The organism is Pseudomonas sp. Pseu.R1 (genome assembly GCF_045764065.1).
In the GTDB taxonomy this organism is placed as follows: Bacteria; Pseudomonadota; Gammaproteobacteria; order Pseudomonadales; family Pseudomonadaceae; genus Aquipseudomonas.
In genome coordinates this window covers 4,275,364-4,506,049 of the sequence record NZ_JBJGEE020000001.1, presented here as the reverse complement: position 1 = coordinate 4,506,049, position 230,686 = coordinate 4,275,364, and the positions used below count along the sequence as shown (strand labels likewise).

Annotated in this window: 181 protein-coding genes, 10 tRNA genes, 3 rRNA genes, 1 other RNA gene and 5 pseudogenes (2 of these 200 running past the window's edge); 93 read left to right on the top strand and 107 right to left on the bottom strand. The window is 58.4% G+C overall.

Going from position 1 to position 230,686, the window contains the following annotated elements; translation table 11 throughout:
* The 13 genes from truB to rlmE all read right to left on the bottom strand — a co-directional run.
* A protein-coding gene (gene truB / locus ACI5GA_RS20600) for a tRNA pseudouridine(55) synthase TruB (RefSeq protein WP_421424058.1) crosses the window boundary here: on the bottom strand, window positions 1–436 show its 5' end (the start). The gene continues 482 nt to the left of window position 1, outside the view; the window shows 436 of its 918 coding nt (coding positions 1–436); the start codon lies at window positions 434–436; the stop codon falls past the left edge of the window.
* 4 nt (window positions 437–440) lie between these two features.
* Window positions 441–842 carry a 30S ribosome-binding factor RbfA gene (rbfA, locus tag ACI5GA_RS20595; RefSeq protein WP_404639187.1) on the bottom strand — a complete coding sequence of 134 codons (402 nt, stop codon included), beginning with the start codon at window positions 840–842 and terminating at the stop codon, window positions 441–443.
* A gap of 157 nt (window positions 843–999) precedes the next feature.
* On the bottom strand, window positions 1,000–3,540 hold the full coding sequence (gene infB / locus ACI5GA_RS20590; protein WP_404639185.1) for a translation initiation factor IF-2: 2,541 nt from the start codon (window positions 3,538–3,540) through the stop codon (window positions 1,000–1,002).
* 27 nt (window positions 3,541–3,567) lie between these two features.
* Entirely contained in the window at window positions 3,568–5,049 is a 1,482-nt protein-coding gene (gene nusA, locus ACI5GA_RS20585) for a transcription termination factor NusA (RefSeq protein ID WP_421424056.1), read from the bottom strand.
* Between the two features lie 59 nt (window positions 5,050–5,108).
* Window positions 5,109–5,567 carry a ribosome maturation factor RimP gene (gene rimP, locus ACI5GA_RS20580; RefSeq protein WP_404639360.1) on the bottom strand — a complete coding sequence of 153 codons (459 nt, stop codon included), beginning with the start codon at window positions 5,565–5,567 and terminating at the stop codon, window positions 5,109–5,111.
* 130 nt (window positions 5,568–5,697) lie between these two features.
* A tRNA-Met gene (locus ACI5GA_RS20575) sits at window positions 5,698–5,774 on the bottom strand.
* Between the two features lie 97 nt (window positions 5,775–5,871).
* A tRNA-Leu gene (locus ACI5GA_RS20570) sits at window positions 5,872–5,957 on the bottom strand.
* 44 nt (window positions 5,958–6,001) lie between these two features.
* Window positions 6,002–6,385 carry a preprotein translocase subunit SecG gene (gene secG / locus ACI5GA_RS20565; RefSeq protein ID WP_404639183.1) on the bottom strand — a complete coding sequence of 128 codons (384 nt, stop codon included), beginning with the start codon at window positions 6,383–6,385 and terminating at the stop codon, window positions 6,002–6,004.
* A 4-nt stretch (window positions 6,386–6,389) separates the two neighbouring features.
* The gene (gene tpiA, locus ACI5GA_RS20560) at window positions 6,390–7,145 is read right to left on the bottom strand and encodes a triose-phosphate isomerase (protein ID WP_404639181.1); all 756 of its coding nucleotides are present in this window, start codon (window positions 7,143–7,145) and stop codon (window positions 6,390–6,392) included.
* Between the two features lie 66 nt (window positions 7,146–7,211).
* On the bottom strand, window positions 7,212–8,555 hold the full coding sequence (gene glmM / locus ACI5GA_RS20555) for a phosphoglucosamine mutase (protein WP_421424053.1): 1,344 nt from the start codon (window positions 8,553–8,555) through the stop codon (window positions 7,212–7,214).
* A 16-nt stretch (window positions 8,556–8,571) separates the two neighbouring features.
* Window positions 8,572–9,423: a dihydropteroate synthase gene (folP, locus tag ACI5GA_RS20550; RefSeq protein WP_404639177.1), complete on the bottom strand. Its 852-nt coding sequence runs from the start codon at window positions 9,421–9,423 to the stop codon at window positions 8,572–8,574.
* Between the two features lie 8 nt (window positions 9,424–9,431).
* Entirely contained in the window at window positions 9,432–11,342 is a 1,911-nt protein-coding gene (gene ftsH / locus ACI5GA_RS20545; RefSeq protein ID WP_404639175.1) for an ATP-dependent zinc metalloprotease FtsH, read from the bottom strand.
* Window positions 11,343–11,529: 187 nt separating this feature from the next.
* Complete coding sequence (rlmE, locus tag ACI5GA_RS20540; RefSeq protein WP_404639173.1) at window positions 11,530–12,180, bottom strand: 23S rRNA (uridine(2552)-2'-O)-methyltransferase RlmE; 651 nt, start codon at window positions 12,178–12,180, stop codon at window positions 11,530–11,532.
* Between the two features lie 103 nt (window positions 12,181–12,283).
* On the opposite strand from rlmE, the gene yhbY reads away from it, so the two are divergent.
* Window positions 12,284–12,592, top strand: a complete 309-nt coding sequence (yhbY, locus tag ACI5GA_RS20535) for a ribosome assembly RNA-binding protein YhbY (RefSeq protein WP_404639171.1) — start codon at window positions 12,284–12,286, stop codon at window positions 12,590–12,592.
* 91 nt (window positions 12,593–12,683) lie between these two features.
* On the opposite strand, the gene greA is transcribed toward yhbY, so the two are convergent.
* The 7 genes from greA to grpE form a co-directional block, all read right to left on the bottom strand.
* Window positions 12,684–13,160, bottom strand: a complete 477-nt coding sequence (gene greA / locus ACI5GA_RS20530) for a transcription elongation factor GreA (protein WP_404639358.1) — start codon at window positions 13,158–13,160, stop codon at window positions 12,684–12,686.
* A gap of 2 nt (window positions 13,161–13,162) precedes the next feature.
* On the bottom strand, window positions 13,163–16,384 hold the full coding sequence (gene carB / locus ACI5GA_RS20525; protein ID WP_421424052.1) for a carbamoyl-phosphate synthase large subunit: 3,222 nt from the start codon (window positions 16,382–16,384) through the stop codon (window positions 13,163–13,165).
* 126 nt (window positions 16,385–16,510) lie between these two features.
* Window positions 16,511–17,647 carry a glutamine-hydrolyzing carbamoyl-phosphate synthase small subunit gene (gene carA / locus ACI5GA_RS20520; RefSeq protein WP_404639167.1) on the bottom strand — a complete coding sequence of 379 codons (1,137 nt, stop codon included), beginning with the start codon at window positions 17,645–17,647 and terminating at the stop codon, window positions 16,511–16,513.
* Window positions 17,648–17,951: 304 nt separating this feature from the next.
* On the bottom strand, window positions 17,952–18,758 hold the full coding sequence (gene dapB, locus ACI5GA_RS20515; protein WP_421424051.1) for a 4-hydroxy-tetrahydrodipicolinate reductase: 807 nt from the start codon (window positions 18,756–18,758) through the stop codon (window positions 17,952–17,954).
* A 10-nt stretch (window positions 18,759–18,768) separates the two neighbouring features.
* Complete coding sequence (dnaJ, locus tag ACI5GA_RS20510; protein WP_404639163.1) at window positions 18,769–19,899, bottom strand: molecular chaperone DnaJ; 1,131 nt, start codon at window positions 19,897–19,899, stop codon at window positions 18,769–18,771.
* A 325-nt stretch (window positions 19,900–20,224) separates the two neighbouring features.
* Entirely contained in the window at window positions 20,225–22,141 is a 1,917-nt protein-coding gene (gene dnaK, locus ACI5GA_RS20505) for a molecular chaperone DnaK (protein WP_404639161.1), read from the bottom strand.
* Window positions 22,142–22,243: 102 nt separating this feature from the next.
* Entirely contained in the window at window positions 22,244–22,810 is a 567-nt protein-coding gene (gene grpE, locus ACI5GA_RS20500) for a nucleotide exchange factor GrpE (protein ID WP_404639160.1), read from the bottom strand.
* 277 nt (window positions 22,811–23,087) lie between these two features.
* Here grpE and recN point away from each other — a divergent pair, with 277 nt between their 5' ends.
* Window positions 23,088–24,761: a DNA repair protein RecN gene (gene recN / locus ACI5GA_RS20495; RefSeq protein WP_421424048.1), complete on the top strand. Its 1,674-nt coding sequence runs from the start codon at window positions 23,088–23,090 to the stop codon at window positions 24,759–24,761.
* 117 nt (window positions 24,762–24,878) lie between these two features.
* Here the strand turns inward: recN and fur are convergent, their stop codons facing one another.
* The gene (gene fur, locus ACI5GA_RS20490) at window positions 24,879–25,286 is read right to left on the bottom strand and encodes a ferric iron uptake transcriptional regulator (RefSeq protein WP_108237931.1); all 408 of its coding nucleotides are present in this window, start codon (window positions 25,284–25,286) and stop codon (window positions 24,879–24,881) included.
* A 98-nt stretch (window positions 25,287–25,384) separates the two neighbouring features.
* Here fur and ACI5GA_RS20485 point away from each other — a divergent pair, with 98 nt between their 5' ends.
* The gene (locus ACI5GA_RS20485) at window positions 25,385–25,909 is read left to right on the top strand and encodes an outer membrane protein assembly factor BamE (protein ID WP_421424046.1); all 525 of its coding nucleotides are present in this window, start codon (window positions 25,385–25,387) and stop codon (window positions 25,907–25,909) included.
* Between the two features lie 119 nt (window positions 25,910–26,028).
* Window positions 26,029–27,285 (top strand): annotated as a pseudogene (locus tag ACI5GA_RS20480) (IS3 family transposase).
* A 27-nt stretch (window positions 27,286–27,312) separates the two neighbouring features.
* Here the strand turns inward: ACI5GA_RS20480 and ACI5GA_RS20475 are convergent.
* Genes ACI5GA_RS20475 through ACI5GA_RS20465 form a run of 3 tightly spaced genes read right to left on the bottom strand, consistent with a single transcriptional unit; the run spans window position 27,313 to window position 29,471 of the window.
* Complete coding sequence (locus ACI5GA_RS20475) at window positions 27,313–27,633, bottom strand: RnfH family protein (RefSeq protein WP_404639600.1); 321 nt, start codon at window positions 27,631–27,633, stop codon at window positions 27,313–27,315.
* On the bottom strand, window positions 27,626–28,060 hold the full coding sequence (locus ACI5GA_RS20470) for a type II toxin-antitoxin system RatA family toxin (RefSeq protein ID WP_404639602.1): 435 nt from the start codon (window positions 28,058–28,060) through the stop codon (window positions 27,626–27,628). The genes ACI5GA_RS20475 and ACI5GA_RS20470 overlap by 8 nt, the downstream gene beginning before the upstream one ends.
* 7 nt (window positions 28,061–28,067) lie before the next feature.
* Window positions 28,068–29,471: a sodium-dependent transporter gene (locus ACI5GA_RS20465; protein WP_421424043.1), complete on the bottom strand. Its 1,404-nt coding sequence runs from the start codon at window positions 29,469–29,471 to the stop codon at window positions 28,068–28,070.
* 126 nt (window positions 29,472–29,597) lie between these two features.
* Between ACI5GA_RS20465 and smpB the strand changes: the two genes are divergently transcribed.
* Window positions 29,598–30,080 (top strand): SsrA-binding protein SmpB, encoded by a 483-nt coding sequence (smpB, locus tag ACI5GA_RS20460; RefSeq protein WP_404639606.1) that lies wholly within the window; start codon window positions 29,598–29,600, stop codon window positions 30,078–30,080.
* Window positions 30,081–30,250: 170 nt separating this feature from the next.
* On the opposite strand, the gene ACI5GA_RS20455 is transcribed toward smpB, so the two are convergent.
* Window positions 30,251–31,018: a GntR family transcriptional regulator gene (locus ACI5GA_RS20455; protein WP_421424040.1), complete on the bottom strand. Its 768-nt coding sequence runs from the start codon at window positions 31,016–31,018 to the stop codon at window positions 30,251–30,253.
* 420 nt (window positions 31,019–31,438) lie between these two features.
* Between ACI5GA_RS20455 and ACI5GA_RS20450 the strand changes: the two genes are divergently transcribed.
* The 10 genes from ACI5GA_RS20450 (at window position 31,439) to ACI5GA_RS20405 (ending at window position 47,603) form a co-directional block, all read left to right on the top strand.
* A complete protein-coding gene (locus ACI5GA_RS20450) occupies window positions 31,439–33,136 on the top strand; it encodes a lactate permease LctP family transporter (RefSeq protein WP_421424038.1) in 1,698 nt (565 codons plus the stop codon).
* Window positions 33,137–33,210: 74 nt separating this feature from the next.
* Window positions 33,211–34,359 carry an FMN-dependent L-lactate dehydrogenase LldD gene (gene lldD / locus ACI5GA_RS20445; protein WP_421424036.1) on the top strand — a complete coding sequence of 383 codons (1,149 nt, stop codon included), beginning with the start codon at window positions 33,211–33,213 and terminating at the stop codon, window positions 34,357–34,359.
* A gap of 57 nt (window positions 34,360–34,416) precedes the next feature.
* Window positions 34,417–37,227 (top strand): FAD-binding and (Fe-S)-binding domain-containing protein, encoded by a 2,811-nt coding sequence (locus ACI5GA_RS20440; RefSeq protein ID WP_421424034.1) that lies wholly within the window; start codon window positions 34,417–34,419, stop codon window positions 37,225–37,227.
* Window positions 37,228–37,436: 209 nt separating this feature from the next.
* Window positions 37,437–37,727, top strand: coding sequence for a hypothetical protein (locus tag ACI5GA_RS20435; RefSeq protein WP_421424032.1), 291 nt, complete (start codon window positions 37,437–37,439; stop codon window positions 37,725–37,727).
* A gap of 122 nt (window positions 37,728–37,849) precedes the next feature.
* Window positions 37,850–38,241: a transfer-messenger RNA gene (gene ssrA / locus ACI5GA_RS20430) on the top strand.
* A 257-nt stretch (window positions 38,242–38,498) separates the two neighbouring features.
* Window positions 38,499–41,963 (top strand): type I restriction-modification system endonuclease, encoded by a 3,465-nt coding sequence (gene hsdR, locus ACI5GA_RS20425; protein WP_421424030.1) that lies wholly within the window; start codon window positions 38,499–38,501, stop codon window positions 41,961–41,963.
* A gap of 97 nt (window positions 41,964–42,060) precedes the next feature.
* Window positions 42,061–43,554, top strand: a complete 1,494-nt coding sequence (locus ACI5GA_RS20420) for an RNA-binding domain-containing protein (RefSeq protein ID WP_421424028.1) — start codon at window positions 42,061–42,063, stop codon at window positions 43,552–43,554.
* 67 nt (window positions 43,555–43,621) lie between these two features.
* Window positions 43,622–45,157 carry an N-6 DNA methylase gene (locus ACI5GA_RS20415; protein WP_421424026.1) on the top strand — a complete coding sequence of 512 codons (1,536 nt, stop codon included), beginning with the start codon at window positions 43,622–43,624 and terminating at the stop codon, window positions 45,155–45,157.
* On the top strand, window positions 45,154–46,641 hold the full coding sequence (locus ACI5GA_RS20410) for a restriction endonuclease subunit S (protein ID WP_421424024.1): 1,488 nt from the start codon (window positions 45,154–45,156) through the stop codon (window positions 46,639–46,641). Before ACI5GA_RS20415 ends, ACI5GA_RS20410 begins: the two co-directional genes overlap by 4 nt.
* Before the next feature lie 26 nt (window positions 46,642–46,667).
* Window positions 46,668–47,603: a restriction endonuclease gene (locus ACI5GA_RS20405; protein ID WP_421424022.1), complete on the top strand. Its 936-nt coding sequence runs from the start codon at window positions 46,668–46,670 to the stop codon at window positions 47,601–47,603.
* Window positions 47,604–47,665: 62 nt separating this feature from the next.
* Here ACI5GA_RS20405 and zorD read toward each other — a convergent pair whose 3' ends face one another.
* From zorD to zorA1, 4 genes are read right to left on the bottom strand one after another with little or no spacing between them, the layout of a single operon-like run.
* Entirely contained in the window at window positions 47,666–50,914 is a 3,249-nt protein-coding gene (zorD, locus tag ACI5GA_RS20400; protein ID WP_421424020.1) for a type I Zorya anti-phage system protein ZorD, read from the bottom strand.
* Window positions 50,914–52,539: a type I Zorya anti-phage system protein ZorC gene (gene zorC, locus ACI5GA_RS20395; protein WP_421424018.1), complete on the bottom strand. Its 1,626-nt coding sequence runs from the start codon at window positions 52,537–52,539 to the stop codon at window positions 50,914–50,916. The genes zorD and zorC overlap by 1 nt, the downstream gene beginning before the upstream one ends.
* On the bottom strand, window positions 52,536–53,279 hold the full coding sequence (zorB1, locus tag ACI5GA_RS20390; RefSeq protein ID WP_012053768.1) for a type I Zorya anti-phage system protein ZorB1: 744 nt from the start codon (window positions 53,277–53,279) through the stop codon (window positions 52,536–52,538). Before zorB1 ends, zorC begins: the two co-directional genes overlap by 4 nt.
* Window positions 53,280–53,292: 13 nt before the next feature.
* Complete coding sequence (zorA1, locus tag ACI5GA_RS20385) at window positions 53,293–55,485, bottom strand: type I Zorya anti-phage system protein ZorA1 (RefSeq protein WP_421424016.1); 2,193 nt, start codon at window positions 55,483–55,485, stop codon at window positions 53,293–53,295.
* A 607-nt stretch (window positions 55,486–56,092) separates the two neighbouring features.
* Between zorA1 and ACI5GA_RS20380 the strand changes: the two genes are divergently transcribed.
* Window positions 56,093–57,352: an IS256 family transposase gene (locus tag ACI5GA_RS20380; protein WP_421423166.1), complete on the top strand. Its 1,260-nt coding sequence runs from the start codon at window positions 56,093–56,095 to the stop codon at window positions 57,350–57,352.
* A 213-nt stretch (window positions 57,353–57,565) separates the two neighbouring features.
* Here the strand turns inward: ACI5GA_RS20380 and ACI5GA_RS20375 are convergent, their stop codons facing one another.
* Window positions 57,566–58,570 (bottom strand): aldo/keto reductase, encoded by a 1,005-nt coding sequence (locus ACI5GA_RS20375; protein WP_421424014.1) that lies wholly within the window; start codon window positions 58,568–58,570, stop codon window positions 57,566–57,568.
* A gap of 118 nt (window positions 58,571–58,688) precedes the next feature.
* Between ACI5GA_RS20375 and ACI5GA_RS20370 the strand changes: the two genes are divergently transcribed.
* Window positions 58,689–59,639 (top strand): LysR substrate-binding domain-containing protein, encoded by a 951-nt coding sequence (locus tag ACI5GA_RS20370; protein WP_421424012.1) that lies wholly within the window; start codon window positions 58,689–58,691, stop codon window positions 59,637–59,639.
* On the opposite strand, the gene ACI5GA_RS20365 is transcribed toward ACI5GA_RS20370, so the two are convergent.
* Entirely contained in the window at window positions 59,629–62,289 is a 2,661-nt protein-coding gene (locus ACI5GA_RS20365) for an autotransporter outer membrane beta-barrel domain-containing protein (protein WP_421424010.1), read from the bottom strand. The genes ACI5GA_RS20370 and ACI5GA_RS20365 overlap by 11 nt on opposite strands.
* 401 nt (window positions 62,290–62,690) lie before the next feature.
* On the opposite strand from ACI5GA_RS20365, the gene ACI5GA_RS20360 reads away from it, so the two are divergent.
* The 3 genes from ACI5GA_RS20360 to ACI5GA_RS20350 all read left to right on the top strand — a co-directional run bounded on the left by ACI5GA_RS20360 (window position 62,691) and on the right by ACI5GA_RS20350 (window position 65,437).
* Window positions 62,691–63,869, top strand: coding sequence for a sugar transporter (locus ACI5GA_RS20360; RefSeq protein WP_404639624.1), 1,179 nt, complete (start codon window positions 62,691–62,693; stop codon window positions 63,867–63,869).
* 395 nt (window positions 63,870–64,264) lie between these two features.
* Window positions 64,265–64,546 carry a hypothetical protein gene (locus tag ACI5GA_RS20355; RefSeq protein ID WP_404639626.1) on the top strand — a complete coding sequence of 94 codons (282 nt, stop codon included), beginning with the start codon at window positions 64,265–64,267 and terminating at the stop codon, window positions 64,544–64,546.
* 210 nt (window positions 64,547–64,756) lie between these two features.
* Window positions 64,757–65,437: an HPP family protein gene (locus ACI5GA_RS20350; protein WP_421424007.1), complete on the top strand. Its 681-nt coding sequence runs from the start codon at window positions 64,757–64,759 to the stop codon at window positions 65,435–65,437.
* On the opposite strand, the gene ACI5GA_RS20345 is transcribed toward ACI5GA_RS20350, so the two are convergent.
* The gene (locus ACI5GA_RS20345; RefSeq protein ID WP_404639630.1) at window positions 65,434–66,297 is read right to left on the bottom strand and encodes a LysR family transcriptional regulator; all 864 of its coding nucleotides are present in this window, start codon (window positions 66,295–66,297) and stop codon (window positions 65,434–65,436) included. The two genes, ACI5GA_RS20350 and ACI5GA_RS20345, sit on opposite strands and share 4 nt — an antisense overlap.
* A gap of 190 nt (window positions 66,298–66,487) precedes the next feature.
* Here ACI5GA_RS20345 and ACI5GA_RS20340 point away from each other — a divergent pair, with 190 nt between their 5' ends.
* A complete protein-coding gene (locus ACI5GA_RS20340) occupies window positions 66,488–66,760 on the top strand; it encodes a hypothetical protein (RefSeq protein ID WP_421424005.1) in 273 nt (90 codons plus the stop codon).
* A gap of 130 nt (window positions 66,761–66,890) precedes the next feature.
* On the opposite strand, the gene ACI5GA_RS20335 is transcribed toward ACI5GA_RS20340, so the two are convergent.
* The 6 genes from ACI5GA_RS20335 to ACI5GA_RS20310 form a co-directional block, all read right to left on the bottom strand.
* Window positions 66,891–69,176 carry an Orn/Lys/Arg decarboxylase N-terminal domain-containing protein gene (locus ACI5GA_RS20335; RefSeq protein ID WP_404639634.1) on the bottom strand — a complete coding sequence of 762 codons (2,286 nt, stop codon included), beginning with the start codon at window positions 69,174–69,176 and terminating at the stop codon, window positions 66,891–66,893.
* Entirely contained in the window at window positions 69,173–70,582 is a 1,410-nt protein-coding gene (gene potE / locus ACI5GA_RS20330; protein WP_404639636.1) for a putrescine-ornithine antiporter, read from the bottom strand. The genes ACI5GA_RS20335 and potE overlap by 4 nt, the downstream gene beginning before the upstream one ends.
* Before the next feature lie 170 nt (window positions 70,583–70,752).
* Window positions 70,753–71,526 (bottom strand): 5'/3'-nucleotidase SurE, encoded by a 774-nt coding sequence (gene surE, locus ACI5GA_RS20325; RefSeq protein WP_421424003.1) that lies wholly within the window; start codon window positions 71,524–71,526, stop codon window positions 70,753–70,755.
* Window positions 71,527–71,796: 270 nt separating this feature from the next.
* Entirely contained in the window at window positions 71,797–72,633 is an 837-nt protein-coding gene (gene ampE / locus ACI5GA_RS20320; RefSeq protein ID WP_421424001.1) for a regulatory signaling modulator protein AmpE, read from the bottom strand.
* A 15-nt stretch (window positions 72,634–72,648) separates the two neighbouring features.
* A complete protein-coding gene (ampD, locus tag ACI5GA_RS20315; RefSeq protein ID WP_421423999.1) occupies window positions 72,649–73,197 on the bottom strand; it encodes a 1,6-anhydro-N-acetylmuramyl-L-alanine amidase AmpD in 549 nt (182 codons plus the stop codon).
* Window positions 73,198–73,321: 124 nt separating this feature from the next.
* Window positions 73,322–75,559 (bottom strand): DUF1631 domain-containing protein, encoded by a 2,238-nt coding sequence (locus ACI5GA_RS20310; protein ID WP_421423997.1) that lies wholly within the window; start codon window positions 75,557–75,559, stop codon window positions 73,322–73,324.
* 378 nt (window positions 75,560–75,937) lie between these two features.
* Here ACI5GA_RS20310 and nadC point away from each other — a divergent pair, with 378 nt between their 5' ends.
* Both nadC and ACI5GA_RS20300 read left to right on the top strand, forming a co-directional pair.
* On the top strand, window positions 75,938–76,786 hold the full coding sequence (gene nadC / locus ACI5GA_RS20305) for a carboxylating nicotinate-nucleotide diphosphorylase (RefSeq protein WP_404639646.1): 849 nt from the start codon (window positions 75,938–75,940) through the stop codon (window positions 76,784–76,786).
* A 291-nt stretch (window positions 76,787–77,077) separates the two neighbouring features.
* Window positions 77,078–77,497, top strand: coding sequence for a hypothetical protein (locus ACI5GA_RS20300; RefSeq protein ID WP_404639648.1), 420 nt, complete (start codon window positions 77,078–77,080; stop codon window positions 77,495–77,497).
* 65 nt (window positions 77,498–77,562) lie between these two features.
* Here the strand turns inward: ACI5GA_RS20300 and ACI5GA_RS20295 are convergent.
* Both ACI5GA_RS20295 and ACI5GA_RS20290 read right to left on the bottom strand, forming a co-directional pair.
* A tRNA-Thr gene (locus ACI5GA_RS20295) sits at window positions 77,563–77,638 on the bottom strand.
* A 50-nt stretch (window positions 77,639–77,688) separates the two neighbouring features.
* The gene (locus tag ACI5GA_RS20290; protein ID WP_421423994.1) at window positions 77,689–78,126 is read right to left on the bottom strand and encodes a pilin; all 438 of its coding nucleotides are present in this window, start codon (window positions 78,124–78,126) and stop codon (window positions 77,689–77,691) included.
* A gap of 222 nt (window positions 78,127–78,348) precedes the next feature.
* Between ACI5GA_RS20290 and pilB the strand changes: the two genes are divergently transcribed.
* From pilB to yacG, 5 genes are read left to right on the top strand one after another with little or no spacing between them, the layout of a single operon-like run.
* Entirely contained in the window at window positions 78,349–80,043 is a 1,695-nt protein-coding gene (gene pilB / locus ACI5GA_RS20285; RefSeq protein WP_421423992.1) for a type IV-A pilus assembly ATPase PilB, read from the top strand.
* A 2-nt stretch (window positions 80,044–80,045) separates the two neighbouring features.
* A complete protein-coding gene (locus ACI5GA_RS20280) occupies window positions 80,046–81,263 on the top strand; it encodes a type II secretion system F family protein (RefSeq protein WP_421423990.1) in 1,218 nt (405 codons plus the stop codon).
* Between the two features lies 1 nt (window position 81,264).
* Window positions 81,265–82,137 carry a prepilin peptidase gene (locus tag ACI5GA_RS20275; RefSeq protein WP_421423988.1) on the top strand — a complete coding sequence of 291 codons (873 nt, stop codon included), beginning with the start codon at window positions 81,265–81,267 and terminating at the stop codon, window positions 82,135–82,137.
* On the top strand, window positions 82,134–82,754 hold the full coding sequence (gene coaE / locus ACI5GA_RS20270) for a dephospho-CoA kinase (protein ID WP_421423986.1): 621 nt from the start codon (window positions 82,134–82,136) through the stop codon (window positions 82,752–82,754). Before ACI5GA_RS20275 ends, coaE begins: the two co-directional genes overlap by 4 nt.
* Window positions 82,754–82,957 (top strand): DNA gyrase inhibitor YacG, encoded by a 204-nt coding sequence (gene yacG / locus ACI5GA_RS20265; protein WP_421423984.1) that lies wholly within the window; start codon window positions 82,754–82,756, stop codon window positions 82,955–82,957. The genes coaE and yacG overlap by 1 nt, the downstream gene beginning before the upstream one ends.
* A 70-nt stretch (window positions 82,958–83,027) precedes the next feature.
* On the opposite strand, the gene ACI5GA_RS20260 is transcribed toward yacG, so the two are convergent.
* Both ACI5GA_RS20260 and ACI5GA_RS20255 read right to left on the bottom strand, forming a co-directional pair.
* Entirely contained in the window at window positions 83,028–83,714 is a 687-nt protein-coding gene (locus ACI5GA_RS20260; RefSeq protein ID WP_404639664.1) for an energy-coupling factor ABC transporter permease, read from the bottom strand.
* 138 nt (window positions 83,715–83,852) lie between these two features.
* Window positions 83,853–84,497, bottom strand: a complete 645-nt coding sequence (locus ACI5GA_RS20255; RefSeq protein ID WP_404639666.1) for a hydrolase — start codon at window positions 84,495–84,497, stop codon at window positions 83,853–83,855.
* Between the two features lie 171 nt (window positions 84,498–84,668).
* Here ACI5GA_RS20255 and ACI5GA_RS20250 point away from each other — a divergent pair, with 171 nt between their 5' ends.
* Entirely contained in the window at window positions 84,669–85,568 is a 900-nt protein-coding gene (locus ACI5GA_RS20250; RefSeq protein ID WP_421423981.1) for a LysR substrate-binding domain-containing protein, read from the top strand.
* Between the two features lie 211 nt (window positions 85,569–85,779).
* Here the strand turns inward: ACI5GA_RS20250 and ACI5GA_RS20245 are convergent, their stop codons facing one another.
* The 4 genes from ACI5GA_RS20245 to ACI5GA_RS20230 form a co-directional block, all read right to left on the bottom strand.
* Window positions 85,780–86,733 carry a 2-hydroxyacid dehydrogenase gene (locus ACI5GA_RS20245; protein WP_421423979.1) on the bottom strand — a complete coding sequence of 318 codons (954 nt, stop codon included), beginning with the start codon at window positions 86,731–86,733 and terminating at the stop codon, window positions 85,780–85,782.
* 33 nt (window positions 86,734–86,766) lie between these two features.
* Complete coding sequence (locus tag ACI5GA_RS20240) at window positions 86,767–87,531, bottom strand: SDR family oxidoreductase (RefSeq protein WP_421423977.1); 765 nt, start codon at window positions 87,529–87,531, stop codon at window positions 86,767–86,769.
* A gap of 30 nt (window positions 87,532–87,561) precedes the next feature.
* The gene (locus ACI5GA_RS20235) at window positions 87,562–88,263 is read right to left on the bottom strand and encodes a fumarylacetoacetate hydrolase family protein (protein WP_421425502.1); all 702 of its coding nucleotides are present in this window, start codon (window positions 88,261–88,263) and stop codon (window positions 87,562–87,564) included.
* Window positions 88,264–88,453: 190 nt separating this feature from the next.
* On the bottom strand, window positions 88,454–89,788 hold the full coding sequence (locus tag ACI5GA_RS20230) for an MFS transporter (RefSeq protein ID WP_404639674.1): 1,335 nt from the start codon (window positions 89,786–89,788) through the stop codon (window positions 88,454–88,456).
* Between the two features lie 323 nt (window positions 89,789–90,111).
* Here ACI5GA_RS20230 and ACI5GA_RS20225 point away from each other — a divergent pair, with 323 nt between their 5' ends.
* The 4 genes from ACI5GA_RS20225 to ACI5GA_RS20210 all read left to right on the top strand — a co-directional run bounded on the left by ACI5GA_RS20225 (window position 90,112) and on the right by ACI5GA_RS20210 (window position 93,492).
* On the top strand, window positions 90,112–91,014 hold the full coding sequence (locus ACI5GA_RS20225; protein WP_404639676.1) for a helix-turn-helix transcriptional regulator: 903 nt from the start codon (window positions 90,112–90,114) through the stop codon (window positions 91,012–91,014).
* A 167-nt stretch (window positions 91,015–91,181) separates the two neighbouring features.
* A complete protein-coding gene (locus tag ACI5GA_RS20220; protein ID WP_404639678.1) occupies window positions 91,182–91,811 on the top strand; it encodes a DUF1780 domain-containing protein in 630 nt (209 codons plus the stop codon).
* 145 nt (window positions 91,812–91,956) lie between these two features.
* The gene (locus ACI5GA_RS20215; RefSeq protein ID WP_404639680.1) at window positions 91,957–92,130 is read left to right on the top strand and encodes a DUF3094 family protein; all 174 of its coding nucleotides are present in this window, start codon (window positions 91,957–91,959) and stop codon (window positions 92,128–92,130) included.
* A gap of 63 nt (window positions 92,131–92,193) precedes the next feature.
* Window positions 92,194–93,492, top strand: coding sequence for an NAD(P)/FAD-dependent oxidoreductase (locus tag ACI5GA_RS20210; RefSeq protein WP_421423973.1), 1,299 nt, complete (start codon window positions 92,194–92,196; stop codon window positions 93,490–93,492).
* Between the two features lie 98 nt (window positions 93,493–93,590).
* On the opposite strand, the gene ACI5GA_RS20205 is transcribed toward ACI5GA_RS20210, so the two are convergent.
* Window positions 93,591–94,991, bottom strand: a complete 1,401-nt coding sequence (locus tag ACI5GA_RS20205; RefSeq protein WP_421423971.1) for a diguanylate cyclase domain-containing protein — start codon at window positions 94,989–94,991, stop codon at window positions 93,591–93,593.
* A gap of 68 nt (window positions 94,992–95,059) precedes the next feature.
* The gene (locus tag ACI5GA_RS20200) at window positions 95,060–96,013 is read right to left on the bottom strand and encodes a LysR family transcriptional regulator (RefSeq protein ID WP_404639686.1); all 954 of its coding nucleotides are present in this window, start codon (window positions 96,011–96,013) and stop codon (window positions 95,060–95,062) included.
* Window positions 96,014–96,139: 126 nt separating this feature from the next.
* On the opposite strand from ACI5GA_RS20200, the gene ACI5GA_RS20195 reads away from it, so the two are divergent.
* From ACI5GA_RS20195 to pstS, 4 genes are all read left to right on the top strand, one after another.
* A complete protein-coding gene (locus ACI5GA_RS20195) occupies window positions 96,140–97,438 on the top strand; it encodes an MFS transporter (protein ID WP_404639688.1) in 1,299 nt (432 codons plus the stop codon).
* Between the two features lie 31 nt (window positions 97,439–97,469).
* Window positions 97,470–98,654, top strand: a complete 1,185-nt coding sequence (gene rhmD, locus ACI5GA_RS20190; protein ID WP_421423969.1) for an L-rhamnonate dehydratase — start codon at window positions 97,470–97,472, stop codon at window positions 98,652–98,654.
* A gap of 13 nt (window positions 98,655–98,667) precedes the next feature.
* Complete coding sequence (locus tag ACI5GA_RS20185) at window positions 98,668–99,468, top strand: aldolase/citrate lyase family protein (protein ID WP_421423967.1); 801 nt, start codon at window positions 98,668–98,670, stop codon at window positions 99,466–99,468.
* A 259-nt stretch (window positions 99,469–99,727) separates the two neighbouring features.
* Window positions 99,728–100,762 carry a phosphate ABC transporter substrate-binding protein PstS gene (gene pstS, locus ACI5GA_RS20180; RefSeq protein ID WP_423251848.1) on the top strand — a complete coding sequence of 345 codons (1,035 nt, stop codon included), beginning with the start codon at window positions 99,728–99,730 and terminating at the stop codon, window positions 100,760–100,762.
* A 34-nt stretch (window positions 100,763–100,796) separates the two neighbouring features.
* Here pstS and ACI5GA_RS20175 read toward each other — a convergent pair whose 3' ends face one another.
* The 8 genes from ACI5GA_RS20175 to rluD all read right to left on the bottom strand — a co-directional run bounded on the left by ACI5GA_RS20175 (window position 100,797) and on the right by rluD (window position 106,716).
* Entirely contained in the window at window positions 100,797–101,081 is a 285-nt protein-coding gene (locus tag ACI5GA_RS20175) for a hypothetical protein (RefSeq protein ID WP_404639696.1), read from the bottom strand.
* Between the two features lie 264 nt (window positions 101,082–101,345).
* Window positions 101,346–101,422, bottom strand: a tRNA-Pro gene (locus tag ACI5GA_RS20170).
* Window positions 101,423–101,500: 78 nt separating this feature from the next.
* Window positions 101,501–101,576, bottom strand: a tRNA-Lys gene (locus ACI5GA_RS20165).
* A gap of 6 nt (window positions 101,577–101,582) precedes the next feature.
* Window positions 101,583–101,659 (bottom strand) — tRNA-Pro (locus ACI5GA_RS20160).
* Between the two features lie 20 nt (window positions 101,660–101,679).
* Window positions 101,680–101,755: transfer RNA gene (locus ACI5GA_RS20155), tRNA-Asn, on the bottom strand.
* Between the two features lie 423 nt (window positions 101,756–102,178).
* The gene (clpB, locus tag ACI5GA_RS20150; RefSeq protein WP_421423965.1) at window positions 102,179–104,743 is read right to left on the bottom strand and encodes an ATP-dependent chaperone ClpB; all 2,565 of its coding nucleotides are present in this window, start codon (window positions 104,741–104,743) and stop codon (window positions 102,179–102,181) included.
* Window positions 104,744–105,016: 273 nt separating this feature from the next.
* Window positions 105,017–105,745, bottom strand: coding sequence for a peptidoglycan editing factor PgeF (pgeF, locus tag ACI5GA_RS20145; RefSeq protein WP_404639807.1), 729 nt, complete (start codon window positions 105,743–105,745; stop codon window positions 105,017–105,019).
* 8 nt (window positions 105,746–105,753) lie between these two features.
* Complete coding sequence (gene rluD / locus ACI5GA_RS20140; RefSeq protein ID WP_404639700.1) at window positions 105,754–106,716, bottom strand: 23S rRNA pseudouridine(1911/1915/1917) synthase RluD; 963 nt, start codon at window positions 106,714–106,716, stop codon at window positions 105,754–105,756.
* Window positions 106,717–106,867: 151 nt separating this feature from the next.
* On the opposite strand from rluD, the gene ACI5GA_RS20135 reads away from it, so the two are divergent.
* The 4 genes from ACI5GA_RS20135 to ACI5GA_RS20120 all read left to right on the top strand — a co-directional run bounded on the left by ACI5GA_RS20135 (window position 106,868) and on the right by ACI5GA_RS20120 (window position 111,194).
* A complete protein-coding gene (locus tag ACI5GA_RS20135) occupies window positions 106,868–107,884 on the top strand; it encodes an outer membrane protein assembly factor BamD (RefSeq protein ID WP_404639702.1) in 1,017 nt (338 codons plus the stop codon).
* A 145-nt stretch (window positions 107,885–108,029) separates the two neighbouring features.
* Entirely contained in the window at window positions 108,030–108,269 is a 240-nt protein-coding gene (locus ACI5GA_RS20130; protein ID WP_404639704.1) for a PP0621 family protein, read from the top strand.
* Window positions 108,259–109,851: a sensor histidine kinase gene (locus ACI5GA_RS20125; RefSeq protein WP_421423963.1), complete on the top strand. Its 1,593-nt coding sequence runs from the start codon at window positions 108,259–108,261 to the stop codon at window positions 109,849–109,851. Before ACI5GA_RS20130 ends, ACI5GA_RS20125 begins: the two co-directional genes overlap by 11 nt.
* A 2-nt stretch (window positions 109,852–109,853) precedes the next feature.
* On the top strand, window positions 109,854–111,194 hold the full coding sequence (locus ACI5GA_RS20120; RefSeq protein WP_421423961.1) for a sigma-54-dependent transcriptional regulator: 1,341 nt from the start codon (window positions 109,854–109,856) through the stop codon (window positions 111,192–111,194).
* 115 nt (window positions 111,195–111,309) lie between these two features.
* Here ACI5GA_RS20120 and thiO read toward each other — a convergent pair whose 3' ends face one another.
* Window positions 111,310–112,419, bottom strand: coding sequence for a glycine oxidase ThiO (gene thiO, locus ACI5GA_RS20115; protein WP_421423959.1), 1,110 nt, complete (start codon window positions 112,417–112,419; stop codon window positions 111,310–111,312).
* Window positions 112,420–112,609: 190 nt separating this feature from the next.
* Here thiO and ACI5GA_RS20110 point away from each other — a divergent pair, with 190 nt between their 5' ends.
* The 6 genes from ACI5GA_RS20110 to ACI5GA_RS20085 are packed head-to-tail and all read left to right on the top strand — an operon-like array spanning window position 112,610 to window position 119,852.
* Complete coding sequence (locus ACI5GA_RS20110) at window positions 112,610–113,146, top strand: GspH/FimT family pseudopilin (RefSeq protein ID WP_421423957.1); 537 nt, start codon at window positions 112,610–112,612, stop codon at window positions 113,144–113,146.
* Entirely contained in the window at window positions 113,146–113,688 is a 543-nt protein-coding gene (gene pilV, locus ACI5GA_RS20105) for a type IV pilus modification protein PilV (protein ID WP_421423955.1), read from the top strand. Before ACI5GA_RS20110 ends, pilV (ACI5GA_RS20105) begins: the two co-directional genes overlap by 1 nt.
* Window positions 113,685–114,491, top strand: coding sequence for a PilW family protein (locus ACI5GA_RS20100; protein ID WP_421423953.1), 807 nt, complete (start codon window positions 113,685–113,687; stop codon window positions 114,489–114,491). The genes pilV (ACI5GA_RS20105) and ACI5GA_RS20100 overlap by 4 nt, the downstream gene beginning before the upstream one ends.
* A complete protein-coding gene (locus tag ACI5GA_RS20095) occupies window positions 114,488–115,036 on the top strand; it encodes a pilus assembly PilX family protein (protein ID WP_421423951.1) in 549 nt (182 codons plus the stop codon). The genes ACI5GA_RS20100 and ACI5GA_RS20095 overlap by 4 nt, the downstream gene beginning before the upstream one ends.
* Window positions 115,037–115,056: 20 nt before the next feature.
* On the top strand, window positions 115,057–119,415 hold the full coding sequence (locus ACI5GA_RS20090; protein WP_421423949.1) for a pilus assembly protein: 4,359 nt from the start codon (window positions 115,057–115,059) through the stop codon (window positions 119,413–119,415).
* A 14-nt stretch (window positions 119,416–119,429) separates the two neighbouring features.
* Complete coding sequence (locus tag ACI5GA_RS20085) at window positions 119,430–119,852, top strand: type IV pilin protein (RefSeq protein ID WP_421425500.1); 423 nt, start codon at window positions 119,430–119,432, stop codon at window positions 119,850–119,852.
* Window positions 119,853–119,856: 4 nt separating this feature from the next.
* On the opposite strand, the gene ACI5GA_RS20080 is transcribed toward ACI5GA_RS20085, so the two are convergent.
* The 4 genes from ACI5GA_RS20080 to pilV (ACI5GA_RS20065) are packed head-to-tail and all read right to left on the bottom strand — an operon-like array spanning window position 119,857 to window position 121,930.
* A complete protein-coding gene (locus tag ACI5GA_RS20080) occupies window positions 119,857–120,273 on the bottom strand; it encodes a type IV pilin protein (protein ID WP_421423947.1) in 417 nt (138 codons plus the stop codon).
* Between the two features lie 10 nt (window positions 120,274–120,283).
* Window positions 120,284–120,772 (bottom strand): pilus assembly PilX family protein, encoded by a 489-nt coding sequence (locus ACI5GA_RS20075; RefSeq protein ID WP_421423945.1) that lies wholly within the window; start codon window positions 120,770–120,772, stop codon window positions 120,284–120,286.
* A 13-nt stretch (window positions 120,773–120,785) separates the two neighbouring features.
* The gene (locus tag ACI5GA_RS20070) at window positions 120,786–121,487 is read right to left on the bottom strand and encodes a PilW family protein (RefSeq protein WP_404639728.1); all 702 of its coding nucleotides are present in this window, start codon (window positions 121,485–121,487) and stop codon (window positions 120,786–120,788) included.
* Window positions 121,484–121,930, bottom strand: coding sequence for a type IV pilus modification protein PilV (gene pilV / locus ACI5GA_RS20065; protein ID WP_421423943.1), 447 nt, complete (start codon window positions 121,928–121,930; stop codon window positions 121,484–121,486). Before pilV (ACI5GA_RS20065) ends, ACI5GA_RS20070 begins: the two co-directional genes overlap by 4 nt.
* 174 nt (window positions 121,931–122,104) lie before the next feature.
* Here pilV (ACI5GA_RS20065) and ACI5GA_RS20060 point away from each other — a divergent pair, with 174 nt between their 5' ends.
* Window positions 122,105–122,605, top strand: a complete 501-nt coding sequence (locus ACI5GA_RS20060) for a GspH/FimT family pseudopilin (protein ID WP_421423941.1) — start codon at window positions 122,105–122,107, stop codon at window positions 122,603–122,605.
* A 6-nt stretch (window positions 122,606–122,611) separates the two neighbouring features.
* Here ACI5GA_RS20060 and ispH read toward each other — a convergent pair whose 3' ends face one another.
* The 6 genes from ispH to murJ form a co-directional block, all read right to left on the bottom strand.
* Window positions 122,612–123,559, bottom strand: coding sequence for a 4-hydroxy-3-methylbut-2-enyl diphosphate reductase (gene ispH, locus ACI5GA_RS20055; RefSeq protein ID WP_421423939.1), 948 nt, complete (start codon window positions 123,557–123,559; stop codon window positions 122,612–122,614).
* An 82-nt stretch (window positions 123,560–123,641) separates the two neighbouring features.
* Entirely contained in the window at window positions 123,642–124,094 is a 453-nt protein-coding gene (fkpB, locus tag ACI5GA_RS20050) for an FKBP-type peptidyl-prolyl cis-trans isomerase (RefSeq protein ID WP_404639736.1), read from the bottom strand.
* Complete coding sequence (gene lspA / locus ACI5GA_RS20045; RefSeq protein ID WP_404639738.1) at window positions 124,087–124,602, bottom strand: signal peptidase II; 516 nt, start codon at window positions 124,600–124,602, stop codon at window positions 124,087–124,089. Before lspA ends, fkpB begins: the two co-directional genes overlap by 8 nt.
* Entirely contained in the window at window positions 124,595–127,426 is a 2,832-nt protein-coding gene (ileS, locus tag ACI5GA_RS20040; protein ID WP_421423936.1) for an isoleucine--tRNA ligase, read from the bottom strand. The genes lspA and ileS overlap by 8 nt, the downstream gene beginning before the upstream one ends.
* A gap of 13 nt (window positions 127,427–127,439) precedes the next feature.
* Window positions 127,440–128,375, bottom strand: coding sequence for a bifunctional riboflavin kinase/FAD synthetase (gene ribF / locus ACI5GA_RS20035; protein WP_404639742.1), 936 nt, complete (start codon window positions 128,373–128,375; stop codon window positions 127,440–127,442).
* 118 nt (window positions 128,376–128,493) lie between these two features.
* Complete coding sequence (gene murJ / locus ACI5GA_RS20030) at window positions 128,494–130,038, bottom strand: murein biosynthesis integral membrane protein MurJ (protein ID WP_421423933.1); 1,545 nt, start codon at window positions 130,036–130,038, stop codon at window positions 128,494–128,496.
* A 252-nt stretch (window positions 130,039–130,290) separates the two neighbouring features.
* Here murJ and rpsT point away from each other — a divergent pair, with 252 nt between their 5' ends.
* Window positions 130,291–130,566 carry a 30S ribosomal protein S20 gene (gene rpsT / locus ACI5GA_RS20025; RefSeq protein WP_108237862.1) on the top strand — a complete coding sequence of 92 codons (276 nt, stop codon included), beginning with the start codon at window positions 130,291–130,293 and terminating at the stop codon, window positions 130,564–130,566.
* Window positions 130,567–130,753: 187 nt separating this feature from the next.
* Here the strand turns inward: rpsT and ACI5GA_RS20020 are convergent, their stop codons facing one another.
* The 5 genes from ACI5GA_RS20020 to rplU all read right to left on the bottom strand — a co-directional run bounded on the left by ACI5GA_RS20020 (window position 130,754) and on the right by rplU (window position 134,503).
* Window positions 130,754–131,218, bottom strand: coding sequence for a CreA family protein (locus tag ACI5GA_RS20020; RefSeq protein ID WP_404639746.1), 465 nt, complete (start codon window positions 131,216–131,218; stop codon window positions 130,754–130,756).
* A 28-nt stretch (window positions 131,219–131,246) separates the two neighbouring features.
* Entirely contained in the window at window positions 131,247–132,365 is a 1,119-nt protein-coding gene (proB, locus tag ACI5GA_RS20015; protein ID WP_404639748.1) for a glutamate 5-kinase, read from the bottom strand.
* A gap of 85 nt (window positions 132,366–132,450) precedes the next feature.
* Window positions 132,451–133,674 (bottom strand): Obg family GTPase CgtA, encoded by a 1,224-nt coding sequence (gene cgtA, locus ACI5GA_RS20010; RefSeq protein ID WP_404639750.1) that lies wholly within the window; start codon window positions 133,672–133,674, stop codon window positions 132,451–132,453.
* Window positions 133,675–133,879: 205 nt separating this feature from the next.
* A complete protein-coding gene (gene rpmA / locus ACI5GA_RS20005) occupies window positions 133,880–134,152 on the bottom strand; it encodes a 50S ribosomal protein L27 (RefSeq protein WP_093464730.1) in 273 nt (90 codons plus the stop codon).
* 36 nt (window positions 134,153–134,188) lie between these two features.
* Entirely contained in the window at window positions 134,189–134,503 is a 315-nt protein-coding gene (rplU, locus tag ACI5GA_RS20000) for a 50S ribosomal protein L21 (RefSeq protein WP_093464734.1), read from the bottom strand.
* Window positions 134,504–134,745: 242 nt separating this feature from the next.
* Here rplU and ACI5GA_RS19995 point away from each other — a divergent pair, with 242 nt between their 5' ends.
* Window positions 134,746–135,714, top strand: coding sequence for a polyprenyl synthetase family protein (locus ACI5GA_RS19995; protein WP_404639753.1), 969 nt, complete (start codon window positions 134,746–134,748; stop codon window positions 135,712–135,714).
* Between the two features lie 169 nt (window positions 135,715–135,883).
* Here the strand turns inward: ACI5GA_RS19995 and ACI5GA_RS19990 are convergent, their stop codons facing one another.
* Window positions 135,884–136,540 carry a class I SAM-dependent methyltransferase gene (locus ACI5GA_RS19990; RefSeq protein WP_421423929.1) on the bottom strand — a complete coding sequence of 219 codons (657 nt, stop codon included), beginning with the start codon at window positions 136,538–136,540 and terminating at the stop codon, window positions 135,884–135,886.
* A 143-nt stretch (window positions 136,541–136,683) separates the two neighbouring features.
* Window positions 136,684–138,741: a methyl-accepting chemotaxis protein gene (locus ACI5GA_RS19985; RefSeq protein WP_404639757.1), complete on the bottom strand. Its 2,058-nt coding sequence runs from the start codon at window positions 138,739–138,741 to the stop codon at window positions 136,684–136,686.
* Window positions 138,742–139,180: 439 nt separating this feature from the next.
* Here ACI5GA_RS19985 and ACI5GA_RS19980 point away from each other — a divergent pair.
* The 6 genes from ACI5GA_RS19980 (at window position 139,181) to ACI5GA_RS19955 (ending at window position 145,259) form a co-directional block, all read left to right on the top strand.
* Window positions 139,181–139,257, top strand: a tRNA-Met gene (locus tag ACI5GA_RS19980).
* A 134-nt stretch (window positions 139,258–139,391) separates the two neighbouring features.
* Window positions 139,392–139,739 (top strand): bacteriocin, encoded by a 348-nt coding sequence (locus tag ACI5GA_RS19975; RefSeq protein WP_404639759.1) that lies wholly within the window; start codon window positions 139,392–139,394, stop codon window positions 139,737–139,739.
* A gap of 68 nt (window positions 139,740–139,807) precedes the next feature.
* On the top strand, window positions 139,808–140,512 hold the full coding sequence (locus ACI5GA_RS19970) for a hypothetical protein (RefSeq protein ID WP_404639761.1): 705 nt from the start codon (window positions 139,808–139,810) through the stop codon (window positions 140,510–140,512).
* Window positions 140,513–140,774: 262 nt separating this feature from the next.
* Window positions 140,775–142,013 (top strand): MFS transporter, encoded by a 1,239-nt coding sequence (locus ACI5GA_RS19965; RefSeq protein ID WP_421423926.1) that lies wholly within the window; start codon window positions 140,775–140,777, stop codon window positions 142,011–142,013.
* Entirely contained in the window at window positions 142,006–143,664 is a 1,659-nt protein-coding gene (locus ACI5GA_RS19960; protein WP_421423924.1) for a thiamine pyrophosphate-binding protein, read from the top strand. The genes ACI5GA_RS19965 and ACI5GA_RS19960 overlap by 8 nt, the downstream gene beginning before the upstream one ends.
* 14 nt (window positions 143,665–143,678) lie before the next feature.
* Window positions 143,679–145,259 (top strand): aldehyde dehydrogenase (NADP(+)), encoded by a 1,581-nt coding sequence (locus tag ACI5GA_RS19955; protein ID WP_421423922.1) that lies wholly within the window; start codon window positions 143,679–143,681, stop codon window positions 145,257–145,259.
* On the opposite strand, the gene ACI5GA_RS19950 is transcribed toward ACI5GA_RS19955, so the two are convergent.
* Window positions 145,249–146,181 carry a LysR family transcriptional regulator gene (locus ACI5GA_RS19950; protein WP_404639769.1) on the bottom strand — a complete coding sequence of 311 codons (933 nt, stop codon included), beginning with the start codon at window positions 146,179–146,181 and terminating at the stop codon, window positions 145,249–145,251. The two genes, ACI5GA_RS19955 and ACI5GA_RS19950, sit on opposite strands and share 11 nt — an antisense overlap.
* A 205-nt stretch (window positions 146,182–146,386) precedes the next feature.
* On the opposite strand from ACI5GA_RS19950, the gene ACI5GA_RS19945 reads away from it, so the two are divergent.
* Window positions 146,387–146,881 carry a Panacea domain-containing protein gene (locus ACI5GA_RS19945; protein WP_404639771.1) on the top strand — a complete coding sequence of 165 codons (495 nt, stop codon included), beginning with the start codon at window positions 146,387–146,389 and terminating at the stop codon, window positions 146,879–146,881.
* Window positions 146,874–147,227, top strand: coding sequence for a hypothetical protein (locus ACI5GA_RS19940; protein WP_421423919.1), 354 nt, complete (start codon window positions 146,874–146,876; stop codon window positions 147,225–147,227). Before ACI5GA_RS19945 ends, ACI5GA_RS19940 begins: the two co-directional genes overlap by 8 nt.
* A 17-nt stretch (window positions 147,228–147,244) precedes the next feature.
* Here the strand turns inward: ACI5GA_RS19940 and ACI5GA_RS19935 are convergent, their stop codons facing one another.
* The gene (locus ACI5GA_RS19935) at window positions 147,245–147,844 is read right to left on the bottom strand and encodes a flavin reductase family protein (protein ID WP_404639775.1); all 600 of its coding nucleotides are present in this window, start codon (window positions 147,842–147,844) and stop codon (window positions 147,245–147,247) included.
* A gap of 317 nt (window positions 147,845–148,161) precedes the next feature.
* On the opposite strand from ACI5GA_RS19935, the gene aztA reads away from it, so the two are divergent.
* Genes aztA through ACI5GA_RS19920 form a run of 3 tightly spaced genes read left to right on the top strand, consistent with a single transcriptional unit; the run spans window position 148,162 to window position 150,695 of the window.
* Window positions 148,162–148,914, top strand: a complete 753-nt coding sequence (gene aztA / locus ACI5GA_RS19930; protein ID WP_421423916.1) for a zinc ABC transporter ATP-binding protein AztA — start codon at window positions 148,162–148,164, stop codon at window positions 148,912–148,914.
* Entirely contained in the window at window positions 148,911–149,780 is an 870-nt protein-coding gene (locus ACI5GA_RS19925) for a metal ABC transporter permease (RefSeq protein ID WP_421423914.1), read from the top strand. The genes aztA and ACI5GA_RS19925 overlap by 4 nt, the downstream gene beginning before the upstream one ends.
* Before the next feature lie 27 nt (window positions 149,781–149,807).
* Complete coding sequence (locus ACI5GA_RS19920) at window positions 149,808–150,695, top strand: metal ABC transporter substrate-binding protein (RefSeq protein ID WP_421423912.1); 888 nt, start codon at window positions 149,808–149,810, stop codon at window positions 150,693–150,695.
* Between the two features lie 203 nt (window positions 150,696–150,898).
* On the opposite strand, the gene mdeB is transcribed toward ACI5GA_RS19920, so the two are convergent.
* Entirely contained in the window at window positions 150,899–153,595 is a 2,697-nt protein-coding gene (gene mdeB, locus ACI5GA_RS19915) for an alpha-ketoglutarate dehydrogenase (RefSeq protein ID WP_421423910.1), read from the bottom strand.
* Window positions 153,596–153,717: 122 nt separating this feature from the next.
* Between mdeB and ACI5GA_RS19910 the strand changes: the two genes are divergently transcribed.
* The 5 genes and pseudogenes from ACI5GA_RS19910 (at window position 153,718) to ACI5GA_RS19890 (ending at window position 158,008) form a co-directional block, all read left to right on the top strand.
* Complete coding sequence (locus tag ACI5GA_RS19910) at window positions 153,718–154,182, top strand: Lrp/AsnC family transcriptional regulator (protein WP_404639785.1); 465 nt, start codon at window positions 153,718–153,720, stop codon at window positions 154,180–154,182.
* A gap of 93 nt (window positions 154,183–154,275) precedes the next feature.
* A complete protein-coding gene (locus ACI5GA_RS19905; RefSeq protein WP_404639787.1) occupies window positions 154,276–154,935 on the top strand; it encodes an HD domain-containing protein in 660 nt (219 codons plus the stop codon).
* Between the two features lie 170 nt (window positions 154,936–155,105).
* Window positions 155,106–155,876: pseudogene (locus ACI5GA_RS19900) on the top strand (MCP four helix bundle domain-containing protein); the annotation flags it as partial.
* Entirely contained in the window at window positions 155,859–156,734 is an 876-nt protein-coding gene (locus ACI5GA_RS19895; RefSeq protein WP_421425499.1) for a methyl-accepting chemotaxis protein, read from the top strand. The pseudogene ACI5GA_RS19900 and the gene ACI5GA_RS19895, both read left to right, overlap by 18 nt.
* Before the next feature lie 104 nt (window positions 156,735–156,838).
* Window positions 156,839–158,008 (top strand): hypothetical protein, encoded by a 1,170-nt coding sequence (locus tag ACI5GA_RS19890; protein ID WP_421423907.1) that lies wholly within the window; start codon window positions 156,839–156,841, stop codon window positions 158,006–158,008.
* 156 nt (window positions 158,009–158,164) lie between these two features.
* Here the strand turns inward: ACI5GA_RS19890 and can are convergent, their stop codons facing one another.
* Window positions 158,165–158,806 carry a carbonate dehydratase gene (gene can / locus ACI5GA_RS19885; RefSeq protein ID WP_404639791.1) on the bottom strand — a complete coding sequence of 214 codons (642 nt, stop codon included), beginning with the start codon at window positions 158,804–158,806 and terminating at the stop codon, window positions 158,165–158,167.
* 142 nt (window positions 158,807–158,948) lie between these two features.
* Here can and ACI5GA_RS19880 point away from each other — a divergent pair, with 142 nt between their 5' ends.
* Window positions 158,949–159,362 carry a serine kinase/phosphatase gene (locus ACI5GA_RS19880; RefSeq protein WP_421423906.1) on the top strand — a complete coding sequence of 138 codons (414 nt, stop codon included), beginning with the start codon at window positions 158,949–158,951 and terminating at the stop codon, window positions 159,360–159,362.
* A gap of 210 nt (window positions 159,363–159,572) precedes the next feature.
* Here the strand turns inward: ACI5GA_RS19880 and rimI are convergent, their stop codons facing one another.
* Window positions 159,573–160,025 (bottom strand): ribosomal protein S18-alanine N-acetyltransferase, encoded by a 453-nt coding sequence (rimI, locus tag ACI5GA_RS19875; protein WP_404639795.1) that lies wholly within the window; start codon window positions 160,023–160,025, stop codon window positions 159,573–159,575.
* Window positions 160,018–160,788, bottom strand: coding sequence for an energy transducer TonB (locus tag ACI5GA_RS19870; RefSeq protein ID WP_421425498.1), 771 nt, complete (start codon window positions 160,786–160,788; stop codon window positions 160,018–160,020). The genes rimI and ACI5GA_RS19870 overlap by 8 nt, the downstream gene beginning before the upstream one ends.
* 183 nt (window positions 160,789–160,971) lie before the next feature.
* On the opposite strand from ACI5GA_RS19870, the gene mksB reads away from it, so the two are divergent.
* The 4 genes and pseudogenes from mksB to ACI5GA_RS19850 form a co-directional block, all read left to right on the top strand.
* Window positions 160,972–162,249, top strand: coding sequence for an Mks condensin complex protein MksB (gene mksB, locus ACI5GA_RS19865; RefSeq protein WP_404639797.1), 1,278 nt, complete (start codon window positions 160,972–160,974; stop codon window positions 162,247–162,249).
* A complete protein-coding gene (gene mksE, locus ACI5GA_RS19860) occupies window positions 162,239–162,955 on the top strand; it encodes an Mks condensin complex protein MksE (RefSeq protein WP_404639799.1) in 717 nt (238 codons plus the stop codon). Before mksB ends, mksE begins: the two co-directional genes overlap by 11 nt.
* Window positions 162,952–165,786 (top strand): Mks condensin complex protein MksF, encoded by a 2,835-nt coding sequence (gene mksF / locus ACI5GA_RS19855; protein ID WP_421423905.1) that lies wholly within the window; start codon window positions 162,952–162,954, stop codon window positions 165,784–165,786. The genes mksE and mksF overlap by 4 nt, the downstream gene beginning before the upstream one ends.
* A 110-nt stretch (window positions 165,787–165,896) precedes the next feature.
* A pseudogene (locus ACI5GA_RS19850) lies at window positions 165,897–166,504 on the top strand (helix-turn-helix domain-containing protein); the annotation flags it as partial.
* Window positions 166,505–166,564: 60 nt separating this feature from the next.
* On the opposite strand, the pseudogene ACI5GA_RS19845 reads toward ACI5GA_RS19850, so the two are convergent.
* Window positions 166,565–167,823, bottom strand: a pseudogene (locus ACI5GA_RS19845) (IS256 family transposase).
* Window positions 167,824–167,878: 55 nt separating this feature from the next.
* Here ACI5GA_RS19845 and ACI5GA_RS19840 point away from each other — a divergent pair.
* A pseudogene (locus tag ACI5GA_RS19840) lies at window positions 167,879–168,533 on the top strand (IS3 family transposase); the annotation flags it as partial.
* Between the two features lie 162 nt (window positions 168,534–168,695).
* On the opposite strand, the gene rrf reads toward ACI5GA_RS19840, so the two are convergent.
* The 11 genes from rrf to ACI5GA_RS19785 form a co-directional block, all read right to left on the bottom strand.
* A 5S ribosomal RNA gene (gene rrf, locus ACI5GA_RS19835) occupies window positions 168,696–168,811 on the bottom strand.
* A 138-nt stretch (window positions 168,812–168,949) separates the two neighbouring features.
* A 23S ribosomal RNA gene (locus ACI5GA_RS19830) occupies window positions 168,950–171,838 on the bottom strand.
* Window positions 171,839–172,080: 242 nt separating this feature from the next.
* Window positions 172,081–172,156: transfer RNA gene (locus ACI5GA_RS19825), tRNA-Ala, on the bottom strand.
* Window positions 172,157–172,163: 7 nt separating this feature from the next.
* A tRNA-Ile gene (locus tag ACI5GA_RS19820) sits at window positions 172,164–172,240 on the bottom strand.
* Between the two features lie 79 nt (window positions 172,241–172,319).
* Window positions 172,320–173,856: ribosomal RNA gene (locus ACI5GA_RS19815) — 16S ribosomal RNA — on the bottom strand.
* The 16S, 23S and 5S rRNA genes sit together here with 2 tRNA genes alongside, the layout of an rRNA operon.
* 506 nt (window positions 173,857–174,362) lie before the next feature.
* Window positions 174,363–174,989 carry a protein-methionine-sulfoxide reductase heme-binding subunit MsrQ gene (gene msrQ, locus ACI5GA_RS19810; RefSeq protein ID WP_421423904.1) on the bottom strand — a complete coding sequence of 209 codons (627 nt, stop codon included), beginning with the start codon at window positions 174,987–174,989 and terminating at the stop codon, window positions 174,363–174,365.
* Complete coding sequence (msrP, locus tag ACI5GA_RS19805; RefSeq protein ID WP_421423903.1) at window positions 174,989–176,002, bottom strand: protein-methionine-sulfoxide reductase catalytic subunit MsrP; 1,014 nt, start codon at window positions 176,000–176,002, stop codon at window positions 174,989–174,991. The genes msrQ and msrP overlap by 1 nt, the downstream gene beginning before the upstream one ends.
* A gap of 73 nt (window positions 176,003–176,075) precedes the next feature.
* A complete protein-coding gene (gene pssA, locus ACI5GA_RS19800) occupies window positions 176,076–176,921 on the bottom strand; it encodes a CDP-diacylglycerol--serine O-phosphatidyltransferase (RefSeq protein WP_404640385.1) in 846 nt (281 codons plus the stop codon).
* Window positions 176,922–177,074: 153 nt separating this feature from the next.
* On the bottom strand, window positions 177,075–178,091 hold the full coding sequence (ilvC, locus tag ACI5GA_RS19795; protein WP_404640387.1) for a ketol-acid reductoisomerase: 1,017 nt from the start codon (window positions 178,089–178,091) through the stop codon (window positions 177,075–177,077).
* Between the two features lie 50 nt (window positions 178,092–178,141).
* The gene (gene ilvN / locus ACI5GA_RS19790; protein ID WP_404640389.1) at window positions 178,142–178,633 is read right to left on the bottom strand and encodes an acetolactate synthase small subunit; all 492 of its coding nucleotides are present in this window, start codon (window positions 178,631–178,633) and stop codon (window positions 178,142–178,144) included.
* Window position 178,634: 1 nt separating this feature from the next.
* A complete protein-coding gene (locus ACI5GA_RS19785) occupies window positions 178,635–180,359 on the bottom strand; it encodes an acetolactate synthase 3 large subunit (RefSeq protein WP_404640391.1) in 1,725 nt (574 codons plus the stop codon).
* A gap of 408 nt (window positions 180,360–180,767) precedes the next feature.
* Between ACI5GA_RS19785 and ACI5GA_RS19780 the strand changes: the two genes are divergently transcribed.
* Window positions 180,768–181,193, top strand: a complete 426-nt coding sequence (locus tag ACI5GA_RS19780; protein WP_404640393.1) for a DUF4124 domain-containing protein — start codon at window positions 180,768–180,770, stop codon at window positions 181,191–181,193.
* A gap of 3 nt (window positions 181,194–181,196) precedes the next feature.
* On the opposite strand, the gene ACI5GA_RS19775 is transcribed toward ACI5GA_RS19780, so the two are convergent.
* The 3 genes from ACI5GA_RS19775 to mrcB are packed head-to-tail and all read right to left on the bottom strand — an operon-like array spanning window position 181,197 to window position 184,606.
* A complete protein-coding gene (locus tag ACI5GA_RS19775; protein WP_404640395.1) occupies window positions 181,197–181,526 on the bottom strand; it encodes a YqcC family protein in 330 nt (109 codons plus the stop codon).
* On the bottom strand, window positions 181,519–182,268 hold the full coding sequence (locus ACI5GA_RS19770; protein WP_404640397.1) for a tetratricopeptide repeat protein: 750 nt from the start codon (window positions 182,266–182,268) through the stop codon (window positions 181,519–181,521). The genes ACI5GA_RS19775 and ACI5GA_RS19770 overlap by 8 nt, the downstream gene beginning before the upstream one ends.
* Before the next feature lie 16 nt (window positions 182,269–182,284).
* On the bottom strand, window positions 182,285–184,606 hold the full coding sequence (gene mrcB / locus ACI5GA_RS19765) for a penicillin-binding protein 1B (RefSeq protein WP_404640399.1): 2,322 nt from the start codon (window positions 184,604–184,606) through the stop codon (window positions 182,285–182,287).
* A gap of 133 nt (window positions 184,607–184,739) precedes the next feature.
* On the opposite strand from mrcB, the gene ACI5GA_RS19760 reads away from it, so the two are divergent.
* From ACI5GA_RS19760 to ACI5GA_RS19750, 3 genes are all read left to right on the top strand, one after another.
* On the top strand, window positions 184,740–186,275 hold the full coding sequence (locus tag ACI5GA_RS19760) for a bifunctional aminoglycoside phosphotransferase/ATP-binding protein (RefSeq protein ID WP_421423902.1): 1,536 nt from the start codon (window positions 184,740–184,742) through the stop codon (window positions 186,273–186,275).
* Between the two features lie 96 nt (window positions 186,276–186,371).
* Entirely contained in the window at window positions 186,372–186,716 is a 345-nt protein-coding gene (locus ACI5GA_RS19755; protein WP_404640403.1) for a pentapeptide repeat-containing protein, read from the top strand.
* 239 nt (window positions 186,717–186,955) lie between these two features.
* Window positions 186,956–187,252 (top strand): TfoX/Sxy family protein, encoded by a 297-nt coding sequence (locus ACI5GA_RS19750; RefSeq protein ID WP_404640405.1) that lies wholly within the window; start codon window positions 186,956–186,958, stop codon window positions 187,250–187,252.
* Between the two features lie 185 nt (window positions 187,253–187,437).
* Here ACI5GA_RS19750 and deoC read toward each other — a convergent pair whose 3' ends face one another.
* The 5 genes from deoC to ACI5GA_RS19725 form a co-directional block, all read right to left on the bottom strand.
* Window positions 187,438–188,199 (bottom strand): deoxyribose-phosphate aldolase, encoded by a 762-nt coding sequence (deoC, locus tag ACI5GA_RS19745; RefSeq protein WP_421423901.1) that lies wholly within the window; start codon window positions 188,197–188,199, stop codon window positions 187,438–187,440.
* Between the two features lie 147 nt (window positions 188,200–188,346).
* The gene (locus tag ACI5GA_RS19740; RefSeq protein WP_421423899.1) at window positions 188,347–189,249 is read right to left on the bottom strand and encodes a ChaN family lipoprotein; all 903 of its coding nucleotides are present in this window, start codon (window positions 189,247–189,249) and stop codon (window positions 188,347–188,349) included.
* 13 nt (window positions 189,250–189,262) lie between these two features.
* Window positions 189,263–190,030: a heme ABC transporter ATP-binding protein gene (locus tag ACI5GA_RS19735; RefSeq protein ID WP_404640411.1), complete on the bottom strand. Its 768-nt coding sequence runs from the start codon at window positions 190,028–190,030 to the stop codon at window positions 189,263–189,265.
* Window positions 190,030–191,067, bottom strand: coding sequence for a FecCD family ABC transporter permease (locus ACI5GA_RS19730; protein WP_421423898.1), 1,038 nt, complete (start codon window positions 191,065–191,067; stop codon window positions 190,030–190,032). Before ACI5GA_RS19730 ends, ACI5GA_RS19735 begins: the two co-directional genes overlap by 1 nt.
* Window positions 191,064–191,963 (bottom strand): heme/hemin ABC transporter substrate-binding protein, encoded by a 900-nt coding sequence (locus tag ACI5GA_RS19725; protein ID WP_404640415.1) that lies wholly within the window; start codon window positions 191,961–191,963, stop codon window positions 191,064–191,066. Before ACI5GA_RS19725 ends, ACI5GA_RS19730 begins: the two co-directional genes overlap by 4 nt.
* Window positions 191,964–192,125: 162 nt before the next feature.
* Between ACI5GA_RS19725 and ACI5GA_RS19720 the strand changes: the two genes are divergently transcribed.
* Complete coding sequence (locus ACI5GA_RS19720; RefSeq protein WP_421425497.1) at window positions 192,126–192,443, top strand: Rieske (2Fe-2S) protein; 318 nt, start codon at window positions 192,126–192,128, stop codon at window positions 192,441–192,443.
* Here the strand turns inward: ACI5GA_RS19720 and sfsA are convergent.
* Window positions 192,433–193,161 (bottom strand): DNA/RNA nuclease SfsA, encoded by a 729-nt coding sequence (gene sfsA, locus ACI5GA_RS19715; RefSeq protein ID WP_404640417.1) that lies wholly within the window; start codon window positions 193,159–193,161, stop codon window positions 192,433–192,435. The genes ACI5GA_RS19720 and sfsA overlap by 11 nt on opposite strands.
* Window positions 193,161–194,333: a pyridoxal phosphate-dependent aminotransferase gene (locus ACI5GA_RS19710; RefSeq protein ID WP_421423897.1), complete on the bottom strand. Its 1,173-nt coding sequence runs from the start codon at window positions 194,331–194,333 to the stop codon at window positions 193,161–193,163. The genes sfsA and ACI5GA_RS19710 overlap by 1 nt, the downstream gene beginning before the upstream one ends.
* Window positions 194,334–194,675: 342 nt before the next feature.
* Here ACI5GA_RS19710 and dksA point away from each other — a divergent pair, with 342 nt between their 5' ends.
* The 12 genes from dksA to ACI5GA_RS19650 all read left to right on the top strand — a co-directional run bounded on the left by dksA (window position 194,676) and on the right by ACI5GA_RS19650 (window position 209,885).
* Window positions 194,676–195,122, top strand: coding sequence for an RNA polymerase-binding protein DksA (gene dksA / locus ACI5GA_RS19705; protein ID WP_404640421.1), 447 nt, complete (start codon window positions 194,676–194,678; stop codon window positions 195,120–195,122).
* Window positions 195,123–195,355: 233 nt separating this feature from the next.
* Complete coding sequence (gene gluQRS, locus ACI5GA_RS19700; protein WP_404640423.1) at window positions 195,356–196,243, top strand: tRNA glutamyl-Q(34) synthetase GluQRS; 888 nt, start codon at window positions 195,356–195,358, stop codon at window positions 196,241–196,243.
* 127 nt (window positions 196,244–196,370) lie between these two features.
* Window positions 196,371–196,547 (top strand): hypothetical protein, encoded by a 177-nt coding sequence (locus ACI5GA_RS19695; protein WP_002552060.1) that lies wholly within the window; start codon window positions 196,371–196,373, stop codon window positions 196,545–196,547.
* Complete coding sequence (locus ACI5GA_RS19690) at window positions 196,531–199,485, top strand: sensor histidine kinase (RefSeq protein WP_404640425.1); 2,955 nt, start codon at window positions 196,531–196,533, stop codon at window positions 199,483–199,485. The genes ACI5GA_RS19695 and ACI5GA_RS19690 overlap by 17 nt, the downstream gene beginning before the upstream one ends.
* A gap of 22 nt (window positions 199,486–199,507) precedes the next feature.
* Window positions 199,508–200,944, top strand: coding sequence for a sigma-54-dependent transcriptional regulator (locus ACI5GA_RS19685; RefSeq protein WP_404640427.1), 1,437 nt, complete (start codon window positions 199,508–199,510; stop codon window positions 200,942–200,944).
* Window positions 200,945–201,842: 898 nt separating this feature from the next.
* A complete protein-coding gene (locus ACI5GA_RS19680) occupies window positions 201,843–203,240 on the top strand; it encodes a polynucleotide adenylyltransferase PcnB (protein WP_421423894.1) in 1,398 nt (465 codons plus the stop codon).
* 8 nt (window positions 203,241–203,248) lie between these two features.
* Entirely contained in the window at window positions 203,249–203,722 is a 474-nt protein-coding gene (gene folK, locus ACI5GA_RS19675) for a 2-amino-4-hydroxy-6-hydroxymethyldihydropteridine diphosphokinase (protein WP_404640431.1), read from the top strand.
* A 260-nt stretch (window positions 203,723–203,982) separates the two neighbouring features.
* Entirely contained in the window at window positions 203,983–204,783 is an 801-nt protein-coding gene (panB, locus tag ACI5GA_RS19670; protein ID WP_421423893.1) for a 3-methyl-2-oxobutanoate hydroxymethyltransferase, read from the top strand.
* Window positions 204,780–205,631, top strand: coding sequence for a pantoate--beta-alanine ligase (gene panC / locus ACI5GA_RS19665; RefSeq protein WP_421423892.1), 852 nt, complete (start codon window positions 204,780–204,782; stop codon window positions 205,629–205,631). The genes panB and panC overlap by 4 nt, the downstream gene beginning before the upstream one ends.
* A gap of 319 nt (window positions 205,632–205,950) precedes the next feature.
* Window positions 205,951–207,615, top strand: a complete 1,665-nt coding sequence (gene pgi, locus ACI5GA_RS19660; RefSeq protein WP_404640437.1) for a glucose-6-phosphate isomerase — start codon at window positions 205,951–205,953, stop codon at window positions 207,613–207,615.
* 88 nt (window positions 207,616–207,703) lie between these two features.
* The gene (locus tag ACI5GA_RS19655; protein WP_404640439.1) at window positions 207,704–208,573 is read left to right on the top strand and encodes an oxygenase MpaB family protein; all 870 of its coding nucleotides are present in this window, start codon (window positions 207,704–207,706) and stop codon (window positions 208,571–208,573) included.
* A gap of 133 nt (window positions 208,574–208,706) precedes the next feature.
* Window positions 208,707–209,885 (top strand): acetyl-CoA C-acetyltransferase, encoded by a 1,179-nt coding sequence (locus ACI5GA_RS19650; protein WP_421423891.1) that lies wholly within the window; start codon window positions 208,707–208,709, stop codon window positions 209,883–209,885.
* Window positions 209,886–210,104: 219 nt separating this feature from the next.
* Here ACI5GA_RS19650 and mgtA read toward each other — a convergent pair whose 3' ends face one another.
* Window positions 210,105–212,816: a magnesium-translocating P-type ATPase gene (gene mgtA / locus ACI5GA_RS19645; RefSeq protein WP_421423890.1), complete on the bottom strand. Its 2,712-nt coding sequence runs from the start codon at window positions 212,814–212,816 to the stop codon at window positions 210,105–210,107.
* A 513-nt stretch (window positions 212,817–213,329) separates the two neighbouring features.
* Here mgtA and ACI5GA_RS19640 point away from each other — a divergent pair.
* The 3 genes from ACI5GA_RS19640 (at window position 213,330) to ACI5GA_RS19630 (ending at window position 217,742) form a co-directional block, all read left to right on the top strand.
* The gene (locus ACI5GA_RS19640; protein WP_421423889.1) at window positions 213,330–214,346 is read left to right on the top strand and encodes a class I SAM-dependent rRNA methyltransferase; all 1,017 of its coding nucleotides are present in this window, start codon (window positions 213,330–213,332) and stop codon (window positions 214,344–214,346) included.
* A gap of 114 nt (window positions 214,347–214,460) precedes the next feature.
* A complete protein-coding gene (locus ACI5GA_RS19635; RefSeq protein ID WP_421423888.1) occupies window positions 214,461–217,424 on the top strand; it encodes a DUF748 domain-containing protein in 2,964 nt (987 codons plus the stop codon).
* A 15-nt stretch (window positions 217,425–217,439) separates the two neighbouring features.
* On the top strand, window positions 217,440–217,742 hold the full coding sequence (locus ACI5GA_RS19630; RefSeq protein WP_404636564.1) for a DUF2845 domain-containing protein: 303 nt from the start codon (window positions 217,440–217,442) through the stop codon (window positions 217,740–217,742).
* 148 nt (window positions 217,743–217,890) lie between these two features.
* Here ACI5GA_RS19630 and ACI5GA_RS19625 read toward each other — a convergent pair whose 3' ends face one another.
* The 4 genes from ACI5GA_RS19625 to ACI5GA_RS19610 all read right to left on the bottom strand — a co-directional run bounded on the left by ACI5GA_RS19625 (window position 217,891) and on the right by ACI5GA_RS19610 (window position 224,856).
* Window positions 217,891–219,570 carry a methyl-accepting chemotaxis protein gene (locus ACI5GA_RS19625; protein WP_421423887.1) on the bottom strand — a complete coding sequence of 560 codons (1,680 nt, stop codon included), beginning with the start codon at window positions 219,568–219,570 and terminating at the stop codon, window positions 217,891–217,893.
* Window positions 219,571–219,931: 361 nt separating this feature from the next.
* On the bottom strand, window positions 219,932–221,302 hold the full coding sequence (locus ACI5GA_RS19620; RefSeq protein ID WP_421423886.1) for an HlyD family type I secretion periplasmic adaptor subunit: 1,371 nt from the start codon (window positions 221,300–221,302) through the stop codon (window positions 219,932–219,934).
* Window positions 221,292–223,445, bottom strand: a complete 2,154-nt coding sequence (locus ACI5GA_RS19615; protein WP_404636537.1) for a type I secretion system permease/ATPase — start codon at window positions 223,443–223,445, stop codon at window positions 221,292–221,294. The genes ACI5GA_RS19620 and ACI5GA_RS19615 overlap by 11 nt, the downstream gene beginning before the upstream one ends.
* A 61-nt stretch (window positions 223,446–223,506) precedes the next feature.
* Window positions 223,507–224,856 carry a TolC family outer membrane protein gene (locus ACI5GA_RS19610; RefSeq protein WP_404636536.1) on the bottom strand — a complete coding sequence of 450 codons (1,350 nt, stop codon included), beginning with the start codon at window positions 224,854–224,856 and terminating at the stop codon, window positions 223,507–223,509.
* A 405-nt stretch (window positions 224,857–225,261) separates the two neighbouring features.
* Here ACI5GA_RS19610 and ACI5GA_RS19605 point away from each other — a divergent pair, with 405 nt between their 5' ends.
* Window positions 225,262–230,686 carry the 5' portion of a retention module-containing protein gene (locus ACI5GA_RS19605; RefSeq protein WP_421423885.1) on the top strand. Its footprint extends 8,126 nt past the window's final position, so only the first 5,425 of its 13,551 coding nucleotides appear in the window; the start codon lies at window positions 225,262–225,264; its stop codon lies off the right edge, out of view.

Below are 230,686 nucleotides of genomic sequence, written 5' to 3'. Positions count from 1 at the left end.
CCACTTCCCCTGCGCGAGCCAGCTTGTACAACGGCTGGCCATCACGTTTGAGCGCGGAGTACATGGGCGGTATCTGACTGATTTCTCCACGAAATTCAGGCAAAACGGCCTCGATTTCGGCGCGACCAACGGTCACGGGACGAGTTTGTAACACCTCACCTTCAGCGTCGGCTGTCGTCGTGGTTTTGCCCAACTGCATCAGGGTCTCGTAGCCCTTGTCGGAATCGAGCAGGTATTGGGAAAACTTGGTCGCCTCACCGAAGCACAGCGGCAAAACACCAGTGGCCAGTGGATCGAGACTGCCAGTGTGCCCGGCCTTTTCCGCGTTGAGCAACCAGCGCACCTTCTGCAAGGCCGCGTTGGAGGTGAAGCCCAGCGGCTTGTCGAGCAGGATGATGCCGCTGACGTTGCGACGGATACGCTTGACCTGAGCCACGCCGTTACTCCTTCGAATCGTCTGGCTTGGCAGCGGGTTCGTGCTGACTGTCCTCGGCCACCGCGCGCTCGATCAACGCCGACAGGTGCGCACCACGGGAGACGCTTTCGTCATAGTGGAAATGCAATTGAGGCACACTGCGCAGCTTCATTTCACGACCCAGTTGCATGCGCAGGAAGCCTGCGGCGGAGTTCAACACCTTGAGGGTCTGAGCGATGTCTTCGGCGCCATCCTGCCCCATCACGGTGATGAAGATTTTCGCGTGACCGACATCGCGGCTCACGTCGACAGCAGTGATGGTGACCAGACCCACGCGCGGGTCCTTGACTTCACGTCGGATCAGTTGCGCCAGTTCGCGCTGCATCTGATCGCCGATACGTTGGGTACGGCTGTATTCTTTTGCCATGTCTTGTTACCTGTACTGACCCGCAGCAAAAGCCGGAGGGTCTGAAAGCGGCAAACGCCCGGCCTGGCTAAAGCCGGACCGGGCGTTGCGTTGAGCGCTCATGACATCCGCCAAGTGCTGGCACAGGGTAGCTGTCATGACGCTTGAGGCTCGCGATTTAGAGGCTGCGAGCCACTTGGACTTTCTCGAAGACTTCGATCTTGTCGCCGACCTTGACGTCGTTGTAGCTCTTGACGCCGATACCGCACTCCATGCCATTACGCACTTCGGAAGCGTCATCCTTGAAGCGGCGCAGGGATTCCAGCTCGCCTTCGAAGATAACGATGTCTTCACGCAGTACGCGGATCGGACGGTTACGGTAAACAGTACCTTCGACGACCATACAGCCGGCGATTGCACCGAATTTCGGCGAGCGGAACACGTCACGAACTTCGGCAATACCCAGGATGTTCTCCCGAACGTCGCTGCCAAGCATACCGGTGAGGGCTTTCTTGACGTCTTCGATAATGTCGTAGATGACGTTGTAGTAACGCATGTCCAGACCTTCCTGCTCGACGATCTTGCGCGCGCCAGAGTCAGCACGCACGTTGAAGCCGAACAGAACAGCGTTGGAAGCCAGCGCCAGGTTGGCATCGCTCTCGGTGATACCACCAACGCCGCCGCCCACTACACGCACTTGTACTTCGTCGTTACCCAGACCATTCAAGGCGCCTTGCAACGCTTCCAGAGAACCACGGACGTCAGATTTGAGGACGATGTTGAGCGTCTTCTTCTCTTCCTGCCCCATGCTCTCGAAGATGTTTTCCAGCTTGCCGGCGTGAGCGCGGGCCAGTTTGACCTCGCGGAACTTGCCTTGACGGAACAGAGCCACTTCACGGGCTTTCTTCTCGTCAGCAACCACGCTCATCTCGTCGCCCGCATCCGGGGTACCGTCCAGGCCGAGGATCTCGACCGGAATGGCCGGACCGGCTTCCTTGATAGGCTTGCCGTTCTCGTCGAGCATGGCACGAACGCGACCGTAGTTGGAGCCAACCAGAACCATATCGCCCTGGCGCAGTGTACCGTCCTGAACCAGAACCGTAGCAACAGGACCGCGGCCCTTGTCCAGACGGGACTCGACCACAACACCACGGCCAGGCGCCGATGGAGTGGCAGTCAGTTCCAGAACTTCGGCCTGCAGCAACACAGCCTCAAGCAGTTCGTCAACGCCGGTACCCATTTTCGCGGAGACCGGAACGAATGGAGTATCACCACCCCAGTCTTCGGACGTTACGCCGTGAACCGACAGTTCACTGCGGATACGGTCCATGTCTGCGCCAGGCTTGTCGATCTTGTTGACCGCGACAACCAACGGAACACCGGCGGCCTGTGCGTGTTGCACGGCTTCAACGGTCTGCGGCATCACACCGTCGTCCGCTGCGACCACCAGAATCACGATATCGGTCGCCTTGGCACCACGGGCACGCATGGCGGTAAACGCGGCGTGACCTGGGGTGTCGAGGAACGTCACCATGCCACGGTCGGTTTCAACGTGGTACGCACCGATGTGCTGGGTGATACCACCGGCTTCGCCAGCAGCAACCTTGGCGCGACGGATGTAGTCGAGCAGCGAGGTCTTACCATGGTCAACGTGCCCCATGACGGTCACAACCGGCGCGCGAGGGACTGCTTCGCCTTCGAACTTCAGCGACTCGGCCAGAGAATCTTCCAGCGCGGTATCACTGATCAGAGTGACCTTGTGGCCCAGCTCTTCAGCAACCAGCTGGGCAGTTTCCTGATCCAGTACCTGGTTGATGGTCGCCGGAGTACCCAGCTTGAACATGAACTTGATGATTTCGGCAGCCTTGACCGACATCTGTTGGGCGAGATCACCCACAGTGATGGTCTCACCGATCTTCACTTCACGAATCACAGGACCGGTCGGGTTCTGGAAGCCGTGAGCGTTGCGTTTCTTCGGTTTGGCCTTGCCACCGCCACGGCCGCCCCGACGGAAACCGTCGCTTTCTTCGTCCGTGGTGCGCGGAGCAACGCGCGGCGCAGGTGCCTTTTCCTTAACGGAAGCACGATGCGGGGCATTCTTGCGCTCGCCATCACCGCCACCGCGACGATTGCTTTCATCGTTGCGCGTGCGATCAGGACGACGCGGCTCGTCTTTCTTGCGAGCATCGGCAGTCGGCGCCGGCGCCGCAACAGGTGCGTCCTCGACAGGCTCGTCCACGACACGTGGCGCTGGCTCAGGCTCTGGCGCGGGTGCGACCGCCTCAACGACTTCCGGAGCAGGAGCGGGCTGACGGCGCGCTTCTTCTTCGGCACGCAGACGGGCTTCTTCTTCAGCCTTTTGACGTGCGGCATTTTCTACCGCACGACGCTCTTCCTGCTCGCGTTTGCGCTCGGCTTCAATCTCTTCCGGGCTACGCTGAACGAAGACTTTCTTCTTGCGCACTTCAACGCTGATGCTTTTGCTGCCGGCAACGCGCAGGGTGCTGGTGGTCTTGCGCTGCAACGTAATCTTGCGCGGCTCTTCCACTTTTGCCTTGTGGCCGCTTTTCAGGTGCGTCAACAGGGCTTGCTTTTCGTTATCGGTCACAACTTGCTCGGCGGCGGTGTGCGGCAGACCTGCCTCACGCATCTGCTGTAGCAGGCGCTCTACCGGTGTGTCGACCGTTTTGGCCAGTTCTTTCACCGTGACTTGCGTCATGCACTTCTCTCCTCAGGCCGCATTTACTTACTCGAACCAATGGGCTCGGGCGGCCATGATCAACTTGCCGGCACGATCATCGTCAATGCCGTCGATGTCGAGCAGATCATCAATAGACTGCTCGGCCAGGTCTTCGCGGGTAATCACGCCGCGCACCGCCAGTTCCATCGCCAAATCCTTGTCCATACCCTCAAGCGAGAGCAGGTCGTCGGCCGGATGGGCGTCTGCCAGCTTTTCCTCAGTAGCGATGGCTTTGGTCAACAAACGATCCTTGGCACGAGCACGAAGCTCGTTGACGATGTCTTCGTCAAAGCCGTCGATGTTGAGCATTTCTTCCAACGGTACGTAGGCAATCTCTTCCAGGCTGGTGAAGCCTTCGTCTACCAGCACCTGAGCCAGTTCTTCGTCGACTTCCAGCTCGTCGATGAAATTGCGCAGGATGTCGCCGGTTTCCGCTTGCTGCTTGGCCTGGATGTCCGATTCGGTCATCACGTTAAGAGTCCAGCCGGTCAGTTGACTGGCAAGACGGACGTTCTGACCACCGCGGCCAATCGCCTGGGCCAGATTGTCTGCACCTACAGCGATATCCATGGCATGGGCGTCTTCATCAACGATGATCGCTGCCACTTCGGCAGGCGACATGGCGTTGATGACGAACTGTGCCGGGTTGTCGTCCCACAGCACGATATCCACACGCTCACCGCCCAGCTCACCGGAAACAGCCTGAACACGCGAGCCGCGCATGCCGATGCAGGCGCCTTGCGGGTCAATGCGTTTGTCCTTGGAGCGAACTGCGATTTTTGCACGCGATCCAGGATCGCGAGAGGCAGCCATCACCTCGATCAGCCCCTCGGCAATTTCCGGAACTTCAATCCGGAAAAGCTCGATCAGCATCTCTGGCGCGGTGCGCGACAGAATCAGCTGAGGGCCGCGGTTTTCAGTACGGATCTCTTTGAGCAGTGCACGGACGCGGACGCCGACGCGGAAAGTCTCCCGCGAAATGATGTCTTCACGCGCCAGCAGCGCCTCGGCATTGTTACCCAAGTCGACGATGACATTGTCACGTGTAACTTTTTTAACAGTACCGGAAATGATTTCGCCCAGACGCTCGCGATAAGCATCCACGACTTGAGCACGTTCGGCTTCACGAACCTTCTGCACGATGACTTGCTTGGCAGTCTGCGCAGCGATGCGACCAAACTCGATGGACTCGATTTTCTCTTCCACGACATCGCCAACCTTGGCGCCAGGATGCGTTTGCGCAACCTTGCTTGGCCAGGTTTCGATGGCTGGGTCATCAAGATCGTCTTCTTCGACGACTGTCCAGCGACGGAAAGTCTCATATGAACCCGTGTGGCGATTGATCTCCACACGCAGGTCCACTTCGTCCTCGAAACGCTTTTTAGTGGCCGTGGCCAAAGCAATTTCAAGCGCTTCAAAAATCACGCCGGCCGGTACGCCTTTTTCATTGGATACCGACTCAACAACCAGCAGTACTTCTTTGCTCATCGTACGCCTCGCCTTTCGCAAGCCATTGGATCCGCGGGATCCGCAGTATCTGGCACGTCTCAGTCAAACGTGGGAATAATGTTGGCCTTGTCGATCAGATCGATCGGCAACAGGTACTCATGGGCATCCACCTGCACCACGACATCCTGCTCCTCCACCCCGCGGAGAAGACCTTGAAAGTTACGTCGCCCTTCAAAAGGCGAGCGCAGCTTTATTTTCACTTGCTCCCCGACATGCGAGGCAAACTGTTCAAGGGTGAACAGCGGGCGATCCATGCCAGGAGAGGAAACTTCGAGGGTATATTCAGAACTGATCGGATCTTCGACGTCCAGAACACCACTGACCTGACGGCTGACTTCTTCGCAGTCGTCCACCAGGATCCCACCTTCTTTATCGATATAAATGCGCAGCAACGAATGCCGGCCCTGGGAGATGAATTCAATCCCCCAACATTGATAGCCTAGGCCCTCGACCACCGGGGCCAACAAGGCCTGCAACTGTTCTAGCTTGCTCGACACCTGAACCCCCTCGTGCATGCTGTGCAAATAAAAAATGGGCGAAGCGCCCATCATGAAAAACGCCGTTGAACAGCGGCGTCATAAAGTGTCCAGCTAACAAAAAGCCCCTGAAAAGGGGCTCCGCTAAAACTGGTTGCGGGGGCTGGATTTGAACCAACGACCTTCGGGTTATGAGCCCGACGAGCTACCAGACTGCTCCACCCCGCGACAAAGCTGGGGCGGAAGTATACGACCGAACCCGTTTTGGGTCAATCCAACACATCCACCTACAAGAAAGCCCGCTACTGCGGGCTGCCTTGTTAATTGGTACCGAGAAGGGGACTCGAACCCCTACACCCTATGGGCACAACCACCTCAAGGTTGCGTGTCTACCAATTCCACCACCTCGGCATTACAACTCTTTTGCAGCCCCAATATCAACTGCGAATCCCGTATTACTTCTGTTCTGGAGCGGCAGGAACATCAGCTGGAGTAGCGGCTGGCTTCTGCTGACCTTCCAGTACCGGAACATCACCTGTCGCCGGCTTTTGTTTAACTTCCAGTACCGCTGGATCTGGCAAACCTACTTGAGTCAGCTGATGAGCTTTCTCTTTAGCAAAGTAACCTAACCCTAAGCTGGTCAAGAAGAAACAGGCGGCAAGTATAGCAGTAAACTTACTAAGAAAGGTAGAGGAACCTTGGCTTCCGAAGACAGTATTTGATGCACCTGCTCCGAACGACGCGCCAGCGTCCGCACCTTTACCCTGCTGCAGCAATACCAGAGCAACAACGCCCAGCGCACCCAGCAGATGAAGAACGACTACGACTGTTTCCAGCATTTTTTCAGTTTCCCGCGGCACGAATGATCGCACCGAACTCATCTGCATTCAGGGAAGCGCCACCAATGAGGCCCCCATCGATATCCGGCATGCTGAACAGCTCGACCGCATTGGCCGCCTTCACGCTGCCGCCATAAAGAAGCCGCACACCTTGCGCAACTTCAGAATTCTCTTTAGCCAACTGCGCACGAATGGCTGCGTGCACTTCCTGCGCCTGGTCGGGCGAGGCTGTCAATCCGGTACCAATGGCCCAGACTGGCTCGTAGGCAATAACCGCATTTACAAAGGCATCAATGCCCAGCTCTTCGATGACGCTATCAAGCTGTCGCCCGACCACCTCAATCGTTTTGCCTGCCTGACGCTCCTCAAGCGTTTCACCGATGCACAACACAGGCGTCAAACCGCTTGCCTGGGCCACCGCGAATTTGCGGATCAGGGTTTCGTCGCCTTCGCCCATAATCTGGCGACGCTCCGAATGCCCCACAAGCACCAGCTTGCAACCTGCATCCTGCAACTGACTCGGCGATACCTCTCCAGTCAGCGCACCTTGCCCTGCTTCGTGCGCGCAGTTCTGCGCACCTACAGAAATCGAATGCTCTTCAAAGCACTCGGCAACGAAGCTGATGTGCAGGGTCGAAGGGAATACCGCAACATCGACACCTTCAGGAATGGCCATATTCGCCAAACCCTCAACCAGCTCAGCGACGCTGGCGCAGGTACCGTGCATTTTCCAGTTACCAGCTACCATAGGGCGACGCATGCTGTACCTCGTCGGTCAAAGTGGGCGCAGATGTTACCCAACAGTTTCAACACTGGCAAGCCAAAATCAGGCGCAAACTTCAGCAACCAGTTTTGCAAGCTCATCGGCGTAACCCGCCACCTGAATTTCGTCCTCACCCTCAACCATGACGCGCACCAACGGCTCTGTGCCGGACTTGCGCAACAGGACACGCCCGCGCCCCCCCATCGCCGCCGTAACCCGCTCGCACGCCTCTTTCACGGCAGGATGCTGCACCGGGTCGACCTTACCGCCTTCAAAACGGACGTTAACCAACACTTGCGGGCACTTCTTCAAGCCAAGACGCGACTCGGCCAAACTCTGCCCCGTGCGTTTCAAGGCCAGTAACACTTGAAGCGCTGCAATGATCGCATCGCCCGTCGTCGTGTGCTGGAAGCAGACGACGTGGCCGGAGTTTTCACCGCCAATCTGCCAGTTGCGCTCCAGCAATTCTGCGATGACGTAACGGTCACCAACATTGGCACGCACGAATGGAATGCTCAGGTCTGCCAAGGCCAACTCAAGACCCAGGTTGCTCATCAGGGTGCCCACGACCCCACCTTGCAAACGTCCACGCTCCAGGAGATCCCGCGCGATGATGAACAACAGCTCATCGCCATCGACCACGGCCCCCGTATGATCAACCATCAGAACGCGATCACCGTCGCCGTCGAAACCGATACCCAGGTCCGCCTTTTCAGCGACAACCGTTGCCTGCAGGTTGCTCATGTGGGTCGAGCCACAATCGTCGTTGATATTCAGCCCGTTCGGTGCCGCCGAAAGCACGGTGACCTGGGCGCCCAGTTCGCGGAACACGTTGGGCGCCACTTTGTAGGTAGCGCCATGTGCACAATCGACGACCAGCTTCAGCCCTGCAAAGCTGGTGCTCGTCGGCACACTGCTTTTGCAGAACTCAATGTAGCGACCCGCCGCGTCATTGATGCGGGATACCTTGCCGAGCTTTTCCGACTCCACCACGGTCATCGGCGCATCCAGCAACTCTTCGATCATCATCTCGATCTCGTCCGGCAGCTTTGTGCCCTGGCCCGAGAAGAACTTGATGCCGTTGTCATGATGCGGATTGTGCGATGCACTGATGACGATGCCCGCCTGCGCCTGAAAGGTGCGAGTCAGATAGGCGATGGCCGGTGTCGGCATTGGCCCCAGCAGCATGACGTCGGCACCCGCCGCCGAAAGACCCGCCTCCAGCGCAGACTCAAACATGTAACCGGAGATGCGAGTGTCCTTGCCGACCAGAATGCGGCAGGCGCCCATCTTGCGGAACGCCATCCCGGCGGCCCACCCCAGCTTGAGCATGAAATCGGGGGTAATAGGGAATTGACCGACACGACCGCGAATGCCGTCGGTTCCGAAATATTTTTTCTTGGTCATGGGTGCTCCAGCCTTCTTATTTTGCCGATTCGACAGCGGCAATCATCCGCACCACGTCGACAGTTTCGGCCACATCGTGCACACGTAAAATTTTTGCGCCCTGCATCATGGCCATCGCAGCCAGCGCAAGCGCGCCGTAAAGTCGCTGATCGACTGGCTTGTCCAGCACTTTGCCAATCATGCTCTTGCGCGAAACCCCTACCAGCAATGGGCGCCCCAACGTGTGCAGCGCCTCCATGTGCTTGAACAGGCTGAGGTTATGATCCAGCGTCTTGGCGAAGCCATAACCTGGGTCGAGGATGATTTTCTCCGCCGCAATCCCGGCTGCAGCACAGGCATCCATACGCTCGCGCAAAAACGAGGAGACCTCGCCGACCAAGTCGTCATAACGAGGGTCGTTTTGCATGTCCGTCGGCTCGCCGCGCATGTGCATCAGGCAAACAGGCAGGCCGGTCGCGACCGCAGCATCGAGCGCTCCGTCGCGCTGCAACGAACGCACATCGTTGATCAAGCCCGCACCGAGACGCGCGGTCTCCCGCATGACGGCAGGGGTGGACGTATCCACAGAGATGACCACATCCAGCTCACGGGCGATGGCTTCGACGATCGGCGCGACGCGTTCAAGCTCTTCAACCGGCGATACCGGACGAGCTCCCGGCCGAGTGGACTCACCGCCCACATCGATCAACGTGGCGCCAGCGGCGACCATCGCTTCAGCATGGCTTAACGCCAAATCGCGCTGCGCGAAGCGACCACCATCTGAAAAGGAGTCGGGCGTAATATTGAGGATTCCCATGACGTGCGTCCGGGACAAATCAAGAACCCGGTTGCCGCAAGGCAACCGGGTTGGGTACAGCGTAGAAGTCATGTCAGGCCTTAGTGATCAGCTGCTGGACCGCCAATAGGCGTTTCAGGACGTGGGCCTGCAGGCGCAGTAGGCGTTCCGGAGCTACCGGTACCGCCCGACCAGTCACGCGGCTCGCGTGGCGTACGGCCGGCCATGATGTCGTCGATCTGTTCGGCATCGATGGTTTCGTACTTCATCAATGCATCAGCCATTGCGTCCAGCTTGTCGCGATTGTCGGTGAGGATCTGCTTGGCGGTGCCGTAGCAATGATCGATGATGCTGCGCACTTCGGAGTCGATCATCTTCGCCGTTTCACCCGAGAGGCTGGCGTTCTGACCGCCACCACCACGCCCCAAGTAGCCGCCGTCTTCCTCCTCGGAATACATCAACGGCCCCATTTTTTCGGACAGGCCCCACTTGGTCACCATGTTTCGAGCGATCTGGCTGGCACGCATGATGTCGTTGGATGCGCCCGTGGTGACGCCATCAAAGCCCAGCGTCATCTCTTCAGCGATGCGACCGCCGTACAACGAACAGATCTGGCTGATCAGTGCTCGCTTGGACAGGCTGTAGCGATCCTCTTCCGGAAGGAACATCGTTACGCCCAAAGCGCGACCACGAGGGATGATCGATACCTTGTAGACAGGGTCATGCTCAGGCACGACACGCCCAACGATGGCGTGACCTGCTTCGTGATACGCGGTGTTCTGTTTCTCTTTCTCGGACATGACCATGGTTTTGCGCTCAGCACCCATCATGATCTTGTCTTTTGCCAGCTCGAACTCTTTCATCTCGACGATGCGTTTGCCGACGCGAGCAGCAAACAACGACGCTTCGTTGACCAGGTTGGCCAGATCAGCACCCGAGAAGCCTGGCGTACCGCGAGCAATCACCGCTGCGTTGACATCATCGCCCATCGGTACTTTACGCATGTGCACTTTGAGAATCTGCTCACGACCGCGAATGTCTGGCAGCCCGACGACAACCTGGCGGTCGAAACGGCCCGGACGCAGCAGTGCAGGGTCGAGCACGTCAGGACGGTTAGTGGCGGCGATCACGATGATGCCGTCGTTCATCTCAAAGCCGTCCATCTCGACCAGCAACTGGTTGAGGGTCTGCTCGCGCTCGTCGTGACCACCGCCCATACCGGCGCCACGATGGCGGCCGACGGCGTCGATTTCGTCGATGAAAATGATGCAAGGCGCGTGCTTTTTGGCTTGTTCGAACATGTCGCGAACACGGCTTGCGCCCACGCCCACGAACATCTCGACGAAGTCGGAACCGGAAATGGTGAAGAACGGCACTTTCGCTTCACCGGCAATGGCCTTGGCTAGCAAGGTCTTACCAGTACCTGGAGGGCCGACCATCAAGACGCCACGCGGGATACGACCACCAAGACGCTGGAATTTACCCGGATCACGCAGGAACTCTACGAGTTCCCCCACTTCTTCCTTGGCTTCATCACAACCGGCGACGTCCGCCAGAGTGGTCTTGACCTGATCCTCGGACAGCAAGCGCGCTTTGCTCTTACCGAAGCTCATCGGCCCGCCCTTGCCTCCCGCGCCACCTTGCATCTGACGCATGAAGAACATGAAGACAGCAATGATCACCAGGATCGGAAAGCTGGCAACCAGCAACTGAGTCCAGATGCTTTGCTGCTCAGGCTGCTTACCTTCGATCACCACGTTGTTGTCGACCAGATCACCGATCAGACCATTGTCCGGAATGTTCGGACGAATGGTCTTGAAGGTATCACCATCGCTGCGCTTGCCCGTGATGACGTAGCCGTCAACGGCAACTTTCTCGACCTTGCCATCCTTCACCTGCTGGATGAACTCGGAGTAGTTGAGGGTCTGCGGCTCGTTCGGGCTGGAGAAGTTGTTCATCACGGTCACCAGGACCGCAGCGATGATCAACCACAGGATCAAATTCTTTGCCATATCGTTCAATTAGCTACCCTCTGAAGCAAGCGCCAGGCTGGAGCGTGCCTCGCATGATATTCACCGGCCTAACTTACTACAGATCCTACAGGCGTGGCAGGCGGTGTCTGTAACCCTTTGTGAAACTTTGACTGCAAGATGTTCGTTACGGTTCGTGAATAAAGCCATTTGAAAAAAGCTATTGCCTTTACTCAAAACCGCCCTGCGCCTCATAACCCCCCTTGAAACCACGCCCCAGCAAGTACTGCTCACGAGAGCGATCCCGGGACGACGAGGGTTTGCGCATCTGCACCTTGTCAAACATTTTGCGAACTTCCTTGTGGTACGCGTCAAAACCTTCACCCTGGAAGATCTTGATCAGGAAATCACCACCCGGACGCAGAACCCGACCAGCAAGATCGAGTGCCAGCTCACAAAGGAACATGGCGCGTGGCATGTCCACTGCGCTCACTCCACTCATATTGGGGGCCATATCGGAAATCACAAGGTCTACTTCCGTATTACCGATCGCCGCGAGGATCTGTTTGAAAACCTCGTCCTCGGTGAAGTCCCCTTGAATGAAGGTCACATCGGGGATGCTGTCCATTTCCAGGATGTCGGACGCGATCAAACGCCCCTGACCACCAATCAGACGACTGGTCACTTGAGACCAGCCTCCTGGCGCAGCACCGAGATCGACCACGGTCATGCCCGGCCGGATCAAGCGATCCTTCTCCTGGATCTCCAGCAGTTTGTAGCTCGCGCGCGAACGGTAGCCGTCTTTCTGCGCCTGTTTGACGAAAGGGTCGTTGAAATGCTCTCTGAGCCAGTTATGGCTGCTTTTGGAACGCTGCGCCACGGGGCACCTCGCTGATAAAGGGTCGTGATTAACTGGGCGGAGCCACGGCCCCTCGGGTAAAATGCCCGCCAATTTTACAGAATCAGACGAAAAGGGTCAGATTATGCCGCTCAATAACGAGCAGAAGAAACAGTACAAATCCATTGGACATGACCTGAAGCCAGTTCTGATGGTCGCGGGCAATGGCCTGAGCGAAGGCGTTCTGGCCGAGCTTGAGCGCGCACTGGTGGATCATGAACTGATCAAGGTTCAGATCAAACTGGAAGACCGCGAAGACCGTCGCGCGGTGATCGATGAACTGTGCAAACTGGGTCGTGCGGAGCTGGTGCAGACCATCGGCAAGATGGCACTGATTTACCGCAAGAACCCGCAGCCGAACAAACAACTGTCCAACATCCACCGTTACAAGTAACGGTATTCCTCTCAGGGGCGCGAATTGAGCGCCCTGAGCGGAACCTCGTCTTCGCAAGCCACCCGCCACGGGCAGCTTGCGAGTCAGCGGGTCAGATGTGCTTGACCTCTACGATTTCGTACTCAACCAGACCACTTGGGGTCTTGATTGCCACGACATCGCCTTCTTCCTTGCCAATGATCGCCCGGGCAATCGGCGCACCGACTGAAATTTTGCCCATTTTGATATTGGCCTCGTCTTCACCCACGATCTGATAGCTCACTTGCTCGTCGGTTTCGACATTGGCCAGATCGACAGTCGTGCCGAAGATGACCTTGCCGGTGTGAGCGATGGTGGTGACGTCAATCACCACCGAGTTTTGCAGACGACCTTCGATATCTCGAATACGCGCTTCAACCATGCCCTGCTCTTCGCGGGCAGCATGGTATTCAGCGTTTTCCTTCAGGTCGCCCAACTCTCGCGCTTCACCGATGGCCTGGCTCAGGCGCGGACGCTCGACCTTGCTCAAGTGGTTCAGTTCGTCTTCCAGGGCGCGAGCGCCCTGAACGGTCATTGGATATTTGGTCATGCTCATGCGTTGAGTCCTGCATGCAGATCCTGCAAGCGACGAACGGTTTTTTCCGGACCGAATTTCAGCGCTTCGCAGATGGCTTCACCCGCCGCAATGGTCGTCGTGCAGTAAATCTTGTGCTGCAACGCATTGCGGCGAATCGAGTAAGAGTCAGCGATCGACTGACGGCCTTCGGTGGTATTGATGATCAACGACACTTCGTCGTTTTTGATCATGTCGACCACGTGGGGACGACCTTCGGTCACCTTGTTGACGCGACGCACCTTCAAGCCGGCGGCTTCGATCACACGCGCAGTACCCGCAGTGGCAACCACTTCGAAGCCCAGCTCGATCAGGTTACGCGCAACACCTGCAACCAGCGGCTTGTCATCGTCGCGCACGCTGATGAACGCAGTACCACCGGTCGGCAGCACTTCGCTGGCGCCCATTTGCGCCTTGGCGAACGCCTCACCAAAGGTGTCACCCACCCCCATCACTTCACCCGTCGACTTCATCTCTGGGCCGAGGATCGGGTCAACGCCCGGGAATTTAGCGAACGGGAACACCGCCTCTTTGACGCTGTAGAAGTTCGGGATGATTTCCTGGGTGAAGCCCAGCTCTTTAAGGGTTTTGCCTGCCATGACGCGTGCAGCGATCATCGCCAGCGACGTGCCGATGCACTTCGAAACGAACGGTACGGTACGGGAAGCACGCGGGTTGACTTCGATCACGTAGATCTTGTCGCCCTGCAGCGCCAACTGCACGTTCATCAAGCCCACGACGCCCAGTTCCAGCGCCATTTTACGCACTTGCTCGCGAACCTGGTCCTGTACGTCCTTGCTCAGCGAGTAAGGGGGCAGCGAGCACGCCGAGTCACCCGAGTGAACGCCAGCCTGTTCAATATGCTGCATGATCGCGCCGATCACCACATCAGTGCCGTCGCAGACCGCATCCACGTCCATCTCGATGGCGCAGTTCAGGAAGTGGTCGAGCAGAACAGGGCTGTCGTTGGAGACCTGGACTGCTTCGCGCAAATAACGCTTCAGCTCGTCCAGCTCGTAAACGATCTCCATGGCACGACCACCCAGTACGTACGACGGACGCACGACCAGCGGGTAACCGATACCCCCTGCGGCTTGAATGGCCTCGTCTTCGCTGCGAACAGTGGCGTTTGGCGGCTGCAGCAGATTCAGGCGCTGAACCATCTGCTGGAAGCGCTCGCGGTCTTCGGCACGGTCGATTGCGTCTGGGCTGGTACCGATGATCGGCACACCGGCCTCTTCCAGCGCGCGCGCCAGCTTCAGCGGAGTCTGACCGCCGTAGTGGACGATGACGCCCTTGGGCTTCTCGACACGGCAGATTTCCAGCACGTCTTCCAGCGTCAGCGGCTCGAAGTACAGACGATCGGAGGTGTCGTAGTCGGTGGAGACGGTCTCCGGGTTGCAGTTGACCATGATGGTCTCGTAGCCGTCTTCGCGCAGTGCCAGCGCGGCGTGTACGCAGCAGTAGTCGAACTCGATACCCTGACCGATACGGTTTGGACCGCCGCCCAGAATCATGATCTTGTCACGAGTCGAAGGATTGGCTTCGCACTCTTCCTCGTACGTGGAGTACAGATAGGCGGTGTCGGTGGCGAACTCGGCCGCGCAGGTGTCAACGCGCTTGTAGACCGGCAGCACTTCCAGCTTGTGGCGATGACGACGCAGATTCTTGTCGGTGATGCCCAGCAGCTTGGCCAGACGCTGGTCAGAGAAGCCTTTACGCTTCAGACGCAGCATCAGCTCCTTGTCGATGGAGGACAGAGCCAGAGTCTTGACCTTCTCTTCTTCCTGGATCAGATCTTCGATCTGAATCAGGAACCAGTGGTCGATGTTAGTCAGCGCGAAAATCTCGTCACGGGTCATGCCCGCACGGAAAGCATCGGCGACGTACCAGATACGCTCGGCGCCCGGCACAGTCAGCTCGCGCTTGAGGATGCTGTTCGCTTCAGGGCCAGCCAGATCCACTTTCGGGTCCAGACCGCAGGCACCCACTTCCAGACCGCGCAGCGCTTTCTGCAAGGATTCCTGGAAGGTACGGCCGATGGCCATGACTTCACCCACGGATTTCATCTGAGTGGTCAGGCGAGCGTCGGCTTTCGGGAATTTTTCGAAGGCAAAACGTGGCAGCTTGGTCACGACGTAGTCGATCGAAGGCTCGAAGGACGCCGGGGTACGGCCGCCAGTGATGTCGTTCTGCAGTTCGTCGAGGGTGTAACCGATAGCCAGCTTGGCCGCGATCTTGGCGATCGGGAAGCCGGTGGCTTTCGAAGCCAGCGCCGAGGAACGGGATACGCGCGGGTTCATTTCGATCACGACCATACGGCCAGTGTCCGGGCAGATACCGAATTGCACGTTGGAACCACCGGTTTCGACACCGATTTCACGCAGCACCGCCAGCGAGGCGTTGCGCATGATCTGGTATTCCTTGTCGGTCAGGGTCTGCGCAGGAGCCACGGTGATCGAGTCACCGGTGTGCACGCCCATCGGGTCGAAGTTCTCGATGGAGCAGACGATGATGCAGTTGTCCTTTTTGTCGCGGACAACTTCCATTTCATATTCTTTCCAGCCGATCAGGGATTCGTCGATCAGCAGCTCTTTGGTCGGCGACAGGTCCAGACCACGGGCGCAGATTTCTTCGAATTCTTCACGGTTGTAAGCGATGCCACCACCAGTACCGCCCATGGTGAAGGACGGACGGATGATGCACGGGAAGCCCAGTTTTTCGAGAACGGCGTTGGCCTCTTCCATGGTGTGGGCGATACCCGAGCGCGGGCACTCCAGACCGATGGCTTTCATGGCCTTGTCGAAACGGGAGCGGTCTTCAGCCTTGTCGATGGTGTCGGCGTTAGCACCGATCATCTCGACGCCGAACTTCTCCAGAACGCCTTCTCGCTCAAGGTCCAATGCGCAATTCAACGCGGTCTGGCCGCCCATGGTCGGCAGCAGTGCGTCTGGACGCTCTTTCTCGATGATCTTGGCAACGGTCGCCCACTTGATCGGTTCGATGTAAGTGGCGTCGGCCATGGCCGGGTCGGTCATGATGGTAGCCGGGTTGGAGTTCACCAGAATGACGCGGTAGCCCTCCTCGCGCAGGGCCTTACAGGCTTGGGCGCCGGAGTAGTCGAATTCGCAGGCCTGGCCGATCACGATCGGGCCAGCGCCAAGAATCAGGATGCTTTTAATGTCTGTACGTTTTGGCATGGGTTGTCACTCGAATCCTGTGTCAGTCGGCAAGCCGTCTTGAACATTCTCTGAGGTGGCCGGGCAGGCTGTCGGATGAATCCGGCTGCCGCAGCCACCTGCTCGCTACAGTCGCAAGTCAGCCGCTTAGCGACGCTTGGCCATGGCTGTGATAAAGCGATCAAATAGCGGCGCGACGTCGTTAGGGCCCGGGCTCGCTTCAGGGTGGCCCTGGAAGCTGAAGGCGTCCTTGTCGGTGCGCTCGATACCTTGCAGGGTGCCGTCGAACAGCGATTTGTGGATCGCGCGGACGTTGCTCGGCAGGGTGGCTTCGTCTACTGCAAAACCATGGTTCTGGCTGGTGATCATGACGACCCCGGTGTCCAGATCCTGAACCGGATGGTTGGCACCGTGGTGGCCATGGCCCATCTTGACAGTCTTGGCACCGGAGGCCAGAGCCAGCAGTTGGTGACCCAGGCAGATACCGAAGACAGGGATGTCGGTTTCCAGCACATCCTTGATGGCCTGAATAGCGTAGTCGCAAGGCTCAGGATCGCCTGGGCCGTTGGACAGGAACACGCCATCGGGATTCAGCGCCAGCACATCGCTCGCGGGTGTTTGAGCAGGCACCACGGTCACGCGGCAGCCGCGCTCGACCAGCATGCGCAGAATGTTGGTTTTAACGCCGTAGTCGTACGCAACCACGTTGTATGGCAGATCGGAGGCTGCGATCTCAGGATGGCTGTCAGTCTGCAGGCTCCAGACACTGGAGCGCCACTCGTAGCTTTCCTGGGTGCTGACGACTTTCGCCAAATCCATGCCCTTCAGGCCTGGGAAGCCCCGCGCTGCCGCGATGGCGGCTTCTTCGGAAATGTTGTCGCCGGCCATGATGCAACCATCCTGCGCCCCTTTTTCGCGCAGGATGCGGGTCAGACGACGAGTGTCGATACCCGCGATGGCAACGACGTTGTTGGCCTTCAGGTAGTCAGCCAGGGACATCTTGTTACGCCAGTTGCTCGCTACCAGTGGCAGGTCACGAATCACCAGACCTGCCGACCACACGCGGTCGGACTCGGCGTCTTCCGGCGTGGTGCCGGTATTGCCGATGTGCGGGTAAGTCAGGGTAACGATTTGCTGGGCATAGGAAGGATCGGTAAGGATTTCCTGATAGCCGGTCATTGCGGTGTTGAACACGACCTCACCAACGGTTTGACCGTCGGCTCCAATGGCTTCGCCGCGAAAAATGCTGCCATCAGCAAGGGCGAGTATGGCTGGCTTAGTCAAGAAGACCTCCCGTAATAAAGCCTGAAAGGGCGATCGCAGGTTGTAAAAAAGCGGAATGACGTATTGACACGTCACCCCGCTTTTTTTCATCGAATTATCTGCGCGCTTTTAGTGGACACACTAAAGCTGTAGCTTACAGAAAAGGGCTTTTTTAATCCACCGCTAAAACGCCTTTAAGGCTGGAGAATGCGACAGGACATCGCTTAGCGGTTCAAAACTGCGGGCAGGATACAGGGAAAACCCCTCTCCTGCCTTCATTGTTGCTGATTCGTTGCGTGATTCGACCAGATCGAAACAAGGCAGATCAATGCAAATCCAGCACATCCTGCATGTCGTATAGACCGGCTTCTTTGCCATCGAGCCATAGCGCTGCACGCACCGCACCTTTGGCGAAGGTCATGCGACTTGAGGCCTTGTGAGTGATTTCCAGGCGCTCACCCTCAGCAGCGAACAGCACGGTGTGATCACCCACCACGTCACCGCCGCGAACAGTTGCAAAGCCGATGGTCTCGCGCTCGCGCACGCCGGTATGGCCTTCACGACCGTAGACGGCAACTTTGCTCAAGTCACGACCCAGCGCCTTGGCTACCACTTCACCCATGCTGACCGCAGTCCCCGAAGGTGCATCGACCTTGTTGCGGTGATGCGCCTCGATGATTTCGATATCAGCATCTTCACCCATCACTCGCGCCGCCAGATGCAGCAGTTTGAACGACAGGTTCACACCAACACTGAAATTGGAGGCGAAGACGATTGGAATCTCCTTGCCCGCCTCAAGCAGCGTCTGCTTCTGCTCGGCATTCAAGCCCGTCGTGCCAATTACCATGGCTTTGCCAGCCTTGCGACAGAACGCGAGATTTTTCAGCATCACGTCCGGCAGGGTGAAGTCGATCAACACATCGAACTCGTCCAGCACCTGTTCGAGATTACCCGTCAGTTGCACGCCAATCCGACCCAGAGAGGCCAACTCACCCGCATCGGCACCGATCATGGTGCTACCCGGCCGAACGATCGCCGCCGTCAACCCCGCCTGAGGCGCGCGCAATTGCACGGCCTCGATCAGATTTTTGCCCATGCGCCCGGCAGCGCCCATCACAGCAATACGTCGCATGCAGTGCTCCTTAGAGGTCGCCGAAGAAACGCTTCACGCCTTCGAACCAGCCACTGGCTTTAGGCGAATGCGAACTGTCGCCCTCCAGCGACGAACGCAACTCTTCGAGCAACTCGCGTTGACGACGGCTGAGATTAACCGGGGTTTCCACTGCGACACGGCACATCAGATCGCCCGGCCCACCGCCACGCACCGGTGCAACGCCCTTGCCGCGCAAACGGAACTGTTTGCCAGTCTGGGTGCCTTCCGGAATCTTCAATTTGACGCGACCATCCAGCGTCGGCACCTCCAGCTCGCCGCCCAATGCGGCGTCGGTGAAGCTGATCGGCACTTCGCAATACAGATGCTTGCCATCGCGCTGGAAGATGTCGTGCTCACGCACGTTGATCACAACGTACAGGTCGCCCGTCGGCCCACCCTGCACACCCGCCTCACCTTCGCCGGAAAGACGAATACGGTCGCCAGTGTCCACGCCTGCCGGAACCTTGACCGACAACGTCTTGTACTCTTCGACCCGGCCTTCGCCATGGCAGGAATCGCAAGGATCGGAAATGATCTTGCCGTTGCCGTGGCAACGCGGACAGGTCTGCTGAACAGAGAAAAAGCCCTGCTGCATCCGAACCTGACCGATACCACCGCAGGTTGGGCACGTAACCGGAGAAGAGCCTTTCTTGGCGCCGCTGCCGTCACATGGTTTGCAATTAACCAATGTCGGCACGCGAATGCTGACTGTAGTGCCCCGCACCGCTTCTTCGAGGTTCAGCTCAAGGGTGTAACGCAGATCGCTACCACGCTGAGCGCCGCCGCGACCACCGCCACCTGCACGACCGCCTCCGAAGAAATCGCTGAACACGTCGCCAAAAATGTCGGAGAAGTTCGCGCCACCGCCAAAACCTCCACCGCCGCCCATGCCCTGATCCGTCGCGGCATGGCCATACTGATCGTAGGCCGCACGTTTGCTGGCGTCGGACAGCACCTCATAAGCCTCGTTGGCTTCCTTGAACGCATCTTCCGAGGCCTTGTCGCCCGGGTTGCGGTCAGGGTGATATTTCATCGCGAGACGACGGTACGCCTTTTTTAAGTCCGCCTCACTGGAGCCGCGCTCCACTCCTAATACTTCGTAATAGTCACGTTTTGACATAAGTTTTCTGCACTCTTGAGGACGTCCGGCACCACGCTCCTGAGCGTGCCGAACTCGTTGAGCCCCTTTCAGGCCCGGACCCAACTCACGTCAATTCAACGATCCTGGTCTTTGGTTCAACGGCCTTCTATCGACCGAGTAAAGCGGCAGAACAAGCCGGTTTGCAGGAGCACCCCGACTTTGCCGCAAAGCCCGCAAAACAAACTCACGAGCCCGGAAATTTTGCGTATTCCAGACACACCAACGCGGGAGCAAGCCCCCGCGCGGCGACATCCTACCAGCGGCCACTCAAAAGGGGTCAACCGGCGATCAAGTAAACCTGCGCTTACTTGTGATCTTTCACTTCTTCGAACTCAGCGTCGACAACGTCGTCAGCCTTGTGTTCTTCCTGGGCAGCCTGTGCGCCCGCTTCAGGCTTTTCGGCCTGCTCGGCGTACATCTTCTGCGCCACTGGAGCGGAGACTTTCGACAGTTCTTCGACTTTCGCGTCGATGGCAGCCTTGTCGTCGCCTTTTACGGCAGTTTCCAGCGCAACGACAGCGGCTTCGATCGCGGTTTTCTCTTCAGCAGTGACCTTGTCACCCGCGTCAGCGACCATCTTGCGAGTCGAGTGAACCAGCGCGTCACCCTGGTTACGGGCAGCAGCCAGCTCTTCGAACTTGCGATCTTCTTCCGAGTTCGCTTCAGCGTCACGGATCATCTGTTGGATTTCTTCGTCCGACAGACCGGAGTTGGCCTTGATCACGATCGACTGAGTTTTGCCAGTCGCCTTGTCCTTCGCGCCAACATGCAGAATACCGTTGGCATCGATGTCGAAGGTCACTTCGATCTGAGGCACGCCGCGTGGCGCTGGTGGAATCTCGGCCAAGTCGAACTTGCCCAGCGACTTGTTGGACGCAGCCTGCTTACGCTCACCTTGCAGCACGTGAATGGTCACGGCACTCTGGTTGTCATCGGCAGTCGAGAACACTTGCGATTTCTTGGTCGGAATCGTGGTGTTTTTCTCGATCAGCGCAGTCATGACGCCACCCATGGTTTCAATACCCAGGGTCAGCGGGCTGACGTCGAGCAGCAGAACGTCTTTCACGTCACCGGCCAGAACGGCGCCTTGAATCGCAGCACCCATGGCAACGGCTTCGTCAGGGTTGACGTCTTTACGGGCTTCTTTACCGAAGAAGTCAGTCACGGTTTTCTGAACCAGCGGCATACGGGTCTGACCACCGACCAGGATCACGTCGTTGATCGCGCCAACGTCGATACCGGCGTCTTTCAGTGCGATGCGGCAAGGTTCGATGGTGCGCTGCACCAGGTCTTCAACCAGCGACTCCAGCTTGGCACGGGAAATCTTCACGTTCAGGTGCTTTGGACCGGTGGCGTCTGCAGTGATGTACGGCAGGTTCACATCGGTCTGCTGGCTGGAAGACAGCTCGATCTTGGCTTTTTCAGCAGCTTCTTTCAGACGCTGCATCGCCAGCGGGTCACCTTTGAGGTTCATGCCGCTTTCTTTCTTGAATTCGTCAACGAGGTAGTCGATCAGACGAATGTCAAAGTCCTCACCACCCAGGAAGGTGTCGCCGTTGGTGGCCAACACTTCGAACTGGTGCTCGCCATCGACTTCGGCAATTTCGATGACCGAAACGTCGAAAGTACCGCCACCCAGGTCATAAACGATGACAGTGTGGTCGCCTTTAGCTTTGTCCATGCCGTAGGCCAGAGCGGCTGCGGTCGGTTCGTTGATGATACGTTTGACGTCCAGACCGGCGATGCGACCGGCGTCCTTGGTGGCCTGGCGCTGGCTGTCGTTGAAGTAGGCCGGAACGGTAATCACCGCTTCGGTGACCGCTTCGCCGAGGTAGTCTTCGGCGGTCTTCTTCATCTTTTTCAGGACTTCCGCAGAAATTTGCGGAGGTGCCATTTTCTTGCCGCTGGCTTCAACCCACGCGTCGCCGTTGTCGGCCTTGACGATTTTATAAGGCACCAGCTCGATGTCTTTCTGTACGACGTTCTCTTCGAAACGACGGCCGATCAAACGCTTCACCGCGTACAGGGTGTTGTGCGGGTTGGTAACAGCCTGGCGCTTGGCGGACTGGCCTACCAGAATTTCGCCGTCGTTCGCGTAAGCGATGATCGACGGAGTGGTACGCGCGCCTTCGGCGTTTTCGATGACCTTGGCGACGCCGTTTTCAAGCACCGAGACGCAGGAGTTGGTGGTCCCCAGGTCGATACCGATAATCTTGCCCATGTTTGACTCTCCCGAAACTTTAATTGGGTTGCCGCAACTGCGTTTACAAATTGCGGTAATTCTTTAAACCATGGCCCTTAGATGGGGCTCACTCAGCTGATTTCAAGCCTGCTCGTCAATCGACGGTGCAACAGGCGACGGTGCCTTGCTGACCACAACCATGGCCGGGCGCAGTAGACGACCGTTGAGCTGATAACCTTTCTGGAACACTTTGAGCACGCTGTTCGGCTCGACGTCTGCACTTTCCTGCATTGCCATGGCCTGATGGTGCTCGGCATTGAACGGCTGACCATGCGGATCGATGGCTTCCAGCTGATAACGCTTGAGGGTGTCGTTGAACATTTTCAGCGTCAGCTCGATGCCTTCACGCATCGGACGGATGCTTTCATCGTCCGGGTTGGACAGGTCCAGACCCCGCTCCAGGCTGTCGACGATCGGCAGCAGGTCGCCTGCGAACTTCTCCAGCGCGAACTTGTGGGCTTTTTCTACGTCCTGCTCGGCGCGGCGGCGGACGTTTTGCAGATCCGCAGCGACACGCAGGGACTGGTCCTGTGCCGCAGCCAGTTGCTCTTCCAGCACTTGCACGCGGGTTGCCAAATCCTCTCCAGAAGTCGCCGCCTCTGCAGCCTGATCCTGAGCTTGCGTATCCGGGTTCTGTTCGTCAGCCATTGTTTTCTCCTCCTAATAACGTCCGTGAGCTCAACTCACGCTTCTGCCCGCCTATATGGGGCCGCAATTTTTGGCTTCAAGGGGGCGACATGCAGGATCAGGCGAATAACCCCACAAATATTCCGACATGGCCGGACAGCTGTAAACGCGGCGCAAAAACGCTGTTTCAGTGCTAAAAACTGTTCGAGACCTGCCAAATCGAGCTAAGGACGGGCATTGTCAGCCCAACGCAAAACACTGTATAAATAACCAGACCATTCGCTTGGGAGCCGCCCGCATGCTGGTGCACCTGTCCATACACAACTACGCCATCGTTGAGCATCTCGATCTGGAACTGGATCGAGGCATGAGCGTGATTACCGGTGAGACCGGCGCGGGCAAATCGATCATGCTCGACGCTCTGGGCCTGACTCTGGGCGATCGAGCCGACAGCGGTGTCGTGCGGCCGGGTGCCGACAAGGCAGATATCCTTGCAACGTTCGATGTGTCCGACATCCCCGAAGCCCGCAACTGGCTGGCCGAACGCGATATGGAAACAGATGGGCCGTGCATTCTGCGCCGAGTGATCACGGCAGAAGGCCGCTCGCGCGCTTATATAAACGGGACGCCCTGCCCTCAGGGCGACCTGAAAGCGCTGGGTGAATTGCTGATCGATATACACAGCCAGCACGAGCACCAGTCACTCCTGAAGACCGATACCCATCGTCGGCTGCTCGACGAATACGCAGGCGCGACCGAGCTGGCACGCCAGGTTCAACTGGCCGCCCAGCGCTGGCGGCAAACACGTCAGGAACTGGAGCGACTCGCCAATTCCGGGGACGAGCAGCGCGCCAAGCATCAACTGCTCAGCTATCAGCTCGAAGAACTCGAAGGGTTGAGCCTGGGCGAAAACGAGTTGGAACAGCTCGAACAGGAACACACCACACTGACCAACGCCGAAAGCCTACTGGGTATTTGTCGACAAGTGGTCGAGCTGTGCAGCGAGAGCGACTCAGGCAACGCGCTGAATGCGCTGACCGCCAGCCTCAACCGGTTGACCAGCGTGAACAACTCGCCCGACGCCTTGAATGAAGCGACGAACCTGCTTTCTAGCGCTCAGATTCAGGTTGAAGAAGCCGTTGGCGAGATCAATCGCTTTCTTGATCGCTTCGAAGCCGACCCCGCGCGCCTGCAACAGATTGAAGAACGCCTGGACACCATTTACACACTGGCCCGCAAGCACCGCATACAGCCAAGCGAAGTCCCGGCACTGCATCAAAAGCTGCTGGACGAGATTGAAACACTCAACGCCAATGACGAAGCCGTCGAACGCCTTGAGCATGAGCTGGGCGCATACGCCCGCCATTATCAGGAAAAGGCACGTGAACTGAGCGACCTGCGCCACCGCTCAGCCCCGGATCTGGCCTTGGCCGTGGAGCAGGAGATCCAGCGGCTGGGCATGCCCGGTGGGCGCTTCAATATCGAGCTGCGCCAGAACACAGATAAAGAGCTGTCTCCCAATGGATTGGAGCAGGTGGAACTGCTGGTCAGCGCCAACCCCGGTCAACCGCTCAAAGCACTGGCCAAAGTGGCATCAGGCGGTGAGCTGTCGCGGATCAGTCTGGCGATTCAGGTGATCACCGCGCAAACCTCGCGCATACCGACACTGGTGTTCGACGAAGTGGACGTGGGTATCGGTGGACCTACAGCGGAAATTGTCGGCCAACTCTTGCGCAGGCTCGGCGAGCGTGGTCAGGTCATGACCGTGACCCATTTGCCGCAAGTGGCTGCCCAAGGGCATCAGCATTTGTTCGTGCACAAAGTACGCGAGAGCGATGCGACGCGCACAGCAGTGGCCAAGCTGACGAAAAATGAGCGCGTTGAAGAAGTGGCGAGGATGTTGGGCGGGATCGACCTGACGAAAGAGTCGCTGGCCCATGCAAAGAAGATGGTGGTTGCCGTGAAGTCTTGACAGTGGCCGACTCACACTCCCGGACGACAGCACAATCCTGTGTCAGCCCATTCAACCTCAAACAACACGAAACAAAGGCGACCCGAAGGTCGCCTTTGTTTTGTTTCAAAAAAAGACTTACGCCTTTTTCTTCCGTACGTAGAGCACCAGATTGTGGTCCACCAGCTCGAAGCCGTGTTCGGCAACGATCTGTTTCTGAAGCTCTTCGATTCCTTTGTGAAAAAATTCGATCACTTCACCGGAATCCACGTTGACCATATGGTCGTGGTGGCCTCCGTCCGCCAGTTCGAATACGGCGTGACCGCCGTCGAAGTTGTGGCGAACCACCAACCCGGCTGCTTCGAACTGAGTCAAAACACGGTAAACCGTCGCCAGACCGACGTCTTCATTGGCCTCCATAAGCGCCTTGTAGACGTCTTCCGCGCTCATGTGGCGCTGCTCTGCAGAATCGAGCATTTGAAGGATCTTGACCCGTGGCAGGGTCACTTTAAGTCCAGCTTTGCGTAGTTCGCTATTTTCAACCATGGTCAGCTTTCTCGCAGACGCTGCTTCGCAGCTTCTCTTAATGCAGGTATGATCGGGGTTTACGTTGTCCCAGCCAAGATAGTGGAAGTCGCCCACCGATGCAAAACACCAAGCTCTTGCTAACCAGTTTCACCTTCGTGGGACTGCTCGCACTCGCCGGTTGTTCATTCCCCGGGGTTTATAAAATCGACATCCAACAGGGCAATGTCGTCACGCAAGACATGATAGACCAGTTACGCCCCGGAATGACCCGGCGGCAAGTACGGTTTATCATGGGTAATCCCTTGCTGACAGACACCTTTCACCCTGAGCGCTGGGACTATCTGTACAGTCTTCAGCCAGGTGGCGGTGAGCGGCAACAGGAACGGATCAGCCTGATTTTCAACGGTAACGATCAACTGGCCAGCCTGTCCGGCGACTTCAAGCCGGGTGTCAGCCGCGACGAGGCGATCCTCGGAAAAAGCAGCGACACGACTGTCACCCCCGAAAACAAAGGGGATCAGCCTCAGAAGGAAGCACCACCGAAACCAGGTTCGCTGCTTGAGCAGATCCAGAACGACGTCGACAAGGCCGAAGCCGTGCCTGTTCCAAGTCAGGAACCACTGGATACCAATCCCCAGTGATCGTCGTTGCCACCCTCGTGCGGTAACAAAAAAAAGCCCGGCAATTCCGGGCTTTTTTGTGCCTGCTGTCCCGTCCTGAATAAGGTTTACACCTTCTGACCTTTCCTCAGGAGAAACCAATGGATTCGGGAAAAAGGCGCAGTCAGCGGGATTACACGCTGAGCTTTAAATTGGCGGTCGTCGATCAGGTCGAAAAAGGCGAGTTGAGTTATAAAGAGGCTCAACGGCGTTACGGGATTCAGGGGCGTTCGACTGTGCTGGTGTGGTTACGCAAGCATGGGCGCCAAGACTGGAGCCAAGGCGCCTACATTCGTGCCCAGAGGAGCCGACCGATGGACGATCCGAAGCTGCCGCTGACCCCAGAGCAGCGAATCAAGGAGCTTGAAGAAAAGCTCGCCCTTGCCAATCAGAAAGCCCAGTTCTTCGAAGCCGTGGTTGACGTGCTGAAGAATGATTACGGTGTTTCAGTCGTAAAAAAGCGATCCGGCAAGTCCTCTCCCAAGGGCAAATCCAAGGTCTGAGCATCGTCAGGGCTTGCCAATTTCTGGGTATATCCCGGCAGGCTTACTACAAGCGAAACCGGGTCTGCGACATGCAAGCCAGCCACGCTCAGAAAGTACTGGGGTTTGTACTGGAAACCCGACTTCAGATGCCGCGGCTGGGCACGCGCAAACTACATGGTCTGATGCAAGGCGAGCCTGAGCTGGCGCGGACGGTGGGTCGGGATCGGCTATTCGACATCCTCAGAGACAACCGTCAACTGATTGCGCGCAAGCGCGCCTACCACAAGACCACTGACAGCCATCATCGCTTCCGGCGTCATCCCAACAGATTAAAACCTGGCCCCGAGCAAGTGACAGCCACCGGTCCCGAGCAGGTCTGGGTGGCAGACATCACCTACTTGCCCACCCAGCAAAGCGTCGCGTATGTGAGCCTGGTCACCGATGCTTACTCTCGAAAAATAGTTGGTCATCACGTGCATGAAACCTTGCATGCCGACTCGGTTGTCCAGGCAATGCGCAAGGCATTGAGGGATAGAAAAACAGATCAGGTGCTTGTGCATCACTCTGATCGTGGCTCGCAATACTGCTCGGATCTGTATCAGAAGCTGCACGCCAGGCACGGGGTGAGGTGTTCGATGACGGATGGTTATGACTGCTACCAGAACGCGCTGGCAGAGCGGGTGAACGGCATATTGAAGACAGAGTTTCTGCTACATCGCCCGAGAGACCTGGCCGAAGCCAAGCGTATGGTCGACGAATCGGTGGATATTTATAACCGCAAGCGGCCACATCAGGCCTGGAAATACAAAACGCCCGATGCGGTGCATCGAGCGCTTTGAGGGCGAAACAGGCGTAAACCTATTTCAGGACTAGACATGCTCAATCGATTCGATGCAAACGTTAAATCGATTTTTGCTGCTTTTTCGCCTTTGCCGCCTTCTCAGCGCGCAGCCGACGCACCTCTTTTGGGTCAGCGAGCAACGGTCGATAGATTTCGACCCGCTCCCCCGCCTCCAAAACGCGCCCCTGAGGATTGCCGATGACCTTGCCGAACACGCCCAGCGGGCACTGCGCCAGATCCACTCCTACCAATCTGTGCGCAATACCCGACGCCTCAACCGCCGCCGAGGCCGTAGTCCCCACCGGCACTTCAACAGCAATCAACAGCTGAGACTCGGGCGTGGCATACACCACTTCGACTCGAATCATCGACTCAGCCATACAACTCTTTGGCACGCTGGCAAAACGCATCAACCAGCGTGTTCGCTGCCTGATTGAACAACGGCCCCAAGGTTGCACGCACGATTGAGCCTGAGTAATCGAACGACAGATCCAGACTGATCTTGCAGGCTTTCTCGTTCAGCGCCTTGAACGTCCAGACGCCGTGCAGTTGGCTGAACGGCCCTTCTTCAAGATTCATCTCGATGATCTGCCCGGGCGTCAGTGTGTTACGTGTCACGAAGTGCTGGCTCAACCCGCCCTTGGCGACCTCGACACGCGCGCGCATGCTGGTTTCACTGTGTTCAAGCACCGTCGTACCCGAGCACCACGGCAGAAATTCGGAGTACCGAGCCACATCGTTGACCAGGTCATACAGCGCCTTGGCCGGGTAGGGCAGCAGGGCCGAACGTTGAATATGCGTAGTCATGTCAGCGTCATTTCCAAAGCTGAGCGGCAAAGACAATCAGAATGCCGATCGGCGCCACGTAGCGCATCAAAAAGAACGTCAGAGCGAACAGGGCCGGACTGCGTACGGACAGCTCGTCACGCACCGCCTCACGCCCCATCACCCAACCTGCGAAAATCACAAAACACAATCCACCCAGCGGCAGCATGATCCGTGACGTGAAGAAATCGATCACGCCAAAGAAATCCAGCCCTGCCGTCGCACCCCATTGGTAGAGGTGGAACGCGCCGCCTTCGTTCACGAAAAACTTGGCCTGCTTCCAGATGTTGAACGAGAGCACCGTTCCCAACCCAACGAACCAGCAGATGAACGACAGCCAGAATGTCACCCAGCCACGGCGCACCTTCGTGCGCTCTACCAGGTACGCAACCATCGGTTCCAGCAGCGAGATGGCTGAACTCCAGGCCGCCACCGCGACCAGAATGAAGAACACCACGCCCATGACCGTGCCGAACGCCACGTTACCAAATGCGTAAGGCAAGGTGACAAACATCAGCCCAGGCCCCTCGCTCGGATTGAGACCTGCAGCGAACACAATCGGAAACAATGCCAGGCCTGCCAGCAGCGAAACAAAGGTGTCCAGCAGCGCAACACCCACAACCGTGGCGCTGATCGAGGCCTCCTTGGTCATGTACGCGCCATAAATCATGATCGAGCCGACGCCGACGCTCAGCGAGAAGAAGGCATGCCCCATCGCGGGCAACAAGCCGTCCATGATCTGCTCGGGCTTGAAGTCGAACATGAAATGCAGGCCTTCCATGAAGTGCCCGGTGGTCAGGCTGTAACCCAGCAGAATCACCATCAACAAGAACAACAGCGGCATCAGGATGCGCAGACTGCGTTCAAGGCCCGCGTTCACGCCCTTGGCAATGGTGATCGCCGACAGCAGCATGAAGAACGTATGCCAGCCCACCATGCGCCAAGGATCCGCGATCATCTCGCCGAAGAATGCACCGACACCATCCGGGGTCACCGCTTTGAAATCGCCTTTGCCGACATCAAGGATGTACTCCAGCGACCAACCGCCCACGACGCTATAAAAAGAAAGGATCAGCAGCGCGGTGATCATCCCCGCGAAGGCGCCCCAGGACCATTTCCCGGAGTGCCCCGCCTCGCGCGCCAGCACCTTGAGGGCATTGGCCGGACTCTGCCGCGCACGGCGGCCGATCAGTGTTTCGGCCATCATCACCGGAATGCCGATCAGCGCGATGCACGCCAGAAACACCAGAACGAAGGCACCGCCGCCGTACACGCCGACCATGTAAGGGAATTTCCATATACTGCCCAACCCCACGGCCGAGCCCGTGGCAGCCAGGATGAATACCCAGCGGCTAGCCCAGCTACCGTGAACCGAAACCTTGTCCGTCGACATCGTTGACACGCTCAACACCCAAAAAAGAGCGCGCATTGTCCGGGATTCACCCTGCGTGCTCAAGCACACAGGTCACGTCCTCTCCCCATAGCCGAGAGCACCATTGATCCCTATAATGCGTCGCCTATGGCCAAGCTCAAGAAACATCCCACAGGGACCATCGCGCAAAACAAAAAGGCGCGACACGATTACTTCATCGAACACAAGTTCGAGGCCGGTCTGGTCCTGTCCGGCTGGGAAGTAAAAAGCCTGCGTGCCAACAAGGTGCAGCTGGTTGACAGTTACGTGCTGCTCAAGGACGGCGAGGCCTGGCTGATGGGCAGCCATATCACGCCGCTTACGACCGCCAGCACACACGTCATCGCTGACCCGACACGCACCCGTAAATTGCTGCTCAACAAGCGCGAGCTGGACAGGCTCAACGCATCGGTTGCGCAAAAAGGCTACACCGCTGTCGCCCTTTCCCTGTACTGGAAGGCGCACTTGATCAAGTGCGAAATCGCGTTGGGTAAAGGCAAGAAGGAATACGACAAGCGTGACACCGAGCGGGCGCGCGATTCCGATCGCGAACTGCAACGGGCCGTGCGTAACAAGGGTAAGGAAGACTGACGTCCTTCGAGCTCCTGGCGCGGCTTGCCTGACCAAGGCGAGACACCTGTGGGAGCGAATTCATTCGCGATGCGGTTGTACATCCGACAGATATCCATCGGATATAACGCCCAATCGTCGGATCGCCGCCCGGAATGAGTTCGCTCCCACAGTGGGTTCCAGCAACATCTCTAAATCCCGTTGCGTCGCTCGGCGCGTGCCGTGCGCTGCACCTGCTGACGCACCTCTTCCAGCACTTCCTGCACATAGAGCAAATGACGGCTCGACACTTCTCGCGCGTCGTCCGCCCGCCCCTCAATGATCGCCAGATACAACTCTCGATGCTGATTGATCAGCATGTCGCGGGTTTCTGCGCGCTGTTTGTACATCCCGCCAATGTTGGTCACGACGTTGCGCTTGAGCAGATCAAACAGGCCGCGAATGGTGTGCAGCAACACGGCGTTATGGCTGGCCTCGGCGATGGCGAGGTGGAAGTTCGCGTCCGCGGCGCCCTCTTCAGCACGGCTCACTTCGTCGACCCGGCTGTAGCAATCCTGCAACGCATCGAACGCTTCGCGCAGTCTTGTCCGGTCAAGATCCGTTGCGCGGATGGCTGCGTAATAGGCACATGAGGCTTCCAGCGTGTGCCGAAACTCCAGCAAATCCCGCTGTGCTTCAGAGCTGCTTTCCAAAAGGTGAAGCAATGGGTCGCTGAATGTCGACCCCAGGTTCTCGACAACGTAATTGCCCCCACCCTGACGGCTGACCAACAGCCCCTTGGCGGTGAGCTTTTGAATGGCTTCACGCAACGAAGGGCGCGACACGCCGAATTGCTCGGCCAGCGCGCGTTCGGCAGGCAGGCGCCCACCGGCTCGTAGCGTGCCTTCGAGAATCATTCGTTCGAGCTGCTCGACAATATCGTCAGACAAGCGGCGCTGACGCACCTGATCAAAGCCCATACCACTTCACTCCACATCCCCTGCTGCCCACGCCTGACATAACAGCGGGGGCGCATATTCTCGCTGATTGTGATCAGACATTCACCCAGCAGATGTAGGACAAATCAGCGTTTCAGGAAAAAACCGGGATAACTGCTACAAAAGTTTTAGAGTCACAAATTGACACACCAACACCAAGGCTTTTAACCTAGCGCCAAGACATTGTAAATTGGTATTACCAATTTAGCGATGCCGGTGATCCGTGGCTATCTCCACGACGCACCGCAAGCGCTTCGCGACGGCGGAACGTTTGAGCTGGTGAGCTGTGCGATTCGTTCGTCAGCGCCGGCAGGACGACAGACAAGCAGTTGTCGCTTGCAGGAGCCGCGCACGTAAGACATGGACACCGGGCCTAACCAAAAACAACTAGAGGCCTCCTACATGCAAACCTGGCAACAGTTCTACACACCCCTCGGCAGCCTGGGCCTTTCGGCGCTGGTTGCAGTCATTCCCATCGTGTTCTTTTTCGTGGCATTGGCCATCTTCCGGCTGAAAGGACATGTTGCGGGGACCATTACCCTGTTGCTTGCCGTGCTGATCGCGATTTTCGCCTTCAACATGCCTGCGGACATGGCCATCGCCTCGGCGATTTACGGCTTCCTGTATGGCCTGTGGCCCATCGCGTGGATCATCATTGCGGCGGTCTTCCTCTACAAACTCACCGTCAAGAGCGGCCAGTTCGAGATCATCCGCAGTTCGGTCATGTCGATTACCGATGACCAGCGCTTGCAGGTGTTGTTGATCGGCTTTTGCTTCGGTGCATTCCTGGAAGGTGCGGCCGGGTTCGGTGCCCCCGTGGCCATCACGGCGGCGCTACTGGTCGGCCTCGGTCTGAACCCGCTTTATGCAGCAGGCCTGTGCCTGATCGCCAATACCGCTCCGGTCGCATTCGGCGCACTGGGGATTCCGATCATTGTCGCCGGCCAGGTCTCGGGCATCGACGCGTTCAAGATCGGCGCCATGGCAGGGCGTCAATTGCCGGTTCTGTCGGTGTTCGTGCCGTTCTGGCTGATGTTCATGATGGACGGCGTGAAAGGCGTGAAGGAAACCTGGCCAGCGGCGCTGGTCGCAGGCGGCAGCTTCGCGATCACCCAGTACCTGACTTCCAACTTCATCGGCCCGGAATTGCCTGACATCACGTCAGCACTCGTCAGCCTCGTGGCCCTGACCTTCTTCCTGAAAGTCTGGCAGCCAGCGCGCGCGACCGACATGCAAGTCGCCAGCGCAGGCGGCGGTGCAGTGGTGATGGGCGGTGGGCCTGGCGGATTTGGTCAGCAGCGCACCACTCAGAAATCGCCGTACTCCACCGGCACCATCATCAAGGCCTGGTCGCCGTTCCTGATCCTGACCGTGATCGTGACGATCTGGACCCTGAAGCCCTTCAAGGCACTGTTTGCGGCAGGCGGGCCGCTGCAGGCGCTGACCATGAACTTCCCGGTTCCACACCTGGATCAACTGGTGATGAAAGCTGCTCCGATCGTCGCCAACCCGACCGCGATGCCAGCCGTTTACAAGTTTGACCTGCTGGCCGCTTCGGGCAGCGCCATTCTGGTCTCGGCCATTCTGGCGATGATCGTCCTGCGCATCGGTGTCAAAACTGGTCTGACCACTTTTAAAGAAACGCTGATCGAGTTGCGCTGGGCCATCGTCTCCATCGGTATGGTGCTGGCCTTTGCCTTCGTCATGAACTACTCGGGCATGTCCACCACCCTGGCGCTGGTACTGGCAGGGACGGGTGCAGCATTCCCGTTCTTCTCGCCATTCCTCGGGTGGCTGGGCGTGTTCCTGACCGGTTCCGACACCTCGTCCAACGCGCTGTTCGGCTCGCTGCAAGCGACCACCGCGCACCAGGTCGGCGTGAGTGACGTGTTGATGGTGGCCGCCAACTCCAGCGGCGGTGTAACCGGCAAGATGATTTCCCCGCAATCGATCGCCGTTGCCTGCGCAGCGACCGGTCTGGTCGGCAAGGAATCGGACCTGTTCCGCTTCACCCTCAAGCACAGCATCTTCTTCGCCGCCATCGTCGGCTGCATCACCTACGCTCAGGCGTACTGGTTCACTGGCATGTTGGTTCACTAAAGAGACGAGCGCCGGGCGCCCTTGATGCGCGCCCGGTCGCTGATTCTGTTCTCCCAATACAGCAGCGAGACTCCATGATCATTTCCGCCTCCACCGACTACCGCGCTGCAGCGCAACGCAAGCTGCCGCCGTTCCTGTTCCATTATGCCGACGGCGGCGCTTACGCCGAACACACATTGCGTCACAACGTCTCGGACCTCGCCGGGATCGCCCTGCGCCAGCGGGTGCTGAAGAACATGTCCGAACTGAACCTGCAAACCACGCTGTTCAACGAGACCCTGAGCATGCCCGTCGCGCTGGCCCCGGTCGGCTTGTGCGGCATGTACGCACGCCGTGGCGAAGTGCAAGCCGCACGTGCAGCGGCCGCCAAAGGCATTCCGTTCACCCTGTCCACCGTTTCCGTTTGTTCCATCGAAGAAGTGGCCCCGGCCATCGATCGCCCGATGTGGTTCCAGCTTTATGTGCTAAAGGATCGCGGCTTCATGCGTAACGCCCTTGAGCGGGCCAAAGCCGCTGGGGTCAAGACGCTGGTGTTCACCGTCGACATGCCAGTGCCTGGCGCCCGCTACCGTGACCTGCACTCCGGCATGAGCGGCGGTAACGGTCCGACCCGCCGCGTGCTGCAAGCCATGACCCACCCACAATGGGCGTGGGACGTGGGCGTCAACGGTCGCCCTCACGATCTGGGCAATATCTCCGCTTACCGTGGCAACCCGACCGGCCTTGCCGATTACATTGGCTGGCTGGGCAACAACTTCGATCCGTCGATTTCCTGGAAGGATCTGGAGTGGATTCGCGACTTCTGGGACGGCCCGATGCTGATCAAAGGCATCCTCGACGCTGACGACGCCCGCGACGCCGTGAAATTCGGCGCCGACGGCATCGTTGTCTCCAACCATGGCGGCCGCCAGCTCGATGGCGTCCTGTCCAGCGCCCGTGCCCTGCCCGCCATCGCTGACGCCGTGAAAGGCGAGCTGAAAATTCTCGCCGACTCCGGCATTCGCAGCGGCCTGGACGTGGTGCGCATGATCGCCCTTGGCGCCGACACCGTGCTGATCGGCCGCGCCTTCATCTATGCCCTCGCCACCCACGGCGAAGCGGGCGTGAAGCACCTGCTCGACCTGTTCGAAAAAGAAATGCGCGTGGCGATGGTGCTGACCGGCGCCAAGTCCATCAGCGAGATCACCCGCGACTCGCTCGTCCGTGAATCGCTGATCCCGTAACACGCCTTTAACCATGCACGCGGCACGTCAGATGCCGCGGCAGATGAGGAACACCGCATGAGCCTCCCCGCCTCCTTTCTGGACGATGTGAAGCGCCTGATCCCCGCCGAACGGCGCTTCGACGACCCGCTGTCGACCTTGGCCTTCGGCACCGACGCCAGCTTTTATCGGCTGATTCCCAAACTGGTCATCCGCGTTGAATCCGAAGACGAAGTGGTCACGCTGCTCAAACTGGCTCAGGTCGATAAAGTGCCCGTGACCTTCCGTGCAGCGGGCACCAGCCTGTCGGGGCAGGCCATCAGCGACTCTGTTTTGCTGGTGCTCGGCGATAACTGGAATGGCCGCGAGATTCGCCGCGATGGCGAGCAGATCCGTCTGCAACCAGGGGTCATCGGCGCACAGGCCAATGCCTGGCTGGTGCCGTTCGGGCGCAAGATCGGACCTGACCCGGCCTCGATCAACGCGGCAAAAATCGGCGGCATCGTCGCCAACAACTCCAGCGGCATGTGCTGCGGCACGGCGCAGAACACCTATCACACGCTGGCAGGCATGCGCCTTGTACTGGCTGACGGCACGCGTCTGGACACCGAAGACGACGCCAGTGTCGCAGCCTTTCGCGCCAGCCACGGCAAGCTGCTTGAGCGTCTGGCTGAACTGGGTCGCGAAACCCGCGCGAACACCGAGCTGGCGGCAAGGATTCGCCACAAGTATCGACTGAAAAACACCACCGGCCTTTCGCTCAACGCCCTGGTGGACTTTGACGACCCCTTCGACATCCTCACCCATTTGCTGGTCGGCTCCGAGGGCACGCTGGGCTTCATCAGCGCAGTGACCTACGACACTGTCCCCGACCACCCGAACAAAGCCTCGGCGTTGATCGTCTTCCCTGACGTGGAAACTTGCTGCAACGCCGTCACCGTGCTCAAAACCCAGCCCGTTTCCGCCGTCGAACTGCTTGATCGCCGCAGCATGCGCTCGGTGCAAAACAAACCGGGTATGCCCGCGTTCGTCAAAGAACTCTCGGAAAACGCCTGCGCGCTGCTGATCGAAACACGTGCGGCGACACAAGCGTTGTTGCACGAACAACTGGCGCAAATCATGGCCTCGATCGCGCATTTCCCGGTGGAGAAACAGGTCGACTTCACCGAAGACCCCGGCGAAAACGCACGCCTCTGGGCCATCCGCAAAGACACCTTCCCCGCCGTTGGCGCCGTGCGTGAAACCGGCACCACGGTGATCATCGAAGACGTGACCTTTCCCGTCGAACAACTGGCCATTGGCGTGCGCCGCCTGATCGAGCTGTTCGACAAGCACCACTACGACGAGGCGATCCTGTTTGGCCATGCGCTGGAGGGCAATCTGCATTTCGTCTTTACCCAGGGCTTCAACGACCCGCAGGAAATCGCTCGCTATTCGGCATTCATGGATGACGTCACGCAACTGGTGGCCGTGGAGTTCGGCGGCTCTCTCAAGGCCGAGCACGGCACCGGTCGCAACATGGCGCCCTTCGTCGAGCTGGAATGGGGCAGCGATGCCTATCAATTGATGTGGACGCTCAAGCGGCTGCTCGACCCCAACGGCATCCTCAACCCGAACGTGGTGCTGAGCGAAGACCCGGACATTCACCTCAAACACCTTAAGCCCATGCCCGCAGCCGACACGATTGTCGACAAATGCATCGAATGCGGCTTCTGCGAGCCGGTTTGCCCGTCAAAAGGCCTGACCCTCAGCCCGCGCCAGCGCATCGTCATGTGGCGTGACATTCAAGCGAAGAAGCGCGCAGGCACCGATACCACCGAGCTGGAGCGCGACTACCACTATCAAGGCATCGACACCTGCGCCGCGACCGGCCTTTGCGCGCAACGTTGCCCGGTGGGCATCAACACGGGCGAGTTGGTCAAAAAGCTCCGCGCCGAGCACGCCACTCACGGCAAAACAGCAGGCTGGTTGGCGCAGCATTTCACTGCCGCCTTGAAAGGCGCTCGCTTCACGTTGCATGCCGCCAACGGCGCACGCATGCTGCTCGGCGCGCCAAGGCTGGCGAAGCTTTCGGCGGCGCTGACCAAAGCATCATCGGGCCGCGTCCCACAGTGGACCCCGGCGATGCCACAGCCTGAAAATCCGATCCGCTTCACCCCGCCGGTCGAGGACCAACGCCCACGCGTCGTTTACCTCGCCGCCTGCGTGTCCCGGGTCATGGGGCCTGCGGCAGCCGATCACGAACAAATGTCGCTGATGGACAAAACCCGTGGCCTGCTGGAAAAAGCAGGCTATCAAGTGGTGTTCCCTGAAGATCAGGACAGCCTCTGCTGCGGCCAGCCCTTCGCCTCAAAAGGTTATGCGGAACACGCTGAAGAGAAGCGCCAACAGTTGCTGGCTGCACTGACCAAAGCCAGCCGCGGCGGCCTCGACCCGATCTACTGCGACACCAGCCCCTGCACCCTGCGCCTTGTTCAAGACCTCAAGGAAACGCGCCTCGACCTCTACGACCCCGTGCGCTTCATTCGCACCCATCTGCTGGACAAACTGGTCTTCACCCCACAACAAGAAGCCATCGCCGTTCACGTCACGTGCAGCACCCAACATCTGGGGGAAAGCCAGGCGCTGATCGAACTTGCCCGGCTGTGCAGCGTCAACGTGGTCATCCCCGAAGGCATTCATTGCTGCGGGTTTGCCGGCGACAAAGGCTTTACCACCCCGGAACTCAACGCGCACTCGCTGCGCACCCTCAAAGACGCCGTGCAATATTGCAGCGAGGGCATCTCCACCAGCCGCACCTGTGAAATCGGCCTCACCCGCCACGGCGGCATTGACTACCACGGGCTGGTCTATCTCGTGGATCGCGTCACTCGCGCCAAAACCGTGTGATGCACACAAATGGGGCAACTTTCGCCCCATTTCTCTGTTACATCCTGCAATATGGCTTTTTCCCACCAGTTGCAAAATAAATAGAACCCCCGCGTTGACCCACAGTCCATCTCTTTAAGCGCCACACACGACTGGCGCTTATACCTCCATCTCGGAGAACGGCCCCGATTGAGCGGCCCTACCGAGTCAACAGGCTCAAGGAGATACACATGAAGCGCACAGCACTGACTGGTCTGTTTCTTACCGCTGCACTGTTGGGTTCCCCGGTATTCGCTGCCGATGACCTGTGTGGCGCTAACCTGCAAACGCTGAAGGATGCTCACACCTCGACGAGCACCAACTTGAGCGCAGACACTAAAGACGAACTGGAAAAAACTCTGACTGCAGCCACCGCTGCGCAAAAAGCCGGCGATGACAAGAAGTGCATCGAGCTCACCACCAAAGAGATCACCACTCTCAAAACGGGCGGCGACGGCTCTGACGGCGGTAACGCCAAGTAACTCGCTGCGGGCACTGCGGCCAGCCTTCGGGCTGGCCAGGCGACGCGGCTTGAGGCTCGGAGTCGACGTATCCCATTGATTCGGGTACACTCCGCCGCCTGACTGCCTGGAGCAGCAGAATTGGGGCCGATTAGGATTCGACGCCGGTGATGAAACTCTAGGGGCATGCCGACTTGGTAACAGAAGTCGTAAATCCACTGTTGCAACTTTCTATAGTTGCCAATGACGAAACCTACGGGGAACAAGCTCTCGCTGCGTAAGCGGCGCTAGCCTTCCTTCTGGTAGCTTCGGCTCCAGCAATCATAAGGGGATGCCTGTAAACCCGAAATGATTGTTATACAGAACAGGATCGCCGTGCAGTACGCTGTGGACGAATCGGCTAAAACTTACACAGCTCGCCCAAAGCACCCTGCCCGTCGGGTCGCTGAGGGTTAACTTAATAGACACGGCTAAGCATGTAGGCCCGAAAGCGGAGTACTGGCGGACGGGGGTTCAAATCCCCCCGGCTCCACCAAATGATCAATCAAAGACGTCCACGGACGTCTTTTTTTGTGCCTGAAATCCAGTAACGATGGACTCTAAGCGCTTCGAAGATTTGCCAAAGAGCCATCAGATATCTCGGTTGTCCAAGCGCAAAGCCTCTATCTCAGCCAATAGCGCACCACACCGACCCGCTGACACGGCTGTACACGTACCACGCTTCGTCTGGCATTATGCCCCTATTGCTCCGCCACTCTCGGGATGGCTGGTGACGAACTCAAGGGATGAAACATGCCAGAAAGCAGTAATTTCGCCTTTTTCAAAGAGCACGATCCGGTTTTCTTCCAGCTCGCCAATGCGGCAGAGCGCGTATTTTCCAGCGACCCCAACACAACGCTCATCAAACTGCGACAGTTGGGCGAGGCGCTCGCCCAAGATCTGGCAGTGAGAGCGGGTATCGAGTTCGACGCCAACACATCTCAAGCCGACCTGCTGTTCCGACTGAGCCGAGAAATCCAGCTCGATGGCAATATTCGCAACCTATTCCATACGTTGCGAATTGAAGGTAATAAGGCGACCCACGAATTCCGCACACAACATCGCGAGGCACTGGATGGGCTGAAGGTCGCACGCGCTTTGGCGATTTGGTATCACCAGTCATTCGGCAAGGGCGGCAACACTTTTAAGGTAGGGCCTTTCTTGGTTCCGACCGATCCGAGTGAGCCTCTGCGTGAGCTACAGGGGCAGATTGAAAAACTTCGCGCAGAGTTGGGTGACAGCCATCAGCAACTGGAGAGCAACCAGCAATTAGCCAAGCTGCTGGCGCAAGAGAAGCAGGAACAAGCCAGTCTCGTCGGGCAGATGAAGGAAGAGGCAGGCGTCTACGAGCAAATCGCTCTCGAGCGCGAGGCCGAGCTGTCCAAGGCCCGAACCGATTTCGAGGGGCGACTGAAAGTACTGCAGCAACAGCTAGCAGATCAGCCCCAGGCCGCCCAGCAGGTCACGCGCAAAACGCAGCAGGCCAGCAGCCAGTTTGACCTCAACGAAGACCTGACCCGTATTCTCATTGATCAGCAACTGAACGACGCCGGCTGGGAAGCCGACTCGCTGGAACTCACCTACAAAAAGGGCGCTCGGCCCGAGAAGGGAAAAAACAAAGCCATCGCTGAATGGCCAACCAGCAAGACCAATGAAGACGCTGATTACGTCCTGTTCGCTGGCCTTACACCTGTTGCCATCGTTGAAGCCAAACGAAAGCGCATCAACATCGCGGACCGCATCCCCCAAGCGGAGCGCTATTCACGCCAGTTGATCATCACCAGCGATCTACAACCTGCAGGGCAAGGCGCAGGCTGGAAGGATGGCCAAGATGGTTACTTCAAAGTCCCGTTTGCGTTTGCCTGTAATGGTCGCCCGTTCATCAAGCAGCTCGCCGAGCTGTCCGGCATCTGGTTCCGCGACTTGCGTAGCGCGGCAAATCTGCGTCGACCGCTACAGGACTTCCACACGCCAAACGGCCTGCTCGATCTGCTCACACGTAGCCAGCAAGAGTCAGAGGCGAAGCTGCAGCAAGAAGGCTTTGCCTATCTCAAACTGCGTGATTACCAAGAAAACGCTATCCGGGCCGTCGAACAAGCGCTGGTCGCCAATCGCCGCAACTGTCTACTGGCCATGGCGACCGGAACCGGAAAAACACGCACGATTATTGGCCTGATGTACCGCTTGCTAAAGGCAGAGCGCTTTCGTCGCATTCTGTTCCTAGTGGATCGCAGCGCGTTGGGAGAACAGGCGATCGAAGCCTTCAACGAGGCAACGCTGGAACAAAACCAAACCCTGGCCCAGATCTACGATGTGAAAGAGCTAGGTGACATGGCTGCCGAAGCAGCAACACGGGTTCAGGTCGCTACCGTTCAAGCCATGGTTAAACGCATCTTCCAGTCGGACACTCCGCCGCCCATCGATACCTTTGACTGCATCATTGTTGACGAAGCCCACCGCGGCTACACCCTCGATCAGGAAATGACCGAAGGCGAGCTGGCTATACGCGACTTCAACCAGTACCTGTCGCAGTATCGTCGCGTGCTCGACTACTTCGACGCCTGCCGCATCGGACTTACAGCCACGCCCGCGAAGCACACCAGCGAAGTGTTCGGCGCGCCGATATTCACTTATAGCTACCGAGAGGCCGTGGCTGACGACTGGCTGATCGATCACGAACCGCCGATCCGTTATCAGACCCTACTTAACAAGAATGGCATCCACTTTGCCAAGGGCGAGAGCGTCAACATCATCGATACGAGCACTGGTGAGGTGGATGTCGCCGAGCTTGAGGATGAGCTCGACTTCGAAATCGAGTCCTTCAATCGGCGCGTGATTACACCCGGTTTCGACAAGGTGATCTGCGAGCAGTTGGCCCAAGAGCTTGATCCCTCGGGCGACGAAAAAACGATGATCTTCTGCGTGAATCAGGCCCATGCCGAGCGGGTCAAAAACCTCCTCGACGAAGCCTTCAAGGACGTTCACGGAGAGAATTACAACCAGGCAGCAGTGCAGATCATTACCGGGCAAAGTGACAAGGTCAAACAGTTGATCCGCCAGTACAAGAACGAGCGCTACCCAAGCATTGCGATCACGGTTGACCTGCTAACCACCGGCATCGACGTGCCGCGCATTTGCCACCTTGTGTTCATGCGCCGGGTACGTTCGCGCATCCTTTATGAACAGATGAAAGGCCGCGCAACTCGCCGCTGCGATGACATCGGCAAGACAGTTTTCAAAATCTACGATCCGGTTGACCTATACGCAGCGCTTGAGCCAGTCGATACGATGAAGCCACTGGTGAAAGACCCGAGCATCAGCCTTGAACAACTGGTGAGCGAACTGATCAACCCCGCCAGCCTCGATGCTCCAGGAAACCAGCCAGAGACCAGCCATGCCCACGATGTACTTGATCAGTTCAGCCAGCGAGTAATGCGCATCCTGCGCAAGGCCACCCATGAGGCCGAACGCAGGCCACTGCTAAAAGACAAGCTTGCAGAACTGGAAAACACCTGGGGCGTAGCGCCTGACAAACTGCACCAGCATCTGCACCAGATCGGCCCGCAGCAAGCTGCACAGTTCATTCAGCAACACTCACAATTGCTCCGCCAGCTCGATACAGTCAATACGCTATTGGGATCGCTGAACTACCCAGTGATTTCCGACCATGCGGACGAACTGATGGCCCGTGAGCAGAATTACGGCGATTACCAAAAGCCCGCCGACTATCTGGAAAGCTTCAACGACTTCATCAAAAATCAGTTGAACCAGTCGGTGGCCCTCGGCGTGATGGTCAACCGCCCGCAGGACCTGACCCGTGAACAACTGCGCCAGGTGCGGTTGCTGCTCGACGAGCACGGCTACAGCGAAGTAAACCTGCAAAGCGCCTGGCGCAACCAGACTAACCAGGAAATCGCGGCCAGTATCGTAGGGTTCATCCGTCGCGCGGCCCTTGGAGAGGCACTGCTGCCATTCAGGCAGCGCGTAGCCAAGGCAATGGAGACGATTTACACCCTGCAGCCTTGGACTCAAGTACAGCGTAGATGGCTAGACCATCTCGCCAACCAACTGGTGCACGAGGTTGTTATTGACGAAAAGCAGATTGGCGAAGCCTTCAGGAACGATGGCGGCAGCACGCGGCTGAATAAACTGCTTGGCGGCAATCTGGGCGCCGTGCTGGATGCCTTGAACGACAATCTGTGGTCACAAACGGGATGAGGCTAATCCTGCGCGCTGGATTGGCCTCAGTACTCGTTCATGAGGGATAATACCGCCCGCTACTCGACTCATCGCCCGCAACATCCAGAGACGCTTAATGACCCTTGCCGAGCTTCACCAAATCCTTGCCTGTGGTGAGGACAGCCGCCATCAGTTCAAGCGCGATTTCAACAATATCGATGCCTTGGCAGGCGAATTGGCGGCGTTTGCCAATACGTCCGGTGGCTATCTGCTGATCGGCGTGGAGGACTCCGGCGAGGTGAGCGGTTTGAATAGCGCTGATGTTGCGCGGCTCAACCAGCTGCTTTCCAATGCGGCATCGCAGAACATCCGCCCGGCCATCAATCCCCTGTCCAGTAACCTTCAGACCGAGCAAGGGTTGGTCATTGTAGTGACTGTTGAAGCAGGGCTGAACAAACCCTACGTGGACAACCAAGGTCGCATCTGGGTAAAAAATGGCGCCGACAAGCGCCGGGTCACAGCTCGTGAAGAACTGCAGCGTTTGTTCCAGCAGGCCGGACTGGTGTGTGCCGATGCGGTACCCGTCGCGGGCTGTACCGTGCAAGACATCGACGCCAAGGCAATTGGCGAGTACTTCGAACGACGCTTCCGGCAAAGTCCAGATCAGACAGGTTTCGACACCATCCGCATCCTGGAAAACCTCGGCCTCGCCAGCGGCGGTACGCCCAATCTGGCTGGCTTGTTATTGTTCGGCAAGGCGCCACAACGCCTTTGCCCCGCGTTCGATATAAAAGCTGTCGCTTTTCCGGGTACTGAGCTGCATGACCGCCACTACCTCGACAGCGAGGATATCGACGGCAATCTTCAAGAGCAGTACCGACGCAGTCTGGCCTTTATCAAGCGCAACCTGCGCCATGTTCAGCATCAGCAGGGCTTCAATAGCCTCGGTCAACTGGAAGTACCGGAGGAAGTGTTTGAAGAGTTGCTGGTCAATGCCCTGATCCACCGCGACTACTTTGTCAGCGCCTCCATCCGAATTATGATTTTCGCCGACCGTATCGAACTGATCAGCCCCGGACACCTGCCTGACGTGCTCGATACCGAGAAGATTCGATTTGGCCTGTCCAACCGTCGCAACCCGACGCTGACCTCCCATGCCGTGCATATCCTGCCCTATCGCGGCTTGGGTACAGGCATCCCGCGCGCGATCGACGCGTGGCCCATGATCACTCTGGACGATGACCGGCAGGGCAACCAGTTCAAGGTGGTGATTCAGCGGGCCGTTGAAAGCGGGACTCTTTCGGGACCAAGTAGGGACCAAGTAGGGACTAAGTCGGGACTAAGTCGGGACCAAGTAGGGACTGAGCGGGTGCGTGAAGGTAAATCCTTGCAGCAAGAGCAGCTAACACTGCTCAGCAACATGACAGGCGCCCACACCGTGCCGGAGCTGATGACCTTCGTTGGACGCAACAACCGCTCCAAGTTCCGCGAGCTGGTTTTGTCTCCGCTACTGACACTGGGCATGGTCGAGATGACCATTCCCGACAAACCCAACAGCAGCAAGCAGCGCTATCGACTGACTGCGGTCGGCCAAACGCTAAAGGCCGAACAACACTCTCCGGACGACTGACTCCGGACAACCCTATTTTTGCGCCAGCGCAATCTGGCGCTTTACACACATCACCACAGGGTACCCCATGACCAACTCCGACATCGTCCAGAAACTCTGGAACCTCTGCGACGTCCTGCGCGACGACGGCATCAACTACAGCGACTACGTCACAGAGCTCGTGCTGCTGCTGTTCATCAAGATGGAATACGAACAGGTGCAGAACAACGAGAACTTCAGCCACAAGCTGCCCGAGGGTGCGCGCTGGCCGGATTTGGCTGGAAAATCCGGCGTTAACCTACTCGATCACTACCGGCAGATGCTGTTGGACCTTGGTAAGAACCCGGACCCGCTGATCGCCGCCATTTACGCCGACGCCCAGACTCGCCTCCAGCAACCGCGTCACCTGGAGCAGTTGGTCAAGAGCCTCGATGGCATCGACTGGTTTAGCGCTCGTGAGGACGGCCTCGGTGACTTGTATGAGGGCCTACTGGAGAAGAACGCCAGCGAGACAAAGTCTGGCGCAGGCCAGTACTTCACCCCTCGCCCGCTGATCGACAGCATCATCCGCTGCATCAAGCCGCAGCCGGGAGAGACCATTCAGGACCCGGCCGCCGGTACTGCGGGTTTTTTGATTGCTGCTGATGCGTACATCAAATCCCAAACGAGCGACCTGTACGCCTTGCCAGCCAAAGCGATCGAGTTCCAACGCACCCAGGCCTACGTCGGCGTGGAGTTGGTACCTGGCACCCGCCGTCTTGCGTTGATGAACACCTTGCTACACGGGATGGAGGGTGATGAGGAAGGCGTCGTGCATCTAGGCAACGCACTAGGCCAGACCGGAGCCAACCTGCCCAAAGTCGATGTCATTCTCTCTAACCCGCCATTCGGCACTGCCAAGGGAGGCGGCGGCCCGACCCGTGATGACTTGACCTACAAGACCAGCAACAAGCAGTTGGCTTTCCTTCAGCATATTTATCGTGGTCTCAAGCCCGGTGGCCGTGCTGCCGTCGTGCTGCCGGATAACGTGCTGTTCGAGGCGGGTGTGGGTACAGACGTGCGTCGCGACCTGATGGACAAATGCAACCTGCACACCATCCTACGTTTGCCTACGGGCATCTTTTACGCACAAGGCGTGAAGACCAACGTGCTGTTTTTCCAGAAAGGCACTGCGGAAAACCCTCGTCAGGAAGAAGGCTGCACCAAGCGGGTGTGGATCTATGACCTGCGTAGCAACATGCCGAGCTTTGGCAAGCGCACGCCCTTTGGACCTGCGCACCTCAAACCGTTCGAAGATGCCTTTGGTGACGATACCAACGGTGCAAGCCCGCGTGCGGAAAACGTCGAAGGTATTGGCGAAGCCAGCCGCTTCCGTTGCTTTACTCGCGATTACATCCGCAATGAGCGTGGTGACTCGCTGGATATCAGTTGGCTGAAGGATGAAAGCAGTTTGAATGCTGCTGATCTGCCCGCTCCGGAAGTGCTCGCAGGTGAGGCTATGGCTGAACTGACTGAAGCACTGCATGAGCTGGAGGAACTGATGAAGGCGCTGGGGGCTGGGGATGAAGTTGTGGCGCAGAAGCAGTTGATGGCAGAGGTGATGGGGTTGGGAGCAGAGGAATGATTACGGTAATGCCCACAGGCTGGACGATATTTTCTATAGCAGATCTTGGTGGAATGTCGGGTGGTAAGACACCATCGAAAGGTAATCCCCAGTTCTGGTCGAGTCACGATGTACCTTGGGTATCGCCCAAAGACATGAAGAAAAACGTTCTCAACGACTCCGAAGATAGAATTTCACAGCTCGCTGTTGATCAGGCAGGCATGACGCTTTATCCAGCCAATTCAGTGTTAATGGTTACGCGCAGCGGGATTCTTCAACATACGTTTCCGGTAGCCTTGTCATCTGTTCAATTGACAGTTAATCAGGACATTAAGGTTCTTCGACCGACCGAAGGCCTTGTGCCGAAATTATTTTTCTACATGCTCAAACGCTTTGGCACAGATATTCTGTCAACATGCTCCAAGGATGGAACAACAGTTCAGAGTATCGACTCTGAAAAGCTTGAAGCGTTCTTACTGCCCCTCCCCCCCTTAGCAGAGCAAACACGCATTGCCGCTAAGCTCGACGAATTATTAGCTCAGGTGGATACCCTGAAAACCCGCACCGGAGGCATCCCCGCGCTGCTGAGGCGATTTCGCCAGTCAGTCCTCTCCGCCGCAGTTTCTGGGCGACTGACCGAGGAGTGGCGTTCCCACCGCGCCGCCATAGATAAGGGATCCGAGCTACATCAGCAAATAAAAAATGCTCATACTGCAGAAGGCGGACATGCCCGTGGTAATGCATCTAATCCTACCGAAGAGGCTCACGACCTCAGCTCAGATGATTTGCCAGACAGTTGGGATATTGCCGAACTGCGTGACGTGTGTGTGCCGGGACGACCAATCACCTACGGCATTCTAAAGCCAGGACCAGAGTTGGAAGAGGGTGTCCCGTACATCCGGGTTGCGGATTTTCCAGGTAACAAACTTAATACGGCTAACATCAAGAAAACCAGCTCCGAGATTGATCAACAATTCAAGCGTGCCCGGCTTCTAGAAAATGATCTTTTGCTATCAATCAGGGGAAGTGTTGGCCGTCTGATCAAGATCCCAGCAAGCCTTGAGGGAGCAAATATTACGCAGGATACTGCTCGACTCTCAATATCACCGCTCATTTTGACTGATTTTGTATATTGGGTATTGCTGGCAGACTCAACACAACGTCGAATGAAAAACGCCACTCGCGGCGTCGCTGTTCGCGGCATAAACATCGGCGACGTAAGGGCCCTTCAAATTCCGTTACCTCCTTACAATGAGCAAGCTGAAATCGTTCGCCGCGTAGAACAACTGTTCGCCTTCTCTGACCAGCTCGAAGCCCGCGTCAGAGCAGCTCAAGAACGGATTGATAACCTAACCCGGAGCATCCTCGCCAAAGCCTTCCGAGGCGAACTGGTGCCTCAAGACCCAAACGACGAACCTGCCAGCGTGTTACTGGACCGCATCAAAGCCCAACGCGCCGCCGCTCCCAAAGCCAAGCGCGGTCGCCAAACTGCGAAGTCAAACTAAGCCGGTATTAGGAAATAGAACAGCCCATGTCCGTCCCAACCTTCGACAAGTTCATCGAGCCCATCCTGCGTTTTCTCGCCGCTCACCCGGACGGGGCCACTGCAGGTGAGACCCATGAAGCGGCCGCAGAGGCGTTAGGCCTGAGCGAGTCACAGCGTCTAGAGACTATCGCCAGCGGCCAGCCCACCTATAAAAACCGCTCCGGTTGGGCACATGACCGGCTCAAACGGGCCGGCTACTCCAGCAGCGCCAAGCATGGTTACTGGCAATTAACTGACTCCGGTCGCGCCTTTGCTCAAGCCAACACTGCCCCATTGAGTGCAGAACAGGTCGAACACCTGGCTACAAACTTCATGAGCGTGAGGCTGAAGGCAGCGCCGGATGCCGCTTCGCTGGATGAAAGCAACGACACACCAGTGCCAATTGCCAACGCTGATCTCGCGACCAGCAGCCCGCAAGAGCGTCTGAACCAAGCGATCCTTGAACTGCGCACCAGCGTGGCGGGCGACCTGCTGGACAGCCTGTTGCAGGCTAGCCCTACTCGCTTCGAGCACATCGTGCTCGACGTGTTGCACAGCCTAGGCTACGGCGCCAACCGCCAAGCGTTGCAGCAAGTCGGCGGAAGCGGAGACGGCGGCATTGACGGCGTGATCTCGCTAGACGCACTGGGGCTGGAGAAGGTCTACGTTCAGGCGAAGCGCTGGCAGAGCACCGTTGGTCGCCCCGACCTTCAAGCGTTCTATGGCGCGTTGGCCGGACAGAAAGCCAAACGCGGGGTATTCATCACCACCTCCGGCTTCACCGCTCAAGCTGTAGAGTTCGCGCATTCAGTCGAAGGGATGGTGCTGGTCGACGGTAAGCGCTTGGTCAACTTGATGCTCGATCATGAAGTGGGCGTCAGCTCACAGCTTTACAAAGTCCCCAAGCTTGACAGCGATTATTTTGACGAATCGCTCGGCTGAGCAACTCTCGGAGCCCGGACATCCAGTCACTACTGGGTGTCCGCTCAGCATAGAAGTGCCACTCACCTCGTTTTGAGCAGCCCCTCAAAATCCGAAGCCTGAAGCTCCGACGCCCCACTCAACATATCCCGCGCCAACGCCCGCCGCTTACTCAGTAACTCATCCAGCGTCGCCTCAAACGTCGGCATCGCTGCATCCCGAACCGTCGGGTAGTAAACATAAACATCCTTCTGCTGACCAATCCGATAAGCCCGATCTGTCGCTTGGTCTTCCTTGGCCGGGTTCCAGCAACGCGTGAAGTGAATGACGTGGTTGGCGGCCTGCACGTTCACCCCGAATCCAACGGCGATAGTGGACAGGATGATGACGGCAAAACCCGGCAACTCCTGGAATTGATCGATCAACCGCTGTCGGCTATTGGCACTCTGGCTGCTGGTGCTGGTATCACCGTTGATGACCGTCGCCCGAAAGCCAAAATGCTGCTGAATCGCGTGCTGCAGTTCACGCTGAATATCACGCAACTCGGTAAAGACGATGACCTTGTCGCCGTTTCCGGCCCTTTTGATCGATTCAAGCGTTTGCATCAACCATTGCAGCTTCGGCGAGTTGTCGCGCAAGCGTGTATCTGGCTGAACGCTGTAGGGATGCGCACAAATCAGCTTGAGCTTGTACAGTAACCCAAGCATGCCGGAGGTCTTTTGATCGAGCTGCTCTTCGATCTGCTGCTTCTGGCTGTAGGCGGATATTTCAGACAGGTAAAGATTACGCTGCAACGAATGCATGCTGAGTGAACGACATGCCGCGTCTTCGATTTTGGCCGGAAGATCCTTGGCAACGTCCTGCTTGGTACGTCGCAACGTTTGCGGATCAATAAGCCCACGTAACCGCTCCAGGGCAACCGTATCTCGCTCCAGTGCGGCTTCGATTGGGCGCTGATAGTCGCGCCCGAACTGGTTCAAGCCGCCCAGAAATCCGGGCTGAATAAAGTCGAACAGACACCACAGATCGATCAGAGTGTTCTCGACCGGCGTACCGGTACACGCTACTCGGAACCGTGCGGGAATGGCTTTGATGGCCTGAGTCACCAGTGCCGCCGGGTTCTTCAGCTTCTGAGCTTCGTCACACACGACGATGGACCATTGCTGGCGCGCCAGGGAAAACTCCTGATCGCGCAGCGTCTCGTAAGTCGTCAGGACGATTCGGGCATCGCCCATCCAACCTGGGCGCAGCAGGTTCTTGATGCCTTTGGCTTTCAAGTCTGCAGGGATTTCATCTTTCTTGAACTTCACTGCACTTAAGGCTGAGCCATACAGTTTCAGCACGGGCAGTGCGTCGGCAAAGAAGAAACGGTGAAGCTCTCGCTCCCAGTTATCGAGCAACGAGACTGGCGCGACGATCAGTGTCGGCTGATCTTTTGGGTACCGCTCCAGGTACCAGACCAGGAAGGTGAGCAGTTGGATTGTTTTCCCAAGCCCCATGTCATCAGCGAGCAAGCAACCCGATACGTCCGTGGGGGACAACCGGAACAAGTGCTGCAACCATGCCACGCCCTGAAGCTGATGCTCACGCAGGACGACTTCAGGTTTGAGCAAGCCTGGCAGCTCTGGCGTTGCATCCAAAGCGGCGCGTAACGCTGCTTGACGCACTTGAACGTAGGTAGGCTCATCAATGTTGTGGCCGATTTGGAGTACCGCGCGCCCAACCTTTTCCAGTTGCTCGCCCCGGCCGCTCTCGACGGGTGCGATCTTCTTCGACCAGGCATCAAACAGTTGCTCGGCAGAGGCAATCGAGATTGGCGTTTCGGACTCTGGTAAAAAGACCGTTTCATCACCAGCAGCGCGCGCTTCATCCAACCGTTGCTCAAACGCCTCAAATTGCGCACGGTCGGAAGGGTCCCAGCGCCCAAAGATTTCTGCATCAATGCCCAGCGCCGCCACATCTTTCGGCAACCAATTCTCGGTCGCCTCTTTGACCAGGAATGGCGAAGTAATTCTTTCCGCTTCCCCAATGCCAGTCACACGATCGCCGTACAGAGACAGGTCCAGAACCGAATCAAACTCGATACCGGCCGCTTCGTTTTGCCAACGTTTAAGCAGGTCATTAATACCGGCCAACTGGCGTAAATCAAAATCACTGAGTTCCAGCTCATAGCCCTGCCAGAAACCCGCAGGCATGCCTGCCGCCAACTTCAGTTGCAGCTCATGCACGAACGGCGCGAATTCATGGGCCGCTCTAAATTTAATTTCGATGGGTAGTTGCGGGGTTGATGAGATCGGTTCGAGCGTCAGTTTTACTTGCTCAATGCGCTGCCCTGCTTCATCCAGTTTGGGTTCCAGATGAAAGCGATGGAAGAAAATACCGGCCTCGGCTAGCTCGTCTTCATAGGTCTCGGCGTCCAGCACGTGCGCGGCACTTTCGCCGAGTGTACTGTAAGGGTTGCGGACGAATGACAGGGCATCGTCGCCTGCGACCCGACGCCCGGGCAACGAGCGCACGTAGTCCAATACCGATTTGACTTCGGGTTCAATCAGAACATGGGTCAGCGATCCATCATCACCCGTTACACGGTATCGATCCTGAACCTGCGTAGCACCGTCAAAACTCTCAAGCCAGTTGGCCGGCTGCCCTTCGAAGCTTGGTTGCAGCTCGATAACTGGAGTGTCGCCTGGCATCGATTTTCGCGGGTTGAGTCGCAGCTTTTCGGGTTTGATAACGACGGTCTTGTCCAGAAAACCATCCATACCAGCACCAGCCTTGCGCGCCAGTTTTTTGATGCTGGCCCAGCCGATCTGGTTGGTGACTTCACTTGGCTCATTGTGTTGTGCCAGATAAAGCTGTCTTACAGCGCCGGTCAGTTTCCACGATGCCTCAGGCAGAATTTCTGTGGTTCCCTGATAGTGAACGATGGCCCCCGTACGCTGCACCTGCACATTGGCGTTGGACTGCGGATCACGCCAGCCACTGATGGTGACTTTGAAATCATCGGACGCAAGGCTGCCTTGGCTGCTCAGTTGAGGGATGAGGGCTGTGTGTGGCGGCAACCCTAAAAGCGGCAGGCTTGTTAAGTGCTCGGGCTCATCCAGCAGCCGATAGAGCTCTTCCCACGTCAGTAGCCAGCGGTCGCTCAGTTGTGAGACGAACTCCTCTTCTTCCAACTGACCAAGATAACTCGCCAGCGACCACGACTCCGTATTCTCCGCCAAGCTCAAGGGATAAGAAATGCCCTGCTCTTCAATGGAAAAAGCAGGTGCGGAATTTTCTGTTGTTGAACTTGGCTGCAAGCCAATGCCTTTGAGAAAACGCTTGAGCATTACTGTCTCCAGAACCGGAGTGGCTGGTGATTGACGGGCCTGAAGCCCAGGCGTTGCAGTGCAGTTACGGCGGCCGGGTCATAGTCATCAAGCTGGACCTGAAATGCACCGCCGCGCTCGCGCTGATCGTAGACCCTGTGTTTCACCGACTTAAGGGCGTCACGGACTTGGTCTTCAAAAGGCAACGGCTTGGCTGAACCTGCCGCTGCAACCTGGCTCTGCACACGGATACCCAATTGCTCGAGGGCATCATCGAATTTGCTGAGCCAGCCTTCTATGCGATTTGGGTGGCTAGGTGCAGGTGAATGCCGCATAGGATTGAAAGGACTCGCCTGCTTCAGATCTGCTTTAAGTGCGAGCTGAGATTTGTCCGGATTGAACGGAGAGCTATCTGCTTTGTACACATAGCAGGCATTACCTGTTCCAGAAAACTCTACAAAAAAGTAGTTTCCAATCTGCATGACCACAGCATTATTGTGCCCAGAACCACCAATCAACTTGCTCAGACGCCCTTTGTTCTTTTCACGGAAATGAACAAAGTCTCGCCCACTGTGTTGCCAGGCGTCCGAGCCCATGACAATCCGGGTGTAGCTCATCTGGTTGGCAAATCTTAGCCAGTAGTACAGGCGCGACTGATCAACCTCGGAGTCTCCCTTCAACAAGTTGAAAAAGTGCTCCAGATCCTCCTTCGCAAACCACGCCACAACCATCGCACAGACATCTTTATCGACATACTGCAGCCAGCTGTTTTGTCTGGAGCGGATCTGCGGACTCCCCCAATTGTCGAGCGCAAGCTGTTTGAGCAGCGACGAAGGCTTCTCACGATAAGCTGCCAAGTGATAACGCGACAGACATGCACTCAAAATGTCATTCATGTACCGAGGATGCTGCCGACCAATGTCTACAAGGTCAGCCAAACGCTGAGAAAACTCGTCGTCATCCAGCATAAAAATGCGAGAGATCAATACGGTAAAAATCCTCCGCCACAGCCAACTGTTGTCAGGTATCTGAGCAATTGTTTGCAAAGCCGAGAGGTCGCTGATTTCTCCCTTGAACATCCGGTCCCCTAGCTTGGCACCCGCCTGTTCAGAAAAAAGCTCCTGGTGTTGCTGAACAATCTGCACCCACTCCTTCTCGCGTTTCTGCTGGTCTCTGACACATTCGAAACCGAGCTGTACGTCTTCGCGCAACAGACACCAATTGGCGTTTTCAACAGGCTTGGCCGCGTCGTACCCAAAGTAGCTGAAGCACAACGCCAACCAATCTCGACGGCTCAACCTTCGCGTCTCAATGCGCTGATGGACCTCCTCATGCACTCGGGCGTAAAGCTGGTCATCGTCCAGTATCGGCCCGACTCGCTCGCTCTTATCCGAAAGGCCCGCGAACACCAACCGCCATTCCGAGGCGTTGAGTGGCAGCACACTGCGAAACTTGCTTATTGCAGCACGGCGCTTTTCTTCGGGTGGCGGCAAGGCCTTTTCAGCGCGCTCGAATCGCTCGTAAAGATCGACTCCCGCAGCAGCCAGACGAGGGAAACGCTCCAAGGGTTCTGGGGCCTGCACCGTGCGATGAGATGACAGGCTTTGGCTAATGGCAGCGGAAAGCCTCGCGATCGAGCTGGTCATCGGTTCATCGCCAACTGACATTTTTCCACGTCAGTGTTAGTGAACACCGGCACATCAGGCTTGAGACTGCTCTCCTTCTCCTTCAAGCCAAAGAACTGCATGCGCAACTCCACTCGCCGGCTTTCTTCCTTGGTGTCCTTTGCATTGTTGAACGACACACCACCCGCCAGAAACATCGATCTAATCTGCTGTTGATGCTCCGGCGACAATCCGACCTGGAGCGGGCTACGACTATCGAGCAGGCTGCACATCACCCACTCCGAACGCTGCAGTGACAGGTGCAAGTTATAAAGGTAGGAACCATCGGTGTCGGTCGATCCCTCGATCACAACCTGTTTGAACCACTTGCGCCCCTCTTCACTGTTAGCCGCGTCCAAAATCATCGGCACGACCTCCTGAAGTGCCGATTGGCCATCGTTGCTCAGCGCGTACTGGTTATGCCCAAAACGGCCAGCATCGCCGAAGCTGATTCGGTTGTCCTTACAGTCCACAACGATGGTCTTGCTGGCAGTCTTCGCCTTGAGGCTCAGGTGCTCGCAGATCTGGCTGATGTCCTTGCTACGCTGCTTCTCCCCCTGTTCCGCCTGGTTGATCCGCTGCGTCACAGAACTCAAAGCCGCCACCATGACCACGAGGAACAGAATCATCATCGCGGTCATCAAATCAGCGAAGGAAATCCAGAAAGGCTTCTCTCCCTCGTCCTTTGAACGGGCAGCCGAAGGCATTTGCTTACCAAACATCGACTAGCCTCCGTTACCGCCTGATACGTTCCATGATGTCGCCGAAATCTTCGAGACTTTCCTTGACCCCTTCCACACCGCCGGCGAGGCTTTTGACTGCTTTATCGAGCTCGGTGTCAAGGCTGCCCAGGGTTTGTCTCAACGCCCGGTCCATACCTTCACCGAATTCCTTGAAGCCGTTACCCAGCACACCACTGATGTTTTCGAGGTATTCGTATACTTCACGGTTGAGCGCCTGCATCCGCTCGCTTTGAACCTTCAGGTCCTGGAGATATTGGCTGCGCCCGCTGGCTTCCCCTTGCGCACTGGCAACTACCCCTTCGATGACAGCGAGCGTTTTCACGAGCGCTTCACGATTGTTCCGGTAGTCCGCGACAACGGTATTCAGCTCTCGCGAAGCCTGTGCAAGTTCAGCCCCTGCGCCCTGGACTGTACCCATGAGCCCCGCCGTCGACTCACTGGCTCGCGCAACGCTCTGTCCGGCAGTTTCAAATCGCTCAGCCGCCGCCCGCATCTTGTCCGCACCTTGCTGCATGCTGTGTAGATGCTGCTCTGTCTGGGCGCTCAATGCATTGACGGTGTCCTGGGCAGATTTCTGTTGCTCGGAAACCGTCTGCAGCAATGCTTTGACCTGCTCGTCAAGGCCGCCCACCAGGTCGCGGGTTCCTTGGTGCAGGTCTGCCTGGGCAGCGCGGGTGGATTGATCCATCTGCTGCTGGCCCTGTTCCAGTTGCTTGAAGACTGCCGAGAGCTGCTCACCCAGTACCTCGACGGAGCCCGCAATCTTGGCCATGGTTTCCTGTTGGCCTTGGCCGATGCTCTGCTTGATCGACTCGACAAAAGCCTGGAGATTCTCAGCCATTGCCTGCTGGCGAGCTTCGCTTTGAGCGAAGAGCTTCTCCAGTTGCTCGGCCATTCGAGCGCCAGCCCCCTCCCCTTCGTTGCCGATACGGGCAACCGAAGCCTGAAGATTGGCGAGCATCTCGTTCATCCCCGCTTGCATGGCGTTTTGTCCGGCCTGCATATCGGCCAGTAGCTGGGCAATCATGGTCGAACTGTTTTGATTCGAGGACTCGCTAGCCGAACGCATATCCTGGATCAGCGTAGAAAAGCCCTGCTGCATCGACTGCATGGCGGCAACCGACTGGCCCATCAACTCGTGCAGGCCATTGAACTGCTGGCCGAACGTACCTTCCAGCTTGTTCATGAAAGCAACCAGAACATCCTGAAGCAGGTTCTGTACCTGCCCGGACTGATCGCCACTGGCGGCCTGCACGGCTCCCGCGATGGCTTCAAGCGGCGACTTGAGGCTATTTTCAATTGCGCCGCTCACTTGGTCGGCCAGCAGTTGCCCTGAGTCACGGTACGTCGTAGACAAGGTATCTGCCAATTTGAGGCTTTCACGAACCTGCGTATCAACGAGGTTCTGTAGCATTTCCCGCAGATCTGTAACCAGGCTGTCCTTTAGCTGGCGGGTTTGCACTGAGCTCTCTGCACTTGAGCGCACCAGCTCGGCCAGGTATTCCTCACCGACACCGCTGTCAAAAAGTCCATCGATTGTTTCATTGAATGCTTCAAGCAGCTTGTAGCAGTGCCCCAAGCGCCACTTTTCAGTAAGCGTGACGGCAATAGAGGCCATGATTGAAATGAAGGAGCCGATGAAAGCGAACAGCACGTCTTTCAACAGCTTATCGACGCTGGCGTTAACCTGTTCAGGCGTGCTCGGGTCAAAGTGCTGAAGACCTAGCATCAAGCCGAAGAAGGTTCCGACGATCCCGATACCGGTCAAAATACCCGGTAGGTGCTTGTAGAACTCGGTCCCCAGCGGGGTATCAACCACACTTTGCGGTGAGAAGAAGTGTGCAGCACCGGCAGTGGCTCGTGATCGGAGAAGAACCTGTTCGCCCTCCTTGAGCTCGAACTGATCGTGCAGCGTTTCAGCATACTCGCGCCAGGAATGCTCCAGTCTGCTGCCACTGAACAGACGTTCCAGCTCAGAACGCCGAAGAGGTGGATCGAGAGTTTTCACGTTCTGCAAGCTAACACTCAAACGTTTCAGCTGGGCGCTAAGCTTGAATGACCTACAGAAGTAACGGACGAAGTACCAAGCGCAAAGAACGAAAACGAGACCAACAACCATTTTGGGTGCGATCAGCTGCTCAGAGCTTGCTGCACCCCATAGGTGCAACAACGTCGAAAAATCCATACCTTCCGCCTTCAATTAAGCATTCTTGATGTTCAGCATGACCGCATTACCGACACTGATGCGTCAAAGACCAATCCAGCTGGATCATTGACAGCACCTTGCCAAGCGCGCGCTTCGGGGTGCCACAATTTCGGAATGGACGGGCGCACCGCGTGCACCCTAGAACCTTCCGTGGACAAATGGTGGGGGATAATGTCCTTATGCCAGCACCTTAGCTTGAGCCGTAACTGTCGTAAAGCTGAAAGCTCAACCCAATATTCGGCATCCTGAAGCGAAGCGATTTCCCATCTACCCGCTTAGCTTGAGAGCAGCCCTCTAGGTGCATCTGATCGTGGTGAAAAACCTCAGGCAAGTGCAGTGCAGGCTGATGGCGGGCTATGCCTTCAGTTCGATGCGCCGCGTCGGTGTCGAGCCGGGCCGACGATCGGATCAGGAGCTCGCGCAGGTCAGTCGAAGCAGGCTGACGCTTCGACCAGGTCGACCGCGATTTGGGCGCAGGTCGACTTACACTCGTCACTGTTGTTTGTTGGCAGGCTAGGAATAGGTATCTCAGCGAGACTGTCAGAAATTTTGTGTTCGGGCCTAACATGTAGCTAGAGGTGCATGTATGCCGACCAAAAAGAAAGCTGCCAGTGCAACATCGAGAGAGCTGCCCTCGATTCCCCAAGAGATCATCGACCAGTTCGTTAAGGGGCCGATGAGCGCCGAAGCCATTCAGGATGCCTCGATGGCGTTCAAAAAAGCGCTGATCGAGCGCGCCTTAGGTGCCGAACTGGGGCAGCACCTTGGCTATCCTCAGGGCGCGGAGCGCCCCGAGGATTCGACCAACCAGCGCAACGGCAAAAGCGGCAAAACGGTGCTCACCGACGATGGGCCGCTTCGCCTGGACATTCCCAGAGACCGAGACGGCAGCTTCGCTCCCATCCTGATTCCCAAACACGAACGCCGTTTTACCGGCTTTGACGACAAGATTATCGCCATGTACGCCCGCGGCATGACGGTGCGTGAGATACGCGCTTTTCTGGCGGAGCAGTACGGAACAGATGTATCGCACGATTTCATCAGCTCGGTGACGGATGCTGTGCTGGATGAGGTTGGAGCATGGCAGCAGCGCCCTTTGGAACCGATGTATCCGGTCATCTTCTTCGATGCATTGCGAGTGAAGATCCGTGATGAGGGCTTGGTGCGCAACAAGGCGATATATCTGGCGCTGGGCGTATTGCCGGATGGCACGCGTGACATCTTGGGTATCTGGATCGAGAGCACAGAGGGCGCGAAGTTCTGGATGAAGGTGTTCAACGATCTAAAAACGCGAGGCGTTGAAGATGTTCTGATCGCCGTCACTGACGGGCTCAAAGGCATACCGGAGGCCTTGGGAGCGGTTTTTCCTGCCACCACGCTGCAAACCTGCATCGTGCATCTGATCCGAAACAGTCTTGATTACGCGGCTTGGGATAAACGCCGTCCGCTGGCCAAAGCGCTCAAGCCTATTTACCAGGCGATCAACGCTGATGCTGCGGAACAAGAGCTGAACGCCTTTGAAGCAGGGCCTTGGGGCAAACAGTATCCGACAGTAGTCGCTGCGTGGCGTCGTGCCTGGGATCGGGTGATCCCGTTCTTTGTCTTCCCGCCAGCCATCCGTAAAGTGGTCTACACGACCAACGCCATCGAAAGCATCAACGCTCAGTTGCGAAAGATCATCAAGACTCGTGGGCACTTCCCGACAGATGATGCCGCGACAAAATTGATCTGGCTGGCGTTACGCAATATCACTGCGGATTGGAGCCGTGCGGCACACGACTGGAAAGTGGCGCTTAACCAGTTTGCGATTCTCTATGGAGACCGTTTTACCAGACCAAGCTGGTGAAACAACGGCCTGCCTAACGGCAGGCCAGACCAGCCCGAACACAAAAAAACTGATACTCCCATCTCAGCATTCCAGTTGGTATTCCAAGCTAAAATTCAAACCGAAATTAAGCCTATTAATCAATATATTAATCAGTCGATTCAACTTACCCCGGCCCACCAAATGATCAATCAAAGACGTCCAAGGACGTCTTTTTGTGCCCAACTAAAACCCTCAAACCGGCACAGGCGCATTCCCCGCGATCAATCCTGCCTCACGCAAGGAAGTCCAAAACGCCGCCGGAATCACCGCCCGCAACGCAGCCACATCCTCCGCAATCCTCCCAGGCCGACTCGCCCCCGGAATCACTGCCGCGACAGCCGGATTCGCCAGCGCAAACTGCAACGCTGCCGCTTTGACATCCACGCCATGCTCCTGAGCAATGCGCTTGATCCGCTGCACCTTGGCAACGATCTCCGGGCTCGCCTTCTGATATTCGAAATGTTCACCACCCGCCAGAATCCCGGAGCTGTAAGGCCCGCCGACGACGATGTCGGTGTTGTGGGCGTTGGCTTCGGCCATCAACCGTTGCAGCGCGCGTTCGTGGTCGAGCAGGGTGTAGCGGCCTGCGAGGAGGAAACCGTCGGGTTTGGCTTCGTCGAGGGCAAGGGTGAGTTCGATGGGTTCGACGCGGTTGACGCCCAAGCCCCAGGCTTTGATCACGCCTTCGTCGCGCAGGCGGGTCAGGGCTTTGAAGGCGCCGGTGCGGGCCTGTTCGAAGTAGTGCAGCCATTGGTCGCCGTAAAAGTCTTGGGCGATGTCGTGAATCCAGACGATGTCGAGGCGGTCGGTTTTCAGGCGTTTGAGGCTGTCTTCGATGGAACGCAAAGTGGCGTCGGCGCTGTAGTCGTTGACGATTTTGTTGCGCAGGCCGTGTTCGAAGACGCCGCTTTTTTCGCCCAGGTCGCGGGAACTGTTGTCCAGTTCGTCCAGAATCACGCGACCGACCTTGGTGCTAAGGACGTAGGCGTCGCGGTTGTATGCTTGCAGCGCGTCGCCGAGGCGAATTTCTGACAGGCCCGCGCCGTAGAAAGGTGCGGTGTCGAAGTAGCGAACGCCTGCGGCCCACGCTGCATGGACGGTTGCCGCCGCTTCATCCTCGGGGATATTGCGGAACATGTTGCCCAATGGGGCCGTGCCAAAGCCCAGGGTGCCGGGGAGTTTGTCTTTCAAGCTCATGGTGGTTTCTCCAGTTCGTCTGTGGGTCGTTGTTGCGACCGTTGAGCCGATTCTAGATTGCCACGCCGAGACCGTCCAAGACACAATAAGCAACACTTGAGACCTGAAGAGCATCGCCATGTTGGATCTGCGCCAGCTTCGCTATTTCGTTGTCGTCGCCGAGGAAGAACACGTCGGGCGTGCGGCTGAACGTCTGCACATTTCTCAGTCGCCGTTGAGTCGGCAGATCGCACAACTGGAAGAACGCCTTGGGCTGGTGCTGTTCGAGCGCAGCCAGCAGCGGATTCGTCTGACCACCGACGGTCGTACCTTTCTCACCGAAGCCCGTGCGCTGCTGACCCACGCCAATCGGTTGGAGTCATTGGGCAAGCGGCTTGGACGGGGTGAGGAAGGCGGGTTGTGCATCGGTTACATCGAGAACGCGATGCACGCCAACGTGCTGCCCAAAGCGTTGAGCGAGGTGCGGGCGATCAGGCCGGGTGTGCATGTTGCGCTGTACAACCTGAGTTCGGCGGATCAGTTGGAGGGCTTGCGTCAGCGCAGCCTGGACGTGGCGCTGGTCAGCGAGCCGCCCGCCGATGATGACCCGGATTTGACGTATCGGCAGTTGCTGGAAGACCCGATGTTGCTGGCGCTGCCTGCGAATCATCCGCTGGTGAACCTTGAGCGGCTGACTCCGGCTGAATTGGAGGATCTGGACTGGATCGGCGTGAAATCCAGTCAGGGTCAGAATCATCACGATGATTTTGTCGCGGCGTGCATTCGGGCGGGATTTACGCCCCAGATTCGTCTGGAAGCTGCCGAACCCTACACGGCATTGGGACTGGTCGCGGCAGGATTGGGGATCGCGATGACTCAGAAAAGTCTCAATCAGGCCGCGTATCCGGGTGTGGTGTTTCGCGAACTGCCTTGGCTGACGTTCACCCTGCCGTTGTGGGCCGCGTGGCATCGCGTGACATTGAGGCCACTGGTTGAAACGTTCCGGCTGATTCTCACCGGGCACGACACGGCGCTGTACACAGGCGCTTCCTCCAACGCACCGCAGACCCCGACAGCGCTTACCAACTGACTCTGACACCCAGAGTGCCCGTCAGGCTCTCCAGCGATTCGCTGTCCAGATTGGCGTCATACCCCAGCGACAGGTACACGCCGACGCTGGGAGAGAGCCTGGCCATCAGGCCTGCGTCAACGTTCATCGATGAAGTCCGGTGTTCACTCTTGATCCGGTCGACGCCGTTGTAGGTCACGGTGTCCCGACCGCCAAAGGTGTGCCAGGCGTTGACGCGCACGTAGGGTTCCAGCGGGGTATCGCCGAACAGGTAGCGCCCGTTGAGCCTGACGCCCGCTCGGGCGGTCCAGTAGGGTTGGGCGTCGAACGCAACGTCTGAGATGCCGTCGTTCTGTTTATCGAGGTCGATGCGTTGGTGAATCACCTGAACCTGCGGCTCGACGCTCCAATGCTCGCTGACCGGCAAGGGATAGCCCCCTTCCAGCGACAGCGTGATCGCCCGCCCCTCGGTGTCGAGTTTGACGCCACGGTCCGAGCGATTGCTGCCGTTGAGACGAGTGCCCATGACGATGGCGTCGATGTAAGCGCCCTGTGAACCGATCAGCGTCCAGTAGCCACCCAAATGATCGCCTTCAAGCTTGAGGTGGCCGGAGTCTCGATGCTGAAAGCCCTCGGCGAAACCATCGACATCGCCTCGCAAACGGCTCTGTCCGACAAACAGGCCGATCCGTTGCGAGCCACCGAAATCGGTCGGTGCCGCGTAAAGGTCCTGGCCGATCTGGTAGCCCCGACTTGAACCCTCGAAGCGTGGCGACACCGTACCCGCCCAGCTTTTTCTCAAATCGCCGCCGTACACACGCGCCCATCCAGCAGGTATTCCACCGCCGTCCATCAACAGGCTCTGCTCACCTTGACGGTCGTGAAACGTCCCTAGCGCAGACTGGGTCATTCGTTGCGCAGCCGGAGTGATGACCGAGTACACCGGGACTTCAAGGCGATACAGCGGAATCGGCTCGGCCCCCGGTGTGGCGTCCGGCAGTGCGGGAGTCGTGGCGGCAGGTTCAGGGGAGTTGGCGGCCAACGCGGTTGATTGAACGGCCACAGGTGTCGCAGGCGCGACTGGCGTTGCGGTGGGCGGCTCCACGGGCGGCTCATCTGCGCTGATCACCGGAGCGGGCGCCGGTATTGGGGCCGGTGTGGCAGGCACCACGGGAGCAGGTACAGACAAGGGAACCGCCAACGCCCTTACCGCCACCACGGACGAGCGTAGATACCAGTTGTTCTCGGTCCCGGCGGTCACGCCGCCTTTGAACAGGTAATACTGATACGCGCCCGCCGAGACCGAGCCGTTGAGGGCGAACGCATCATTGCTGCTGGTCGCACCATTGAGCGCCTGAACCACTTCAATGCCGTTGGCCACCGTCAAGCCGCCGAGGCCACCCAGATTGCTCACGCTCAACTGTGTGCTGCCGCTGATCGTGCCTTGCGAAACGATCAGCCGATCACTTGAAGAGTTGTCATCTCCCAACACCGTTTGCAGCCGTAACTGGCCGTTGGCGCCCACGTAATTGCCATACACACTCAACGTATCGCCCGCTACGGTGCTGCCGGTGGTCATATCGATCACGCCCGCGTTGTTCAGGGTCGTCAACTGACCTGCGGAAAAAGGTCGGATCGAACCCTGGGTCGGTGCCAGCGTGCTGCTGTTGTCGATGTTGAACGTGCCCGTGCCACTGACAGCGTCGCCGAGGAAGAGATCGCCAGGCAGATCGAAATCGGATTGAGCGGTGAGGTCGACACGCTCCCAGCCAATGTATCGGCTGGGGGTTGAAGTGGTGGTGTTGACGAACGAGAGCGTGTCATTGCCCAATCCGCCGTCAAGTCTCGGAGTGGGGGTCAATAGCGTTTCGGTCAGGTGGGTCAGCCTCGCGGTGTCATCACCGTCCCCCATCAAGACCTGCGAGCGTAGTTGTCCACCGTTCGTCCAGTTGAAAACGTCGTTGCCCAGGCTCATCCGGATTTCACCGGAGACAACACCGCCGCTGAGGCTGAAGCTGTCGTTGCCGCCGCTGACGCTGATGTTGCCGCCGACACTGCCACCCGACATCGTAATGGTGTCCAGCCCCAACCCTGTCACCAGATTGCCAATGATCTGACCGCCCGACAGGTTGAAGACGTTGTTGTCCAGTTTCATATCGACGCGGCCGATGCTGCCTCCGGTCATGGTGGCAATGTCGCCGTCTTCGAAAGCGCCGACGATGGTTCCGCCGCTCATCGTGAACAGATCCCGTGAATCGCCCTGAGACAGCGACTGGATGGAGCCGCCTGTCATGCTGAACCGATCAGGGCCACTGCCCTGCAATACTTGGCCTGTGACAGCGCCCGCCCCTATGATGATGACGTTATCGCCATCGCCCAGATCGACACCGCCCGCGATCGTGCCCGAATTCATCAGTAACTGATTCGACCCCGCCCCCATGACGATATTGCCGGTGACAACGCCTGTTCCACCTGCCGGAAAAGTCAGCGTGTTATTCCCCAGCAAATCCGTCAAACCGGGGCTGCTCCCGCTGTCGCAGACATAGCTGTCATTGCCCGCACCTGCGATAAGCGTGCAAGCGGCCTTAATCTCCGTGACTGGCAATAACGACATGAATACGCAAGACGAACAGAGAATATTGCTGACGCTAGCCCGATTGGGCCGTTTCATCAGAAATACTCCTGCGGGTATTACCCGAAGCAGTGACTTCCCTTTTGTATACCGCTGCCAGTTCGAGCTTCTGACAACGAGTTTTTATTCCCTTTACTTTTTTCAGATAAGTTCACGCGCACTCATGCGTCAAGTTATCGTTGCCTGACAGGTAGTTACTGTCGTCACGGCGGTTTCGTCAGACCGCTGGGCGATTTTGACGCAGGGCACTGCCGTTGTGACAACGTTAACAAGGGCGTAAACTGCGCCTCATCTGGCTGTACCTTCCCATACTCATAATAGTCTGCTGACCGCATCCCGCCCGGGCGTCGAGCCTTGTGCGGTTTTTGTGCTGGTTGGCGTTTGGTATGGATGGCCGACCGCCACCGAATTCGTTTTCCCTTGAGGCTGATGTGTCCTTCATGAACACCCCCGATGCTCGCACTGGCAGTTGGCTCAGCGTGATCGCGCTGGCTCTCGCAGCCTTCATTTTCAACACCACTGAGTTCGTGCCAGTGGGGCTGCTCAGTGCCATTGGACACAGCTTCGACATGACCACTGCGCAAGTAGGCCTGATGCTGACGGTGTATGCGTGGATTGTGTCGCTGACCTCACTGCCGATGATGCTGATGACCCGCAACATCGAGCGGCGCAAGTTGCTGATGTTCGTGTTCATTCTGTTCGTCGCCAGCCACGTGATGTCGAGCATGGCATCCAGCTTCGGCATGTTGCTGGTCAGCCGCGTCGGTATCGCGCTGGCCCACGCGGTGTTCTGGTCGATTACCGCTTCCCTCGCCGTACGCGTCGCGCCTGCGGGCAAACAGGTCCAGGCCCTTGGACTGCTGGCCACCGGTACGTCGCTGGCGATGGTATTGGGCATCCCGCTGGGCCGCGTGCTCGGTGAAGCGCTGGGCTGGCGCATGACATTTCTGGCCATTGCGGGCACGGCGAGTGCCACCGTTTTGGTACTGATGAAATCGCTGCCGTTGTTGCCGAGCCAAAACTCCGGCTCGTTGCGCAGCCTGCCCATCCTGTTCAAACGCCCGGCACTGGTCTCGCTGTATGTGCTGACCGCTCTGGTGATTACCGCACAGTTCACGGCTTACAGCTACATCGAGCCTTTCGCACAGGCCGTAGGGAAAATGAGCGGTGACATGATCACCATTATCCTGTTGCTGTTTGGCGGTTCAGGCATCCTGGGCTCCATCGTGTTCAGTCGTTACAACAACCGTTACCCGCGCGGGCTGCTGATCGCTGCTATCGGCGCGCTGGCATTGTGTCTGGTGTTGTTGCTACCACTGTCGGGCAAGGCGTCGTGGATCGCGACGCTGAGCATCGTATGGGGCATGGCGATCATGTGCTTTGGCCTGGTCATGCAGGCCAAGGTGCTGGCCATGGCGCCGGATGCCACGGATGTCGCAATGTCGCTGCACTCGGGCATCTACAACATCGGCATCGGCGGCGGCGCATTGCTGGGCAGCATGGTGATCAGCCAGTTGGGCATCGCCAACGTGGGGCTGGTGGGCGGGCTGGTGGCGCTCAGTGGCTTGGCGCTGGCGTGCGTGGCGACGTATCGGTATGGAGAGTCCATCCGCGCCTGAGCCAAACCACCTATTCGACGCCAAGCCTGTGGGAGACGGCCGGGCGTCTCCCACAACGCTCCTTCGTGGGTGAGTTCCGTGCCCCACCATCATTCATATCGATAGCCAACATTCCTGCGATTGCCTTCCGCTCACATTTCATGAGCGTACTATCGCTCTCACACCCAAACACGAACGAGGGCAGGAAAAATGGTTATTCATCTTCTGACTTGCTTGACGCTCGCAGCGCTCACCAGCTACGTCGTTGCCCTCAAACTGTTCGCGCTGGAACCCGTGGCTGCCACGGCGGACGAACAGGCTAATCGTGTGATGGCACGGACTCATTAAGTCCAAGTAGCTGACACTTATCAGCACCAAGTAACGTTCAACTTTCTGTTTAATGCGGAGCACTCGACATGACCCGAGACGTCACCCTGCACGTTAGTTTTCCCAACTTTGGTAATAACTACTACTCACAACATGTCGTCGTGCGCAAAAACCGTCACAGCCTGATCGAAGACAAACGTTTCGATGCCTTCATGATGCCGTCGGCGGAAAACCACTTCAGTAATGAGGTTGTGGGCTTCAACGATCAGTTCCGTTTTCTGACGGATGTGTTGGCCATGCATTTACTGGAAGTTGACGCTGCGCGACCTGCCCGCCAAGCGCGTCCTTCGGGGCAGTCGCGCGCTGTTTAACTCAATTTTTTTGAACTGAAGCTGCATTTTTTCGAATTTGCTTCACCGCTTCTTCCGCTCCACACTCCCTGTGCTTTGAGTTCGACGGGAGGTCGCCGCAACGACCTCCCTTTCGTCGTTCTGCCCTTTGAAAACTTCTGGCACTTGCCCCATTTGTGCGGGAGCTCGGCGGCCACCGGCGAGCTCCTTTTTTCACCCTGGAATTCTCGCGTGAAATCGCTTCTTCGCAGCTTCATCCCTCACTCACTCAACACGCATCCGGCTGAATGGTCGCGTTCTGCACTTGGCGCCTGCCTGGGCATTTTCGTCAGTGCGCTGTTGAGCCAGCAATGCTTTGGCCTGAATGTGACGCTACATTTGCTCGGTCCCATCGGTGCGTCGGCGGTGCTGCTGTTCGCGGTGTCGACTGGCGCTCTGGCGCAGCCGTGGCCGATCATCGGCAGTTATCTGATCTCTGCACTCGTGGCGCTGCTGTGCATCGAAGTCTTCGGCAATACCATCGCGGCGGCGGGCGTCGCGGTCTGCTCGGCAATGGTGATCATGTGCGTCTGCCGCTGCCTGCATCCGCCGGGTGCGGCCGTGGCGATCAGCATTATTACGTCGAAACATGAGTTGTCTGCGCTCGGTTTACAGGTACTGCTGCCGGTGATGCTCAACGCATCGGCGCTGCTGATCACGGCCCTGATCTACAACAACCTGACACAGATGCGCTACCCGCGCGCGCAAGCACCTTCTGCGCCGCCCCCCACGCCCATAGAAAGAGGCTTCAACAGTGCGGATCTGGACAAGGCGCTGGACGACGTCGGCGCGTTCATCGACGTGTCTCGCGAGGACCTGGAAATGATCCTGCTGCTGGCCGAAGCCAACGCCCAGCAGCGTATCCAGGCCTAGATCAGTGGGTCCCAGCGCTGCGACCAATCGCCATTTTCCCGAGCGATCTCACGCAACAACTCGAAGGCGTGTTGCAGGGTCGCTGAGGGATTGTCCCGCGAATAGACCAGATAGGTCGGATAGCTGAACTCGGGCGCCAATGGCACGCGCTCCATGATGCCGCGATCCAGGTAGGACTGAACCACTCGCGTACGAAAGTAACCGGCGCCGCCATTGTCCAGAATGTACTGCAAGGCGAACGGCCCGAGGTTGAAGGCTACAGCCGCCTTGGACTTTTCCGGCATCGCCGCGTCGTGCTGCTCACGAAATGCCGGTCCCCAATCGATATACACGTAGGGTTCGGGGTTGCCGACCACGCGCACCAGAATCAGCTTCTCTTCCAGCACCTCCTCCACCTGCAACGCGGGCCAGTACGCAGGCTGGTAGACGAGCGCCGCATCCAGAGCGCCGCGCTCGACATCCTTCATCAACACCCCGCCATCCTTGACCTCCGAATGCAGCGCGTAGTCGGGAATGGTGCTGCGGATTTCACGCACCCAACTGAGCATCAACGGGTTGCACAGACTCATTTCCGCGCCGATGCGCAGTACATGACGATAGCCGTCAGGCAAGGGCAACTCGCGGCGCGCTGCGTCCCAGGTCTGCACCAGTTGATTGGCGTACACCACGAACGCCTCGCCATCGGAGGTCAGCCTGGCTCCCGTGCGATTGCGGATGAACAGTGTGCAGTTCAGATGACTTTCCAATTTCTGTACGCGAGCGGTGATCGCCGTCTGGGTGACGTGCAGCTTTTCAGCGGCGGCCATCAGGCTGCCCAGGCGGACGATTTCAAGAAAGGTTCGGGCGAGGTCAATGTCCATCGGTACGGCTCGGCTACAGGCGCGGGGATCGCCGCGCCATGGTAGCGCAGTGGCCTGCCGTTCAGCGGGAAAGCCTATGGGTTTTGAATTTATAGGTGGCGTCGCTCTGGCAGAAATCCGAAATCCGCTGTCTCATGCAGCAGGTTCGCACAGACCGTGAACCCCTTACCTACCTTCTGCGGAAAACAACATGAAACACGCCCTGCTCACCGGCCTGCTCCTGACTGCCTTCGCCCTGCCCTTCGCGGCGTCGGCCAACGATGACAACAGCCAGTGCCAGATGAATTTGAGCAAAGTTCGAGACGCCAAAGTCGCCAACCCTGACCTCAGCGATGCCGTCAAAAGCGATGTCGATACCACCGTCCACCGCGCCGAATCCGCGCTGGCGCGGCACAACGATGACGGTGCGCGCGAGTGCGTGGCGTTGACGCAGCAGGCGTTGCAGAAGATTCAGAGCAACTGACGTAATCCGCAACACTGAAAGTTCACTGTGGAGCCGCCTTGGTGGCGAATGCGACGAGTCAGCCAGCACATCCTTAGCCGACACAACGCTTTCGCCACCAAGGCGGCTCCCACAATGTTTGTGCACAGACTTACTTCAATACCAACAACCGATAAACCCCCGCCTCGCTTTCGATCCCGTGGGTGTCATGGGTGAACCCCGGGAATGACCGATCGAAGCTCTCCAGCGCCTTGAGATACGCCAGCAACGGCCCATCCGACGGCCCCGCATTTTCACCTGGCATCAACAGCGGAATCCCCGGCGGATAGGGTACGATCCCGGTCGCGGCAATGCGCCCCGCCGCCTCCTCCAAAGTCACCGATTCGACCTCGTTCTTGACCAGCTTTTCATACGCCTCAACCGGGCTGAATTCGGCCTTGGGCAGCGTGCCGAATGCCTGAGCCATGGCCGCCGTGGTTTTGGTTTTTTTCATGGCAGCGAAGATGTCCTGCGCCAGATCCTTCAACCCCATCCCCGCGTAGCGCTGCTGATTGGCCGTCAACAGATCAGGCAGGCACAGTTCCAGTTCGAGGTTGGTGTCGTAATCACGTTTGAAGTCCAGCAGCGCGTTGACCAACGTGCCCCACTTGCCCTTGGTAATGCCAATGGAAAACAGGAACAGGATGGTGAAGTCGGTGGTTTTCTCGACGACGATCCCCTGCCGCCCCAGGTACGCACTGAGCACGCACGCTGGAATGCCGAAGTCGAGCAGATTGCCGTCGTCGCCCATGCCGGGGCTGAGGATCGACACCTTGATCGGGTCGAGCATGCAATAGCCGTCTTCGATGTCGCCGAATCCGTGCCACACCTCGTTGGGGTGCAAGACCCAGCAATTGGGGTCGGATTTGAGCTTGGCGGGATCGACCTCATGGAACGGAATCGACGTTGCTCCCACCGGCACGGAGGGCGGCTGCCAGCACGAGAAAAACCAGTCGTCATGGCTGAGCATGTCGCTCTGCATGCGTGAAATGACCTGGCGAAACGCAATGGCCTCTTCGATGGATTCGTTGGTCAAGATGTGCCCGCTGGGGGCCTCCATCATCGCCGAGCTGACATCGCACGAGGCCATGATCGCGTAGTTGGGCGAGGTCGAGGCGTGCATCATGAACGACTCGTTGAAGCGCCCGTGAGGAATCGCATTGCGGCCATTTCTCACATGAATCATCGAGGCCTGCGACAGCGCCGCGAGCAGCTTGTGGGTCGACTGCGTGGCGAACACGGTGGGCTTGGACGCGTCGTGATCGTCCGGGCTGCCGTGCATCGCGAAGCGGTCCTTGTACAACGGATTGAAGCGAGCGTAGCCGTACCAGGCTTCGTCGAAGTGCAGGCGATCGACACTCTGGCCGAGCAGCTCTTCGACCCGTGTCACGTTGTACGTCAGGCCATCGTAGGTCGAGTTGGTGACGATGGCGTGCACGGGCGTCGGGTCGATGTGGCTTTTGACCAGCGGGTTGTTGGCGATGGCGACTTTCACGCCTTCGGCACTCAGGGTCTGCGGCAGAATCGGGCCGATGATGCCGTAGCGATTGCGGGTCGGCACCAGGTAGGTCGGAATCGCGCCCGAGAGCGTCATCGCATGCTCGGCGGACTTGTGGCAGTTACGGTCACACAGGGCGATCTGATCACGGGTCACGCTGGCCATCAGAATCACCCGGTTGGACATCGACGAGCCGTTGGTCACGTAATACGTGCGATGGGCGCCAAACACCTTCGCCGCGTAACGCTCGCCCTGCCCGATCGGACCGCTATGATCGAGCAGCGAACCCAGTTCACCCACCGAAATCGACAGATCCGAACGCAGCAGGTTTTCGCCGAAGAACTCATAGAAAGCGCGGCCCGCAGTGCTCTTCAGAAACGCAGTGCCTCCCGCGTGCCCCGGTGTATGCCATGAGTATTCATAGCTGCGGGCAAACTTGAGCAGCGCGCCGAACATGGGCGGCAACACGGCCTGACGATAACGCTCGATGGCCGCCATGATCCGCCCGCTGAGAAAACGGCTGGTGTCTTCGGGCAGCCAGATGAAGTCGTCAGCGTGCTGCATGACGATCAGCGGCACACTGGACGCGGTGCTGCGGTCGCTGATCAGGAACACCGGCACGCGGGTGTTGCGTTCACGTAAAGCCGTCAGCAGGTCGATGCATTCCTGATGGTCGGCGCTGTCGTCCATTTCCCAACTGAGCAGCACGCACTGGATGGCCGGGTCGGTGCTCAGGATCGACTTGGCGTCGCTCAGGCTCTCGGACGTCAGCACGCTGATGGAACGCTCTTCGACATCGCTGATCAACTGGATCAACGCGCGACCGAACACGCTGCGTTTGTCGGGCTGCTTGCAGACCAGCAGTGCCAGCATGCCGAGCAGGTGTCTGTATTCCGTCATGATTGGATCTCCAGTGTGGCCGTCTTCAGGTTGTTCACAGGAACGGGTTCGCCCACGATGTGCTGCGCCGAAACGGTCTGGGTCGGCACGCTGTTATTCAGCGCCTCCAGTTTGATCAGACGTGTGTTCACGAAGCCGAACAGCGTGTAGCCGACGATGGTTGCCACACCGCCGAGCATCAGCGCCTGCGCGCCCGAGCTGTATAGCGCCAGGTAGCTGTAGGCCGCCGCGATCCACGCGACGATGTTGGTAAGGAGTGCCTTGTTGGGTGGGACGTTCGATACTTTTTGCAGCGTCATTAACGTGGCCATGGACAGGATGTACGGCACCAGATTGGTGACGACGGCGAGATTCACCAGCGTGTCGAATTGCTTGGCAAGGTCAGGGCTGATGGTCAGTAAGGCCATGGCAGTCTGCATCGCCAGCAGGATCAGCATGCTGATGATGGGCACGCCGTGCTTGTTGGCCTTGGCGAAAATCGGCAGGAAATACCCGGTGTCCGCCGAACTCTTGAACACCTGCGCCACCGTGAACTGCCAGCCCAGCAACGAACCGATGCAGGCCAGCACCATCAGCCCCATGACAATGCTGCCGATCATGGGGTTGAACATTTTGGCGAAGACCAGACCGAACGGCGCGGTGGACGCGACCAATTCGGCGTTATCGACGATCCCGGCGATGACGTTGGTCGAGACGATGTAAATCACTGCCGCGCCCAGTGTTCCGCCGAGCACCGCAATCGGCACGTTCTTCTCGGGGTTTTCCACTGCATCGCCGTTGGCGCACGCCGACTCAAGTCCCAAAAACGCCCACAACGTGATCGCCACCGATGCGCCCGCAGCGTTGTACCAAGGCATGTCGTGCGGGTTCCAGCCTGCCGCGTAAACGCTGCTGTCGAACCAGAACCAGCCAATGGTCGACACCAGCACCACTGGCGCAATCACACCCCACACCGTCACCGAGCCGATTTTGCCGGTGATGCTTGCGCCACCGAAGTTGGCGAATGTGGTGATCCACAATAACGCGATGGTCGCCAGACCGACTTGCAACGACCCCAGTTTTATGTCGAACAACGTCTGGATATAACCCACGGCGGTAATACTGATCGCCACATTGGCAATCAATAACGACAGGCCGTAGGTGTAGTTGGTGATGTAGTTTCCGGATTTGCCAAAGGTGTATTCAGCATATCCACCCATACCACCGGTCTTGCGACTGAGCATGCCGCAGCGTGCGAACGCATAGGCCAGTGCCAGAGAGCCTGTGGCCGTGATCAACCAGGAAAGGATGGAAATACCGCCGACTTCGGCGAGTTTGGTAGGCAATAACACAATGCCGGATCCCAACATGTTGACGGCCGTCAACATAGTGAGTTGTCCCACGCTCATTTTCTTTGCGACTGACATTCCGTTGCCTCATGGGAAGAAATGAGAGGCTTTTAGCTATAGCAAAAGTTTCTCACTAAGCAAGAAAGTCAGACTTTATTAGTGAGTAGCCAAGAGCCACTTCTCTATTCAATCAGAATCGATTGAGTGGCTCAGATCGTTGTAATTGGAGGGCTACAGGGATGTGCTCATTAGTCGGCCAGGTTGTTTTTCAAACGCGCCATGACGTCCAGATCCGTACGTTCAAACCGCAGCGGCGTGGCGGAGATCCCGCCATGGGTCACCACCCACGTCTCACTGTCATCGAAATCCGGGCGCTCATGGCGGTCGATGTTCAGCCAGTAATAACCCTGCTCACGCATGTCGGTGCGCTGGGTGATGTTCAGGCCGTCCATGCGACCGATCCCCTGCCGAGTGATTTGCAGTGGCCCAGCGTCCTCTGGCTCGACGTCCGGAAAGTTGACGTTCAGACACACGTCACCTGCCCATTCCATCGTGATCAACCGACGAATCACGTCAGGTGCCAATGCCCGCGCGGTACCCCATTTCACCGCATCGCGGCGGGTGAAAAACTGGCTCAAGGCAATCGACGGAACGCCCAACAACAGGCCCGCCATCGCGGCACCCACCGTGCCGGAAAACATGGTCTCGACGCCCAGATTGGCGCCCTTGTTCACGCCAGACAGCAGCAGTTGGGGCGGCTTGTCCATCAACTGACGCACGCCCACGGCCACACAATCGGCCGGGGTGCCCGAAACGGAAAAGCGACGCTCGCCATATGACTTCACACGCAATGGATGATGCAGGCTCAGTGCATGGGAAATCCCGCTCTGGTCCTGGGCAGGCGCGACGATCCAGACTTCATCGGCCAACTCCCGCGCGACAGCTTCCAGGACTTCCAGCCCCGGGGCATCGATGCCGTCGTCGTTGGTGATCAGGATCCTCTCGATTCGCGGGTTCGACATGCAGCTCTCCTTTTGGCAGGTGATGAAAACTCAGAGGGAACACAGCCTCAAGTGCAGAGACGATTTCCATGTGGGAGGTTCTATGGTGGCTGGCCAGCCTTTTTCGCCACCAAGACGGCTCCCACAGTGATTGCGTCGAATCCATATTTTTCGTTCAACGCCGAACCTGTAGGAGCTTGCTGGCGAAGACGGTTGGTCGGCCACCATAGAATCGGCTCTGGGAACCGAGGGCCTACGTACCCACGCAAAGTGTTTGGACACCAACTCAACTCAAACCAACAACGTAAACAGCGCAAACCCGGCATACCAGACGATCGCCGAACGAATCAGCAATTCCCACAGCACGTCCAGACTGTTCACACCTTCGGCGCCCACAATCGGCGCAGGCACTTCTCCTGCGACGCAACCGACACGGGTAATCAAATCCGAGGCACTGATGTTCCAGTTGAGCAGTTCACTGAGCATCACGCGGCTGACGGCCACAAAATTGCCCACCAGCGCGAAGCTCGCCGCCAGCAGCCGTACCGGCACCCAATCAAAGGCGTGACGCAGTTGCGTCGCGCGCTCGACCAGCGCTGGAGTCTTGCCCCGCTCGGCGGCCAGGGCGAGCAAACGATAAGCCAGCGCCGCCACCGGCCCGAGCACGAAATACCAGAAGATCACCGCGAAGAAGCCCTGATAGACCTGCCACAGCAAATACGTCTGCGCGCCGCCCAGCAACTGTTCTTCATTCTTAGCACGCACGCCCAGATCGCGTTCGGCTACCAGCGCAGCGGCTTCCTGATCGCCACGACGGCAAGCGTCACGGAACGACCCGAGATTGGCTTTGATGTCGCCACGGCCCAGGCTGTACATCAGCACCAAAAGGTGAATCGGCAATGCCAGCCAGCCGTAGGCCACCGACCCGACGATCACCAGAACCAGCGCCAGCACCAACAAGGGCAACAGCACGGTCAGGGTCAGAATCCACCATGGCCGCCTGGCCGTACGCGGGTTGGACTCAAGACGGCTCAGTTGCGCCAGCCACGGCCCGTCGCGCTGAACGCGATGGCGCAGCGCAGAAAACTTTTCGATCCATACCGCCAACAACAACACCAGAAAACTCATTACCCACTCCTGGATTCAAACCTGTAACGCCGAACGAAAACGCGACCAGTCAAAGCATGGACCCGGATCGGTCTTGCGTCCTGGCGCAATATCGCTGTGCCCGCAAATGCGTTGCGTGGTGATCGCAGGCCATACCGACTGTAGCTGGCGGGTCAAGGCAATCAGCGCGTCATATTGCGCGTCGGTAAACGGCTGATCGTCAGTGCCTTCCAGCTCGATGCCAATGGAAAAATCGTTGCACGTCTCTCGGCCTTCAAACCGTGATACGCCCGCATGCCAGGCGCGATCCAGACAAGAGACGAACTGCGTCAGCTCGCCATCGCGCTCGATCAGAAAATGCGCGGACACGCGCAACTCGGCGATGCCTTCAAAATAGGGATGTTCTGTGACGTCCAGCCGGTTCTGAAAGAACTGCTGAACCTTGCCAGTCTTGAATTGCGCGGGCGGCAGGCTGATGTTGTGAATCACCAGCAGAGAGATTTCCGCGTCGGGACGGGCATTGAAATTGGGTGAAGGGCAATGATGCGCACCGTGGCACCAGCCGGTGGCGGGGTCCAACTGCATGAAGGGTCCTTAAAACCGGGATCGACAGCGAGCAGTATGCCCGCGATGGGAAGGGATGTGGGCACAAATCCAAACGTTGGCCGCTCCCAAAGGGGGGTGTCAGTGCAGGGGCGAACGCAGGGTTTCACCCCTTGAGCTTGCGCAGGTTACCCAGCACCGACTCCAGCGCACGATCGAACAGCAGCGAATCATCCAGAACGCGAATCGTCCCGCGACGGAATTCGACGGCCAGGCCCATCCGGGTTTTCTCCAGCACTTTCATGCCGGTGCGATTGACGAACACGTAACGCCCGCTTGGCTCAACGATCGCCGCCAGCTTGCAACGCAGCTTGTGATCTTCGTCTTCCTGAATTTCGACCCAACTGCCCAGACGCAGCTTGTCGACCTGCAACAGACCTTCATCGTTCTCGGGCAGGTGCAGCGCAGGCTCGCTGAACACTTGCTCACCCGGCGCCACCAGCACGATCTCCTCGACCACCACGGTCATCGTCGGGCCATCGATCGGCTCCTCGGCGATGGGCGCCTGTTCCTCCGGTGTACGGGCAGCATGATTGAAGGCCTGCACATGCAACGCTTCGAGCTGGCTGAAAAACTCACTGGTGGCAAACGGATCGAACGCCGCGCTGCTCAGACCATCGCGCAACGACTTGAGCAGCCCTGGCACCAGCTCCAACAGACGCTGACGCGCCTCAGGCTCGTCGTGCGGTTCAACGCTCCAGATCAGGTCGTCCATCGCCTGCAAGCCGGCCGCCCACTCGCCGGACTGCTCGCCATGCTTGAGGCACGTCAACAGCAGCACCTTGCTCCAGGCTTCCTGCAACAGACGCACGACCACTTCGGGCAACGTCTTGCCACGCAAGCGATCATTCAGTGCCTGTTGCACACGCTGACGCGCCAGCTCGGCCAGCGCCCGCCCCTCTTCCGCATCGCGCGTACGCTGTTCGAGCAATTCGCTGCGGCGGCGCTCCTCACCCGTGAATGCAAGAAAATCCACCAACAGTTCGGTGAAAATCGCCGGATCGTCGACGAAATCATGCAGCAGCCGCTGCACGATCTGATCGATACGGGTGTAAAGCGAATCACGCTGGCTGTCATCGCGCCCGCCCCACCCCAGCGCAGCGGACGCAATTTCATTGAGCAGCCGGCGCGCGGGATGACTGCCACGGCTGAAAAAGCTCTTATCGATGACCGCGACTTTCAGCATCGGAATCTGTAAACGACCGATCAACGCCCGCAGCGAGTCCGGCAGGTTGCGATCGTCGAGAATGAACTCAAAGAGCATCGAAACCAGATTGATCACGTCTTCGTCCATCGTACCCACGGTGCGGAATTTTCCGCTGCGGGCGCTTACGCGACTGATCAGTTGTTCAAGTTGAGCGCGCAGGTCGAAATCTTCGGGCGTTTCCGCGCGAGGAACGTATTGCTGAAGGTGGGAGAGCAAGCGCAGCAAATCCTGGCTGGAAATCGGCCGGGATTCGGTAGCGTTGTCAGGACGAGGCGTCAGGTTGCCCCGCACGAAGACCAGCAATTCCTGCAACGCCGAGAACACTTCCTGCACGCTTTTGTCGAGCTTCTCCGCCGCCTGCACCAACGCCGCACTTTCGGCGCGTTGGGCCTCTGTTGGCGGCACAGAGCTGGACAAGCGATCCGTCGAACGGCGCGAGGGTAGCACTTTCAAATCCGGCAACACTCCCGCCGCTATCAGCAGCAGGTTGGCCTCTTCATACAGATGGTCCGCATTGGTCAGCGCGTACTTTTCGAAAAGTTTGAGAATGATCAGCTTGACCTTGATCTCCACCCCCAGATTACGACCAGCCTGCAGAAAGAAATCACACAGCAAGGTCGGACCGAGAGGGTTGGTCTCGTCAGTCAAGGGTTGAGGAATCAGCTGATTGAGGCGCGCCGTCAGTTGGCCCAATGCAACGCCATCGCGGTTCATCACCTTGGTGACCATGGTGTCCACGGCCACAGTGCGCTCAAGGTCGTCATTGTGGACCAGCGAGAGTTTGTCGAAGGAAACGGGTTCAGAAAGGATCGGCTCGGCGAGCTCGTACTGGCCGAGGCGCAAAAAGGCCTCGAAGAATTTGTCCAGGAAGTTGCGTTCGATGCTCTTTCGCTTCAGACGCAAATCGCGCATGGCTTCGAAAAAGACGTTTTGCTCGGCGTTGTTTCGCGCCCGATCCGCCATTTCGAAGAGCGTGTCGTCGGCGTTGTCGAATAGGGTCTGAAGGCTTTCCTTGAGTTGCTGTGCAGCTTTGTCACGCACTTGAAGCAGAACGACCGGCAGCCGAGCGACAGGCGAGGACCCCGGCTGATCCGGCCCCGTCTTGCTCAAAGGCACCACTTTACTGTCGTTCTGCATCAAGGACTCCTTTCTTCAACCAACTCACGCAACAGCCACAGCTTAATGACAAACGCAGGCGGCGCCTGGGTTTGACCGGATTTTGAAGTTTTGTCCCTGGGGTATACGGCGATAACGTCAAGGCTATGACGTCAAATACAAGGCGCAGTATCTTGCAAATCCCGTCCGCCCGCCAGCGGACTCTTCGCCTTGATTGAAATAATAGAAGTGGGCGAAGCGGCACGTGCAGCGATAGACCGCGAAAATCCCGATCTGTCGCATCAAAGGCGAAAAAACCGACCAAGTGCAGCTGATTGCACCCGTTTGAATGAAAAGAGGCAGGTGGGTTGGTACAGGCGACTGCCTTATACTCCGGCCACTTAGTATGTGGAGTCCGATATGCCGAACCTACGTCTTGCCGCTCTGACCGCCGAAATCGAAGCCAACGTACGCCGTGCGTTGCTTGAAGACGTGGGCAGTGGCGACATCACTGCGCAACTGATCCCAGCCGAGCGTCTGGCCAAGGCCACCGTGATCTCCCGCGATGCCGCGGTGATAGCCGGGACTGCCTGGGTCGACAGCGTTTTTCGTCAACTGGACCAGCGCGTCGCAGTGCATTGGCAAGTTGCGGACGGCGACCGGGTCCAGCCCAACCAGGTGCTGTTCCACCTCGAAGGCCCGGCCCGCTCCCTGCTCACAGGCGAACGCAGCGCGCTCAACTTCCTGCAAATGCTCTCGGGTGTCGCTACCCGTTCGCAACACTATGCCGACATGGTCGCCGATACTCAGGTCAAACTGCTCGACACCCGTAAAACCCTCCCCGGCCTGCGCCTGGCACAGAAATACGCGGTCACCTGCGGCGGCTGCCATAACCACCGTATCGGCCTGTACGACGCCTTTCTCATCAAGGAAAACCACATCGCAGCGTGCGGCGGCATCGCCGAAGCCATCACCGCCGCCCACAAAATCGCGCCCGGCAAACCGGTGGAAGTCGAAGTCGAGAGCCTCGATGAGCTCAAGCAAGCCCTCGACGGCGGCGCTGACATCATCATGCTCGACGAACTGAGCCTCGACGACATGCGCGAAGCCGTCCGCCTCACCGCAGGCCGCGCCAAACTCGAAGCCAGTGGTGGTGTGACCGATGCGACATTACGCACGATTGCCGAAACGGGGGTGGATTACATCTCGATCGGCACGCTGACCAAGGATGTGAAGGCGGTGGATTTGTCGATGCGGCTGAGTATCTGAGCGTCCATTTGAGTGAGAAAAAGCCCGACTCATTTACAATGATCGGGCTTTTTACTTTCCTGCACCACTCAAACGAATAGCGAAATTAGACTCACTCATTTTTAAGCTCAATTCGCGCCATTCACCGGCAATCGCCGCTGATCGGACAATCGCCAGGCTGGATCCAAAACGTGAACCAGCGCACATTTTGATGTTTGTAGGATTTTTCTTACGAAAGATACACTCGCGGGCGCCGAGTCACCTGCATTGCATGGCGACTCTCGACACTTCATCAATTGTAGGGACACAACCATGAAAATCAGACTCCTTTGCCTGCTCGCCGTCACGCTCCTCGCCGGTTGCAGCACCATGGGAGGCGAAGACAAGTTCAGCGCCACCTACGTCAAGAACCACATCACCCCGCATCAAACGACTCAGAGCCAGGTTCAGGCAATCTACGGCGTTCCGGATGGCCAGCACACTCACTCGGACGGTACTTACACTTGGACTTATGACAAATCCGGCAACCTGAGCGATGCATCCAGCCTGGCAGGCTACATCCCCGGCGCGGGCGCCGTTTCCAGTGCGCTCAACATGACCAGCTACGCCAACGGCGCCTCGAACGCTGCGTCCACCGCCTCCGGCAAGATGAACGGTGACACCGAGCACCACGGCAACAGCCTGACCATTTACTTCAACAAGAACAAAGTGGTGAACGACTGGAGCCTTTGAGGCCAGTTAGGCGACCTCTTTTAACGAAAAAGCCCGGTCGTGATGACCGGGCTTTTTGTTGTGCGTGGTGCCGAAAACAGGAATCGAACCTGCGACCTTCGCGTTACGAGTGCGCTGCTCTACCGACTGAGCTATTTCGGCGTATTGCTAATTTCAGCCACTTAACTGAGCCGGGTCAGTGTGACCGAGGCTTATGGGCAGCCGCCCTGCCCCGATTTCAAACCACGAGTAGCGTTGCAGATAGTACCGCTCATCGTCCAGAGCATATTTGCATTCGAGGCGTTAAATGCAGGTGTGTACGTGAAAGTAAGTGCAGTACCTGAGGAGTCAGTTGCCGCGCTGGTACCAGTGATCACGCCAGCGGCGGTGATGGCAAGGCCAACGGTGTTAGCGGTAGCAACTGCGGCAGGGACTCCGTTACTCGAAGGTCCACAAGCGGTCAATGCGCCTGTCTCGGCGGCGCACAAGCTGATGGCCTGTTTGTATGCAGCCAAATCATTCACGGTGGAAGAGGCGCGAGCTCTCGAAGTGTAATCGCTGTATTGCGGGATCGCCACAGCAGCCAAGATACCAATGATCGCCACTACGATCATCAACTCAATCAACGTAAAGCCTTTTTGTGCGTTCATCGCTACTACTCCAAGCGTCAATTTGGTGTTACTCGCGGAACGTTTTGCACAGGGCATGCCAATACGGTGGAGTCGTATTTTTTCGCCCTGATGGCTTCACGTGCCTTGTTCCCCTCCTTGCAGCAGCACTTAATGACAATTTTCGTCACATTCCATACCACTATTTGGCAGCACAGCCCGACTACGCTATAAACGGTCCAATGTCTGCGTCTGGTGGCTGTAATGACTGATGTCGTCCTAACCGGTTTGGCGAAACAACTCGTCGAAGCCGAACTCCTTAATGAAAAAGCTGCTCAACAGGCCTACCAACAGGCGCGCCGGGACAAGGTCTCACTGGTCAACTACCTGGTCCAGAACAAGCTAGTGAGGAGTCTCACGCTGGCTGAACTGGCGTCAGAACAATTTGGCTTACCGTTCCTCGACCTCAGCACGCTAGATAAAGAAAGCCAACCCAAAGGTCTCGTCAGCGAGAAGCTGGTTAGGCAACACTCCGCCCTGCCGCTGTGGCGTCGGGGGAATAAACTTTTTGTAGGGGTCTCGGATCCGACCAATCATCAAGCGATCACTGACATTCAGTTTAGTACAGGACTCAACACCGAAGCGATTTTGGTTGAGGACGATAAACTCACTGCGGCAATTGAGAAGTTCTTTGATAGCCACTCAGGCTTAGGCGATATTTCAGACGTAGATCTGGGTCTAGAAATCGAAACGGTCGATGACAGCAAAGAAAACACAATCGCCGGGCAGGACGCCGATGACGCCCCTGTCGTTAGGTTCGTAAACAAAATGCTGATGGACGCCATACGATTGGGCTCTTCTGACCTACATTTCGAACCCTACGAAAAAGTCTTCCGTGTCCGACTACGTACGGACGGCATCCTGCACGAAGTCGCAAAGCCGCCAAGCCAGCTAGCAGCCCGTATTGCTGCACGGTTGAAGGTCATGGCAGGACTGGATATTTCTGAACGACGTAAGCCACAAGACGGTAGGATCAAGCTCCGCATTTCGAAAAGCCGTGCTATCGACTTTCGAGTCAATACGCTTCCCACGCTGTGGGGCGAGAAGATCGTAATGCGGATTCTCGACCCTACCAGCGCACAAATGGGTATCGACGCGCTTGGTTACGAGCCGGACCAAAAAGCGCTATATCTGGATGCCTTGAGCAAACCGCAAGGTATGATCCTTGTAACGGGTCCTACAGGCTCTGGCAAGACGGTTTCACTTTATACAGGTCTTAACATTCTTAATACCCCGGATATCAATATTTCGACTGCTGAAGATCCTGTAGAGATCAACTTGGAAGGCATCAACCAAGTCAACGTCAATCCTCGTCAAGGCATGGATTTCTCCCAAGCTTTGCGCGCATTCTTACGTCAGGACCCTGACGTAATTATGGTAGGTGAGATTCGCGATTTGGAAACAGCAGAAATTGCGATCAAGGCTTCGCAGACCGGCCACTTGGTGCTCTCGACGCTGCACACCAACAGTGCGGCTGAAACCTTGACGCGTCTACACCATATGGGAGTGGCAGCGTTCAATATCGCTACAGCCATCAATCTGATCATCGCGCAACGTCTCGCTCGCAAGCTATGTCCTCACTGCAAAAAAGAAGCTGAAATTCCTCGCGATACCCTTCTTGCCGAAGGCTTTCCAAAAGAAAAAATTGGGAGTTTCAAGCTTTACTCTCCCACTGGCTGCGAGCATTGCAATGCAGGATACAAAGGTCGCGTCGGTATATATGAAGTTGTGAAGAGCACGCCAGCCCTTGAACGCATCATCATGGAGGAAGGTAATTCTCTCGAAATCTCGGCTCAAATGCGCAAGGACGGTTTCGCAGACTTGCGGACCTCAGGCCTGTCAAAAGCCATGCAAGGACTGACGAGTCTTGAGGAAATCAACCGAGTTACCAAGGACTAAACATGGCGACCAAAGCAGTTAAAGTCAGCGTTTATGCCTGGGAAGGCCTAGACAGAAAAGGGACCAAGGTTAGCGGTGAAATCAACGGGCATAACCCAGCGCTGGTGAAAGCGCAGCTCCGCAAACAGGGGATCAACCCAACCAAGGTCAAGAAGAAGTCCGTATCGCTTTTCAGCGCTGGCAAGAAAATCACTGCATTAGATATTGCTTTTTTCAGCCGTCAAATGGCGACCATGATGAAAGCTGGAGTTCCGTTATTGCAGTCGTTTGACATAATTAGTGAAGGTTCGGAAAACCCGAACATGCAGAAACTCGTCAACGATATCAAACAACACGTTGCGTCTGGCCATAGCCTCGCTACATCACTGAGACAAAAGCCTCAATACTTTGATGACCTATTCTGCAATCTTGTGGACGCCGGTGAACAGGCGGGCGCACTGGAATCGCTATTAGATAGAGTTGCGACTTATAAAGAAAAAACTGAGCGATTGAAGGCGAAGATAAAGAAAGCGATGACCTACCCAACGGCAGTGATCGTCGTCGCGTTTATCGTGACTGGCATTTTGCTGATCAAGGTTGTCCCTCAGTTCCAAGCGGTTTTCAGCAGCTTCGGGGCAAAGCTCCCGGCCTTCACCTTGATGGTAATAGGCTTATCAGAAGTGCTTCAAAACTATTGGTATTACGTGCTGGCCGGCCTGGTCATCGGCTTTATGTGCTTTAAGAAAGCTCACAAATCTTCAGAGAAGTTTCGTGACCAAATCGACCAACTGCTCCTAAAAATTCCGATTATTGGTCCGCTCATTTATAAGTCGTCTATCGCACGTTACGCCCGAACGCTTTCCACAACCTTTGCCGCCGGTGTTCCGCTTGTCGACGCACTGGACTCAGTAGCAGGTGCCACAGGCAACGTCGTCTTCAGAAACGCTGTGCAAAAAGTCAAACAAGACGTCTCCACCGGCATGCAGCTTAATTTCTCGATGCGCAGTACCGGCGTCTTCCCGATGCTCGCAGTACAAATGACCGCAATCGGCGAAGAGTCCGGCGCGCTCGATTCCATGCTCGACAAAGTGGCCACCTATTACGAAGAGGAAGTCGACAACATGGTCGACAGTCTCACATCGCTGATGGAACCCATGATCATGGCAGTCCTCGGCGTCATCGTCGGCGGTCTCGTCATCGCGATGTACCTCCCCATCTTCCAGCTCGGAAACGTCGTTTAACATGTCCCTCCCCGACTTCCTGGCCAGCTCCCCGCTGGCCTTCGTTTTCTGCGCCCTCGTTTTAGGCCTGCTCGTCGGCAGTTTCCTCAACGTGGTGATTCACCGTCTCCCGAAAATGATGCTGCGCGACTGGAAGATCCAGGCCCGAGAAGTGCTGGAACTCCCTCCCGAGCCCCAACCCGAAACCTTCAACCTGATCCTCCCCCACTCTCGCTGCCCGCACTGCTCTCACCAGATCCGTGCGTGGGAGAACATTCCGGTCATCAGCTACATCGCGCTCAAAGGCAAGTGCTCAAGCTGCCAAGCCCCGATCAGCAAGCGTTACCCACTGGTCGAGCTGGCGTGTGGTCTGTTGTCGGCCTTCGTGGCCTGGCATTTCGGTTTCGGTTGGCAGGCAGGTGCAGTGTTGGTGTTGAGTTGGGGTCTGTTGTCGATGAGTCTGATCGACGCCGATCACCAGTTGTTGCCCGACGCAATCGTGTTGCCGCTGTTGTGGCTGGGGTTGATCGTCAATGCGTTTGGTCTGTTCGCGTCCTTGAGCGATGCCTTGTGGGGGGCGGTGGCGGGTTATCTGGTGCTGTGGTGTGTGTTTTGGCTGTTCAAGCTGATCACCGGCAAGGAAGGCATGGGGTATGGCGATTTCAAGCTGCTGGCGATGCTGGGGGCTTGGGGGGGCTGGCAGATTTTGCCGTTGACGATTTTGTTGTCGTCGATTGTCGGCGCGGTGTTGGGGCTGATTCTGTTGCGTTTGCGCAATGTGCAAACCAGCACGCCGATTCCGTTCGGGCCTTATCTGGCCATTGCGGGGTGGATCGCGTTGCTCTGGGGTGATCAAATAACGTCTTCGTATTTGCAGATCGCCGGTTTCCGATGACATCTTCCGTAACACAACCTTGGATTCTTGGCCTGACAGGCGGCATTGGCAGCGGCAAGAGTGCCGCCGCGCAGTGCTTCGTCGATTTGGGTATTCACCTGGTGGACGCCGATCAGGCGGCGCGTTGGGTGGTGGAGCCGGGGCGCCCGGCGTTGGCCCAGATTGCCGAACACTTTGGTGACGAGGTGTTGCAGGCCGACGGGACGCTGAATCGTGCGGCATTGCGGGAGCTGATTTTCAAGGATCCGCAACAGCGGGTCTGGCTTGAAGGTCTGTTGCATCCGCTGATTCGCGAGGAGATCCGTCAATATCTGGCCCGCGCCGAATCGCCTTACGCGATTCTGGTTTCGCCGCTGTTGCTGGAGACGTCCCAGCATCAAATGGTGCAGCGTGTGCTGGTGATTGACGTGCCGCAAGCGCTGCAAATCGAACGCACCGTGCTGCGTGACAAGACCAACGAGGAACAGGTCCGGGCGATTCTGAACGCCCAGGCCAGCCGTGAGGAACGCGTGAGCCGTGCTGACGATGTGATCGTCAACGACCGCGATCCGGCCTGGCTGAAAAGCGAGGTCGAGCGGCTGCATCACTTTTATCTAACTTTGCGTGGAGGCCGATGATGAGCCAACCAGTGACCGTCAATTGCCCAACCTGCCAAGCCCCTGTGGAATGGACGCCTGAGAGCAAGTTTCGACCGTTCTGTTCGGACCGTTGCAAGCTGATCGATCTGGGCGCCTGGGCGTCGGAAGAACATGCGATTCCCGTCGCGCCGGATGCGGAGGATGAGTTGTTTTCAGGTGATTTCGAGCCGCGGCAGCATTGAGATTAGACGCGGAGCGTCGGCGGATGCGTTCCCACACGGAGCGTGGGAACGATCATCGACAAATCGAAAGTCACGTATCCCCATCATCCACCCAGGCATCGGACAGGTATCGCGCACGGTTGAAGGTGTCGAGCCATTCGGGGCAGAACACCACCAGCGCCGTGACGACCACGCCGTTGATAAACGCCTCGGGAAACATGATCAGCCAGAGGTAGCCGACGAAATCACCCAGCCATTCGGGCATGGCGAACAAGCCGTCGACCCACAGCAAGCTCATTGCCAATAGCAGACACGCCAGCGCCGTCAGCGCGGCCGCGAAAAAACCTGAGCAGAAGATGTAAGTGAAAGGGCTTCGCGGTTGAGCGCGTTCGACCAGCAGAAAACAACTTTCAGTCACCAGCACCGGCAACCCCACGAGCAGCAGGCCGTTGATGCCAAAGGGCGCGAGGTCCTGATGCCCCACGACCATCATCCCGATTTGAGCCAACAAGCCGCCAATGATCGCCAGCGGCCAGTTCAGCAGAAGGGTCACGGCGGTCATGCCGAGAAAGTGATAGGAAACGCCAGTGTCGAAATCCCGCCGCAACAGCCAGAGCAGGAACAACGCGAACACCGTGCCGAACAGCAGGTGCTGACGTCGGGTATCGGTGATCAATTCCAGCCAGGGGCTACGCCACAACGCCCAAAGAATCACGGGCACATAGATGAGCCAGCCAAGGGTCATGGTTTCAGGTGTGAGTACTTGTGCTCCTATCATGGCAGCGACCTCCTCCGTATCCGGATCAAGAGCAGCCTACACCTTCTGAAACAGTCTGCGCGTCGAACGCTATAACACCCGAAGGCGTGATTTTATTCACGCCTTCGGGTGTAAGAATGTGTGTCGTTGATGGAGGGATCAGCTCAGTTTGCGCTGTGGGGCACCGTGCACCATGGTGTAAGCGTAATCGACACCCATGCCATACGCGCCGCTGTGTTCCAGCACCAGTTGCATGACCGCTTCGTAGGTTTCCTTGTGCGCCCAGTCGCGCTGGAATTCGAGCAGCACTTGTTGCCAGGTCACAGGTACGGCACCGGCCTGAATCATGCGTTGGACCGACATGTCGTGAGCTTCTTTGGATGTGCCGCCCGAAGCGTCGGTGACGATGTACACCTCGTAGCCTTCAGCCAGTGCGTCCAGCGTCGGGAAGTTCAGGCAGACTTCAGTCCAAAGGGCCGCAATGATCAGTTTCTTGCGCCCGGTGGCTTTGACGGCCTCGACCAGTTTCTTGTCTTCCCAGGAGTTCATCGAGGTGCGCTCGATGGGCTGTTGATCCGGGTGCACGGCCAGCAATTCAGGCCAGATGTAACCACTGAAGCTTTCGGTTTCGACCGAGGTGTAGATGGTCGGCACGTTGAAGATTTTGGCGGCTTTGGCCAGACCCACGGTGTTGTTTTTCAGTGTCTGCCGATCGATCGATTGCACGCCAAAAGCCATCTGTGGCTGGTGATCGATCAGGATCAGAGCGGAGTTGGTTGGGTTCAGCAGTTCGCGGATAGACATGGCATGTTCCTTTTCGATTCGATAATGGTCGGTAATGGTTGGCCGCTCTAGCTCGGTGGTCTTGACCGGTTGAGCTGTTTGCTTGCTGGCTTGGGAGTAAATTTACGGACTAGGCGATCACGGAACAATCCCATAGAATCGAGACTCATTGTTTCCATATTAGGGACGTTAATGGACCGTATCGATTGCATGCGCGCATTTGTGGCCACTGTGGGGGCCAATGGCTTCGCCGCAGCGGCTCGTGCCCTCGATGTACCGCGCTCGAAAGTGAGCAAACAGATTCAGGCGCTGGAAGAGGCCATCGGCGTGCAATTGCTGCAACGCACCACGCGCAGCCTGCACCTGACCGAAGCGGGCGCCGAGTACTACGACGCCTGTCGTGATGTCATCGCCTCGCTGGATGAGGCCGAGCAACGCGCACGAACCGGGATGGGCGAAATTCGTGGCGTACTGCGGGTCAACGCCCCCATGTCGTTTGGCTTGAGTCGCCTGGGACCGCTGTTGCCGCTGTTCAACGAGCGGCACCCCAACGTCGAGTTGCAGGTGGTGCTCAGCGACCAGCAGGTCGACCCGGTCAAAGGCGGTTTTGACGTGACCATTCGTATCGCCAGCCTGCCAGACTCCTCGATGGTCGCCCGCTCGCTGGCTCCGGCGCCGCGCATCATGGTCGCCTCGCCCGAGTACCTGGCCAAACATGGCGTGCCCCAGTCCCCCAAAGATCTGTCGAACCACCAATTCCTCAGCTACGGCTACTTGCAGAGCGGTATCAGCCTGCAACTGTGCAACGGTAAGGAAACCCAGCGCGTGACGGTGAGCGGGCCACTGCACGCGAACAACGGCGACATTCTTGCGCAGGCCGCCGTATCGGGAATGGGCATCGCGCTGCTGCCCAATTTCATCATCGAACGCGCCGTTGCCGATGGCCGATTGGTGCCGGTGTTGTGCGAGTGGCAAGCGCCTGCGATTTCGGTGAACGCGGTGTATCCGTCGGCCCGTCGGGTGCCGTTGAAGACCCGCGCGTTCATTGATTTTCTGGTGGAAGAGCTGGCGTTGGGGTCGGCGGGGTTTTGACCCAGAGCTTGGCGGGACACAGTCTTGATTCCGGGTGAGGCCCGTAGGAGCGCGGCTTGTCCCGCGATCTGCCGGGAACCGGCAGCAAACGCGGCTGACGCGGTGTACCTGAGACGACGAATACGCCTGATTTTTCCGCCGCTGCGCGCTAGATCGCGGGAGAAGCCGCGCTCCTACGGACTTCGCCCAGAATCAAAAGCGAATCGAAGGCTTACGCCACCGCGCCCACCGGCTCACGCCCCTCCAGCACGGCCGCCAGACTCGCCAGCACCATCTCGCCCATACGCGTGCGGGTCTGTACGGTGGCGCTGGCGCGATGCGGCTGGAGCACCACGGTTTCCAGATCGAACAACTCAGCGGGCGCACGCGGCTCATCGACGAACACATCCAGCCCGGCCCCCGCAATAGCACCTGATTGCAGCGCTGCGATCAGATCCGGCTCATTCACCAGGCTGCCCCGTGCCACGTTGATCAGATAGCCCTCTTGGCCCAGCGCTTCGAGCACTTGGGCGTTGATGATGCCCTTGGCCTTGTCGGCAGCGGCCGCGACGATCAATGCATCGCTCTGGCGAGCCAGCTCCACCAGATCGCTGACGAAGGTGTAGGGCACGTCGCTCATGGCGCTAAGGTCGGTGTAGCTGATCGGGCAACCGAACGCCGCTGCCCGCGTCGCCACAGCGCGCCCTACTCGGCCCAGACCGACGATGCCCACGCGCATGCCGCTGAACTGGCGAGCCAGAGGCAGCGGTGCCAGCGGCGTCGGGCTGGTCGCCCACTGCCCGGAGCGCACGAAGCGGTCGCCCGTGTTCAGCCCACGGCACGCCGAAATCAGCAAACCGATGGCCAGGTCAGCAACGTCTTCGGTCAACGCGCCAATCGTCGCCGTGACGCGAATGCCACGATCGTGGGCGTAGGCCAAGTCCACAGCATCGGTGCCGACACCATTGACCGCGATCACTTCAACATTCGGCAATTGCTCCATCACCGCGCGAGTGATGCCGGTGTGCCCACCCGTCACCACACCACGAATGTTCGCGCCATGTTCAGCCAGATAAGCCGCTTTGTCGGCCTGCAAATAGTAGGGGCGTACGGTGTAGCGCTCGTTGAGTTTGGCGCTGATTTCCGGGATCAGGATCGGGTTCAGTTGCAGGATTTCAGGTTTCATAAAAGTCTCGCTCGCATCGAATGCCCAAAGGGATCAACCACGGCCCACGAAAGGCATGTTGGTGGCCATGACGGTCATGTTCAGCACGTTGGCCGACAGCGGCAGCGCGGCGATGTAACGCACGGCATCGGCGATGTGTTTGACGTCGATCATCGGCTCCACCGCAATCGAGCCATTGGCCTGACGCACGCCTCGGGTCATGCGCTCCGAGAGCTCGGTCAGCGCGTTGCCGATGTCGATCTGGCTGCACGCGATATTGAACTCGCGACCGTCCAGCGCCAGGCTTTTGGTCAGCCCCAGAACGGCGTGTTTGCTGGCGGTGTACGGCGCGGTGAACGGGCGCGGCACGTGGGCGGAAATCGAGCCGTTGTTGATGATGCGGCCACCCTGTGGCGACTGTTTGCGCATCAGGCCAAACGCGCCACGGCTGCACAGAAAAACCCCGGTCACGTTGGTGTCGATGACTTTCAACCAGGTGTCGACAGGCAGCTCATCCATCGGCACGGCAGGCGCATTGACGCCTGCGTTGTTGAATACCACGTCGAGGCGGCCATACACCTCTTCGATGGTCGCGAACAGCCTGTCGACGCTGGCCGGATCGCGCACATCAGTTGAAACGGCCAAGGCTTCATGCCCCTGCTCCCGAGCTTGCGCGACGAACTCTTCAAGTGGCTCGATACGGCGACCGGTCACCACGACCTTGTAGCCGTCTTCCAGCAGGCCCAGTGCAACAGAGCGACCGATGCCGCTTCCTGCTCCGGTCACCAAGGCAATTTTCGAAGGGGTTTGCGTTGTCATTGTTGTTCTCCTGTGATGCGTTTCGAGGTGTCAGTCAGCGCGACGGCTGCCGACCCGGACTTCAAATTCGCCAATGCCGCTGATGCCGCCGTTGATCACGTCGCCTTCCTGCAAGGCGGCCACGCCGGGCGGTGTGCCGGTCATGATCAGATCGCCCGCCCGCAGGCTGACGGAATGAGAGAGCTGGCTGATCACTTCGCTGACTGACCAGATCTGGCTTTCCAGATCCGAACGCTGCCGTTCCACACCGTTGACGCTGAGCCAGATCGCCCCCTGTTTCGGGTGCTCGCCGACGCGGGCGGGCTGAATCGGTGTGATCGGCGCTGAGCCGTCGAATGCCTTGGCAGGCTCCCAAGGATTACCCACCGCCTTGGCCGCCATTTGCAGGTCGCGGCGAGTCAGATCCAGGCCTGCGGCATACCCCCAAACGTGCTCCAGCGCCTGTTCTTCGCTGATCTGGAAGCCGCCTTTGCCGATGGCGACGACCAGTTCGATTTCGTGGCAGAACTGCTCGGTCTGGGTCGGGAAGTCCAGTTCGCCTTGGGCATCGATCACCGAGGTCGCTGGCTTCATGAAGAACGCAGGCACTTCGCGCACACCGCTCTGCGAATCGCCCCAGTGGTAATTGCGCCCCAGACAAAACACGCGAGCGACGGGAAAACGCCCCTCGCTGCCACTGACCGGCAGGCTGGAAATACGGGTCGGTTCAAATACGAAGTTGCTCATGGATATTCCTTATGGCCCGGTCCGGATGGTTGTCTGCGGGCGATTGACCCTGAGACTACGGGATCAAAACGCCACAAAGTTGGACAAAACCGTGTTCGCGCTGGACTAAAAAACTCAATGTGCCGGGCAGAAAAAAGGCGCACTCACGTACGCCTTTGCCCACGACGGCAGAAGGTCACACACACATTCGAAACGCTTACTTGGCCTTGAGCTGAATGCGGTAAATGCGGCCCAGCAGCAGCGAGTAAGACAGGGAGCCCATGCACGCCAGGCCACCAATGAACCAGAACGCCCACGCGAAACCACCTGATACGTGGAGGATCTGACCGATGACAATCGGCGTCACAATGCCGCCGATATTCGCGGCCAGACTGGTGATCCCGCCGGTCAGGCCAATCAGCTCTTTCGGGGCGATTTCCGACACGGCCGCCCACGAAGCCGAAGCGATGCCTTGAGCGAAAAAGGCGATGGTCAGCAAGACGATGCACAGGGTGTTGGAGTCGGTGAAGTTCACCAGCATGATCGACATGCCCAAGGCTGATCCTACGACCAGCGGCAACTTGCGAGCGAACGACAGCGAGACGCCGCGACGAATCAGCCAGTCCGAAACAACGCCAGCCAGCAATACGCCCACCGTTGCACCAATGAACGGCAAGATCGCGAAAATGCCGACCTTTACCATGGTCAGGTGACGCTCTTCGATCAGGTACGTCGGAAACCAGGTCAGGAAGAAATACAGCACCGAGGTGTTGGCAAATTTGCCGATGCAGATGGCCCAGACCTGACGGTATTGGAACAACTCCGCGACTTGCGACCACTTGAACTTGTTCTTGTCCTGGCTGTTTTTGACCAGACCGCCGCCTGCCTCAATGTACTCAAGCTCCTGCTTGCTCACCTTCTTGCAGCTCAGCGGATCGCGGTACAGATACAGCCAGGCGATGCCGAACACGATGCCGACGATGCCCGTGCTGTAGAACACGTGGCGCCAGTCATACGTGGTCGCCAGCCAAAGCAGCAAACCGGTGAACAAAGCAGTGCCCAGATACTGGCCGCATACATAAATACTGCTGGCCAGGCCACGTTCCCGGGCAGGGAACCAGACCGTGACCGCTCGGCTGTTGGCCGGAAACGCAGGCGCTTCCATAGCACCGATGGCCAGACGCATGCCGAACAGCGAGGCGAACCCGCCGGCCAATCCTTGGCATACAGTGACCGCCGACCATGAGATCAGCGAAACGCCGTACGTCAGACGCGAACCCAAACGATCGGCGAGAAATCCGGCAGGCACCAGCGCAAAGGCGTAGGTCCAGGCGAATGCGGAAAAGATCAGGCCCATCTGGACTTTGTCCAGACCCAGATCCTTGGCCATGAAGGGCGCGGCGATGGAGATGTTGACCCGATCCACATAGTTGATGATCGTCGCGATCAGCAACAGCGAAAGCATGAACCAGCGTCGATGAGACACGGGACGGGCGGGTGCAGCAGCCATGGGGGCGACCACAGCAGCCTGAATATCAGGATTGCTCGACATGAGAATTCCTCGTTGTTTTTATTGGAATCGAGTAATGAAGCGCACCTAAAAGTTATCGTACGACAGGTTTTAAACAAGACGCTGCTTAGAACGTTTTTGGATTTCAGGCCCTTGGCGTCAGTCTTTGTCCAAAAAATTCCTACGGCCGCCGAATGCCATAAAAAACCAAAAACATGCCCAAAATGCCTGATGTAGAGCGGTTAATTTTTCAACGCGACTGATCGTTTTTTTGGACAAAAAAACTGGCACCGTCGAACAGAAAGGTTTTGAATCAAGTCATAGGACGACCGACAATAAAAACCAGACGAATGAGGATATTCACGATGGACTCTGCCACTCGCATTCCCACCTATGGCATGCAGCAACGCAGTGAGCGGCCGGATTTCTATATCCGTGGCAAGACCGAAGGGAAGCCTGAAACCGCGCCCCATCGTCATGAATATTTTCAGATCCAGATCAACTTGGGCGGCGACACCGTGCAGCACATCGGCGGCGTGGTGCGGCCCTTTCCGCGCAACACGCTGGCGTTCATTCTGCCGCACAAACTGCACCTGATCCCTCACCCGCCGGAAGGCAATTTCCTGCTGATCAACTTCGAACAAACGTTCCTGTTACCGCAGTTGCAATGCGACCCGCTTGACCTGGAAGACGTGCCTATTGCCCTGGCGCCGGAGCTGTCGCCATTCCGCTTTCAGGAGCATCTGGACTTCACCTTGAACGCACAGGATTTCGCCGAAATTCAGCGGTTGCTGGACCGCATGCGCACGCTGGATCAGAACCGCCAGTTCGGCACGCGGGAAATCCTCAAGGGGTGTTTGCTGCAATTGATCGGCATGATCTGTGAGCTGTATGCCGAGCCAATCAAGCTGATGGCCGATGACAACGCCGCCGAACGCAGCCGTCGGGATGCGTTGGCGCGGATGTCCGAATACGTGCGCAAGAACCTCAGCGACCCGGACCTGAGCCTGAAAAAAGCGGCGTCTGCGGCGTTTCTGTCGCCTAATTACCTGACCCATTGGCTGCGAAAGGAAGTGGGTAAAACCTTCAGTGAATTGGTGCTGGAAAGACGCATGCATTTGGCTCGCACGCTGCTGCTCAATGGCAACAAGCCTGTGGGAGAAGTGGCGAGGCTGTGTGGGTTTGCGGACGAAGCCTACTTTTCCAGACGCTTCCGCCACGCCCACGGCATGCCACCGGGGCAGTTCAGGAAGCAGCGGGATTTGTAGGCTGCTCTTTGTCGGAGTGAGCTTGCTCGCGATTGCGTCAATTCAGAAACGCATAAGGTGAATGACACAGCGCAATCGCGAGCAAGCTCACTCCTACAGGAATCCGTCTTCAACTTTATGTCCCGCCAGACGCCTCATCTTCACACCAGAGCGCTAAGCTCTCCCTCATGGATGATTCCGACTACCTGCGTCTGCTGACGATCCAGGCCGAGCAAGCCAATACGTTTCTGTCCAATGCGCGTAAATGGGAACGTGAGCGCTGGGTGTGCCAGCGCTTGCTGCAAGGCCTGAACATTTCGCATCGCACCGACGATTTCCTGCCCGCCGGGCAAGAGCCGCCGGACGTACTGTTTCGCGATGCGTGTTTCGAGGTGTTCTTCGTGCTCGATGAAGGGCGACGCCTCAACGATGAGTGGCGCGAAGAATTGCAGCGCCGCCGCAGTGCGTTTTCCCTGAGTCAGTTGGTACGGCGCGAAGCCAAACCCAAGCGGATTCCCGCGTCTGAGCTATTGCGCCGCCTGGCACCGACGTTGCGCAAAAAGGCCCACAACTACAAGGAACGCGGGCTGGATTTGAGCGAGCTGGACATCATCGCGTTCGCCAGCCTCAAGCGCGAAGTGCTGGATCTGAACAGCCACTTCCCTCCCCCCACGGAATACCTGCGACAAGGCTGGCGTTCACTTTCATTGGTCGGGCCGACGTTCGCTCGCGTGCTGTTCGCACACCCCGATGCGCCGGATTTTCTACGGACCAACCTGGGCCGCAGTGTGGTCTTCGATGTCGGCATCAGCCTGTGATGGCGCAATTTCCGCGCGAATGTTACAAAGCGGCATTGTTCGTTGAAATCCGGTGTAACCCATGGCCGGAGTCTGTCGTCAACGAGGTTAACGCATCGCCGATCGCCGTCCGCTGACGTCGATCAATGTTCATGACGAGGCTTATATGACCAGCCGCCTGAACCCTGACGACCAGAAGCGTGTCGAAGAATACCTTCGCGCGCCCCAGCACCAAGTCGAGCGTCGGCCTTTTCGGCCCTGGCTGCTCCTTGTGCTGGTGTTGGGCGTGGTCATTGGACTGGGCCTGTTGAGCCGTTTACTGAGCTATCTGACGCTATGAGCTGCCTGGCGCTCGCTCGGATAGAGCCAAAAGAGAATTCCTTAAGCCTTATGAGATATCCCCATGACTCATCGTATCGTGATCGTCGGCGGAGGCGCTGGTGGTCTGGAGCTGGCTACCCGCCTGGGTAAAACCCTGGGCAAGAAAGGCACGGCCAGCATCACGCTGGTAGACGCCAATCTGACCCACATCTGGAAACCGCTGCTGCACGAGGTGGCCGCCGGTTCGCTCAATTCCTATGAGGACGAGCTGAACTACGTGGCGCAGGCCAAGTGGAATCATTTCCAGTTCCAGTTGGGGCGCATGACCGGCCTTGATCGCGAAACCAGGCGCATCCAACTGGCCGCGACCTACGACGAACAAGGCACTGAGCTGGTCCCGGCGCGTACGCTGGATTATGACTCGCTGGTGATTTCCGTTGGCAGTACCACCAACGATTTCGGCACCAAGGGTGCAGCCGAGCACTGCCTGTTCCTCGACACCCGCAAGCAGGCCGAGCGTTTCCACCAGCAACTGCTCAATCGCTACCTGCGCGCCCACGCCAGTGAGTTAGCGGCCAATGAACAGATCAATGTGGCCATTGTTGGGGCGGGTGCAACGGGCGTCGAATTGGCAGCCGAGCTGCACAACGCGGCCCACGAACTGGCCGCTTACGGCCTGGGCCAGATCAAACCGGAAAACCTGCGCATCACGGTGATCGAAGCAGGCCCTCGCGTCTTGCCTGCCTTGCCTGAGCGCATCGGTGGGCCGGTACACACCACACTGGAAAAGCTCGGCGTGACCGTGCTGACCAACGCCGCCGTGAGCGAAGTGACCGCCGATGCGCTGGTGACGGCAGCCGGTCAGGTGATTCCGGCAACGCTGAAAGTCTGGGCCGCAGGCATTCGTGCTCCGGCGTTTCTGGACAACATCGACGGTCTGGAAACCAACCGCATCAATCAACTGCAAGTGCGCCCGACGCTGCAGACCACTCGCGATGACAACATCTTTGCTTTTGGCGACTGCGCCGCCTGCCCGCAAAAAGGCACTGACCGCAACGTCCCGCCTCGTGCTCAAGCGGCACACCAACAGGCCTCGCTGCTGGTCAAATCGCTGAAGCTACGTATCGAAGGCGGCGATCTGCCGGAGTACCAGTACAAGGATTACGGCTCGCTGATCTCGCTGTCGAAGTTCTCGGCAGTGGGCAACCTGATGGGTAACTTGACGGGCAGCGTGATGCTGGAAGGCTGGCTGGCGCGGATGTTCTACATCTCGCTGTACCGCATGCATCAGATGGCGCTGTACGGCACGTTCCGCACGTTGATGCTGATGCTGGGCAGCCGAATCGGGCGCGGGACAGAGCCACGGATGAAGTTGCATTGATGGGATGATCCGCGTCAGTTTTCATCCTGACGCGATCATTGTGGGAGCCGGCTTGCTGGCTCCTACGGCCTACGGCCAGAATCAAAAGCGACCGCCCGCTACGGCATCACCCGCCCTTTCCCCAAATGCTTGGCCTTGTACATCCAGCGGTCGGCCTCGCGCATCAACTCGTCTGACGCTTTGCCGGAGCCAGGCTCGTACATTGAAAACCCCACACTGGCATTGGTACGGATCACATCGCCCTTGATGATGATCGGCTCGGCAATGGCCGCCAGCAGTTTCTTCGCCACTTCCCGCGCCTCATCGGCGCCCGGAATGATGCCTTCCAGAATCACGATGAATTCGTCTCCCGCCAGCCGGACCAGGCTATCGGTACGACGCACACTGCTCTGTAACCGGGCAGAAATGCTACGCAACAGATCATCACCTGCGTCATGGCCGTAGGTATCGTTAATTCCTTTGAAACCATCCAGATCAATGAACATCAGCGCCATTTGCAGCGTGGAACGGTCAGCTCGCGCCTGCGCCATAGGCAGCAACGAATCCAGTGAACGCCGGTTGTAGAGGCCGGTCAGCGCATCGTGACGGGCCTCCTGCTCCAGTTCCTTGCGCGCCTGAATGTTCTGGATGATGGAGATGAAATACTCCAGACGCCCCTCTTCCGAAAGTTTTTTAGTGACACTCAAGTTGACCCAGACGGACTTGCCATCCTTGCGCACATACCGTTTTTCCATCTGATACCGGTCAATCCGGTTGTCGATCAATTGCTGCAGCAGTTCCATGTCGCTGTTCAGGTCATCGGGGTGGGTAATGTCCTGGAACGTCAGATGTTTCAACTCATCCGGCGTGTAATCGAGGATTTCGCACAACGCGGTATTAACGCTGATCCAGCCGCCGTCAGGCGCAACCAGCGCGATGCCCACAGAAGCCAGCTCGAACATCGAGCGATAACCCGCTTCACTGGCCTTGAACAACGCTTCTGAACGATTGCGCTGAAGCCGGGCCAGCATCAGGTTTTCACGCAATTGCACTTCGCGGCTGACGACATCGGCCAGATCGCGCAGGGTGTCGATCTCTTCCTGGGTCAACTGACGAGGACGTTCGTCGATGGCACACAGCGTGCCGACGGCGAAGCCTTTGCTGGTTCGAATGGGCACGCCTGCGTAAAAGCGAATGTGGGGCGCGCCCGTGACAAGCTGGTTATCACGAAAACGCTCGTCCTCAGCAGCGTCAGGCACCACCAGCGGAGAGGTTTGCAGGATGGCATGTGCGCAGAAGGCCATTTCTCTGGGCGTCTCGCTCGCCTCAAAGCCTGCCTTGGATTTGAACCACTGCCGGTCTTCATCGACCAATGAAACCAGCGCAATCGGTACGTCCAGCACCCGAGCCACCAGACGGGTGATCCGGTCGAGGGCGATTTCGGGGGGCGTGTCCAGAATGTCGAGCCCATGCAGCGCCTTCAGGCGCTCTTCTTCATACAACGGAATTGGCGCTTTCATATCTCGGCCGATCCTGAAAAGACCCTCTGGAGTCTATACCGGGTGTTGCGAATTCGCACAGCGCGAGGTCAACCCCCGATGGACGTCTGCTCCGCCGCCCGCTGGCGCAACAACGCAATGAATTGCGTGCGCTCGCGACTGGCGGACTCCCCACGCCTCGTCAATAAACCGAACGGCGCCATGCGTTCTTCGATCTTCACTGGCAACGCCTTGACCAGCCCCATTTTCAAGTAATCGCGCAAAGCCGATTCGGACAGCACCATGATCGCGTCGGTCAGTTGCACCAATTGCTGCATCGAATACACCGAGCTGCATTCGATGACGTCGGCAGGCGCAGGCAAAGAGCGCCGCTCCAGCGCCTGATCGAAAGCGATGCGGGCGGGGCTGCTTTCCGGTTGCAGAATCCACGGCCATTCGCTGACCAGCTCGGCCCAGTCCAGCGTACGCCGCGACGCCAGCGGATGGCCTTGATGAACCACCACCATCAATTGCTCGTTGCCCAAGGGTTCGAATGCGTAGTGCTCGTGATCAGTCGTGGCATTGCGCCGTGCGATGGCCAAGTCGATCCGGCCTTGCTCCAGCAACTGAATGATCTGATCGCTGGTGTCGCCCATGATGCGAAGGCGCAATTGCGGATTGAGGGCCTTGATCTCGGCGACGGCATTCATCACCAGATCAGGCGCAGCCCCCATGATCGTGCCGATCGCCAGATAGCCATAACCGCCTTGCTGACGCGCCTGTAAGTCGGCCGCACAACGGTCCAGCCCGCTGAGGGCCGATTCAGCGAAGCGCAGCAACTCACGGCCCAATGCGGTGGGCCGCATCCCGCGTGGCAGGCGCTCGAACAACTCGCAACCGAACATGTCTTCGATCTCATGCAGCATGCGCGTCGCGGCAGGTTGCGACATGTGCATGTTCAGCGAGGCGCGATGCAGGTTCTGGCTGGAGCCGAGCACCACCAGCATTTGCAAATGCTTGTAACGCAGGCGGCTGAACAAGTGTTGAGGCGAGTGATCAGGCATGGCGAACGTCCGCATAACGATACCGTGAAGGTATCGATCCTAAGCTAAAAACGATTGGTCGCGCATCGCTCTGCGGCCTAGAGTCAGTGCCGTACGCAGTCAAATAATTCCAAAAAGGACACTGTCGTGAACACACTCCCTGCTGCCTTGCTGGCCAAGGTCTCTTGGCGTCTGCTGCCCTTCCTGCTGCTGATGTACATCATGGCGTTCCTGGATCGCGCCAACGTCGGCTTCGCCAGACAGGCGTTTCAAGTCGACACCGGCATCAGCGACGCGGCGTTCGCATTCGGCGCGGGCGTGTTCTTCGCCGGTTATGCGCTGCTGGAGGTGCCCAGCAACCTGATCATGCACCGCGTCGGCGCCAAGCTGTGGATGTGCCGGATCATGGTGACCTGGGGCCTGGTGTCCGCCGCCATGGTCTTTGCCCACAACGAAACCACCTTCTACGTGTTGCGCTTCTTGCTGGGCGTGGCCGAAGCCGGATTCTTCCCCGGCGTGATTCTCTACCTCACCTACTGGTTTCCCCACGCTGCGCGGGGCAAGGCCATGGGCTTTTTCTACTTCGGCGCGCCGCTGGCATTCATTTTTGGCAGCCCACTGTCGGGGCTGTTGCTGGAACTGGACGGCGTGCTCGGCAGCCACGGCTGGCAATGGCTGTTCGCTGTCGAAGGCTTGATGGCAAGCGTCGTGGGCATCTGGGCGTATTTCTATCTCGACAATCGCCCTGCCGATGCCCAATGGCTGAGCAGCGACGAACGCAAACAGTTGCAAGCCGTGCTCGATGCCGAGGACAGCCAGAAACAGGCTCACGGCAGTGTGCTCAAGGCCATGTGCCAACCGGCCGTGCTCTACCTGTGCGTGATTTACCTGCTGATTCAAGCCAGCGTCTATGGCGTGGTGTTTTACCTGCCGAGCCAGGTCGCCGGGTTGATGGGCAGCAAAGTGGGTTTCATGGTCGGGCTGGTCAGCGCCATCCCTTGGGTCTGCGCATTGCTCGCGGCTTGGCGCGTACCTGCGATTGCCGACCGCACCGGGCAGCGTCGCCTGGTGGCGGCGTTCACGCTGGTGGTGTCCGGCCTGGGCATTGCCGCTTCCGTCGCCTTCACCAGCCCGCTGCTGGCCATTCTCGCGCTGTGCTTCGCGGCCTCCGGGTTCATCGCCGTGCAACCGGTGTTCTGGACGTTCCCCGGCAGCTTCCTCGCAGGCAGCGCTGCGGCAGGGGCCATCGCGCTGATCAACTCGTTCGGCGCACTGGGCGGGTTCATCGCGCCGATTATCAAGAACTGGGCTGAAGGTGCCTTCCAGACGCCCACCGCCGGGCTGTATCTGCTCTCGGTGACGACGTTGATTGCCGCTGCGCTGATCATGGGCATCCGCGCGCCCAATCCGAGTGAAGCGAACAAGCTCGCCACGTTTCAACACTGATCCTCATTCATCGCAAATACAGGAGTCCTCCATGAGCACGCCAACCATCAAGCACGTCCGCGCTTTCGTTCTGCGGGGCGGCGGCGCCGATTATCACGATCAGGGCGACGGCCACTGGATCGACGACCACATCGCGACCCCCATGAGCAAATACCCCGAATACCGCCAGAGCCGCCGTAGCTTCGGCATCAACGTGCTCGGCACGCTGGTGGTGGAGATCGAGGACTCGGCAGGTAACGTCGGCTTTGCGGTAACCACCGGCGGCGAACCTGCCGCTTACATCGTCGAAAAGCATCTGGCGCGTTTTCTGGAAGGCGCGAAGGTCACCAGCATCGAAAAAATCTGGGATCAGATGTACCTCTCGTCCCAGTATTACGGGCGCAAGGGCTTGGTCATCAACACGATTTCCGGCATCGACCTGGCGCTCTGGGATTTGCTCGGCAAGGTGCGCCAGGAGCCTGTTCATCAACTGCTGGGCGGTGCCGTGCGTGACGAATTGCAGTTCTATGCGACCGGCGCCCGCCCCGATCTGGCACAAAAAATGGGCTTCATTGGCGGCAAGCTGCCGCTGCATCACGGCCCGGCCGAAGGCGAAGAAGGTCTGCGCAAAAACCTCGAAGAACTGGCCGTGATGCGCGAGCGAGTGGGCAAGGATTTCTGGCTAATGCTCGATTGCTGGATGAGCCTGGACCTGAACTACGCCACCAAACTGGCCCATGGTGCCCAGGAGTTCGGCTTGAAATGGATCGAAGAGGCGCTCTCCCCCGATGACTACTGGGGCTACGCCGAGCTGCGCAAAAACTTGCCCAAAGGCATGCTGGTCACCACTGGCGAACACGAGGCCACGCGCTGGGGCTTTCGCATGCTGCTGGAAATGGGCTGCTGCGACATCATCCAGCCAGACGTGGGCTGGTGCGGCGGTATCACCGAACTGATCAAGATTTCCGCATTGGCCGATGCGCACAACGCGCTGGTCGTGCCCCATGGCTCGTCGGTCTACAGTTACCACTTCGTCGCCACGCGCACCAACAGCCCGTTCGCTGAATTCCTGATGATGGCGCCGAGAGCCGATGAGGTGGTGCCCATGTTCCACCCGCAATTGCTGGGTGAGCCGGTGCCAGAGAACGGCCGCATGCGTTTGTCTCGCCTGGATAAGCCGGGCTTTGGCGTGACGCTCAACCCCGAGTGCCAGTTGCATCGTCCGTACACGCATTGACAAGGAGCCCCTCATGAAAATGCCGCACAACGCCTTCAAGGCAGCACTGGCCAAGAACGAGCCGCAATACGGCATCTGGGCTGGCTTTGCTACAGGCTACGCCTCGGAAATCGTCGCAGGGCTGGGCTACGACTGGATGCTGATCGACGGCGAACATGCACCCAACACCGTGCCGAGCATTCTTGCGCAGCTTCAAGCGGTCATGCCCTATCCGACGGCCCCCATCGTCCGCGCGGTGACGGGTGACGCGGTGTTGATCAAGCAATTGCTGGACATCGGTGTACAGACCTTGATGGTGCCGATGGTGGAAACCGCGGAACAGGCCCGCGTTCTGGTGCAAGCCATGCGCTATCCGCCCCATGGGATTCGTGGCGTCGGTGGCGGGCTGACTCGCGCGACTCGCTGGGATGCCGTGCCGAATTACCTCAACACTGCGCACGACGAACTGTGCCTGATCGTTCAGGTGGAATCACGCCTGGGTGTGGAGAACGTCGAAGCCATTGCAGCCGTTGAAGGCGTCGATGCCGTGTTCATCGGGCCTGCTGACTTGTCTACAGGACTGGGCCACATCGGCAACCCGTCTCACCCCGAAGTGCAGAAACAGATTCGCCATGCCGTCGATGCAACGTTGGCCGCAGGTAAGGTCTGCGGCATTCTTGCTCCGGCGGAGGACGATGCGCGGCGCTACATGAGTTGGGGTTGTCAGTTTGTGGCGGTGGGGATCGACATCAGCTTGTTGCGCCAGGCGGCGAAGGAGAATCTGGCGCGGTATCGGGAATCGTCTGAGGCTCTCATTTCCTCGCAAACCTATTGAGCGCTGCAAAGCCTCTCTTGCAGGAGCCTGCTTGCTCGCAAATGCGGTAGCTCAGTCGACACCTGTTTATCTGACCCGACGCTTTCGCCAGCAAGCCGGCTCCCACTGCTCTGTGTCGGGCCATGAATTCAGGACCGACGCCCACTCTGTGGGAGCCAACTGGATAGTGAAAGCAACGTTCTGTCATAAAAACGTGCTGATTACTGTGATCCCATTAGGACATCACACCCCGATGTCGCTCGATCACAGGAAGTCATCCATGTTTCAGCTTTCCCGAATGGTGCTGGCCGCAGGCCTTGGCATCGCGCTCAATCTGTCTCTGATGAACAGCGCCATTGCCGCGCAGGAAGTCACCGGTGCCGGTTCCACCTTCATCTATCCGGTGCTCTACAAATGGGCCACTGATTACGACCAGAAAACCGGCGTCAAGGTGAACTACCAGAGCATCGGCTCCGGCGCGGGCGTGGCGCAGATCAAGGAAGGCGCCGTTGACTTCGGCGCCACTGACATGCCGATGAAATCGGGCGATCTTCAGACCTTGGGCCTACAGCAATTCCCGTCGGTGATTGGCGGCGTCGTGCCAGTGATCAACGTCGACTCAATCAAGCCTGGCACGATCAAGTTCAACGGCCCGGTGCTGGCGGACATCTACCTCGGCAAAATCAAGAAATGGAACGAGCCGGCTCTGGTGGCGCTGAACCCCGGCCTGAAACTGCCGGACAGCAGCATCAACGTGGTCTATCGCTCGGACGATTCGGGTACGACCTTCAACTGGGCCAGTTACCTGTCCAAAGTCAGCCCGGAATGGCAAGGCAAGATTGGTGCAGGTACGTCGGTCAAGTGGCCGGTCGGTATCGGCAGCAAGGGGAGCGAGGGCGTGGCCTCCTACGTGAAGAAGATGCCGAATTCGATTGGTTACGTGGAGTACGCCTACATCAAGCAGCAGAACCTGAATTTCGGTCTGTTGCAGAACGCGGCAGGGAATTTCGTGGTGCCGAGCACCGAATCCTTCCAGGCGGCGGCCGCCACGGCAGACTGGAAAAACGCCAAGGACTTCGACCTGTCGATGCTCAACGCACCGGGTGAAAAGGCCTATCCGATCACCGCCGCGACGTTCATCGTTGTGTACAAACAGCCGAAAAACGCTGATCGTCAGAAAACCGTGCAGGACTTCTTCCGCTGGACACTGGAAAGCGGCCAGGAACACGCGCGCTCACTGGATTTCGCGCCGATTCCAACAGACCTGAAAAACTTGATCGAAGCCTCTTGGGGGGACGCGCCAAAGGCGCAGTAACCCCTCCTGCCAAGCGAGCGCAGCGACGCTGCGCTCAGCGCCCCGATAGTCTGTCGAGCAACGCGCTCTTCTCTTCCAGCACCGCCGCACGACGGGCAATTTCAGCGCGTGCCGCTTCAATACGCGTCCGACCTGCATCCACCGCTGCATCGGGTGACTGGAACAGCGTGTCCGGCGCATACCATTTGCCTTTGGCCGAGCGCTCGTTCTGGCCATCGGCGGTCGGCCCCACCAGTTCAACTTCCAATACGACGAAGCTGCGGGTCAGCACCCAAGCGGTGTAAGGGTAAGTGCGGGCGTTCGTTACATTCGGCCTCATGGTTCCTTTCTCAAAGCATCGAGTGGCTGCCTATGATACCTAGCGCTGTATATTTTTTCATATAGCGACAACGCACAAGCGGCACGTACGGTGGTTTGCAGGGTGAATGGAGGGATAAACGAGAGGAAGGAAGTCGAAACGACGGGCGTCGAACGGTGGACGGTCAGAAACGAAAAAAGGCGCCCCGAAGGACGCCTTTTTGTGGGCTACCGCGCGATTGGCGCTGAAGCCGTATTTTCTACCCGGGAACTGCTGGGGCGAAAATGGTCGGGGTAAGGGGATTCGAACTCCTGACATCCTGCTCCCAAAGCAGGCGCGCTACCGGACTGCGCTATACCCCGATGAAACAGATGAAGCTAAACGGATGACGCAACTGGCGTCACTCCCTAAGATTCAACCCGATGAAGCCAGGTCAAAAATGGTGGGTCGTGTAGGATTCGAACCTACGACCAATTGGTTAAAAGCCAACTGCTCTACCAACTGAGCTAACGACCCAAATAATGGTCGGGGTAAGGGGATTCGAACTCCTGACATCCTGCTCCCAAAGCAGGCGCGCTACCGGACTGCGCTATACCCCGACGGTACTACTTCTGGAAATTGGCTCCGTGACCAGGACTCGAACCTGGGACCCAATGATTAACAGTCATTTGCTCTACCGACTGAGCTATCACGGAACATATTCAATTTCAGATGTAGCGTTTGACGCGCTTCAACACAGAAAAATTCAGTACTTCTTTGCAAGAGTGATCTTGCACCTACTGCCCTGAATCTACTGCATTTTCAGCCTCTTCGACCTGTCTGCATCGCTGCGTTCACGTCTCTGAGGCGCGCTATTCTACATTCCTAGAAACAGGTGTCAACCCTCTAAATTGCTTTTAAGACAATGATTTGCAACTTTTTTTCGAGGGAGCGTTTGAGACACCAAAAACCGGGCCTGTACATCCCGCGTCTGTAGCAGTCCGGCTTGCCGACGGTGGCGCACGTGAAATCGCCACCGTCGGCAAGCCGGACAGCTATAGGGTATGGTGTGACCCAGATATAAGAAAGGCGCTCCCTTCGGAGCGCCCTCTTGTGTCCTTCTATATAGAAGCAGCGAATCAGACGAACGCGATATCGTCGTCCACCACCGTCCCCTTGATGCGGGTCCCCGGCATGAAGCTGCCCGACAGGATCAACTGAGCCAGCGGGTTTTCGATCCAGCGTTGAATCGCACGCTTCAATGGCCGTGCGCCGTACACCGGGTCGTAGCCGACCGCGATCAGTTTTTCCAACGCTTCTGGCGTCAGTTCCAGATTCAGATCCCGTTCGGCCAGACGCTGACGCAAGCGGCCCAACTGAATCTCGGTAATACCGGCAATCTGGTCGTGACCCAACGGCTCGAAGATCACCACTTCGTCGACCCGGTTGATGAACTCCGGACGGAAGTGCGAACCCACCGCATCCATTACCGCTGCACGCTGCGCTTCACGATCCCCCACCAGTTCCTGAATCCGCGCCGAACCCAGGTTGGACGTCATGACGATCACCGTGTTGCGGAAATCAACGGTGCGGCCATGGCTATCTGTCAGGCGACCATCCTCCAGCACTTGCAGCAGGATATTGAAAACATCCGGGTGTGCTTTCTCGACTTCGTCCAGCAGGATCACCGAATACGGCTTGCGACGCACGGCTTCGGTCAAATACCCGCCTTCTTCATACCCCACATAACCCGGTGGCGCGCCGATCAAACGAGCCACGGAATGCTTCTCCATGAACTCGGACATGTCGATGCGAACCATCGCCTCTTCGGTGTCGAACAGGAATTCGGCCAGCGCCTTGCACAGCTCGGTCTTACCCACACCGGTCGGGCCGAGGAACATGAACGAACCACTCGGGCGATTAGGGTCGGACAGCCCGGCACGGGAACGACGAACGGCGTTGGCCACGGCCACCACGGCTTCGTTCTGACCGATCACCCGCTCATGCAGCAGGCTTTCCATCTTCAGCAGCTTGTCGCGTTCGCCTTCTAGCATCTTCGACACCGGAATCCCGGTCCACTTAGAGACGACCTCGGCAATCTCTTCCTCTGTCACCTTGCTGCGCAACAACTGGTTCTCGGGCTTGCCGTGCTGATCGACCATCTGCAGGCTGCGTTCCAGATCGGGAATCACGCCGTACTGAAGTTCCGCCATGCGGTTGAGGTCGCCACGACGGCGCGCCGCTTCCAGTTCCTGACGGGACTGTTCAATCTTCTGCTGAATTTGTGCAGAACCCGTCACTTCGGCTTTTTCAGACGTCCAGACTTCTTCCAGATCGGCGTATTCACGCTCCAGCCGCACGATTTCTTCCTGGAGTTTTTCCAGCCGTTTCAGCGTCGCTTCGTCGTCTTCCTTTTTAAGCGCCTGAGATTCGACTTTCAGTTGGATCAGGCGACGCTCCAGACGATCGAGCACTTCGGGCTTGGAGTCGATTTCCATGCGAATGCGGCTGGCCGCTTCGTCGATCAGGTCGATGGCCTTGTCCGGCAACTGGCGGTCGGTGATGTAACGATGGCTGAGCTTGGCCGCCGCGATGATAGCGCCGTCGGTGATCGCCACTTTGTGGTGAACCTCGTAGCGCTCCTTCAAGCCCCGCAGGATCGCGATGGTGTCTTCTTCGCTCGGTTCGTCGACCAACACTTTCTGGAAGCGCCGCTCAAGGGCCGCGTTCTTCTCTATATATTGGCGATACTCGTTCAGCGTTGTGGCACCGACGCAATGCAACTCGCCCCGCGCCAAAGCGGGCTTGAGCATGTTGCCTGCATCCATCGAGCCTTCGGCCTTGCCTGCGCCGACCATCGTGTGCAATTCGTCGATGAACAGGATGATCTGGCCTTCCTGCTTGGACAGCTCGTTGAGTACCGCTTTCAGGCGCTCTTCGAACTCGCCGCGGAATTTGGCACCAGCAATCAGCGCGCCCATGTCGAGAGACAACAGACGCTTGCCACGCAAGCCATCCGGCACTTCGCCATTAATAATGCGCTGGGCCAGGCCCTCGGCAATTGCGGTTTTACCCACACCGGGTTCGCCGATCAGCACCGGGTTGTTCTTGGTACGACGTTGCAGCACCTGAATGGTCCGGCGAATTTCGTCGTCGCGACCGATGACGGGGTCGAGCTTGCCTTCTTCGGCACGCTTGGTCAGGTCAACGGTGTACTTGTCCAACGCCTTGCGCGACTCTTCGGCGTTAGGATCATTCACGGCCTCGCCGCCACGCAGGTTACTGATGGCGTTTTCCAGCGCTTTCTTGCTGACGCCCTGGCCGAGCAACAGCTTGCCGAGTTTGCTGTTCTCGTCCATGGCCGCGAGCAGCACCAATTCACTGGAGATGAACTGATCGCCTTTTTGTTGAGCCAGACGGTCGGCCTGGTTGAGCAGGCGCGCCAGATCCTGCGACATGTTCACGTCGCCAGTCGGGTTTTGAATCTTGGGTAACTGGTCCAGCTCCTTGCTCAACGCCTTGCGCAGGCTGTTGATATCGAAGCCGACTTGCAACAACAGGGGTTTGATCGAACCGCCCTGCTGTTCAAGCAACGCCTGCATGAGGTGCGCAGGCTCGATGGCGGGATGGTCCATGCCCACCGCCAGGGATTGGGAGTCAGATAAAGCGAGCTGTAATTTACTGGTTAAACGGTCAATACGCATTGGTCACCTTCCTAATGGGCAGGCCGGAGCAATGAACACACCTTAATAAAGAAAACCTGCCAGATAGCCCTTAGATGTGGCCGATTGCACAGGATTCAAGCGGTGAGTGCTTGACACAGATCAACATTAGCTGGCCGGGAAGAATTTGGTGGTCAGAGATATCTGATCGTAGGAGCGCGCTTGCCCGCGATAGCGTTGTGTCAGCCATGAATGCGTTGCTGACACAACGCTATCGCGGGCAAGCGCGCTCCTACAACCAGCAAATCGGATGCGTCAAACAGGCTCGATCCACACCAGCGACGCAAACCGCCCGGTGCGTGCGCCGCGACGATAGGAGAAAAAGCGCTCATCGTTGTAGGTCGACAAACCGCCGCCATACACGGCAGCCACGCCATGGGCGGCCAGGCGCAACCGCGCCAACTGGTAGATATCAGCCATGAACTTGCCGGGGTTGGCGCTCGGTACAAAGGCTTCGGCAGTTTCGGGATGGGTTGCCATAAAGGCTTCGCGAACTTCGGGACCCACTTCGAAGGCTTGCGGTCCGATGGCAGGGCCGAGCCAGACCAGAATGTCTGAGGGCGCGTCAGCAAAACTGTCGACTGCGGCCTCCAGCACACCCGCCGCCAGGCCACGCCAGCCCGCATGAGCTGCCGCGACTTGAGTCCCCTGCCGATTGCAGAACAGAGCAGGTAAGCAGTCGGCGGTCATGATCGTGCAGGCAACGCCCGGTGTTGTACTCCAACTGGCATCGGCCTGCATCACGTGGGCAGGCGTGGCTTGCACGACGTCGATGCCATGCACCTGCTTGAGCCACGCAGGCTGCACCTTCAATGATGCGGTCAGTTTCGAGCGGTTCTGCGCAACCGCTGCGGGATCATCATCGACATGATCGCCCAGATTGAACGTGTCGAACGGCGCGACGCTGACGCCGCCCGCGCGAGTGGTGACGCACGCTTTGATGCCAACTGGCGCAGGCCAGTCGGGAATCAGCCAGTCCGCCACGAACTCAATCATCCGATGAACGCCTCGCGATCCTGCTTGAGCAGCGACAGCAGCCAGACGAAATCGTCAGGCAATGGTGACTCCCAGCTCATGCGCTGACCGGTCGTCGGGTGATCCAGTTCAAGGAAACGCGCGTGCAGTGCCTGACGCGGGAAGTGCTTGAGCGACTCCACCATGGTCTGGCTGGCTGCCGGTGGGATACGGAAGCGGCCGCCGTACGCCGGATCCCCCACCAACGGGAAGTTGATATGCGCCATGTGCACTCGAATCTGGTGAGTACGGCCAGTTTCCAGCTTGACCCGCACGTGAGTGTGAGAGCGAAAACGCTCCAGCACACGATAATGGCTCACCGCCGGTTTACCGCCCTCCATCACGGCCATGCGCTGACGCTGCTGGCCGTGACGACCGATGGGCGCGTTGATCTTGCCCCCCGCCGTCACCACGCCGATCACGATGCACTCATAAATGCGGCTGACCGTACGCTTCTGCAGTTGCGCCACCAGTTGCGTCTGGGCCTGAATCGTCTTGGCGACGACCATCAGACCGGTGGTGTCCTTGTCCAGACGATGCACGATGCCCGCGCGCGGCACATTGATGATGTCCGGCACATGGTGCAGCAACGCATTGAGCAAGGTGCCATCGGCGTGACCCGCTGCGGGGTGAACCACCAGCCCGGCCGGTTTGTTGATGACCAGAATCTGGTCATCCTCGTAAACGATGTCCAGCTCGATGTCCTGCGCGACCCACTCGCCCTGCGCTTCCTGCTCGGCCTTCAGAACGAGCTCGGAGCCGCCGTGCACGATGTCACGCGGGCGCAGAACGCCACCGTCCACGGTCAGACGGCCGTCCTTGATCCAGGCGGAAAGGCGCGAGCGCGAGTGCTCGGCGAAGAGTTGGGCGGCGACCTGGTCGAGGCGTTGACCGCCCAATTCGGACGGCACCTCTGCGCGAAGTTCAATGATCTCAGACATGCTCAAACTAGGAGGTGGCACTGGCCTTTGGTTTCGGCTGTGCGCTTGTGGTTAAATACGGCGTCTTTTGTCCCGGGGGTTCCACGGGGCGCCCATCATAACAGGACGGTCCTGCGCAAGACAGCAGGCCGTTATAGGGACGCAAGCCGCCATGCAAGTGAAACACCTGCTGCTGATAGCCATCCTCGGACTTACCGCTGCCTGTTCTTCGAAGAAAGAAGTCATCGACGAAAACCTCAGTGAAGTCGAGCTGTACCAGCAGGCGCAGGCCGATCTGGACAACAACAGCTACAACAGCGCGACCGAGAAACTGAAGGCGCTGGAATCCCGCTACCCGTTCGGTCGCTATGCCGACCAGGCGCAGTTGGAGCTGATCTACGCCAACTACAAGAATGGCGAGCCTGAAGCGGCCAAGTCGGCTGCCGAGCGCTTCATTCGTCTGCACCCTCAGCATCCGAACGTCGACTACGCCTACTACCTGAAGGGTTTGACTTCGTTCGACCAAGACGTGGGCATCATCGCGCGCTTCCTGCCGCTGGATCAGACCAAGCGTGACCCGGGAGCTGCCCGCGACTCGTACAACGAGTTCGCCCAGCTCACCAGCCGCTACCCCAACAGCCGCTACGCACCAGACGCCAAGCAGCGCATGATTTACCTGCGCAACCTGCTGGCCGCCTACGAAATCCACGTTGCCGACTACTACCTGACCCGTCAGGCCTATGTCGCAGCAGTGAACCGTGGCCGCTATGTGGTGGAAAACTTCCAGGAAACCCCATCGGTTGGCGACGGCCTGGCCGTGATGGTCGAAGGCTATCAGCGTCTGCATCTGGACGACCTGGCCGACACCAGCCTGCAAGTGCTGAAAGCCAACTACCCGGATCACCCGCAACTGGCTGATGGCAAGTTCACCGCGCGCACGCCGGACCCGGACAACCGTTCGTGGCTGTCGAAAGCAACCCTGGGCCTGATCGAAAGCCGTCCGCCGCTGCCGCCGGGAGAAACCCGCGCCAACCAGGACGTGATCAAGCAGTACCAGGACGCCAAAGACGCCATCCCGGCCGACCTGCTGCCTGAGAACCAGAAAGAAGAAGAGAAGAACGCTGATGACGACGGCACCCCGAAAAGCCGCTCGATCTTCAGCTACATGACCTTCGGCCTGTTCGACTGATCACCGTCACAGCGCCAGCGTCAGACAGAAAGAGGTCCTACGGGACCTCTTTTTCATTTCTGACACCTTATAACGGCGTGCACGACTGTGCGCCTGCCAGCCCGTTGGCTACACTGCGGCATCTTCACTCACTAAGCTGACAAACATGATTCGCTTGATTATGTGGATCGCCCTCGTCATGGCGGCGATCTGGTTTTTCAAACGCTTGACCCAAGGCCCCGCTCCACGGCCCAAAACCACCCCGCGTGAAAATGACGCTGCGCCCATGGTTCGCTGCGCACACTGTGGCGTGCACGTTCCACAGGACCGCGCCTTGAGCCAGGGGCAGCAGTGGTACTGCACGGAAAGCCATCGCCTGCAGGGTCCCGCAACACGTGACCGCTGAAACCCTGTCGCTGGCGACCCCTCAGGCCCAGCGCATCCTGCGGTTGTATCATCTGTACCGTTTGAGCATCGGCATTCTGTTGGTGCTGCTGATTTCCAGCAGCCTGGATGCCGAATTGCTCGAACTGGCGGACATCGAACTGTTTCGCACCGGGTGCTGGCTGTATCTGGTGTTCAACATTCTGGTGGTCGTGCTCCTTGAACGCCCCAGTCATCAAGGCCAGCTCTTCACACTGGCGCTGGCCGATACCGTCATGCTCTGCGCCCTGTTTTATGCGGGCGGAGGTGCACCCAGCGGGCTGGGTAACCTGATCGCCGCCTCCGTGGCGATCAGCAACGTGCTGCTACGCAGGCGAACAGGCTTGCTGATCGCCGCCATTTCAGCCATTGGCATCATCTACCTGACGTTCTACATCAGTTACAACAAACCGGCTGCCGTTAACCATTTCGTTCAGGCCGGTTCATTGGGGGCGTTGTGTTTCGCCGCCGCGCTGTTGGTGCAAACGCTGGCCAGACGCTTGCAGGCCAGTGAAGACATCGCCGAACAGCGTGCCGCTGATGTCGACAATCTCGAAGAACTCAACGCTCTGATTCTGGAGCGCATGCGCACCGGGATTCTGGTACTGGACGCCGACCACAAGGTCTTGCTGGCCAATCGCAGTGCGTTGACCCTCCTGGGCCACGAGCGCCTGCTCGGTGAAGTCATTGACCTCTACTCCCCCCAACTGGTCGAGCGCCTGCGGCAATGGCAGATCAACTCTTCGATGGCGCCGCGCAGCATTACCACATCGACCATCGGCCCCGTACTGCGCCCCGGCTTCATCGCCCTGACCCGAGGCAATCATCGCCACACGCTGGTGTTTCTCGACGACCTTTCGCAAATATCCCAACAGGCCCAGCAACTCAAGCTCGCCGCGCTGGGCAGACTGACAGCGGGGATCGCCCATGAGATCCGCAACCCACTGGGTGCGATCAGCCACGCGGCCCAACTGCTGCACGAGTCCGAGGAACTGACCCAACCGGACCGACGTCTCAGTCAGATCATTCAAGATCAATCGCGACGGATGAATCTGGTGATCGAGAACGTCTTGCAGCTGTCCCGCCGACGTCAGACCGAACCTCACCTGCTCGACCTTCGGCAGTGGCTCGAACATTTCGTCAGCGACCTTCGCAGCACACTGCCTGCGGAGCAATCCGTGCATCTGGAGATCGGCTTCGGCACTCTGACCACGCGCATGGATGCCGAACAATTGCAGCAAGTCATGACGAATCTGGTGCAGAACGGCCTACGCTACAGCGGTCAGTTGCATGAGCGCGCGCAGGTCTGGCTCCGGCTGTTTCATGACACACTTAGTGATTTGCCCAGCCTTGAGGTCATGGACGACGGCCCCGGCGTTGCGCCAGAGCACCTGACGAAGATTTTCGAACCTTTTTTCACCACTGAAAGCAAAGGAACGGGACTTGGCCTGTATCTTTCACGGGAGCTGTGCGAAAGCAATCAGGCGAACCTGGATTACACACCACGGGAAGGTGGCGGCAGCTGCATGCGGATCACCTTTGCCCACCCGTTCAGATTGAGTTGAAGATGAACCCACGGCAAAAAATCCTGATCGTCGACGATGAACCCGACATTTGTGAGCTGCTGGAAATCACCCTGGGGCGCATGAAGCTCGATACGCGCAGCGCACGCAACGTCAAAGAAGCTCAGGACTGGTTGGCCCGCGAGCCTTTCGACCTGTGCCTGACCGACATGCGCCTGCCCGACGGCAACGGCCTGGAGTTGGTCCAGCACATCCAGAAGCGTCACCCCCAGGTGCCCGTGGCCATGATCACCGCCCACGGCAACCTGGACACCGCCATTCATGCGTTGAAGGCCGGTGCATTCGACTTTCTGACCAAGCCCGTAGACCTGAGCCGTTTGCGTGAATTGGTCGGCAGTGCGCTGCGGCTGCACCTATCGTCCTCCAACGAAAACAGCATCGACAACCGTTTGCTCGGCAACTCGCCGCCCATGCAGGCGTTGCGCAAGCAGATAGGCAAGCTCGCGCGCAGCCAGGCGCCGATCTATATCAGTGGTGAGTCCGGTAGCGGCAAGGAACTGGTGGCGCGTCTGATTCACGAACAGGGTCCGCGCGTCGACAAGCCATTCGTGCCGGTCAACTGCGGAGCGATTCCCACCGAACTGATGGAAAGCGAATTCTTCGGCCATCGCAAAGGCAGCTTTACGGGTGCGCACGAAGACAAGCCAGGCCTGTTTCAAGCGGCCAATGGCGGCACGTTGTTTCTGGATGAGGTTGCCGACCTGCCGCTGGCGATGCAGGTGAAATTGCTGCGGGCGATTCAGGAAAAATCCGTGCGCGCTGTCGGCGGTCAGCTGGAACAGGTGGTCGATGTACGCGTACTGTGCGCGACCCACAAAGACCTCAGCGTCGAAGTCGCCGCCGAACGCTTCCGCCAGGATCTGTATTACCGTCTCAACGTCATCGAGCTGCGCGTTCCGCCCCTGCGCGAACGTCGCGAAGACATCGAGGAAATCGCCAACAACGTCCTGCGTCGCTTGGCTGAAGGCACCAGCCAGCCTCCTGCACGTCTCACCCCTCCTGCGCTGGCGGCACTGAAGGGTTACCGCTTCCCCGGCAATGTGCGGGAACTGGAGAACATGCTCGAACGGGCATACACCCTGTGCGAAAACGAGTTGATTAACGCCGATGAGCTGCGCCTGGCCGAATCCTCGACCACCCGCGAACAGAACGGCCCAAGCCTCGCGCAAATCGACAACCTGGAAGATTATCTGGAGAGCGTCGAGCGCAAACTGATCCTCCAGGCCCTCGAAGAAACCCGCTGGAACCGGACGGCTGCGGCGCAAAGGCTGAATCTGACGTTCAGGTCGATGCGGTATCGGTTGAAGAAGTTGGGGTTGGAGTAAGTGCCAAACGCCCGGCGTTATGAAAGAGAGCGCTTCAAGACTTCCGGGTACCCGTAGCAGTCCGGCTTGCCGGCGGTGTCGTATTCACAAACACCACCGATAAAAAGCCGAGCGGCTACCGTGGCCTCAACACCGTCTCCGACGGCGCATACGGCGCCGGATCGATGATCGGCGTACTCCCCGTCAACAAATCCGTCAGCAACTGGCATGACGCCGGGGCCAACACCAGACCATTGCGGAAATGCCCGCAATTCAGCCACAGCCCGTCATGGCCGGGAACCTGGCCGATGAACGGAATGCCTTCCGGCGAGCCTGGGCGCAGGCCTGCCCAATGGCCCACCACTTCAGCGTCAGCCAACGCGGGAATCAGTTCGACCGCTGATGCTTTCAGACTCTCCAGCGCGTTATTGGTCGGGGTCTTGTCGTAGCCTTCGTGTTCGAGGGTGCTGCCGATCAGTATATGGCCGTCACGCCGGGGAATCGCATAGCGGCCTTTGGCGAGGATCATGCTCGGCAAAAAGTCCGCTGCGCATTTGTACAAAATCATCTGCCCTTTGACGGGCTCTACAGGCAACTCAAGCCCGAGTTTGCGCAGCAGATCACCGCTCCACGCGCCCGCAGCGAGCACGACGCTGTCGCCGAGAATATCGCCCGCTGGCGTGCTGACACCGATGATTGCATCGCCATCGCGCACAAAATCGCTGACTTCGCATTGCTCGTGAATCGTTACGTTGGGCATCGCCATCAAGGCGGCCTTGAGCGACTTGACCAGGCGCGGATTGCGCACGTTGGCGATGTCGGCCATGTGAATGGCCCGAGTGTATCCACCGCCCATCACCGGCACAGCATCGTAGACCACAGAGATATCCACCGCAGACAGAGGTCGCTTGAGCCGGGTAGCCCACGCCAGCGCTTCTTGCTCATCGTCGAGATCGAGCCAGTACAGACCGGTTTTATGCACTTCCGGGTCGACGCCCGTTCCAGCGAACAAACGTTCCGCCAGTTGTGGATAGAAATCCTGCGACCAGTGCCCCAGCGCGGTCACGGCCGGGCTGTAGCGCCACGGGTAGAGCGGCGAAACGATCCCGCCCCCCGCCCACGAAGACTCCTGTCCAACGCCCGAACGGTCAAGCAGAACGACGCTCTGAACCTTTGGCGCAAGATTGAACGCGGTCAACAGACCGATCACACCACCACCCACGATCACCACGTGTTGCCTGGACATGCAGAACTCGCTTACCCGTAAAAAACGACATGTCGGTTCGTGCGCTACTGGTCGCAGACCACCAACTCGACAACGGCCAATAATCCGGACGATGCCGCTTGTCCAGTGAAATTCCCCGGACATCCACTACATCGCGACTTCGAACCTGAGTAGTATCACCATATTTCGAACGAAAAACGGAATTTCCTTGATGGATTTCAGCCCTGGTCTTACGCGCCCGATTTCGCGTCGCAGCTGGCAAGGTCCTCTTGGGGGCAATAGCGACGGATTTACCTTGATCGAATTGGTCGTGGCAGTTGTGATCGTCGGTATTTTTGCGGCAATGGCAGTACCGAGCTTTACGAACCTGATCCATCGGATGAATGTGCGGGCCGCGTCTGATGAGTTTTATGACTTGTTACAATATGCGCGGGCTGAGGCGGTGACGCGGGGCACTACGGTGAACATCAGTGCGGCGTCTGGAACAACGAATATCATTGTGAGGCTGGGCTCAGGAGCCACCACCGGTACCATCCTGAGGCAAGTGGGTGCCAGCGGCTTGCAAACCGGTGTATCTATCAACTCGAGCGTTACCACCGTCAACTTTTCACCCACAGGCACTGCCTCTGTCAGCGCCTGCTTTCAAGTTCTCCACACGACCGACACGGCTATCGCTTCACAGTACGTGACGCTGCTCACCAGTGGCCGCGTTACCGCTCCGACCACCACCAAACCGAGCGGCTGCTGATGAATCTATCCGAACGTGATGACAGCCGCGGTTTCAGCATGATCGAAGTACTGGTCAGCATGATCATCATTGCCGTGGGCGTGCTTGGCATGGTGGCGCTTCAAAGCAAGGCCATTCCCTATACGCAGGACTCCGTTCAGCGCAATACCGCCATCATGCTGGTGGACGACCTGATGGGAATCATCCGCAGCGCCTCCGCAGACTGCACAAGCGCAAACACTTGCATCAAAGCCCCGGGCACAAACTTTCCAGCGGCAGCGGCAAGCTGTATTCCAACGCCCGCAACCCTGTCCAGCCAGATAGGGTGTTGGGCCGTTAGAGCAGGGAAAGCCTTACCCGGTGGCTCCTCACTGCTTAATGGTAGTTTCTACATTTGTCGCAGCACAGCACCAGGAGATACCAGCGCGTGTACAAGCACTAACACTTTGGACACTGAACTAGAGATTCAGGTGGCCTGGACGGTCAAAAGCACCACTGATTGCATGGTGGGCAACGCGTCGACCAACACATGCACGTACAGATTAAGGACGCGCATCAAATGAATAACGTGACCTTGCGCAACAGGCAGCGTGGACTGTCACTGATCGAATTGATGGTCGCCATGCTCATCGGGCTGTTCTTGATGCTAGGTGTCACCCAAATATTCATCAATAACCAGAAAAGCTACCTGTTCCAACAGGGTCAGCTCGGCAATGAAGAGAACGGCCGGTTTGCATTGAGTTCCTTAAATCAAGAACTGCTGAAAGCGGGGTATCGCAGTTTCCTGGTGCCTGATATTCCGTCAGACAACAGCACTGTCTCCGGTTGCGCATTCAACGCAGGAGAAGCAGTCGCCGCGATCTCGGCAACACAGCTTTGCATTCAGTATCAGGCCACCAGCAGGGCCGACGTCAATTGTCTCGGTACAGCATTGGTAGCAGCAGACATCTCCGCAATCAGTGCGCCTTACTCCGCGAAAACCACGGTGGTGCGTCCAAAGATCGTGGAGAAGATAGCATTCGACGCGAACACCAGCGCGGTGACCTGCACGACGAGCGCAGGCACCCAGCAACTGGTCACAGGGGTGAAAGATCTTCGCTTTGAATACGGCTCGGGCGTTGCCGGGTCAAAGGCCGTGACATCGTTCAGCACAACCCCGACAGGGACCATTGCGGCGGTACGCTACAGCGCGTTGATGCAAAGCCCCGGAAGCTCAACCATTCGTGACGACACCTCGCAGACATCGTCGGTACTGACCGACTGGAACAGCCGCTACAGCACCACTTACGGATCGACTACAACCGAAAAAGCGAGCATTTATCAGATCGTGCAGGGAACCACCATGATTCGGAATCAGCTGCAATGAATCGCAAGGCGATGAGCACTCAGACCGGCGCGACTTTAATTGTGGCAATCATGATGTTGCTGATTATCACGTTGCTGGCGCTGTCGAGCATGCGGGGCGTATCTCTGGAGTCGCGTATCACCGGCAACCTCAAATTACAGAGAAGCCTGTTCAATGCTGCAGAGGCCGGTCTGAGAATGGGCGAGAGTAGCGTGCTGAAATGGCAATGTAACGGTAATACAGCGTACAAGCCCTGCATTAACCAGCCCCCTGCGGTAGACACCAATGGGGATTACGCAGCCCAGTTCAACACAACCAACCTGCCTCAAATCAACGCCGTTACAGGCTACGACAGCAATGCAGTCAGCGCCCAGACGATCGCCATTCAGTGGTACGTCACAAACCTCGGCACACTGGGGGGTATCTCCACGAACACTGGAGCGCTAGGCGCCAATGGGCCTTACTACGAAATCACTGCTTGCGCGTCAACCGTACTGTGCTCCAGTGACACAACCACCCAGCGCGTGATCCTGCGTACCGTCTACGCAGTCTCCAATCCACAATGACGTCCGGAATGCGAACGCCGATGAATAATCCTACCCGATACAGCCGTTTTATCGTTGCGCTGGCATGCGGATTATTGACCTGCTTTTCTTCGGCGTTCGCAGCCGTCAGCCAAGTACCGGCGCAATTGCCACTGTTTTTGAACAACTCGGTTCCGCCGTTGAACATGCTGGTGGTAGGGCGTGACCACAAATTGTTCTTCCCTGCTTATAACGATGCTTCCGACCTGGACGGCGATGGCTCGATCGATATTCGCTACAAGCCTTCGATCACTTACCTCGGCTACTTCGACTCCTATACCTGCTACACCTATAACAGCACCTATTTCACGGCGGCTGACGCGACAACGGATAAGAAATGCACCACACACCCAGGACGCTGGAGCGGCGACTACCTCAACTACCTGACGACTTCCCGCGCCGACGCATTGCGCAAAGTGCTCTACGGCGGTTATCGCGAAGTGGATACAACCTCGCAAACCATCCTGACGCGCGCCTACATCCCAATGGATGCACACACATGGGGTAAGGAATACACCAGCCTCGCCGTCGACGGTTATAACCTTTCGGATTACACGCCACTGTCCAACCCCAGTGCGGGTAACTACACACTGTTTGCCAACAACACCCCCGGTTCAGTGCCGATGTTGCGGGTGCTGGCGAATCAGTCAAACATCCGCATCTTTGGCTGGGTGTCACGGGAAGTGACTCAAGGCGGCAACTATGCCACCAACACCAGCCTGAGCGATGTTTATGTCACGCCGACGGACTATCAAGTCCGGGTTGAAGTCTGTAAGCCCAGTTACATCGAGAGCAACTGCAAGCAATACCCCAATGGCAATTACAAACCCACGGGGATCCTTCACGACTACGGTGAAGGCAACCAGATGTACTTCGGTCTGCTGACGGGCACTTACCAGAACAACATCCAAGGCGGTGTGCTGCGCAAAGCGATGAGCAGCTTTTCAGGCGAGGTCGATGCATCGACAGGGATATTCGGCACTCGGCAAACAAACGGCACCTACGTCAAATCCGGCATCATCGGCACGCTCGATGGTCTGCGCCTGAGCACCACGAGTTGCTACATCTATACAACGCCTATGCCCAACGCCAACTGCCCTAACTGGGGTAACCCGCTTGGCGAGATGATGTACGAGACCATGCGCTACTTCAGTGGCGAAACGACACCCAGCGCCAACTACAAATCCGGCCTCGCGGACACAACTGGCGGCTTGAGCCTGAGCAGCGTCACCACCTGGACCAACCCCTACTCGAGCACACCGAGCGCCACCGCGAATCCACCAACCTATCCGAGTTGCTCGAAGCCCTTCGAAACACTATTCAGTGACGTCACCCCCAGCTATGACTCCGATTTACCGGGCAGTGCATACACCATTAGCGCTGCACCCGGCTCCTCGAATGCCTTATCAGCCCTCGATGTGAGCGGATTAGGAAAGACCATCTGGGATAACGACGTTGGCGGTACGAGAAATATCAATATCGGGCAGACCCTGGCCTCCAACGATGGGGCACCCACTGCCAAAGTGGCCTCCAGCCTAGGCAACATTCGGGGGCTGCCTGAAGAGCCGACTAAAGAAGGCACGTTCAACGCCGCAGCCGTGGCGTACTTTGCCAATACCAATCCGATCACCACCCCAGGCAATCAAAGAGTCCAGACGTTTTCAATGGCGTTGTCTTCAACGCTGCCCCGCATCCAGATGCCGGTCGGCACAGGGACCATTACGCTGGTGCCATTTGGCAAAGTAGCCGCCAGCGGTATCACCGAACAGATCACCGGCTTTTACATTGATTCGCTATACAACATGCCGGGGCAGCCTAGTAACACCAATATAAACGGCGGCAGAGCGCAAGCTGTTTTCCGGGTCGTTTTCGACGACTGCGGCCAAGGCTGTGACTACGATATGGACGCCATCGTGCTCTATACCGTGGCGGTCAACGCCCTTGGCACCCTTGATGTAACGCTGCAAACGGCATACGCGGTGTCCGGGGCTGAATCCCACATGGGTTACACCATTTCGGGCACCACCGCCGATGGTATCTACCTGGAAGTCACTGGGGGCGCCAACGGTAACCTGCATTACTCACTCGATACGCCAGGTACGAGACTTCCCGGCGCCTGTGCAGCGTCGAGCAACCCGTGCAACAACACGAACGATCTATTGCCCGGCAAATACGGAAGCAACCAATCGTTCGCCACGTCCCGAGGTGATACGCATACCCGGCGGTTCGTCGCGTCTCCCACGACGTCGATCACCAACCTGCAAGACCCGTTGTGGTATGCAGCGAAATGGGGAGGTTTTGGCGATTCCAAAAATACCAGCTCAAGCCTTCCCGTTGCTGGCCAATGGGACTCAAATAAGTCCGGCACGCCAAACAACTACTTTCTGGTCTCAAACGCCTCCACGTTGAAAGCACAACTGGACTTAGCGTTCAGCCAGATCGTGCAAACCAACAATTCCGTCTCGGCACCGGCTGTTGTCCCAGTCAAAGGGACGAGTAACGCAGCCTCTACCTACCTGAACAGTTTGACGGCGGGGACCTGGGCTGGCGACCTGATCAAAAACACCACCGTTGTTGATGCCTATACCGGTGTTTCGACGACGACGAGAAACTGGTCCGCCAGCGCTCAAATGCCGACTTGGACAAACCGCAATATTACCATGGCGAACCAAGCTGGTAACGGGTTGCAAAACTTCACCTATGCCAATCTCGCCAACCGCACCTACGCCAGCGTCAACTTGCAGACCACTCTGACCTCGGACCAGGTCGACTTCATCAAAGGTGATACGAGCAACGCCATCTCACAATTCCGCCGTCGCACATCGCTGATCGGGGACTTGGTCAACTCTGCCCCCGCTGTCGTCGATGTTGCCTCATTCAAGTCGTCGGCTCTCGCAGACGCGCTCAATGGTTCCAGCGGTGACTATGCTGCCTTCCAGAGCACACAACTCAACAGACGCGGCCAGGTTTATGTCGGCGCAAACGATGGGATGCTGCACGCGTTCGATACAGACACAGGCGTGGAAAAATTCGCATTCATTCCGTCAGCGGTGATTTCGAACCTCAGCGCACTGACCAACAGGAACTACAACACCAACGCGGCCTTGCACCGCTACTTCGTCGATGGGACGCCCGTCGTATCGGACGTTTATTTCTCTGGCGCTTGGCACACCATCCTGGTGGGAACACTCGGCGCGGGAGGAAACGAAATTTTCGCGCTGGATGTGACTAACCCAGACAGCATCAAGCTGCTCTGGGAGTTCACGTCCCAGACTGACAGCGACTTGGGAGCCACACTCTCTACCCCTGTAATCACCAAGCTGCACTCAGGTGAATGGGCCGTCATCGTGGGTAACGGCTATAACGGCAATAATGGCTACGCGTCCCTGTTGATTCTCAATGCAGCGACCGGCGCAACGATCAGCAAGCTGAAAACCTCAGTCGAGGGCAACAATGGCCTGTCCTCACCTGTCGTACTGGATGCCAACTCTGACGGCATCGCTGATTATGTTTATGCTGGTGACTTGCAAGGAAACCTCTGGCGATTTGACCTGATCGCCCCAGGCTCGCTAACGTCCAGCACGACAGCGAGCAGTTACAAGGTGGCGTTTGGCAACAAGCCCCTGTACACCGCCACGACGACTGACACAAACGGCGCGGTTCAATCGATCACAGCCCCTCCGGACATTGTCTCCCACCCTTCGTCTTCAGGCGTGCTGGTCCTTTTCGGCACAGGGCGCTATTTCGCTTCGGCCGACAAAAGCAGTACCGACCTGCAGACGCTGTATGGCGTGTGGGATAAACAAGTAGACGCGCAAACGGCAAGCTCGACGCCGGTATTGAATCGGGCTTCGCTGCAACAACAAACCATTACATTGCAGGCCAATGACGTCGACTTCTCTGGCGCCTCCAACGATGTTCGAATCGTCAGTGCCAATGCGGTCGACTGGACAACGAAATCCGGGTGGTATCTCGACCTCGCCGTGGGTACAACATTACTCGGCGAGCGGTTGGTCGACCCGCTTGTCGTGAGCGGGAGTGTGTTATTCGCCTCAACCCGAACCCCCGTTACGGACGTTTGCAGCCCGGGCGTTACCGGTTGGGAATACGGCTTGGACCCTACAACCGGCGGAAGAACAAGCTTTACGGTGTTCAACTTGCGCCGCAACGGCACGATCTCCAGCGCGGACAACTATAACAACACCGTCGTAAGCGGCATGAGCACGAGCGGAGGCGGGTTTACGATAAGCTCGCTGAATGGTCAAAAGGATTCCACCGACTCCAGCGGCTTAATCACTCCCGTTAACACCGGTACGAAATACGACGGTCGCCAGAACTGGCGCGTCATTCCATCCCCATGAGAACAGAGTTGAATATGCTTACTCGATCTCCACAGCAGCGTGGTTTTACGCTGATAGAACTGATGATTACGGTCGCGATCGTCGCCATTTTGGCTGCCGTTGCTTATCCGAGCTATACCAGTTACGTCCTGCGTGGGAATCGCTCTGAAGGCACTGCGATGCTTTCCGATGCAGTGGCGCGCATGGAGCGTTACTACGCTCAAAACAATAGTTACCCGACCTCCACCACCACGACGCTGTCAGCACTCGGTATTACCAATGCAAACTCCGCCAGCGGCAGATACACGTTACAGTCATCAGTCGCAACAGCGACGACTTACACGCTACAGGTGGTCGCTCAAGGTACTCAAACAAAAGACACCGGCTGCACGACGTTGAGCATCAGTCAGGACGGTACGCGATCTCCAGATCCCACGACCACAAGTTGCTGGAAGTAGCCCCTCACCGCCCCCAACACCGCTGCACACTGGCATCCCCCGACGTTCCCACGTTGTCGCGCCTGCCAGTGTGCTCCAGCACAAAGCGGCCACACTTGTCGGCACTCATCGCTCCCCCACTGATCGGGCTCGCCGTCAACACAAACGCTTGCTCTGAGCGTTCGGCCTCGATCACATAAAACGTATTCCCGCCCGACACCTCATGCTCCCGTGCAGGCGGACCCTGGGCGTCCGAATACTGCGCCACTCGCGAATAGAAGCGTTCCAGCCGGTGCCCCTCCTCGATCAGTAATGACGTGATTTCGGCGCGACGTACCTTGCGGGTGTGCTCGCTGTAAGCCGGGTAGGCGACGGTCGCCAGGATCGCCATGATCGCAATGGCAATCAGCAACTCGATCAATGTGAAACCTCGTCCTCTCATGGGTGCCCCTTCATAGGCGCTGACGCCACAGGATGCGTTTCTCATCGGTGTGAACGCTTTCCAGCACCGTCCTGGCAGTGCCCTGTAGGCCTATCGCAGTCACGCGATAGAGTTTGGGCGGTTGCTGGGCATCACCGTCTTCGATCGCACCTGTCGATTCACCCAGGTACTGAATGCCCACAAAGCCGCTGGGGGTTGCCCGCCAGATCACACCAGAAGCCCCGCCCGTTCCCTCGGTAGACAAGGTCAATGCCTCCGGAGGGGGTAAACAGGTCGCCAGGCCAGTGCAGCGCTCCTGCGAAAAGCCAGGTGACGAAACGCGCGCTTCACCTGCGTGCAACGCGGCCTCTGCCGCCTGGAATGACGCGTCGCGGCGCGCTTGACTGCCCGCCATTCGTTCTTGAAGCGTGGCGTTCTGCATCGACGAGGTTGCAAGCAATGTCAGCAGCAAGAGGAACACCAGCCCCACCATCAACACAGCCCCGCGTTGCGCGTTCATCACTCGCTCCTCCTTAGCCCGCCCGGTTGCGAATCGCCGCCACGATGTGAAACGTCTGCTCCCGAGTACGATCCGCTGGATCAAACAGCACCAGTGTCAGGCGCACACTGCGAATCAAGGCGGGATCAGGCTGTGAGGTGTAACGCGCAATGCCAACCCTGCTCCGAGAAGACGCGACGCCAAACAGCGCACTGAAATCCCGGACGTGGCTCAGCAGCGGCTGCCCGTCGAGAGTCAGCTCGTTACGCTGTGCATTGAAGCGATAAACGTGTTGTTGAATGGGCAGCGCGAACTCTCCCGCCATCAGCGAAGGCGCACGCCCTCGGGACCAGGCCACGGCAGATGTAGTGCAATCGGTGTGGATGATCCATTCGTGCCACGTGTTGCCCACTTCCGTCGCAGCGCTGATCAACGTCAGCGAGCGCTGTCCGGCATCCCAACGCACAGGCGTATTGAACGCGTGGGCGAATCGCGCCCCCAGGCTTTCATCGCGAATGGCTCGCTGGCAGCCGAACACTCCAACCAGCCGTATTTCCTGAGCCATTCTGGAGAGAACAAAACGCGCGTCCTCCTGAAGCGCCGCCGAAGAAGCTTGACTCAGGTACGTGCTTTTCGAGTGGAGGAACATCTGCGTCAGTGCCAGCGATATCACCAGGCCGAGTACCAAGGCCAGCAAGGTTTCAACAAGACCGAATCCACCCGTCCGCTGTTTCATCGCTGCCCCTGCGGCCCAATCAGGCTGGTCAACGTCAATGTTTGCCGGGCTTGCGCCGCTTCGCCTTGAGCTCTGGCGTCACTCCACTCCAGGTTGATCGTTGCCTGACCGCCGACCATTTGGACAGACGCTTGCACGTTTTCGCCCACCGCACGTTTCAACTGGTCTGCAAAGTCGAACAGATCCTGATCGCGAGGAACGTCTGGATTACCTGCGGTCGGCGCCTGGCTCAAGGAACTGAGGGTGTAATGAGCCTCGGGGTTGGCGCGCATGCGCTCCATCAGGTCGTGCGCAATGAAACTCACCTGGGTGCTGCGCATCGCGCTGTCGGTCTGCTTCAAGGCGTTGACCTGCAACAACGCCACGCCCAGCACACCGACGGCGAGCACCAGCAACGCCACCAACACCTCGATCAATGTCACGCCTGACTGCCCCGTACTCATCCGCCAACACCTCTGCGATGACTGTGCAGAGACATTGAAGACGACGCTGAGCGAGTCGCTTGAGCACTGTGTAACCGCAGCTTGCGGACATATCGGCTGACAATCGCACGTCTTGTCAGCCGCGCGCTTCGGGCGTTTGCTATGGCGCGGAAACTTCAGAGAAGTGAGCAAACCATGCAAAAAGGACTGACGCTGATCGAGCTGCTCATGGGACTGGTCGTGATCGGCATCGTCGCCACACTCGCCGCCCCCGCCTTCCAATCACTGGTCGAATCCCAACGAAGACAGGACGCTGCTCAGCAACTGGCCACAGGGCTACGACTGGCGCGCGTGGAGGCGATCCAGCGCGGTCAGCCAGTGATCATGCAAGCATCCAACGAGAACTGGAGTCAGGGCTGGGCGGTCTTCGTCGACACGAACCGTAACCAACTCAGGGATGAGGGGGACGTGGCACTCGCGGAGCGTGCCGGATATCCGAACGTGAAGGTCATAGGTAACGGCAGAATCGCCAGCCGCGTCGGCTTTGACAGCGGCGGCAGGTTGCTCAATAACGCCAATGGCACGCTGGCGGTGTGTCTGAAGGACTCGCCTGCCAGCCACTTTCAGATCGCAATTGCCGTGACGGGCCGGGTGACATTGCGCAGTGACGGGTTCAACACCGATCCCTGCGCATGACCTCAGTTACTGAACCTGCTTGACCCGCAGTTCTTTGGGCATCGAAAACGTGATGTTCTCTTCACGACCGGCCAGCTCATCAGCCCCGGTAGCGCCCCAGGCCTGCAATTGCTGAATCACACCTCGCACCAACACTTCAGGCGCCGAAGCCCCTGCGGTAATCCCAATGCGCTCAACGCCATCGAACCAACTGCGCTGCATGTCTTCGGCGCCATCAATCAGGTACGCCGGCGTCGCCATGCGCTCGGCCAGTTCGCGCAGACGATTGGAGTTGGAGCTGTTCGGGCTGCCCACCACCAGCACCACATCACACTCGTCAGCCAGTGTTTTCACCGCATCCTGACGGTTCTGGGTCGCGTAGCAGATGTCGTCCTTGCGCGGGCCGCCGATGGCCGGGAAGCGCGTGCGAAGTGCATCGATGACACGACTGGTGTCGTCCATCGACAGCGTGGTCTGGGTGACGAACGCCAGCTTCTCAGGATTACGCACGTGCAGATTGGCAACGTCTTCCTCGTCCTCGACCAGATAAATCGCCCCGCCATTACTGGCGTCGTACTGACCCATGGTGCCTTCGACTTCCGGGTGCCCTTCGTGGCCGATCAGGATGCACTCACGGCCATCACGGCTGTAACGTGCCACTTCGATGTGCACCTTGGTCACCAGCGGACACGTGGCGTCGAACACCTTCAAGCCACGACCGGCGGCCTCGCTGCGAACGGCCTGAGAAACACCATGGGCACTGAAGATCACGATGACGTCGTCAGGCACCTGATCCAGCTCTTCGACGAAGATCGCGCCACGACTGCGCAGGTCCTCGACGACGAATTTGTTATGAACCACTTCATGGCGCACGTAGATTGGCGGGCCAAACACTTCCAGCGCGCGATTGACGATTTCGATCGCACGGTCCACCCCGGCGCAGAAGCCACGTGGGTTGGCGAGTTTGATTTGCATGATGTGCCTCGTGTCTACGCGCTATGAAACATAAAAACGAAAAGGCCCCGAACAGAGCCGGGGCCAGTCACTCTGCTAATACTCAGAGTGCTTTGACCTCAAAAATTTCCACTTCGAAGGTCAGCGTCTTGCCCGACAGCGGGTGGTTGAAATCAACCGTTACCTGATCGTCGTCAAACGCTTTCACTACGCCCGGCAGCTCGGTATTGGCCGCATCATTGAAGATCACCAGCAAGCCTTCGGCCAGTTCCATGTTCTGAAACTGCGAACGCGGCATGATCTGCACATTTTGCGGGTTTGGCTGACCGAATGCGTTTTCCGGTGGTACTTCAATCTTGCGCTTGTCACCTGCCTTGAGGCCGAAAATCATCGCCTCAAAGCCTGGCAACAAGTTGCCGTCGCCGACTTTGAAAGTCGCCGGGGCTTTGTCAAAGGTGCTATCGACCGTGTCGCCGTTTTCCAGGTGCAACGCGAAATGCAGAGTGACTTCCGTGTTCTGACCGATGCGTGTTTCTCGAGTGGCGTGTTCAGTCATGAACGGGCTCTCCGGTTTTCTTGCTCTTGAACATGTCCAGCGCAAGCATGATCGCACCGACAGTGATCGCACTGTCGGCAAAGTTGAAGGCTGGGAAGTACCAGCGAGTGTCCCAGTGCACCAGCACGAAGTCGATGACATGGCCAATGGCAATGCGGTCGTACAGGTTGCCCAATGCACCGCCCAGCACCAGCGCCAAGGCGATGGCCAGCCAAGTCTCGTTGCGCCCCAGACGTTTGAGCCAGACCACCAGCACCGCACTGACCACCACCGCGATCAGCGCAAACAGCCAACGCTGCCAGCCAGAGCTGTCAGCCAGGAAGCTGAAGGCAGCCCCGGTGTTGTAAGCCAGCGTCCAACTGAAATAACTGGGGATGACCACGATTTGCTGATACAGGCTCAGCGAGTTCTCGAAGTAATACTTGCTGGCCTGATCGATGATCAGGACCAGCACGCTCAACCACAGCCAGCTCAAACGGCCCATACGGCCAGCCGACGCATTAGGCATAGTGACGAACCTCACCTGCACCGCTGATGTTGTCGACGCAACGGCCGCAGATTTCCGGATGCTCGGCATTCACGCCAACATCCTCGCGGAAGTGCCAGCAACGGCCACACTTGGCATGCCCGGACTTGACCACTTTCAGTTTCAGACCCGCCACTTCGGTTACAACGGCATCCGCCGGTGCGCTGACGAACGGTGCAACGCTGGCTTTGGAGGTGATCAACACGAAGCGCAGCTCGTCGCCCAGCTTGCTCAGGTCGCTGGTCAGTTCGTCTTCGGCGTACAGGGTCACTTCAGCCTGCAGGTTGCCACCGATGGCTTTCGCCGTGCGCTGGTTCTCCAGTTCCTTGTTGACCGCTGCCTTGACGGCCATGACGCGATCCCAATAGGCACGGTCCAGTTCGAAGCCTTCCGGCAACTCGCTCAGGCCTTCATACCAGGTGTTCAGCATGACCGATTCGTTACGCTCACCCGGCATGTACTGCCACAGCTCGTCCGCCGTGAATGCCAGGATCGGTGCAATCCAGCGAACCAGTGCTTCGGAGATATGGAACAGCGCAGTCTGGCACGAACGGCGGGCCTTGCTGTTGGCGCCCGTGGTGTACTGGCGGTCCTTGATGATGTCCAGGTAGAAACCGCCCAGCTCCTGCACGCAGAAGTTGTGCACTTTCGAGTAGACGTTCCAGAAACGGTATTCGCTGTAATGCTCTTCCAGCTCACGTTGCAGCAGCAACGCACGGTCCACGGCCCAACGGTCCAGTGCCAGCATTTCATCGGCCGACAGACTGTCGGTGGCCGGGTTGAAGCCGCTCAGGTTGGAGAGCAGGAAACGCGCGGTATTACGAATGCGACGGTACGCGTCGGCGCTGCGCTGCAGGATGGTTTCCGAAACGGCCATCTCGCCGGAATAGTCGGTGGCCGAAACCCATAGACGCATGATATCGGCGCCCAAGGTGTCGTTGACCTTCTGCGGGGCGATGACGTTGCCAAGCGATTTGGACATCTTGCGGCCGTTCTCGTCCACCGTGAAGCCGTGGGTCAACAGCTCGCGGTACGGGGCGTTGCCATCGATGGCGCAACCGGTCAGCAACGACGAGTGGAACCAGCCTCGGTGCTGGTCGGAACCTTCCAGGTACAGGTCAGCACGCGGGCCGCTCTGGTGGCCCATCGGGTGCGAACCGCGCAGGACGTGCCAATGCGTGGTGCCCGAATCGAACCAGACGTCCAGCGTGTCAGTGATCTTGTCGTACTGCGAGGCTTCATCGCCCAGCAACTCGGCTGCGTCCATCTTGAACCAGGCTTCGATGCCTTCCTTCTCGACGCGCTTGGCGACTTCTTCCATCAGCTCGACGGTACGCGGATGCAACTCGCCATCTTCCTTGTTCAGGAAGAACGGGATCGGCACGCCCCAGTTGCGCTGACGGGAAATGCACCAGTCAGGACGGTTGGCAATCATCGAATGCAGACGAGCCTGGCCCCAGGCCGGTACGAACTTGGTGTCTTCAATGGCTTTGACGGCGCGCTCACGCAGGGTATCGCCCGACGTCGGCTGCTTGTCCATGCCCACGAACCACTGCGCGGTGGCGCGGTAGATCAGCGGCGTCTTGTGGCGCCAGCAATGCATGTAGCTGTGGGAAATGGTTTCGGTGTGCAACAGCGCACCGACGTCCTGCAGCTTGTCGATGATGGCCGGGTTGGCTTTCCAGATGAACTGGCCGCCAAAGAACTCCAGCGACTGCGCATACACGCCGTTGCTCTGAACTGGGGTCAGGATATCGTCGTTGACCATGCCGTAACGCTTGCAGGTCACGAAGTCGTCTTCACCGTAGGCCGGTGCAGAGTGAACCACGCCCGTGCCAGCGCCCAGCTCGACGTACTCGGCCAGATAGACCGGCGACAGACGGTCGTAGAACGGATGACGGAAGTTGACCAGCTCCAGCGCAGCGCCCGGTGCAGTGGCGACCACCGAACCTTCAAGGTTCCAGCGCTTCAGGCAGGCCTCAACCAGCTCTTCTGCCAGCACCAGCAGGCGCTCGCCGGTATCGACCAGCGCGTAGCTGATTTCAGGGTGAACATTGAGCGCCTGGTTGGCCGGAATGGTCCACGGGGTGGTGGTCCAGATCACGATGGCAGCCGGTTTGCTCAGGCTCGACAGCCCGAAGGCCGTCGCCAGCTTGTCGGCATCGGCAACAGGGAAAGCCACGTCGATGGTCGACGACTTCTTGTCCTGATATTCGACTTCCGCTTCAGCCAGCGCCGAGCCGCAATCGAAACACCAGTTAACAGGCTTCAGGCCCTTGAACACGAAACCGTTCTTGACCATTTCCGCCAGCGCGCGGATTTCTCCGGCTTCGTTGGCGAAATCCATGGTGCGGTACGGATTGGCCCAGTCGCCCAGCACACCCAGGCGAATGAACTCGGCTTTCTGGCCTTCGATCTGCTCGGCCGCGTAGGCACGGCACAGTTCACGAGTCTTGTCGGCAGGCAGGTTCTTGCCGTGGGTGACTTCGACCTTGTGCTCGATTGGCAGACCGTGGCAGTCCCAGCCCGGAACATACGGCGCATCGAAGCCCGCGAGGGTCTTCGAACGGACGATCATGTCCTTGAGGATCTTGTTGACCGCATGACCGATGTGAATATTGCCGTTGGCGTAGGGAGGACCGTCGTGCAAAACGAACTTTGGACGATCCTTGCCAATTTCGCGCAGCTTCTGGTACAGGCCAATGCTGTCCCAGCGCTGCAGAGTTTGCGGCTCGCGCTGGGGCAGGCCGGCCTTCATCGGGAAGGCGGTGTCCGGAAGATTAAGCGTGGCTTTATAGTCGGTCATTTCAGGCTCTAAATTAGCGGTTGACCATGCCCCAATGGGCACGGGCGGCAGCGACATCCGCATCGATCGCCGTCTTGAGCGCCTCAAGCGAGGCGAAACGCTGCTCATCACGCAGCTTTTGGTGGAAAACCACCGTCAGTCGCCGGCCATAGATATCACCGGCAAAATCCAGAAGATGTATTTCAAGGTGAGGGCGTCCATCCCCCGCCACGGTCGGCCGCACGCCAATATTGGCGACGCCCGGCCAGACCTTGCCGTCGACTTCGGCACTGACCAGATAAACGCCGCTCAGCGGCACGCGGCGCCGCTTGAGCTGCACGTTGGCCGTAGGCGTACCCAGTTGGCGGGCCAGTTTCTGGCCATGCAGCACGCGACCGGTGATTTCAAACGGACGCCCCAGCAGATGCTCGGCCAGGGAGAAATCACCGGCGGCCAGCGCATTCCGTACTTGGGTGCTGCTGACGCGCACGCCGTCAATTTCCACGGTTTGCGCAGCCTCGACACTGAAGCCCTTCTCTGCGCCGACCCGTTGCAGGAAATCAAAGTCGCCGATACGGTCACAACCAAACCGGAAGTCGTCCCCGACCTCCAGGTGTTTCACACCCAGACCGTCGATCAATACGGTATCGACGAACTCGGTGGCTCGCAGCTTGCTCAACTGCTGATTGAAGGTGAGACAGAGCACCAGATCGATGCCCTCCGCGGCCAGCAAATCGACTTTGTCTCGCAGGCGCGCCAGACGAGCCGGAGCGGTCTCGGGAGCGAAGAACTCTCGGGGTTGAGGCTCGAAAATCACCACACAGCTGGGCAGGCCCAACTCGACAGCGCGCTCGCGCAGTCGCGCCAGGATAGCCTGGTGACCACGGTGAACACCGTCGAAATTGCCAATGGTGGCGACGCAGCCCCGATGCTGGGGGCGCAGGTTGTGAAGACCTCGAACCAGCTGCATAACGCGCTTCTTGCTCATAAAGTGGCCGATTATAACCACACACTGACGCCAACGACAGGCGACACACTCAGGCAAACCGCAACAATCGGCGTTAACCGTCAAAAACCGACGATTGATCCTACATGATCGCCTTGCGGGCGAAGTGCCGCAGACGGAAACCCAGCGCCAACAACGTCCCGAAATAGGCCACCACGCCCGCGACGACCAGCCCACCCAAACGAATGAATCGTTCGAGCATCTGCCCCTCGGACCAGGCCGGCATGACATGCATCAGCCCCAACAGCACCGCCGACATGACAGCGACGGCAATGAACAACTTAAGCAGGAACATCGGCCAGCCTGCCTGCGGTTGATACAGGTTCTGCTTGCGCAACTGCCAGAACAGCAGCAGTGCATTCAGGCTCGCACCGACACTGATCGCCAGTGCCAGGCCGACATGGGCCAGGTGCACACCATAAACAAACAGCACGTTGAACAGTTGAGTCACTGTCAGCGTGAAGATCGCAATTTTTACCGGTGTGCGGATGTTCTGCTGGGCATAAAATCCTGGAGCCAGCACCTTGATAACGATGATGCCCAACAAACCGACTGCATAACCAATCAGGGCGCCTTGCGTTTTGACGGCGTCCATCGCGTCGAATTTTCCGTATTGGAACAGCGAAACCGTCAACGGCTCGGCCAGCAACCCCAATGCCAGCGTGCACGGCAGCACCAGTACGAAACACAGTCGCAGCCCCCAGTCGAGAATCCGCGAATACTCCTGACGGTCCTTGCTGGCGTACGTTTTGGAGAGAATCGGCAACAGAATCGTCCCCAACGCCACGCCCAGCACGCCCGACGGCAGCTCCATCAGGCGATCGGCGTAATACATCCATGACACCGATCCCGCCGTGAGAAAAGAGGCGAAAATCGTGTTGATGATCAGGGAAATCTGGCTGACCGACACACCGAGCATGGCGGGCAGCATCTGTTTCATCACCCGCCAGACACCTGTGTCCCGCAGATTCAGACGCGGCAGCACCAGCATGCCGATCTTTTTCAGATGCGGCAGTTGATACAGCAGTTGCAGCAGACCGCCCGCCAGCACCGCCCATCCTAGCGCCATGACCGGTGGGTGGAAGTACGGCGTGAGGAACAGCGCGAAAAAGATCATCGCCAGGTTCAGCAGGGTCGGCACGAACGCGGGCACCGAGAAACGATTCCACGTATTGAGGATGGCCCCGGCCAGCGAGGACAGCGAGATCAGCAATATATAAGGAAAGGTCACCCGTAGCAGGTCGCTGGTGAGCTGAAACTTCTCGGGCGTGTCGGCGAAGCCCGGCGCCGTCGCCCAGATCACCCAAGGCGCAAAAATAATGCCCAACACCGAAACCAGCGCCAGCGCCAGCGTCAGCAAACCGGTGACATACGCGACAAAGGTGCGGGTCGCTTCTTCCCCCTGCTGGCTTTTGTACTCCGCCAAAATGGGCACAAATGCCTGAGAAAAAGCGCCTTCGGCAAAAATCCGCCGCAGCAGGTTGGGCAATTTGAACGCGATAAAGAAGGCGTCAGTCGCCATGCCTGCGCCAAATGCCCGGGCAATGATGGTGTCGCGGATAAAACCCAGCACCCGCGAAAGCATGGTGATAGAGCTGACGGCGGCAAGCGATTTGAGGAGATTCATCTAAAGTGTGTGCGCCCGACCAAAGGAAGCGCCAAAGTGCGCTCCATTTATGCGATACTCCGCGCCGCAAAAAACAGCACTGAGCCAAAACCCGCGAGTTTACAGGTCATACGCCGGAAAGAAATCTCTCTGACGACATGCCATGACCACTTAGCGGAACGCATCATCCGCCCTTGACAAGCACTCAACTCATCGGCATGATTCGCGGCCTATTTTGTTAGCTATTTACCAAGTCTTTCGAGGAGCTCGACGGTGGCCAACTCACCTTCCGCCAAAAAACGTGCAAAACAGGCTGAGAAGCGTCGCAGCCACAACGCCAGCCTGCGTTCCATGGTTCGTACCTACATCAAGAACGTAGTCAAAGCCATCGACGCCAAAGACGCTGCCAAAGCGCAAGCTGCTTACGTTCTGGCTGTGCCAGTTATCGACCGTATGGCCGACAAAGGCATCATCCACAAGAACAAGGCCGCTCGTCATAAGAGCCGCCTGAACGGTCACGTCAAGGCTCTGAACCAAGCTGCAGCCTAAGCGACCGCTTAAATAAAAAACCGACCTCAGGGTCGGTTTTTTTATTGCCCGTGATTTAAGCCGCACACAGACATTGTGGGAGCCAGCTTGCTGGCGAAAGCGACATATCAGTGCCATCTACTCACCTGAAGCACCGCCTTCGCCAGCAAGCCGGCTCCCACAATTGCATCCTACTTAACACTTCAGATCACGGCGCCGGTGCCCACGGCAAAATCGGAATCGCGGTCACCGCATTCTGCGGGCTACCCTCGATCAATCGATCGCTATAGACCAGATACACCAGCGTATTGCGCTTCTTGTCCAGGAAGCGCACCACCTGCATGGTCTTGAACACCAGCGACGTACGCTCCTTGAACACCTCATCGCCGTCCTTCAATTCACCCTTGAAATGGATCGGCCCAACCTGACGACAAGCAATCGAAGCCTCAGCGCGATCCTCTGCCAGACCCAGACCACCCTTCAACCCACCCGTCTTGGCGCGGGACAGGTAACACGTCACGCCATCCACCTTGGGATCGTCGAACGCCTCGACCACGATGCGATCATTAGGGCCGACAAACTTGAACACCGTCGACACCTGACCAATCTCTTCCGCCGACACCAGCAATGGCAGCATCAGCAGCGCACCCAACATCCCTTTCATGATTTTCATGGCGCCTTCCTTCAATAAACGACCTGACTCACACCAGAATCAAGTTATCGCGATGAACCAGCTCAGGCTCAGCCATATAACCCAATTCCTTGACGATGGCGTCAGACGGCTGACCAATGATCTTCTGCGCCTCCAGTGCACTGTAGTTACTCAGACCGCGTGCAATCTCGCGACCATCAGCCGCCACGCACACGACCATTTCGCCACGACGGAAACTGCCCTGAACAATTTTTACGCCGACCGGCAACAGGCTTTTGTTGCTTTCGGTCAGCGCCTTCACGGCACCGTCATCCAGCACCAACGTGCCGCGCGTCTGCAGATGCCCCGCCAACCACTGCTTGCGCGCCGCCAGCATGCCACGCTCAGGCGACAGCAGCGTCCCCAACTGCTCACCCGACTTGAGACGCGCCAGTACGCGCTCGATACGACCACCCACAATCACTGTGTGCGCGCCCGAACGCGCCGCCAGGCGCGCAGCGCGCAACTTGGTTTGCATACCGCCACGCCCCAGTGCACCACCCGTGCCGCCCGCCACAGCATCCAGCGCCGGATCATCGGCACGCGCCTCATAAATCAGCTGAGCTTCAGGGTTATTGCGCGGGTCGGCATCGAACATGCCGTCACGATCCGTCAGGATGACCAACAGATCAGCCTCGACCAGGTTCGCCACCAGCGCCGCCAGCGTGTCGTTGTCGCCAAAGCGAATTTCATCGGTGACCACGGTATCGTTTTCGTTGATCACCGGTACAACACCTAGCTCCACCAGCGTTCGCAGGGTGCTACGAGCGTTCAGGTAGCGCTTGCGGTCAGAAAGATCATCATGGGTCAGCAGAATCTGCGCCGTTTTACGGCCATGCTCACCAAAGCTCGATTCCCAGGCCTGCACCAGCCCCATCTGACCAATCGCCGCAGCGGCTTGAAGCTCATGCATCGCACTCGGTCGTGCAGCCCAGCCCAGGCGACTCATCCCGGCCGCTACCGCACCGGACGAAACCAGAACCAGCTCGACGCCTGCCTCGTGCAGCGCCACCATCTGCTCGACCCAAACACCCATCGCGTTGCGATCAAGACCCTTGCCGTCCGCCGTCAGCAGCGCACTTCCGATCTTCACAACCCAACGCTGGGCACCTGTCACCTTGCTCCGCATGATCTTTCAACCTTAAGCCAGAGAGTACAAATCCAAGATACTAAAACGCCGCTGATTCAGCGGCGTTGTAGTTTACTTCAGTCGATCACTCACGAACGTAAATGATTTCCGGACCATCTTCATCGTCCTCGAAATCATCATCCCAATCGTCGTCACCCATGTCATGCACGCTCTTCACGCCACTGCGGCGCAACGCACGCTTGTCATCCAGAGCCTGCAACTGGGCACGCGCCTCATCTTCGATGCGCTGATCCAGCTCGGCCAGTTCCTCGGCGTAAGCCGGGTCATTGGCCAGGCGATCAGCACGATCCTCCAGATAACGCATGATGTCGTGGCCCAGACGCTCAGTGCCCTGCTTGGCAATGGCCGAAATCACATAGACCGGCCCCTCCCAGTTCAGACGCTCAACGATTGCCTGCTTGATCGCTTCCTGATCTTCCTCAAGTACGGTGTCGCACTTGTTCAGCACCAACCAGCGATCGCGATCCGACAGCGCCGGGCTGAACTTGACCAGCTCATTGACGATGACCTCAGCCGCATCAGCCGGATCACTTTCGTCCAATGGCGCCATATCAACCAGGTGCAACAGCAGACGCGTACGCGCCAGGTGCTTAAGGAAGCGAATACCAAGACCCGCACCGTCCGAGGCGCCCTCAATCAGACCCGGAATGTCGGCGATGACGAAGCTTTTCCAGCGATCGACACTGACCACACCCAGATTCGGCACCAGGGTAGTGAACGGGTAGTCAGCGACTTTAGGCTTGGCAGCCGAAACCGAACGGATGAACGTACTCTTGCCAGCGTTCGGCAAGCCCAGCAGACCAACGTCCGCCAGCACCTTCATTTCCAGCTTCAGGTCGCGCTGCTCGCCCGGCTTGCCTGGCGTAGTCTGGCGCGGCGCGCGGTTGGTACTGGATTTGAAGCGGGTGTTGCCCAACCCGTGCCACCCACCCTGCACCACCATCAGGCGCTGACCGTCTTTGGTCAGGTCGCCGATAACTTCCTGAGTGCTCGAATCGATAACGGTCGTACCCACCGGCACACGCAGAACCAGGTCCTCACCTTTGCGACCGGTGCAATCGGTGCTGCCACCATTGGAACCGCGCTCGGCCTCGAAATGACGGGTGTAGCGGTAGTCGACCAGAGTGTTCAGGTTTTCATCGGCAACCATGAAAACCGAGCCACCATCACCACCATCGCCGCCGTTCGGGCCGCCATTCTCGATGAACTTTTCGCGACGGAAGCTCATGCAACCGTTGCCGCCGTCACCGGCCTTCACTCGAATGGATACTTCATCAACAAATTTCATAACGCACGCCTCCCGTCACAAAGACGAGCAAACAACATAAATTCATAAGGCTCTTGCAAAGATGAGCGTTGCGATACCGATCAAAAACCAGCGACTTCACACCACAACGGCCCACACAAACAGCTTTGCAAGAGACTCACCAAACCAGAGCTTCTACAAACGAAAAAGCCCTGTCACTGACAGGGCTTTTCCAGCTACGACGACATTATGCTGCGGCTTGAGCCTTGGGCACGATGCTGACATAGCGACGACCGAAGGCGCCTTTAACTTCGAACTTGATCACGCCTTCGACTTTAGCGAACAGGGTGTGATCCTTGCCCATGCCAACGCCGTAACCAGCGTGGAATTGGGTGCCGCGCTGACGCACGATGATGTTGCCTGGAACGATGACCTGGCCGCCATACATCTTCACGCCAAGGCGTTTGGCTTCTGAGTCGCGACCGTTGCGGGTACTACCACCAGCTTTTTTGTGTGCCATGAGTTCAATACTCCTATAAGGGTATCAGGCTGAAAATCAGGCCTGGATACCGGTGATTTTGATCTCGGTGAACCACTGGCGGTGGCCCATACGCTTCATGTGGTGCTTACGGCGACGGAACTTGATGATGCGGACTTTATCATGACGACCTTGGGAGATCACTTCAGCCACAACGGTAGCACCGGCGACGACTGGAGCGCCGATATTGACGTCGTCACCGTTGGCAACCAGCAGAACGCGGTCGAAGGTAACGGTTTCGCCAGTAGCGACTTCCAGTTTTTCAATTTTCAGGTATTCACCTGGGGCGACTTTGTACTGCTTGCCACCAGTAACGATTACTGCGTACGACATGGTATATCTCCGAAAATCCTGCTCACCCAGCTCTTTATAGGAAGAGTGTCGGCTGGCATGGCTGCATGCGGCTGGAAAGGCTCATCATGCAATTGCGTAAGGCAGGTGCTGCCCAGGAAAGTTAGGGTGCGCGATTGTACGCAAGCCGCGACAGCCTTGCAAGCGGCGTTACGTCACGCCTTGACAGGGTGGGGTCTGCCACCTAGCATGCCGCGCAACCCTGTATGGAGCACGCCTCGCTGATGCAACCTCAAGCCTTCTATCGCGCTGTGGCAGACGACTTTACCGCCGTCGACCACATTATCAAGAAGCAGCTGACGTCGCGCGTGCCGCTGGTCTCGAAAATCGGCGATTACATCACCTCTGCCGGTGGCAAGCGTCTGCGCCCGTTGCTGGTATTGCTGTGCGGCAAAGCTCTGGGGAGCGGCGGCGACAACCTGCGCCTGCTGGCCGCCACCATTGAATTCCTGCACACCGCGACCCTGCTGCACGACGACGTCGTCGACATGTCGGGCATGCGCCGTGGCCGCTCCACCGCGAACGCCATGTGGGGCAACGCCCCGAGCGTGCTGGTCGGTGATTTCCTTTATTCCCGCTCCTTCGAAATGATGGTCGAACTGGGTTCGATGCCGGTGATGAAGATCCTGTCCCAGGCCACGCGCGTCATTGCCGAAGGCGAAGTGTTGCAACTGTCGAAGGTGCGTGACGCGAGCACTACCGAAGAAACCTATATGGAAGTGATTCGCGGCAAAACGGCGATGCTGTTCGAAGCCTCGACCCACAGCGCTGCCGCCCTTGCCGATGCCAACCCCGCTCAGCGCGAAGCGTTGCGCACGTTCGGTGACCACCTGGGCGTGGCTTTCCAGTTGGTCGATGACCTGCTCGACTATCGCGGCGACGCCGAGACCATGGGCAAGAACATCGGCGACGACCTGGCAGAAGGCAAACCAACCCTACCATTGATCTACACCATGCGCGAAGGCACGCCCGAACAGGCTGCGTTGGTACGCAAGGCGATCCAGAAAGGTGGCCTGGAAGACCTCGACGCCATTCACGAAGCTGTCGAGCAATCCGGCTCGCTGGATTACACCGCCAAACTGGCCCGCGACTATGCAGCCCGCGCCATTGCCTGCCTAGACATCCTGCCCGCCAGCGAGTACCGCGATGCACTGATCGAGTTGAGCGAGTTCGCCGTAGCCCGCACACACTGATTCACGGCCCTCTTGGCCAACCGCCGATTTCAGCGACGCCTCTTGCTCGATGAGGGCGTCATGAAAATCCGGTGCCCGACACCACCAGGCATCGGATTTTTCAATTCACGCTGTTTGACCTTCGAACGATTCAGTCAGCCGCCTTCTCGATCTGGACGCCTTTATTGCGTCAGACGATTGGCTGCGCCGCGCGGAACAACAGCACACACCCTTCACGTTTGAGCGTTACATCGCGAAAATGCTCGCGAAGGTGCGCCTCGAAGCCGACCTCGGTGTCTTCGCGATTCCCGAAAATCCCCTTCTTGTTGTAAACCGCCATCAATTTTCGACCAAAGCCGTTGTGCCCGGCGGAATCCCCCAGGATCGTCGCACCGAACAGCACACCGCCCGGCTGGAGGTTGTGCTTCAAATTGGCGAAAATCGCCGCCTTTGCATTCATTGGACCGGGCAGGCAGTGAAGCAGGTAGAACAGGGAGATCGAGTCGAAACGCTCCTCCCCCGGAATTGGCTTGAAAACGTCGTGCAGGATCGTCCGGGTGCCAGGGCGGTTGATCCGCCGCTTGGCGGCCTCTAGGCTGCTGGGGTTGAGATCGAGCAAGGTGACCTGCGTTTGCGAAGACAATTGCGACTTGGCGAGGTAATAACCGGTCCCGACGCCGATATCCAGATGACGGGGCCGTACATTGGCGCGAAAGAAGGGCAAAAGTACCGATTGGGTTCGGCAACGCCAGGCAAAACGATTCGAAATGCCCAGCACCCAAGCGTCGTAAAGCGCCAGGGTCAGAGGTGAATAGACCGCCGCACCAGCGGCACTGCTGTCGGTCATGAGAAAAGCCTTGAAAAAATGGGCCAAGCGGCGATAAAACCGATGACCCACCTGTTTCGTCAAGGCTTTTTGTCTAACAAAGCGTCACTCGACCTCAAATGCAGAGCGGTTTGCCAATCTATTGGCCCGCCTGCCCAGGCGCATCAACCCAAACGGAACCGCGAGGTGTTATCACTCAATGCGCGGCTGCCTTTGCTCAAGGTATCTGCTGCGTGATTGACCGCCCTTGCGCCATCGAGCAAGCGCCCAGCCGCTTGATCCACCTGCTGAATGTTGCCACTGACCTCATCGGCGGTGGCCGCCTGCTCCTCGACAGCGGTCGCGATCTGCGCCAGAGTGTCGGTCACCAACTGCACGGCGCTGGCAATTTCACCCAGACGTGCGCCCAGCCCCGTGACCGACTGAGCATCAGTCACGGCTTGACCGCACGCAGCCTCCATCAAGCTCACCGCCTGGCTCACTGTTGAGCGCAGACTGTCGACCGTTCCGGCGATTTGTGCCGTCGACGCCTGAGTGCGCTGCGACAGGCTGCGCACCTCATCGGCTACCACGGCAAAACCACGCCCCTGCTCGCCCGCACGCGCCGCCTCGATCGCAGCGTTGAGTGCCAGCAAGTTGGTCTGCTCGGCGATTCCTCGAATGGTGTCCACCACGGATTGAATCTGCTGACCCTGCTCGCTGACTTTGCCCAATGCGTTGGCGGTGTCGGTCAGACGCTGGTTGAGTTGCTGAATGCTGGCGGTGGTGCGCTGACTGTCACGGCTGCTGTCTTCGGCGATGCGACGCGTCTGCTGGGCATTTCCGGAGGCCTCTTCGCAGCTCTTGGCGACCCCCATGGACGTGGCCGCCAATTGCGTGGCCGCCGCAGCGATCTGGCTGATCTGCTGCTGTTGGTCTTCGACTTCGTTGAGGGTGCTGCCCGATTGCGAATTGAGGGTCAGCACTGCCGAACCCAATTGCTGAGTTTCGTGATTGACGCCCAGCAAACTGGTGCGCAATTGCACCACCGCAACGTTCAATGCCGTGCTGATCGCCGCCAGTTCATCTCGCCCCTCCACTGCGACTTCGACGCACAGATTGCCATCGCGCAGAGACTCGGCCAGCGTTGTAATGCCTTTGGCGCTGCGACGAATCGAGGTTTGCAGACACATAAACAGGTACAACGCCGCCAGCGCCAGGACACTGAACACCGCAGCGACGGGGATGAACTGCTTGATGGCGCGGTCGTGGTAATAATCGAGACGACTGTCCAGCGAGTTCAGCGACTGGTTGCGCAACGCGGCCAAGGCGTCGAGGGTAGTGTCAACGCTGCGCTCGAAGGCCGTGGTGTCCAGTTTGATCGTGCCGCCAAAGACGCCGTCGTCCAGCACCTTCAATTCGCTGTCCAGACGCTGGAGGCTGTCGTTGTATTGAGCCGTCCAGGTTTCCATCCCCGGATAGGCCTTGGCTTGCAGAGAGGCGCTCGCCTTGACCAGTTGATCCCGGGCATCGCCGATACGGCTGCGCAGATCACGCATCTGCAATCGACTTTGCAGCGAGAACTGACCGGAGGCGACAGAAGACTGCCCCACGCTGGCCATGCGCCCCACGCGTTCAATGAGGTCTGGGGTTTGCTGAGTGGCAATCTGCATCAGCAAATAGGTTTCAAGCCATGGATCGAGAATCAGCCCGTTGTCCATCGCGATCTGCTCACGCAGACTTTGCAGCGCCGTCAGCGCAGAGGTGAAGCGATCATAGCCGTCTGGCCACCAGCCAATGGTGCGCAGGGACTCGGAATCCATGCCTTTGACGGTCGCTTGCAAGGCCTGATAGCGGGCCATCGTGTCCGGGCTGGCGGAGCGTGCCTTCAGTTCATCACCCAGTTTTGCCAGGGTCTGATTCAGTACGGGATTGGCGGCATCCAACGCAGCCATCGCTGCTTTTGCAGCCGGAGTCGGGTCATGAAGGATGTCGGCGGCCTTCCAACGGGCCGCAAGATTGCGCTGCGCGGTCAGTTGGGCGTCCAGCGCGTCAAGGGCCAGAAGCTGACGCACACCGGACTGCTCACCGGAAATCACCGCCAGCTTGCTGCGGTAGTCCTGTCCGATCATCCACAAGCTACCGGCCAGTGGCAGGATGAACAGGAAGAAAAGCACCTGAAACTTGCGTGCAAAACCAAAGCGTCCGAGCAGACGAATTCCTGGCGACAAAAGACTTTGCATGACCGACAACTCCTCACGGACAACCCGCCACCGCCGCTTTTGACCGCAGGGCTGCTGCCTCACATTCTTACCGGCAAAATGCCATGTCTTTGTTTTAAAAACGACAACCGCCCGTCCCCTGTGTCGAAGACGCCATCGCGGTTTTCAGATGATGTGCGCGCAGACCTGCCAACACGCGCCTTTGCGGGAAGAAGCAAGAAACGGACCGATAGCACCAAGCCATCTAAACGGGCACGCTGTCAGAAATGGTGCAAGTGAAATGCACGAAAATGAGGCAAATCCACCCAGCCTGTGCAGTAAAACTGTCACCGAGGTGACGGTCATAAGGGCGTTGAATGCCAAAACAGGGGCTTAAACCCTAACCGCTTGATCATACGCATAAATTTTTCAAAGAGACGCTTGACACATCCCCCATCTCAGCGAATAATGCGCGCCACTTGGCTACATAGCTCAGTTGGTTAGAGCATAGCATTCATAATGCTGGGGTCCGGGGTTCAAGTCCCTGTGTAGCCACCAAGTACCTCAACAAAGCCCGCCTTGTGCGGGCTTTGTTGTTTCTGGCGATCCGGATTCTCAACGGCGCCGCTTAATACCCTGTCCTTATCCACGACATCACGCCATAGTGCTGTCCCTTTTTCGAGGTCGAGTTCATGCGATTCACACTTCCCGCACTGGTTCTGGGTCTTCTGGTTTCTCAAGGCGCGATGGCGGGTAGCGGCACCAACGCTGCACTGGGTGGCGGTCTGGGCGGCGCGCTGGGTAACGTTGTTGGCCAGCAGATGGGCGGCAGCAATGGCGCAGCCATCGGTGCGGGCCTGGCAGGTGCTGCTGGCGGTGCTGTGGCTGCGAAGAAAGGCAAGAAAACCCGTGCAGCCGTTGGTGGAGGCCTGGGCGGCGCTGCTGGTTCGATCATCGGTAACAAACTGGGCGGCAGCACTGGCAGCACCATCGGTGCAGGTCTGGGCGGCGCCGCGGGTGGTGCTCTGGGCGGTAAATAATTTACCCTCCCCTCGCGAGACGCTCCGGGGTGTCTCGCGATCCCCGTTAATGAAGCAATGGATGTTCAATGTCTGATTCCCATACCGACGTAGCAGTGCCTGCCCTCACCTCCAAGCAGGCTTACGAAGACGCCATCAATCTTTCACAGCATGTGCCGCAGGCGAAAACCATCAGCGAAATGGTCCTCGACGCCTTTCAGAGCGCCAAGGAAAGCGATCAGATTCGTGAACTGCGCGCCGCCATCCGTCAGGCCCATGACCGTTTCGATGACGATCAGGCCTACGAACTGATGGGTCAGCTCAAGCAACTGAAAGACGCCGAAGCCGCCGACATGGCCGCGCTGGAAGACCTCAGCAGCAAATTCCCGATCAGCCGGATTCTGTCCAGCTACAAGGACGACCCAAGCTTTCAGGAGCTGGTCTATAGCCTGGCCCTGAAGGTCCTGAACCAGACCCATCAGGCCGTCAGCAACCCGAGCGGTGGCAAGAGCAAGGCTGCGCGGGTCAAGAAAGAAGCCGAAGTGTTCGTGATCAGCAAGGACGGCGCCAGCGTCACCCTGCCACTGCGCACCCCACGCTCGAAAGCCAACGTTGACCGCGAAGCGTTCGAATTCCTGGGCTTCACCTTCGTTGGTGAAGGCGATGAAGCCGAGCTGCAAAGCGAGGTCTTTGTCGATAACGAAGGCAACGAACAACCTGCTACCCGCAAAAACATCGTGACTGCGATTGCGCAGCAGACCGCGTTTGAAGGGTTCAGCGCGGTTCAGCAGTAAGCTTTTTTCAAATGATGCATACCCTGTAGCAACACAGCTTGCCGGCGGCAGCGATTTCAAGGTCGCTACCGCAGGCAAGCCATGCTGCTACGGCGGCCTTTACCCTCGGCAAAAACTCATCCTCATCCCCCGCATACCAGCTATGCGCCCCACGCTATTCGCCACACTCCGCCGCTCTCACATACTCGCGCCATGATGTCGCCGCCAACGCGCATCTATCCAGATTCCAATAACAACAGCGCAGCAGCGCGATGGAGTATCTATGTCGTGGTACGGCAGTATGGCGCCCAGCCAGAAGCGGACGTTCTGGGCGTGTTTCATGGGTTGGGCGCTGGACGCGATGGACGTCCAGCTATTCGCTTTCGTGATTCCTACCTTGCTCGCGGTCTGGGGCATGACCAAAGCCGAAGCAGGTGTCATCGGCACCTCAGCCTTGATCGCCTCGGCCATCGGCGGAGTGCTGGCAGGCTTGCTGGCTGATCGCATTGGGCGAGTGAAGGTCCTGAAACTGGCCATCCTCTGGTTCTCGCTGTTCACTGGCCTTTCGGCCTTCACTGATTCCTTTCATCAACTGTTGCTGACGCGCAGCTTGCAAGGCCTGGGCTTTGGCGGGGAATGGGCGGCGGGAGCTGTACTGATCGGCGAAGTGGTCGACAAGCGCATTCGCGGTCGCGCTGTGGGTTCGGTTCAAGCGGGCTGGCCGGTGGGTTATGCCCTCGCGGCGCTGGCGTATTGGGTGATATTCAACCTGCTGCCTGAACACACGGCCTGGCGCGTGCTGTTTCTGATCGGGCTGCTGCCAGGCTTTCTGGTGCTATGGATGCGCCGCAACATCGCTGAATCCGAAGCCTTCGAAGCCGCTGCGCAATACCGGGAAAAGACGTCGCTGTGGGCCAACTTCGCGCTCATCTTCTCACCGAAAGTCTTCCCGCTGACCGCCATGGCCTCGCTGATGGCCGCAGGCGCACTGGGCGGCAATTACACGATTCTGACCTGGCTGGTGACGTATCTGAGGGAAACCCAGGGCCTGACCGTCAGCATGACCACGCTGTATCTGGCGGTGAACATCTTCGGCTCGTTCTGCGGCTATGTCGGCATGGCCTACCTGAGCGACTACCTGGGCCGCCGCAAAACCTTCGCCCTGTCCGCTGCTGGTGCAACGGTGACCGTTCTGGTCTACACCCAACTGCACCTGCCGATGTGGAGCCTGTTGCTGCTGGGCTTTCCGCTGGGCCTGTTTCAATCCGGCATCGTCTCGGGGATGGGCGCCTGCTTCACCGAGCTGTTCCCGGCGCAGATTCGCGGCACCGCCGGTGGCTTTTCCTACAATTTTGGTCGCGGTATCGGAGCCTTGGTGCCTGCCGGAGTCGGCCTGACCAGCGCCTCATTCGGGCTGGCGGCGTCGATTGGCGTATGGGCCGCGTGCTCGTACGTGCTGGTCTTCCTCGTCGCCCTCGTTCTACCGGAAACCCGTAACAAGGAACTCGAAATCCATGTCTGATTCCAACCCAACCCGCAACGGCGGCCAGATTCTGGTCGAGGCCCTGATCCGCAACGCGGTCGACACTATTTATTGCGTGCCAGGTGAAAGCTACCTGCCCGTCCTCGACGCGCTGCATGATGCGACGAGCATTCGCACCATCGTCACCCGCCACGAAGGAGCCGCCTCGAACATGGCCGATGCCTACGGCAAGCTGACCGGGCGTCCCGGCATTTGCTTCGTCACGCGAGGTCCTGGCGCCACCCATGCGAGCAACGGCGTGCACACGGCCAGGCAGGATTCGACGCCGATGATCCTGTTCGTCGGCCAGATCGAGAGCAGCTTCAAGGGCCGCGAAGCGTTTCAGGAAGTGGACTACGTGCAAATGTTCGGTGGTCTGGCGAAGTGGGCGGTGGAAATCGACAGCATCGAGCGCATTCCTGAAATCGTCAGCAAGGCGTTCAGCATTGCGCTGTCGGGCCGCCCAGGGCCTGTGGTCGTCGCACTGCCGGAAGAGGTCCTGTTCGGTTCGGCTGACGTGGCCGACGCAGAAGCAGTCCGTGTCGCTCACGCGGCGCCCGACGCGGCAACGCTCGCTGAATTGCAGGGGCTGCTGGCCGCTGCAACAAAGCCGCTGGTGATCGTCGGCGGCACAGGATGGGACGCGGACTCAACCCAGGCGCTCAAGCGCTTCGTGCACGCCAACCATCTGCCGGTGGCGGCTGCGTTCCGCCGTCAGGATCTGTTCGACAACCGCGACCCGCACTACGTCGGCCAACTCGGGCTGGGCACATCGCCGAAGCTGCTGGACCGGGTCAAGCACAGCGACCTGCTGCTGGTCATCGGCTCGCGCCTGAGCGAAACCGTATCTCAGGGCTACACGCTGATCGAAAGCCCGACCCCGAAACAGCCGATGATTCATGTGCATCCCGACCCACAGGAGCTGAACCGGGTTTACCGTTCACAACTGCCGATTCTGTCGTCACTCGGCGCATTTGCCCACACCGTCGCCGCCCTTGAGCCGGTGGCCAGCGACGCGTGGAAAAGCTGGACGGATGCCGCCCGCGCTGACTATCTGGGGCACTCAACCCCACCGCTGCCTCACCCGCAACTGGTCGGCGTGGACATGGGCGCAGTGGTCGCTCACCTTAACGAGGTGTTGCCCGATGACGCCGTCATTACCAATGGCGCAGGCAATTACACGGTCTGGGTGCATCGTTTTTATCGCTACCGGCAACCGGCCACGGAACTGGCCCCCACCAACGGTGCGATGGGCTACGGGCTGCCAGCCTCCATTGCCGCGAAACTGCACGCACCACAAAAAACAGTGGTCTGCTTCGCTGGCGATGGCTGTTTCATGATGTACCCTCAGGAACTGGCCACGGCACTGCAATACAACGCGCCGATAGTGGTCATCGTGGTGAACAACGGCATGCTGGCGACCATCCGCATGCACCAGGAGCGCGAATACCCGGGCCGCGTCTCGGCCACTGATCTGGCCAACCCGGACTTCATCGCACTCGCCCAATCCTTTGGCGCCCATGCCGAGCGGGTCGAGCGCAGCGAAGATTTCCCCGCCGCCTTCCAGCGTGCCCAGCACGCAGGCGTGGCGGCATTGATCGAGCTGCGCGTCGACCCTCGGCAGATCACGCCCCAGGCCCGTCTCGATTAACAGGTGATGAACACATGCAGATTCTGGGTGAAACGATCATAGGTCAACGTGCGGTACGCGGTCTGGCGGGCGAAGTGTTTGCCATCGCTGCCGCCACAGGTGAGCCGCTGACGCCGGCGTTCGGCGCCAGCACGCTGGAAGACGTCAATGAGGCCTGCGAACTGGCTGAAGCCGCGTTCGACCCTTATCGGCAGCTGGACGACGAACACCGCGCACGCTTTCTCGACGCCATTGCTCAGGGCCTGCTGGACTTGGGCGACACGCTGATCGACCGCGTTCATCTGGAAAGCGGGCTGCCCAAGCCGAGGCTGGAGGGCGAACGGATGCGCACCGCCAATCAGCTCAAGCTGTTCGCCAGCCTGTTACGTGACGGCCGCTGGCACGGCGCCGTGGTCGATACCGCGCAGCCGGATCGCCAACCGCTGCCTCGTGCCGATCTGCGCCAGCGGCGGATCGGCGTAGGACCGGTAGCCGTGTTCGGCGCCAGCAACTTCCCCTTGGCGTTTTCTGTGGCGGGCGGTGATACCGCCTCGGCGTTGGCGGCGGGCTGTCCGGTCATCGTCAAGGCTCACCCTGCGCACTTGGGCACCAGCGAACTGGTGGCGCGCGTGATTCAGAAAGCCGCCCGCGAGACCGGCATGCCGGAAGGCGTGTTTTCGATGCTGATCGACAAGGACATCACCGTCGGTCAGGCGCTGGTCAGTCATCCGCGGATTCAGGCCGTGGGCTTCACCGGCTCTCGTCGTGGCGGCCTGGCGTTGGTCGCGGCGGCTCAGGCGCGCCCGGTTCCGATTCCGGTGTACGCCGAGATGAGCAGCATCAACCCCGGCTTTCTGCTTCCGGCCGCGCTGTCGGCCCGAGCCGAAACGATTGCCAACGGCTTTGCCGATTCGCTGGTGGTGGGTGCCGGGCAGTTCTGCACCAATCCCGGCATCTTGCTGGCGCTGAAGAGCGACGATCTTGAAGTCTTCGTTCGAGCAGCTGCCAAGGCACTTTCCGACAAGACACCAACCACGATGCTGACGCCGAACATCTACGGTGCCTACTGCAATGGGCTGAACAATCTGCACAAGGCTGAAGGCGTGACGCTGGTGGCCGAAGGCCGTGAAGCCGACGGACCTTACAAAGCGCGAGCAGCGTTCTTCCGCACCGACTCTAAAACTTTCCTCGCCAACCCGGCGCTGGAAGACGAAAACTTTGGCCCCAGTGCACTGCTCATCGTGTGTCAGGACGTAGCGGATCTTCAAAAGGTGGCCGCGAAATTCGATGGCCAGTTGACCGTAACGTTGCACTACGACGATGGCGACAAAGCCATCGCCCAAGCGTTGCTGCCAATCCTGGAACGCAAGGCCGGACGCATCCTCTTCAACGACTTCCCGACCGGTGTCGAGGTGAGCTATTCGATGGTGCACGGCGGGCCATTTCCGGCGACGTCCGACAGCCGCAGTACGTCGGTCGGCGCCACCGCCATCGACCGATTCCTGCGTCCGATCTGTTACCAGAGCGTGCCGGATTCTCTACTGCCGCCCGCCTTGCAGCAGAGCAACCCGCTGAAAACCTGGCGACTGGTGAACGGCCAATTGATCAAGGATTGATCAGCGTCGCCCCTGGCCATGTGCCCTGCTCGACCATGTCAGCGGCACGTTGACGAATGATCTGCGTCACCGCCCACAAACCGTCGGCGGTGACGCGGTTCTTCGGCCAGACAATCGCCACTGTACGGCGAATTTCAGGGTCCCTCAGCCGGTAGCTTTTCAGTCGCCCCGCCTTCACCTCCTCCACCACCGCTGCTTCCGGCAATACCGTGCAGCCGCAATTTTCCAACACCAGACGCTTGGTGATGGAAATTGAACCGTCGCACTCCAACGCAACGTTCGCTGAGAAGCCGTAACGGTTGGCCAACGACTCCACCATCATGCGCAAACCGTGATGGGTGCTGGGCAGAATGAGCGGAATGTCACCCAGATCGCGCACGGCAATCGTGTCGCCGTCGAGCGGGTAATGGGCGGGCGTGATGAGTTGCACCCCCTCACTGAGCAGCGGATCGAACTGCAACGCGCCGGGATGCTCGGGCAGATAGAGAATTGCGATATCCACCGCGCCATCGCTCAGGCGATTGAGAATGTCGGCTGCCAAACCTTCGATGAAATGCACTTGGGTCAGCGGATAGCGCGCTTTCAACGCGTGCCCGAGACTGCCGAACAGAATACGCGCGATAGTGGGTTGCGCGGCGATGCACAACTTGGCCGGGCCTTGCTCGGCGCTGTCACGCATCGCCCTTTCGGCCTCGATCAGCGTGTCGTTCAGGGTGTTGGCGAATCCCAACAACTGCTGACCTCGCTCGGTCAATGACACACCACGCCCACTGCGGTGAAACAGCCGCACGCCCAACTCGGCCTCCAGTAACCCGACTCTGCGGCTGACCGTGGATTGGTCCGCGCCCAACTCCATCGCTGCGCGCGAGATGCTGCCGTTTTTCGCCACTTGGGCGAAGAGCGCAAGGTCGTCTGAGTTCATTGAGGCTCCCGGTATAAAGGAGTGGTTTAAGGATACGGAGAATTTATCCGATAACTTTCGTTATTGCGGCACCGGATTGCAGCACCTTCCTACAACGCTATCGGCAGTGCTTTACAGAAGTGCCCCACTCGTTTGCATAAAATGCTTGGCGCCCCACCCTGAAAACGCCACCAGCCCCATGAAGGAAGACTGAAAGGAAAGGCACATGCTCAGCAGCGAAGCAGTCGCAAATTACTTCATTCAGAAGTCGTTCGAAAAAGGCGTGGATGTCACGCCCATGAAGCTGATCAAACTGGTGTATATCGCCCATGGCTGGCATCGCGGCTACTTCTCCGAAAGCCTCATCGGCGATGCGGTGCAAGCGTGGAAATATGGCCCCGTAATCCCCGAGCTGTACCGCAAGATCAAGCATCATCGGCGAAATCCTATCGACGCAAGCATTCCTGGCTACGGCATCGCAGGGGATGCAAACAATCCCGTTCCTCATCTGCGCACGTTGGAGCTACTCGACAAGGTCTGGAACATCCATGGCAAGCATGACGGGCTCCAGCTCTCGGCACTGACCCACCAACCCGACACTCCGTGGGACCGTACCTGGCGCCTGGCCGGAGGCGATCAGTATCAAGGGGCAATCATCCCCAATGAGTGGATCGACCAGCACTACAAAGAAAAAATCGAGGCCAGCAAGGCCAATGCCTGACAGTACCGATGACTTGCAAGCAATTGGATCTGCGGACGAAACCTGCTTTTCCACCACATCGCTGAACAAAGCCTACGAAGAAGAAAAAGCACTTGAAGACCCAACGGCCAAAGTCAGAAAGGAAGTCCACGCGCTCACGATCCACGCTCTGCGTTTTGGAGCGGCATTGCTGGCAGCCTTGGTCATCGTCCGGTTCTGGCACATGGCCGGACCGCCCGAATTGCTCGGCCAGCCCACGCGCTGGCTGACTGAAAGCGAACTCCAGTCAATGGACAACAAGCTGTTCAGCAGCGCGTTTGGCGGCCTGATACTGGGCTGCCTGCGCGAGACATTGAAGCCCTCGTGAAGCATCGATACAGACGATCAGCGCTCCAGTACCTTGCCGACGATCTCATCCCCAATCACCAGAAAATGCCCGCCCGCCACGTGGTGCAACGTGCGCAGTTGATCATGCCCATCAAAATGCCAATGGCCATCCGAGAACACGCGCTCATCCGCCCATGCTGCAACCACTTCGCCAATGAAAAGATCGTACTGATTCTGGTTGTGCGGCTCGGGCATCAAGCGGCACTCAAGCCATGCGGCGCAGCCTTCGAGTAACGGCGCATCGACGACATCACCCGCAAACGTCTGAAGGCCGTACGCCTTGAACTTGTCCAGTTCGCGCTCTTGAGAAATCTCCAAGCCCGACGTCGAGCCAACGGTTTCGACGATATCCACCTGGCTAACCGTGGGCACGTTGATCACGAACGTGCCGGAGCCTTCCAGCAGTTGGCGCGTCCAGACGGATTTATCCAGCACCACCGTGACTTTCGGCGGCTGGAAATCAAGAGGCATCGCCCATGCGGCAGCCATGATGTTGCGCTTTCCATCATGAGCGGCGCTGACGAGCACGGTCGGGCCATGGTTAAGCAGGCGATAGCATTTGGAAAGGGGGACAGAACGACGATGAGCAGCGGACATGGGAACGATCCTGAGCGGAGAAGTCTTTGTCCGGAAATTACAGGGTTTATCGGAACGGGAAAACATCAGCGCCCCGGAAACCCTCAATCTGTCGCAATCCTGAACCGGCGATAAATAGCCCTTCCCTCTTTCCTGAAAATAGTGATGTAATACTATAACAAAACATTTCAGGCATTCGCTCTCGTGAAACCCGCTCCTCGACGTTCCCCGAACATCGCGACCTCCGCCCTCGCCCAATCCGCAGGCAAACGGGTGCTGATCGCTTTGGCTGTGCTCGCGCTTCTGTGGATTGGCATCGCGTGGGCGGTGGCCATTCCATGAGCGCGGCCATCGATCTGCATGACCTGACCGTGACCTACGAGCGTCGCCCGGCGGTGCATCACGTCAGTGGCCGGTTTGCCGCAGGCAGCCTGACCGCCATTGTCGGGCCCAATGGTGCGGGTAAATCAACCCTGATCAAAGCCATCGCGGGCACCTTGAAACCCGCCGTCGGTCGTGTTGATCGAGGCAGCCTCGCCACCCGCCACATCGGCTATCTGCCGCAGGCCGCCGAGATCGACCGCAGCTTCCCGTTGAGCGTGGCCGACACCGTCATGATGGGCGCCTGGCGCAGCATTGGCGCCTTCCGTGGCGCCACACGCAAACACGCCGAACAAGCGCGAGAAGCCTTGTTGGCGGTGGGGCTGGAAGGCTTTGAGCAACGCAGTATCAGCTCATTGTCGTCCGGGCAATTTCAGCGCGTGCTGTTCGCCCGCCTGCTGCTGCAAGACGCGTCGGTCATCCTCCTTGATGAGCCCTTCACGGCCATCGACGCCCGCACGACTCGCGACTTGCTCAAGTTGATCAGCGACTGGCACGGCCAGGATCGCACGGTCATCGCGGTGCTGCACGACATCGAACAGGTGCGCCAGCATTTCCCGAGCACCTTGCTGTTGGCCCGGGAAACCATCGCTTGGGGCAATACCGCCGACATCCTTCACGCCGACAACCTGCGCCGCGCCAAGAACATGGCCGAGCACTGGAGCCCTGACGCGCAATCCTGTGCGATCGACGAGGAGGAATCGCTGTGACGCTCTACTCGCTGCTGATCCAACCCTTCATCGAATTCGGCTTCATGCGCCGTGCCCTGATCGCGTGCCTGGCATTGGGCATTGGGTCAGGCCCGGTAGGCGTGTTGCTGATGCTACGGCGCATGAGCCTCGTCGGCGATGCCATGAGCCACGCCGTACTGCCGGGTGCCGCCGTGGGCTTTCTATTCGCGGGCCTGTCGCTGCCCGCCATGGGCTTTGGCGGCTTGATCGCCGGGCTCGCCGTGGCCCTGCTCTCAGGACTGGTGAGCCGTTTTACCACGCTGAAAGAGGATGCCAGCTTCGCCAGTTTCTACCTGACTTCGCTGGCGGCAGGCGTGCTGATCGTGTCGTTGCACGGCTCCAACGTTGACCTGCTGCATGTGCTGTTCGGGACGATTCTAGCCATCGACGATCAAGCGATTTTCATGGTCGGCGCCATCGCCTCGTTCACGTTGATTCTGTTGGCCCTGATCTTCCGCCCACTGATTCTGGAATGCTTCGACCCCGGTTTTCTGCGTGCCGTCGGTGGTCGTGGCTCGCTCTATCACGTGCTGTTTCTGTTGATGGTGGTGCTCAATCTGGTCGCCGGTTTCCAGGCCCTCGGCACCTTGATGGCCGTCGGGATGATGATGCTGCCTGCCACCGTCGCACGTTTCTGGTCGACCTCTCTGACCGGCATGATCGTGATTTCCACCGTGGTTGCCACGCTGTCGGGCTTCATCGGCCTGATCGTGTCCTACCACGCCAGCGTCGCCTCCGGTCCGGCCATCGTCCTGACCGCCAGCGCGTTTTACCTGTTCTCACTGTTCTTTGGACGCAGCGGTTTCTTGCGCCGCCTGTTTCCGAGGGTTCACCTGTCCGGCTGATCGTTCGCTTACCTCAAGGAAAACACCATGAAACGTTTGACGCTTCTGACCGCCGCACTGGCGTTGTCGGGCCTGGCCAACTTCGCCCAGGCAAAAACCCTGGAAACCGTTGCATCGTTCACCGTCATCGCCGACATGGTGCACAACGTGGGCGGTGATCACGTCCACGTCACCTCGCTGATCGGCCCCAATGGCGACCCGCACGTCTACGAGCCGACGCCAAACGACGCGCAGGCACTGAAAAAAGCCGATGTGGTCTTCGTCAGCGGCCTGCATCTTGAGGGCTGGCTGGACCGGCTGATCACCGCTTCAGGCTACAAAGGCGAACCGGTGGTGCTGTCCAACGGCATCATGACCCGCAGCATGGAAGAAGACGGCGAGAAGATCACTGACCCGCACGCGTGGAACAGCGCGGTGAACGGCATCGTTTACGTGAGAAACATCATCAAGGCCTTACAGAAAGCAGACCCGGACAACGCCGCCGATTACAAAGCCAACGGTGAGAAATACATCGCTCAATTGCAGGACATGGACGCCTACGCTCGCGCCCAGATCAACGCCATCCCTGCCCCGCAACGCAAGGTGCTGACGTCCCACGATGCATTCGGCTATTTCGGTGATGCCTATGGCGTGACCTTCCTGTCACCGCTGGGCTTTTCCACCGAAACCGAAGCCTCGGCGGCTGACGTTGGCAAACTGATCAATCAGATCAAACAGGAACACGTCAGCGCCTACTTTTTCGAAAACTCCAGCGACCCGCGCCTGGTGCAACAGATCGCCAAAGCCAGCGGCGCGCACCCTGGCGGCGAGCTGTATGTGGAATCACTGTCCCCGGCCAACGGCCCGGCTGCGACCTACGTGAAAATGTTTCGCTACAACGTGGACAAGATGACCGCAGCGATGAAGGGTAAGTAAAAACTTTTCTACAACCGTGCACTCTTCCCTGTGGGAGCGAATTCATTCGCGATGGCGTCTGCACCCGCGACATCAACGTCGACTGACACTCCGCTTTCGCGAATGAATTCGCTCCCACAGGATCCCGCGTTTGCTGTGCGACAGTGGCGTCCTTGATATCGCCGCCGCCGGCAAGCCGGACCGCTACGGAGGACCTCATAGGATCAGATATTCCAAGACGCCTCGGCGTCCACCTCAATGCCATACCGCTCGATTACCCGAGCCGCCAATCCCGCGTCGACAAGTCCCTGCCGAACCAACGCCGTCACCGCCGCCAGCACGATGTGATACCGATCCACTTCAAAAAAACTGCGCAGCATCGCCCGCGTATCACTGCGGCCAAAACCATCGGTCCCCAACACTGTGTAATCGCTCGTCACGTACGAGCCAATCAACTGCGGCAGCGCCCGCACGTAATCAGAAACGGCCACCACCGACGCCCCCGCTGGCAAGCACGCATCTAGATGACTGCGGCGTTGAACATCCCCGGGATGCAGGCGGTTCCAACGCTCCACTTCACGCGAGTCCCGCGCCAGCTCGGTAAAACTGGTCACACTCCAGACCTCGCTTTCAATCTGCCAGTCCTGCGCCAGCAACTCGGCGGCGGCAATCGCCTCACGCAGAATCGTGCCCGAACCGAGCAAGCGCACGTTGCCTCTCGCGCCTTCGACGCGCTGTTCGCCAAAACGATACATCCCGCGAATGATCGACGCTTCAACACCTTCCGGCAGCGAGGGCTGTGCATAACTTTCATTCATCAACGTCACGTAGTAGAACTCGTCGACATCGCGCTCCAGCATCTGGCGCATACCGTGATCGAGAATGACAGCAAACTCGCCCGCAAACGCCGGGTCGTAGGCGCGGCAGTTGGGTACGGTCGACGCCATCAAATGGCTTGAACCGTCCTGATGCTGCAAGCCCTCACCGCCCAGCGTCGTGCGGCCTGCGGTTGCCCCCAGTAGAAAACCTCGGGCGCGCTGATCCGCTGCCGCCCAGATCAAATCGCCAATGCGCTGAAACCCGAACATCGAGTAATAGATGTAGAACGGCAACATGTGCAGGCCATGGGCTGAATAGCTGGTCGCCGCCGCCACCCAGGAACTGATCGCCCCCGCCTCGCTGATGCCTTCTTCGAGAATCTGCCCGTTGGTGGCTTCGCGGTAGCTGAGAATCGAACCGATGTCCTCGGGTTCGTAACGCTGGCCGACGCTGGAGTAAATCCCGATCTGTTTGAACAGGCTGGCCATGCCAAACGTGCGGGCCTCGTCCGCAACAATCGGGACGATACGCGGGGCAAGGGCCTTGTCTTTGAGCAGGTTACCCAGCATGCGCACAAACGCCATGGTGGTGGACATGTCCTTGCCGTCAGCGTGGGTCGCGAAGCGCGCATAGTCGTCCCGAGAAGGCACAGCCACTGTTTGCGCAGCATTGCAACGGCTCGGCACCGAGCCGCCCAATGCCTCACGCCGTTGTTGCAGATAACGCATTTCCGGACTGTGCGCGTCGGGCTTGAGAAAGCTCAGGTGCTCTGCCTCATCGTCCGTCAGTGGCAGGTGGAAGCGATCGCGGAAATCGAGCAAGGCCTCGCGATCGAGCTTCTTCTGCTGATGCGTCGTCATCTTGCCCTGCCCCGCTTCGCCCATGCCAAAACCCTTTTTGGTCTGGGCGAGGATGACCGTTGGCCGTCCTTTGTGCCGCATCGCTGCATGGTAGGCGGAGAAGATTTTCAGCACGTCGTGGCCGCCCCGTTTGAGCCGGTCGATCTGTTCGTCGCTCAAACCTTCGGCCAGCTTTCTCAGCGACGCGTTTTGCCCGAAAAAATGCTCGCGATTGAAGTGCCCGTCCTTGGCCGCGAATGTCTGGAACTGGCCGTCGACCGTTTGTGACAACGCTCGCACCAACGCCCCATCGTGATCACGGGCGAACAACGCGTCCCAATCGGAACCCCAGACCAGCTTGATCACGTTCCAGCCTGCGCCGCTGAACAGCGCCTCCAGTTCATCGATGATCCGACCATTGCCGCGGACCGGGCCATCGAGCCTTTGCAAGTTGCAATTGACCACCCACGTCAGGTTGTCCAAGCCTTCCCGCGCCGCCAGGGTCAGCGCCGACATGCTTTCCGGCTCGTCCATTTCCCCATCGCCGAACACGCCCCAGACATGCCGCGTCGTGGTGTCCTGCAAACCGCGATGTTGCAAATAGCGCATGAACCGCGCCTGATAAATCGAGCTGATCGGGCCGATGCCCATCGAACCTGTGGGAAATTGCCAGAAGTCGGGCATCAACCAAGGATGTGGATAACTCGACAGCCCGCGCGCCCCCGCCTTGGGGCCTCCGATTTCCTGCCGGTAATGCGCCAGATCCTGCTCACTCAAACGCCCTTCGAGAAACGCTCGCGCGTATATGCCTGGCGCGGAATGAGGCTGATAAAAAACCAGATCGCCGCCCTGACCGCCCCGAAAAAAGTGATTGAAGCCGACTTCGAACAGGTCGGCAGCACTGGCATAGCTGGCGATATGTCCGCCCAGTTCGCCATATGCCTGATTGGCCCGCACGACCATGGCCAGCGCATTCCAGCGCATGACCGACGCCAGACGTTCCTCAATGGCCAGATCGCCCGGAAAGGCGGGCTGTTGTTCGACGGCAATGCTGTTGATATACGGCGTGCCATGGCTCGGTTGCCAGCCAATCGACGGCTCCCGCCCCATGGCGGCCAGCATATCGAGAATCTCGCGAGCCCGCTCAGGGCCGGCGTTGTCCACCAGCGACGTCAGCGCTTCCTGCCACTCGGTCATCTCCACCTGATCGTCATGGTTTTGCGCAGCCACGGCTGCGGGAATACGGATATCGAAATGGCTCATAGACACCTCCGGTTGATTGAGGAAAAGTCTATGCTTCAACACGCAGATTTAATGACCGAACTGCGTACGCAGATGGCTCGCTTGCAGCACAAAAAACTCTAAAAACGAAAAGTGGAAGCACGATGAACTTCGACAGCATCGACCTGAAAATCCTCCGCGAACTTCAACGGGACAGCAGCCTGTCCAACGTCGAACTGGCCAAGCGCGTTCACCTGTCGCCCTCGCCATGCCTGGCGCGAGTCAAGGCACTGGAAGCGTCGGGTTGCATTCGCGAGTACGTTGCGCTGCTCGCCCCTGAGCATCTGGGGCTGCGCCTGAACGTGTTCATTTCCATCAGCCTGAAGGAGCAGAGCCGCGAAGCGCTGCAGAATTTCGAGCGGCGCGTGTGCGAATGCGAAGAAGTGATGGAGTGCTATTTGATGACCGGTGACGCCGACTATCTTCTGCGCGTGGTCATGGCCGACATGCAGGCGCTGGAACACTTCATCATCGAACGCCTCTCACCGATGCCCGAAGTCGAGAAAATCCGTTCGAGCCTGTCGCTCAAACAGGTGCGCTACAAGACCGCGCTGCCGCTGAAGTCATGACGTTGAACCTCTCACTTCACGAACCTGCCACGAGCTTGAAGGTCAATCTTCTATGCTGAAACCGGTCGACAGACTGTATCGAAAGGACTCCCGATGAGCACCCTCTCCTTCTCACCGTTCCAGGATCTCGCCGACAAGCTGATCCCCCACACCGTGGCCGAGCGGACCGATGGCTCTCACGACCTGTCGCACCTTCACCGAGTGTGGAAAAACGTCTGCGCGATCCGCAACAAGGAAGGTGGCGACCATCAGATTCTGCTGGCCGCCACACTGCTGCACGATTGTGTGGCCGTGGAAAAGAACTCCCCGTTCCGCTCCAGTGCCTCCCGTCTGGCCGCCGCCAAAGCGTCGGAGTTGCTGGCCGAAATGGGCTGGGACGAAGAACGCATCGACGCCGTCGCCCATGCCATCGAATCCCACAGTTATTCGGCAGACATCACACCGACGAGTCTGGAAGCGAAAATCCTGCAAGACGCCGACCGCCTCGACGCCCTCGGCATGATCGGCGTCGCGCGCCTGTTCTACGTTTCAGGGCGCATGGGCAGCCACCTTTACGAGCCGACCGACCCACAGGCGAAAAACCGCACGTTGGACGACAAACGCTACGCGGCCGATCATTTCACCACCAAACTTTTCATCCTCGCCGAAGGCTTCAAGACCCAAACCGGGAAGCAAATGGCGCAGATCAGGCATGAGCGGGCGCAGCGTTTTTTGCGGGAGTTTATGGAGGAGGTCGGGGTTGACGTCGAGTGACCGCTCGTCGCCAAACTGCCGTTAAACCACAACAATTCTGAAACATTTCCTCTCGATGTCATAAAGACATCACGGAACGTCTCTATAACCAAGTCTCCGATGACTTCGTCGATGAGATTTGTGCTGTGAAAAGGTTATTGCGTGGGTTGTTCCGTCCTTCGTCCAGGCCGATGTTCTTGCGCCGCTTCCGAATTACTCAGCGTTTGGTGCTGTGTTTTGGCATCACCGCGTCGCTGCTGATGGCCCTTGGCGTTTTCTGTCTGCTGCAAATGCAGAGCATTCGAGATCAGGGTGAGGCGGTGCAAAGTGGGGCGCTGCCGAGCATTGCCATGGCCGACGCAATCGCCATTGACCTGATCAAGCTGCGCGGCGAAAGCGCGCGTCTGATTGCCAATGCCGATGACCCTAGCGCTGCAGTGACCAGCAAGATCAACGTGGAGCAGTTGAAGAACGAAGTGGAAAAAGGCTTCAGCGATTACCTTGCCCACGCCACCGACAGCACCGAACGCGACTCCATCAAGGCGTTGCAGGACGCGTACAACGCTTTCATGCCGGGACTGCATGACGAAATTGCCCTGATCGAGCAGAACAAACTCAATGACGCGCGCATGCTGCTCAACACCACGCTGAGCATGCAGGGCGATTTGATGGACATGCAGGTGCAACTGTTGCGCGAGCTGAACAAGCAGAGCGCGGCAGCAGCCGTCGAAGGCGCCGGGAGCCGTTTCCAGCAGACGCGCATCATTGCCGTCAGCGCGATTGTCGTGGCGTTGGTCCTGACCTTGATGCTGGCCTGGCGTTTGAGCGTGAGCATCATCCGCCCGTTGCGCCAGTCGCTACAGATCGCCAGCACCATTGCCGAGGGCGACTTGAGCCCGCAACCCATTCCCGAGGGTACGGACGAAACCGCACAACTGCTGAAAATGCTGGGCCAGATGCGCGGCAATCTGCACGGCACCATCGACCAGATCTACGCGGCGGCCAGCCAGTTGAGCCAGTCCGTCCAGGAAATGGGCGCGATTGCCGAGGCCAGCGCGAAGAACCTGCAAATGCAGAACGACGAAATCGAACAGGCTGCCGTGGCCGTCAACCAGATGAGCCAGGCGGCCGTCGAAGTCGCCGACAACGCCAGCAACACCTCCACCGAATCCAAGGCCTCGAACGAAGCCGCTGCCGAGGGCCGCATGCGCCTGACCGGCACCATCGATTCGATCAAGGAACTGACCGACAACGTGCTCGACTCCTCCCATCAGGCCGATGGCCTGGCTGAGCGCACGTTGAGCATCAGCAAAATCCTCGAAGTGATTCGCGCCATCGCCAACCAGACCAACCTGCTGGCGTTGAACGCCGCCATTGAAGCCGCGCGTGCAGGCGAAGCCGGCCGTGGATTTGCCGTGGTGGCCGACGAGGTTCGCTCACTGGCTCAACGCACCAGCGCCTCGACCACCGAGATCGAAAGCCTGATCAACGATGTGCAAAAGAGCACCCAAGACACCGCCGAGACTCTGCGCGTGACTGCCGCTCAGGCCAGTCAAACACTGGAACAGGCCGCTGCGACCAGCCAGGCGCTGACAGTAATCATCAGTTCCACCTCGACCATCAGCGACCGCAATATGCTAATCGCCAGCGCCGCCGAACAGCAGGCGCAAGTGGCCAACGAAGTGGATCGCAACCTGAGCAGCATCCGCGACCTGTCAACGCAATCGGCCTCCGGCGCGCAGCAAACGACAGTGGCGAGCAACGCGCTGGCGATGTTAGCGACGGACCTGAATTCGATGGTGCAGCGATTTGTGCTGTGACGCGCTCGGAAAACTTTCTCGTACGGATTCCCAGTCACGTCCTTGTGTTTCATTATCGAAACACGCCCGCTCAGACGGGCGCCCACGCCAACAAGGACATGAGCATGAAGAAAACCGCTGCATTGAGCGCCACCCTCGCTGCACTCACGCTGAGCCTCTGCGCCCACGCTGACGTCGACGTCAAACTGGGCAGCAAGGAGCGCGTCAGCCGCCTTTTCGCTTATCCCAACAACTGCAACGTCATTTGCTTTCGCGACTGGTCGCTGGAAAAAACGGTCGAGCATTACCTGACGCAAAGCGTGCAGCGCGACGGCTACACGAGCGCCACCGTCCACGTGGTCAACGACACCAACGAGCTTCACGCGAAAATAAGCGGCGTACCGGACGGCTATGGCAAACCCCTGACCCAGTTACTGGACGCAGGTGAAAAGGCTTATGACGGCGCGAAAAAGCTCAATGCTGACGGTAAATTTGCCTACAACTGGTACCTCTTCCTGCCACTGGGGATGGCCCTGGAAAATCGCAAAAGCGTCGAACTGCTGCATTTCCCGCCAGATTATTCGCTGACTCAGGCACAGGACTACTTGCGCTCCGCGACCACCGACCGCTGGGCCGCGCTGTTAACCGACAACGGCATTGCGGCTGACCAGACGCCCGCGTTCCAGACCATCATCGACATCGCCCCGATCGCCGCTCCGGCCAGCGCAGGCAAGGATCTGGAAGGCGTCTATGGCTATTTCAACGACTACCAGACGACGATGGTCAAGGAAGTCAGCCTGAGCGCCAAGGGCACCTCACTGCCGATGGTGGCATTTGGTGCGCCAGTGCGCAGTTGGTTGAAAGAGCAATACAAAGTCGAAGTGCCCGTTTTGGGCCTGGCAACCATCAGCCCTGTGAGCGGCCAGAACGTTTCGGTCATCGGCTCCAACCACCCGAGCTACATCTGGTACGCCGCGGACAAGAGCAATTACGGTGGTGATGAGACCAAGGCCGACGAAGCCGGTTTGAAGGTCATGGGACAGGACTTGAGCGCGGCGTGCTGGCAGGCGGGAATGGGCCAGAAACCGGACAACGATGCTGCGGCATTGCTCAAACAGTGCACGACCCAATGGCAAGTCACCCGAAAGGTCGAGACCTGCAAGTTGTTCTACACCTCCATCCGCAACCTGACGCCTGATCAGGCGGCAGCGAAGTGCCGAACTGGTGCGGTGGGACGCCAGCTGGATCAACTGCGCATGCCTCTTCCTGAAATGCTGAAAAAGCCTGCTGCGTAAGATTCCTTGTGGGAGCCGGCTTGCTGGCGAATGCGGTCTGTCCGTTAATCTGTCTATAACTGATCCAACGCTTTCGCCAGCAAGCCGGCTCCCACAGGAATTGCGCTCGAACAGAGCCATTGCGTGCACTCTGCCCTGCGCTCGGCCACAGGAGGGTCACTCCCCCAGCGGCCGCAACCGATACTGCGGCGGCAATTGCTCAAACCCGCTGATCGTGACGTCCAAACTCTTCCAGCGACCATCCTTGATGCCATAAATGCAGCCATGAATCGACAGCTTCTGCCCCCGATGCCACGCGTTCTGCACGATGCTGGTATGACCAACGTTCGCCACCTGCTGGATCACGTTCAATTCGCACAGACGATCGACGCGCTCTTCTTCGGTCGGCAACTGGCTCAACAACTCGCGGTTTTCGTAATACAAGTCCCGAATGGTGCGCAGCCAGCCGTCGATCAGACCGAACTGACGATCCTGCATAGAAGCGCGCACGCCGCCACAGCCGTAATGGCCGGTGACCAGAATGTGTTTGACCTTGAGCACATCGACGGCGTACTGGATCACTGACAGGCAGTTAAGGTCCGTGTGAAGGACCACGTTGGCCACGTTGCGATGCACGAACAGGTCCCCCGGCAACATGCCGACGATTTCATTGGCGGGAACGCGAGCGTCCGAACAGCCGATCCAGAGATACTCCGGCGTCTGCTGACGCGCCAGTTTGGCGAAGAAGTCAGGGTCTTCTTCCTTGATCGCGGCAGCCCAACGTTCGTTGTTGTCGAGTAGTTCTTTTAATGCGTTCATGGGGGTGAAGCCTCGCAGCGGCGATGAGGGATGCAAGGTACTTCGGATCAACGGCGTTCGCCACTACCGGTCGAGAAGCGGAGTGAATCTTCGGCGAGCCTCTCGGTCCACCCAACAAGACCGCCCACAACGAGGATTCGCCATGAACGACTCACGACGCCCTTTCGGCGCGACGCAACCTGAACCCATCGACGACAACGAAGACCGCATGGGCTCGATGGAGGAACTCAACTTCAACGACAGCAACGAGCCCAGCGGTCGCATCGGCGACATGATTCCCGAGAACGAACTGGAGACCTACATTCCCGAGGAGCGGGTTCGCGAAGCCGGACTGACTGGCGCCTCGACCGACGATCACAACCCGACGGACGATGACATAAGTCCGGAAACGTTGATCGATGAAGACGGCGCACGCTCTCCCCGGGAAGAAGGCGAAGGAGGCCCGGCGGATTTTGATTTGAGCATCGTCGATGAAGACGAAATTGGCGCAGGCGGCGGGCTGGACGAAGAAGAAATGGCCATTTTCGACCCGCTGGATGGCAAGCCGGAGATTTAGGCTCAGAACGCCTGCCGTACGGGAGATTCTATGTTGGCCGGCCAACCGCTTCGCCACCAAGGTGGCTCCCACAAAAATCCGCGCGGGCCCTGAATCACTGGTTCGGCGCACATCCCCCTATGGAAGCCGGCTTGCTGGCGAATACGGAGCTTCAGCGAAGGATGAGCTGACTGATCCACCGCAAGCCGCGCTGCTACAGGTCAATGTAAGTCATTCAATCAATGTGCAAGCCATCACCAGCGCATCTTCACGCCCCCCGACCGCCGGATAGTAGTCGCGACGCCGTCCTACTTCGTTGAAGCCATAGCGCTCATACAGCCGATACGCCGACTGATTACTGGCGCGCAACTCCAGGAAACATTCACGGCCATTCAGCTCGTAAGCGCGCTTCATCAGCTTGTCGAGCAACAGCAACCCAAGACCCCGGCCCTGGCTTTCCGGCTTGACAGTGATGTTGAGCAGATGCGCCTCATCGATGATCACGTTGATCACCCCGTGCCCCACCTGCTGATTGCCTTCGAACATCAGCCAGATTTCGTAGGACTTGAGCCCGTCCAGAAAAATACCGCGAGTCCACGGATGGCTGAACGCGGCATATTCAATTTTCAGCACCGCATCCAGGTCACTTTCTGTCATGCGGCGAAACGTTACGGCATCACTCATTTACGCTCTTCCAACGCCCCATCAGCTTGCGCATGGCACGCCAAACGTCGGCCTTGCGCTGAGGCTCGTCCATCAACAGTTCCAGACCCGGCAGCGCCCAGGCCAACCCCAGACCGTCGATCTGGAGTTCTTGATTGTAGGATTCGGCATCAGACTCTCCGGCAAAACGTATCGCCGGAAGTCCGATCAGCCACAGACAGGTGCAAGGCACTTCTTCGACACGGGCGTAGAGAAACCCTTGAACGAAATCCCGAGCGGCATCCGGCCCCTGATCCATATTCCCCCGCACCAGCAAAGGCCAGCGCACAGGCTCGCCAATGATCTGCGGGCTGTCGGGAAGACCGGCGGCACGCAGCATGTCCTTGAGCAACAGGTAGGAAGGGTCGCGACTCTGAAACGGCTCACCCGTAGCCAGTTCGACCAACAACAGGCAATTGCCCGCGCGCAGCAATTGCAGCGCGAACCGTGGCGGTGGAACCACTGGAGCTTTGGCCACGACCGGCGCGGCGTCCTCGTCCGTGGCGGCTTTGACAGGCGGTTTGGCGGCTGAAGACGGGCGCGGGACTTCGATCTTCGGGCGCTCAACGATGCGGGTAACAGGCGCAGGATTTGCCGTCCCGACGTCGTTGTTCCCCTGAACGGGCGTCACCGAATACGTTATTTCCTCAACGTCATCAAACACCGGCAACGGCGCAAGCAGTTCCGGACGCGAAGGCGCGGCAAAAGGCAGTTCGGTGCGCGGCAGCCAACTGACCACCTGCATGGCGGACAAAAAGGCGCGGCGGCGAGGCTCGTTGAGCAAGGGACAGCCACCTGTGGATAAAGTCAGGACGGGGATTCTACAGGCCTTCGACGAATCACGCCGCAGTTGATCGACTGAGGGTGAAAACCAACCGCTGCGATGCAGTACAATTGCCGCTTTTATTTGCCAACCAGCGGCCATCCGATGATCGAACCTAAGCGCGTTCTGCGCGCCCTTGCCGAACACTGGGCGCTTCTTGAGCCACTGTGCGAGCACTTCGACCAAGGCACCCTGAGCCTGAGCGAACTGCGTCTGCAACTGGCCGCCCAGCAACTGGAAAGCACACCGCAGGACATCACAAACCTGCTGGACGTGTGGATTCGCCTCGACATTCTGGTTCCCGTGGCCAAAAGCCCGAACCGTTTCGAATTGAATGCGCAGATTCACGACTTCCTGTCGTATCTGCGCCGTGAGCACCGTCTGGGCCTGTGCCTGGAGATCGAAGCCTATCTGCGTCACCTGGAGCGGCTGGCCGGTTACATCCAGGAAGCCTTCGAAGCCCGCGATGCCAACGACCTCGCTCGCCAGTTGCGCCTGCTCGACATGCGCGTGCGCGACGTCCTGAAAAAGCTCGCCAACGACGAACAGGCCTTGGTTTCAGTAGCTGAACGCGCCAAAACAAGCGACCGGCAGATTCCGTTGCGTCAGCGCTACGCGGAAGTGCTCGCCACTTGGGACGAATACGTCGAGCCAATGATCCAACTGGTAAACGCCGACGGTGCCTTCGAGCAAGGCGTGCGCAAGGTCGAAAACGTGCTGCTGCGCATGCTCACCGACCAGCAACGCCTCGGGCATCTGGTCGACGACGACATGCTGCTGCGCACCCACGCGCGAATCCTTGAAATGCAGACCAGCGCACAACTGACCCTGCGTCATGCCCGCGAACTCTTGCTGCCATTGCGCGAAGAGGCTCGTCGCCATAACGCGGTGACCCGTGGCGCCGCGCTTGCCCTGTCGGCCATCCGTCGAAAAGGCATCGACGCCGTGCCACAAGCGGCCATGCCGATGTTCACGCGTCCGCAAAGTACCTTTCTCGGTAGCGCGAACCAGGTCGAGGCCTACGTGTATGCGCTGGCGCGCTTCGAACCCAAACCTGCACGTTTCCCCAAAGCCAGCGTCACCCGCAAGGGCGAGCCGCCTCGGGCGCCGCGCACGGTCAAGGAGATGGTCGAGCGTTGCGAGGAGGCCCTGCCGATGCCGGACTTGATGGTCTGGCTGCTGGAGCAGGAGCCGACCGGCGCAACCGACGAATTGCTGTACTGGTTCTCGCGGCTGTCCCGTGAAAAACGCTTCAAACGCGAGCGTCTCGAACGCCGCGAATACCTGACCCAGGAGCACCGCGTCAGCCTGCGCTCCTTCGCCCTGCTCTCGAGCAAAGACGCCACCCCAGAGAATTCCGAGGGCACCGCCCATGCATCTTGATTTATCCGAAATGTCACAGCTCGCGCCGATCTTTCGCGAGCTGTTCAAGGGTTACCACATCAGCCGCCGCGACCCTGAGCTGTACGCTCAGTTGTCCAACGCGCAGGACCAGTACCGCACGCTGTTCAAGGCGCTGGGCTTCGAGCTGATCTGCGACACTCGCGGCTTCTACTATTTCGTGCCGGAACTGGCCGCCGCGCAGGTCAACAAGACTGCGCAGCGTCTGGCGCTGTTCACTTTCATTCTCGTCGAGCACCTGGCGGATCAGGGCCGCGACCCGGTCGCCGTGCTCGACGGTGGCAGCCTGGGCCGTGATGAACTGCCATCGCTGCTGGAGAAATACCGCGACCTGTTCCTGCAGGCCGAAGTGCAGACTCAGGAAGAGCTGGAAGAGAAGATCATGCGCCGCATGACACAACTCGGCTTTGCTTCGGAGGAAGTGGGCATCTACCGCTTCCTGCCGCCAATGCACCGTTTCCTCGATGTCTGCCTGTCGGTTCAGCAGGACCGCGACCTGGCTGCAAGCCTGCACAGCGATCTGCCGTTGCCGACGCCGGTGCTGATCGACGACGACAGCGACGAAAAACTGCTGCAAACCGACGACCCGCTCGATCTGACCGAATTTGAAGAAGCCGACGAAGCAGAAGAAACCGAAGAGCAGGCCCTGGCCCGCGCGATCGCCGAAGAACAGGAGCTTGATGCATGACTCAGGAACGCTACGGCATCCGCCGCTTCGCCCTGCTCAACACGGCCGGTTACAGCTTAGGGTTGTTTCCGCTGGAACACCCGTTGTCGGTCTACGGCGCGAACAACTTGGGCAAGAGTGCGTCGATCAACGCGCTGCAATTCCCGATTCTGGCGCGCATGTCAGATATGTCCTTCGGCAAGTACAGCCTCGATCAATCGCGTCGCTTCTACTTTGCCTCGGACACCAGTTACATCCTCGTCGAAGTCGCCTTGCCCCACGGTCCTCACGTCATTGGCGTGGTCGGTCGCGGCCCGGGTGGTGGCTTCGGTCACCAATTCTTTGCCTATGCGGGCAAACTGGATCTGGCTCACTACCAGAAGAACGACACCTGTCTGCGCCAGAAAGAGCTGTTCAGCAATCTGGAAAGCCAAGGCCTGAAAGCCTACGAACTCAAGCCTGATGAGTTGCGCCGTTTGCTGGTCGGCGGTCACACCTCGATTCCGCTGGACCTGACACTGATCCCGCTGCGCTCCACCAGCGAGCAAAGCCTGAAGACCTTCCGCGCACTGTTCATCAACCTGCTGCACATGCGCGAAATCACTGCGGCCAAGCTCAAGCAACTGTTCCTTGATGCCTTCGAGCACAGCCTGCGTTCGGGCAGCGTCGATTACATCGCGGCGTGCGAAGAAGCCTTCCGTGATGTACGTCGCATGGAACAGGACTACAACGCGCTGGTGCTCGCTGGCCCACTGGTCGAGGCCTTGGCCAACGGCGTGAAACAACGCGACATCCTGCGTGGCAAGCTGCATCGTCTGTCGCCACTGCTCGACTCTTTGCTCGGCACTTGGCAGGACTACTCCAACGCGCGCAAGGAAGAGCTGGTCATTCAGGCCGAGCACTACCGTGGCGAGCAGGACGCTCTGCAAAAGGACCAACGCGGCAGCACTCAAGAACTCATGCGTCTGGAGCGTGAGATCAGCAACATTCAGCGTTGGATCGGCGAACTGGCCGTGCTGAAAAACCGCTTTGCGCTGGTTGACGACGTACGCGTGCTGGAACAACAACTGCTGGCCGCCAAAGACGCTCACGATGAATTGGCAGGCGCGCTGGCCCAGTCTCGTCAATTCAGCGCCGAAGACCTGGACGAGCGCCTGCGCGATCTGGAAAAGCGCCTGAAATCGGTAAAACAACAACTCGATCACGCCGACAACAACAGCTATGCCCGTCTGCGCGAAGAGTTTTCGCAACCGGACGTCGAGCGCCTGATGCGCCTGTTCAATAGCGCGTTGTTCAGCCTGCCATTAGGCGAGCAAGGCATTGCGCTGGACGACAGCGACGCGTGGGTCAAATCCCTTGAAGCGATTCTCGATGGGTTCAAGGGTGAGCGCTTCGAAGTGCCGGGGTTGTCGATCAACTTGTCACACATTGAGCCGCCTGCGTTGCAAGCCCTTGCTGACCGCGCGGCATTACGTGATCAGAAAGAGCGTCTGGAAAAAGAACTCAAGCAACTGAAAACCCAACAAGCCGTCGCAGCTGACCGGGCGGCGAGCAAGACCCAGACCGAAGCGCTTTATCAACAAGTGCTGGATGCGCAAAAGGCGCTGGAAGACTTCCGCCGCACCCAGACTTTGAGCGCTGAAGAAGGCGAGAAGCTGGAACAACTGGCGCAGATGGAAGCCGCGCAGGACGAACTCAAGCGCTCCAGCGATGCGTTTACCGAGCGCGTCCAGCAACTGTCGGCCAAATTGCAATTGGTCGGGCGTCAGATCGGCGATCTGGAGTCCAAGCAACGCACGCTGGATGACGCACTGCGCCGTCGTCAGTTGCTGCCTGCGGACCTGCCATTCGGCACGCCATTCATGGAGCCAGTAGATGACACGTTGGACAATCTGCTGCCGCTGCTCAATGACTATCAGGACAGTTGGCAAGGCTTGCAGCGTTGTGACGGCCAGATCGAAGCGCTGTACGCGCAGGTGCGCCTGAAGGGCGTGGCCAAATTCGACAGCGAAGACGACATGGAACGCCGTCTGCAACTGCTGATCAACGCCTATGCGCATCGCACTGACGAAGCGCTGACCCTCGGTAAAGCCCGTCGCGCAGCAGTGACGGACATCGCGCGGACATTGCGTAACATCCGCAGCGACTACGACAGCCTTGAACACCAACTGGCGTTGTTCAATCGCGAAATCAACCGTCGTCAGGTTTCCAATCTGGAAAGTTTCCGTATCGTGCTGGCTCCCAACAAGGAAGCGCTCAAGCATATCGATCAGATTATCCACAGCGCCGGTCAGTACGAAGAAGGCGAGACGCTATCGGTGTTCGATCTGAGCCAAAGCGCAGAACAAGACAACAAGAACGAAGAAGCCAAAGAGTACCTGGCGCGCCTAGTAGCCGCGAACCACAACCAACTGGGTCTTAAAGACCTGTTCGAATTGGCGTTCGAAATAACCAAGGTCAACAGCCAGCCGGTTATCCACACCGACATCGATGGCGCGGCGTCCAACGGCACCACCATGACCATCAAGGCATTGACCAACATGTACTTGTTGCTGCACTTGATGGACCGCGATCTAGCAGGCCGTGTACGCCTGCCGTACTACCTTGATGAAGCGGCGGACATCGACGAGCGTAACCAGTCGGCGCTGCTGGAAACCAGTCTACAACTAGGCTTCGTGCCGATCCTGGCGAGCGTTAAGCCTCAGGTCTCCGCCCATGTGGCCATCGACCTGGAAGGCGGCAGTGGTCCTGCCGGTATCTATATTGATGAAGCTGACTGGAAGTACATTCGTCGTCGCGATGAAGTGAGTAGCGTGAAGGCTGTTGAAGTAGTGGAAGAAGCGGCTGAATAAGCTGGTTTGAGCGATAACAAAAAGCCCCGCAGCGATGCGGGGCTTTTTTATGCAGTGTGTCCCGTCCTGAATAAGGTTTACACCTTCTGACCTTTCCTCAGGAGGAACCAATGGATTCGGGAAAAAGGCGCAGTCAGCGGGATTACACGCTGAGCTTTAAATTGGCGGTCGTCGATCAGGTCGAAAAAGGCGAGTTGAGTTATAAAGAGGCTCAACGGCGTTACGGGATTCAGGGGCGTTCGACTGTGCTGGTGTGGTTACGCAAGCATGGGCGCCAAGACTGGAGCCAAAGCGCCTACATTCGTGCCCAGAGGAGCCGACCGATGGACGATCCGAAGCTGCCGCTGACCCCAGAGCAGCGAATCAAGGAGCTTGAAGAAAAGCTCGCCCTTGCCAATCAGAAAGCCCAGTTCTTCGAAGCCGTGGTTGACGTGCTGAAGAATGATTACGGTGTTTCAGTCGTAAAAAAGCGATCCGGCAAGTCCTCTCCCAAGGGCAAATCCAAGGTCTGAGCATCGTCAGGGCTTGCCAATTTCTGGGTATATCCCGGCAGGCTTACTACAAGCGAAACCGGGTCTGCGACATGCAAGCCAGCCACGCCCAGAAAGTACTGGGGTTTGTACTGGAAACCCGACTTCAGATGCCGCGGCTGGGCACGCGCAAACTACATGGTCTGATGCAAGGCGAGCCTGAGCTGGCGCGGACGGTGGGTCGGGATGGGAGTATCAGTTTTTTTGTGTTCGGGCTGGTCTGGCCTGCCGTTAGGCAGGCCGTTGTTTCACCAGCTTGGTCTGGTAAAACGGTCTCCATAGAGAATCGCAAACTGGTTAAGCGCCACTTTCCAGTCGTGTGCCGCACGGCTCCAATCCGCAGTGATATTGCGTAACGCCAGCCAAATCAATTTTGTCGCGGCATCATCTGTCGGGAAGTGCCCACGAGTCTTGATGATCTTTCGCAACTGAGCGTTGATGCTTTCGATGGCGTTGGTCGTGTAGACCACTTTACGGATGGCTGGCGGGAAGACAAAGAACGGGATCACCCGATCCCAGGCACGACGCCACGCAGCGACTACTGTCGGATACTGTTTGCCCCAAGGCCCTGCTTCAAAGGCGTTCAGCTCTTGTTCCGCAGCATCAGCGTTGATCGCCTGGTAAATAGGCTTGAGCGCTTTGGCCAGCGGACGGCGTTTATCCCAAGCCGCGTAATCAAGACTGTTTCGGATCAGATGCACGATGCAGGTTTGCAGCGTGGTGGCAGGAAAAACCGCTCCCAAGGCCTCCGGTATGCCTTTGAGCCCGTCAGTGACGGCGATCAGAACATCTTCAACGCCTCGCGTTTTTAGATCGTTGAACACCTTCATCCAGAACTTCGCGCCCTCTGTGCTCTCGATCCAGATACCCAAGATGTCACGCGTGCCATCCGGCAATACGCCCAGCGCCAGATATATCGCCTTGTTGCGCACCAAGCCCTCATCACGGATCTTCACTCGCAATGCATCGAAGAAGATGACCGGATACATCGGTTCCAAAGGCGCTGCTGCCATGCTCCAACCTCATCCAGCACAGCATCCGTCACCGAGCTGATGAAATCGTGCGATACATCTGTTCCGTACTGCTCCGCCAGAAAAGCGCGTATCTCACGCACCGTCATGCCGCGGGCGTACATGGCGATAATCTTGTCGTCAAAGCCGGTAAAACGGCGTTCGTGTTTGGGAATCAGGATGGGAGCGAAGCTGCCGTCTCGGTCTCTGGGAATGTCCAGGCGAAGCGGCCCATCGTCGGTGAGCACCGTTTTGCCGCTTTTGCCGTTGCGCTGGTTGGTCGAATCCTCGGGGCGCTCCGCGCCCTGAGGATAGCCAAGGTGCTGCCCCAGTTCGGCACCTAAGGCGCGCTCGATCAGCGCTTTTTTGAACGCCATCGAGGCATCCTGAATGGCTTCGGCGCTCATCGGCCCCTTAACGAACTGGTCGATGATCTCTTGGGGAATCGAGGGCAGCTCTCTCGATGTTGCACTGGCAGCTTTCTTTTTGGTCGGCATACATGCACCTCTAGCTACATGTTAGGCCCGAACACAAAATTTCTGACAGTCTCGTCGGGATCGGCTATTCGACATCCTCAGAGACAACCGTCAACTGATTGCGCGCAAGCGCGCCTACCACAAGACCACTGACAGCCATCATCGCTTCCGGCGTCATCCCAACAGATTAAAACCTGGCCCCGAGCAAGTGACAGCCACCGGTCCCGAGCAGGTCTGGGTGGCAGACATCACCTACTTGCCCACCCAGCAAAGCGTCGCGTATGTGAGCCTGGTGACCGATGCTTACTCTCGAAAAATAGTTGGTCATCACGTGCATGAAACCTTGCATGCCGACTCGGTTGCCCAGGCAATGCGCAAGGCATTGAGGGATAGAAAAACAGATCAGGTGCTTGTGCATCACTCAGATCGTGGCTCGCAATACTGCTCGGATCTGTATCAGAAGCTGCACGCCAGGCACGGGGTGAGGTGTTCGATGACGGATGGTTATGACTGCTACCAGAACGCGCTGGCAGAGCGGGTGAACGGCATATTGAAGACAGAGTTTCTGCTACATCGCCCGAGAGACCTGGCCGAAGCCAAGCGTATGGTCGACGAATCGGTGGATATTTATAACCGCAAGCGGCCACATCAGGCCTTGAAATACAAAACGCCCGATGCGGTGCATCGAGCGCTTTGAGGGCGAAACAGGCGTAAACCTATTTCAGGACTAGACAGTGAAAACAGATAGGCATTCGGGCCTAACGTTTGGGCGCCGCTGTCGCACGTCAAATGGGAGGCCCGTTGAGCCAGGGCTATGGCTTGGGCAGATAATTCTCACCCCCCGGAAAAGACAAAACCCCGTCTGCTTTCGCAAACGGGGTTCTGCAATTGAATCTTGACGATGACCTACTCTCACATGGGGAAACCCCACACTACCATCGGCGATGTATCGTTTCACTTCTGAGTTCGGGATGGGATCAGGTGGTTCCAACACTCTATGGTCGTCAAGAAATTCGGTGTGCCGACTCGCCTTTCGACGCCTCAGCAAATCAGGTATGTGATATCCGTTCGTGACGCAAACTCTCGGTTCGTGTCGTCTCCACAGTCACCGCAATCCGGCCCTTGGCTCAAATTGCTTGGGTGTTATATGGTCAAGCCTCACGGGCAATTAGTATGGGTTAGCTCAACGCCTCACAGCGCTTACACACCCCACCTATCAACGTCGTAGTCTTCGACGGCCCTTCAGGGAACTCAAGGTTCCAGTGAGATCTCATCTTGAGGCAAGTTTCCCGCTTAGATGCTTTCAGCGGTTATCTTTTCCGAACATAGCTACCCGGCAATGCCACTGGCGTGACAACCGGAACACCAGAGGTTCGTCCACTCCGGTCCTCTCGTACTAGGAGCAGCCCCTCTCAAATCTCAAACGTCCACGGCAGATAGGGACCGAACTGTCTCACGACGTTCTAAACCCAGCTCGCGTACCACTTTAAATGGCGAACAGCCATACCCTTGGGACCGGCTTCAGCCCCAGGATGTGATGAGCCGACATCGAGGTGCCAAACACCGCCGTCGATATGAACTCTTGGGCGGTATCAGCCTGTTATCCCCGGAGTACCTTTTATCCGTTGAGCGATGGCCCTTCCATACAGAACCACCGGATCACTAAGACCTACTTTCGTACCTGCTCGACGTGTCTGTCTCGCAGTCAAGCGCGCTTTTGCCTTTATACTCTGCGACCGATTTCCGACCGGTCTGAGCGCACCTTCGTACTCCTCCGTTACTCTTTAGGAGGAGACCGCCCCAGTCAAACTACCCACCATACACTGTCCTCGATCCGGATGACGGACCTGAGTTAGAACCTCAAAGTTGCCAGGGTGGTATTTCAAGGATGGCTCCACGCAAACTGGCGTTCACGCTTCAAAGCCTCCCACCTATCCTACACAAGCAAATTCAAAGTCCAGTGCAAAGCTATAGTAAAGGTTCACGGGGTCTTTCCGTCTAGCCGCGGATACACTGCATCTTCACAGCGATTTCAATTTCACTGAGTCTCGGGTGGAGACAGCGCCGCCATCGTTACGCCATTCGTGCAGGTCGGAACTTACCCGACAAGGAATTTCGCTACCTTAGGACCGTTATAGTTACGGCCGCCGTTTACCGGGGCTTCGATCAAGAGCTTCGCTTTCGCTAACCCCATCAATTAACCTTCCGGCACCGGGCAGGCGTCACACCCTATACGTCCACTTTCGTGTTTGCAGAGTGCTGTGTTTTTAATAAACAGTCGCAGCGGCCTGGTATCTTCGACCGGCATGGGCTTACGGAGCAAGTCCTTCACCCTCACCGGCGCACCTTCTCCCGAAGTTACGGTGCCATTTTGCCTAGTTCCTTCACCCGAGTTCTCTCAAGCGCCTTGGTATTCTCTACCTAACCACCTGTGTCGGTTTGGGGTACGGTTCCCGATTATCTGAAGCTTAGAAGCTTTTCTTGGAAGCATGGCATCAACCACTTCGTGTTCGAAAGAACACTCGTCATCAGCTCTCGGCCTTGAAACCCCGGATTTACCTAAGATTTCAGCCTACCACCTTAAACCTGGACAACCAACGCCAGGCTGGCCTAGCCTTCTCCGTCCCTCCATCGCAATAACCGGAAGTACAGGAATATTAACCTGTTTTCCATCGACTACGCTTTTCAGCCTCGCCTTAGGGACCGACTAACCCTGCGTCGATTAACGTTGCGCAGGAAACCTTGGTCTTTCGGCGTGGGTGTTTTTCACACCCATTGTCGTTACTCATGTCAGCATTCGCACTTCTGATACCTCCAGCAAGCTTCTCAACTCACCTTCACAGGCTTACAGAACGCTCCTCTACCGCATCACCTAAGTGATACCCGTAGCTTCGGTGCATGGTTTGAGCCCCGTTACATCTTCCGCGCAGGCCGACTCGACTAGTGAGCTATTACGCTTTCTTTAAAGGGTGGCTGCTTCTAAGCCAACCTCCTAGCTGTCTAAGCCTTCCCACATCGTTTCCCACTTAACCATGACTTTGGGACCTTAGCTGACGGTCTGGGTTGTTTCCTTTTCACGACGGACGTTAGCACCCGCCGTGTGTCTCCCATGCTCGGCACTTGTAGGTATTCGGAGTTTGCATCGGTTTGGTAAGTCGGGATGACCCCTAGCCGAAACAGTGCTCTACCCCCTACAGTGATACATGAGGCGCTACCTAAATAGCTTTCGAGGAGAACCAGCTATCTCCGAGCTTGATTAGCCTTTCACTCCGATCCACAGGTCATCCGCTAACTTTTCAACGGTAGTCGGTTCGGTCCTCCAGTCAGTGTTACCTAACCTTCAACCTGCCCATGGATAGATCGCCCGGTTTCGGGTCTATTCCCAGCGACTAGACGCCCTATTAAGACTCGCTTTCGCTACGCCTCCCCTATTCGGTTAAGCTCGCCACTGAAAATAAGTCGCTGACCCATTATACAAAAGGTACGCAGTCACCTAACAAAGTAGGCTCCCACTGCTTGTACGCATACGGTTTCAGGATCTATTTCACTCCGCTCTCCGCGGTTCTTTTCGCCTTTCCCTCACGGTACTGGTTCACTATCGGTCAGTCAGTAGTATTTAGCCTTGGAGGATGGTCCCCCCATGTTCAGACAAGGTTTCTCGTGCCCCGTCCTACTCGATTTCATTGACAAGAGGTTTTCGCGTACAGGGCTATCACCCACTATGGCCGCACTTTCCAGAGCGTTCCGCTAACCTCAAATCAACTTAAGGGCTGGTCCCCGTTCGCTCGCCACTACTAAGGGAATCTCGGTTGATTTCTTTTCCTCAGGGTACTTAGATGTTTCAGTTCCCCTGGTTCGCCTCTTGCACCTATGTATTCAGTGCAAGATAACGGTCTTGTGACCGCTGGGTTCCCCCATTCAGACATCTCCGGATCACAGTCTGTTTGCCGACTCCCCGAAGCTTTTCGCAGGCTACCACGTCTTTCATCGCCTCTGACTGCCAAGGCATCCACCGTATGCGCTTCTTCACTTGACCATATAACCCCAAGCAATCTGGTTATACTGTGAAGACGACATTCGCCGAAAGTTTGCTATTCACAAACTTTACCTTAGCCTGAAGTTCCACCAGTGAAAGTGGCCTTCAGTCTATCTTTCTATCACATACCCGAATTTTTAAAGAACGATCTGATCAAAGACCAGAAATCAACATTCATCATCAGCCTGATGGAATGCTCATTTCTAAGCTTTAAGCAACACAAGCAGCGGCAAACCAGTAAATGGTGGAGCCAAGCGGGATCGAACCGCTGACCTCCTGCGTGCAAGGCAGGCGCTCTCCCAGCTGAGCTATGGCCCCAGGGAACTGGTAGGTCTGGGCAGATTTGAACTGCCGACCTCACCCTTATCAGGGGTGCGCTCTAACCAACTGAGCTACAGACCTATTAAAGGCTCTGCTTATCGTCTTCTTCAATGAATCAAGCAATTCGTGTGGGAACTTGCGAAGCAGCCGAGTCTTCGATTAAGGAGGTGATCCAGCCGCAGGTTCCCCTACGGCTACCTTGTTACGACTTCACCCCAGTCATGAATCACACCGTGGTAACCGTCCTCCCGAAGGTTAGACTAGCTACTTCTGGTGCAACCCACTCCCATGGTGTGACGGGCGGTGTGTACAAGGCCCGGGAACGTATTCACCGCGACATTCTGATTCGCGATTACTAGCGATTCCGACTTCACGCAGTCGAGTTGCAGACTGCGATCCGGACTACGATCGGTTTTATGGGATTAGCTCCACCTCGCGGCTTGGCAACCCTTTGTACCGACCATTGTAGCACGTGTGTAGCCCAGGCCGTAAGGGCCATGATGACTTGACGTCATCCCCACCTTCCTCCGGTTTGTCACCGGCAGTCTCCTTAGAGTGCCCACCATAACGTGCTGGTAACTAAGGACAAGGGTTGCGCTCGTTACGGGACTTAACCCAACATCTCACGACACGAGCTGACGACAGCCATGCAGCACCTGTCTCAGTGTTCCCGAAGGCACCAAACCATCTCTGGTAAGTTCACTGGATGTCAAGGCCTGGTAAGGTTCTTCGCGTTGCTTCGAATTAAACCACATGCTCCACCGCTTGTGCGGGCCCCCGTCAATTCATTTGAGTTTTAACCTTGCGGCCGTACTCCCCAGGCGGTCAACTTAATGCGTTAGCTGCGCCACTAAAATCTCAAGGATTCCAACGGCTAGTTGACATCGTTTACGGCGTGGACTACCAGGGTATCTAATCCTGTTTGCTCCCCACGCTTTCGCACCTCAGTGTCAGTATGAGCCCAGGTGGTCGCCTTCGCCACTGGTGTTCCTTCCTATATCTACGCATTTCACCGCTACACAGGAAATTCCACCACCCTCTGCCCTACTCTAGCTTGCCAGTTTTGGATGCAGTTCCCAGGTTGAGCCCGGGGCTTTCACATCCAACTTAACAAACCACCTACGCGCGCTTTACGCCCAGTAATTCCGATTAACGCTTGCACCCTCTGTATTACCGCGGCTGCTGGCACAGAGTTAGCCGGTGCTTATTCTGTCGGTAACGTCAAAACAGCAAGGTATTAACTTACTGCCCTTCCTCCCAACTTAAAGTGCTTTACAATCCGAAGACCTTCTTCACACACGCGGCATGGCTGGATCAGGCTTTCGCCCATTGTCCAATATTCCCCACTGCTGCCTCCCGTAGGAGTCTGGACCGTGTCTCAGTTCCAGTGTGACTGATCATCCTCTCAGACCAGTTACGGATCGTCGCCTTGGTGAGCCATTACCTCACCAACTAGCTAATCCGACCTAGGCTCATCTGATAGCGTGAGGTCCGAAGAGCCCCCACTTTCTCCCGTAGGACGTATGCGGTATTAGCGTCCCTTTCGAGACGTTGTCCCCCACTACCAGGCAGATCCCTAGGCATTACTCACCCGTCCGCCGCTGAATCAGAGAGCAAGCTCCCTTCATCCGCTCGACTTGCATGTGTTAGGCCTGCCGCCAGCGTTCAATCTGAGCCATGATCAAACTCTTCAGTTCAATACTGCAATCGGGTTTTGAGAAAACCCTATAAACTTGGCTCAGCAATCGTTGGTTAAACCATGATTTCTCGTGGAGTAATTTGCGATGCTGATAATCTGTTGACTTCAGTCTTACAGCGCAAGCACCCACACGAATTGCTTGATTCAGTTGTTAAAGAGCGGTTGGTCAAGAATCTTTCGTCTCAACCGAGGCGCGCATTCTACAGCAGCGTCTCATCTTGTCAAGCGGTTATTTTCAGAAGTTTTCAAAATTTCTTTTTCAACTTCAACCACTTGCGCTTCGTTCGATTTGGCATCTCACGTTAGCGGGAGGCGAATTCTACAGCGTTACTCGCTGCTGTCAACACCCTTTTTTCACCGCTTTCGATTCGAGCCAAGCCGGAAAACCGAAGCACTTCCAACCCTATCTAGAAACCGTTAACTCGTTGATCTACAAGGAGTTTTAGGTTCCGACTGCGCCGGAAGTGGGGCGAATTATAGAGACATCTGCAGGGGCGTCAAGCACTAATTTAAACTTTTGTTACAGCGGCTGCTTGTTTTACCCGAGAGCCGCGGGATATGCCCAGCAATTACGGGAATTCTCAGGACCAACAACACGCTCCCGATCCCTGCATAAATGGCCCACTCTTTGAGGTCAGCCCTGACGATCCATAGCATATGCAGCAATCCAAGCCCGAGTATGGGATAAACCAGCCGATGCAGCTTCTTCCACTTCGCCCCCAAACGACGCTGGCTATACCGATTGGAAGTAACCGCCAGCACTAGCAAGCCAACAAACGCAAGGCTACCCACAATAATGTAGGGGCGCTTGACCAGTTCGACACCTAACTGAGCCCAGTCAAACCCTAGAATGAAGAAGCCATACCCCAGCATGTGCAGCACTGCATAGGTAAAGCACCACAGCCCCAACTGGCGCCGGACGATCACCCACCCCGCCCAACCAGTGACCCGCTGCAGCGGCGTCATCGCCAGCGTGATCAACAGCAACACCAGCGTCCCCAGACCGAACAGGTCTACCAGCGCTTTTCCAGGGTCAGGCCCCAGATCAAGAATCCACGCTTTATGCAGCCAGACTACCGGGGGAACGCATACAGCAATGAAAACCGCCAATCGCCATAACAAATAACGCATCAATAATTCTTCCGCAGATCCATACCCGCATAGAGAGAGGCGACCTGCTCTCCATAGCCATTGAACATTTCCGTTTGCCGGATATTGGGACTGAACAGGCCACTGGGTAGCCTGCGTTCATGCGCCTGCGTCCAGCGCGGATGATCGACCGCCGGGTTCACATTGGCATAGAAGCCATATTCGTTCGCCGCAATGCTCTGCCAGGTAGTTCTGGGTTGCTCGCTGACGAGACTGACACGGACGATGGATTTCACGCTTTTAAAACCGTATTTCCACGGCACGACCAAGCGCAGAGGTGCGCCGTTCTGATTCGGCAACTCACGGCCATACATTCCCACCGCGAGAATCGCCAATGGATTCATCGCCTCATCCAGTCTCAGCCCCTCGATATAGGGCCAATCGATAAGTGCAAAGCCAGATCTCTGACCCGGCATGACCTTCGGATCCTGCAGCGTTTCAAAACGAATGTATTTGGCATTTGCCTTGGGTTCGACCTGCTTGAGCAATTCAGCGAGAGGGAAGCCCATCCATGGAATCACCATCGACCACGCCTCCACACAACGCAGACGATAGATGCGCTCCTCCAGTTGATAGGGCTTCATGAAGTCTTCCAGCGCATAGCGCCCCGGCTTACCCACTTCTCCATCGACCACAACAGTCCACGGTTCGGTTTTCAACGACCCGGCGTTCTGAGCAGGATCCCCCTTGTCAGTGCCGAATTCATAGAAGTTGTTGTAGTGAGTCGCGTCTTTGAAGGGCGTAATGGCTTCGTTCTGAACGGTCACAGCCTGCCACCGGGTCGTGGGCAATTTTTCCTTGAACCAGTTCGGCGCGTTCCCGGCCTCGACCCCGGCGTATTGCGACACATCGGCAGCTTGCGCCCATGACGGCAGTGCACCAACAGCAATCCCTGCCAGTGAGGCGCCCAAGACAGCACGGCGTGAAAGGTAGATGGATTCAGGCGTGACATCCGACTCTTTGCAATCGGATGCGCAAGGGACTTTGATAAGCATGGCGACTCCGCAGCCAAGGTGAATGACTCCACCTTATAGGCTGCGCAGTTCGGTGTGAAATGAATCTATAACGCTATTTATGACGACGCAGGCGCAGCAGATACTGAATCGGTCCCGAGGCCGCATAGCCTAGGAAAATCAACAGCAGGATGCGCGGCGGATCGCTGAACACCACAGCAAATACCAGGACGACCGCCAGAATCGCAACGAAAGGCACGCGCCCTTTGAGGTCCAGTTCCTTGAAACTGTTGTACTTGATATTGCTGACCATCAACATGCCAGCCGCCGCAACCAGCAACGCGACGAGGAACGACAACTTGGAACCCTGGATGCCGTAATCGCTGAACGCCCAGACTGTGCCCGCTACAACCCCGGCAGCCGCAGGACTCGCCAGGCCAATAAAGTAACGCTTGTCAGCTTTACCGACTTGGGTATTGAAGCGCGCCAGACGTAGCGCGGCCCCGGCAACATAGATAAAGGCAACCATCCAGCCCACTTTGCCCATGTCGCCCAACGCCCAGCCGAAGGCCAGCAACGCAGGCGCCACGCCAAAAGCGACCATGTCAGACAGGGAATCATACTCGGCACCAAATGCACTTTGAGTGTTGGTCATCCGCGCAACACGCCCATCCAGCCCATCCAGCACCATCGCGACGAAGATGGCGATGGCAGAAAAGGCGAAGTACTTGCTCGCTCCCGCGGCATCCCCCGCACTCAGCGCACTTTGTGCACTCATCGCGCTGATGATGGCGTAGAACCCGGCAAACAGGTTAGCCGTGGTGAACAGGTTCGGCAGTAGATAGATACCGCGATGACGGACCTTGCGGCCCTCGGCGTCATGCCCTTCTTCTATATGTTCATCGATCGGTAGCAGGCTTTCGGCGTCAGAGGCCTTGTTCGGCTCAGGACGTTCGCTCATGGACAATACCTTGCAGCTATGAATTTTCGACAAATGCTCGCAGCAACACGCGGCAGCAAACGATGCTGCTTTATACCAGATGAGTCCCCATAACGAAAAAACGCGACCTTAAGGTCGCGTTCTTTCTTACACCGAAACCAGATTCAGAGAATCTTAGTTTTTGGTCTGGTCGACGATTTTGTTCTTCGCGATCCAAGGCATCATCGAGCGCAGTTGCTCGCCGATGATTTCGATGCCGTGGGCCTTGTTGTTGCGGCGCTTGGCGGTCATCGATGGGTAGTTGCTCGCGCCTTCAGCGATGAACATCTTCGCGTATTCGCCGTCCTGGATGCGCTTCAGAGCGTTGCGCATGGCCTGACGGGATTCGGCGTTGATGACTTCAGGGCCGGTCACGTACTCGCCGTATTCGGCGTTGTTGGAGATCGAATAGTTCATGTTGGCGATACCGCCTTCGTACATGAGGTCAACGATCAGCTTCAGTTCGTGCAGGCACTCGAAGTAAGCCATTTCTGGCGCGTAGCCCGCTTCGACCAGGGTTTCGAAACCGGCTTTGACCAGCTCGACGGTACCGCCGCACAGTACGGCTTGCTCGCCGAACAGGTCGGTTTCAGTTTCGTCTTTGAACGTGGTTTCGATGATGCCGGTGCGGCCACCGCCAACGCCCGAAGCGTAGGACAGAGCGACGTTCTTGGCGTTGCCCGAAGCGTCTTGGTAGATAGCGATCAGGTCAGGGATACCGCCGCCTTTGACGAATTCGGTACGTACGGTGTGACCTGGCGCTTTTGGCGCGATCATGATCACGTCCAGGTCAGCACGTGGCACGACCTGGTTGTAGTGAATCGCGAAGCCGTGGGAGAAGGCGAGGGTGGCGCCTTTCTTGATGTTCGGCTCGATTTCGTCTTTGTACAGACGGCCCTGGAATTCGTCAGGGGTCAGGATCATGACCAGATCGGCAGCAGCCACAGCGGTCGCAACGTCAGTCACTTTCAGGCCATGGGCCTCAGCTTTGGCGACGGTTGCCGAACCTTTGCGCAGACCGATGGTGACATCGACGCCGGAGTCTTTCAGGTTGCACGCTTGAGCGTGGCCTTGGGAGCCGTAACCAATGATGGCTACTTTTTTGCCCTGGATGATCGAAAGGTCGCAGTCTTTGTCGTAATAAACTTTCATGAAATTCCCCTGTTATCTTGGCCGTTCAGGCCATTCGCTAAATGTGTGGGTTAGATGCTCAGCACTTTGTCGCCACGGGCAATGCCCGTGACGCCGCTGCGTACGGTTTCCAGGATGGCGGTGGTGCCAATGGCCTGAATAAAGCTATCCAGTTTGTCGCTCGTCCCTGTCAGCTGCACGGTGTAGACACTGCTGGAAACATCAACGATCTGGCCACGGAAAATGTCCGTGGTGCGCTTGATCTCCGCGCGCTGTGCGCCAGTGGCCTTGACCTTGATCAGCATCAGTTCGCGCTCGATGTGAGCACTCTCCGACAGATCGACCAGCTTGACCACTTCAACCAGCTTGTTGAGGTTCTTGGTGATCTGCTCGATCACTTCATCATGGCCCACGGTGGTCAGCGTCAGACGCGACAGGGTCGAGTCTTCGGTCGGCGCCACCGTCAGGCTTTCGATGTTGTAGTTACGCTGCGAAAACAGGCCGACGACGCGCGACAGAGCACCCGGTTCGTTTTCCAGCAAAAGCGAAATGATGTGCCGCATGTTAGGTACGCTCCGTCTTGCTCAGCCACATGTCACGCATCGAGCCGTCTCTGATCTGCATCGGATAGACGTGCTCGGCAACGTCGACCTGGATGTCGAGGAACACCAGACGGTCTTTCATCGCGAACGCTTCTTCCATCTTCGGCTTCAGGTCTTTCAGATCGGTGATCTTCATCCCGACGTGACCATAGGCTTCGACCAGCTTCACGAAATCAGGCAACGACTCCATGTAGGAGTGCGAGTGACGGCCGCTGTAGCTCATGTCCTGCCACTGACGAACCATGCCAAGCACACCGTTGTTGAGCAGGATGATCTTGACCGGCAGGTTGTACTGCAGGCAGGTCGACAGTTCCTGAATGTTCATCTGGATGCTGCCCTCACCCGTCACACAGGCGACGTGGGCATCCGGGAAGCTCAGTGCAACACCCATGGCGGCCGGCAGACCGAAGCCCATGGTGCCCAGACCACCGGAGTTGATCCAGCGATTAGGCTTGTTGAAACGGTAGTACTGCGCCGCGAACATCTGGTGCTGACCCACGTCGGAGGACACATAAGCATCGCCCTTGGTGACTTCGCACAGGGTTTCGATCACGGTTTGCGGCTTGATCAGGCTGCCATCGCCTCGGTTGTACGGGAACAGGTCGCCGCCCGCACGCCATTCGTCGATCTGCTTCCACCAGGTCGCAACGGACTCCTTGTTAGGGGTCTCGCCGATTTCCTTGAGGGTCGCCACCATTTCGGTCAGCACGCTCTCCACAGGACCCACGATTGGCACGTCTGCCTTGATGGTCTTGGAGATCGACGCTGGGTCGATGTCGATATGGATGATCTTCGCACCAGGGCAGAAGCGCGCCGCACCGTTGATGACGCGGTCATCAAAACGCGCGCCGACGGCCAGAATCACGTCTGCATGGTGCATGGTCAGGTTGGCGGTGTAGCTGCCGTGCATACCCAGCATGCCCACGAACTGACGATCGGTGCCCGGGTAGGCGCCCAGCCCCATCAGAGTGTTGGTGACCGGAGCGTTCAGCAGTTGGGCCAGTTCGGTCAGTGGTGCGGAACCGTTGCCCATGACCACGCCACCACCGGAGTAGATAACTGGACGCTTGGCAGCGAGCAGCATTTCCACCGCTTTGCGGATCTGACCCGAGTGACCACGAACAGCCGGGCTGTAGGAGCGCAGCTTGGCTTTTTTCGGGAACACGTATTCGAACTTCTCAGCCGGGTTGGTCATGTCTTTCGGAATATCGACAACGACAGGACCAGGGCGGCCGGACTGCGCCAGATAGAACGCCTTCTTCAGCACTTCCGGGATTTCCGACGGGTGCTTGATCATGAAGCTGTGCTTCACGATTGGGCGGGAGATACCGATCATGTCGGTTTCCTGGAAGGCGTCGGTGCCGACCATCGTGCTTGGAACCTGTCCCGACAGTACGACCATCGGAATCGAGTCCATGTAGGCCGTCGCGATACCGGTGATGGCGTTGGTTGCACCGGGACCTGAGGTCACCAGTACCACACCTGCTTTACCGGTAGCGCGCGCATAACCGTCCGCCATGTGAGTGGCAGCCTGTTCGTGACGAACGAGGATGTGGCTCACGGCCGGTTCTTTGAACAGCGCATCGTAAATATGCAGAAGGGCACCGCCGGGGTACCCATAGATATGCTCAACGCCTTCGTCACGCAAAAAGCGGACGACCATTTCAGCGCCAGATAAAAGCTCCACGTTGTTCACCTCTAAAACGCCAGAATACCGTCCACAAAAGAGGAGACGGGTCTTAATAGGTTTACTGCCAGCAGAGCATGAGCGACGGTGGTCGCCGACTACGTCAGCACTGACTGAGCAAGTATTGGGATCGCCCCTTAAGTGTTTCGAGGTCTTCCCACCCAGCGCGAGGTAACGCGTTGCGGGTGTAACAGGTCGACGCGGGTGTGCGCCTCATGATCTGCTGAGACGGTCTGCTTCTGGCAGTCCCTCTACAGCGGACTTTGGATTGTTCTGATTCGCCCCTCTCAAGTCAAGTCATCCATGCGCTTTCTTCACTCACGACCCCCGAAAAAGCACCGAATGAGGTCGTTGTTACCTGCTTGTGGTAGGTTTCAACCGCACAGCAAACGAAATGAAGGAAGCCGTATGCGCTGGATGATGCTCGCTGCCACGCTGACGCTGGCAGTTGGTCCTGCCACTGGTCAGGCCGCCCAGATTTATAAATGGGTGGACGCTCAAGGCGTCACGCACTTCGACGCCCAGCCCCCTGCCGGGCAACCCTCTCAGGAAATCGAATCCCAGAAACCGGTCACGCCTCCCCCCGCCGCCCCCGTGCAACCTGATTCCAATCAGGAGCAGCAAGCCGTGGACGCCAAGGTCAAAAAGCAGGTGGCCGCGCAAGAAGCCAAGCGAAAGGACTATTGCGAACGCCAGCGCACCAATCTCGCCCAGTTGCAGAACAACCCGCGAGTTCGTGAGGAGGTGAATGGGGAATTCAAGCGCTTCACGGAAGAGGAACGCCAGGCACGCATCGCCGAGGTCAAGACGTCCATCGACGACACGTGCAACTGATGATCAGGAAGCCTCGGTAATCAGGCGATCGAACTGCGCCAGCAACGCCTGTAACTGGCGCGTTTTCTGGGCTTGGCCCGCATAGACCATCTGCGCCATTTCCAGAATGCCCGACGCATTCGGCAACGCCATATCCTGCTCCAGAATGATTTTCATCCTGGGCAGGAAGATCCATTGCAGCCACTGGTGAAAATCCAGCGTATCGACGCAAAAAGGCTCGCGGCTCGCCAGCGCGTCGTCGCTCGGCGGCAGCTCGCTCCACCAGTCCAGAACACGCAGCTCACGCTCGATCAACAACAGTTGATCGGCCACTTGGGGAAATCGCTTATCCATTCGCCTTCTGCCGAGCCAGTGCAGCGCCCGCTGCGTCGCCCTGCTTCTCGCGCGCCTGAGCGATCAGGCCCCAGAGGCTGGCTTGCAGATCCGCGCGCCCGTTCGAAAGGGTCAGCGCTCGACGGGCAAGTTGCTCGGCCTGAGGTGCATCGCCTTGAGCCAGACGCACCTGCGCCAGACGATAAAGGACTTGAGGCTCACGTGGCGCGACACGTTGAGCACGCTCAAGACTGGAAGAAGCACCGTTGAGGTCGCCGCTGCTCTGCTGTTGCTGAGCCGTGGTCAGCAAGGCAAGCACCGGGCCGTCGAGCTGCTCGTCAGCCGATAGACCACCGCTGGAGGCCGAAGGAATACCGGTCGGCGCCGAGGACGGCATAGTGTACGTATTGGTCGTGGCGGCAGGTGGCGTGTAGGTGTTGTTGATCGGCGCCTGGCTGCCCGACGAAGCGCCGACAGGGCTTGTGCTGATCGGCGCAGAAGTCGGCGGTACGAACGTCGAAATCGGTGCGGCACCCGCCCCGCCCGGCACCATCACCGTCACACCCGAATCCTGATCAAGCGCTTGCGGCGCCTGATTCTGTTGCACAGGCGCACGGTAGGTGTTGTTGCGATTGGCTGAGACGCGCTCGCTATTGGAAACGCGCGAGCCGGAATCCACGACAGGAATGTTACTGCGTGTCTGCGTCGCACAACCGTTGAGCAAAGCCAGGGCCGTTAAAGCCGGAATCCACCACTTGTTCACTTCACACCCTCTTCGCTTAGTTCAACCAGCCTTTGACCCAGTCCATCACCGATTCGGCAGGGGCTGTCGGGCCACCACACGTCGGGCCGGGTTGCGGCTCACTGCCGCGAATATACGGCATCTGTACCGCGCCTGGGCAGCTTGCATCAGTGCCCTGCCCGGTCGATGCATTGACCCAGGCCATCACGACGTTATCGGGCATAGCCATGTCCAGCGGCAGTGGATCGGCCTTCTTCATGAAGGTGGTCCAGATCTGCAACGCCCCCGTCGCCCCCGTGAATGGCGTCTTGCCGTTATCGTCGCGCCCCATCCAGACAATCGCCAGCAAATCCTGACTGAAGCCGGCGAACCAGCTGTCTCTGGAATCGTTGGTCGTACCGGACTTGCCTGCCAGATTCAGCGTACCTGGCAACACGTTGTACACCGACTTGCCGGTGCCTTCGCGCATCACACGCTGCATGGCGTTCTGCAATAAATAGATGGAACCCGGATCGAAGCGCTGTTGAATCTGGAACGGGTAACGCTTGAGTGGCTCACCTTCCGCCGTCAACACGCTGCGAATCCCGCGCAACGGGGTATTGAAACCGCCACTGGCGATGGTCTGGTACATGGTCGCGACTTCAATCGGACTCAACGCTCCCGCCCCCAGCAGCATCGACGGGAACGTCGGCCAGTCACGTGTTACACCCAACTTGGTGAGTGTCTTGAAGACGTTCGGCACGCCCAGATCCAACCCCAGCTTGGCGCTGGACAGGTTGTAGGAATGCGCCAGCCCTTGGTACAGAAAGATATTGCCATGGGCCTTGTGATCGAAGTTCTGCGGCTTCCAGATCTGGCCATCGGCACCTTTGACCTGGAACGGCTCGTCCGGCACCCAACTGGTGAGCGTGTATTGCTGCGGACGCTCCAGCGCTGTCAGGTAAATGGCCGGTTTGACCAGCGAGCCAATCGGACGCACCGCATCCAGAGCGCGGTTGAAGCCCGCAAACCCGGCCTGACGGCTGCCGATCAACGCTTGAACTTCACCTGTTTCCGGGTTGGTCACGACCATCGCCGTTTCCATTTCGTCCGCGCCTTTGCGCCCTGCGATCTTGGCGAAGCTTTCGCGAACGGCGGCCTCGGACTTCATCTGCAGGATCGGATCGAAACTGGTGAAAATACGCAGGCCTTCTTCGGTCAAGTCTTCATCACGGTAGTCCTGACGCAACTGACGCTTGACCAGATCGAGGAAGTCCGGGAACGAACTGTCTGCCAACGAACCGGTTTTGGTCACGCCCAATGGCATTTTCTTCGCGGCGGCAACGGCTTCAGGCGTGGCGACACCCTGCTGTTCAAGCAAATCGAGCACCAGATTACGGCGTTCAAGGGCGCGATCCGGATTGCGCCGCGGGTTGTAATAGGAGGGCCCTTTGACCAGCCCGACCAACAGCGCAACCTGATGCAGCTTCAGTTCAGAAAGTGGCTGACTGAAGAAATACTGACTGGCCAGACCAAAACCGTGTACCGCACGCTGCCCATCCTGACCGACGAAAACTTCGTTGAGGTACGCCTCAAGGATCTCCTGCTTGCTGTAGTGGATCTCCAGCAGGATAGCCATCATGGCTTCAGTCAGTTTGCGCGTGAGGCTACGTTCGTTGGTCAGGTAGAAGTTCTTCACCAACTGCTGGGTCAGCGTCGAACCACCCTGGCGCATCTGGCCCGCCGAGGCGTTGACCCAAAAAGCACGGGCGATCGACTTCGGTGACACCCCGAAGTGATGATAAAAATCGCGGTCTTCCACCGTGACCAGCGTATCGAGCAGGTACGGCGGCGCCTGATCCAGCTTGATCAGAATCCGGTCTTCGAGGTTTTTCGGGTACAACCCACCGATCAACAGCGGCTCAAGGCGGGCCACGGCCAGTTTGGAGCCGTTGGCGGCGGTCAGATCGGCGACGTAATCGCCGGAAAAGCGCACGTGAATCTGCTGAGCGGGGTCCGCGCCTTCATAAAACTGAAAGCCACGGGTGTTCAGGTCGACGTTGTTGCCGTTCACCGACGCCGCGCCCGGCCCGTTGGCAACGCTTTCACGGCGATAACCCAGTGCGTCGAGCTCGATCAGGAAGTCGTCACGCGACAGTTTCTGGCCGACGAACAGTTCCAGCGGACGTGCATAGACCTTGGCGGGGATCGTCCAGCGCTTGCCGGAGAATTTTTCCTGCACGATGGAGTCGAGGTAAACGGCGAAGCAGGCCAGTACCACCAGCCCGACGAGGCTGAGTTTGAGGACCCAGCCCAACAGGCTGCGCAGGCGGCTATTGGTGGGTTTCGGGGCTTTTTTTGAAGTGCGGGATCGAGTCATGGCGGCGGATTATACGCACTTTCAAAGCCGTCGGCAGACCACCCTCTTAGCGGTTTTCAGCAATGCGCCGAGCGGCCATAATGGCCACCTTTAGTCACATCAATATCGACTTACCACCTTTCAAGGACCGTCCGTGAGCCAGACTCTGATAGCAGCGCTGCAAAATCCTGCCCTGTTCGACCACCCTGTGGACCAGTTTCAGGTCATCGAGACGCACATTTCCTGGGTATTGCTCACAGGTCCCTACGTCTACAAGATCAAAAAGCCGATGAACTTCGGCTTCCTCGATTTCACCACACTGGCGGCGCGTGGCCACTTCTGCGAACAGGAACTGAAGCTCAACCAGCGCCTGACCGACAATTTGTATCTGGAAGTGTTGCCCGTCACCGGCACCGCTGAAGCCCCCCAACTGGGCGGCACAGGTGAGCCTATCGAGTACGTGCTGAAAATGCGCCAGTTCTCTCAAGACGGTCTGCTCAGCACGCTACAGGCCAAGGGCGAGCTGACGACCGCCCATATCGATGACATGGCGCGTCAAATCGCCGATTTCCATATCAGTGCCCCACGCGTGCTCACGGAAAACGTGCTGGGTTCGCCCGAGAGCGTGATGGCTCCCGTGACCCAGAACTTCGAACAGATCCTGCCTTTCCTCAGCGATAAGGCCGACCTGGTTCAGTTGCAGGCACTGGAAGCGTGGGCCAACACCAGTTTCGATCGTCTCAAGCCCCTGCTGGCCCAACGCAAGCAGGACGGCTTCATTCGCGAATGCCACGGTGACATTCATCTGGGCAACATCACGTTGATCGACGGCAAGGTGGTGATTTTCGACTGTATCGAATTCAACGAACCGTTCCGCATGACCGACGTTTACGCCGATATCGGTTTCCTTGCGATGGACTTGGAAGACCGCGGCCTGAAAAGCCTGTCGCGCCGCCTGATCAGTCAGTACCTGGAGTACACCGGCGATTACGCAGGCCTGGAGCTGCTGAATTTCTATAAGGCTTATCGTGCACTGGTGCGAGCGAAAGTGGCGCTGTTCAGCCTGCAACCCGACACCGATAACATTCAGCGCGCTGCCACGCTGCGCCAGTACCGCAACTACGCCAACCTGGCAGAAAGCTACAGCGCAATTCCTTCGAATTTCCTGGCCATTACCCACGGCGTTTCCGCCGTGGGCAAAAGCCATGTCGCTATGCGTCTGGTTGAGGCGCTGGGCGCCATCCGCCTGCGCTCGGACGTAGAGCGCAAGCGTCTGTTCGGCGAGAGCCAGGACCTGTACTCGGCGCACGTGAGTGCGAAAACCTACCAGCGCCTGAACGAGCTGGCCGCAGTCGTGCTGCGCGCAGGCTTCCCGGTGGTGGTCGATGCCACTTATCTGAAACTTGCCCAACGCCAGGCTACGGCACAGATTGCTGAAGCCATTGGCGCCCCCTTCCTGATTCTCGATTGCTCCGCTCCAAAAGCCGTTATCGAAGGTTGGCTGGCGCAACGTCAGGCGCAGAATGAGGATCCTTCCGACGCAACGATGGAAGTTATCGAGGCGCAATTGGCGAGCCGCGAACCACTGACTCCTGACGAAACGTTGCGCAGCCGCCACGTGGAGACCAACATCAGCGGGGATCTGGACAAGCTGGTAACGGACATCCGCCAGTGCCTGCCAGGCCTCTAAGCCGGACTGAATTATCGAATCGTGAAGAGGGTCTCTTCACGGCTCGATAGTGGTGGCATTATAATGGCGTCAGAATTCCAACAAGGTGACGCCAAGATGACCCAGCCCAAACAGCTCGACTCGCCGCTCTTCGCCTTGCTGCGAAAAGATGACGTGAACGCCTTTAATCTTCAGCGTCCTAAAAACGGCCCGATTGACTTGGCCGGCGGGGATTTTCGGGGCTTGGACCTTCGCGATCTGAATGCCGATGAAATCGACTTCACCGACGCCTACTTCCGCTCGGCGGACTTGCGTGGTGTCGACTTCCGCACAGCGTCCCTCGAAGGCGCCAGCATCGCTCATGCCCAGATTTCCGGGGCCTATTTCCCGGCTGAACTGAGCGCTGACGAAATCCTTATGTCGGTCAATTTCGGTACTCGCCTGCGCTATCGCACTCGCTGACGGCTGGTTGCGACACCTGCGCGACACCTCTCTCCTGCCCTGCATGCGCGGCCATGCCGGGCTTGTGTCAATTGACGCCCCTCGTTTGAAGCTACCGTCCGGCACCTGAGCCGCAATCTCCCCGTACCTGCGCGAAAGGCCGCCCTGCACGCAACTACACTTGATTCACGACTTGTATCGGCAGTTCTTACGAGTCAGAGAAAGCACCACCGAATAGACAACTCATGCCAGGAGGCATCATGGACGACGAACTGCTAAGGATGAAAAATCTGGGTAAAACCTCTGCTCAATGGTTACACGCATCCGGTATTCACAACGCGACCGATCTGCGACGCCTCGGCGCCATCCACGCCTATCACGCGGTCAAAAACCGCGGCTTCAGCGCCTCGAGAACCCTGCTTTATGCCCTCGAAGGCGCATTATGTGACCGTCACTGGTGTGATTTGCCCAGCGAGTTGAAAGCGTCACTCAACCGGCAACTCATCAGGCTTGATCAGGAAGCCTCAATACCCCCCGCAAACGGAGCAAAAAAATAGTTTTAAAAAGCCTGTTGACTTACAAATGAGAATCACTATGATTATCACATCCGGTCGCGAGACTGGCTGGTAACCTGAAAGGCTCCTTGGTTCGGACTCTCAGATTATCTCCTCATCAGGCTAATCACGGTTTTTGACCCGGCTTTTTGCCGGGTCTTTTTTTGCCCGAAGTTTTTGTATCACCCTTACGGGCGAACCCCCAAATGCGCAAGCAGGTCGTCCAGCAGACTGTTGGCGCCCAATCGCAATCTCTCCGGTTGCAGCCAGCCAGTACCGAACCGGGCCTGGGACATTTCCAGGTAACTGCGAGCCTCATCCAGCGTACGTACATTGCCAGACGCCTTGAGTCCCACCTGAGAACCCAGCTCGGCAATCGCCTCCATCAGAATGCGAGCGGCTTGAGGTGTCGCACTGACAATCTGTTTGCCCGTGCTGGTTTTGAGAAAGGCGGCCCCTTCACGGATCGAGGTATGGCAAACACTGTGGATGATCTGCGGATCACGCAGTACGCCGGTTTCCAGGGTGACAGTGAGCATTGCACGCTGTCCGCATTTGGCCCGACATGCTGCGATCATTTCACTGCCAATCTGCTTGTTTCCCGCCAACTGTGCATGGAAGGGATACACCAGATCGACCTCATCCACGCCGACCTGAAGAGCCGACTGGACTTCCGATTCCGCCATTGCAATCGAAGCACCTCCACTCGGAAAGTTGACCGCTGCCACAACTTTGACTTCTCGGGCACGCAACGTATCGAGTGTCCTTCGTGCCAGACCGGCAAACCTGGATGACACACAGACGGCTGCGACGTTGCCAACCGGGGTCAGCGCCCGCTCGCACAACGCGATGATGCGTTCGGGAGAGTCGTCTGCATTCAACGACGTCAGCTCCAGCAACCCCAACGCCTTTAGCGCCACCTCTTCATCACTTTCGCACACCCTGTTCATGCCTCGCTCCTTGATACCCGATCAGTTTCGAGGAGCGACAATAATCCAGAGTGAGGACGCGTGGACGCCCGCAGATGCGTCCAAGAGCGAGCCTACGCAACTATAAGAAATGTCCTTAGGACTTTGCCTGCAAAGACCACAACACCCTCATTGAGAAGGCGCACGCATTTGCGCACAGTAGTCTTGATCCGGCAACGCAGCGGTGTACCAGACGAAATCAGCGCTGCCGGGCTCGACATCAGTGCCGACCTGAACGAGCAGCAACACGACGGGCGCCTCGGGGCTGCCCAGATCAGCCATGTGCAATGGAACGCCCAGGTCCTTTCTGACGTGATAGCTGCCGGCAAACAACAATGCGGGTGTCGGCGCTTCCGCTACGCGATGGGCCATTCGCCGGTCTCGCTGTTGTTGAATCGCCAGCATTGCAGGCAGTGCGTCTTCGGGAAGCATGCCGCAGTGGGATGCCCGAACCTGCGACAGAAGCGCTTCACGCACAGAGTCGCGGGTCGAAAAGGTGCCACTCAGTACCGGACGCTGGTGATAAATCGCACCGACCTCTTCCGCCCCCAGATTCGCCCCCAGCACCGGATACGACTGGGTCAGCGCGAAACGCATCACCGGGCCATACAACGCCCAGTTCCAGCCCTTTTGCCAGCTCAGTGCGTGCTCAAGATCGGACGGATACTGGCCTTGTTGGATGCCCCGCTGCACAGCATCGACGCTCGATTGCTGATCTGGCGTCAGCATTTCAAGCAGCAGACTGCCTTGTGGGCGCTGATTGCCCAGCGCCTGCAGCAGCCACAGTTCCAGCGCGTGATGATCAGGGTTGTCGTGTTGCTCCCCTACCAGCACGCGCGGCACAACCGCCAAGCGGGTGACCAGTTGTTGCGGCGTCAGCGTTTGCCCGGTGTTCAAGTCCCTGATCATGCCCAGATCCACATGCTCGCGCCCTTCAGGGCTCTGCCAGGTCGGGAGAGGCGGTAACGGTGGGAGCGACTGGCAGGCGCTCACCAAGGACAACACCAGCAAGAACAGCAGATAACGACGCACACGAACTCCTTGCTCAGCGCGCGATGATCAGAGGGTGCCCCCGCTCCGGATGGCGCTGCACCAACACATCAAGACCAAACACCGCCTTGAGCGCATCCGGCGTAAGCACATCATCCGGCGCCCCCAACGCATAAGGACGCCCGGCCTCCAGCAGCAACAACCGGTCACAATAACGTGCGGCCAGGTTGAGATCGTGGAGGATCACCATGACCGCGCCGCCGCGATCGGCAAATTCACGCACGGCCTGCAACGTCGTGTGCTGATGCAATGGGTCGAGCATCGACGTCGGCTCATCCAGCAACAACGTTTGCCCACCCTCGCCTGGCCACAGTTGCGCCAGCACTCGGGCCAGGTGGACCCGCTGACGCTCCCCGCCCGACAGCGCGAGGTAACTGCGATCCTGCAAATGCCAGGCGTCTGCCGCTTCAAGCGAGGCCTGAACGATTTCGGCGTCGCGCTCCCGGCCACTGTCGTGGGGCAAGCGGCCCATCGCGACCACTTCCTGAACCTTGAACGCAAAACTCAGGGTCGAACTCTGCGGCAGCACCGCCAGCCGTCTGGCCCGCGCCTGCCCCGACCAATGCGACAGTGCCTGCCCGTCCAGCCAAAGCTGCCCATGGGAGGTTTTCAGCTCTCCACACAATGCGCCCAGCAGCGTGCTCTTGCCAGCACCGTTCGGCCCCAAAACGCCCAGCATGCGTCCTGGCTCCAGTGTCAGGCTGACATCGGCCAACACAGACTTGCCATCCCGATGAACGCTGATGTTGTCGGCTTTCATCATCAGGGGCGGCCTCGAACCAGCAGAAACAGGAAAAACGGCGCCCCGATGAAAGCCGTCACGATGCCGATCGGCAACTCGGCAGGCGCCAGCACTAGCCGGGCAAAAACGTCGGCAAACAGCAACAGGCTGGCACCCGCCAAGGCCGACGCGGGCAACACCACGCGGTGGTCGGGGCCTGCCAGCAGGCGAACCAGATGCGGCACGATCAATCCCACAAAGCCAATCAGCCCCGCTGCGGCGACGGCGGCCCCCACACCCAAGGCGATGCACAGCACCAGTTCGCGCTTGAGCCGCTCGACCTCGATTCCCAGATGACGCGCTTCCGACTCTCCCAGCAGCAAGGCGTTCAGTGCCCTGGCCCGGCGTGGCAACCACAGGATCACCAGTACGCAGACCAGCAATAATGGCCAGACTCTGGCGTAACTCGCGCCGTTGAGGGTACCGAGATTCCAGAACGTCAACGTGCGCAGGGTCGCGTCGTCCGCCAGATACGAGAACAGACCAATGATCGAACCGGCCAGTGCCGTCATCGCCACGCCCGCCAGCAGCATGATGCCCACACTGGTCTGTCCGTCTCGACGCCCCAGGCGATAGACAATCGCAGTCACGAGCAACCCGCCGCCAAACGCCGAGATCGAGAGCAGATAAGGCGCGATCGCCTCTGGCAGCCCGCCTATCGACGCGCCTGCGACAATCGCCACGGCTGCCCCCAATGCCGCGCCGCTGGATACGCCGACCAGGCCGGGGTCGGCAAGAGGGTTTCGAAACAGCCCCTGCATCGCCACACCCGACAACGCCAGCACGGCGCCGACGGCAAGGCCCAGCAGCGTTCGGGGCACGCGAATCTGGCCCAGAATCAGCTCGGCCTGCTGCAAGTCATCCCCGGCGACAGGCCACCCCAACAGACGCAACCCCGCGCGCAACGTGTCCATCAACGGCAGGCTGACAGGCCCTGACGCCAGCGACAGCCATACGGCCAATAAACACCCGACAATCAGGACACTAAATAGCCTACGGGGCTGAAGAATCACCCTCATTGTGCTGGCGTGACGTTGGCGTTAAGCGAGGTACTCGCCGGATAGAACGCCTTGGACAGCGCTTTCATGGCATCAGGCAAGCGAGGCCCAAGACCGCCGACCAGCAAGGTGGGATCAACTTCGACCAGACGATTGTTGCGTGCAGCCTGGGTGGCCGCCAGCAATGGATTCTCCTTGAACAACGCATCACGAGAGGAGGCGTTGCTCTGCGCGCGGTCGGTGAAAACCAGAACGTCAGGATTCAAACCCGCCATGGCCTCTGTGGAGAAAATCTTGTAGCCGTTGTGCGTCGCCAGATTGCGACCTCCCGCCTGCTTGATCAGCCAGTCGCCGACAGTGCCAGCCCCCGCCACCATTGGGCGGGACCCCGCGTGACTGACCAGCAACAGCACGCCCGGAGCCGACTGATGCTGCTGAGCCTGGTCGACCCAAGCGTGCTGGTTATCCAGTTGTTTGACGTACTGCTCACTCAGTTCGCGGGCTTGATTTTCCTTGCCCAGCAACGCACCCAGCTTTTGCAGATTGCCTTGAAGCGCTGTGGTCTCGGCACCTGCCGAGAAGACTTCAACGTTCACGCCCGCCGCACGCAATTGCTCCAGAACAGGCGGCGGTCCCATTTCCTCGGTGCCGACAAGAATATTCGGACGCAAACTGAGAATGCCTTCCGACGACAATTGGCGCTGATAACCAATGCTCGGCAGCGACTTGATCGATTCCGGATGCTGGCTGGTCGTGTCGATACCGACCAGATGCGACTCCCCACCCAACGCAACGATCCACTCCGTCAACGCGCCACCGGCACTGACCCAGCGCTGCGGCAACTGCGTGTCCGCCAGCAGCAGATGAGAGAATGAAAGCCCGATCAGAGCAGCGGTCAGCTTGGCAATGAAGCGCATAGGGGAAAGCATCCTTTATATAGAGAGAGCGCGCCTGATGGCCTTCCCGAACAAGGGTAGCGTCGACGCGTCATTCGCGGAGCTGTCAGACTAGGCCGCCTGTCACAGCCGGGCAATTTGATAATGACTTGCATTTACACGTCAAGCGCGAAGGTGGCTCCGCTGAATTACTTATGTAACGGAATCGATTTGGCCGAGGGCACGAGTCGGGGGTTTGAGGTCAATGGCGTTCAACTGCTGGTGGTGAGGCGCGCGGGGCAAGTGCACGCCTACCGCAATCGCTGCCCCCACCGTGGCATTCCACTGGAATGGCAACCTGACCGGTTCCTGGACGCCAGCGCCAGCCTGATCGAATGCGCGACTCACGGCGCTCTGTTCCTGATCGAGAGCGGTGAATGCATTGCAGGCCCTTGCGAGGGAAAATACCTGAGCGTCATCGAATGTGGCGAAAACGCTCAGGGCATCTGGATCAGGTTGTGAGTACGACGTTGGCGAGATGAACGTCCAGCTTTCGATCCACGCGGACTTCTTCGTGCGTCAAGTGAACCCCGTAGGCCAGAACCTGAACGCCCGCCGCCACCGCTTCTCGCAAGGCGACAGCGTAAGCGGCGTCGATCTCTTCAGCGGGTCGCACCGCCTCGATCCCGGTCAGATTGACGCAGTACAACAACACCGCACGCACGCCCTCCCGTGCCAACGCTGCCAGTTCACGCAAATGTCTGGCGCCGCGCTGAGTGACCGCGTCGGGAAACGCCGCCACGTTGCTGTCGTCGAACCCCAGCGTCACGCTCTTGACCTCAAGAAACAGCGAACCGTCCGGGTAATCCAGGCGGAAGTCGACCCGACTGTTTTCCTGCCCGTACGGGACTTCGCGCTTGAGCCCGGTAAATCCGTTCAATTCGGTGATCACGCCCGCCAACAGCGCTTCTTCCACCAGTTTGTTAGCCCGGCCCGTGTTCACGCAGGCAAAACGGCCTTGTGGCGTTTCGCTGATTTCCCACGTACCGGGGAGCTTGCGCTTGGGGTCATTGGAACGACTGAACCAGACGCGCCCGTTCGGCTTCATGCAATTGAACATCGAGCCCGTATTGGGGCAATGGATCGTCAGGCGCTCGCCGCTGGCTGTTTCGATATCCGCCAGGAAACGTTTGTAACGTTGCAACAGCCGCGCCTCTTCGAGTTCGGGAGAAAAACGCATCAGCCTTGCCAGCTCCGCAGCCCGCGCGCGATCCGCTCGACCGCTTCCTGCAAGCGCTCAAGGCTCTGGGTGTAGGCGAAACGCACGTGATGCCCGGCCTGATGGCGACCAAAGTCCAGCCCAGGCGTGAACGCGACGTGCTCGGTTTCCAGAAAATGCTGACAGAAAGCAAAGGCATCGCCGCCGAAAGCGCTGATCTCCGCATAAAGATAGAAAGCGCCCTCTGGCTCGACGGCAATGTGGAAACCCAGTTCGCGAAGTGCAGGAAGCAGAAAATCCCGGCGCTGGCCGAATTCGGCCCGACGCTGCTCAAGGATTTCCAGCGTTTGGGGTTCGAAACAGGCCAGCGCCGCGCTTTGTGCCATGCTCGGTGCGCTGATGTAGAGGTTCTGCGCCAGTTTTTCCAGATCGCCGATTGCCGCTTCGGGCGCCACCAGCCAGCCCAATCGCCAGCCGGTCATGCCGAAATACTTTGAAAAACTATTCAGCACAAACGCATCGTTATCCACTTCGAGCACGCTGGTGGCGTCGGTGCCGTACGTTAGGCCATGGTAAATCTCATCCACCACCAGATGACCATCACGAGCCTTGAGCGACGCTGACAGTGCCGCCAACTCCTCGCGATGCAGCAATGTGCCAGTTGGATTCGCAGGGGACGCGACCAGTGCGCCCACGCTGTCCTGATTCCAGTGTTTCGCGACCAATTCCGGCGTCAGTTGATACCGCACCTCCGGCCCGACCGGCACCAGTTGCGCGGCGCCTTCGACCAGACGCAAAAAATGCCGATTGCATGGGTAGCCCGGATCGGCCAGCAGCCAATGTTTGCCGGGGTCTACCAGCAGGCTCGACGCCAGCAGCAACGCGCCCGAGCCACCCGGAGTGATCAAAATGCGGCCCGGATCGATGTTCACGCCATAACGCTGCTGATAAAAGCCGGAAATCGCCTCGCGCAGCTCAGGCAAGCCGCGTGCGGCGGTGTAACGGGTTTTCCCGGCTGCCAGCGCCGCTTGACCCGCCTTGATGATGGGGTCCGCGGTCGTGAAATCGGGTTCACCGATTTCCAGGTGAATCACATCGTGCCCCGCCGCCTGCAATTCATTGGCACGGGCCAGCAGCGCCATGACATGAAAGGGTTCGATGGCGCGACTGCGCGCACTGTAGGGCTGGGACATCGGTCTTCCTTTTAATGACAAATACCGGAACAGGTCGACGATTCTACTCAACCGCCCCTCAACCGACAGATTTATCCGCCGTCGAATGTGCCGGTGATCCACAAATCCCGACGTTATTACGCAAGGGGCTAGACTGATGGCACTGCAAAATAATATAAAACCGGGCGCTTTGGCCGTGGTCATAGTTCACGGGCGCGTTGTAGAGCCATGCTCGACAACCGGGAGTGGCGCGCTCCGATTCGATCTGGTAAGTTCGCCCGCTTGCAGCCGCAGGGCCGGCAGGTGTCGGCGAAGGATCATTACCCTGCGCAATGGCTTAGAAGAGTGAGAGGCGGTCCGTTCATGCCCACCGAAGAAAAGCAAAAGAGCAACCAAACGATTAGCGGTTTCGAACCCTATGTTCCGGCAAAGGATGAGGAGTACATGGGCGCGCCCATGCGAGCTCACTTCGTCAAGATCCTGAACAAGTGGAAACAGGAACTGATGCAGGAAGTCGACCGCACCGTTGATCACATGAAGGACGAGGCAGCCAACTTTCCCGATCCGGCCGACCGTGCAAGCCAGGAGGAAGAATTCGCTCTGGAACTGCGTGCTCGTGACCGTGAGCGCAAGTTGATCAAGAAGATCGACAAGACGCTGCAACTGATCGAAGACGAAGAGTATGGCTGGTGTGAGTCTTGCGGTATCGAGATCGGCCTGCGCCGTCTGGAAGCCCGCCCGACTGCCGACCTGTGCATCGACTGCAAGACACTCGCTGAAATCAAGGAAAAACAGGTCGGTAAATCCTGATCTGTTTCCTGCACAACAAAGGACGCTTCGGCGTCCTTTATTTTTGGGGCAGACAATTCAGCACTGCCACCTTCGACCGCCCCACTTGGTGGGTCAGGCGAAACGACGTAACAGGTTCCACGACTGCTGCGGCCGAGCGCGACCCCGGGCCGATCGCGAGCAAGCTCACTCCTACAGAACCTGAGGATGCTTCCGGTTTTTCGCACATCTGATTTCCAGTACCATCACCGCCCATGAAATCCCCTTCTTATATAGGGCGCTTTGCGCCAACCCCCAGTGGCTATCTGCACTTCGGTTCGCTGGTCGCGGCGCTGGCGTCCTATCTGGATGCGCGCGCGGTCGGTGGCCAATGGCTGATGCGCATGGAAGACCTCGACCCACCCCGTGAGGAACCCGGCGCTCAAACCGCCATCCTCAACACCCTGGAAACTTACGGGTTTGAGTGGGATGGCGAACTGGTCAAGCAGAGCGACCGGCACGACGCCTATCAAGACATCATCAACCGCTGGTTCAGCTACGGGCTGGCCTACGCCTGCAACTGCTCGCGCAAACAACTGGAAGACTTTCAGGGCATTTATCCGGGTTTCTGCCGTAACGCTGGCCATTCCCCCGAAAGCGGGGCGATCCGAATTCGCGTACCGGAGCTGGAATACCGCTTCGAGGACCGGGTTCAGGGTGAGTTTCGCCAGCATCTTGGGCGTGACGTCGGCGACTTCGTGATTCGCCGCCGTGACGGGCTGTACGCCTATCAGCTGGCCGTGGTGCTCGACGATGGCTGGCAAGGCGTGACCGACATCGTGCGCGGCGCCGACCTGCTGGACTCCACACCGCGCCAACTGTACCTGCAAGAGCTGCTCGGCCTGCCTCAGCCGCGTTACTTGCATGTCCCGCTGATCACCCAGCCAAACGGCCACAAACTGGGCAAAACGTACCGCTCACCGCCGCTGTCCGCCGATCAGGCCACGCCGCTGCTGCTTCGCGCGCTGCGGGCACTGGGGCAGTCGACACCGAGCGATCTGTCGTACGCCAGCCCAAGGGAAGTGCTGGACTGGGGAATCGCCCACTGGAACGCGGATTTGATTCCACGGGTCGCCAGTATCGAAGAAGCTCGAATAGACTGAGCCAGAGCGGCTATCTCGATTTACAACACCGATTTGCAGCACAAAGCTGGCCGAAACGTCGCTTGCAGCCTGATAGCCATCCGTTACCATGCCGCGCTTGTCTCGGTCATACAACCTGGGAGGCCACATGTACATTTATCGGCTGGTCCTGCTCCTGGTGGTGGGCATCTACCTATTCTCCCCGGCCATCATGGACTGGTGGATCGACGCGACAGGCGCTTGGTACAGGCCTTATATGCTTTGGCTGATCCTGATCGTGGTGACTTTCATTCTGCAGAGCCAACGAGATGCCGATGAGCTTTAGCCTGACCCAGATGATTCTGGTCAGCGCCGCCTACCTGCTGGTGCTGTTCAGCGTCGCCTGGATCAGCGAACGTGGTCTGATTCCACGCTGGATCATTCGCCACCCACTGACCTACACGCTGTCGCTGGGGGTCTACGCCAGTGCATGGGCGTTCTATGGCACCGTGGGGCTCGCCTATGAATACGGCTACGGCTTTCTGTCCAGTTATCTGGGCGTCTCGGGCGCTTTTCTGCTCGCCCCGGTGCTGCTTTATCCGATCCTGAAAATCACCCGGACCTATCAGCTCTCGTCATTGGCGGACCTGTTCGCCTTCCGCTTCCGCAGTACTTGGGCCGGGGCACTGACCACCGTCTTCATGCTGATCGGCGTACTGCCTCTGCTGGCCCTGCAAATCCAGGCCGTTGCGGACTCCATCGGTATCCTGACCCGCGAGCCGGTGCGCAACTACGTAGCCCTCGCCTTTTGCGTACTGATCATTCTGTTCACCATCTTCTTCGGGTCACGCCACATCGCTACCCGTGAAAAGCACGAAGGGCTTGTGTTCGCGATCGCTTTTGAATCGGTGATCAAGCTGGTCGCCATCGGCGGCATCGGCATTTACGCGCTGTATGGGGTATTCGACGGCCCACAAAGTCTCGAACAGTGGCTGTTGCAAAACCAGAGTGCACTGGCTGCCCTGCACACCCCTTTGCAAGAAGGCCCATGGCGCACATTGCTGCTGGTGTTTTTCGCGTCAGCCATCGTGATGCCACACATGTATCACATGACGTTCACCGAAAACCTCAACCCGCGCTCGCTGGTCAGCGCCAGTTGGGGGCTGCCGCTGTTCCTGTTGCTAATGAGTCTTGCGGTGCCGCTGGTGCTCTGGGCGGGGTTGAAGCTGGGGGCGACGACCAGCCCGGAATATTTCACCCTCGGCATTGGCATTGCGGCCCACAATAAGCTGTTGGCACTGCTGGGCTACGTCGGCGGTCTCTCGGCGGCGAGCGGGCTGATCATCGTCACGACCCTCGCCCTGTCAGGCATGGCGTTGAACCATCTGGTACTGCCGCTCTACCAGCCCCCCGCCGAAGGCAATATCTATCGTTGGCTAAAATGGACCCGCCGGGGCCTGATCGTCGCAATCATCATGGCCGGTTATGCCTTCTACCTGATGCTGGGCGCCAAGCAGGATCTGGCCAATCTGGGCATCGTCGCCTTCGTCGCCACACTGCAATTTTTGCCGGGCGTGCTCTCGGTACTGTACTGGCCTGCCGCCAACCGTCGGGGCTTCATGGCCGGGCTGATTGCCGGGATCGTGGTGTGGATGGTCAGCATGCTGTTCCCGCTGATCGGCAACTTTCAGGGCTTCTACATTCCCCTGCTGAACATGATCTACGTGCTGGATGACACCAGTTGGCACATGGCAGCCATTGCGTCGCTGGCGGCCAACGTGCTGGTCTTTACGCTGATTTCGTTGTTCAGCAATCCCAGCCCCGAAGAAGCCAGCGCTGCTGAGGCCTGCGCCGTCGATAACGTGCGCCGTCCGCAACGGCGCGAGCTGTACGCGGCATCGCCACAGGAATTCGCCACCCAACTGGCCAAACCGCTGGGCGCCAAGGCCGCGCAGAAAGAGGTCGAACAGGCCCTGCGCGACCTGTACCTGCCTTTCGACGAACGCCGCCCTTATGCCTTGCGCCGCTTGCGCGACCGCATCGAGGCCAACCTCTCAGGCCTGATGGGGCCGAGTGTCGCTCAGGACATGGTCGAAACCTTCCTGCCGTACAAATCCGGCAGCGAAAACTACGTCACCGAAGACATACACTTCATCGAAAGCCGTCTTGAGGATTATCACTCCCGCCTCACGGGCCTGGCCGCTGAACTCGACGCCCTGCGCCGCTACCACCGCCAGACCTTGCAGGAATTGCCGATGGGCGTGTGCTCGCTGGCCAAGGATCAGGAAATCCTGATGTGGAACAAGGCGATGGAAGAGTTGACCGGCATCGGCGCTCAACGCGTTGTCGGCTCGCGCCTTGAAACCATCGTCGATCCATGGCGCCAACTGCTGCTGGGCTTCATCAACGTGCCGGACGAGCACTTGCACAAGCAGCGTCTGGCGCTGGATGGGCAGACCCGCTGGCTGAACCTTCACAAAGCAGCCATCGACGAACCTCTGGCCCCTGGCAACAGTGGCCTGGTGATTCTGGTGGAGGATTTGACCGACACCCAGATGCTCGAAGACAAACTCGTGCATTCCGAGCGTCTGGCGAGCATCGGTCGCCTGGCGGCGGGGGTGGCGCACGAAATCGGCAACCCGATCACCGGCATCGCCTGCCTCGCGCAGAACCTTCGTGAAGAGCGCGAAGAGGACGGGGAACTGACCGAAATCAGCAGTCAGATCCTTGAACAGACCAAACGCGTCTCACGCATCGTGCAATCGCTGATGAGCTTCGCCCACGCAGGCGGCCATCAACAATCCGACGAAGCGGTGTGCCTGGCCGAAGTCGCGCAGGATGCCATTGGTCTGCTCGCGCTGAACCGACGTAATTTCGAAGTGCAATTCTATAACCTGTGCAACCCGAACCACTGGGTCGATGGCGATCCTCAGCGGTTGGCTCAGGTACTGATCAATCTGCTCTCCAACGCCCGTGACGCCTCGCCTGCAGGCAGCGCAGTGCGAGTCAAGAGCGAAGCCAGCGAACACACGGTCGATTTGATCGTCGAAGACGAAGGCACTGGAATACCCAAAGCGATCATGGACCGCTTGTTCGAACCGTTCTTCACCACCAAGGATCCGGGGGAAGGGACTGGACTGGGGCTTGCACTGGTCTATTCCATCGTTGAAGAGCATTATGGACAAATCACCATCGACAGCCCGGCTGACCCCGAGCAACAACGCGGAACCCGTATTCGGGTGACATTACCGCGACATGTCGAAGCGACGTCCGCTGTGAACTGAGACCGTCGAGAGTATCGAATCAATGCCGCACATTTTGATCGTCGAAGACGAAACCATTATCCGCTCTGCCTTGCGTCGCCTGCTGGAACGTAATCAGTACCAGGTCAGTGAAGCCGGATCCGTGCAGGAAGCTCAGGAACGTTTCAGCATCCCCTCGTTTGATCTGATCGTCAGCGACTTGCGCCTGCCCGGCGCTCCCGGCACCGAGCTGATCAAGCTGGGTCAGGGCAAGCCCGTGTTGATCATGACCAGCTACGCCAGCCTGCGCTCGGCCGTGGACTCGATGAAGATGGGCGCGGTGGATTACATCGCCAAGCCTTTCGATCACGACGAAATGCTCCAGGCCGTGTCACGCATCCTGCGCGACCGACAAACGGTACAAAGCCTTCAGGCCGAACGCGCTGCCGTACCTGGTAAGGCCGCTGCCGCCGACAAAGGGCCAGATAACAGCAACGGCGAGATCGGCATCATCGGTTCCTGCCCGCCGATGCAAGACCTCTACGGCAAGATCCGCAAGGTTGCGCCCACCGATTCCAACGTGTTGATTCAGGGTGAGTCCGGCACCGGCAAGGAATTGGTCGCCCGCGCCCTGCACAACCTGTCCCGACGCGCCAAAGCGCCGATGATCTCGGTGAACTGCGCCGCGATCCCGGAAACGCTGATCGAGTCCGAACTGTTCGGCCACGAAAAAGGCGCATTCACCGGCGCCAGCGCAGGACGCGCAGGTCTGGTGGAGGCAGCAGACGGCGGTACGCTGTTCCTCGATGAGATTGGCGAGTTGCCGCTTGAAGCCCAGGCGCGCCTGCTGCGGGTGCTTCAGGAAGGCGAGATTCGCCGGGTCGGTTCGGTGCAATCGCAGAAAGTCGATGTACGCCTGATCGCCGCGACCCACCGCGACCTCAAGAGCCTGGCCAAAGTCGGCCAGTTCCGTGAGGACTTGTATTACCGACTCCACGTCATCGCCTTGAAACTGCCTGCCCTGCGCGAGCGCGGCGCGGACGTCAATGAAATCGCCAACGCCTTCCTCGCCCGTCAAAGCGCCAAGGCAGGCCGTAACGATCTGCGCTTTGGTCCTGATGCAGAACAAGCCATTCGTCAGTATTCCTGGCCGGGTAACGTGCGCGAGTTGGAGAACGCAGTCGAGCGCGCCGTGATTCTGTGCGAGAGCCCGGAAATCTCGGCCGACCTGCTGGGTATCGATATCGAACTGGGTGATCTGGACGTCGACGAGTTCATTGGTCTGGCGCCTCAGCAGCCGTCCTCGAATTCAACCGCGCAAGAACCGACCGAGGACCTGTCGCTGGAGGACTACTTCCAGCACTTCGTGCTTGAGCACCAGGACCACATGACCGAGACCGAACTGGCGCGCAAGCTCGGCGTCAGCCGCAAGTGCCTGTGGGAACGTCGCCAGCGTCTGGGCATCCCCCGCCGCAAGACCGGCGTGGCCAGCGAGACCTGAGACTTTTATGTAGCAATGCGCAGTCCTTTGTGGGAGCCGGCTTGCTGGCGAAAGCAGTGTCTCAGTCAACTCATCCATCACTGAAGCACCGCCTTCGCCAGCAAGCCGGCTCCCACAAGCGTTACGGCCGATACTCGGTATCGTGAAAGGCTCTGGCACGCGGCATACCGGGGCTTGTGAAAAAACTGTTACCTCATCAGCGACACGTAACAAAAGCCGGGGCGTACGGTAACGTAGTCCCGGCTTTTTCTGACTACAAGAAAATAGCGTCGATTTGCCACACCCCCGTATTTAGAGGGCTGCAGCCTGTTTCGCAGAAGTTGGCACGCCTCCTGCTATATGTATTCGTACAAGAACAACAAAAATCAGTCACCCGCAAAACAACACAATAAAAACAAGACGAATCGACTCACGCATAACAAGAACAACACGGCGGAGGCGCAGCTAACTGATTCTTTTGGAGAGGCGTTGCATTTGGGACTTGTCCCGCAACCAGGCCGAGAACAACAAAAAACTACCCTAAGGTAGCGCCTGAACTGGTTGGATCGATTGATCATTGCAGCACAGCGACCAAAGCAATCCGTTTGCTCTTGACTCCCGATTGGGAGGTTTCACTGGCGAAGAGCCGTGAATTGGGCGCTCAACAAAAACAAAAAGCCCAACAGACAATAAAAATAAGAGCACGCACTTTGGGGGAGCTTCGGCTCCCCCAGTAGCTTCCGGGAAGAAGTTTTCCCAATCAGAGCACAGCAAAACCCGCTTCAACCCTTGCATTTCCTGCCTTCAAGCGGCGTTCGCGCTGCGTCCTACACCATCCCTCGACTAAATGCTAGAATCCCCGCCCATCATGCGGTCATTCTTCGTCATTGGCCGAAATTCCCTTCAAACAGTGCATCCCATGCTGAAGAAGCTGTTCCAGTCCATCCGTTCTCCCCTGCGCAAGCCGCAGCAACACGTGCGCACAACGCCTGAAGTGCTCAGCAGCAACCAGCATTCGTTGCAGCGCAATCAATTCAGCCGCTATGCGGTGAATATCGTCGAGCGTCTGCAAAATGCGGGCTATCAGGCCTACTTGGTAGGCGGCTGTGTACGGGACCTGATGCTGGGCATCACCCCGAAGGATTTCGACGTCGCCACCAGCGCCACACCTGAGCAGGTGCGTGTAGAATTCCGGAACGCACGGATCATTGGTCGTCGTTTCAAACTGGTTCACATCCATTTCGGTCGCGAAATCATCGAAGTGGCGACGTTCCGCGCCAATCACCCGCAAGACGAAGAGCAGGAAGACAGCCATCAGTCTTCGCGCAACGAGAGCGGGCGGATTCTGCGGGACAACGTTTACGGCACGCTGGAAGAAGACGCCCAACGCCGCGACTTCACCATCAACGCTCTGTATTACGACCCGGTCACCGAGCGCGTGCTGGATTACGCCAATGGCGTGCACGATATTCGTAATCGCCTGATTCGCCTGATCGGCGATCCTCAGCAGCGCTACAAAGAAGACCCGGTGCGGATGCTGCGCGCCGTGCGCTTCGCTGCCAAGCTCGACTTTGGTATCGAGAAGCACACCGCAACGCCCATTCGCCCACTGGCGCCAATGCTGCGCGACATTCCGGCAGCACGTCTGTTCGAAGAGGTGCTCAAGCTGTTCCTGTCCGGCCAGGCTGAACCGACGTTCGAAATGCTGGTGGACCTGGAATTGTTCGACCCGCTGTTCCCGGCCAGCGCCAAAGCGCTGGAGCACACACCGACCTACACGCATACGCTGATCTGCAACGCATTGATCAACACCGACCTGCGCGTACGGCAGAACAAACCCGTCACCCCGGCATTTCTGTTCGCAGCTCTGCTGTGGCCAGCACTTCCCTATCGCGTACTGCGCCTGCAAGAGCGCGGCATGCCGCCGATTCCGGCCATGCAGGAAGCGGCTCACGAACTGATCGCCGAGCAATGCCAGCGAATCGCGATTCCAAAACGTTTTACCATGCCGATTCGCGAAATCTGGGACATGCAGGAACGTCTCCCGCGTCGCTCGGGCAAACGTGCCGATCTGCTGCTGGACAACCCACGCTTCCGTGCTGGATACGATTTCCTGTTGTTGCGTGAGTCTGCGGGTGAAGAGACCGATGGCCTGGGCGAGTGGTGGACTGATTATCAGGACGCCAATGAATCCGGCAGACGCGACATGATTCGCGATCTGAGCAACAAACCCGAGACCACCGGTCAGGGGCCGCGCAAGCGTCGTCGCAGTGGCGGCGGCAAACGCAAACATGCAGGCGCGGACGCAGCGGAATAATGGCAGCGATGGAGCGAGTCTACATCGGCATGGGCAGCAACCTGGCCGACCCTGCCGAGCAACTGCGTGAAGCGCTAAAAGCGTTGGGGCAGTTGCCGCAAACCAGCCTGTCAGGCGTTTCTTCTTTTTATGTGAGCGATTCGCTGCTTGCGGGTCAGCCGCGCTACACCAACGCGGTGGCAGCGCTGGACACTACGCTTGAGCCTCTGGCACTGCTGGATGCGTTGCAAGAGATCGAGAATGACCAGGGCCGCGAGCGGTTGGAGCGTTGGGGGCCGCGAACACTGGACCTGGACATTCTGCTGTTTGGCGATCGCGTGATCGACGTGCCGCGCCTGAAGGTTCCGCATTACCACATGCAGGCGCGGGCGTTCGTGTTGTATCCGCTGTCCGAGCTGGCGCCGGGGATCACCTTTGCCGATGGCCGCAGGCTGGATGACCTTCTCGCCGATTGCCCGTTCGAAGGGTTAGAAAGGATCTAGCGCCTTTTCCCTGTAGGAGTGAGCTTGCATCGCGCTCGCCGTTACTTCTAACCGGTAACATCCCGACCAAACCGGTAACACCCGGAATTGACTTCCCGCCCCCTCCTCACGAAGATAAGCGTCCCGAAGCCGGACGACCGGCTTTAAGGCGCCTGACAGGTCTTTTCAAACATCGCGAAACGACGATGTGCCTGCATTTGCAGAATGAATCACGCGTTGCTCGGCGTAGTATTCACAGCGCCTGAATGAGGACTTTTTTCATGCCAGATATCACCGTTACGTCCCTGCTGGGCCTGAAGCAGAAAGGTGAGAAGATCACCATGCTCACCTGCTACGACGCAACCTTCGCCCACACTGCCAGCCAGGCAGGTGTCGAAGTGTTATTGGTCGGCGACTCGCTGGGCATGGTCCTTCAGGGTCATGACAGCACACTGCCTGTCACCACTGCCGAGATGGCCTATCACGTGGCCAGCGTCAAACGCGGCAACCAGGGCGCGTTGATCCTCGCGGACCTGCCGTTCATGTCCTTCGCCACCATCGAAAAGACCTTCGCCAACAGCGCGATGTTGATGCAGGCCGGTGCGCACATGGTCAAGATCGAGGGTGCAGCGTGGCTGGGTGAGTCTATTCGTCTGCTCGCCGATCGCGGGATTCCAGTGTGCGCGCACATGGGCCTGACCCCTCAAGCGGTCAACGTGCTGGGCGGTTACAAAGTCCAGGGGCGTCAAGAAGCGCAGGCGCGGCAGATGCGCGCTGACGCGATCACGCTGGAACAGGCTGGCGCGGCGATGATTCTGCTCGAATGCGTGCCTGGCGAACTGGCGCAGGAAATCACCCATGCGGTGAAAATCCCGGTGATCGGCATCGGCGCCGGTAGCGCCACCGATGGCCAGGTGCTGGTATTACACGACATGCTGGGCCTGTCCATCAGTGGCCGGGTGCCCAAGTTCGTGAAGAACTTCATGACCGGCCAGCCGGACATCCAGTCCGCCATCGCGGCCTATGTCAGCGCCGTCAAAGACGTCAGCTTCCCCGCTCCAGAACACGGATTCTCGGCATGAACACTGTAAAAACCGTGCGCGAACTGCGCGCTGCCGTCGCTCGCGCCCGCAGTGAAGGCAAACGTATCGCGCTCGTGCCCACCATGGGCAACCTGCACAGCGGCCACACGGCCCTGGTGACCAAGGCCACACAACGCGCTGATTTCGTGGTGGCGAGTATCTTCGTCAACCCGTTGCAGTTCGGCCCCAACGAAGACCTGGCCACCTACCCGCGCACCTTGGCGGCCGATCAGGAAAAACTGCTGCAGGCCGGTTGCCATCTGCTGTTCACCCCCACAGTCGAAGAAATGTACCCTCATGGCATGGCCGACCAGACCATCGTCCGCGTACCGGTGGTTTCCGAGGGCCTGTGTGGTGGCAGTCGCCCTGGGCATTTCGATGGGGTCTCCACCGTGGTCAGCAAGCTGTTCAACATGGTGCAGCCGGACATCGCGATTTTCGGCCAGAAAGACTTCCAGCAACTGGCCGTGGTCAGCGCACTGGTGCGGGACCTGAACATGCCGATCCAGATCATTGGCGAGCCGACGGTGCGCGCGGCTGACGGTTTGGCGCTGTCTTCGCGCAATGGCTATCTGACCGAAGCCGAACGTGCGACGGCGCCTGCGTTGTATCGTGTCATCAAACAGATCGGTGATGCGTTGCACAATGGCGAGCAGAACCACGAGCAGCTTCTGGTCGATGGCAAGAAAGCCCTCGAAATCGCGGGATTACGCCCGGATTATCTGGAAATCCGCAACGCCGTGACGCTGCGTCCGACCACACCAAACGATCTGGACCTTGTGGTCTTGGGCGCGGCCTTTCTGGGCAAGACCCGTTTGATCGACAATTTGCATCTGGTCAGGGAATAACACCCCACGCAGCGTTTATAGAGAGCACTTTCGCATTCGCATCTATGCTCACTACCCCAAGGTCAGGCTTGTGAAATTCAAGCAACACGGGCTTCATACGGCCTTGGGGAATGAACTTAGCCACACCCGCAATGCCCTATCGATACTGTTCGCCCGAGAAGGGCGAGATTACCTTGTGAGAAAAAGTACCGAGCAAAGGGAAAGCAAGGCGCAGACATCGGCGTTGCCGGGGATTAGTCTCTGACGTATTAACGAATTCGTGTCCACTCCTGGCCTTTCAGTGTCCATAGGCAGTTCAAGTACAAGGAAACCCGCAGCGATGGCGTACTACCGCACTCCTCATGACGTCACCACCCTGCCCGCCTGGCAGGCGCTCACTGAACACCGCAAAGCGATGCAGAATTTCAGCATGCGCGACGCGTTCAACGAAAACCCGCAGCGCTTCAACGAATTCACCCTGAGCAGCAGCGGCCTGTTCCTCGATTATTCGAAAAACCTGATCACTGCCGAAACCCGCAAGTTGCTGGTCGATCTGGCCGATCAAGTCGGCCTGAAAGACGCCATCAAGGCGCAGTACGACGGCGAACTGGTCAACTCCTCCGAAGGCCGCCCGGCGCTGCACACCGCGCTGCGTCGTCCGGTGGGCGACAAGCTGATGGTCAACGGCGTCAACGTGATGCCGGAAGTGCACAAGGTGCTGAACCAGATTACCGATCTGGTGGGCCGCATTCACGACGGCCTGTGGCGCGGTTACACCGAAAAGCCGATCACCGACGTGGTCAACATCGGCATCGGTGGCTCGTTCCTTGGCCCTGAGCTGGTCTCCGAAGCGCTGCTGTCCTATGCGCAAAAAGGCGTTCGCTGCCACTACCTGGCGAACATCGACGGCACCGAGCTGCACGAACTGACCAGCAAACTGCGCGCCGAGACCACGCTGTTCATCGTCTCGTCCAAGACCTTCAGCACCCTTGAAACCCTGAAGAACGCCACCGCCGCCCGGGCCTGGTACTTGGCGCAGGGCGGTTCCGAAGCGGAGCTGTATCGTCACTTCATCGCGGTGTCGAGCAACAACGCCGCAGCCGTGGCGTTCGGTATTCGTGAAGAGAACATTTTCCCGATGTGGGACTGGGTCGGCGGTCGTTATTCGCTGTGGTCGGCGATTGGTCTGCCTATCGCGCTGGCGGTCGGCATGTCCAACTTCAAGGAGCTGCTGTCCGGTGCCTATACCATGGATCAGCACTTCCTGAACGCACCGTTCGAGCAGAACATGCCTGCGCTGCTCGGCCTGCTGGGCGTGTGGTATGGCAACTTTTGGGGCGCACAAAGCCACGCGATCCTGCCGTACGACCACTACCTGCGTAACATCACGAAGCACTTGCAACAGTTGGACATGGAATCCAATGGCAAGAGCGTTCGTCTGGACGGCGTGCCGGTCAAGACCGACACCGGGCCGGTAATCTGGGGTGGCGTGGGCTGTAACGGTCAGCACGCTTATCACCAGTTGCTGCACCAGGGCACCCAGTTGATTCCGGCTGACTTCATCGTGCCGATCGTCAGCTTCAACCCGGTTTCCGACCACCACCAGTGGCTGTACGCCAACTGCCTGTCTCAGAGCCAGGCATTGATGCTGGGCAAAACCCGCGAAGAAGCCGAAGCCGAATTGCGCGCCAAGGGCATGCCGGAATCGGAAGTGCAGCGTATTGCGCCGCACAAGATCATTCCGGGCAACCGTCCGAGCAACACCCTCGTCGTCGAGCGCATCAGCCCTCGTCGTCTGGGTGCGCTGGTGGCGATGTACGAGCACAAGGTGTTCGTGCAAAGCGTGGTCTGGGGCACGAACGCCTTCGACCAATGGGGCGTCGAGCTGGGTAAAGAGCTGGGTAAAGGTGTTTACAGCCGTCTGGTCGGCACCGAAGAGACCGCCGCTGAAGACGCGTCGACTCAAGGCCTGATCAACTACTTCCGCGGCCGTCACCGCGGCTGATTGGCCGACGCGCCGTATCCGAAACCCGCTCCCTCGCAAGAGGCGGCGGGTTTTGTTTGGGCAGGCCGGACGCAGAACGGAAGGCATCATGGAATTCATCCGCACACGCATCGAAACCCAGGTCATGAGCATGACCGGTCTGGCCCTCGGGCAACTGGACATGGAAAACCCCAAAGGCGACCCCGGCCTGTTCGGGCCGCAGGCGGTGTGCTGGCAGGTGCATGGCGATTTTCCGAGCATGCTGATCGGCGGCATTTGCGCTCTGATGCTGCAAATGCTTCACCCTCGGGTGCTCGCTGGCGTGTGGGACCATTCGAATTTTCGTGAAGACATGATGGGGCGACTGCGTCGGACCGGGCAGTTCATCTCCGGCACGACATTTGGCTCGACCCATGACGCGACCTGGCTGATCGACAAGGTACGCAACATTCACTCACAAATAAGTGGCATTGCGCTGGACGGCAGCCCTTACAAGGCCGATGACCCGGAATTGCTGACGTGGGTGCACGTGGCGGAAGTCAGTAGTTTCATGGCGGCGCATTTGCGCTATCTGAACCCGGATCTTTCGTCGGCCGATCAGGATCGGTACTACGCAGAAACGGCAAAAATCGCTGAACACCTTGGCGCAGCGAACGTGCCAACCTCGGCGTCACGCATCGCCGATTATTTGCAACGGATGCGCCCACACTTGTCGTGTGATGAACGCACTCATGAGGTGTTGAGGGTGTTGCGCAATGCACCAGCCCCCAGCCGCATGGCCAGGCCGATGGGGCATTTGATGATGCAGGCCGGAATCGAATTGTTGCCGGAGTGGGCCAGCGGGATGTTCGATATCCACATGGGCTCGTTCAAACGCGGCATGATTCGTACGGGCATCAACCGCACGGCGCCCATTCTGCGCTGGGCCGTGCGTAATGCGTCGGTACACCGGGCGCGGCGCAGGATGGGGATTGCCTGAACGCGGCGCTCCTACATTATCCTCATCATTCATGCCACCATATGCCCCCTTGATTCCCGGCACGAGGCCTGTGCTCTCTTCAGCTTTTCATCAGGCCCCGGCATGAAAACCAACAACAGTGAGGATCCGTATCATGCAAGACGTCGTTATCGTTGCCGCCACCCGCACCGCAGTCGGCAGTTTCCAAGGTTCACTGGCAAACATTCCTGCAGTGGATCTGGGCGCGGCGGTGATCCGTCAGTTACTGAAGCAAACCGGCCTGGACCCGGCTCAGGTCGACGAAGTGATCATGGGCCAGGTGCTCACCGCCGGAGCGGGCCAGAACCCTGCGCGTCAGGCGTCGATCAAGGCCGGGCTGCCATTTTCCGTTCCAGCGATGACGCTGAACAAAGTCTGCGGCTCGGGCCTCAAGGCGCTGCATCTGGGCACTCAAGCCATTCGCTGTGGCGACGCCGACGTGATCATTGCAGGCGGTCAGGAAAACATGAGCCTGTCGAATTATGTGATGCCGGGCGCTCGCACCGGTCTGCGCATGGGCCACGCGACGATGGTCGATACCATGATCAGCGACGGTTTGTGGGATGCCTTCAACGACTATCACATGGGCATCACTGCCGAGAACCTCGCGCAGAAGTACGAGATCAGTCGTGAAGAACAGGACGCGTTCGCCGCGTACTCGCATCAGAAAGCTGCTGCAGCGTTCGAGGTCAGGCGTTTCGGGGAAGAAATCACCCCGATCCTGATCCCTCAGCGCAAAGGCGAGCCGATCTCGTTCTCCGCTGATGAACAGACACGGGCGGGCACCACGGTCGAAACGCTGGCCAAGCTCAAACCCGCCTTCAAAAAGGACGGCACCGTCACGGCCGGTAACGCATCGTCGCTCAACGATGGCGCGGCCGCCGTGATTCTGATGAGCGCGAAGAAAGCCCAAGAGCTGGGCCTCCCGGTCCTGGCGCGCATCGCCGCCTACGCCAACGCGGGCGTTGATCCGGCGATCATGGGCATCGGCCCGGTCAGTGCTACCCGCCGTTGCCTGGACAAAGCGGGCTGGTCACTGGACGAACTGGACCTGATCGAAGCCAACGAGGCCTTCGCCGCGCAGTCGCTGTCGGTGGGTAAAGAGCTGGGTTGGGACATGAACAAGGTCAACGTCAACGGCGGCGCCATCGCCATCGGCCACCCGATTGGCGCATCGGGCTGCCGCGTGCTGGTGACCCTGTTGCATGAAATGATCAAACGCGATGCGAAGAAGGGTCTGGCGACCCTGTGCATCGGCGGTGGTCAGGGCGTGGCGCTGGCGTTGGCGCGATAACGCCAATCCAGAAACCGACTCAACACCTGTCAATGATCGTTCCCACGCTCCGCGTGGGAACGCCGCCCCGGACGCTCTGCGTCCCTGCAAATGTGACGCAGAGCGTCACGGGATGCATGCCCACGCAGAGCGTGGGCACGATCAACCATCCACAACATTTACGTGGCTGGTACTCCGCTTTCGTGAGCAAGCTCACTCCCACAGGGTTCCTCATCTGTCTTATTGCCAGCCAAACCGGCGCACATAGAATCCTTTCACCGCCTGAGTCAGCCCCACGTAGGCCAGCAGAATCAGCGGCAGGATAGCGAAGTACAGCGGTGGCAACGCTTGCAGTTTGAAGTAGTGCGCCAGCGGCCCCATCGGCAGAAACACCCCGATCGTCATGATCACCCCGGTCATCACCATCAGCGGCATGGCCGCACGGCTTTGCAGGAACGGGATTTTCGGCGTGCGGATCATGTGCACGATCAGCGTCTGGGTCAGCAACCCCACCACAAACCAGCCTGATTGAAACAGGGTTTGATGTTCAGGCGTGTTGGCACCGAACACGTACCACATCACCGCAAAGGTTGTGATGTCGAAGATCGAACTGATCGGCCCGAAGAACACCATGAAACGCCCCACATCCGCAGGCTGCCAGCGTTGTGGTTTTTTCAGCAATTCCTCATCGACGTTATCGAACGGGATGGCGATCTGCGAAATGTCGTACAGCAGGTTCTGCACCAACAGATGCATCGGCAGCATGGGCAGGAACGGAATGAACGCGCTGGCCACCAGCACCGAGAACACGTTGCCGAAGTTGGAGCTGGCGGTCATCTTGATGTACTTGAGCATGTTGGCGAAGGTCCGGCGACCTTCCAGCACGCCCTCCTCCAGCACCATCAGGCTCTTTTCCAGCAGGATGATGTCGGCCGCTTCCTTGGCGATGTCCACCGCGCTGTCCACGGAAATGCCGATATCGGCAGTGCGCAGCGCAGGCGCGTCGTTGATGCCGTCGCCCATGAAGCCGACTACATGGCCGTTGGCTTTGAGCAGGCGCACGATGCGCTCCTTGTGCGAAGGCGTCAGCTTGGCGAACACGTTGGTGGTTTCCACCGCCACGGCCAGTTCGGCATCGCTCATGCGCTCAACGTCCCCCCCCAGCAACAGGCCCTGACGCTCCAGGCCCACTTCACGGCAGATCTTGGCGGTCACGCGTTCGTTGTCACCGGTCAGCACTTTTACCGCCACGCCGTGTTCGGCCAACGCTTTGAGGGCGGGTGCGGTGCTTTCCTTCGGTGGATCGAGGAAGGCCACATAGCCGATGAGGGTCAGGTCGCTTTCATCGGCCAAGCCATAAGCGTCACGCCCGGCGTCCATTGAACGCGCAGCAACGGCCACAACGCGCAGCCCTTCTTCGTTGAAGCCCGCCGTCACCTGCACAATGCGCTCCAGCAGTTCCGGGGTCAGCGATTCTTCCTCTTCGCCATGACGTACGCGATTGCACACGCCCAACACCTCTTCCAGAGCACCTTTGCAGATCAGCAGATGAGGCTGACCGTGCTCCTGCACGACCACCGACATGCGCCGACGGTTGAAATCGAACGGCACTTCGTCGACCTTGCTGAACGCAGTCCCCACTTGCAGCTCGCGATGGATTTCCACGTGCTCCAGCACAGCAACGTCCAGCAGGTTTTTCAGCCCGGTCTGGTAATAGCTGTTGAGGTAAGCCATTTCCAGCACGTCGTCGGACTCATCCCCCCACACATCGACATGGCGCGCCAGGAAGATTTTGTCTTGGGTCAGCGTCCCGGTTTTATCGGTGCACAGCACGTCCATGGCGCCGAAGTTCTGAATCGCATCCAGACGTTTGACGATGACTTTCTTGCGCGACAGAAACACCGCGCCCTTGGCCAGCGTCGAGGTGACGATCATCGGCAGCATTTCCGGGGTCAGGCCCACGGCAATGGACAACGCGAACAGCAGCGCTTCCATCCAGTCGCCCTTGGTGAAGCCATTGATGAACAGCACCAGCGGCGCCATGACGAACATGAAGCGGATCAGCAGCCAACTGACTTTGTTGACCCCGGCCTGAAACGAGGTGGGCGCACGATCCGTGGCGCTGACGCGTTGGGCCAGGGCGCCGAAATAGGTGTTGTTACCGGTGGTGAGAACCACGCCGGTCGCGGCCCCCGATACCACGTTGGTGCCCATGAACAGGATGTTTTCCAGATCCAGCGGGTTGCCGGTATCGACCTCCTGGCGCCGGGCGAATTTCTCGACGGGCAAGGATTCGCCGGTCATCGCGGCCTGGCTGACGAACAGGTCCTTGGCGCTGAGCACGCGGCAGTCAGCAGGAATCATGTCGCCCGCCGAGAGCACGATCAGGTCGCCCGGCACCAATTGTTTGATCGGCAGTTCGATGCGCTGCGCTTTGCCGTCTTCACGACGCAGCACGGTCGCGGTGTTGCTGACCATCGCCTTGAGTGCGTCGGCGGCCTGATTGGAGCGGGCTTCCTGCCAGAAGCGCAGCAAGGTCGAGAGCACCACCATGGAGAAGATCACGGTCGCGGCTTTCATGTCCTCGGTCAGCCACGAGATGAGGGCCAGCAACGTCAGCAGCAGATTGAACGGGTTTTTGTAGCAGTGCCACAGGTGCACCCACCAAGGCAGCGGCTGTTCGTGCTCAACTTCATTGAGGCCGTGTTGTTGACGCAGCGCGAGGGCTTCGTCTTCGCTCAGGCCGTCGAGGTTGCTGCCTAGGCGCGAGAGCAATTCAGGCACTTTACCGCTGGCACCAAGGGTGAGGGTTTGCGCCAGAGTGGGCGGTACTTCGCGGCTGACAGTGGCGTCGGTCATGCTGTCGAGCATGGCCAGCCGACGGAAATGCCGGGCGAAGTGACGGGTCCGCAGAAAACCTGCGAAGAACTCTTTCAGGAGGGCGAATTTCATCATGGTGTCCCCTGGACTGAAGGGTTACTGCTCATGGAGATTCAGGGGTACAGCCGAGCGCGCGGTGTGCCGTTCGCAAGGAAACAGCGCACAACGGACCACCCGCACGACCGTAAAAAGCCGTACGTGGGGCAAGCGTCAGGGAAAGGACAGGAAAGGGTTCGCCTGCCGTTTCTCGCATGTGTCAGCGAGATAACGGCAGTGAAAAGACTGCGCGTTATCTTGCCGAGGATTGGCCGGTCATCGAAACCGGCTGACGTCTGTCACTCGAACAAGTACCCACTGTGGGTCTCCGCATTGGTTGAAAACGGGCGAAGAATACGCCCGGCTTTTATGAGAGTAAACCGCCATCATGAGCCCTGCCGAGACTATTGCGTGAGGGTTCAGGGAAGGTTCAGGAAGGGCGTTTCCTACAGACCGCACCGATATCCTCGGTGGACGCCGTCCACCGCAACATCCTGCCGGCCTTGCTGCTAGAATGCCGCGCTTCACTCCTGCCCCAAGGCGCCGCGCATGTCTTCCTTGAATCAGGCGCTCAGCGTCGCCCTCGATAATCGCCAATCCCTGCTCGCAGAGCTGCACGCGCAAGGCACCGATTGCTATCGTCTGTTCCATGGCAGCCAGGAAGGCGCAGGCGGCTTGACCATCGACCGTTATGGCCCGCAATTGCTGGTGCAAAGCTTCCACCGTACGCTGGACCGCGACTCGCTACTGGCCGCGCACGCCGCGATCAATGCTCGATTGGGGCTGGAACTGATGCTGGTCTACAACGACCGCTCTCAGGGCAATTCGCGGATCGATCGCGCAGATCCCGTCTACAAAGCCGACGGTGCTGCGCTGGAAGACCTGATCGGCCACGAGTGGGGCCTCAAGTACCGTGTGCGCGGGCGGCATGCCGGGCAGGACCCGCTGCTGTTTCTCGACCTGCGCAATGCCCGCGGCTGGGTGAAAGACCACGCCAAGGGCAAGCACGTACTCAATCTGTTCGCCTACACCTGTGGCGTGGGGCTGAGCGCCGCAGCCGGTGGTGCGCGAGAGGTGTGCAATCTGGATTTCGCCGAAGGCAACCTCGCCGTCGGCCGGGAGAACGGCAAGCTGAACCCGCAACTGCCCGAGATGCAGTTCATTCAGTCCGACTACTTCCCGGCGATTCGCCAACTGGCGGGCCTGCCGATTGCGTCCCGTCGCGGCCAAAAGCTTCCGAGCTATGTACGCCTCGAACAGCGCCAGTTCGATCTGGTGCTGCTGGACCCACCCGCTTGGGCAAAGAGCGCATTCGGGACAGTCGATTTGCTGCGCGACTACCAAAGCCTGCTCAAGCCCGCATTGCTGACCACTGCCGAGAATGGCATGTTGATCTGCTGCAACAATCTGGCAAAGGTCAGCATGGATGATTGGCGCGATCAGGTGCTGCGTTGTGCCACCAAAATCGGCCGTCCGGTGCGCGAGTGGCAAGCGCTCCCCCCTGCCGCCGACTTTCCGTCACTGGATCAACAGCCTCCACTCAAAACCTTGATCTTGCAGCTTTGATCGGGGGTTGATCGCGCGGATTTTTCCCACAAGCAGTGAGGCAATCGACTTCGGAACCAGATTGGCGTGCCATACTCAAAGGCACCTCATATCGAGAGAGAGTTGGCGACCCTTATGCCCAAAGGATTGAAACGCGCCATCGGCGCCTTGTTGGCCGCCTTCGCCCTTTACAGCATGTTGGGGTTCTTCATTCTGCCCGGCATCGCGCTGCGCGTGATCAACCAGCAACTGGCGAATTACGCGACGGTTCCCGCCACGTTGAACCGACTGGAACTCAACCCCTACACGCTTGAAGTCACGCTGTGGGGCCTGAAAATTGGCGCACCGGGCAAAGAACAGATTGCCTTCGAAAAGCTGTACGCCAACCTGCAGATCGACAGCCTGTGGACCAAGGCCCTGCACCTGGCCGCCGTCAAGCTCGACAAACCCAAGACCGAACTGCTGTTCGCCAAAGACGGCACCCTCAATCTGGCCGGACTGTTCAAGCTGCCACCGAGTGAGCCTGCCAAGCCCGACGAGCCACCGAGCAAACCCTTCCCGCTGCGTATCGATGAAATAAAGCTCGCTGACGGTTATGTCCACTTCGAAGACCTGCGCCCCAGCGAACCCATCGAATTTCTCTACGACGCCCTGAATTTCGAGCTGAAAAACCTCAGCACCCTGCCTGAAGACAACGCGGACATGACGCTGGTCGCCGCCGGTCCCGATGGTGGGCAGATCGACTGGGTGGGCCGCGTGAGCCTCGTTCCCATCGCCTCGGAAGGCACGCTGAAAGTCACCGATGGCAAGATGAAGCTGTGGTGGCCCTATGTGCGCGATGCTCTGCCGCTGGTACTCAAAGACGGCGTACTTAGCCTCGACACTCACTACACACTCAACCTGGCCAAAGAAACCGAACTGCGGCTGGACAACACCTCCATCAAAGTCTCGCCATTCGCCATGGACGCCCCGGACGGGCGGCCACTGGTGCGCCTGAAAAACCTGGAAGTCAGCGAGACGTCGGTGGATCTGGCCAAGCAGTTAGTCACCGTGGGCAAGATCCGCAGTCAGGGTCTGGAGACCTGGGCCGCACGGGAAAGCGATGGTCAGCTCGACTGGCAGAAGCTGTTCGCCAGCCAGCCTGCGAAGTCGGAGCAGAAGAAAGCCGAAGCCGAGAAGCATCAACCCGCGACCGCTTCGGGCGCCGAAACCACAGCCAGTAAAGACACGGCGCCAAGCAAGCCGTGGCAAGTGCTGCTGCGCGACACACAACTGCGGGACTATCGCGTGCACTTGGCCGACAAAGTGCCCAAAGAGCCTGTCGCGCTGGAGGTCGGCCCGCTCAATCTGGACCTGAACAATTTTGACAGCCTCAATCAATCGCCTTTCACCCTCAAACTCGACACCGGGCTGGGCAAACAAGGCAAGCTGACCGCCGAGGGCGAAGTCAATCTGGCGCCGGTACGCGCCAAACTCAATGTCACCACCCGCGACATCGACCTGCGTGTGGCGCAATCCTATGTCACGCCGTTCATTCGGCTGGAAGTGCGCAGCGGCATGCTGAACACTGATCTGGCGGTCGACTTGAAGAGCACCGAGCCGCTGGCGCTGGGCATTACCGGCAAGGCCCAGGTCGATCAACTGCACACACTGGACACCCTCAAATCCCGGGACTTCGTGAAATGGCAAAGACTGAACGTCGATGGCCTGAACTTCCAGCTGGGCGACAGCCTGAGCATCGCGACCATCAATATCGAACAGCCGTATGCGCGCTTCGTGATCGCCGATGACCGGACTACCAACATTGATGACCTGCTGATTCCGCAGCCTGCCGACACGCCCAAAGCCGCGCCGCAGCCCGCAGCTCAAGCAAAGGCCGCGTCCGCTGACAAACCGATGGGCATTCACATCGGTGAGGTGAACATCAACAATGGCTCGGCCAACTTCGCCGACTTTAGCCTCACGCCGAATTTCGCGACGGCCATCCAGCAGTTGAACGGTACGATCGGCACGCTGGATAACCGTCAGGACAAGCCTGCGCCGGTGGACATCAAAGGCAAGGTCGACCGCTATGCGCCGGTCACGATCAAAGGCGCACTCAACCCCTTCAATCCGCTGGCCAGCCTTGATATTGCGACCAGCTTCAAACGCGTCGAGCTGACCACGCTGACGCCCTACTCCGGAAAATTCGCCGGGTATCGCATTCGCAAGGGGCGGTTGAATCTGGACCTGCATTACCTGATCACCAAAGGCCAGCTCAAGGCCGAGAACAAGGTGGTGGTCGAGCAACTGCAATTGGGTGAAAAGGTCGACAGCCCGGATGCGGTGAACCTGCCGCTGAAACTGGCGATTGCGCTGCTCAAGGATGTGGACGGCAAGATTTCCATCGAACTGCCGGTTTCCGGGGATTTGAACAACCCTCAGTTCAGCGTGATGCCGATCGTCTGGCAGACGCTGCGCAATCTGGTGGTGAAGGCGGCGGCGGCGCCGTTCAAGTTCATTGGCGGACTGATCAGCGGAGGCGGTGCGGAAGACCTGGGCACTGTGGCCTTCGCACCAGGCTCGGACGAATTGAGTGGCGACGCGCAAGCTTCTCTCGACAAACTGGCCGCCGCGCTGAAAGAACGCCCCGCCCTGCGTCTGGAAATCGAAGGCACCAGCGCCGAGGCCAGCGATGGCCCCCTGATCGCCCAGCAACGGCTGGAGCGTGAATACCAGAGCACGTACTACAAAATTCTTCAGCGGCGTGGCGACAAAGTCCCCGCCCAGGCCAGTGACCTGAAAGTGCCGGACGACGAGAAAGCACCGATGCTCGAAGGCATCTATCGCACCCGCCTGAAACAGCAGCCACCTGCTGAATGGGTCGATCTGGGTAAGGAAGAGCGGCAGAACAAGCTGCGCGAGGCCGTGCTCAAGTCGTGGAGTTCCAGCGCTTTGCTGTTGCGTCAGTTAGGCCAGGCGCGGGCAGGCAGTATCAAGGACTATCTCGTGGACAAGGGACAACTGGCCGATGATCGGGTCTATTTCGTTGACGCGTCCCTCGGTCAGCCGGAAAAAGACGGACGCGTCATCAGCCCCCTGCATCTGGACAGTGAGTAACGAACGTTGAAGAGTGTGTTAATCGTGGCCTTGGTGGCGCTCGGCCTGACGGCATTGAGCCTTACCGCTCAGGCGGATACGTTGCGCTGCGGCAGCCAATTGATCAGCGCTGGCGACAGGATGTTCGAAGTGCAACAGAAGTGCGGTCAGCCCATCAGTCAGGACATTGTGGGGTACAAGGAAACGGTCAACCACTTCCGTCAGGTCGATCAGGTGCAGGTGCAGGAATGGATCTACGGCCCGAATAACGGGATGTATCAGTACCTGCGTTTCGAAGGTGGGCGGTTGGTGCGGATTGATAGTCGGCGGGGTCGGTAAACCTGGCGTGGCATCAGCACCAACCCTGTGGGAGCGAATTCATTCGCGAAATGATGGATAAGGCAACAGAGATGTGTTGATCGAACTACCCCATCGCGAATGAATTCGCTCCCACAGATGATTGCGTTGTAAGGCGCAATCTATCCCGTCAAATCCTGAACTGCTTCACCAACCCACCCAACCGATCACCTAAGTCTGTCAGGCTGCGCGCCGTATAAGCACCGGCCTGAGCATCGTCGGCCACGGTGTCCACGGCTTGGGCGATCTGAGTCATGCTGCGGCTGATCTCTTCGGCGACGGCAGTCTGCTCTTCCGAAGCGCTGGCGATCTGCGCGTTCATGTCGTTGATGGTCTCGATCAACTGCCCGATGGCATCCACTGACGCCCCGGCCTCGTTGGCCAACTCGCCCGTGGTTTTGCCGGTGTCGCTTGAGCGGCTCATCGCCACGACCGCGTCTTGCGCACCGCGCTGCAGCGAGGTAATCATGTCGTGGATTTCCTGTGTGCTCTGCTGCGTTCGGCTGGCCAAACCCCGCACTTCATCGGCCACCACCGCAAAGCCGCGACCGGCATCCCCTGCTCGCGCCGCTTCAATGGCCGCGTTAAGGGCCAGCAGGTTGGTCTGCTCGGCCACGGAGCGGATCACGTCAACCACCGAAGCAATCGAGTGCACGTTCTGACGCAGGGTGTCCAGCGACGAGCTGCTCTCACCAATCTCACCGATCAACGCACGAATGCTCTCGATGCTCTTGTTCACCACGCTCCTCGCGTCATGCCCGACGTCGCTGGTCTTGCGCGCGGCCTGAGAGGCGCCTTGCGCGCTGATCGACACCTGATGCGCCGCCGAAGACATTTCGTGAATGGCTGTCGCGACCTGATCAGTCTCCTGACGCTGACGACCCATGGCTTCTTCGGAGCGTTGTGCCTGGGACGACATGTCATTGACCAGGCCGTTGAGCTGGCCGGTCATCTCCGCGATCTGCCGCACCAGTCCATGGATTTTTTCGACGAACTGGTTGAACGACCGAGACAGCGCACCTAACTCGTCATTGCCTGTCTCTGGCAGACGTCGGGTCAAGTCGCCGTCACCTGCGGCAATGTCATCCAGATTCTGCTTGATCACCATCACCGGTTTGACCAGCCCGTTGCCCAGGAACAGGCCAATCACGGCAACGATCAGCAGCAATACCGCAACGACGGCGACGATCAGCGCTGCCGACGAGCCGATGCGGCTCTGGATCGCCGCCTCGATGGCTGCAATTTGTTGATCGATGTCATCGAGGTTGGCCTGCGTGCCGAACGCCAAGTCCCATTTTTGCAGGTAGTTGGTGTAACCCAGTTTCGGAACCGGCTTGTCGCTGCCGGGCGTGGTCCAGTCGTAGCGGAAGAAATGGGTGCCGTCTTTGGCTTTGTCGACCAGGCCGCGGATCACGTAAACGCCGTTGGCGTCCTTGGCATCGGAGAAGTTCTTGCCGATGTCCACGTCCTTATCAGACCAGAACACCCGCACGTACTGCGAGTTGTAGCCGAAGAAGTAGGCAGCCTTGTCGTATTGCAAGCCCTTGAGAACTTTGAGCGCACGGTCGCGGGCTTCCATATCGCCAGGCGCCGAGGCGTCGTAGATCGGTTTGATCGCGGCTTCGCCAATCTGTTGGTAGTTCTTCAGAGACAGTTTGCGTTCTTCGAGCAGCAACGCACGGGTCTGCTCGACCTCCTGAGTGGCCAGTTTTTGCAGCACGACCCAGGTGATACAGCTAATGACGGCGGCCAGTATCAGGCTGGGAATAATGGCAAGGAGAATGACCTTGCGGCGCAGGTTTAACGTCACGACGAATTCCTTGTATGCAGGACATATCATCTTTACTGATGAAAAATGACCGGAAGCTCTTGTGGTGAGTGGTGGCGTGAACGGCGGTTGCAGCTAATCGTATCGCTGATCCTGAGCGGATCTTTAGGATCCAGGCGCGATAAATTACAACCGAAATATGTCACAAGGCTACTATGATCGATCGATGTGATGGGGCCGAGAGGAGTATCGATTTTGTCGATGGTTTAGCGGAATGAAATGTAGAGACGAGTAGTGCGTAGTACGTCATTCGCGATTGGCCAGTACAGTCGATAGAGATGTATCGAATGTCCCACCGAATCGCGAATGAATTCGCTCCCACAAGGGGGAGGCGTAGGTTCTATTAGCGTTCGTGAAGCGCTTCGGCGCGTGCCTTCAGTACAGGTTTGAGCAGGTAGCTGAGAATGCTCTTCTTGCCGGTGATGATGTCCACCGACGCAACCATCCCCGGAATGATCAACAGCGGATGGTCATCGGTGCCGAGGTGGCTGCGCTCGGTGCGCAGTTTGATGACGTAGAAGGTTTCCTTCTTCTGCTCGTCCTGCACGGTGTCGGCGCCGATCTGTTCCAGCTTGCCTTTGAGGCCACCGTAAATGGTGTAGTCATAGGCCGTGAATTTGATCATCGCTTCCTGGCCCGGATGCAGGAACGCAATGTCTTGCGGACGAATGCGCGCCTCGACCAGCAAGGTGTCATTCAGCGGCACGATTTCGGCGATGTCGCTGCCCGGCTGGATAACGCCGCCGACGGTGTTGACCAGCATCTGCTTGACGATACCGCGCACAGGAGAGGTGACCATGGTGCGGTTGACCCGGTCTTCCAGCCCCTTGGCCGTAGACTGCGCCTTGGCCAGATTGGTACGGGCCTCGTTCAATTGCGTCAGGGCGTCGCTGCGGAATTTGCCACGGGTCTCGTCGATCTTGCGCTGCACTTCGGCAATCGCCGCCTGCGCACGAGGAATCGCCAAGGTGGTGCCGTCGAGCTGGCCGCGGGTTTCCACTTCCGACCGTTTCAACCGCAGGATGTCCACGGGGGACACCGCGCCCTGTGCAACCAGTGGCTCGGACATGCCGATCTCCTGGCGCAACAGGTTCAGGCTGTTGCGGTACTGCTCCTGCTTGGAGCCGAACTCGCGCAATTCCTGCTGACGCTGAATCAGTTGCTGTTGCAGCCCGCCAACTTCATCAACCAGTTGCTGACGACGGCTCTGGTACAGAGACTCTTCGTTCGCAGCCTGTTTGGGCGCCGACTTGCGCGCATCAGCGCTGATGTTCAACGGACGGTCATCGACCTCGGCACTCAGACGCTCGACGCGCAACTCCATGGCCACGCGGTCGGCCTCCGTCTCACCGACGTTGGACGCGAAACGAGTGTCGTCCAGCCGAATCAGCGGTGCACCGGCTTCAACGATCTCACCGTCGCGCGCGTAAATCTGCGCGACGATACCGCCCTCAAGGTTCTGGATTTTCTGAATCTTGGTCGAGGGAATCGCCTTGCCTTCGCCTTTGGTCACTTCGTCGATGACCGCGAAGTTGGCCCACAGCACCAGAAACACGAAGAACAGAATGACGCCCCAGATGGTGTACCGCACGATACGCGGCACGTCATCGAGGAAAGCCTTCTTCACTTCAGGCATCGGCTGCCCTTCAAGGGAAGGGGTGCCTTTGAAATAGCCGAACAACCCGCCGGAGTCTTGACCCGATTTAAGCAACACTGATCTGCCCCTTCTTCAATGCTTCCATCACGGCCGCTTTCGGACCATCGGCAAGGATCTGGCCACGGTCGATCACCAGCAGGCGATCGACCAGAGAGAGCAGCGAGGCTCGGTGGGTCACAAGAATCACGGTTTTCTTCTCGATGACGGCTTGCAGGCGCTGCTTCAGGCGCTCCTCGCCGGTGTTGTCCATGGCGCTGGTGGGTTCGTCCAGCAGCAGAATCGGTGGATTGAGCAACAACGCACGGGCGAGCGCCACGTTCTGCCGCTGGCCACCGGACAGGTTCTGTCCACGCTCACCGACTTGCAGTTCATAACCTTGCGGGTGCAGACGGGCGAATTCGTGCACGCCTGCCAGCTCCGCAGCTTGAAGAACCATTTCATCGTCGACATAACGCGCGCCGCTGACCAGGTTGTCACGCAGCGAACCGGCCAGCAGTTGAATGTCCTGAGCGACATAGCCGATGTTGTGCCGCAGCTCGCTGACGTCGATCTGGCGAATGTCCACGCCGTCAACCAACAACGAGCCTTCGTCCGGTTGATAAAGACCAACCAGCAGTTTGGCCAGAGAGCTCTTGCCCGAACCGCTTCGACCGATGATGCCGATCTTCTCGCCCGGACGAACCACCAGGTTGATGTTCTTCAGCGCCAGGGTCTGTTGATTCGGGTAGGTGAACTCGACGTTGCGGAACTCCATCGCACCTTGCAGCACCTGACGGCTCATCGGACGCTCTTCGAAGTTGCGCTCTTGCGGCAACTCCATCATCTGGTCCACTGACACCATCGTCACTTTGGCCTGCTGGTAACGGGTCAGCAAACCGGACAATTGCGCCAGTGGGCCAAGGGCGCGGCCGCTCAACATGTAGCAAGCCACAAGACCACCCATGCTCAGATTGCCGTCGATGATCATGTACACGCCGAAGCAGATCATCGCCACACCCGCCAGTTGCTGGATCAGCAACGTGATGTTCATGGCCATCCCCGACAGAATCTTGACCCGCAGTTCGAGGCGGCTCAGGGTGCCGATGGTGTGCTCCCAGTGATACTGACGCTCACTTTCGGCGTTGTTGACCTTGACCGCGTCCAGCCCCGACAGCGTTTCGATCAGGCTCGACTGACGTTCGGCCCCCAGAGCCATGGTGCGCTCGAGGGTGGCGGTGAGCGGCTTTTGCAAAAGATGACCAATGCCCAGCGCCAGTGGGAAGGCAATGATCGGAATCCACACCAGATGCCCGCCCAGCAGCGCGATCACCAACAGGATGATGAGGGTGAACGGCAGGTCGATCAGGCTGGTCAGGGTCAGCGACGTCAGAAAGTCGCGCATGCCCTGAAATTCATGGATGTTCTGCGCGTAGCTGCCGACGCGGGCGGGACGAAACTTCATCGCCATGCCCACGATGCGTTCGAACAGCGTCGCGGAGATGATCAGATCGGTCTTTTTACCGGCCAGGTCCAGGCACAGGCTGCGCAGCCCTTTGAGCACCAGATCGAACAGATAGGCACCGACAATACCAGCGGCCAGCACCCACAGGGTGGAAGTCGCCTGATTGGGTACCACCCGGTCGTACACGTTCATGACGAACAAGGGCGCCGCAATCGCGATCAGGTTGATGACGAAGCTGGCAGCAATCGCGTCGGCGTACAACCAACGCGACAGCTTGAGGGTGTCTTTGAACCAGGAGCGTGCTCGCGGGATGATTGAGCCTCTGGTTGCGTCAAATTTATGTTGCGGTTGGGCGAAGAACACCTTGCCGCTGTAATCCTTGGCCAGCGCCTCGCGCTCGACCTGCACTTCACCGCCGTCGCTTTCGCTGATCAGCAGTCTCGCCACATCATCGTTCCAGCCCAGCAATACGGCGCAGCGGTTGTCTTTCAACAACAGCATGGCCGGGAGCGCGATGGCGGGAATCTGGTCCAGCTTGCGCACCAGCAAACGCCCCTGCAAACCGGCCCGAGCCGCCGCACGAGGCAGCAGGTCGGCGGACAGGCGCTGATCGGGCAACGGCAGGCCGGTGCTCAACATCGCCCGGCTCGCCGGTTTGTGATGCAGGGCGCAGAGTGTCAGCAAACCGTCCAGTAACGGGTCGTCATGCTGGCTGCGGGGATCATGACCTAGTTGAACAGAAGGTAATTCCAAATCCACGCTGACACTCTCTTTCTTTAGCAATTAAAAGAAGCTGGCTCCTGACAGGATGCGTCAAGGATCAGTTCATACCCGGCAGTTTGACCGACGGCTTTATATCATTCTGCACAACCGATGCCAGCGGAGCCACGACGCCCTGACTTTTCAGCAAGGTGCCGATGTCGGCCTGAATGCGGTACTGGGTGTAGGTTTTCAGGCTTTGCAGTTGCACCAGACGCTGTTGCGCGGTGAACAGTTCGTTCTCGCTGTCGAGAAGGTCGAGCAGCGTACGCTCTCCGAGGCTGAATTGCTGCTGATACGACGTACGGACGCTGGTGGCCCGATCAACGTACTGCTGCGCGATCGGCACTTGTTGCGATGCGTTGTTGTAGGCGTTCCAGGCCAGACCCAGTTCTTCGTTCAGTTGACGCAGGGCGTTGTTGCGGATGTCCAGGGCCTGAGAAGCCAGGTAAGACTTGGAGGTCAGGTCGGCCTTGTTGCTGCCACCGGCATACAGGTTGAACTGCATGCGCACCATGGCTTCCCAGCCGTTGTTGTGACCTTCGTCGCCACCGACGTTGTTGTCGGCATTGCGGCCCAGATCCAGATCGAAACGCGGCGAGAAGGTCGACTTGGCGGCGGCGTACTGTTTCTCGGCGGCGGCAATGTCAGCCTCGGCCGAACGCAGCACCGGGCTGTTGTCGAGCATTTGCTGACGGGCTTCCTGCAGATCGGCCGGCATCAGCGCGAACGGCGCAGGCTTTTCCAGTTGGTCCGGCAGTTGGCCAATGGCGCTCAGGTAGTTGGTCTGAGCATCGGCGAGATTGGTCTGTTCGGTGATCAGGTTGTTCTGCGCCTGAGCCAGACGGGCATCGGCCTGATCCATGTCAGCCATGCGACCTACACCACGGCTCGTGCGCAACTTGATCTGGTCATAGATACGTTCGTGACTTTTAAGGTTTTCTTCAGCGAGACGAACCATTTCACGCTGCGTCAGAACATCGATATAAACCTGAGCAACTGTCAGCGCAGTGCGCTCGGAAGTATTCAACAAAGAGTACGCCCGAGAATTGGCGGTGGCTTGTTGACGCCCAACTTCGTTACTTGTAGCAAAACCATCAAACAACATCTGGCGCAGGCGAATGGCGGACTCGCCACGGTTCAGTGTCTGCCAGTGGTTGTCATTGCCCTGAGCACGGGTGGTTGGCGTATCGGAACCCGCACGACCATACCCCGCCGTAATGTCGACACGTGGCAGATAGCCGCCCTTCGCCGCACGGACGGCGTAGTCCTGCGCAATGCGGGCGTTGACGCCTGCCTGAACCTCGGGATGCACTTCCATGGCCTTCTGCATGGCTTCTGGCAAGGTTTGTGCCTGCACGAAGCCAGCCGAGAGGATGAACGGTACAGCGGTGAGAATTTGCTTACGCATGTTGGTGACTTCCCGAGAACGTACTTGTTCAAAAACGCAGCATTCACTGCTGCACTGCAAAGAGAGACTTGTGTAAGAGATCGGCGGCGTCAGGCTGTTCTGAAGGGTCTCTGGGAGCGAACAACAGAAATACGCGATCTCAGAAAATATCAATGTGACATTACGGACGCGATTGTTTAGGATGTCGCGGAATAGGTCAATAGTTTGGCAGAAAGTTAATGAGGAAGCCGATACTAGACCGAGAATAAATTGACGCCAAATAACCAACAATAAATAAATCAAACGCTTAGTTGTTGGGCGCCAAAGTTTTGTTAGTTTCAAGCAGCCCCATATGAAGCGCCGCACCCGAAAAGCCGGTCGGCATGATGGATACCTACAGAACGGTAAATTCGGAGAGTCACCCCCATGAGCAGTGTTGTTGCCATCGTCAAAAGCATTGTTGGCCAAGTAGTCGCAGTCTCCCCGGAAGGGATTCGTCGTGTGCTGATCGAGGGTGACCGGCTGTTGGCCGGGGAGCAGGTGCTCACAGGCCCGGAAGGCTCTGTCACATTGCAGTTGGCTGATGGTCGCCAACTGGACATGGGCCGTGACAGCCAGTGGAGTTCGGAAACCCCGACCTCGACCACTAACATCGCAGAAGCCACCGCTCAGGCGGCACCGTCTGTTGCCGAACTGCAACAGGCCATCGCCGCGGGCGCGGACCCGACCAAGGATCTGGAAGCCACCGCGGCAGGCCAGACCACCGGCACGTCTTCCGATGGCGGCAACGCAGGCGGCGGCCACAGCGTCGTGATGCTGACCGAAACCGCGGACGTCGTGAACCCGAACATCGGCTTCAATACAGCCGGTCTGGGGAACGCCGCAGCCGCAGGTATTCAGGAAGACGCCGCAGTCCCTCAGCGCGAATCGACCCTGACCCTGAGCGCAACACCGACACTGACCGAAGAAGGCGGCGCGCTGATCTACACCGCCACCGTGACTCAGGCACCGCTCAGCGACCTGACTATCACCCTGTCCAACGGCTCGACCATCGTGATCGCTGCTGGCCAGACGACTGGCACCGTGGTCGTTCAGATTCCGAACGGCAACACCCCGTACATCGACGCGCACAACATCACCACAACCATCACCGGCACCACCGGCGGCGCTGGCCTGGTTCTGACAACCAACCCTGCGCCGGCCGTGACCAACGTCACCGACACCGTCGACACCACCACGGCCTCTATTACGGGCAGCGCTCAGGTCACTGAAGGCGAATCGGCGACTTACACCATCACGCTGAGCAACCCTGGCCAGACCGAAGTCACCGTCAACCTGACGTACAGCGGCACCGCTGCCAATGGCACGGACTACACCCAAGTGGTCAGCGTCAAGATTCCAGCCGGGTCCAGCAGCGTTACGTTCGATCTGGCAACGATCAACGACACCCTTCCGGAAGACGTCAAGAACATCACCGTTTCGATTGGTTCGATTACCGGTGGCAACTTCGAAAACGTCGTGGCCAGCACCACCAACGGCAGCGTCACGACCATTCTCATCGACAACGATGCTTTGCCTGTCGTTGATTTGAACGGCGCTGCGACTGGCACCAACAGCGAAGTCACTTTCACCGAAGGCAACACCGGTGTCGCGATTGCACCGGACATCAAGGTCAGCGACGTCGACAGCCCGCAACTGGCAGGCGCCAAGGTCACACTGACCAACGCGCAAGCGGATGACACGCTGACCGTGGGCAGCCCGAACGCCAACATCACCGTCACCACAAGCACCGTCAACGGCCAGATCGTCCTGACCCTGACCGGCGCTGCGACCGCTGCTGAATACGAAGCCGTGATCAAGTCGATCACCTTCAGCAACAGCAGCGATAATCCGAGCGTGGCAGATCGTACGATCACCGTGACGGTGAACGACGGCCAGAACGACTCGATTCCGGTGAGCAGCACCGTTCACGTGCAAGCTGTCAACGATGCGCCAACCATCACGTTCGAGACCCCGAGCTACACCGAAAACGGTGCCCCTCAGCCTCTGGTCAACAACCTGCAAATCAAGGACGTCGACGGCGACACGCTGAGCGGGGCGAAGATCACCCTGACCGGCATCAAGGCCGAAGACCTGATCGCGTCTGACTACTATAAAGGTGGCACCGAAGGCACCACCGATCTGGGTATCAGCTACAAACTGGTGAGCAACCCGGATGGCAGCATCACCATCGAGCTCACGGGCAACGCGTCGATCGCCAACTACACCAAGCTGATCAACTCGATCACCTACGCGAACAACAGCGAGAATCCGGACACCACCCCTCGTGGCGTCAAGATCGAAGTCACCGACGTCGACGCCCATGGCACCGACAATCAATCGGGCGACCACAGCGGTCAGATCGATATCATCTCGGTCAACGATGCACCGACCGTCAATGATGCCAGCGGGACTGGCTATGAAGACGGCAAGGACAGCGCAGGCACCGAGACGGGCCTGGTCAAGATCATCCTGACGGGCAGCGACGTTGACGGTCAGATCGATCACTTCAACCTGGTCGACATGGCCGAGCACGGCAAGTTCTATGCTGACGCGGCAGGCACTCAGGAGCTGACCAGCGCCAGCGACATCGCTGCCGCCAATAACAGCGCAACGATCTACTTCAAGCCGGACGCTGACTGGAGCGGCAAAACCAGCTTCACGTACACCGCGACCGACAATCAGGGCCTGCCTGCCGCAACGGCAGCCACCGGCAACATCACTGTAACCCCGGTGACAGACACCCCTGCCCTGTCGCTGGTGAGCGACGCGGTGGTGGCTTCGCTGACCGTCAACGGCGCGACCACCGGCGTGATCGGCAACATCGGCAGCGGCGCGTGGCACACCGACAACAGCGGCGGCACTGTCGAGATCAGCGCACCAGGCACCTACGGCGTCGGCGCCAACGCACAGAACTCACAGAACTCACAGGTCATCGAGCTGGAGCGCAATTCGGGCGACCCAAGCAACCTGTACACCACCATCGACGCCAAAGCGGGCGCGACCTACTCCATTTCGGTCGACTACTCGCCACGCGCCGGTGCGCTGGATAACTCCGTTATCAATGTGTACTGGGGCACTACCCTGATCGGCACGCTGAACGCCAATCAGACCGGCATGCAAACCTACACCTTCCAGGTACCGGTCACTGCCGATGGCGCGGCCAAACTGGAATTCAAGGCAGCCGACAGCAACTCTGTGGGCGGTGTGATCAACAACATCAGCGTTACCGAACAGCTGAACACCGGCCTCGAAGACAAAGGCATCCTGCTCTCGACCATCAAGGCCGCCACCACCGATACCGATGGTTCGGAAACCCTGACGCTGAGCCTCAAAGGCCTGCCGGTCGGTTCGACGCTGACCGATGGCACGCACACCTTCACCGCGACGGCTGGCCAGACGTCTACCGACATCACCCAATGGGACCTGAGCAAGCTGACCTTCACGGCACCGTCCAACGTCAGCGGCACCGTTTCGCTAACCGTGACGGCGACCGCACAGGACGGCGATGCTGCACCGGTGAGCAAAGACCTGAGCTTTGATGTCCACGTGATCGCCGTGGCCGATGCGCCAGTGGTTAACGTCACCTCGGCCACCGGCCCTGAAGACAGTGCGATCCACCTGACCATCGCAACGGCCCTGACCGACACCGACGGTTCCGAATCGCTCAGCACCACGGTTTCGGGCATTCCGTTGGGCGCCGTGCTGACCGATGGCACCCACAGCTACACCTCGATTCCAGGCGGTGACGGCGCGGTCGTGATCGATGGCTGGGACCTGAGCAAGCTGACCATCACCCCGCCTAAAGACTTCAATGGCGAGATCAAGCTGACCGTGAGCTCGACCTCGACCGAGGCCAGCAACGGCAATACTGCGACCACCACAACTCCGTTGGTCGTGACCGTCACTCCAGTCAACGACGCCCCTGTTCTGGACCTGAACAGCAAAGACGGCTCGACCGAGACCGGCTACAGCCTGAACTACATCGAAAACGGCAAGGCGATCAGCATCGCTGGCAGCAACGTTTCGATCACCGACGTGGACAACACCACGCTCAAAAGCGCCACCGTCGTTCTGACCAATGCTCAGATCGGTGACGTGCTGGCCGCCACCAGCAAGAACGGCATCTTCGTACAGATCGTCAACGGCGTCGATGCCGATGGCAACAAGACCATCACTGTCAACCTGAGCGGGGAAGCAACCCTGGCTCAGTACCAGTCGATGATCCAGTCGATCACTTATCGCAACACCAGCGATGACCCGAGCACCGTCGATCGCAAGATCACAGTTCAAGTCAACGACGGTCAGTCCGAGTACAACCTGTCCAACGTTGCCACCAGCACCATCAAGGTCACGGCGGTCAATGACGCACCGACCATCGACATGCACGGCTTCGGCAACGTCACCGCCGCTGCGCCTTATGTCGAGAACCAGGCACCGGTCAAACTGATGCCAAACGTCACCCTTGCCGATCCGGACAGCCCGAATCTGCAAAGCGCGACAGTTTCGATCCAGAACGCAAAAGCCGGCGACACGTTGGCGTTCGACACCACCGGTACCAACATCACCGTCACGTCGAAAGTGGTCGGTGGCCAACTGGTCTATACCCTGACCGGCACCGCGACCCAGGCGCAATACGAAGCGGTCTTGAAGTCGGCGACCTTCCAGAGCGTGGGTGACGATCCGGTGGGTGGCATCCGCGTGGTCACCGTCACCGTCAACGATGGCGAGTTGAACTCCTCTGTCGGCACCTCGCTGGTCACCGTCATTCCGGTCAACGATGCACCTGTGGTTGATCTGAACGCAGGCGCTGTGGGCGGCAACGGCAACTTCGTCACCGATTACACCGAGAACCAGGCTGGCATCAACATCGCAGGCAACGTGAAAATCACCGACCCTGACGATTCCAAAGTGCAAGGCGCGACCATCACCCTGACCAACGCTCAGGCCGGTGACGTGCTGACCGCTGCCAGCCAGTTGGGTATCAAGGCGACCGTCATCAATGACCTCGCGCACAACAAGATCACGGTCATCCTGACCGGCAGCGCTAGCGCCTCGGCTTACGAGCAAGCGATCAAGTCGGTCACCTACAGCAGCACCAGCGAAGATCCGGACCAGACGCCGCGCAACATCACTGTCACCGTTTCTGACGGCCACCTGATCAATGGCGTGTCGAGCGCTTCGACCACCACCATCAACGTGACCGCCGTCAACGACAAGCCGACCGTGACTTTCGGCAGCAGCGAATACGTTGAAAACGCCGACCCAGTGTCCATCGCTCCGGGCCTGCAAATCGCTGACGTGGACAACACCACGCTGAGCAAAGCGGTCATCACCCTGACCGGCCTGAAAGCTGAAGACGTTGTGGACTCTGTGCACAACACCGGCAACGGCACCACCGACATCGCCGGTATCAAGTACACCGTCTCCGGCCCGGATGCCAACGGCACCATGGTCATCACGCTGGAAGGCACGGCGACCAAGGCCCAGTACCAGGAGCTGATCGAGTCGATCAAATTCGTCGCCTCGGGTGACAATCCAACGGGCGGCGAGCGCGGCGTGAGCGTCGTCGTGACCGACACCGGCCTGAAGAGCGATGGCACCCACCTGGAGTCGTCGACTGAGTACACAGGCTCCATCAAGGTTACCCCGGTCAACGACGCGCCGGTTCTGGACCTCAACGGCCCGGCCGGTGGCAGCAACAGCACCACCACGTTCACCGAAGGCAACAGCGCGCTGAAGGTCATGCCGTTCATGACCATCACCGATCCTGACAGCCCGACCTTCAAAGGTGCAACCGTCACCCTGACCA

Bases quoted from the DNA above. Each gene is read 5' to 3' on its own strand.
- rbfA (WP_404639187.1), bottom strand. From the start codon at position 842: ATGGCAAAAGAATACAGCCGTACCCAACGTATCGGCGATCAGATGCAG.
- infB (WP_404639185.1), bottom strand. From the start codon at position 3,540: ATGACGCAAGTCACGGTGAAAGAACTGGCCAAAACGGTCGACACACCG.
- nusA (WP_421424056.1), bottom strand. From the start codon at position 5,049: ATGAGCAAAGAAGTACTGCTGGTTGTTGAGTCGGTATCCAATGAAAAA.
- secG (WP_404639183.1), bottom strand. From the start codon at position 6,385: ATGCTGGAAACAGTCGTAGTCGTTCTTCATCTGCTGGGTGCGCTGGGC.
- tpiA (WP_404639181.1), bottom strand. From the start codon at position 7,145: ATGCGTCGCCCTATGGTAGCTGGTAACTGGAAAATGCACGGTACCTGC.
- glmM (WP_421424053.1), bottom strand. From the start codon at position 8,555: ATGACCAAGAAAAAATATTTCGGAACCGACGGCATTCGCGGTCGTGTC.
- folP (WP_404639177.1), bottom strand. From the start codon at position 9,423: ATGACTTCTACGCTGTACCCAACCCGGTTGCCTTGCGGCAACCGGGTT.
- ftsH (WP_404639175.1), bottom strand. From the start codon at position 11,342: ATGGCAAAGAATTTGATCCTGTGGTTGATCATCGCTGCGGTCCTGGTG.
- yhbY (WP_404639171.1), top strand. From the start codon at position 12,284: ATGCCGCTCAATAACGAGCAGAAGAAACAGTACAAATCCATTGGACAT.
- greA (WP_404639358.1), bottom strand. From the start codon at position 13,160: ATGACCAAATATCCAATGACCGTTCAGGGCGCTCGCGCCCTGGAAGAC.
- carB (WP_421424052.1), bottom strand. From the start codon at position 16,384: ATGCCAAAACGTACAGACATTAAAAGCATCCTGATTCTTGGCGCTGGC.
- dapB (WP_421424051.1), bottom strand. From the start codon at position 18,758: ATGCGACGTATTGCTGTGATGGGCGCTGCCGGGCGCATGGGCAAAAAT.
- dnaJ (WP_404639163.1), bottom strand. From the start codon at position 19,899: ATGTCAAAACGTGACTATTACGAAGTATTAGGAGTGGAGCGCGGCTCC.
- dnaK (WP_404639161.1), bottom strand. From the start codon at position 22,141: ATGGGCAAGATTATCGGTATCGACCTGGGGACCACCAACTCCTGCGTC.
- grpE (WP_404639160.1), bottom strand. From the start codon at position 22,810: ATGGCTGACGAACAGAACCCGGATACGCAAGCTCAGGATCAGGCTGCA.
- recN (WP_421424048.1), top strand. From the start codon at position 23,088: ATGCTGGTGCACCTGTCCATACACAACTACGCCATCGTTGAGCATCTC.
- fur (WP_108237931.1), bottom strand. From the start codon at position 25,286: ATGGTTGAAAATAGCGAACTACGCAAAGCTGGACTTAAAGTGACCCTG.
- ACI5GA_RS20485 (WP_421424046.1), top strand. From the start codon at position 25,385: ATGCAAAACACCAAGCTCTTGCTAACCAGTTTCACCTTCGTGGGACTG.
- ACI5GA_RS20475 (WP_404639600.1), bottom strand. From the start codon at position 27,633: ATGGCTGAGTCGATGATTCGAGTCGAAGTGGTGTATGCCACGCCCGAG.
- ACI5GA_RS20470 (WP_404639602.1), bottom strand. From the start codon at position 28,060: ATGACTACGCATATTCAACGTTCGGCCCTGCTGCCCTACCCGGCCAAG.
- ACI5GA_RS20465 (WP_421424043.1), bottom strand. From the start codon at position 29,471: ATGTCGACGGACAAGGTTTCGGTTCACGGTAGCTGGGCTAGCCGCTGG.
- smpB (WP_404639606.1), top strand. From the start codon at position 29,598: ATGGCCAAGCTCAAGAAACATCCCACAGGGACCATCGCGCAAAACAAA.
- ACI5GA_RS20455 (WP_421424040.1), bottom strand. From the start codon at position 31,018: ATGGGCTTTGATCAGGTGCGTCAGCGCCGCTTGTCTGACGATATTGTC.
- ACI5GA_RS20450 (WP_421424038.1), top strand. From the start codon at position 31,439: ATGCAAACCTGGCAACAGTTCTACACACCCCTCGGCAGCCTGGGCCTT.
- lldD (WP_421424036.1), top strand. From the start codon at position 33,211: ATGATCATTTCCGCCTCCACCGACTACCGCGCTGCAGCGCAACGCAAG.
- ACI5GA_RS20440 (WP_421424034.1), top strand. From the start codon at position 34,417: ATGAGCCTCCCCGCCTCCTTTCTGGACGATGTGAAGCGCCTGATCCCC.
- ACI5GA_RS20435 (WP_421424032.1), top strand. From the start codon at position 37,437: ATGAAGCGCACAGCACTGACTGGTCTGTTTCTTACCGCTGCACTGTTG.
- hsdR (WP_421424030.1), top strand. From the start codon at position 38,499: ATGCCAGAAAGCAGTAATTTCGCCTTTTTCAAAGAGCACGATCCGGTT.
- ACI5GA_RS20420 (WP_421424028.1), top strand. From the start codon at position 42,061: ATGACCCTTGCCGAGCTTCACCAAATCCTTGCCTGTGGTGAGGACAGC.
- ACI5GA_RS20415 (WP_421424026.1), top strand. From the start codon at position 43,622: ATGACCAACTCCGACATCGTCCAGAAACTCTGGAACCTCTGCGACGTC.
- ACI5GA_RS20410 (WP_421424024.1), top strand. From the start codon at position 45,154: ATGATTACGGTAATGCCCACAGGCTGGACGATATTTTCTATAGCAGAT.
- ACI5GA_RS20405 (WP_421424022.1), top strand. From the start codon at position 46,668: ATGTCCGTCCCAACCTTCGACAAGTTCATCGAGCCCATCCTGCGTTTT.
- zorD (WP_421424020.1), bottom strand. From the start codon at position 50,914: ATGCTCAAGCGTTTTCTCAAAGGCATTGGCTTGCAGCCAAGTTCAACA.
- zorC (WP_421424018.1), bottom strand. From the start codon at position 52,539: ATGACCAGCTCGATCGCGAGGCTTTCCGCTGCCATTAGCCAAAGCCTG.
- zorB1 (WP_012053768.1), bottom strand. From the start codon at position 53,279: ATGTTTGGTAAGCAAATGCCTTCGGCTGCCCGTTCAAAGGACGAGGGA.
- zorA1 (WP_421424016.1), bottom strand. From the start codon at position 55,485: ATGGATTTTTCGACGTTGTTGCACCTATGGGGTGCAGCAAGCTCTGAG.
- ACI5GA_RS20380 (WP_421423166.1), top strand. From the start codon at position 56,093: ATGCCGACCAAAAAGAAAGCTGCCAGTGCAACATCGAGAGAGCTGCCC.
- ACI5GA_RS20375 (WP_421424014.1), bottom strand. From the start codon at position 58,570: ATGAGCTTGAAAGACAAACTCCCCGGCACCCTGGGCTTTGGCACGGCC.
- ACI5GA_RS20370 (WP_421424012.1), top strand. From the start codon at position 58,689: ATGTTGGATCTGCGCCAGCTTCGCTATTTCGTTGTCGTCGCCGAGGAA.
- ACI5GA_RS20365 (WP_421424010.1), bottom strand. From the start codon at position 62,289: ATGAAACGGCCCAATCGGGCTAGCGTCAGCAATATTCTCTGTTCGTCT.
- ACI5GA_RS20360 (WP_404639624.1), top strand. From the start codon at position 62,691: ATGAACACCCCCGATGCTCGCACTGGCAGTTGGCTCAGCGTGATCGCG.
- ACI5GA_RS20355 (WP_404639626.1), top strand. From the start codon at position 64,265: ATGACCCGAGACGTCACCCTGCACGTTAGTTTTCCCAACTTTGGTAAT.
- ACI5GA_RS20345 (WP_404639630.1), bottom strand. From the start codon at position 66,297: ATGGACATTGACCTCGCCCGAACCTTTCTTGAAATCGTCCGCCTGGGC.
- ACI5GA_RS20340 (WP_421424005.1), top strand. From the start codon at position 66,488: ATGAAACACGCCCTGCTCACCGGCCTGCTCCTGACTGCCTTCGCCCTG.
- ACI5GA_RS20335 (WP_404639634.1), bottom strand. From the start codon at position 69,176: ATGACGGAATACAGACACCTGCTCGGCATGCTGGCACTGCTGGTCTGC.
- potE (WP_404639636.1), bottom strand. From the start codon at position 70,582: ATGTCAGTCGCAAAGAAAATGAGCGTGGGACAACTCACTATGTTGACG.
- surE (WP_421424003.1), bottom strand. From the start codon at position 71,526: ATGTCGAACCCGCGAATCGAGAGGATCCTGATCACCAACGACGACGGC.
- ampE (WP_421424001.1), bottom strand. From the start codon at position 72,633: ATGAGTTTTCTGGTGTTGTTGTTGGCGGTATGGATCGAAAAGTTTTCT.
- ampD (WP_421423999.1), bottom strand. From the start codon at position 73,197: ATGCAGTTGGACCCCGCCACCGGCTGGTGCCACGGTGCGCATCATTGC.
- ACI5GA_RS20310 (WP_421423997.1), bottom strand. From the start codon at position 75,559: ATGCAGAACGACAGTAAAGTGGTGCCTTTGAGCAAGACGGGGCCGGAT.
- nadC (WP_404639646.1), top strand. From the start codon at position 75,938: ATGCCGAACCTACGTCTTGCCGCTCTGACCGCCGAAATCGAAGCCAAC.
- ACI5GA_RS20300 (WP_404639648.1), top strand. From the start codon at position 77,078: ATGAAAATCAGACTCCTTTGCCTGCTCGCCGTCACGCTCCTCGCCGGT.
- ACI5GA_RS20290 (WP_421423994.1), bottom strand. From the start codon at position 78,126: ATGAACGCACAAAAAGGCTTTACGTTGATTGAGTTGATGATCGTAGTG.
- pilB (WP_421423992.1), top strand. From the start codon at position 78,349: ATGACTGATGTCGTCCTAACCGGTTTGGCGAAACAACTCGTCGAAGCC.
- ACI5GA_RS20280 (WP_421423990.1), top strand. From the start codon at position 80,046: ATGGCGACCAAAGCAGTTAAAGTCAGCGTTTATGCCTGGGAAGGCCTA.
- ACI5GA_RS20275 (WP_421423988.1), top strand. From the start codon at position 81,265: ATGTCCCTCCCCGACTTCCTGGCCAGCTCCCCGCTGGCCTTCGTTTTC.
- coaE (WP_421423986.1), top strand. From the start codon at position 82,134: ATGACATCTTCCGTAACACAACCTTGGATTCTTGGCCTGACAGGCGGC.
- yacG (WP_421423984.1), top strand. From the start codon at position 82,754: ATGAGCCAACCAGTGACCGTCAATTGCCCAACCTGCCAAGCCCCTGTG.
- ACI5GA_RS20260 (WP_404639664.1), bottom strand. From the start codon at position 83,714: ATGATAGGAGCACAAGTACTCACACCTGAAACCATGACCCTTGGCTGG.
- ACI5GA_RS20255 (WP_404639666.1), bottom strand. From the start codon at position 84,497: ATGTCTATCCGCGAACTGCTGAACCCAACCAACTCCGCTCTGATCCTG.
- ACI5GA_RS20250 (WP_421423981.1), top strand. From the start codon at position 84,669: ATGGACCGTATCGATTGCATGCGCGCATTTGTGGCCACTGTGGGGGCC.
- ACI5GA_RS20245 (WP_421423979.1), bottom strand. From the start codon at position 86,733: ATGAAACCTGAAATCCTGCAACTGAACCCGATCCTGATCCCGGAAATC.
- ACI5GA_RS20240 (WP_421423977.1), bottom strand. From the start codon at position 87,531: ATGACAACGCAAACCCCTTCGAAAATTGCCTTGGTGACCGGAGCAGGA.
- ACI5GA_RS20230 (WP_404639674.1), bottom strand. From the start codon at position 89,788: ATGTCGAGCAATCCTGATATTCAGGCTGCTGTGGTCGCCCCCATGGCT.
- ACI5GA_RS20225 (WP_404639676.1), top strand. From the start codon at position 90,112: ATGGACTCTGCCACTCGCATTCCCACCTATGGCATGCAGCAACGCAGT.
- ACI5GA_RS20220 (WP_404639678.1), top strand. From the start codon at position 91,182: ATGGATGATTCCGACTACCTGCGTCTGCTGACGATCCAGGCCGAGCAA.
- ACI5GA_RS20215 (WP_404639680.1), top strand. From the start codon at position 91,957: ATGACCAGCCGCCTGAACCCTGACGACCAGAAGCGTGTCGAAGAATAC.
- ACI5GA_RS20210 (WP_421423973.1), top strand. From the start codon at position 92,194: ATGACTCATCGTATCGTGATCGTCGGCGGAGGCGCTGGTGGTCTGGAG.
- ACI5GA_RS20205 (WP_421423971.1), bottom strand. From the start codon at position 94,991: ATGAAAGCGCCAATTCCGTTGTATGAAGAAGAGCGCCTGAAGGCGCTG.
- ACI5GA_RS20200 (WP_404639686.1), bottom strand. From the start codon at position 96,013: ATGCCTGATCACTCGCCTCAACACTTGTTCAGCCGCCTGCGTTACAAG.
- rhmD (WP_421423969.1), top strand. From the start codon at position 97,470: ATGAGCACGCCAACCATCAAGCACGTCCGCGCTTTCGTTCTGCGGGGC.
- ACI5GA_RS20185 (WP_421423967.1), top strand. From the start codon at position 98,668: ATGAAAATGCCGCACAACGCCTTCAAGGCAGCACTGGCCAAGAACGAG.
- pstS (WP_423251848.1), top strand. From the start codon at position 99,728: ATGTTTCAGCTTTCCCGAATGGTGCTGGCCGCAGGCCTTGGCATCGCG.
- ACI5GA_RS20175 (WP_404639696.1), bottom strand. From the start codon at position 101,081: ATGAGGCCGAATGTAACGAACGCCCGCACTTACCCTTACACCGCTTGG.
- clpB (WP_421423965.1), bottom strand. From the start codon at position 104,743: ATGCGTATTGACCGTTTAACCAGTAAATTACAGCTCGCTTTATCTGAC.
- rluD (WP_404639700.1), bottom strand. From the start codon at position 106,716: ATGTCTGAGATCATTGAACTTCGCGCAGAGGTGCCGTCCGAATTGGGC.
- ACI5GA_RS20135 (WP_404639702.1), top strand. From the start codon at position 106,868: ATGCAAGTGAAACACCTGCTGCTGATAGCCATCCTCGGACTTACCGCT.
- ACI5GA_RS20130 (WP_404639704.1), top strand. From the start codon at position 108,030: ATGATTCGCTTGATTATGTGGATCGCCCTCGTCATGGCGGCGATCTGG.
- ACI5GA_RS20120 (WP_421423961.1), top strand. From the start codon at position 109,854: ATGAACCCACGGCAAAAAATCCTGATCGTCGACGATGAACCCGACATT.
- thiO (WP_421423959.1), bottom strand. From the start codon at position 112,419: ATGTCCAGGCAACACGTGGTGATCGTGGGTGGTGGTGTGATCGGTCTG.
- ACI5GA_RS20110 (WP_421423957.1), top strand. From the start codon at position 112,610: ATGGATTTCAGCCCTGGTCTTACGCGCCCGATTTCGCGTCGCAGCTGG.
- pilV (WP_421423955.1), top strand. From the start codon at position 113,146: ATGAATCTATCCGAACGTGATGACAGCCGCGGTTTCAGCATGATCGAA.
- ACI5GA_RS20100 (WP_421423953.1), top strand. From the start codon at position 113,685: ATGAATAACGTGACCTTGCGCAACAGGCAGCGTGGACTGTCACTGATC.
- ACI5GA_RS20095 (WP_421423951.1), top strand. From the start codon at position 114,488: ATGAATCGCAAGGCGATGAGCACTCAGACCGGCGCGACTTTAATTGTG.
- ACI5GA_RS20090 (WP_421423949.1), top strand. From the start codon at position 115,057: ATGAATAATCCTACCCGATACAGCCGTTTTATCGTTGCGCTGGCATGC.
- ACI5GA_RS20085 (WP_421425500.1), top strand. From the start codon at position 119,430: ATGCTTACTCGATCTCCACAGCAGCGTGGTTTTACGCTGATAGAACTG.
- ACI5GA_RS20080 (WP_421423947.1), bottom strand. From the start codon at position 120,273: ATGAGAGGACGAGGTTTCACATTGATCGAGTTGCTGATTGCCATTGCG.
- ACI5GA_RS20075 (WP_421423945.1), bottom strand. From the start codon at position 120,772: ATGAACGCGCAACGCGGGGCTGTGTTGATGGTGGGGCTGGTGTTCCTC.
- ACI5GA_RS20070 (WP_404639728.1), bottom strand. From the start codon at position 121,487: ATGAAACAGCGGACGGGTGGATTCGGTCTTGTTGAAACCTTGCTGGCC.
- pilV (WP_421423943.1), bottom strand. From the start codon at position 121,930: ATGAGTACGGGGCAGTCAGGCGTGACATTGATCGAGGTGTTGGTGGCG.
- ACI5GA_RS20060 (WP_421423941.1), top strand. From the start codon at position 122,105: ATGCAAAAAGGACTGACGCTGATCGAGCTGCTCATGGGACTGGTCGTG.
- ispH (WP_421423939.1), bottom strand. From the start codon at position 123,559: ATGCAAATCAAACTCGCCAACCCACGTGGCTTCTGCGCCGGGGTGGAC.
- fkpB (WP_404639736.1), bottom strand. From the start codon at position 124,094: ATGACTGAACACGCCACTCGAGAAACACGCATCGGTCAGAACACGGAA.
- lspA (WP_404639738.1), bottom strand. From the start codon at position 124,602: ATGCCTAATGCGTCGGCTGGCCGTATGGGCCGTTTGAGCTGGCTGTGG.
- ileS (WP_421423936.1), bottom strand. From the start codon at position 127,426: ATGACCGACTATAAAGCCACGCTTAATCTTCCGGACACCGCCTTCCCG.
- ribF (WP_404639742.1), bottom strand. From the start codon at position 128,375: ATGCAGCTGGTTCGAGGTCTTCACAACCTGCGCCCCCAGCATCGGGGC.
- murJ (WP_421423933.1), bottom strand. From the start codon at position 130,038: ATGAATCTCCTCAAATCGCTTGCCGCCGTCAGCTCTATCACCATGCTT.
- ACI5GA_RS20020 (WP_404639746.1), bottom strand. From the start codon at position 131,218: ATGAAAATCATGAAAGGGATGTTGGGTGCGCTGCTGATGCTGCCATTG.
- proB (WP_404639748.1), bottom strand. From the start codon at position 132,365: ATGCGGAGCAAGGTGACAGGTGCCCAGCGTTGGGTTGTGAAGATCGGA.
- cgtA (WP_404639750.1), bottom strand. From the start codon at position 133,674: ATGAAATTTGTTGATGAAGTATCCATTCGAGTGAAGGCCGGTGACGGC.
- rpmA (WP_093464730.1), bottom strand. From the start codon at position 134,152: ATGGCACACAAAAAAGCTGGTGGTAGTACCCGCAACGGTCGCGACTCA.
- rplU (WP_093464734.1), bottom strand. From the start codon at position 134,503: ATGTCGTACGCAGTAATCGTTACTGGTGGCAAGCAGTACAAAGTCGCC.
- ACI5GA_RS19995 (WP_404639753.1), top strand. From the start codon at position 134,746: ATGCAACCTCAAGCCTTCTATCGCGCTGTGGCAGACGACTTTACCGCC.
- ACI5GA_RS19990 (WP_421423929.1), bottom strand. From the start codon at position 136,540: ATGACCGACAGCAGTGCCGCTGGTGCGGCGGTCTATTCACCTCTGACC.
- ACI5GA_RS19985 (WP_404639757.1), bottom strand. From the start codon at position 138,741: ATGCAAAGTCTTTTGTCGCCAGGAATTCGTCTGCTCGGACGCTTTGGT.
- ACI5GA_RS19975 (WP_404639759.1), top strand. From the start codon at position 139,392: ATGCGATTCACACTTCCCGCACTGGTTCTGGGTCTTCTGGTTTCTCAA.
- ACI5GA_RS19970 (WP_404639761.1), top strand. From the start codon at position 139,808: ATGTCTGATTCCCATACCGACGTAGCAGTGCCTGCCCTCACCTCCAAG.
- ACI5GA_RS19965 (WP_421423926.1), top strand. From the start codon at position 140,775: ATGTCGTGGTACGGCAGTATGGCGCCCAGCCAGAAGCGGACGTTCTGG.
- ACI5GA_RS19960 (WP_421423924.1), top strand. From the start codon at position 142,006: ATGTCTGATTCCAACCCAACCCGCAACGGCGGCCAGATTCTGGTCGAG.
- ACI5GA_RS19955 (WP_421423922.1), top strand. From the start codon at position 143,679: ATGCAGATTCTGGGTGAAACGATCATAGGTCAACGTGCGGTACGCGGT.
- ACI5GA_RS19950 (WP_404639769.1), bottom strand. From the start codon at position 146,181: ATGAACTCAGACGACCTTGCGCTCTTCGCCCAAGTGGCGAAAAACGGC.
- ACI5GA_RS19945 (WP_404639771.1), top strand. From the start codon at position 146,387: ATGCTCAGCAGCGAAGCAGTCGCAAATTACTTCATTCAGAAGTCGTTC.
- ACI5GA_RS19940 (WP_421423919.1), top strand. From the start codon at position 146,874: ATGCCTGACAGTACCGATGACTTGCAAGCAATTGGATCTGCGGACGAA.
- ACI5GA_RS19935 (WP_404639775.1), bottom strand. From the start codon at position 147,844: ATGTCCGCTGCTCATCGTCGTTCTGTCCCCCTTTCCAAATGCTATCGC.
- aztA (WP_421423916.1), top strand. From the start codon at position 148,162: ATGAGCGCGGCCATCGATCTGCATGACCTGACCGTGACCTACGAGCGT.
- ACI5GA_RS19920 (WP_421423912.1), top strand. From the start codon at position 149,808: ATGAAACGTTTGACGCTTCTGACCGCCGCACTGGCGTTGTCGGGCCTG.
- mdeB (WP_421423910.1), bottom strand. From the start codon at position 153,595: ATGAGCCATTTCGATATCCGTATTCCCGCAGCCGTGGCTGCGCAAAAC.
- ACI5GA_RS19910 (WP_404639785.1), top strand. From the start codon at position 153,718: ATGAACTTCGACAGCATCGACCTGAAAATCCTCCGCGAACTTCAACGG.
- ACI5GA_RS19905 (WP_404639787.1), top strand. From the start codon at position 154,276: ATGAGCACCCTCTCCTTCTCACCGTTCCAGGATCTCGCCGACAAGCTG.
- ACI5GA_RS19895 (WP_421425499.1), top strand. From the start codon at position 155,859: ATGCTGGGCCAGATGCGCGGCAATCTGCACGGCACCATCGACCAGATC.
- ACI5GA_RS19890 (WP_421423907.1), top strand. From the start codon at position 156,839: ATGAAGAAAACCGCTGCATTGAGCGCCACCCTCGCTGCACTCACGCTG.
- can (WP_404639791.1), bottom strand. From the start codon at position 158,806: ATGAACGCATTAAAAGAACTACTCGACAACAACGAACGTTGGGCTGCC.
- ACI5GA_RS19880 (WP_421423906.1), top strand. From the start codon at position 158,949: ATGAACGACTCACGACGCCCTTTCGGCGCGACGCAACCTGAACCCATC.
- rimI (WP_404639795.1), bottom strand. From the start codon at position 160,025: ATGAGTGATGCCGTAACGTTTCGCCGCATGACAGAAAGTGACCTGGAT.
- ACI5GA_RS19870 (WP_421425498.1), bottom strand. From the start codon at position 160,788: ATGCAGGTGGTCAGTTGGCTGCCGCGCACCGAACTGCCTTTTGCCGCG.
- mksB (WP_404639797.1), top strand. From the start codon at position 160,972: ATGATCGAACCTAAGCGCGTTCTGCGCGCCCTTGCCGAACACTGGGCG.
- mksE (WP_404639799.1), top strand. From the start codon at position 162,239: ATGCATCTTGATTTATCCGAAATGTCACAGCTCGCGCCGATCTTTCGC.
- mksF (WP_421423905.1), top strand. From the start codon at position 162,952: ATGACTCAGGAACGCTACGGCATCCGCCGCTTCGCCCTGCTCAACACG.
- msrQ (WP_421423904.1), bottom strand. From the start codon at position 174,989: ATGCGTTATTTGTTATGGCGATTGGCGGTTTTCATTGCTGTATGCGTT.
- msrP (WP_421423903.1), bottom strand. From the start codon at position 176,002: ATGCTTATCAAAGTCCCTTGCGCATCCGATTGCAAAGAGTCGGATGTC.
- pssA (WP_404640385.1), bottom strand. From the start codon at position 176,921: ATGAGCGAACGTCCTGAGCCGAACAAGGCCTCTGACGCCGAAAGCCTG.
- ilvC (WP_404640387.1), bottom strand. From the start codon at position 178,091: ATGAAAGTTTATTACGACAAAGACTGCGACCTTTCGATCATCCAGGGC.
- ilvN (WP_404640389.1), bottom strand. From the start codon at position 178,633: ATGCGGCACATCATTTCGCTTTTGCTGGAAAACGAACCGGGTGCTCTG.
- ACI5GA_RS19780 (WP_404640393.1), top strand. From the start codon at position 180,768: ATGCGCTGGATGATGCTCGCTGCCACGCTGACGCTGGCAGTTGGTCCT.
- ACI5GA_RS19775 (WP_404640395.1), bottom strand. From the start codon at position 181,526: ATGGATAAGCGATTTCCCCAAGTGGCCGATCAACTGTTGTTGATCGAG.
- mrcB (WP_404640399.1), bottom strand. From the start codon at position 184,606: ATGACTCGATCCCGCACTTCAAAAAAAGCCCCGAAACCCACCAATAGC.
- ACI5GA_RS19755 (WP_404640403.1), top strand. From the start codon at position 186,372: ATGACCCAGCCCAAACAGCTCGACTCGCCGCTCTTCGCCTTGCTGCGA.
- ACI5GA_RS19750 (WP_404640405.1), top strand. From the start codon at position 186,956: ATGGACGACGAACTGCTAAGGATGAAAAATCTGGGTAAAACCTCTGCT.
- deoC (WP_421423901.1), bottom strand. From the start codon at position 188,199: ATGAACAGGGTGTGCGAAAGTGATGAAGAGGTGGCGCTAAAGGCGTTG.
- ACI5GA_RS19735 (WP_404640411.1), bottom strand. From the start codon at position 190,030: ATGATGAAAGCCGACAACATCAGCGTTCATCGGGATGGCAAGTCTGTG.
- ACI5GA_RS19730 (WP_421423898.1), bottom strand. From the start codon at position 191,067: ATGAGGGTGATTCTTCAGCCCCGTAGGCTATTTAGTGTCCTGATTGTC.
- ACI5GA_RS19725 (WP_404640415.1), bottom strand. From the start codon at position 191,963: ATGCGCTTCATTGCCAAGCTGACCGCTGCTCTGATCGGGCTTTCATTC.
- sfsA (WP_404640417.1), bottom strand. From the start codon at position 193,161: ATGCGTTTTTCTCCCGAACTCGAAGAGGCGCGGCTGTTGCAACGTTAC.
- ACI5GA_RS19710 (WP_421423897.1), bottom strand. From the start codon at position 194,333: ATGTCCCAGCCCTACAGTGCGCGCAGTCGCGCCATCGAACCCTTTCAT.
- dksA (WP_404640421.1), top strand. From the start codon at position 194,676: ATGCCCACCGAAGAAAAGCAAAAGAGCAACCAAACGATTAGCGGTTTC.
- gluQRS (WP_404640423.1), top strand. From the start codon at position 195,356: ATGAAATCCCCTTCTTATATAGGGCGCTTTGCGCCAACCCCCAGTGGC.
- ACI5GA_RS19695 (WP_002552060.1), top strand. From the start codon at position 196,371: ATGTACATTTATCGGCTGGTCCTGCTCCTGGTGGTGGGCATCTACCTA.
- ACI5GA_RS19690 (WP_404640425.1), top strand. From the start codon at position 196,531: ATGCCGATGAGCTTTAGCCTGACCCAGATGATTCTGGTCAGCGCCGCC.
- ACI5GA_RS19685 (WP_404640427.1), top strand. From the start codon at position 199,508: ATGCCGCACATTTTGATCGTCGAAGACGAAACCATTATCCGCTCTGCC.
- ACI5GA_RS19680 (WP_421423894.1), top strand. From the start codon at position 201,843: ATGCTGAAGAAGCTGTTCCAGTCCATCCGTTCTCCCCTGCGCAAGCCG.
- folK (WP_404640431.1), top strand. From the start codon at position 203,249: ATGGAGCGAGTCTACATCGGCATGGGCAGCAACCTGGCCGACCCTGCC.
- panB (WP_421423893.1), top strand. From the start codon at position 203,983: ATGCCAGATATCACCGTTACGTCCCTGCTGGGCCTGAAGCAGAAAGGT.
- panC (WP_421423892.1), top strand. From the start codon at position 204,780: ATGAACACTGTAAAAACCGTGCGCGAACTGCGCGCTGCCGTCGCTCGC.
- pgi (WP_404640437.1), top strand. From the start codon at position 205,951: ATGGCGTACTACCGCACTCCTCATGACGTCACCACCCTGCCCGCCTGG.
- ACI5GA_RS19655 (WP_404640439.1), top strand. From the start codon at position 207,704: ATGGAATTCATCCGCACACGCATCGAAACCCAGGTCATGAGCATGACC.
- ACI5GA_RS19650 (WP_421423891.1), top strand. From the start codon at position 208,707: ATGCAAGACGTCGTTATCGTTGCCGCCACCCGCACCGCAGTCGGCAGT.
- mgtA (WP_421423890.1), bottom strand. From the start codon at position 212,816: ATGAAATTCGCCCTCCTGAAAGAGTTCTTCGCAGGTTTTCTGCGGACC.
- ACI5GA_RS19640 (WP_421423889.1), top strand. From the start codon at position 213,330: ATGTCTTCCTTGAATCAGGCGCTCAGCGTCGCCCTCGATAATCGCCAA.
- ACI5GA_RS19635 (WP_421423888.1), top strand. From the start codon at position 214,461: ATGCCCAAAGGATTGAAACGCGCCATCGGCGCCTTGTTGGCCGCCTTC.
- ACI5GA_RS19610 (WP_404636536.1), bottom strand. From the start codon at position 224,856: ATGCGTAAGCAAATTCTCACCGCTGTACCGTTCATCCTCTCGGCTGGC.